This window comes from Paenibacillus sp. CFBP13512 (genome assembly GCF_005233705.1).
Taxonomy (GTDB): Bacteria; Bacillota; Bacilli; order Paenibacillales; family Paenibacillaceae; genus Saccharibacillus; species Saccharibacillus nuruki.
This window is the reverse complement of sequence record NZ_QGAD01000005.1, coordinates 173,015-370,703: the sequence shown is the minus strand read 5'-3', so window position 1 is coordinate 370,703 and position 197,689 is coordinate 173,015. Positions and strand designations below refer to the sequence as shown.

The window sequence follows — 197,689 nt, the reverse complement described above, 5'->3', positions numbered from 1 at the left end:
TTATATATTTTTTAAATATATTTTGAGGTTCAAATACTGGTAAAGTTTGATAGCCGTATTGGTCAGGTAAATTGCTAGATATAGTAGATCCAACAGCAAGTCTACTTAAAGCTGAATTTTTATAGTGTTCAATACTAAATCCGTTTAGTTTAGGATATAAAGTTTGGTGGGCATACACTCTATAAAATGTACCTTCTTTTTTAAATTTATCTTCTTTCCCTACAAATACAGACGCATAAATCCCTTTTTTATTAGTCCAATCTCTACTATCGACAAAGATTAAATAATTCAAACTAGAATAACCGGCTCCATTGCGAAACTTCATTTTTTTCCCTTGTACATTCTTAAAAGAAGTTACTCCACTACTAAACGGAGTGATCACTTCCATATTCGTTCCTGTCGTACCTACAGCTCTTAACTCCTTCAACCCTGTAAATGAATCTGCTGATTGTTTCTGTACATTGGCTAACCGCACCAAAATAACAGCTGCTTCTGCGCGTGTAGTGGTTTGTCCGCCGCCAAAAGTTCCATCTGCATAACCAGACATTAGACCTGTTCCCATCATCAGGGATACATAAGGGTATTCGCTTTTACTCATGGTCTTTTTAAAATATTCCGCTACCGGTACGACTGTATCTACAGTATCGGTAAGGGCTTGCTTATAATCTGTACTGGCTGTCGCTAGACCAGAAGACATCCATTTTGCCATTTCTTTGCGAGTAAGGGGAGTGGTCGGCTTGAATCCATTGGGATAATCAGAAGGAGTCAAAAATCCTTTAGCTACCGCTTCATTCACTTCTTTTTCACTCCAATTGCCTGCAAGGTCTGCAAAACTGCCTTTACCTTCGGCTTTCTCATTCACAGACACACGATCTAGCAAAACAGCGAACTCGGCACGTGTGACTTGGGCACCCGGCTTGAATGTACCATCTGCATATCCTTTGAAATATCCTTTAGAAACAGCTTCATCGATTGCTGTTTTTGCCCAGTGAGATGAAGTAACATCTTTGAACGTAGTAGCATTGGTTGTCTGCATCAAAGGACTTAACATTACCGAAAGTGTTGCTACTGCGAATACGGAACTGATTAATTTTTTCATTTTAAAATACTCCTCTATCTTTCAAATTGTGATATGTAGTTGCTGTATTTCTATTCCAATCGTAATCTTTTCTTTTAATAGACTAATCTAGGTATTTAAGACTAAATGGTATACCACTTGCATCATTATATGGGATAAATAGGATTCTTCCAAGTACTTATTTAGTTAGCATATATTTCTGTTAAATTCATATGTAATCACAAAAAAGCGGACTACTCCCTGAAAAGGAATAATCCGCGTGCTTCGCGAGAATATAGGTATTAAGACATAGTTTTTATTTCGGCAAGAATAACATAAAATAATAAAGCTGTAAACCCATTTCTTTTTATACAACAAAAAAGAATGGACTGCAATCGCTCCATTCTTCGCTTCCATGCTTATATCATTTACAAAACAATACCGTTCATTTTCAAATGAGCAATAAACATATCTTTGGTAGACGGATGTTGTGTAGCATCTACCCATTCTTCTGGTTCCCAGGCGTTTCCTGTTTTGAGCGCTCTTGGACAATGGATAAAACATTCTTCCACTTCCACGATAATACCAAGCCCCATCGTTTTGCCTGTCCAATTCATTTGCTCTAGTAATGTACTGTCTTTGGTAATTCGGGCATGCCCATTAACACGTAACACTTCATTCATACCGGGAATCAGGAAAATCATACCGACTTTAGGATTGCCTAGTATATTTAACAACGAATCTGCACGTCGATTACCATGACGTTCAGGGAAAATAATTCGTTGATCATCCAACACTTTCACAAATCCTTGCTCATCTCCACGTGGAGAAACATCGCATTTGCCTTCTTGATCAGAGGTAGATAAGAAAAATAGTGATGATAGTGATAAGTAGTAAGCAATATGTGGATCAATAGACGCAACCGTCTTTTTGATAATATGTTCATGAGGAACTCCAGTAAATGCTCTTAATTCTTCAATCGATGTAATATAGGTGGTAGATTGTTCTATGTTCACTGTATCGTTAGACTTGTTCATGTTATCCTCCCTTGTGCTCGGTTGGGTTTATCATAACAATCTACAACACACGTGTCCATATTCCTATACTTCAATGTCTCTTCAAAGTATATTTATCAGTAACTACACTACATCTATTAGGATCTCATTTTACCGCCTAATCTCTACGTATCCCTTTAAATGAATTAAAATATAAATTAAACGAAACAAAAGACGTATTCAAGCTATTTATATATTCTAGATTTTTATATATTTTGTCTGCAATATGGTAACATTCCTCGGTTGAGCGTGCGAAATGACTTCCAAAATATTTTTGCATAATCCAATAGACTTGGTTGCCTAATTCTTCAGCAGACTTCATATAAGGAAGTATTTTGACAATATGATCGATTTCAATCGAATATTCATCGGGTAAGCACCATTCAATTAGATTCATCGGATTCCAATACATCATATGTTTCTCTACCATGGTATATATATCTTGATTAAATGCCTGATTCGGCTTATTGTTCATGATTAACCTCCTACCCGGATAGCTATCTATCCAGAGCGTGATCTCTTTCTCTAATTTACTCTGTTATCAGGTTGTTGAATCATATTTGGCAACTATATTTATAGACTGTAAAATAATTTACTTTTCTACAAAATACTGACTAAAAAAAGTATCTCTTATTCTGCTTCACCTGTAAATATGGTAAAAGTCCCACTTGATTGCCTATTCGTGCATTTCCCGAATTACATATCACCCGATTCCATAAGCATCAGAAAGGGTAAATAAAGCATTACAAGACCTAACTTGCTTTATAATACTATTTCTAATACAAAAGGATGATGAATCATGGAACACGAAAAAGACGTACAAACACTATCAGACTGGTTGAATAATCATCTTAAACGTACCATCATTATCGAAAAACATGAATTAGATGATACCGATGAAGTTCATTTCACAGTCACTGAAGTAGATATTCGCAGTGAAGATAATGCGATTGACGATTATGTAGAAAGCTCTTTAATTTTGCATGGAGAAGGTTCTACATCGAATGCAGATGGCGATAATGTTCCTCTTCCGCAAAATACGTATGAAATTGCTTTACATGATCTTCGCATTGATCATATAGATGATACCCATGTTAAATTAAATACAGAACGTGCTCAATATGCGTTAATAGCTAAATAATCATCTATACTCAACTTTATGTATAATATTATTTGATCTCAAAACCTCTTTCGGCTAGATCGATATAAGATTTATTTCTTATTCGTTCTCAAGCAAAAGAGGTTTTTTGTCGTCTTCTTATCTTGTATTTGTATAGGCGATTCTATGGTTTATCTGTGTATTCCTACGATTTGGCACTTACACCCTCTAAAATAATTGTAAAAAAAGGTTTATTTTGCTAATATCAATCCCGAAGTTAGTAAACGCTTACAAAAAATGTGAAGAGGGTGTATATGTTCATGTCTATGTTCAAAAAAAGCCTTAATCTTGTTTTGTTAAGCTCGTTGATGATTACACCATTATTATCGGTACCTGCACAGACGTATGCAGCCAATGAATCGGTAGAAGTCTGGTTAACGACTGCTGATCCCAATTCAGAACCTGCTGTCGGACTAAGCCCAGGTGCACGTCTTACAAAGAAAGCGAATATTAATTTCGCAACTACCACAGGCAACGCAGACTATACGATCAATGTAAATGAAGGCAAAACGTATCAAACCATGGATGGATTCGGTGTTTCTTTAACAGATTCATCTACATGGTTAATGAATTACAAGCTTAGTAGTGGAAAACGGGCTGAAGTGATGGAACGCCTTTTCGGCAATACAGGTATAGGCATGAGTATGCTACGTCAGACGATGGGTGCTAGTGACTTTGCGTGGAGTACGTATACTTACGATGATACAGCAGGAGATACTTCTCTCAGCCAATTCTCGATTGCAAGGGATCAACCTTATATTATACCTATGACCAAAGCAGCGCTTGCCAAAAATCCAAACCTTAAAATTATCGCTTCTCCATGGAGCGCTCCAGCTTGGATGAAATATACAACCAATGACAAAAACGGTACAGGTAAATTACAAGCACAATACTACCCTACCTATGCTAATTACTTTGTGAAATTTATTCAAAGTTATCAAGCACAAGGAATTCCAATCTATGCAGTCACTCCGCAAAATGAACCATTATTTGAACCTGGACGTTATCCGGGCATGAATATGAATGAGCAAGATCAGATCGGTATGATCGGTGACTACTTAAGCCCAGCTCTTAAAAATGCAGGTCTTAACACAAAAGTAATCGCTTATGATCATAATTATGATAACTGGTCTTACCCGAATACAGTTATTGCAGGGCTTAAAAATAGTGGCAAATCCAGCGCTGTAGCTGGTAGTGCTTTCCATCATTACGGTGGCGACTATACAGCTATGACTTCGATGCATAATGCGCATCCAGATAAAGATATCTGGTTTACAGAAGGTGGATTTGGTGATTGGAATGACAAAGTGGACGGCTCCACTCAAGGATTCGATAATATGATCAACGAATTTATCGGGATTACTCGTAACTGGTCCAAATCGATTATCTTGTGGAATGCTGCTCTAGATCAAAAAGATGGCCCTAGTGTAATCGGAGATTACAATACCAACAAAGGTATGGTTACGATCCAGAACTCGGATAACAGCAACAGTAATCCAGAAGATAAAGTCACCTATAACAAACAATATTACCTTTTAGGACATTTCAGTAAATTTGTCGTTACAGGAGCTACACGTATTGATACCAATTCATCTAACGATATCCAAAATGTAGCGTTCAAAAATCCAGATGGCACAAAAGTAATTGTATTGTACAATTCTCAGACAGCAACCAAAACAGTTAAAGTACAATGGAATGGTCAGTCTACCAACTATACCGTTCCTGGTAAATCGGTTGTTACGTTGAAATGGTAATACGTATACTCTCTGTCGCTAACATGTAAACGTATAAAGCTCTGTCCCTCTCTTCATTCCTATGTTGCTATAGGTATGTTTGAAAGTGACAGAGTTTTTTTATGTTATGCTATTCCATTTTGATCATCTATACCTGTAGTTATTATATTACAATTAGTTTCGAAGTATTCCCTGCTGCTGATCTTGCTGACTCAAATCTTCAAATAATGGACGTTGTGCAGGATTAATCTGCTCGATATTCATTTCTTCTATCGGATAAAATACAAATGTCACCGACTCATGATCATCATCTTCAAATAACAACGTTTTTCCATCTGAAGCGATCTTGTCTTCCAGATCAGCCACTACATCGAAAATAAACATTACAAATACCACATCATCTCCACCGGGGTAGGTATACTTCAATCGTTCTCCACTATACACAGCATACAAAGTAGAAGAAATAACCGCTAAGCCAGTCTCTTCTTTTACTTCACGTATCATGGTTTCTTCAACCGTCTCGCCTGCATGCATACCACCACCGGGTAGACCCCAATCGTTAGAATCCGCACGCTTTTGCCATAATATGCGGTTATGCTGATCTCGAATAATCGCTCCACCGGTTACAATAATCTGACGCTCTTTATCTGAATGTTCCATACGATTCCCCTCTTTTCTTAATAAAATAGAGTTCTTCATAGAGTTATTCTAGGTAATTAGCTATTAAAAAATGCTGGCTATATGGCTGTTAGTAAAATCCAACAGTATATAACACAGCATTCAGTTTGTATGCGTAATTTGGCTATAGATCACTAAAATAGTTCATTGAGTTTATGATTAATCATACTTATTTTTTATCTTTCAATAATTTCTCACGTTCTGCATACATATCAGGCAAGTGATCTTGTAACTTCGGATTAGGATCAGGATAAGACAAATCCAAATCTTCCAGTGTGCGTACTACAATTTGTAAAACAGCTAGATCACGATACCAACGATTATCAGCAGAAACGATATGCCATGGATGATCTTTGGTCGCTGCATTAGCAAATACATCTTCATAGTAAGCTTGATAAGTATCCCAAGATTTACGTTCTAACAGATCACTTTCATCGAATTTCCAGTTCTTTTTCGGATTTTCGATACGTGCAATTAATTTCTCTAGCTGAAACTCTTTAGAAATATGCAAAAAGATTTTGACTACTTTCACGCCATTATCGTCTAACATTTCTTCAAAGTGTCGTATTTGTTTAAATCGTTGCTGTGCCTTTTTATCTGAAATTAATTTATGCACACGTGTAATCAATACATCCTCATAGTAAGAACGGTTAAAGGCTGTAATATAACCCAGTCCAGAGACTAACTTGTGAGCACGCCAGAGAAAATCATGGTCTAACTCTTCACGAGTTGGTGTCTTAAAGCTATGCGTCTGCACACCTTGTGGATGAGAGATCGAAAAGACTTTGTTAATTACGCCATCTTTCCCACTGCAATCCATGCCTTGAAAAATAAAAAGAAGCGATTTTTTCTTGCTTGAGAATAGCTTGTCTTGCAGCTTCTCAAATCGTTTCATCAGCTCTTTAGTTTCTTTTTCCGTATCTTCTTTGGATGTGTACTCGCCAGTGCTTTTAGGATCAATCTTCTTCAGATCAATCTTATCTCCTGTTGCCAGTACCCAGTTCAATGGTCGCTTGGACATATCTATCGCTCCTTTACTAAAAAACGTTTCTTTATCTATATAACCGAAACTGTTCTAAAAAAAGCAATAGGTTCCAAAGGGAGTCCCTTTACTGCTTCACACTATATTTTAAAGAGCTTGTTGTTCATGTATCGCTTCATTCAATTCTTGTTGTAATTGCTTCATAAATGTATTCCATGTGTCTTCGTCAACTTTTAGCTTTTTGGGATTGAAATCTTCCAATGTTTCTACCCATACTCGCTTATCATTAATATGCCCTAATTGAGTCTGGATCTTTTTGTACACTTCTTCCGAATCCCGGAACTTGGAACTGAGTGCAAATTCAGCAGCCGAAGCGGTGTACCGAATTTCTTTAGCAGCGATTCGCAATTGATGCAATTCATGCAGTGCTTCAACAGAATCTATACCTTCTGTTTTAGCGGTCTGGCGATACGTACGCTTTTGTTGTTCATAAGCGATCTCAAGTTCACGCATGATCCGATTCACATCTGCTTGCGCCGCTAACGTTTCCAGATGATCTTCGATCAATGTTTTCCATTTCTTTTTAAGTATTTTGCCTTGGAGCTTAGGTAATTTTTTGGCAAGCTTAGTTCGGTATTCTTTGCGTTCTTGTTTGTGGGCTTTAATAACCGCTTTGAGCAGATCAGCTTCATCTTTATGGTCATCTGCTTTGGCATCTTCTTTACGTTCTTTGAAAGCATCGATCATCACATCGGCATCTCTAACTTTACCAAGTGCTTTTTGTGATTTTTTCAACAAAGGAATCAATCCTGCTTGATCCGAAGCATCCAAAATACGTAACAAAGTCATCAACTTACGGCAATTCACACGTGCTTGATGTACATCTTCATCATCAAAATCTTTCACTGCTTTCTGACCATAACTCAAAAATTTATCATAATGCTCTTGTAAGACCGTCTGCCATTGCGTCGTTTTACTTTTAGCTAAGCCTGTCGTTTGAATAGTGGTCATCGATATTCCTCCAGTTGGATGAATCGTTATTATCAAAGGTTTGTATACTATTTAACACATTCTAACCTTATTGAGTCATATCAAGACGATACTCTTTCATTATAACGAATTGGCGTTCACTAAGCTATTTAGCCTGTGAAATAGAAAATAAGAGCCCTCTGTGCTCAGGCTCTTATTTGGCATTCCCTTGAATAAACGTTCTAACGACCGTTTCCAATCGTTCGACCATTTTAGCAAGTTGTTCATCACTCATATTTTCTATCGACGACTGGTCATTCATATCCAGATGCCAGATCACACTTTTCAGTATGTAACTGTATGTAAAAAACACCTGATCCATAAGAGAACGCTCTAACGTAGGATAATCTTGTGACTGCTCTGTAAGTTGAGTAATCGCATCAACATATTCTTTAAATGCCGCTATATTAAAGATATTCTTCTCATGGAGATCATGAATAAAACTTCCTTCGCTCCCTTTGAAATTTCGTTCAATAATTGTTGTTGCATCATACATGATTCTATTCCTCCTGCAAAAGTATAATTCTTATATTGATACAATATCGCATTCCATCTATGTACCAAGCTACATTATACTTGAAAAGCACCTGTCATTCCTGTCTGCAAATGAATTGCAAATCGTTGTAGTACATCTTGAGCTTGGTGCTCTTGATCGTATTCGCCTACAGTAAAAGCAGATTCAACCGACCCATTGCCAGCATAAGCAGAAATCACGAATTTATGATCGGCGGTTTCGAGTTCTAAAGTGAGGACAGTTGCATCAATAAATGTTGTACGATCTTGACTTCTAATCCACATGGTTAGGTTCTCCTTTAGTTACATTTTTTAAAAGACGATTTTTTAATAGAATATTAATAAATAACTAGAGATTTACATAAAATAAAAAGGCAACGACAATCGTTACCTTTGTTGTACTTTAGATTAAGATTAGCATGTTTTATATGTCAAAAAAATAGATTTGCCAAATCGTCAAATATAAAAGAAAATTATCTATTTATATGCACTTTGATTGCTGAATTAGCAAACTAAAACTATATTTTATTATTTCGATCCTTGCTAGAAACCCTAGAATCCAAAACTCTATATTTAAAAATGCGCCATACGATATACACTATAGCAAAAACCAAACTCTATTTTAAACATGTAGATAACATGAGATATACATAGTCTGACCATGGCAAAGCTGAAGTGATAGACATTCCTTCTCCAGTCGATTGGGTAACTGTACGTTGATCGGTAAATACAGAATAATATATCCCAAACACAAATCCGTAGAGCAAACATTTAATGATGCGCTTCTCGTAGTTTTTAATTACATTTATTGTGGATTGGATAGTCATAGCTAGCTCTCCCTTTCTACAAATTATATTGAATATAAACACACTTTGTATTAAGTCATAAGCTCTTTTACTTACTCTATTTGTTATGATTCTACTTGATTATACGAATATTCTTTGTACCCACTATATGTAATCATACAAGCTATAACAAATAAAATAATCGGTACTAGTGTCCACAATATATTGATATCCAAAATGCTATACGTAAAATTAGAATTCATTGTACGATCAGATGAGCCTATTGCCGAAATGATAAAACCTGTACAAAGAATGCAAATCGAAGCAAGAAACAAACTGCATCCTGTTATTACTTTGATCATATTCCTCTCTCCTTTACTAATGTATTTATTTTAATACCTTTTATCATGCAACTTCTTCCTTTCATATGCGTCCATATACATAATCACCTTAACACAACCAAGAAAGGAAATCCTTACCATGAATAAAAAAATGATCTTCTCTGCTTTATTATCGTCTACTCTGCTGTTGCAATCATCTTTATGTAATCCTGCACTAGCATCTAGTTCTTCCTTTCCAACTACATATACTTTTTATTTTGCTGATGATCCTAAAGGGTTTATTGTGAATCCTACGATCAATCAGAACGGTACCATCTTTGTAGATATCCGTGAGTTAGCCCAAGATGCTGGATTAACATTTGCTTGGGATGCGACGGGACAACGTGCTTCGATTAACGGATTTATGAAAAAAGCAGCGATTCGCTTAGGAAGTCACACTGCTATGCTAGATGGGAAAATGGTTAACCTAAGTGCAGCCCCTTTTAAATCTAAAGAAAAAAGAAATAATGTTGAAGCCGTCTATGTACCTATTCGCTTTGCTGTACAACTGCTTGGTGGAGATCATATAGAAATAGATCGGCAACAAGTTCATGTCACAGCTCGCAACATCAAGTCTTATGATGTCATTACTGATGTCTACAATGGCTCTACATATACGCTAAAAAAAGACGGTGGAGACTTATATGTAGCTCATGGGAAGCAGGCTCCAGTGAAGTTGGTCTCGCTTGATACAGATTTTAATTCGACAGATATGGAATTCGAGTTGACTGCGGGTGGATTGTTAATTCTTACGATTAATGATGCGTATGGAGAGCCACATATTCATAACCAACAAGTGAAGCTTATTTTCCAAAAAGGGAAGCTGATTCGCAAAGCATATGCAGACTTTACTACAATCAACGACTCCGACATTTCTACGTATCAAGGTAAGATTGTGCTAAGCGACGGGAAAATATTGCGAATGATTGAAGATGGAACAGGAAACGTTATCGATCAGCTTGATCTGATCAAGCTTGGTGGCGGGAGTAACGAAAAATACGCGGTAGAAGGTCTGTACGATGATGTTATCCTTATGCGGACTGCCTCCAAAGGAAGACTTCTGCTGATCGATCGCAATACTAACCAATCTGTCACATTATACAAAGAACTACTGGATACTTCGTGGCAAAAACAAATTGGCGAAGATGTGGATATCGACTCTTTTGGATCAGGTGATTATCTTCAATTGGATAAAAGAGTCAATCATACATTCTATTTCACTTTTCGTGCTGGCTCTAATCAGGAAAAGCATTTCACCTATACTTTGAAATCGTAGATCATTCTACTTCATTGATATTGGAAGCTATACATCATCTCGCATCGCTATATTTCCAAATAAAACACACCTCAGATAGATATAAGATAACGTTGAACGTTCTTCCTATCTATCTGAGGTGCACTAGATTCTTACGAGCAATCAGCTACAATAGTCAAAATTACGAATTCAATTCTGCCAATCTTGCGCCCACTCTAGCTACAGTGACACCTTGGATCGGTGATCCGTTAGAAGTGAAATTAACATAATACGTACCCGATTCCCAAGGCTTAGTTGTATATATCGACCAGTTGGTTCCACCTGCGATAGTAACTACACGTTCAGTCACAAGCGCACCTGTTGGTGAATCTTTGGATATGGATATAGCAATTCGTTGCTTCCCTTTGTTGTTGACCCAGATTTTCGCATAATGATACCCTTTATCTATTGTAAAAGGCTTGGACATCTGTGTACCCGATAAGCGCTCAACCAATACAGTTTGAGTAGATTGTGATAGGCTTTTGGGATCATCTTTTTTTAACATAGGAATGCCAGACTCTCTCTTAAAAACAGAATCTCCTACCCCTTCTGCTCTTCCTACTTTAGAACTTAATACGAAAGGTAATGGATCAACAGGCGTTAATGTCGTATTATTTACAACATTGCTATCTGGACTGCTGACTGCTTGAGTACTCTCTGATTCTACATTGTAATAAGTAAAAATTGGTACTACTACGAATACTACAATTAATGCTAGTGCGGCAATTGTAATAACACGTACTTTCTTATGCTTATCCCATTTTTCCTAACGTCCGAGCTTGATGTAGATTTATTTTTTTCCATTATTATTACCCTGCTCTCTATAGCTTAAATAGCCAAACTGATCTTACGTATTACATCTTATGTATGGTTGAACAAACTCCTTTCTGTGTGGTATTAGTTACTATTTATATATAATTTATCTTTTTTATTGTTTAATTGTCAATTATAGTATGGAAACTATCTATTCTAATACAGAGAAGAATTTGATGTAATCTACATAAAATGTGCTTTAGTAACTATCTTTATTTCCACCTTACTAACATCTACATTACACCTATATAGGGTATAAAAAAGGCAACCTCCTCTACATATCAATAGTAGAAGAGGTTGCCTTTTTACATCTAATTTCTATAACACAAACGTTAATCATACCGTTCTTTAATCATTAAAAATCATATTCAGCTTATTCTCCCACTGAATATATACCGTTTCGTTCTGCTTTTACCAGCTTGCTTTCTGTACTCCGGGAATCTGACCTTTGTGGGCTAATTCACGGAATACGATACGGGATACTTTGAATTTTTGTAGGTATCCTCTGGGACGACCGGTGATCTGGCAACGGCTTTTGAGTCGGGTTGGAGAAGAATTGCGTGGTAATTGTTGCAATGCTTCATAGTCTCCCTTTTCTTTCAGTTCACGACGTAAATCTGCGTATTTAGCGACCATTTTTTCACGTTGTTGTTGACGAACGACTTTTGATTTTTTAGCCATAATGTAATAACTCCTTTTAGTATTCATTTGATTTGTTATTGATTTTGTTTATATTGCTATACCATTGACCTGCTTATTGACCTAATTGTGGAAAAGGATCTTTGAACTTTTTCCAGTTGGAGTTCATTTCTTCTTCCGTCAGTAAAGCCTGATCCAAAGACTGTTCAATCTGTGCACGATCTAGGTCGATTCCGATCATAACCAGCTTGGTCACTCGATCTCCCCATACCTCATCCCAATCTGTCGGTAGCGGGTAATTATCGCCTAGATGATACTGCCGTTCTTCTTCGCTCAGCGCTGCAATCCATAAGCCCGCTGGTGATAATTGCTTGGAACTGCCTGCTTGACTGAATGATATCGCTGTCCGATTACGTGTAGCCATCCATAGAATACCTTTGGCACGAACCACTTCTTGGGGCCATGTTGTAATCCATTGCAATAACCGCTCTGGATGAAAAGGAACTTTGCGCTTGTACACAAATGAACTGATTCCGTATTCTTCAGTCTCCGGTGTATGTTCTTCTTTCATCATTTCTTGTATCCAACCTGCGGATTGACTGGCTTGTTCAAAATCGAATCGCCCTGTATTCAAGATCTCATGAGGATCAACTTTACCGTAAGTGGAACGAATGATTTTGGCGTTCGGTTGTAGTCCACGAAGTGCGGTTTCTAATCGTTCTAATTCATTAGGTTCAATCAGATCGCATTTATTCAAAATCAACACATCGCAAAATTCTACCTGCTCAATCAACAGATGCACTATTCGGCGTGTATCGTCTTCTCCTGCGGCTTGTCCACGATCTGCAAGAGATTCGCGTGAATGATAATCGTTCCAGAATCCTTGAGCATCGACAACGGTCACCATTGTATCCAGACGGGTAAATTGCGTCAGATCGATACCCTGTTCTTCATCTACATAACTGAATGTCTGAGCAACAGGAACTGGTTCGCCAATGCCTGTCGATTCAATCAACAGATAATCATAACGTCCATCTTTGGCTAGCCTCTCTACTTCCACTAATAGATCTTCACGCAGTGTACAGCAGATGCATCCATTAGACATTTCGACTAATTTCTCATCTGTTCGAGACAATCCGCCTCCATCGCGGATAAGATCAGCATCAATATTTACATCACTCAAGTCGTTAACGATGACTGCGACTTTCAAGCCTTCTCGATTATTTAATACATGATTCAATAATGTTGTTTTGCCTGCCCCTAGATAACCACTCAACACAGTAACAGGCATTTTGGATGCTTGTTCGATCATAGTCATGATTTACCCCTCGCATTTCTTTAATCGTAATTATTACTATTAAATCCATGAATACACTGTACTCCTCTTATTTCTAGTTTGTCAAATCATTTTCAACGTATTACACATATGAAAATAAGATCATACGTTAATTAATATTTATATTTTTAGTTTACAATCGTAATCGTAACGATTATTATTTATAAAGCGTAGTTATTCATTCAGCAAGCAAAACGCTATGCAATATGTACATCGTTAGTCATACCGTTTAGAGATTTGCTATATATAAGGGGGATTTTTCTTGTTATCATTATTATCCAAAAAAATAGGTTACTCGATTTCGTTCGTTATACTTGTTTTATTGTTAAGTGCTTGTACTTCACAGACTTCTTCTACTTCGGGTGAAGCGACAAATACCAAAAAGCTAACCCTTTTATTCAATGTGCAAAGCAATACCATTGATCCTCATACCGATGTAAACTATACCGCTTCTCGTGCAGGGATTAGCGAAACGCTAGTTAAGATTGACGATGAGCAACAACTACAACCGTGGTTAGCCACTTCTTGGAAAAGTAAAGATGGACAACATTGGACATTCCAGATTCGTCCAAATGTTACTTTTCACAGTGGTGCTCCTGTCGATGCACAAGCGGTCAAATCTTCATTAGAACGTGTCACTCAAGAAAATCCAGCGATTCGTAATGCGCTACATATTGAGAAAATGACAGCTAATGGGCAAACCTTACAGATCGTTACCGACACCCCTCTTCCTCAGTTCCCTTCTGAACTGGTACATCCTAATACGGGTATTATTGATACGTCTGTCGATGCAAGTACACCAAGTGGTACCGGCCCTTTTGTATTGACCCAATTCAAGCCCGGTATAGAAGTAGATGTGAAGCGGAATCCGAGTTACTGGAATGGACAGGTTAAGTTAGATGAAGCAACCTTCTCTTTTAATGAAGATGCGAATGCTCGTCTGTTGGCACTACAATCGGGTAATGCAGATGTAGTCTATCGCTTCCCTGTAGAAAGTCTGTCTCAATTACAAACGGATCCTAATCTAGTGATTGAATCTGTACCTGGATTACGTGCACATCAGCTCATTTATAATATGGAAAATCCGCACCTTGGCAAATTACCTGTTAGACAAGCGATCGACGCATTATTAAATCGTCAAGAAATTGTAGATGCTGTTATGTCAGGTCAAGCTTCGGTAGCGGAAGGTCCTTTCTTAGCAGATTCACCTCTTTCTCCAAAATACACAGCGAAGCCATTTGATATAGAACGTGCACGTACGTTATTTGCTCAAGCTGGATATACGGTAACCAATGGACAAGTGACTAATAACGGAGCACCTTTAACTTTCAACCTTATAACGTATCAGTCACGTGCTGAACTGCCTATTATTGCCCAGCTTTTACAAGCCAATGCTACTCAATTAGGCATTAAGCTAAATATTCAGCAGGTCGATAATGCAGATGAGTATCTAGCCGAAAATAAAAATTGGGATATGGCGATCTATAGCTTTATTACAGCGCCACGTGGAGATGCAAGTTATCTCCTCAACTCAGTCTATACACCAACAGGTGGGCTGAATTATGGACAAGTCAAAGACCAAGCACTCAACACATTAATCCAACAATTGAACCAAACGGTAGATGTAGAACAACGTAATCAGATTGCCCAACAAGCAGTAGAAATGATAGATCGCAACTTGCTACACTCTTATATTATTCATCCGAATAACTTTGTGGCGCATCAGAAACGTGTCAGTGGCTGGGTCACAAGCAAAAGCGAATATTATATGTTAACGAAAGATCTGGATGTGAATTAATATGCGTATTTTTGTACAGAAAATAACAGGGTTATTGTTATTTCTTCTGATTTTATCGTTTGTTAGCTTTTGTCTACTGCAATTAGTACCGGGTGATCCCATTCGTAGCATGTTACGAGTCGATGATGTAGCTGTGACGGATGATCAGATACAGCAGATGCGTGAACAACTTGGGCTGGATCAATCTGTTTTTGTTCAATATGGATACTGGCTTCAAAATCTATTTTCGTTAGATCTCGGTAACTCTTATATGACTGGACGACCTGTATTTATTGAATTTATCGAGAAGATTCCATATACCCTTATGCTGACAGGCACTTCATTGTTAGTGATGATTATGATTTCGCTTCCGCTAGGGATTCTGTCTGCCCTTTATCGTGGTCGTTTGACAGATCATTTGAGCCGAATCTTTGCACTGATTGGCTCTTCGATTCCTAGCTTCTGGTTAGGTCTGTTATTGATTGATCTATTTGCGGTTAAGCTTAGAATATTGCCTTCGATGGGTGAAGGTTCATGGCAACATCTTATTCTACCTTCGATTACACTTGGAATTGCGATGTCTGCAGTATATGTGCGGTTGATTCGGGCGAGTATTTTGGAAAGTAGTCATCAGGAATTTATTCGTTCTGCTCGAGCGCGTGGTGTAGGGAAACAGCGTATTTTCACTTTTCATCTTATGCGTCATAGTCTAATTCCACTACTGACTGTTTTTAGTGAAAGTATCGGCAGTCTACTTGGAGGAACCGTCGTTATTGAAGTGCTATTTGCATATCCCGGTCTAGGCAAATGGATCGTCGATGCGATAACAGCACGAGATTATCCGATTATTCAAGGCTATATGCTATTTATGAGTATTTTTATTGTTTTACTGAATATGATCGTGGAATGGTCTTATCGCTACATCAATCCAGCTATTGCGATCGATCCGCGTAAAAAAGGAGTGACTTCCTGATGAGTTTAAGCATAGGATTACGTTACTCTTTTTTAACTCTATTTCTTTTATTTCTGATTGTCGCTCTAGTCTGGACACCTTACGATCCTTACCAAATTCAGATGGGTGATAGACTTCAGACGTCCAGCGCTATCCATTGGTTAGGTACAGATCATCTAGGCAGAGATTTGTTATCTCGAATTATGGAAGGTGCTCGTACCACTGTAGGTATCAGTCTAGCGATACTGTTTGTATCTTTATTGATCGGTGTTCCTTTTGGACTGTTATCCGGTTATATCGGTGGCTGGTTAGATAAAGCATTCAAAAAAATCATAGATGCTTTTATGACATTACCGGATTATATCTTTGCCTTAATATTAACTGGATTATTAGGGCCTGGATTATTGAACTTGATCTTTGCGACTACAGCTGTCAAATGGGTCAGTTATGCTCGTTTGGTACGGAGTATTGTACTGGAACAACGCCAAAAAGATTATGTCCGACTAGCAGAAATCAGTGGTATGAAGCCGTGGAAATTAGTCGTAAAGCATATTTTGCCACATACCATCGGTAATCTGCTTGTACTGGCTACACTCGATATCGGTAAAATTATTCTGATGATCGCTTCACTGTCGTATATTGGTCTGGGTCCACAACCGCCTAGTCCGGAATGGGGTGCTATGCTAAGTGAAGGCAAAACGTATTTCCAGACCGCTCCACATCTTATGATTTTCCCGGGATTATGTATAGTCATCACTGTATTGTTGACCAATAGCTGGGGTGATCTTCTACGTGATCGGTACGATGTCCATGTTCAATCCCATTCAGCCAAGCGTTCAATGTCTTCTATTCTTTTCCGCAAAGGGGTGTAATCCATGTTATCTATACGTGGACTGACGGTTCATCATCAATTACAGACACTGGTTCATCCGCTAGATCTTCAGTTACATCGTGGAGAATGGTTAGCCCTTGCCGGTGAAAGTGGAAGTGGTAAAACATTGACCAGTCTAGCGATTGGTGGTTTACTTTCAGCCGATCTTCATGCTCACGGCAGTATTCAATTAGAAGGTAAAGAATTGCTTCATTTATCAGAACCTGAACTTCGGCATATTCGTGGGCGTGAGATTGCTTATGTATTTCAAGATTATCAGAGTGCGTTCACTCCTTTTATTACAATTGGTAAGCAAATGGACGAAATGATACGTGCTCATACATCGTTATCCCGTCAACAGCGCCAACATTCCTGTTTAGCGCATTTAGAGCAAGTTGAATTACCTGCAAAGCAAGTCTACAATAGCTATCCGTTTGAACTCAGTGGCGGGCAATTACAACGTGCTGCGATTGCTACAGCACTGTTGCTTTCTCCTAAAGTCTTAATTGCAGATGAACCGACAACAGCGCTAGATAGTCTAACATCGCGTTCTATTATTCAGTTAATTCAACGAATCCAGCAAGAAACAGGAATCGCTATTTTGTGGATTACGCATGATCTGCGTCAAGTCCAACGTACTGCCGATACATTACTTATTATGAAGTCCGGACAAGTCGTAGAATCTGGAAAAAGTCACAGCATCTTTTTCCATCCTACACATCCGTATACAGTTCAACTTTTATCTTCTATTCCCAAATTACCTTCTCGCTACCGATTAGAGTTACAAAATAAGCAGGTGAATACGTAATGACAACGACATTTACGCCTATTTTGAAAGCAGATCATCTTACTAAAATCTATAGCGATCGCCCTACTTCTGCATTATCTGATGTGTCTTTGACGATAGGTAAAGGAGAATGTGTCGGTATTGTCGGTGAAAGTGGTAGTGGCAAAAGCACACTGGCACGCTGTCTATTACGCTTAGAATCGTTAGATCAAGGTACGATTGAATTTAGGCAACAACCGTATCATTCGCTTAAAGGTCATTCTTTGCGTCAGGCAAGGCAACATATAGGAGCTGTATTTCAGCATCCTACAGCCGCACTTAATCCTAAGCTCACGATTATCGATTCATTAATGGAACCGTTAGATTTACAGCCATCACTACGTCCTTCTTTTATATCGCAACCGATTCGTAATCGAGAACAGATCGCTACACAGTTACTTGAATACGTTCAATTACCTGCCAAGTTGTTATCAGCCTATCCACATGAATTAAGTGGCGGGCAAAAACAGCGTATCACCATTGCCCGGGCAATCAGCACTGAACCTGATCTGATCATCTTAGATGAGCCAACAGCCAGTCTGGATGTGACGAGTCAAGCCGCTGTACTGAAATTACTGCAAGAACTTCAACAATCACTTCATTTATCGTATTTGTTTATTTCTCATGATCTAGCTGCGGTGTATCAAATGAGTGATCGTATTCTAGTGATGCGTCATGGACAGATTGTAGATCAATTTGCATCAAACGATCTGTATCATGAAGAACGCCATGAATATACAGCTTCGCTTTTAGATGTATTTTTGGCATAAAGAATACTATTGGCTTAGTTCACATCTTATATAGACCCTTTTGAGAGTAGATATCATTCTACTTTCAAAAGGTTTTTTTATATATTCATATTGTAATCATTATGTATATAAATAGTTCTTTTCGACTTATTTAATAATCATTAACCATCTATTTATAATGTTTATTATCTAAAATATTGACAAAATGTATATACATCCATATGATTTATAAAGACGTTTTAACTATATAGATAAGTGAGGTTGGTCATTTGTTAAAGAAGATATGGAAACAATGGAAATGGATCGTTAGCATTTGTCTTATCATAAGTATCAGTACAGTTGGATATTATACATATTCGATTTACCAATTTGCTCATACAATTTCAATCGCAGATGATACGTACCGCTCTCCTTCTATGGATCAAGATCAGGCTGCACCTGTATCTATTCCGAAATGGGATGGTAAAGAGCCTGTTCACATTTTACTAATGGGTACAGATACTCGGGATGCTGATAGTAATGGACGTTCCGATTCTATGATGGTGGCTACGATCGATCCGGTCACCAAAAAAGCCTATTTGATGTCTATTTTACGAGATACGTATGTGGATATTCCGGGTCATGGAAGCAGTCGGTTGAATGCGGCTTATTCGTACGGGGGTGTCGAGCTGGCTAAAGAAACAGTCAGTGGTCTGCTCGGAATTCCGATTGATTACTATGTCACGATTGATTTTGAAGGATTTAAGACATTGGTGGATACGATCGGTGGTGTCGAGATCGATGTGGAAAAAGATATGGATTATACCGATGGTGGCGATCAGCACCGCTATGATATTCATTTAACCAAAGGTTTACAACATTTAGATGGAACTCATGCTCTTCAGTATGTCCGTTTCCGTCATGATGCTACATCCGACTTCACGCGTACAGAGCGACAACGTAAGTTTTTGACTGCTCTTGCAGCAGAACTGCAAAGCTCTACGTCTATCGTCAAATTACCAAGTATTTTGAGTTCGATTGCGCCTTATCTACATACCAATCTGTCTCTCAACGATATGATCAAATTATCTTCACTTGGCTTAGATATTAATCTGGATAAAACCGAAAAATTACAGATTCCACCGAATCATCTACTGCAAGAAATCAAAGTCAAAGGAGCTTCGGTGATCGGTGTTGATCCACAAAAGTTACATGAGTATGTGCAAAAGCAACTCTCTTCTAGCAACGATGATTCCAGTTCAGATACAACCGATAATAAGTAAACACAACAATTAGCGTCTGTGCCAGTGACTTGGTATGGACGCTTTTGATTTGTATTTCGCATATCTCATTTATATAAAATTAATCCTCTAACAAAGACAAAATGCCTGTAATCGAATGTTCGATAAACGAACGTTCTGGTCGTGACTTCAACATCACTGTAAGCCCTATTAACGATACGATTAGCGTCTGTGCCAGTGACTTGGTATGGACGCTTTTTGGTAATTGCCCTGCTTGCACTCCCTGTTCCAAACGCTCTTGAAAAATGACTGTCAAATACATCTGATGTTCTCGCGTCAAAATTTCAATCTTTTCATCATGAGTCGCTAGTTCAACCATCGTATTGATACAAAAACATCCTCTACTTGTTTTCCCTTCATACCCTTCTCTAGCAATCTGTTCAAAAAAAGCACGAAATGCTTCTTGTACTGATACATGATCATGTAATTGCTGACGAACTGATACTGCATGCCATTGATTATATTTGCGCAAAGAAGCTTCAAATAACTCTCGCTTATCGCCAAACGTAGCATACAGACTAGGACGCTGAATCCCCATTCCTGTGGTGAGATCTGTCAAAGACGTCGCTTCGAATCCATTTTCCCAAAATAATTGCATCGCTGCATCTAAAGCTTGCTCTTCATTAAATTCACGCTTCCGTACCATGATTGCATATCCCACCTTTCTGTACCAATCAGTATATTATCATTCTATAGATGATCGATTTTATTGTCAAAGTGAATTTATTTATATTGACAATTGATTTGTAAAGGGGTTATATTGCTTGCGAATCATTTTGTACCAATCGGTATAATTAAAATATATTATAAAAGGATGATCTATCGATGAAGAAAACATTAGTACATACTTCATTTTCTCGTTCTATGGCTTTCTTATTTGCAGTTGCTTGTGGGTTGGCTGTCGCTAACATTTATTATGCGCAACCCTTGTTAGATGCGTTAGCTTCAGAATTTGGCATTACTCATTCATTGATCGGCGTTGTAATTACAGTTACTCAAATCTGTTATGCACTAGGATTGTTTTTACTTGTTCCTTTGGGGGATCTGATTCAGCGCAGACGTCTGATTATTATTCAAATGGGGTTATCTGTGATTGCGCTTGTCATCGTAGGATTTGCGCCAACAATCTATATTCTTTTTGTAGGCTTAGCTATTGTTGGATTGCTTGCTGTGGTCACACAGACACTGGTTGCTTATGCTTCTTCACTTGCTAAGCCTACAGAACGTGGACAGATTGTAGGTATCGTGACTAGCGGGGTAGTGATTGGAATTTTATTTGCACGTTCACTTGCAGGTTTTCTAACCGATTTGGCGGGTTGGAGATCTGTTTATCTGGTATCTGCTTGTTTGATGACTTTGATTACATGTGTCTTGTTCAAAATATTGCCAAGTGATCAGCAAGTTAAATCATCACTCTCGTACACTCAACTTCTTCGCTCTATGCTAGATTTATATATTCAACAACCGATATTACGTATTCGAGGCATACTAGCGATGTTGATCTTTATCGTTTTTAGTATATTGTGGACTTCGATAGTATTGCCCTTAAGTGAACCTCCATTCTCGCTCAGTCATACAGCGATCGGAGCATTTGGATTAGCAGGAATTGCAGGTACGCTTGGAGCTGTTCGAGCAGGCAAATTAGCGGATCAAGGCAAAGCTCAATGGACTACAGGCATCGCCCTTATATTGCTACTACTCTCATGGGTGCCATTATCGTATATAGGATCATCACTATACTGGTTGATTGTCGGGATTGTGTTACTCGATCTCGCTGTACAAGCTGTCCATGTGACAAACCAGAGTATGATTTTCACCATTTTGCCTGAAGCACGTGGTCGATTAACCGCAAGTTATATGATCTTCTATTCAATCGGTAGTGCCATTGGTTCTATGTCTTCCACGATGATGTACAGTTATGCAGGTTGGAGTGGAGTATGTTATCTAGGTGCTGGTGTAAGTCTGCTTGCTTTGGTGTTCTGGTTGGTTACGCTCAAAAACCCAGCTCATTCACAGTCGCCAAGTTGACCTGTGGTGAGCTAGGTTTCTATTTTTTTGATTCATCATTTATAGACATATAGCAATATTATAGAGAGAGGATAGACTGTTGATTACAAAATCTGTGGTGATGACTGACTGTTCATCTTCTGAAATATTTCGTCTAATTCTGCTCGTGAAGCGAGGCGTGATTTCTCAGAACTACCATAGCCTACTTCGACTTCGCCTGCTTCAATTCGTTGCATGATGCTATCTGCAAATTCATCTACCGGTACGCCCCAGTCATGTAGCCCTACACCACCTAGATCGGTATTAACACCTGGCGGGATAATCTCTACGACATCGATCGGTGAGCCTACTAATTGTTGGCGCAACGATAATGTAAATGAATGTAGCCCTGCTTTGGTCGCGCAGTAGATCGGTGCAGATGCTTTGGGTGAGAAAGAAAGCCCTGAAGTGACATTAATAATAGCCGCATGACTTTGTTGACGAAGATGAGGTAGAAATAAAGTCGTCAAATGAATCGGCGCATCTAGATTAATGGCTAATTCTTGACGATGAGCCGCCCAGCTAATTTGGTTGTCGTGAACCGAGAAATTGCGCTGTATACCTGCATTATTCATAATCATATTTAGCTTGGGAAATTCAGTCAACACACGATCTGCTAATCCCACACGATGAGCTTCTTCAGCTACATCGGTAACGATCGTATGTAATGCTGGATATTGTTTCTGCACATCATCCAACCAATCTTGACGTCTTCCACAGATAATAACCGTATTACCCAGCGCCATAAATCGTTTTGCAAAAGCTAAACCAATTCCTGATGCTCCACCTGTAATTAATATTGTATTTCCTGACATTTTCATCGTATAACCCTCCATCTATTGTAAAAATAGGACTTCTATTCATATACCCATTTTTATACAAACGATAGCTTAAATAGGGTAAACCGATTTAAAGATAATTTATTATTAGAGTAAATCCATACTCTATGAAACATGTATAGTTTACAATTTATTTTGAGAGTTATATGTTAAACTCCATTCATCAAGAGCTGTAAATCATAGAACAACAACGTTCATCTCAACGTAAAAAGTGGGAAATAACGTTAATGATTATATTGTTTATTTTAATTGTATGGGTACTTATGGGAATATATCAGTTTGCTGTTGCAAAATCATATAAAAAGCTGATCACAGTCTATAGTGATCAGCTTTTTATATGAGATATATAATTATGGCTATCACCCGATCAACAATGTATATACAATCCCGGGACCATGCACGCCGATTGTTAATTCATTTTCAATATCAGAAGAACGACTAGGCCCTGAGATAAAATGAATACCCGCAGGTAGATTCTCTCTGCCTTTACTATCCCATGGAATCAGTAGTTCGCCTAAGCGTGTCTGCAAGCGCTCGATTGGGAGTAACACGATACAAACGGTCGGTAATAGACTCACCGATCTACCTTGTGATGCAGAAGACGTTACCATAACTGTACCTGTATATGCAGCGGCTCCATCAGCCAAGACAATTCCGATATCCGCTTCGGCGGCTCTTGCTTTCCATGCTTCTTCTGTATGGCTATTCCACGCTGATATTTGTACATGGGGTAGGCGCACTTCCAAAGTTAATGCTTCTGTCTCCGGTAATTGTTGGCGGACGATATACTGTGCATTCAACAGACGGCTTTGTTCAGCAATAAATGCACCTGCTTCTTCCAACGTCTGCATCCGTAATACATTACCACCCACTTCGGTAAAATGCTTTGTGAATTTTTCGATCTTTTCAGCTTCATTCCAATTGAAATCTTGCCAGATCTCTGGTGCCCCGCGAAAAGGATGTTTCGGTGCTTCTTGGATTCGTGGGCGTTGTAGACGATCTGCAATATGGTTCATAAATGTCTGCTGTTTGGCTTTGGACTTCTGCTCTAATTCATCAAGCCAATCTGCTTGCGATGAATCATGTTGTTCATGATCTGGCGTAAGATGAGAACTTTCAGGATTGGGTACCACAGGTGGCTTAGCAGAAAAAGGTTGATTGGTGTTACTCATGTGATTCTCCTCCTGTTCTGCTTGTGGACTTGTTATGTTGGCGATCTGCAAGTACTTGTTCCATTCGCTGACGTACCGCAGGGTCTATCGTTTTCGGTTGAGCCGCAGTCTCCGCAGATAGTTCTTTCCATTGATCACGGAAAGAATGACTTGCTAACGTTGGAGCTACACGGTAGGTGTTCCATCCTTTAAGTGGCCCTAGTTTGAGATGAATACCACTGTTATGCACAAATGGTTTTTGGGCAATTTTCCCCAAACGCATAGCTAGTGCAAATTGCTTCGAATTAGCCATTAATGTGGCAAACCCTTTCATACCGAGTGCTTCAAGTTTGTCGCCATGACCTCGCTCGACCTTGCGCCTGCGTAGAGAAACAAGCATATCATGGAGCGGAATTTTGACCGGACAAGCTTCATAACAGGCTCCACATAGACTGGATGCACTGGCGATATCATCCCATTCGGCTACATTTTTATTCAGCGCTGGTGTTAACACAGCCCCGATCGGTCCACTATACGTTCCACCATACGAATGACCCCCAATCTGACGATAGACCGGACAGACATTCAGGCATGCCCCACAACGGATACAATTGAGTAGTTCTTGAAATTCAGGATCACCCAACTGTTGTGAGCGACCATTATCCACAATAATAATATGCATTTCTTCTGGGCCATCAGCATCTACGGTACGCTTGGGTCCAGTAATGCCAGACATGTACATGGTTAAGCGTTGTCCCGTAGCCGACCGTGGCAGAAGGGTCGCCATCACTTCAAGGTCAGCCCATGAAGGAACGATACGTTCCATCCCCATCAATGTGATCTGTGTCTTAGGAACTGTAGTTACCATACGGGCATTACCTTCATTTTCAAATAACACCATCGAACCCGTCTCTGCGATCGCAAAGTTACATCCGGTCATCCCGATATCGGCTTCCAGAAATTTTTGCCGTAATTTGCGCCGTACATAACCTGCCAGAATCGTCGTATCCGGTTCTAACGTTTCCCCTGCATCTTCGGATAAAAGCTCAGCAATCTGGTAACGATTTTTGTGTATAGCTGGAATTACAATATGAGAAGGGCCTTCGCCGGCTAATTGGATAATATACTCACCCAGATCGCTCTCAATCGCTTCAATACCAGATAATTCAAGCGCTTGATTAATATGCACTTCTTCTGACACCATAGATTTAGATTTGATAACAGACTGTGCTTCTTTCTGTCTGGCGATCGTCATAACGATATCTGTCGCTTCTACTGCATTATCCGCAAAATGAACATGGACTCCATTACTACGAGCATTTTCTACAAATAGATTGAGATAATAATCGAGATGAGCAATTGTATGCAAACGAATCTGACGACCCCGTTCACGCCATTCTTCCCAGTTCCCATGTTCGGTAGAAGCTACTTTTTTACCACTTCGTAGACGATCGGTTGTAAAACGCACTGCATTTCGCAGAAAATCATCATTTAGCGCAATATCTGCACGTTCTTTGACCGTACCACGGGTAGAAGATGCTGGATTCATCGTACACTCACCCCTTCATATAGAAGTTCAGCTAGATGCATAACCCGTACTTGTTCACCACGATGTCTAAGATTGCCTGCAATATTCATCAGACATGCCATATCCAGACCGACCAATACCTCAGCTTCTGTCTCCTTGATATGATCGACTTTTTCAGTGACCATCGCACCTGATATATCTGCCATCTTCACAGCGAATGTACCGCCAAAGCCACAGCAATCTTCAGCAAAAGGTAGCGGTACCAGTTCTAATCCTTGTACATGATTTAACAAGGCGATCGGTTCATCTTTGATTCCAAGCAGACGACTACCATGACAGGATGGGTGATATGTGACTTTATAAGGAAATGCTGCTCCGATATCGGTAATTCCCAATACTTTGACCAGAAATTGCGTAAATTCATACGTCTTACTTTCCAATTCGTGAGCTAGCGCTAAATATTCCGGTTCATCTTTAAATAATTCAGGATAATGATGAATCATATAGGTGCAAGAACCGGACGGAGATACAACAAAGTCGCTAGATTGAAACGCTCTCAAAATCGTCCGTGCGGCTGTTCTTGTCTCATCCCAATACCCACTATTGTAAGAAGGTTGACCGCAACAGGTCTGCACGGGTGGGAAATCAAGCTGTATACTATGTGCAGCTAATAGACGTACCATCGCTTCACCGACTTTGGGATAGATAGCATCACTCAGACAAGTAATAAATAACGATACTTTCACTCTGCACACCTCTTCCCTCTATACATAAGATGACAGCCATATCTTCTACGACTGCCATCTTTTATTTGCATATTCATAAGCGTATATCATTGTGTCATTAGCTTCTTGTTGCATCATTGTTATTGACAAGGATACATTTAGACAACCGTCACTTGAATCGATTGTTCTTGATATTGCGCTATACTTTCAGGAGATAGACGGCGATCGGTAATAAGTTCATGAACTTCACTCAAGTCCATCACATGGGTAAATGCTTGAACACCGAATTTACTTGCATCTGCTAGCAAAATTACTTTATCCGCCATACCGACCATTTTTTGCTTCACTCGTCCTTGCATCTCGTTCGATTCACTAACGCCTCGTTCGGCATGGATTCCTTTGCACGACAGAAATACTTTATCTACATAATACGTATCTAGTGAACGCTCGGCTAAGGGCCCGACAAAGGATAGCGAGCGTGATAATAACAATCCACCTGTAGAAATCACATCAATCTTTTCTTTATTGCTAAGTTGTGTTGCTACACGAATCGAATTGGTTAGTACAGTCAATGGAATATCAGGTAAACTTTCCGCCATATACCATGCGGTTGTACTTGCATCCAGTATAATTCGATCTTGCGGCTCAATCAGCTTAATCGCTTCGCGAGCAATCCGCCGTTTCTCTTCTGCATACGTAATTTCACGTTCAGAAAAAGGAGTCTCCGGTTGCTCGTCTTTGACACTGACTGCACCACCATGAGAGCGACGCAGTAATCCTTGACGTTCTAAGCGATCCAGATCACGCCGGATCGTCTCTTCGGTCACCTGACACTGTTCACTCAGTTCCGTTACACGCATACTTCCTTTTTCATTGACCAGTCTTACAATCATGTCGTATCGTTCTGCCACCAACATATCAGCCACACTCCGTATCGTTATTGGGTAGACACTGTGATCAATCGCAGAAATTGCCCGTAAGCTTCTTCCCAAGCTTGTACCTGCTCCGGTTCATAGATTTCGATAGGAAAAGAATCCCGGATTACGGTTCTTGCTTCCTGCATGTCTTTGAATGTCCCCTGTGCTATCCATTGTACCGCTAAATTGCCAATTGCGCTTCCCTCAGCAGGGCCTGCCCACACCGGACGACCGATCGCATTTGCTGACCACTGACACAGAAGTTTATTTTGAATACCGCCACCCACCATATGCAATCCTTCAAATGTTTGGTCAGATAACTGTTCGGTCAGTTCTAGCACATAACGATATTTCAGAGCCAGACTTTCAAAAATACAACGCGTAAGCGCTCCATACGTATCAGGTGGCTGTTGTCCAGTCTGCCGGCAATATTGACGAATCCGAGAACGCATATCTCCTGCATGAAGAAACAATACATCATCTGGATCAATCAGAGCCGCAAAAGCAGGAGCTTGCTGTGCATGATGAATCCATTGTTCAAATGAATAGTGATGCCCTTCCCGCTCAGCTTCACGCTTCAGTTCTTGAAAAATCCATAGTCCCATAATATTTTTCAACAAACGATACGTGCCATAAGCTCCGCCTTCGTTGGTAAAGTTCCATTTCATTGCTTGCTCATGAATAATCGGTTGCTTCACTTCTGTTCCCATCAGCGACCATGTTCCACAGCTTAAATAGGCAAAAGAACCTGACAAAGCGGGTACAGCTACCACAGCAGAAGCGGTATCATGTTCTGCTACAGCTGTGACTGGAATCGCTGGAATCCCTAGATCAACCATTAATGAAGAACGTATACGCCCTGCTGATGATCCAGGTTGAACTGGTTTGTGGAACCATGAAGCTGGAATACCGATACTGGATAATAACTTGCGATCCCAATCTCCTTGTATCACATTAAAGAGCTGTGTGGTCGTCGCATTCGTAAATTCATTAATCATTTCACCCGTCATAAAATAACGCAATAGATCAGGAATCATCAAAAAGCGCTCGGCTTCGCTCAGTAACGGTGAATCACTTTGGCGTAATGCAGCTAATTGATAAATCGTATTAAACGAAAGAAACTGAATACCTGTCGCTTCAAAAATAGCACGTTTCGATAAGTGATCTTGCACTTTCTCCATCACTCCATGGGTATGCCAATCGCGATAATGGTATGGATTCCCCAGCAGTTCACCATGTCGTCCAATCAATCCATAATCGACTGCCCATGAATCAATACCGATACTCTCTGGCAACATATGCTCTTGCTTGGCAATGATCAGTCCTTGCTGAATTTCATGATAAAGGCGCAAAATATCCCAATGTAAACGGTCGCCTACTTTGACTGGCTGATTGGTAAAGCGATGAATCTCTCGAGTCACGATCCGGTTATCGGTCAGCCTACCTATAATCGCTCGTCCACTGCCTGCTCCTAGATCGTAAGCAAGGATACTCACCAGCTTGCACCACCTTTGCCTCTCGCTAGAATCGAAGAACCATAATTATCAGCTAGATATGCTTTCATCGGATCAATTGGTACACCTATTTCTTCACGAATCGAATGTAACAATGGAGTCACATCAAATTCAAAAGCTTTACGCACCGCATCTTCTGCTCCTAATACATCACCTTTGCGCTGTGCTTCGGCTACTTCTTGGTGGTCAATCAATAACGCTTTGGCATATTGCGTCTGCACATTCATCACTGAGCGAATCATCGCCGGAATTTTGGATTCGATATTGTGAGATTGATCGATCATATAGAGCATTTTATTCACGGTATCTACCAATAGTTGTTCCTGACTATCCAGTGCATCCAAAATCTGATAAAAGATTAAAAATAACTCATACGGATTCATAGTACCGACAACTAGATCATCATCTGCATACTTATAACTGTTAAAATGGAACCCGCCCAAACGACCTTCATCAATCAAATACGAAACAATATGCTCCACATTGGCCCCCGGTAAATGATGACCCGTATCAACCAGTACTTGTGCTTGCTCGCCTAACTTGAGCGACAAATTATACGCCATCCCCCAATCCGCTATATCCGTATGGTAGAAAGCAGGTTCAAAACATTTATATTCAATCAACATCCGCATATCTGGATCAAGGATTTTATACATTTCTTGCAATCCTTCAAGCATCCAGTGTTTACGCTGACGAATACTGCCTTGACCGGGATAATTGGTCCCATCGGCAAACCAAAGGCTGAAATCTTTAGATTTGGTTTCTTTCGCGATATCTACACATTCTTTCAAGTGAGCAATCGCTTTATTCCGAATCGCTGAATCTGCATGAGTGACGCTACCCAGCATATAATCTTCATCTTGGAAAAGGTTGGGATTGATCGCTCCGATTGTCAGTCCTAAACTTTCTGCATGGCTACGTAATTGACTATAGTCATCTACTTGATCCCACGGAATATGGATAGCTACGGATTGGCAAGCCCCTGTTACTTTGTGTACTTGGGCGGCATCTTCTAATTTCTCAAATGGGGTACGTGGCACCCCGACTTTTTGAAATACTTTAAAGCGAGTTCCTGAATCGCCATATCCCCATGATGGAGTTTCGATTTGTAGCGCTTTCAATCTTGAACGGACAGTGTTCAGGTCGATTCCTCGGGACTGTTGTTGTTCTTCAAATAAGGCATAGGCATTCATTTTGTGGGCTCCTTTGGCAATTTTATGGATAGGTATCTGGGTGGGAGAACGCTATGGGAATATTATTGTTCTTGTCGTCGCTGTTGAAGTCATATCCCTTTGATTTCCGCTTTGCGGTAGGGATATGACTTCAAAGGCGATCGTTTCACTCTTTCAGAACAATAATATTCCCTTCGCTCAGAGGGGAGAGATACCTATGAAGTAAAGATTTTAAAGATTGATTGGTGTGTAGCTAATGTTACTTTATTGGGAGATCATTTAGAGTTACTTAGGGTGCTTTGTTGAGATAGAGTTTTAATTTTATTTTTAGAAATGCTTATTAGGTATTGCGTATAGATTTGAATAGTTTGCCATTATTGTTGTGGGATATATAAAAGTATACATTCGTATAGTTTTATATATTTATTTCCATATTATACCTATTATTGAATGATAAGAATGAGTTTATTTATTGTTACGATTTTAAAAGTATGATTTTGATTTTTATAATTAATTGGGTTGCCTCTTAACTGCACAGCTTAACGGGTGAATGCGGCTGGGACACCGCCGTCGATGGTTAGCATACAGCCTGTTGTTTTTTCGGCTTTGGATGAAGCGAAAAAGGCGATGCCTTCAGCGATATCTTTTGGATAAATATTGACCAGTAATGTAGTGCGTTTGCGGTAGTGTTCTTCTAATTGATCGGGTTCAATCCCGTAAGCGGCGGCACGTTCGTTACGCCAGTTAGAATTCCAGATCGCTGATCCTTGTAAAATGGCATCAGGTAAGATAGTATTGACACGGATGCCGTGTTCGCCACCTTCTGCTGCGATACAACGAGCAAGATGAGCTTCTAGTGCTTTGGCAGAACTATAGGCGGTTACACTTTTGCCTGCATAGATTGAATTTTTGGAGCCGATAAATATCATACTGCCGCCTAGTGCCTGTTCTTTCATCGCTTTAAAAGCTTCACGAGCGACCAAGAAGTAGCCTGTACCCAGAACATTCATATTCAGATTCCACTCTTTGAGTGTGGTATCTTCAAATTTACTAGAAGTGGCAAGACCTGCATTGTTTACAATAATATCGATTCCACCATAATGAATAGCTGTCTCTGCATATGCTTGAGCGACTTGTTCTTCACTGGTGACATCCATCTGGACAGCCAGTGCACGATGAGGGCCGTATTGAGCATTAATCTCATCTGCTACTTTTTGTGCACCTTCCAGATTCAAGTCTGCTAGCACTACATGAGCACCTTCACTTACCAGTCGACGAGCCGTTTCGCTTCCGATTCCTCCTGCTCCACCTGTAATGAGAGCAATTTGGCGTGAAAATTCCGTTTCGGCAGGTGCAAGCGATAATTTATATAATTCTAACGGCCAGTACTCTACATTATATGATTCTGATTCGCTCAGGGACACAAATTGTCCAAGTGAAGTCGCTCCACGCATCACAGCAATCGCACGATGATATAATGCTCCACTGACTAAAGACATCGCATGGCTTTTGCCTGTATTGATCATACCGATTCCCGGAATTAAGATGACTCGTGGTGCGGCTTCGAACATCACATCGCCTTCATGTGCATTTTGTTCAAAGTAATCTTGATATTTCTGTTTATAATTGGTAATGCCTTGAATGACTGCTTGTTTGAGTCCTTCATGATCTTCAGCACTTGGTTGCCAGTCAATAAATAAGGGTGTCATTTTGGTATGTACAAGGTGATCTGGACAAGCCGCGCCTACTTGGGATAATCGACTTGCATCGTTCGCATTTACAAAAGAAAGTACATCTTCAGCATCGTCAAATGTTAAAATCATCCGCTTGCTGTCACTTACTGCTCCACGTACTGCTGGCATAATGTGAGCAACCAGTTCACGGCGTTGGTTAGCTTCTAGAGATTGAACTTTCTCGCCACCGAATAACGGTTGTTTTGAAGCTTTTTGTTCGATATAGGTTGCAGCTTTATTAATCATTTCAATCGTTTTGGCATAACATTCTTCCTGTGTAGCTCCCCATGTGACTAGACCATGCTTCTCCATCAAGACCAATTCAGCATTGGGATGATCCAGTACGCCTTGAGCGATCATTTTGGACAATGTGAATCCCGGGCGAATATAGGGAACCCAGACAAAGGTATCTCCGAAAATCTCTTGAGCTATTTCTTTGCCGTTATCTGCGCAACACAGACCGATAATCGAATCAGGATGGGTATGATCGACATGTTGGAACGGTAAAAATGCGTGCAATAATGTCTCAATCGATGGACGAGGTGCTTTGGCATCGATCATACAATTGGCGAGATAAGCCACCATCTGATCATCAGGCATTTCTTCTTTTTCAAATAATGGACGAATATCATCAAGTCGTAATCCTGTAAAATGTTTGGCTTCCATCGACGCTAGATCAGAACCACTGCCTTTGACATACATCACTTCAATCTCACGACCTCGAAAATCTGTTGTGATTTCTTTGCTAGATGTATTACCTCCACCCCAGTTACATACACGGCGATCTGAACCAATAAGATTAGAACGATATACCAGTTGATCTACACCTTCTGTAATCTTTGCAACCTGTCCTGTGTTCCACTGATTCGGTATCATGATATTCCTCCATTAATGAATAAGTTTGGATAGATATTTGGATATGTTTGTTTTGCTTTGATAGGAGTATATCATCTTTGAATACGTTTGAAAAGTTTATAAACAAAAATAAACGGGTTACATTTTAAAAATGTTAACGCTTACTCAAAATTTTACGGAAAATAATATAATCTTATAAAGATTATTAACTACTTAATTGACATATAAAAAGCCATTGTATTTGCTTCAGTCTATTTCTCTTAGAATAAACAGAGTCATATGCTGATAAAGCATTTTGTACAATGGCTTAGTATGGTGATATTGATTTTGGAAGTTCCTTTTTATAAATAGATAGTACGCTTTCGCAGAATAACAACTTTTACTGACTATCTGCCATACCTGAATAGACTTGACCTGTAGCTTGCGCTTCTGCCCGTGCTCTCGTCTTACCATCGGCTGCCCATAATAATCCACGACGCATCATTTCTTTGACAGGTGGCATATCTACGATATCGGCATGATGACCTAGCGAGTTGTAATACACTCTGCCTGTACCCCATCGCTTTGTCCAAGCGACAGGCATCTGTACTTGACCATTAAGACGATGTGGACCATCTACGATTGGAAAAGTTGTCGTCGCCAGCACTTCTATAGCAGGATCAATATGAAGATAATACTGTTCTGATTTCACTTGAAAATCAGCTATTCCTTCAACAAGCGGACTGGAGATTGGCTTGATATTGACGGTATACTCTACTCCATCATTTCCGGGATGTGCTACCCACTGTCCTCCTGTCATGAACTGCCAATCGACATTTTTACGAAAAGCATCACACATGCCTCCATGACAACCCGCTAGTCCTGTACCTTGTTGCACCGCCGCAGAGACATGATCTACTAATTGTTGTTCAATGTCATCCATCGTCCATACAGGTACGATCAGATCAAGCCCAAGTAATTTATCGGCATCTCTAAAAGCTTCTAGATCATTCGCTAGTTCTACCTCAAAAGAAGCTTCTTCCAGTATATCTGCAAATATGCGAGAGACTTGTTCAGGCTCATGCCCATCCCAGCCACCCCATACGATCAATGCTTTTCTCATCTTTAACACTCCTTAGAATTCTAATGGATGGTGCAAAAATTATGAAAATGATGCAAATTCAGGTTGCTTCCATTCGTAGTGAACACCGGTCAATGATTCAGACAGCGTCCATAATTGCTTAGAAAGATCGGCTTGATATAGCTTATCAATATGATCATCTGACTTGGGATATCCTTTGCGTCCACCTTTACCATCTGGCCCTATATATTCTCCGCCATGTACTGCTGGAGAAGTCGCCGCATATAAGGTAGGCAAAGCACCCATTAATGCAGGTTGTCCGAAAGAACGAGATAACAATCCAAATATGCCACTCACAGGCTTGCCTGAACCACGTGAAGCCAAGTTGGTATGTGTAAACCCTGGATGACAAGCCACACTGATCACATCCGCTTGATGCTGTGCTAGACGTAACTGTAATTCACGAGCAAATAGCATATTAGCAAGCTTACTTTGACTATAAAATTTAAATGCTCGATATCCTTTGCTGCCATCCAGATTATCGAAATCGATCTTACCTGCATACGCCGCAATACTACTCAATGTTACGATTCGAGCCGAAGGCGTAGCAAGCAGATGAGGTAATAGTAAACCTGTCAATGCGAAGTGCCCTAAATGATTACTACCGAATTGTAACTCAAATCCATCTTGAGTGCGGCTATAAGGAGGCATCATCACACCTGCATTATTAATTAAAATCGATAATTGATGATGCTTCTGTCTGAACTCTTCAGCAAAATTACGAATACTGGCTAATTCACTCAGATCCAGACGCATTAATTGTAATTTGGCGGTAGGATGAACATTCTGAATATTTTGAAGGGCTTGTTGACCTTTTTCATAATTGCGTACAGCCATAATAATCTCTGCTCCGCGGCCAGCCAGTATACGAGTCGCTTCGTATCCTATACCACTATTGGCGCCTGTAATAACGATCGTTTTGCCTTGCATATCAGGTACTTGTGATTCATCCCAGTGAGTTGTCATCGAATGTCCCTCCTTTTTATCGCTAATGGTCTTGCCCATTGCTGTAGTTCTACATATCAGCGATATTGATCCAACGACGCTCTTCAATCGAACGTTCGACTGCTTCTAATACTGCCTGACACTTCACTCCGTCTTCAAAGTTAGGCGAAGCTTGCCGTTCTTCAGTGATAGCATTAACCAGCTCTAACATTTCATGAATAAACGTATGTTCAAATCCAATCGTATGTCCCGGTGGCCACCATGCATCCATATAATCATGAACATCATCTGTTGCTAATACCCGGCGGAATCCCTGTGTATCTGCTTCGTCTGATGTAAAGTAGACTTCTAATTCATTCATTCGTTCAAAATCAAACTTTACACTACCCAGACTGCCATTAATTTCAAATGAATTGGTCGAACGATGCCCTGCTGCAAATCGAGTGGCTTCAAAACTGCCTAAAGCTCCATTTACAAATCGACTCATAAATAATGTCGCATCATCGACCGTTACATCACCTTGTGGACCATTTTGATTTCCTTTAGCACTTAAGCCTGTCATTTCGGTGGCTAGGGGACGCTTTTTGATAAATGTCTCACTCATTCCGATCACTTCTTCCATATCCCCTACAAGATAATGCGCAAGGTCTATTAAGTGAGCGCCAAGATCACCATGAGAACCAGAACCGGCAATTTCTTTTTGCAGACGCCAGACTAATGGGAAATGAGGATCAAGCAACCAGTCTTGAAGAAACCATGCGCGAAAATGCCGAATTTCTCCCAACCGCCCGCTATCAATTAACTTCTTCGCTAATCGTACCGCAGGTGAAAAACGATAATTAAACCCAATCATATGCACAATTCCTGCTTGATTTGCGGCTTCTAACATTTCGCGTGAATCAGCAAGTGATAAAGCTAACGGTTTCTCACAAAAGAGATGTTTACCCGCTTGTACGGCTGCTAACGCAATTTCTTTGTGCATATTACTCGGTGCATTAATATCAATCAGATCAATATCAGGACGAGCGATCAAATCTTGCCAATCTGTTACATATTCTGCCCAACCGAATTGCGCTGCGGCTTGTTCCACTTGCTTGGAATCACGACCACAGATAACAGACATGTGAGGCTTTGCTGCTTTTGGAAAAAACATCGGTAGACTGCGATATGCATTGCTATGCGCCTTCCCCATAAATTTATACCCAATCATGCCAATATGTATATCTTTCATCTGATCTCCTCCTTAGAAATATAACGCTTTCATAAAAAAGAATATCAATCCATCACTTGATTTTATTATGGCAGAATCAATAGTCGATCACAATCAAATCCAAAACAATGTTTGTCCAAAGCGAGAACGGGTATATATAGAAAGGAACACTATACTGATTTCAATACGAGGAGGAGTTAATCATGACAGAAGAAAACAAACAACCCGAAACTCATTCAGAAGATACACTGATGGAGAAAAAGAGAAAAGAGGATGGCTCCAATATCGAGACACAAGCCGATGAATGGACAGCCAAACCTTCTCCAAAAGCAGCTGGAGATGACGATAAATCTGATAAAGAGTAATCTTTTTCAGACATCCTTTTAATCTATACAGCATCATTTAGCAATTGTTGATATATTCTATTGTTAAAACATACAGCCTGTAATCAAGCATTTATCTGCTCTGATAACAGGCTGTTTTTTTGTCGGTCATTATCGCTCGTCTTCTTTAAAGAAATCAAACTTAATAAATTTATCGAAAATAGTGTAAATAACAACTGCTCCTAATGGAATCATCGAATAATACCACATTGGATGATGTGCAACTTGACCTTCTGGTGCTCGAACTAAAAGTTCAAACATCACCAAGCAATACATCACGGCTATGAGCCTACCTGTTATATTTTTACCTTTTAACATAAGTAGTGTTCACCTCCAGTACTTATAATGCGCTTTTTTATTTATTCCTTTTTATCTCAAAAATGGATTTTATATTACCATCTTCATTTTACCATAGCTGTACAGGACAAATAAACCTTATCCCCTATCTTAATCAATGAAAAAGAAGGTGAGACGTATTATACGCTTCACCTTCTTCTTGGTTCTAACACTATCTATCATGCTTCTTCTATCGATCTCAAGCATTGTTCAATTGTTGCTTCATTGTCACTCTAGTACATATCCATTTAGCCACTTCCATCAACAATACTGCTCCTAACGCAAGCCCTGTAGCTACAGCCCATTGCTGTACACCAAACTCTACAGGAATAGAGAAAATATCGCGTACCCCTGGAAGTAATGTGACTCCATATAGACACAGACATAGGGCTACTGCACCCAATACATATTTGTTGCTAAACAATCCTACTCCAAATGCGGTCTGTACATTGGAACGAGCAGCAAAAGTCTGGAATGTTCTTGCTAGAATCAATGTTGTAAATGCCATCGCAACACTCATTTCTGGTGAGTGTTGTAAGCCAATATACTGTGACAAAATCACTGCAATACCGATCAGCACACCACGTGTAATCACAGCCTGCATCGTTCCACCTGCAAAAATACCTTCATTTATATCTCTTGGCTTCCGGCTCATCACATCAGGTTCTGCTTTTTCCATGCCTAATGCAATCGCAGGTAGAGAATCATTCGCTAAATTGATAAACAGTAATTGAATCGCTGTAAAAGGATTGATCCAATCCATAATCAAAGCGAACAAAATCGCTATAATCGCACCCAAGTTGCCTGCAAATAAATAGGCAATCGCTTTTTTGATATTATCGAATACTGTTCTACCTACACCTACTGCATTGACAATAGATACAAAGTTATCATCGGTCAGGATCATCGCTGCTGAATCTTTAGCTACATCTGTTCCGCTACCCATAGCGACACCAATATCGGCTTGCTTGAGTGCCGGTGCATCATTGACACCGTCTCCAGTCATAGCTGTAATCTTACCTTTTTTCTGCCACGCACGAACGATTCTGATTTTGTTTTCAGGAGATACACGTGCATAGACAGCAATTTTCTCCAATTGATGGTCGAGTTCCTGCTCAGACATTTGATCCAGTTCTTGACCAGTAACCGCAATATCTTGATCATCCATTAGACCGATATCTTTACCTATCGCTTGCGCTGTAGTTTTGTGATCCCCTGTAATCATTACTGTGCGGATACCTGCTTTTTTGGATTCTGCAATCGAACCAGCCACTTCTTCACGCGGTGGATCGATCATAGCGCTTAGCCCAACAAGAATAAGCTCCTGCTCATCCTCTATACCGACTTGAGTCTGATCATTAGGAATAATTTTGTATCCATACGCTAACACTCGCAAAGCACGATTTGAAAAGTCTTCGTTAGCAGTCTGCATACGCTCACGAATCTCGTCTGTCAGTGGAACGACTTTATCACCTACAAATACTTGTGTACAGCGACCGATTAACACATCCGGCCCACCTTTAGTCAGCATTGCCTTTTGATCATCAAACATATGGATTGTAGACATCAGTTTGCGATCGGAATCAAATGGGAGCTCACCTTGACGCGGAAATTCTTCACGAATTTCGTTGTAGTTTTTATTCTTTTTGTTACTAAAAGCGATCAAAGCGACTTCTGTAGGATCACCTAACTCTTTACCCTCATCATTGATATTCGAGTCATTACATAATACAGCGATATGCAGTAATCGGCGTTCGCCTTCCGACCATTGCTGAGGATCATCCGGGAAATCATCGGTACTTCCATCTGGTAGAAAGTAATCAACTACCGTCATTTTATTTTGTGTTAAGGTACCTGTTTTGTCGGTACAGATAACACTGGTAGAACCAAGTGATTCAACCGCAGGTAATTTGCGAATAATAGCATGTTGTTTTGCCATTTTATTGGTTCCAACAGATAACACGATCGTAACAATAGACGATAAAGCTTCTGGAATAGCTGCTACTGCTACCGCCACAGCAAACATTAATGCATTCAAGATAGCTGCTGTCATATCGACTACTTCATTTGAAAACCAGATCCGACCTGCTTCTACGCCAAAAATAACGATACATAGCAGTAAAATAAATATACCTAATTTTTTACTAAAGCTTTCAAGCTTACGTTGTAGTGGTGTCTGCTTGGCTTCTGCACTTTCGATCAATCCAGCAATTTTACCTATTTCGGTATTTAATGCTGTTCCTGTAATCACAACTGTGCCCCGTCCATACACGACCAGTGAACCGCTAAACACCATATTGCGGCGATCTCCAATAGGCGCTTCCTCATGAATAAGATCAATATGCTTATCTACAGCTTCGGATTCTCCAGTAAGCATCCCTTCATCGACTTTGAGACTACCTGATTCTAGTAAGCGTCCATCCGCAGGTACATAATCTCCTGCTTCGAGAAGTACAATATCTCCACTGACCAATTCTCTAGCTTCGATACTTTGCTTTTTTCCATCCCGAATCACTTTAGCTTCAGGCGCAGACATTTGCCTCAGTGCATCAATCGAACTTTCTGCTTTGCGTGTCTGTACAACACTGATAATCGCATTCAGTATTAACACAAAGAAAATAATAATCGATTCTACCCATTGCCCTAATATAAGTTGCACAGTTACAGCTGCTAATAATACGATAACCATGGGATCTTTGAAATTTTCTAAAAACAGCTTCCATGTTGATGTTTTTTTTTTACCTTTGAGTTCATTGTATCCTTGCGTCTCAATACGCTGCTTCGCTTCTTGATTCGATAATCCTTGTGTCGAACTTTCCACTTCCTCAAGTACTTGATCAACTTCCTGACGATAATATTCCATTCCAACACTCCTTTATCTGTGATTACAGTCTGCTCTCTATTATGCCAATGTTGATATGTATCTTTTTAAATAACATATAACAACGGGTTTATACTCTTTTTTTACCCAAAAAAAGCTTGTATTATCTGCTTTTGATATGTACTTTTGGTGACAACTCAAAAAAGGAATCTGAACATCCTCTACCAAGCAGAATGCCAGACTCCTTTTTACAAAAACAGGATAAGTCGATATTGATATAGGATGATCTGATCTAAAAGAATCATTCTAATTCGTTTGTGTAGGATTCCATTGATCTGTTCCACCAAGTACCGTTTGGATAGTGATTGCTTTTGCCTGCTCATTGGTTAAGAATTTTGCCCATTTCACGCGTGCATTGTTGTTCGCGCCTGCACCTTTGCTTGCATATTCATAATAACGAGCTGTTGCTTCATTCGCTGGATCACGCCAGTTATCCCAACCTGTAGGTTGAATATGAGCTCCCATATCGGTATTGATATACGTCACTGCTGAATACGGACGCCACGGTCTACCGAGGTATACTGATTGATTGGCTGTTCCACTGCTGGTCAGACGACTATTTAAAAAGACATAGCCATACTTCGTATCTGCACCTGTAGAAGCAGCAGTAACATAGCCTGCACCTAGACTATGAATCTGACATTGATCAAATACAGCTGTCGCCGATCCGAAAATAAAATCAACCGTTCCTTCAATATAACAGTTTTTGAAATATTGCCTGCCTGTACCCGGTGTATAGACTGTATCTTGATGCCCTAGAAAACGAACATCGGTATAGACCGCTTTGTCTGCATTATTATAAAAAGCTACAGCTTGACCAGCATTGATCCCTGCATTGTTGCGGAAAGTAATCGTTTTGGCTTGAAAATAATCGCCTTTGACCGTAGTACTTGCGCTATTGGTTGTACTTCCACTACTGGCATTGGTGGCATTGTAGCTAAGAATAGTTCCTGTCGTACTTTCTCCTTGTAATGTAATCCGGGGTTGAGTGATCGTTAATTTTTCAGTATACGTACCGTTTTTGATATAAATTATTTTCTGTTGATTATTGTTAGCTGGAATCGAATTGATGGCTGCTTGTACCGTTTGGTACTGACCTGAACCTTTCTGATCCACAACGATTGCTCCTGCCGGAATAGCCGCTGTAGCAGATGCTAATTCTGTAGAGCTAGATGAGGTTAGATCATTTACAGATGTAGAAGAGATCGTATTCGCCTCCGCAGAAGTTATCCCTACAATGGATAAAGATAAAGCAGTAACCATCGCTGTTGTTCCTAGCACTTTCCATGTTTTCATGCCAACACTCCTTCGAATAAAGTAAACTTTCTCAAAAAGATAACGCTTACATATTTAAGGATAACAACATTTCTTTCAACTAGGTTTCAGGTTCATAATACCTTTTATAACTTATTTTGGAAATATAAACATACAGAGATAATTGCCAATAAAAAAGACTACTCTTAACGAAAAGAGTAGCCTTTCTTTTTGAAGTTTAAAATAGTTATTAGATCTCTGCTTTGCTGATTGATCTACTATCATTAGATAGTATCTTAGACGATCAGATTAATTGCAATTGTTTGGCTTGTTCCTCGGTCAAAATAAACTGTTCATTGGCATACGTATCATCATCTTGATCCACACCGAACATCTGCATTACTTTTTCCCATATTCCTTTTTGAACAGCTTCTTCACGTGTAATAATAATTTTCATTGTATTCTCCGCCTTTGCTATATGTATATCGTCTTGCTTATCATTAAACCTTTCTCATAGTAGACTAAACGATTAGTATATAATCTCTGCTCTATTCGACTATATATGAACATAAATAAAGCTCTCTATCGTCCCGCACTAATCAGCGAAAACGATAGAGAGCTTACAGATAACTTGATTTTTATCTTATTTATAAAAGCTTATCATGTTCGTACATATTAGTACGGTTTAGCATCATGACCTTTTTCTTGGGCTAATTTGGCTGCTTTGTTGGCACGATGTAACGGTTTGTTCGAAGGATCAGCTTTAATTTTAGCTAATTCATCTGTTACACGCTGTGCATACTCGGTATCCGCTTGTTGTAGATTTGCAATAAATTTATCACTAATCACATCAGCACATTGCGCTAGATTTGCTGCAATATTGGCTACTAGCTCATTACGTTCCCAATCTTCAAAGTTACGATACGTTTCTCCTGCTTGTGCAAAATCGTTAGGACGATCTAGCTTCTGGCGCATTAGATTCACATCATAATAATGAGGCTCATGATCAGCACCTGCTTTGGGAGCTTCTTTCAGACCACCCAGAGAAGAAGGCTCATAATTTACATGAGGATTCTGCTTCGGTGCTGTGTCTGGCTCATAACGCATTTGCCCGCCGGATTGGTTGGTAGCGACATTCGACTTCGGTGCATTGATCGGCAATTGCTGATAGTTCGCTCCTACCCGGTGACGCTGGGTATCCGAATAAGAGAATGTACGCCCTTGTAACAATTTATCATCCGAGAAGTCTAATCCATCTACCAGTACCCCAGTACCGAACGCCACTTGCTCGACTTCAGTAAAATAGTCTACTGGATTACGATTCAGTGTCATTTTGCCGACTGGAAGAAATGGGAATTGATCTTCTGGCCATAACTTGGTCGGATCAAGCGGATCAAAGTCCAGCTCAGGATGATAATCATCGCTCATAATCTGTACGCACAATTCCCACTCTGGATATTCTCCACGATCAATCGCATCATACAGATCGACTGTCGCATGGTTAAAATCTAACCCTTGCACTTGATTCGCCTGTTCTTGCGTTAGATTCTGAATCCCTTGTTCTACCGGTTCCCAGTGGTACTTGATCAATACGGCTTCTCCGTCTTTGTTGACCCACTTGTAGGTATTTACACCGGAACCTTGCATTTGCCGGTAGTTCGCAGGGATTCCCCATGGAGAAAAGAGGAATGTTGCCATATGTGTAGACTCTGGACTATTTGCCAGAAAATCAAAAAAGCGTTCCATATCTTGTACATTCGTAACAGGATCAGGCTTAAAGGCATGAACCATATCAGGGAATTTCAAAGGATCACGAATAAAGAATATTTTTAAGTTATTACCGACTAGATCCCAGTTACCATCTTCGGTATAGAATTTTGTCGCAAATCCGCGCGGATCACGTAATGTTTCAGGTGAATGATTGCCATGTACCACTGTTGAAAAGCGTACAAAAACAGGCGTTTGCTTCCCTTTTTCTTGAAAAAGTTTGGCACGAGTATACTTGGAAATCGGTTCATCGCCAGCTGTTCCATATGCTTCGAATACGCCATGTGCTCCAGCGCCTCGAGCATGAACAACACGTTCTGGAATACGCTCCCGATCAAAATGAGAGATTTTTTCTAAAAAGTTGTAGTTCTCTAGCGTAATCGGACCTCGATTACCTACGGTTCTTACATTCTGATTGTCAGTAACCGGATGTCCCTGACGATTCGTTAACGTTAATTCTTCTTCATGTTCACTTGCTTGCGGTTGCTTCTGATTATCGTCTGCCATGGATAGTCCGCCTTTCGAAAAAGTATGAACTTGCTGTATTCCAAATGAACAATAATACACAGGTGTACATCTTATCATTGCTTCTACTTTAGTCTTTTCCAAAGCATAGATCGATATCTTTGAAAAAGAATATAAGTATTACCTTTTTTTACCTGCATGAGCACATTATAAAACATTTTTTGTCTGAATAGTGTACTATTTTTAAATTTATGTCTGAAATGTGAATGAAGATATAATGAAGTTGGTAACGTTTGCTTTTCATTTTTAACTTCCTTATAATAAGAACAATCAGGCTATGGTGCCCCTTCCTTCTAATCCAACTGCTGCTTTATTAGGGACACCTGTTTCCTGATTTTTTTATTTGTTTTTGTATAACAATGGTTGGTGCTTACCCTATTAAGCGCTTAAGGAGTGAATATCGCCGATGGATCAATTTTCGATTTATTTACAACGTGAATTAAAAGTAATTTTACATACTCAGCAACAAGAAGCTTCATTACCTGCTAATGTATTAGCTACAGCTTTGACCAACTTAGAACCGCTAGGGTTTACATTTTCGCCAGCAGTATTAGATATATTAAATACATGGTCAGTAACTACTTTTACTGCGTGGTATAAGAAATTAGTGAAAGAACTCTGTGAAATGACAGGTTTTGAACGGAATTATCGGATGATGTACCCTCGATTCCCCGATCAAGTGATGCAAATGTCAGATGCACAGCTATACATAAACGCTCTTATTCATTATTGGACAGGCATTTTACCTGAGAGTCATAGTACCCCTGAAGATGAACAACCGAAGATTATGCTATTGGATCAAGTCTCTTTACGTGTGATTCATTTAGGAACAGAAGAAGAATTTGCCCAAATATGTGAACATTTACTTCGTGCGGTCTCTGCACTTCCTGTAACAAGTCGTGAGCATTTGATCTGGTTTGCGAATCATCAACCTCACTGGCAACAAAGTACACCTGATGTGATCCCTAATAAAGAGAATGCTGCTATCTTTATCGCAGCATTAATTTCTGCGAGTAAAATAGATAAAGATTGGCTATATACTCATGTGCAGACAGCTACCGATGTTTTGCGCATCGCTACTGCTTTGTCTAATGGGGATGTGAGTCTTGCAACAAATACTCGATTTGTTTCTTTTTCACGTGCTCAGCGGAAATTAATCCTAGCCTTGTTGGAAAATATCAGTAACCCGCTGGAAGATATGTTCCGTTATGAAGGCAGATGGATTCGATTAGGCGAAAGACTTCACCCGGGCGAATACCGTCAACATTTTCCACAAACAGCGATATATTTTGATGCTCTGCGCCATGGAGATCGTCCAAAAACATTTTATTCCCAAGTGGAACAAGCTTTTGCTTCTCATCAGGATCAGCATATCTTAGAGCTATTAAGTCAGCGTCCAGGTGAATTTGTACGTCGTCTAGATCGATTGATTCGTAGTGGTGTTGATATGGAGGCTTTGTTGAATCGATATCGGATGATCGCTCCCGAAGTAGCCACACCTATTTTATTAAGTGTACTGGCTCATTTTGAAAAGCGTTCTTCTACCTTACCTAGACGTCACTTTTTCCCAAAAGGCAATACAGCTAAGCTATTTGTATCTACTCAACCTCTTGTTCCTTTAACTGAACAGGTAACGTCTTCAATTATTGCAGTCACAAAGCAAGCATTGATCGACAAATTTGCTGAACAGCCAGATCTGGGACAAATCTATATCGATCCTCAGTTGAAAAGACATTTTGTACCTTTAGGTGTACGTTCTGCTAGTAAGTCATTACGTACATTAACACGTGGTTCATGGATAACACTGAATCAAGGCGATACCTTGCGCTTTTTTGTATGGTGGAAAGAAGGATGGGTAAATGGTGTACATACGGATCGCGTAGATATTGATCTATCTGCTATTCTGTATGATGATCAATGGCAACGAATAGAGCATATTTCCTATATGAATCTACGTTCCGATCACTTTTTAGCGGCTCATAGTGGGGATATTGTTACAGCTCCTGAAGGGGCAGCAGAGTATATCGACTTGCATCTTCCTTCTGTCCGAGAATCGGGAGTGCGCTATATTCAGATGTCTGTGAATGCTTTTACATCACAAGTATTCAAAGATTTACCTGAATGTTATGCAGGGTGGATGATGCGTCAAGTGCCACAATCCGGTGAAGTCTTTGAAGCATCTACTGTGCAAAATCGTATAGATATTGCGGCTAATTCCCGTATCTGTATTCCAGTTATTGTCGATGTAGAACAACGTGAAATGTTGTGGACAGATATTGCTCTGGAGCATTATCCTGATGATGTTAATAATATTGCAACAAACCGGATGAGCTCTGCACTGATCGGACGAGCGATGACTGAATTGATTCGACCGAATCTGTATCAGTTGTTCCATCTTCACGCTGAGGCTCATGGAACATTGACTCCACATGTTGAAGAAGCTGATATCATTTTCACAGCAGAGTTGGATCAGGATGCTTTGATGCGTTCGATGAACCACAAGACACTGTTACCCGATGCAAAAGTGATTACGCCATTAGATCAAGATCAGATTTTAGCTGATTTTTTGTAATAAACGGTACTATGATATCTACATTTTGTATCAAAAATACCTTTGTGTACGTCTTATAAGTGTAGTGCCTGATGATTGCTTATTTGTACTCATAGGTTACTGCACTTTTATTCATTTCAACGATTCGATATGTATCACTCATATATGTCTAATCAAAAGGAGTACTTCATCATGTCTCTTAAACGAGTTACATTGCTAAAAGACAAAATCGTAGATTTCAATACCTATCCCTTTTCGCTTCCTCTTATTCAGCGTCTGGATCAGCTTCATTTCGATCATCCAGTTACTTTTTTTGTCGGTGAAAATGGGTCAGGGAAATCAACGCTTTTGGAAGGAATAGCGTATCAATGTGGATTTCATACAGCAGGAGGTTCGCGTAATAACAGTTATGAAGTCGATCAAGCCGAATCTGCTTTGGGGGACTATTTGCGTTTGTCATGGCTCCCCAAATTAACAAATGGCTTTTTCCTGAGAGCCGAATCTTTTTACCAGTTTGCTTCTCATATTGATGATGTAGACAGTATTAAAAATTATGGTGGTAAGTCTCTTCATCATCAATCGCATGGAGAATCATTTTTAACCTTGTTCACGCAAAAGTTTACCCATGCGCGCGAAAAATCTATCTATCTCTTAGATGAGCCTGAAGCCGCTCTCTCTCCTGCCAGACAACTGTCTTTAATGAGGATTATTAAAGACCTTTCGCCACGCTCGCAGTTTATTATTGCGACCCATTCGCCGATTCTGCTCGGCTACCCTGATGCTGAGATTATCAGCTTCGATCAAGATCGGCTAGAGCCTATTCACTATCAAGATACCGACCATTACCAGATCACTAGACGATTTCTGGAAAATCCGAAAAGAATGCTGGATGAACTGTTCAGTGACGATGATTAGAAACATAAGTTTGCTTTATTCATCTTATCTATCTTCGAGGATATAGACCACTAATTCTAATATACCGAACATATTAGCAATGATTAGGGTAAATAGACAGACTGTTCGCACCAGATCAACAACTCATTTCGTAAAAAATTCAACATAAAAAGCCTCTATAGTTCCAGCTTATAGAGGCTTTTTATGTTCCTAATTACAAGCTACAAGAACAATACCATCCCTGTAAGCTTGCTCAACCGACTAGATCACATCAAATTTCAAGCGATCCAACCTTGTATGCTGAATATACCATTGACCTTCGATCGCTACGAATGTCTCTTCGTAATAACCATACCCGTGAAAAGAAATATTTTCGCTTCCTTCTGGAAATGTCACATAATCCTCCATCGGCGAAAAGACTTTCGCTTCGGTTGCAGAAATCATTTCAATTTCAGCACTATGTACCTGATGTACCGTTTCCGCAGGATGCACAAGGTCTTTGAACACTTTGACAATCGTATCTCGACCTTCTAACACAGGAATCGGATTGCCTTCTGTACTAAAATCAGCTACTGCATCCGAAGCAAATACACTCCCTAATTCATCCCACTTTTTCATATCAATCAGCCGACAATAACGAGATTTGGTATTACGAATGCCTTCATAAGCTAGCAGAAGTTCCATATCAGTCATAAACGAATATTTCATTATGATTCCCCTAACCGATTAATCTAATTCTAATCCTTTGGTCTCTTTACCTAGAAAAGCAACTGCCGCTACACCGATCAGAATCGTAACAAAAAAGATCGTAAAGATCGTACTAATAGCTACCCCTTTACCGACTAACATCCCGACTAGAAATGGAGCGATAACCCCGCCGACACGTCCAAATGCAGCAGCCATCCCTACGCCTGTTGAGCGTACTTTGGTCGGATACAATTCAGGGGTATACGCATATAATCCACCCCATGCACCCAGATTAAAGAAGGATAAACAAATACCAGCCATCAAAAGCGAAGCTGTTGTTGTCGCAAATCCGAACCAGATAGCACTGACAGCAGTCAGAATTAAGTACACAATCAATACAAATTTACGTCCAAATTTCTCAATAAAATAAGCTGCTGTAAAATAACCTGGCAATTGTGCCAATGTCATAATAAGCACGTACTCAAAACTTTTGATCAATGTAAAACCTTTCAATCCCATCACAGATGGTAACCACAAAAACATACCATAATAAGAAAACACAACTGTAAACCATAAGATCCACGCCATAATCGTAGTACGGCGATGTTCACTACTCCAGATATCTGCGAGTCCTTTTACAAAAGAAGCACGTTTGCCTGCTCCACCTTTAACAAACTTCGGTGAATCTTCAATCGCCCGGCGTAAATATAACGCATACAGCGCAGGTACAGCCCCTATAATAAAGCCCCATTGCCAGCCATATTGTGCGATAACAAAGTAAGCAACGACCGCTGAAATAATCCAACCGAGTGCCCAGAAGCTTTCCAGTAATACAACAGCTCGTCCGCGGTCTTGTACAGATACCGATTCAGACACCAATGTAGAAGCTACTGGGAGTTCTCCACCTAATCCAAAGCCTGCGATAAACCGTAACACTAACAGTATGCCGAATCCTGTGGCTAGAGCAGATAATCCACTCGCAATAGAGAAGATCAACAAGGTCCACAACAAAATCGACTTACGTCCATAACGATCGGCTAGATATCCTGCTGTGGCAGCACCTACAGCCATACCAACCGAGTTAATACTGGTCAGATAACCGATTTGTTGCGGTGCTAGATTCCAATCTTTTGCCAGTGCAGCAGCGATAAATGAAATCATACCTACTTCCATCGCATCAAACATCCAGCTAAATCCAGCACTGACCAGCAATTTACGCTGTTTTGGATTTTGCAACATTTCTAACTTATTCATGCACTTTGCCCCTTCTTTCTCTGCGCTTGTACTTTTTGTTACATACTTTCTCAAACCCAATCTTCGTTCATTAGAGATGAACGGCCGGGACGATTATAGCAGCGATCCTATTGATGTTGATCATTCTATTGAGATCGATCACTAACAATGGATGACCCTTTAGCTATCGTCCGAAGTGAATTTGGATTGTTTACGAATTCTATTATAACCAGATTCTCAGAAATATACCTCTCATCTTTTCATTTCAGACGCAAAAAACTTAAAATTTTTATTTCAATAAGCATTATTGTATTAACCGTCGATCAATTATGTATTAATTTTCCAATATATAGAATCGATTTGTAAAAATATTTTATACATAAATGAGTATCGTTTCTAATATTTAGAAATTAAAATTTGCTTAAGGATAATATCATTATCCAGACCACATTACAGGAGGAATATAATGAATATCAAGCATACGATTTTGGGGGTATCTTTTACAGTTATTCTAGGATTAACGGCTTTACCACAACAAGCATGGATGGCTCCTACCACTCCTGTTGTTGCTCCTTCTCCCGGGGCTTGGGCAACAGGGCAGACGCCTGCCAACGTTTCTCCGAACAAGCCTGCGATTTTGTTTGTTCATGGTCTAACCAGCAAAGCCAATATCTGGTATGAAGATAATGATATGTATGAGTATGCTTACAAAAATGGATATCAAACGGCTTTTATCAATATGTATGATATTACAGGTACACCGGAAGATATGTGGAAAGATGGAGAATTGCTTGCCGCCAAAATTCAAGAAATCAGCAAATACTTTGGCAAAAAAGTAGTCATTGTCGCTCATAGCAAAGGCGGAGTAGATACTCAATCCGCATTGGTACGTTACAATGCTTATCCTTATGTTTCTCGTGTCATTACACTCAGTACACCTCATCATGGTTCTCAATTAGCAGATCTTGCTTATAGCAGTTGGGCTGGATGGCTTGCCGATCTTGTTGGATCACAAAGTCCGGGTACCAGTTCACTTCAGACCTCCTATATGGATTATTTTCGATCTGAAATGGCAAAAGACCCTGATGTAAACAAAGTTCCTTTTTACACAATGAGTGGTAACAAATGGTCGGGTTCTGGTAAAGCTTCATATACTTTTGGCGGTTCATACTTATCGCTGTTCGGTAGTAACGATGGTGTAGTGACTACAGATAGCGCTCTATTGCCCGGCGCAACTTTGATTCAGTCCGGAGCTTGGAATCATAAAACAGTACGTACAGGTTCATCCACATTTGATCTGTTCAAATCATATATCGGTACTCTTCCTGCCGCTGTAGCCAGTCTCAAAACACCTGCTTCTGTTACAGAAAACACCTATCAGACCCAGCCATCGGTCACCAATCCAACTATGCCAAGCCGTTCACAATCGACTCCTCCTGTCGATCCATATAACGTGAACTCTGAAGACGGTCATGGACAATATTATATTCGGGGCGGAGAACATCAAGGTGTAGCGCATGAGACATTAACTGTAGAAAACAATGTTAAAACGATCTCGCTCGATTGGCTCAGTGATCAACCACTAACTGATTTACAATTCATTTCACCAAGTGGGAAAAAGCAACATATTAACGTACAATCGAATCCAGATGATGAATTTTTCCCAGGAGCTTATCATCAGATCGCTACACTACAGCAACCTGAAGCAGGAGAATGGAAAGTACAAGCGACCAGTGCAAGTAAAGGTGCTTATCTTATGACTGCTGTGTATACACCGGGTGCAGAGCAAGCAGAACTCAAAACTAATCTTAGCAATAATCAGTTACGTATGAACGTCAATACCGAAGGTCTGGACGAACAACGTACTCACCTGAATTACACGGTGAACTATTATCATCCAGATGGCACTAAGCTTGCACCACCTACCGAGCGTGCTAACCGCTCAATGACTACTCAAGAATCGGTAACTACGCCTGTAGCGAATACTCCTTCTATTTATGTCGTTACAACCGATATCGATGGATATACAGAAGCAGGTTACCCGTACCGCCGTACTCTTGTAAAATCTGTTTATGTAGATGAGCAAGGCAATACGTATAGTCAGTAATACAATCGTGCTTCAGTTATCCTATTTAGAACCGATTGTGTAAGGTATCATTAAAGAATATTGTATTGCATGATATGAAAAGCTCAACATCGAGAGTATTACTCTTGTCGATGTTGAGCTTCTTTTTTTTATATCTATTTGAATTAATCGTATTACCCTGATCTAAAGCATGATATCAGTAGTCTATTCATACCTAGTCCCTATCTATTTATTGTAGCCTGCATCCTGATAAAATGTTTAATCTAAGGCTATAGCTTGAGGTTGTCTTTGGTGATACGTATAGATCGACTGAAATCCACATTGTTTCGCCAACGCTATCGCATCTGCTATACCTGCTCCTGTATGTTCTACAAAGTGAGAATCGGAACCAAGTGTGAGTAACTCTCCACCTAACTGTCGATATAACTGCAATACTTCTGAAGAGGGAAACGATTGATCGACCCCACTTCGCCAACCTGATGTATTAATCTCGATACCAATATTGCGTGCAATCGCTGTTTGTAGTATCGCTTCAATAACTTCTTGATGATCTTCTAACTTGTAATTGCCTACCGTTCCTACTGCATATCTTTTTAATAAATCCAAGTGAGCCATCACATCAATATCTGCACACTCTACCATTTTTAATACTTCTTTAAAATATAGATCATAATGATTAATACCTTCTTGCGCTAGAAAAAGTCTTAATTTACGCTCATCCATATTGTGTACAGATCCTAGAATAAAATCGAGTGGTTGATTAGCTAATGCTGCTTGATACTGTGTCTTCATATGATGAGGTTCACACAATTCAATTCCTATTTTAATCTTCAACTGCCCTGCATATCGCTCACGAGCGTTTTCAATCTCATGTATATAATGTTCAAAATTCAAATGCCCGTACGTAGGCAGTACTGGATTAACTGCATAATGTTCTGTAAAACAAATCTCTTGGATGCCACATCGTACCGCTTCTGCACATACTTCATTCATAACCGCCTGTGAATCAAAAGAATGATTTGTATGTACATGGTAATCATAGATCATCGTCATGCTCCTTCTATTTTATTCTGTATCGTCATCAATCCAACGCACAAAAAAACTGTTCTTCTTCTACCGTAGCAGAAAAAGAACAGTCTGTATATTTATAGCTTACTTCGTTAATGTGCTAGATTCTTCTGCATCTTTAACCGGGAACCAGCCTGTCATTGTCATAATAGAATTCCACAATGGATCTGGAACAACCAAACGATCTTGGTCTTGTTTAGTCAATGAATAATCGATTTCAGACTCACGACCGGATTCTACTTTTTCAACCCAATCCGGATCTACGATCAATTCACGACCAAGTGCTACTAGTGGCGCACCTGTATTGATAACATTTAATGCATCCTCAGGTGTGTTAACAGCACCTACACCGATTACTGGAACTTTAGCGCCTACACGTTCTTGAATAATTTCAAGACGAGAGCGTTTGTCATCTACACCACGACGTGGCGTCGAAGCATATTCCATTAGAGATACGTGCAAGTAGCTCAAGTTTTTCTCAGCTAATGCATCGATCAATACCAATGTATCTGCCATTGTGATTCCAGGAGTTTCTGGTTCTTCTGGAGAGAAACGATATCCGACGATGAAAGGTCCTTTAGCATGTTCTTTTACTGCGCGTTGTACTTCGTCCACTACTGCTAATGGGAACGTTAGACGTTTTTCTAAGCTTCCGCCCCATTTATCTTCACGACGGTTCGCATGTGGAGAAAAGAATTGTTGCACTAAGTATCCGTTTGCGCCATGAATCTCTACGCCATCGAATCCAGCTTCAATTGCATTCGCTGTTGCTTTACCAAAATCAACAATAATATCGTCGATTTCTTGTGCTGTCAATTCACGAGGAGCTGGAGCTTCGCTACCATCATTCGTGCGATCTGTTGCGATTGCACTTGGAGCGGCTACATCACCATTAACCAATTCAGCCGGACTTAGACGACCTGCATGAAAAATTTGCAAAACAGCTTTAGCACCATTAGATTTCAATGTTGTTGCTAATTTGCGTAGACCTTCTGTAAATTCAGCACCTGTAGCACCAAATTGATTTTGGAAACCGATACCGCCTTTAGTTACATAAGCAACAGCTGTTACAGCCATACCTACGCCACCTGTGCGACGTGCATAATATTCAAGCTCTGCATCAGAAACAGTAGCATCTGTGTTAGAAGAAAAATGTGTCATAGGAGCAAGAACAATACGGTTTTTTAATTCAATACCATCATTCAGTTGGAACGGTTCAAATAAAGATTTATATTTTGTATTCAAGGCTATCTCTCCTATTCTCTATATCGTACATGTTATTATTTAATGTGACTATATATATTATAGTAACCAATTCAATTTTATGCAAGTAATATACTAAAAATAATTAAGTATACTAACAATACCTATTACTACAGCATATTCCTTTCTGCACAATAGGTATTGTTAGTTAATGTTGAAGCACTGTTTAAGATTGAGAAATCGTTTTGCGTTTGCTATTTACTGGAGAAGCTTTGGCTGTCTCTTCTTGCTTCTCTGTCTTTTTGCGTGGTGGTTCTTTTAAGAAGAAGATTAAAATTAATGCTAATACAGATAATCCAGAAGCTACTAAGAACGCCATATTTGTACCATGAATCAACGCATTTTCAGTGCTATTTCCTAATAGAGCAGATGAAGAACTAGCATTGGTCAAAATAGTAATTAACACCGCTGTTCCGATCGATCCACCAACTTGACGTAACGTATTGTTCATCGCAGATGCGTGAGATAACAAATGGGTAGGCAATTGATTCAGACCTGCTGTCGTTACTGGCATCAATACCATCGACATACCGAACATCCGTAGTGTAAACATAATCGTGATGTAAGTAATCGATGTAGTTGATGTTAAGAAAGCAAATGGAATCGTTCCGCCTGCCATCAGGATCAATCCTATCGTACTGATGACTTTAGCACCGTATTTATCAAAAATACGACCTGTGATCGGCGACATAATCCCCATCAGAATCGCTCCGGGTAAAACAATCAATCCTGAATGTAGAGCTGACATATGACGAGCATTTTGAATATATAAAGGCATCAATGTGGATGCACCAATCATCGCTGTAAATACAATCACTGTAATAATCATTGAAACTGTAAACACGCGATCTTTAAATACACGGAATTCCAATAATGGTTCTTTTAATTTGAACTGACGAGTGACAAATAGATACAGACTGACTACACCGACTAGAATACTAATAATCACTGTAGGATCATTCCAGCCTTTAGAAGCGCTACTGAATCCGTACAATAGACCACCGAATCCTAATGTCGATAATGTTACTGAAGTCATATCCAATTTTGGATTTCTCAATTCACTTACATTTTTGAGGGCAAAGATAGCTATCACAAGGTCGATCACTGCAATCGGTAAAATAATGTAAAACAGTGTACGCCATGAGTAGGAATCGACAATCCAACCGGACAGTGTAGGTCCAATCGCTGGTGCAAATGAAATAACCAGACCGATCATCCCCATGGCTGCTCCCCGTTTTTCTTTTGGGAAAATTACTAAAAATACAGTCTGCATCAGTGGCATAATAATACCTGCTCCTGCTGCCTGTACAACACGACCGACTAACAATGTACCAAAGTTAGGCGAAACGGCTGCAATAAGTGTTCCTAACGCAAATAAACCAACAGACGTAATAAATAACGCCCGTGTTGAGAATTTATCGATTAAGTACGCTGTCACTGGAATCATAATCCCGTTGACGAGCATGAAAATCGTTGTTAACCATTGAGCAGCTGTTGCATCAATATTAAGATCACTCATAATATGCGGTAACGCTGTTACAAGTAGGGTCTGGTTCAATATCGCTACAAATGCACCTGCCAGCATAATAGCGACAATAAGCGTAATATTTAATTTCGGCTTATTCGGTGTTGAAATATTATTCATGTTTCTTTTCCTCCCATGTTGCACGATATACATGTTGTAGTTGAGCGACTTCCTGCTGAAGCTCTTCCCTTTTCTGTAAATATGCGATTAATGCTTCAATCATAAAGGTTTGCGGTATGGCTTTTTTACGTTCCGTGTTTAATCGTTCGGTAGCGGCTATCAGATCCGGGCGAATCGATTCAGGTGAACGTTGATGAATCGCTGTACTGAGTTCACGTATGATTTTGCGCCATTCACTTTCGCCAAAATACTTATGTCGTACATCTGGGTCAGACAAATCAAACTGCTGTGCCATTTGTTCGGTAATCAGTGGTGTTCGATTCAGATGCTTTTGAATCATGGCTTCTAGACTTTCTACAACAAATTCAGATAAAGCAGACAGCTCAAAATTCGTATTTTTGTTCCATCGTAATAAAAACATAAATTCTTTGACGATTCCTTGCATGCACAAGGATAAGTCCCATACAATCGGTTCCACCTTATCTCCAAATGCCTGAAGAATCGCTTCCTTCTGCCAGTTCAACATCGTACGCTTGAATTGCAACATAGCTGCTCGAATCTGCGCACTCAATTCAAGAGGCATTGTCTGATTTAACACCAAGAAAAATTCATGCTTTAAAACAAACTCTTGAAACTGTACCACTAACTTCTGAGTAAATTGTTCTTTAGGTGATACATGATCTTCAAAATGTAATCGATTAGCCGCTAGCAAAATTTCTTCATGCATTTGCTTCACAATGTGTAACAAAATATCTTCTTTGGATTCAAATAACTTGTAAATCGAAGCTTTGGACATATTGCACTGCTCTGCAATATCCTGCACCGTTGTTGAGAAATAACCTTTTTCTGCAAACAACTGACCTCCAGCGATAAGGATCACGCGCTTCCGTTCTTCTACCATAATCAATAACCTCTTCTGCACTATACTTTCACACATTTAACCCCTATTGAAACGCTCAAAAACTTTATAGTACTCACGAAACTCTCTAGTTCTTATACTTACTATTTTATACCCCGTTACGTTTGAAGTCAATCTTCCTACCTATAAATTATGTAAAATTGTTCATAAAAAGATTTAAAGTGGATGTGATTAGCCATCTACTAGCAGATGCTCATATCTGTTAACATAGCAAAAAAAGACAGCTTCTACAGGAATATCGTAGAAACTGTCTTTATGCTTAATTCCATATTAAAGCTGTCCATATTGAGATATAGCAGTACTTTTTATTCGTTTAAAGCTTTTTCAAGCGCTGCTAGATTGGTACGCATAACAGATACATAATTTTCACCAGCAGATGTTTCTGCACTGGTTAATCCTTCTAAAGGATTCAGTACATCGGTTTTGGCACCTATTTCATCAGCGATCGTTTTAGCAACATTTGAAGAAACTAGCGTTTCGAAGAAAATCGTTTTAACATCGTTTTGTTTCGCAAAATCTACGATTTTCGCCATAGCTTCTGCGGATGGTTCTTGTTCAGGAGAAAGACCTGCAATCGGTACTTGAGTTAAGCCATAATCATGAGCAAGATAAGCAAATGCCGCATGTTGTGTAATAAAGTCTTTACGTTTCACTTTAGAAAGACTTGCTTTGTATTCAGCATCTAACTTCTGAAGTTCTGCAATATAAGCATCTGCATTTTTTTTGTAATCAGCTGTGTGATCTGGATCAAGTGTTGTTAGAGCTGTCTCAATATTGCGAACTTCAGTCTGTGCTTGAAGTGGAGATAGCCACACGTGAGGATCAAGAGATCCATGATCATGACCTTCTTCTGTCGCATGATCAGCTTCTTCTGCATGACCTGCTTCTTCGCCTTCATGCTCTTCTTCTGTGCTCTCCATCATTTGAATACCTTGACTGGCTTCGACTAATTTAGGGCCACTATCGCCTAATGTATCTTTTACTTGATCAATCCAAGATTCGACACCGCCACCGTTGTAGACAAGCATATCTGCATCTGTCATTTTAGCAATATCTTGAGCTGTCGGTTCCCAATCATGAGGTTCTGTACCTGCTGGTACTAACACTTGTACATCTGCAAGATCACCAGCAACTTTAGACGTAAATTCTTGCATCGGATAAAAGCTAGTCACGATATGCAGTTTCTTACCAGTCGTTGTTGAAGCAGTATTACCGTCTGTCGTAGGTGATGCTGAATTCGAATTATTACCGCAAGCAGCAAGTAATGTACTCATACTTAACAAAGCGATCAAAGGCAGTGTTACCCAACTCTTCTTTTTCATATTCATGTGTAATCTCTCACCTCTCCTAGTCCACTCTTATTTTTATATTGATCATAGATGTTGATGAAGCTTTATCTTTTATTCAAAACTTGTGTTTTGACTTTGCTGTTTTGTTCACTACGATTTTGACGTTGCCAGAATCGACGACTATCAATATCCGGCGCATATCCATCGTTTTTGTTACGATTCAGACGATAATAGATACGTTGGATACCCATGCCTACTAATAAGAATGTTAGCAATAATAGAGCCACTGTTGCTCCTGGAGGCGTGTTCACATAATACGAAGTGGTTAATCCTCCAAACATACCGATCAGACCAATAGCTACAGCAATCACTAGCGCCGAAGTAAATCCTTTGGCAAAGCGAAGAGCTAATGCCGCAGGTAAAGCCATCAATGCAGAGACTAATAACACTCCTACAATTGGCATTGCCGCAGCTACTGTCATTCCTGTTAATACTGCAAACGTCTGCGATAACCAGCGTACATGCGTTCCACCGATCTGAGCGGTTTCTTCATCAAAAGTCAGATTGTACAGTGGTCTTCTCATCGTGACCCAGTAAATAATAACCAGTGCAAATACGGTTCCGATAATCCATAACTGGGTGCTACTGACCGCAACAATAGAACCAAATAAATAAGAGCTAAAGCTACGGGTTAGTGATGAACTCATACTCATCAATACCAGCGCAAGCGCCAGACCACCGGTCATAATAACAGCGACCGATACTTCACCATAACCACGGAAGTTCCGTCTGAGTCGTTCGATAATCAATGCTCCTAATAAGGCAACAATAAATCCGCCAATAGACGGATTAAAACCAAGTACAGCACCGATCGCTACACCTGCTAGAGATACGTGAGAAAGCGTATCAGCCATTAATACCTGTCTACGCAAAACCAGATATACGCCAAGCAGTGGAGCGATGACAGCAATCATTCCTCCGGCCCAAAACGCGCGCTGCATGAACTCGTAGTCAAACATGCCCATCCTCCACCCTCCTCTCTCTCCAAACGAATAATACGATCCAAATACGGTTCTGCTTCTTCAAGTCCGTGTGTAACCATAACTACTGTACGTCCATGCTTTTGTACATGATGACGCATTAATTCATAAAATCCTTTACGGCTTTCCAAGTCCATTCCTGTTGTAGGCTCATCTAGAATAAGCACATCAGGTTCTTGGGCAAGCGCACGTGCGATACAGACACGTTGCTTCTGACCACCAGATAATTCCCCGATCTTACGATCACGAAGTTCCCACATGCCTACAGCTTCAAGAGATGACTGAACTAACTGCGCTTGCTGAGCACCAAAACGTCTAAATAATCCAAGATTCATATGACAACCGGAACGAACTAATTCATAGACCGTACTCGGGAAACCGCTATTAAATGAGGATACTTGTTGTGGGACATAACCGATCACAGGTTTGGATCCTTTTTCATTACGCTTAATCTGTACTTGTCCACTCCAAGGTTTCAATATACCAAGCAATAACTTGAGTGAAGTGGTTTTGGCAGCACCATTGGGGCCACTTAAAGCCAAAAATTCATTACTATATATTTCCATCGACAACCGATTCACTACCGGTTCACGATCATATCCAAAAATAACGTCTTGCATCGAAGCTAATAACAAGATATAGCGCTCCTTCCATTCTTTCCGTTCTTATCGTAATTTTTACGAATACCACCTGAATAACTTTACTCCTATGCTATTCCTCTTGTCAACCTATTTAAACAAAATAATTACGATTTAGTTTTTTTAGTGAATATGACTATATTTATATTAGCAAAACGTAAAAAAACAAGCTTTACTTCTACCTTAGAATGATGCTTTGTTCGCATCAGGCAGTTGTAAAGCTTGTTCTTGTATTTCAATGTATTAAATGAATTATTGTTTTAACAAAGAGAAGATAATTCGAGCATTGTCTGTATTATCGATCAGACCTGCAAATTGTTCTTTTTGTGGGCCAAAAGCATACACAGGCACATCTTCACCTGTGTGTCCGCCTGTTGTCCAACCTGTAAAGGAACGTGTATCAAAAATCTTCTCAATCGCATTATCAATCGTAGTTACATCTTTTTTCACAACTGCTTTTTGTACCGATTGAATTTCAGTTGCTGTTAAAGGGATAGAGATATATTTTCTCAGTGTACTTTTCACATTTGCACCTTTAGCAATTTCATTTGCCATAAAATCAGGTGTGCGTTTAGCTGCTTTTAACGATTCTACTTTGAAATTATACTCGCCACCAGCACCCAGAGTCATTCCACCTGTAGAGTGATCTGCTGTCGCTACCACTAAAGTTTCGCCATCTTTTTTCGCAAAGTCGATAGCCGTTTGATACGCTTTTTCAAAATCGCCCATTTCGCTCATCGCTCCGACAACATCATTATCATGACCTGCCCAATCAATCTGACTTCCTTCTACCATTAAGAAGAATCCTTTGTCATTTTGATCTAGACGTTTGATTGCTGCACTCGTCATTTCTTGTAAAGAAGGAGTTTTACTTGTACGGTCAATGGCTTTATCCAATCCACCTGGAGCGAACAACCCTAACAATTGATTACTATTATTGTTCAATAGACCATTGCGATCTGTCACATAAGAATAACCTGCTTTTTTAAATTCTTCTGTCAAATTGCGATCTTTACGTACGAAATAGTCTTTACCTCCGCCAAGCAATACATCTACTTTATGCTTACCGTTGATCATCTCATCAAAATAATCGTCTGCAATCCCTGCCATATTTTTACGACTCGGATCATGAGCACCAAAAGCCGCTGGTGTCGCATGAGTAATTTCAGAAGTTGCAACAAGACCTGTTGACTTGCCGTTTTCTTTCGCTTGTTCTAGTACTGTTTTGACGTTGGATTTGTCATTATCAACCGCTATTGCTGCATTGTATGTTTTGACACCACCAGACATCGCTGTTGCCGCTGAAGCTGAATCTGTAATATTTTCAGAATCATCATCAGGGTATGTTGTCTGTGCACCTACAAGATATGCATCGAATGCTGTTTTTTCTACTGCTTTGGTTGCAGGGTTATCTTTGAAATAGCGATAAGCGGTCATATAAGAAGGCCCCATGCCATCGCCAATTAGAAAAATAACATTTTTCACTTTAGCCGGTTGATTCACTTCTGTGTTCACATCGTCTTGTGCAAGTGCAGTCTGCGCCACTCCACTTGTCAAAGTAATTCCAGCCAGAGCTGCAATTGCGATCATTTTTTTCATTGTTTGTTTCATTTGTTTGTAAATCCCCTTTTTTTATAAATTATAAAATATATGTATCAACAACCATATTCACTATACCGATCATTTGTGAATTCTAAACCCTTTGAATATCAACTCTATGTAAATTCATATAAACAGTAAAAAAACGCTATCTTGTTGACGATAGCGTTTTTGGATATTTCTTTATTGTTGAGCATTTTTTTATTCTTTAAGCGACAAAGAATTGTAGTATTATCTTAACTCTCGATGGTGTACAAACGGGAACTTTCTTCCCAAATTTCGCCTTGCTCCAGACGGAATAGTCCTTTTTCATCATCTGGAAGATCCACATTAGGTGCATTGACTAGATTGGTCTGTGGCTCAGGGCAAATAAATTCGCCGCATGCGATATTGTTCCAGATCATCCAATGCTTATAAGCCGTTCCAACATCATAGACTAATTTCACACCTAGACGAGTATCTGTGATTTCTGTAAAGTTACGTCCACGTTGTGGTACAGCTGTATAATGGTTATCTGCTTCTTCGCCTGAGGGATTCGCTCCATCATTTTGGAATTGTTCTTCCCACGCTGATAACGGTTGGAATTCACCTGTCGGTAACATACGCTCTGTCATTTGATAACGCTCACCGATCGTTGCTTTGAAAGACATATCTTCTGACTTACTATCCGGTGCAAACGGAGCATTTAATGCAGTATGGAAAGCAAGCATAACTGGCATATCTTCTGCACCATCATTACGAATTTGAATTTGTTGCAACAACCCTTCTGCCGACAATGTATATTTTAATTTCACTGTAAACAAATGCGGGAAATATTTATATACTTCATGATGCTCATCGACACTTACACTAAGTAAGACTGAACTTGATTGTGCATTAGCTTCATATACATCCACATTCCAAGGAATCGTATGCAGAAATCCATGTAAATGATTATGCGTTTCAACTTCATTAATCGGGAATGTGTACGTTTTACCATTCCATGTAAATGTTCCATCTTCATAACGATTCGGTGGAAAAAGAACGGGAATCCCATTTACACCTGGATTTGCTCGAAAAGCATCCATTTCGTTTTCTTTTGGTTCACGTAAAAAGCGATATCCTTTTTCATTATCACGATAAGCAATCAGATTCGCTCCTATTGCTGGCAATACAATCGCTTCTTGCCCTGCATAAGTAAGTACAATAGCAGGTTCTCCTTGATAAGATTGTTCGGAAGCGCTAGTAAGATTAGACATGAACAAATTCCCCTTTTCTTATAGTAGGATAGAATATCAGATATTCACTTCGCAAAAATCATTTTTGATTTTACTAGATGATGTCGCGTTTTTACTGCCAAACGCTTACGTAAGATATTTTGCTTTGCAAAAATCATTTTTGGTTTTACTAGAAGATGTCGCATTTTTACTGCCAAACGCTAGACAAGGCGGATTTTTTCTCCGCGTTTGGCGGATTCTAGACATGCGGCGATGACTTTGGTATTGCGGATTGCATCTTCCGGGCTATAAGGTAATGGAGTTCCATCAATTACAGCTGCGGCAAAAGCATCGACTTGAAGAGCAAAGTGATTAGCCACTTGTACATTTTCTCCGCGCTTGCCTTCATCAGTATAGATGACGACTTGAGGCTCATCTTCACTGTCATTGCGTCCAAAAGCATATGGTAATTTAATACGCCCTTTGGTACCTACAATTTCTAGAGCACAGCTCGGATATGCCCACATTCCACATTCAAAGGTTAATGAAGCCGAACCTGGAAATTCAATCAGACCGGATGCCATCATATCGACATGATCATGTTTAGAAGAAAAGAATCCTTGTACGGTTACAGCTACAGGTTCAGACCCGAAATACATACGTGCAGCAGATACAGGATAGACACCCAGATCATATAATGAGCCGCCACCCATTTCACGGCGATATCTTACGTTATCAATATCTTCTGCATTGTTAGATGTAAATCGTCCATGCATCGAACGAATGGTACCAATCTCGCCGGATTCAATAATATCTCTGACACGTGCATGCTTCGGATGGTAACGATACATAAATCCTTCGGCAAATAACACCCCTGATCTACGACATACGTCCACCATTTCAGCCGCTTCTTGCGCATCCAGTGCCGCAGGCTTTTCACATAATACATGTTTGCCAGCTTCTGCTGATTTGATCGTCCATTCTTTGTGCAAATGATTCGGCAATGGAATATACACGGCATCAATATCAGGATCAGCTAATAACTCTTCATAGCTACCATAGGCTCTTGGAATATTGCACTGTTCGGCTACTACTTGCGCCAGTTCTAACGAACGACTCGCAATCGCCAATGTTTCATTACGTAACGATTCATGAATAGAAGGGATGACGGCGCTTACAGCAATCCCTGCGGTGCTCATAATGCCCCACTTTAATTTACGTTCAGTCATGATTGTATTCCTTCCCTTCGTTTTAAATTAAATGATTTTAACTTTCCGGCAAGGAGTTTAACTCATTTCTACACTATATACCCATTTGTAGTTATTTGTAATTGTCTGTGGCGGCTTTGGTGAGCATTCCGATACATCGGTCCAGATCGACCTTCACTTGTTTCTTATACAGATTCGCTTTCTCATGCCCATCATCTGTAAAATGATAAATAACAATCTCCTGAAAATCGACTTTGGGATCATTACCCTTTAATTGCTTCGTCCGATAAAGTACACCATCATGCACCAATTCGTGCAAAGCTCGATAAATTTCGCTCTGTGGAGGAGAATAACCAAACGACTCAAATCGTGCTTTCATCTCTTCAAGCATCTCATATCCATATCCGTGATGTTCTTCAACCATAGAAATCAGATACAATTTGATAAAGGCTCGTTGTGCAATCATAAACGCCATTTTCTCGTCCCCCTTCTGCATACTGGTGTGTGACCCGTTATCCAAAGGGTTATCCCATCAGAACATCTGTCCATGTTCTATTATATGAAATTTTCACTGGTTTGAAAAGTTAAGCAGTCTTTAATGACATAACTAGAGATCGTGGTGTTGGAATATAGCCATTGATACGTGATTTTCGGTTTTCTATTATGAATTTTTCATATTTTGAAATAATTATTATATATTTCTGTACTCATATACGTTCTGTTTAAATGAGTTGCTCATTTCCGGCTATCCCTCGTCGGTTCTAGCCATTTTGTGATGGTTATATCCTTCTATTAACTGTTTCGAATTTTTCATGTCATTAAATTTAATAATGAATAAAGAAAAACACCTTCAAATATTCAATCCAGCTCAATTATAAAAGAACTGAATAAAATCTTGAAGGTGTTCTGTTTGAAGGTAGTTTAACGATTATTTTGAGATTCTTGGTTCTACTTTTTAGATCCCTGTCCATACATCTTTAGCATATTGACCTTTGCTGAGTAAGTCGTCTAGCCATTGTACGGATTGTTCTTCACTTGCTCCATGTACTTCTTGATACGCTTCTCGTAAAGTTTGCTCTACATCTGGAGCCATCTTCGTTCCATCTCCACAGATATAGAAATGAGCACCTTGATCTATCAGTTCGATTAGCATAGGAGCATCTTTCTTCATTTGATGTTGAACATATACTTTGACTTCTTCTTTTTCACGAGAAAAAGCAGTATGCAATGTCACAATTCCTTTATGTGCATATTGTTCTAATTCTTCACGATACAAAAAGTCGTGTTCTGGATGACGGCAACCAAAGTATAGATGAGCTTGTCCCAGTGCTTTGCCTTCTTGTTGTAATACTTCTCTGGCTTGTAAAAAACCGCGGAAAGGAGCTACACCTGTACCCGGTCCTACCATAATCATTGGTGTTGCTGGATCGTCAGGTAATTGGAAGCCTGATTGCGGTCTACGAATAAACATAACGATAGATGAACCGATGGCTTGTTCCGCAAGATAATTAGAAGCAATACCACGATATTCTCCTTTGCCACTACGCGCAGCTCCACGTACAACACTTACCGTAATACTGATTCGATCGGAATGAACTTTAGGCGAACTTGAGATTGAATAGTAACGTGGTTTGAGTGGTGGCAATAATTCCAAGAAACGGTCGAATGGAATTTCGCAAGCTTCATATTGTTCGATTAGATCCAGCATAGTGATTCGTTTAGCGAGTACTTCTGTTTTGTATTTTTCTTCATCTAATAATGCTTCTAGTTCTTTACGATGTGGTGGACATACAGTATAAGCAGCCACTTCTCGAATCTGTGCACGTGTAGCAGCATCTTGTAATTCGACGCTGTGTCCTAATAAGTCAGGCAAGCTTACTGGACGTTCTAATGGCAAATGAGCCGCACTGCGTCCACTACCTTTAAGCAATAGATGATCTGATAATTTCAAATGAAAACGATCGGTCACTCGCTTAATCAGACTGGCTGGATTCTGTGGCAATATGCCTAAATGATCACCTTCACGATAGGATGCTTCGGCAGGCAAAGACACTTCAATATGTCGTGTGCTACGACCGCTATCATGATGTTGCAATTCACGATTGTCTAGAATCTCGGAATGGAACGCATCATAGGTCTCAGCGAGTGGTGTACCTACCATCCCACTAACAAAACTAACCGATAGATTGCTGTGTTCTTTCTTGTCACCACCCGCATAATTAAGATCGAATGCTCCCATCAATTGCGGCCATAATTGCTCTTTCCAATCATCTAATTGCTTTTCAAAATCATCACTTGCATCGCCTTCACCTTGCTCATAAAGACGCTGTGCTCCCAGTTCAGTCAATCGTTGATCTACCCAATGAGGTATTTTCTGATAGGTGCTTGCCCAGTTATGATCTCCGCAACCGAATACAGCATATTTCACACCTTGTAATGCGCTTGCTTCAGCTCCTTGCAACCAGTCCACAAAGTACTTCGCATTATCTGGCGGATTGCCATTATACGAAGCCGTAACGATTAGTACAGCACCTTCGGTTGGTAGTTTGGCTGCGTATTGATCCAGTGTTCCGACTTCACTATGGAAACCAAGATAATGACCGGTTTCTGCTAGTTCACGTGCAATCCCTTCAGCTGTGCCTAGATTAGAACCGTACAATACCAATAATGGGGTATTATGACCTGCTAATTTGGGATCAGCTTCGATTTTTTGCGCTTTTTCTTGCTCTTGCTGACTTTCTTCCATAACAGCGACAGCTGTTGGATTTTTGCGTACTTTCACTTTCATTGTAAAATTGTCCGGTTTGAGGGTTAGCGTTTCTTTGATTTTGAGCTGATAATCGGTATGATCAATAATCTCAAAATGTTTCAACACCATTCCTAATACTAATGTCGCTTCATGCAAAGCAAACTGTTGACCGATACAGGCACGTTGCCCATTACCAAACGGTTTGTACGCATGATGAGGAACTTTACTATCATCTTCAAATCGTTCAGGACGGAATTCTTCTACATCTTCACCCCATGCTTCAGTATCCCGATGCAACTTAGGAATCAATACACTGACCGCATCACCTTTATTCAAATGATATTGACCATCCAAAACCGTATCTTCTTTGGCATATAGTGAAAAGGCAGGCGCTGTTGGCCACAGACGCAATGCTTCATTTAAGATCATTCGTATATAATCTAACTGTCTGACTTGCTTATACGATGGCAATGGATCCACTAATACACGATCTACTTCTTCATATGCCTTTTGCAGTTTGTCTTTATTTTTAAGCAAATAATATATCGCAAATGATAGCAATCCACTGGTTGTCTCATGTCCAGCAATAAGGAAGGTAATCATCTGATAGCGAATATTTTCATCATCTAATGTCTCGCCCGTCTCAGGGTCTTTGCCGTTAAGCATATGAGATAACAGATCGTCCTTGCCTTCGGTCAATCCTTCGCGGCGTTCAGCAATAATTTTATCAACAGTAGAGAACATATGCTCAATATCATGCTTGTACTGGCGTTTTTTCGTAATCATTAATTTATCTTGAATACCTAGTCGTTGCAATTGACTCATCGCTTCATCTAATGCACGAGTCATACTTACGATAAATGGATGAGGTTGATCACGATAGAAGCTATTAAAGCGATAATTAAAACCACATAATCCAATCGTATCCAGTGTCAGGCGGGTCATATCTTCAGGTACATTTACACTTTCGTCTGGATTCAATCGTGCCCATTTCTGAACTAATTGAGTAGCAATATCGACCATCATCTTCTGATACCCTTGCATCGCTCGCTGGCTAAAGCTTGGCAACAAAATATGGTGCGCTTTTTTCCAATTGGGTTCATGCGTCCAACTTGTAAATAATCCATCGCCTGTAAATGGACGGACATTTTGCAGAGGTGCCCATACATTTTTATCAAATCGAGATTCGTCACATGCTTCCTGTACTAATTTGTGTCCGGAAAGGTAAACTTGCTCTCTTCCGGGCAACTCCATTCGAAAAATCGGTCCATATTGATAAGATAACTTTACAATCGATTGCAACGGAGCTTCAGCATCGATCAAGGGTAAATTACCGAGTAAGCCTACTTTTTTCGGTTGTGGAATATCTGTATAGGTGGTCATTATGATTCCTCCTTATTTCTTCTGCTCTATCGCGTTCCAGCAACATTCTTCCACTTGCTCTATCAATTCTGCGGACAGTATTACACCGCCCAGACGTACTGCATTATACAATTCTTTGAAAGCACCAAATACGATCGCTATTAATACAGGTGATGCCAATGGACGAATCATCTGTTGCTCAATGCCATAATCACAAAAGGCATAAAGTCCATGTTGTAACTGTTCAAATAATTGTTTGTTAGCATCTGTCAAATACCATCCTTGTGCATGTGTGACAATAAAGTGCAGATGATTGATATCTTGTTTGGCGAAGTGTTCCATGCCATAAAATAAACGCCTGAACTGTGTGCGTACATCTTCACCATTTTGATACAATTGACCTACTGTCGCTTCTGTGAGTGATAACGTCCCTTGCTCAAATAATACATTTACCAGTGCTTCTTTATTTTCAAAATAACGATAAATCGTGCCTGCTCCTACTTTGGCGGCTTCGGCAATAACCGGTACTGTCGTACCATCGAATCCACGATCAGCAAATAATTGAAGTGCAGCCGATAAGATTAAATCTTGCTTGTGAAGTGTTGCTTCCATCGTATTCACTCCTTTCTATCCTGTGTGGTCTAGCTCTATTTTGCTCTACATTCATCAGCTAATCTTTGAGTGATATCAGCGGAATGAATATTCATTCCGTAAATACACTATAAACTTCTTAACCATTTGATTTCAACTTTGACACTCTTTAGCCTTATACATTCTATTCTTTTAAGGATAACAAATAAGAACTTAAAAAAGCAGACATCGGTTGTAATCGGATGTCTGCTTCTTTTGATTTACTATAATTTAACTGGATTCTTTTTACGTAATGACATGCCTGTTAGCCAGTGTCCGTAAGGAATATGTGAGATCACATAAGTAACGAATACCGATAATACGAGCGTAATTATCCATACGATGATCATTCTTACTGTAATATTCATTCCTGCTAATAATGACTCTTCTATGATATAACTTATTCTTAACATCAAAGCATGTGCCAAATAACCACCATATGAATATCGACTTAGTGTAATCCATAATTGTCGATGATACGTACCACCACTAGATAGGATACTCAAAGCTATAATATAGATCAGCAATAAAAATGCAATCAGGAACAGTCCCATGGCAGGTTGTAATAAAGTTAATGCGATAAACCGTCTACCAAATGGAGCTTCTGGAGGAAAATGCCCTAAGACCAGCCCTGTATAATACACCGCAAACAACCCGCATATCACTATCACAGGAAATTTCACCCGTTTTAGGATATCCAGGAACACATTGATATGTAGTCCAGCTAAAGCACCTAATAAAAAATAAAACAAATAATAGATCACATTACGATCAGCATAGGTTGTAAAATATGCACTAAGAATCGGAATATTTAACATGGTGGCTGTATCGGTAATATAAGGTCTTGCAAATAAAATAAGTTCATATCCTACAACTAACCCGATCATCAATATCCATGCACGATGACGTTGTCCATTAATCCATGCTATCGTTTTTCTTACACCTATACGTAGCGGCGGAAATAACAGATACATCGGAATAATCATCACAATATACCATAAGTGATAACTTGATTTACCTGTGAGCCAGAAGCGAATCATGGTCGTGATCCATTCCCACGGTGGATTATTGTAAATACCTAACATAAACGAATAAATAACTGACCATAACAGATAAGGCACAATAATGTCTTTAAATCGTTTGCGAACAAACGATACATAATTGATTTTGCCTTCATAGTTATAAAAAAGCACCAGCCCTGTGATGAAAATAAAGGCCGGTACTGCAAATTTGGCCGCTAATAGCAATAAAGTAAGCCGAGCCCCATCCTCCATTTTCAATTCTGGGACTACAGAAAAATGAGCAATCGAATGCTGAAGCACGACAGCGGCAAAAGCCATACCACGCAAAATCTCGATTTCTCTTAATCTAGGTTTTTTTGTCATAATGTTACTCCTGAGGGAATATTCAATAGTTCTTCATAAGTCGGTCTTATGAAGTCAAACGTGATCCACAACCCCAGCTTGCAGTGTTAGACATTGTTGGTGTTGGCATGCGTTGTGATTCATTTCTAGGCGATGGTGATGGTGCACCTGGAAGACGAAGTTCGTTACGTAACTTGTTGATCCATTTACGACGATTTCTTTTTTTGTCCTTTGCAGAACCAGATGTGGGCTGAGTCAGTTTATCCTGTACGTCCATGATTATAACCTCCTCATTGATAAAGTAAAGGGAACATAATACATACCCTTTCACTGTCAGTATACCTCTTCTAGCGATAATCTAACAGGGCATTTATAACCTAATGCACGTTTTTTTGGCAATTACTGTAGCGAATCTAGTAGAATAATGACGAAAAGCCTATCTCTGGCAGAAAATCTGACCAAAGATAAGCTTTTGAATGTTTCTTTATATGATTTAGGAAAAATCAATTATACGCCGTAACCGCCATTAGAATATGAAGTCAATTTGTTGTCTGATCCTTGACTATCATCGTTAAGACTGTCTTTATCTATTTCTTTGTGAACTTTAGACGCATTCGGATCTTCTTCTGTACGTCCCACCGGTTGATCTTGCTTTGTTGTAGACTGGTCTAGCGTAGCTTGACGGTCTGCTTGTGTACGATAACGAGTCTCATTCAATGTACGGTTATTACGGAATACACCGTATACATTGTCATAACGGTCATCATCTTCTACAAGTACAAGAATTTTACCATTATTCACATAACCTTCGTATTCAGTAGCTTCCTCTTCCGGTATACCCATACCGATCAGTCCGCCCAACAATCCACCTGCTCCAGCACCTACAGCTGCACCAGTAATCGTCGCTGCAATCGGTCCTGCTGCTAGAATTGGGCCAATACCCGGTATAGCTAGCGCACCAAGACCTGCTAACAAGCCTGCTGTTCCGCCAAGTACTCCGCCTGTAGTCGCTCCTGTTGCTACACCTTCTGGTGCTTTGGTATCTGTTTCTTCTGTAATATTACGTAATTCTTCACGGTCTTTGGTAATTACAGAAATTTCATCTGTAGAAAATCCTTGACCTTTTAATTGTTCAATTGCATTAGAAGCTTCTTGTTCTGTATTAAATACACCTACGATTTTCTTATCCATTGTTGTTACCTCCCGAGTATTAACCTTTTATCACCTAATTTGGTATCAGGTTGCATGTGAAGTTATTACCCTTGAAGGCATATTTTCAATCGGAATCACAAAAAAAGTGTTGACAAAATCATATTTCTGTAGTTAGACACTTAGCATTTAAGATTGACGTGGTTTAACACGATGTGTAGGTTCAGCTGTTAGCGGATTTTCAGGCCAATAATGCTTGGGATATCTGCCTTTCAAATCTTTTTTGATTTCAAAATAGGCTTCTTGCCAAAAGCTATTCAAATCGTTCGTGACCTGCACCGGTCGCCCTGCTGGAGATAATAAATGGATCGTCAGCGGAGTATTGTAACCTATAGTCGGTGTAGTGAGACAACCAAATAACTCTTGTAATCGTACAGCGATAAATGGACGCAATGGATCATGATAGTTAACCGGAATTCGTGATCCGCTAGGAACGTCAATATGTGTAGGTGCCAATCGCTCTATCGCTTGACGTTGTTCCCATGATAACTGCTGAGTTAGCAACTCTGTGATATTTACCTTACGCAATTCACTAAATCGACGGATTCCTTCTATATAAGGGAGTAACCATTGATTCATGTCTGCTAATAATGTCTGATCATCCATAGCAGGATAATCGGCTTGAAGATGATGCATAAAAGATATTCGCTCTCTCCACTGCACAGCTGTTTTGGTCCAGTTCAAGCTATCCAATCCTTTGCGTCGTATAGCTTCTATCATTGCCTGCTGAATCTTTTCTGCTGAAGGCTTAGGATCAGGCACCGATTGCAAAGTAATAGATCCCAGACAAGTATCAATACTTGCAGATATCCTTTCGCTCTCTTCATCGTAGTGAACTTGAGAGACCAATTGAATATGAGCTTGATGGACTTCCCTAATGTGTGCTTCACTTATAACTGCGGCTAATCTAATCATACTATCTGTGCCTGTACCATCTAATTCGGCGGCGACAAGATAAGAAGCAGTTGCTAAATATTCAGAATGAGCCAGCTTCTTATTCCATACAGCTCCTCTCCCCATACGTAATAGAAAGGTACCATTCCCACGATTTTTGGCTATTCGGTCAGGATAAGCAAGTGATAATAACAGCCCTGTATGGAATTTAGAAGAAAGATGTTCTAATGGAGCATCCTTGATATCCACTTCAACTAAACGTGCTTGCTTCTCAAATCGTTGGCTCCATTCACGAATACGTTTGATTGCCGCCTGATCTACTGTATACGATGTATTGCCATGAAGAGCTTGTACACGATGTTCTATATCTGCACCTGCTTCATGAAATGACAATATATCGCGTTCTTGTAACAAAGCGGCTAGATCACACGCTTGTTGAACCAGACCTAAAGGAATAGCTTTTACAATCATATGAGCAAGACGAGGATGAACCCGAAGCTTAGTTAATTCACGTCCATGCGCTGTTATACATTTCTGATCGTCCAGAGCTTCCAGATGGATCAATAATTGACAAGCTTGCTCATAAGCGGCTTTCGGTGGCTGATCCAACCAGTTCAATTCATTCACATCTGTTCCCCAGAGTGTAATTTGCAACGCCGTCGAAGCCAGATCACTTTGCATGATTTCCGGTAAACGGGTAGGCGATAAATACAATTGTTCTTCTTCACTCCACATGCGATAACATATGCCAGCATTTTGTCGTCCTGCTCGGCCTCGGCGTTGATCTGCACTATCTTGAGATACACGTTCTGTTGCCAAATGTTGCATCCCTGTCCGAGCGGAAAAGACAGGCGTACGCATCAGACCGCTATCAATAACAATATGGATTCCATTTATTGTAATACTGGATTCTGCTAACGATGTGGATAATACGACTTTACGTGTATGTTCTATAGAAGGAGCAAGCACTTGATCCTGTTCTGATGCGCTCATACCACCATGTAAAATGACTATTTCTGCCTTACTACCCATCAGATGAATTAAAGATGCACATTCTCGATATACTGATCGAATCTCACGTATACCTGGCAAAAAGACCAGTACATTTCCTTCATGTTGCTGTAATGCTTCTTGGATAGTCGAAGATACTTTTTTGGCCCAATCAGAATATGGACGTTGATACATATTAAAAATCGACTCGCCTGCCACATAATAAGTTTCTACAGGATATGTTCGTCCTGCACTCGAAAGTATAGGAGCATTCCCTAATAAAGCAGCAACAGGATGTGGATTCATCGTAGCAGACATAACGACTATCCTTAGATCTTCACGCAAAATAGACCTACTCTCTATCGCCAGAGCAAGCCCCAGATCAGCATGCAGATTCCGTTCATGAAATTCATCAAAAATAATCAAACCTACTTGTTCTAATGAAGGATCATGCTGGATCATTGCTGTCAAAATACCTTCAGTCACCACTTCGATCACTGTATGCTTACTTACTTTGCTATCCAAAGCTACTCGATAACCAACCGTTTGACCGACTTGCTCTCCTAAGGAAGCCGCCATAAAGCGTGCCGCAGCAATCGCAGCTACACGGCGAGGTTCTAGCATAATAATGCGCTTATGTTCTAGCCATTTTTCATGGCGTAAAGCAAGTGGAATACGCGTTGTTTTACCCGCTCCCGGTTCCGCTGTTAATACGGCCATTCCTTGTTGCTCTAAATATAATTTTAAGTCCGGAATCAACGCATCTACTGGTAAATTCAATAATTCAGTCAAATCATAATTCCTTTCTGTAAACGTCTGATTATCTATATAAACGCTATCTAATAAAATGAGAATTAAATATTCAAGCGAACCTTTTTCAATCACATATTACTATTCTAAGTGAATTTACGACGAATTTGATGTTCATATCGTTGATAAGAAGCATTATCATACAATCCTCTTTGAGCTGTAATCATCTGTAAACGCAATGTTTTCTCATCTAATCTACGATGTAAAGCTTGTCGTTCACCTGCATGCTGACAAGCTGCGATCAGATCGGTTAAGGTTAACATCTCTTGTCGCAATTGTAACTCTTCTGGAATGACACCTGCATTTTTCATCAATTTATAAGCGGCACGTAATTCTTCAGGCACATGAGATAAATCTTCCAATTCCAGTGGATTTCCTTTTCCCGGAAGATCATCGAATTCTCCTTGTTGTATCGCTTCATTAATCTTCTGTTCAGCTAACCAAGATAACATATGGTTGTCACCTCTTTGATTATTATCTATATCTATTACAGTAATCATTTCAATAGCCTCATAATATAACAAAAGAAGCTCCTATAACAGAGCTTCTTGGTCATTATTTGTGATATACATGATTATTAATTATCTATTTAGAGAGTCAGCAACAGATTAACACAACAACGATTCTGCGCCATCAATCGTAATCTGCGCTCCTGTGATATGAGCCGCTTCTGGAGAAGATAAGAAGGTAACCAGATCTGCTACATTATCTGCTGAACCCGATTGCCCTGCCAAAGGTTGACGACCATTCGGGAATTCGATAGGAATAGCAATATTGCGTACCAGTTCATTCACTTCTGTACTTTGATCAATGTTCGTTGAGATTGCTCCCGGACAGATTACATTGACACGAACTTTGAATTGAGCCAGTTCAAGAGCAGCCATTTTAGCAAAAGCGACTTGACCTGCTTTGGAAGTACTATAAGCTGACATACCAAAGCTTGCAAATGTGGTATTACCATTAATCGAACTAGTAATCACAATACTTCCGCCTCCATGCTCTTTTAAGAAAGGAAGCGCATACTTGATCGTCAGAAAAGTACCGCCTAGATTGGTATTGATCGTACGTTGCCAGTCTTCGAATCCGATCTCATCAATAGGAGCAAGTACTCCGTTAATCCCTGCATTAGCAAAAACAATATCCAGACCACTAAAATGTTCTGCTCCTGCCTGAATTGCATGTTTCACTTGTTCTTCATTTGCAATATCCATCTCAAAAGCCAATGCTGCATCAGGACGAATCGCATTTGCTTCTGCTTCTGTTTCACGTATACGTTCAAGCGATAGATCACATAAGATCACATTCGCTCCCTCAGCTACGAATTTAAGAGCAGTCGCTTTACCAATGCCAGAACCTGCTCCGGTCACCAACGCTGTTTTACCTGCAAAGCGATGTATATTAATTGTAGATTCCATCATTTACTCCACTCCTTTTAAATAAAATATGTATACACAAGTATTGCACCCTCGTGCTTCAACAATTTACCCAATATAGGTAGTGATGGAATCACTTTTTCATATTTTTTTAACAATTTTAACAATAAAAAACCGAACAGATATCATCTGTCCGGCTCATAGGATCTACTTATACAATTATACAGGATCAGGTTGTTGTACCCAATCAAGCAACATACGACGTAACTGCTTTTTATCAACAGGCACAGCGATCACCCAATCTTCATGATCTTGATTGCTCATACGAACAATCCAATTGGTATTCTGATCAGCCAATAACACTGCGCCTTGACGTTGCCAACTATCTTCTTCCCATTGAGAAAATTGAATCTCAGCACGAAGACTATAATTATGAAGCACTTTTGCAAAAATACGTGAACCTTCAGAATCTCCGGTCATTTCAGTTAATTCTGAAATCATCTTTTCTAATTGAATAGGTTCACCATCACGAAAATACTGATCAAACCATTGCCGCGAAAATGTTAATGCAGGCATTTCACCTATTTTGTTATTACTTAATTTCATTCGTTTTAACAATAATGTGCATGCTTTATTAAGACTTCCTAATTCAGTTAACGTATAGCTTCCCGGTAAAGTAGGTGTTTGCTTAATATCAACTACCGTTTCATGCGTAAAATAGCTATGTCCTTCACGGACTTTACTATTAGCATCTGTAGCACAAAAGTAACGTATACAGCATCCACGCTTATAGGTGCCGATAAACTTCCCTTGTAAATATGCATCTGGTGGAAGTGACGCTAATTCATTATTATCTTCTATAATCAAGCATCCTTTTTGTAATAAAGATGTACTTGCTTGCTTCCATATATCAGCCAGTTCTTCAGCAGTACTATGGTGGAATGGATTGTCTATACCCATGATCTGATCGAATCCAAGTATGCCGCCTAAAAAGAACAATTCTTTGTCTGTCAACGTCATCATTAGTTCTTTGGAAGAATTTAAAGTTAACATGTGGACTATCTTCTCCCTTCCATACCGGCATGTGAGCTTTTATAACTATATAAAGGGCGACTATTTACGAAAATAATAGAATACAGGTTCTTAGTACCTATTCAAATGTAGCACTATAGGCTTAATTTTGTCAATTGTTTCCCGAAATATATTCCATTTTTAACCATAAATGATTATTATAAGTAATAAGTAATGTAGGTTTATTGAACATTATGTGTCTTGCTTTAAAATTCATGCTAATGTTTTAGGTGAAAATCATGTAATTTTAAGTTTTCTTTAAGGAAAGGTGATTACAATAAAGTCAAGTTAGTCGAGAGGCTAAACCTACACAATCTTTTGAATTCAAATTACTTATAAAAATAAACGAGGTGATTAATAGTGAAAACGACAATTCTTTTAGAGAACAAGATGGTTCCGGTTTACTTTAACGCCGAGAATACACAACCAATGTCCAAGCTGTTAAGACTATTACGCAGAACGATTGAACACAAAGTTGTAAATGGTAAAAAAATGATTAAAACATGTCTAGATACAGTGATCAGTATCGAAGTTGTGGGTTCTGAAGCGATTTTGCACACTTATCGTGAAAGCGATACTTTAGCTTTATCTCTATACTAAACAAAATGAATCTCCATGCACTTCTATAGACATTACGCTGGGCCTGAAAACGGAACATTTCCGTTTGGCCCTTTCTGTCTGAGCTTTCTTAGTCATTACATAAAATAGTGTATTCTTGTCATTTAGCCGGTGTTACATACCGATCTTTGCGGATCTATATGTAATACCGGCTTTTTGTGAACAATTCGATCATTTTAAATAAAAATGCAGGTAAATCAATTGCACACCAATTAACTTTAAGTAATCTAGTGTACTTTTAAAAGAAATATCTTAAAAGTTATTAAATTACTGAAGTGATAGTCTGTATCAAATGTATATTATGTGATATAATAGGTTTATTAAAAGAGGTGATATAGATGGATACATCAATGCTTTGTCCTCGATTCGAAAAGGGGATGCAGATTTTAAGTAAACGTTGGAATGGCTTAATTATTTATCAACTGATGGGTGGTCCTCAACGCTTTTGCTCTATTCAATCATCACTCCCGGTAAGCGGTCGTCTTTTGTCCGAACGCCTGAAGGATCTAGAGCATGAAGGAATGGTTGTCCGCCATGTATACCCTGAGACTCCGGTACGGATTGAATATGAATTAACTCAAAAAGGATTAGCATTAGAATCTGTTATACGCGGTATTCAGGACTGGTCTCAATCATGGGTAGAGCCAGAAGCAATGGTTTTAGAAGCCGAGTATTCTCAAACAGCTAAATAACACAACCATTATAACTATAAAAAAACATCCGGCTCCTTTAAGGAGAACGGATGTTTTTTTGTGAACTTTAAGCATCTACTATATACATCATTAACTCTCATGATTATCTAGACAATCAAAAGAATAATGATGAGAATGTCTCATTAAAGTGATTGATAATCTAAAATCATTTTAGCTAATATATTGATGTTTTCTAACGGCTTCTTGCTTTTCTGCACTCCGGATACGGATAACAAATAAGCGCAATAAATTGGTACGAGTATGCTCATTGGCTTCACGGCTTAATTTATGGAGTATAAAACGATCTATTGACATACCTGCTCAACTCCTTCTCGATTCACCAGAAGCTTCGTTACCAATATACAGTCCATAATAAGATTATGGTAAATCTTCCGGTAAGAATTAATAACCGCATTTCAGATCTTTCAAACCCCTTTTTGATCTTTTTGCTAGGAAATATATCTATGATTTAACATATATGATCATGCAAAAACGACCTTATCATCCATACGCAGGAATGATAAAGCCGTTTAGGTTGAACAGATCTATGATTGCATTATAGAATACTTGTTGAGTCGATTGATTCAAATATTAGGAAATTCACGGTATTCATGTTGAATACTAATCCAACGTGTACGTGTAAATTTCTCAATCGCCCAATCGCCGCCGAAACGTCCCAAACCGGATGATTTTTCGCCACCGAACATCACATGTGCTTCATCATTTACAGATTGATCATTCACATGCACCATGCCACTTTCTACTTCTTGAGCGACACGATAACCACGTTCGATATTCGATGTAAATACAGATCCACTCAGACCATATTCACTACGATTAACGATTTCAATCGCATCTGCTTCATTTTGGGCACGAATCAATAAAGCAACAGGTCCGAACAATTCATGTTGTGCTGCTGAATTGTCAGGAGACACTTCACTTAATACAGTTGGCTCAAGCACGCTCCCTTTGCTTTTACCACCATACAGTAATTTAGCGCCTTCTTTTTGCGCTTGTTCGATAACTTCTAATAGACGATCTACTTCTTTTTCATGAATTAAAGGCCCAACTAACGTTTTCTCATCAGCAGGGTTACCGAATTTGAGACCTTTGACTGTATTCGTAAATTTCTCTACAAAAGTATCATAGATTGAATCATCAATCACAATACGATTAAGTGCCATACAGATCTGTCCTTGATGGAAAAACTTACCGTATACAGCGGCTTCGACAGCTTTATCAATGTCCGCATCATCCAATACAATCATTGCATTGTCGCCGCCTAACTCTAGCGCTACATCTTTCAAATGTTCGCCTGCTAATTTACCGATCCCACGCCCTACTTCTGTTGAACCTGTAAATGAAATCAATTTAGGAATCGGGTGTTTGACAAAAGCATCGCCTATTTCGCTACCGCTACCACTGACAACACTAAGGACTCCTTTAGGTAATCCTGCTTTTTCAAAAATATTAGCGATCAATAATCCTGCTGTGATCGGTGTATCTGAAGCAGGCTTGATCACTACTCCATTACCTACAGCAAGTGCTGGAGCGACAGAACGCATACATAGATGTAAAGGGAAATTCCACGGCCCAATTACACCGATTACACCCTTAGCTTCACGAACAACACGGTTTTCTTTGCCCGGGATATCTGAACCGATCAATTCCCCTTTCATTCGATAAGGGAACGAAGACGATTCTTCCAAAATACGTACTGTCGTCATCCATTCACGTTCTGCTTTGAGACGGGTACTACCTGATTCAGCAATCAACAGATCTACGATTTCTTCTTTACGTTCATTCATTTGCATCATCGCTTCACGCATGACTTTAGCACGTACAGCAAGAGGCGTTTTAGACCATTTCTTACCTTCTGTTTGCGCTGTTTTGTACGCTTTATCTAGATCATTCTCATCCGAAGAACGCCATTCTACTAATGTTTCACCTGTATAAGGATTTTTATTTTGCATCATTTTGTCAGAAGAACCTTCTACCCATTCTCCAGCTATAAATTGCTTGTTCCAATGTGTATATTTCGATTGTACTAGTGTCATAATAATATCCTCCTTAGGATAGCCTTAATAATGAATAGGCATATATAAATATCGAATAATAACAATTAGTTAGTATATTACTATTATTTCAATTGCTTCTCGTATACTTTACCCTTGTCTTTGGTGAAACAAACATTTAGAACAAATTTATATATCATTATTGGTATATAAAAAAGCCAGAACCTTTAAGGTCACTGGCTTTTGAAATGTATTTATTTATAATATCTATTTTACAATTTTAAGATATATATACTTTTAACTTTTACGTCCTACAATCAATCCATGCGTACTTAATCCTAAAATACTACGCTCCCGGCATGTCTGAAAATGATAGTTGATCCATGTGTTATATGTATCTTTATCCATCACATCTATCGAACCATCTATAGTATGCGTTATTCCATCTGCTCCTGCATGATCGACAATCTCAGCCTGAGCAGACAGCAAATCTTGCTCCATCTGTTCTGGTGATGTGACATACAAGTCTGTCCAGAAGCTATCTTCTTCACCATCGTAAAATACACCTTCTTGCAATACTTTCTCTATAACAGAAGGACGCATATAACCTTGTTCTTTCACTGCTAACATAGGTGCAATCGAGTATTTATTAATATAAGCCACAATAAGTATTCCACCCAAGCGGAGTACTCGCATACTTTCAGACAGACAAGATGCACGATCTTCAGCTGAGGTCAGATGATAATAAGGACCTAGACAAAGTACCATATCAAACGATTGGTCTGCATAATTAGATAAATGAATAGCATTACCGATTTCTGCTTGTACAGATAATACTTGCTTAGATTGCACGATTTTGGCTTGAATTTGCTCAATATGTTTAGGTGTAATATCGATAGCTGTTACAGAGTGCCCTTGAGCTGCATAATGAAGGGCATATACACCACTTCCTGCTCCGCTGTCTAAGATCGCAGATGCTGGAGGTAACTGAGATAACCATGTATCTATCATATGTAGAGTCGTTAGATATTCAACTGCTCGAGATGGACGTTCGAATCTTGAATCTTCATTATAAGATTGATAAAACTGAGACACTGCATCGGTCATGTCTATTCCTCCTTTGTCGATTTCATACCATTATATGACAATCCATTCCGAAAGATAAGTATAGAATAGTAAGTGATCTTGACAGCCTTTTATAAGGGTGAGAAAATAATTTTTTGTATCATCTATAAGAAAGGAGTACCTCTATTCTATGAAAAACTCTTTATTATCGTTACGTCATATTCACCCTTTAGCATGGACAATCATTATAGGAACGTTATTTGGAAGAATGGCGACTTCGATGAGTATTCCTTTTTTATCGATTTATCTTACCCAGTCTTTGGGAGCGACACCTACACAAACAGGGATTACAGTAGCTGTCAGTTCATTAGTAGGGGTATTTGCTAGCTTTTATGGAGGTTATATCTCAGATCGGATCGGGCGTAAAAAAGTAATGATTTTATCAATTACAGGGTGGAGTATTGTATTTTTTGCTTTTGCTGCTTCCAATCAAATCTGGATGTTTTTTATAGTAAATACGCTAAATGGGCTTTGTCGTTCTTTATTCGAGCCTACTTCTAGAGCACTGTTATCAGAAGTGACTCCACAAGAGCAAAAATTGCTAGTATTTAATATGCGCTATACAGCGGTTAATGTAGGCGTTGTTTTCGGCCCATTGCTAGGATTATGGTTAAGTCGTGATGGATCAAGCAGTGCTTTTATAATGGCAGGGTGTATCTATGTACTTTATACGATTATTCTTAGTTTTCAATTTGGTAAACATCCTGTGCATAGCAAATCCTCAGTAACGAATGAACAACGGATTACGTTAAAAGAAGCATTACGCATTATTTCTCAAGATCGAGTCTTTTTATACATATTGATCGGCACCACATTCTGTGTACTGGGTTATGGACATCTTAATTCAACTTTACCGCAATATTTAGCATTGGTTCCTCATTTACAAAATGGTACAACATGGTTTGCTTATATGTTAACACTCAATGCTATTACTGTACTGGTTGTACAATATCCATTAGTAAAATGGGCTTCACGCTTTGCGCCTGTTGTTTCTTTGATTGTGGGCAATGTGTTTGTAGCGACAAGCTTACTTCTATATGGATTAGCAAGTACTGGTGTAGCCTTTATGTTAATTACCGTTATTTTCACAATCGGTGAAGTATTGTTATTTACGATGATGGATATGTTAATAGATCGTATTGCCAAGCCAGAATGGAAAGGAACGTATTTTGGAACGATTGGATTTAATAATCTGGGTAGTGTCTGCGCCCCTATACTCGGAGGTTTTTTACTTGATGCTAGAGGCGCAGCACACAGTGTCCAGATATTTGTACCGTTAGCATTGACTTGTGCGCTTGGTCTACCATTTCTGATTGCAGCTTATCGTCGTATGAATAAATCTAGTCATATTTGACGATTAACGCTGAGTCCGTATTTCACTAGCTGCAATATCCAAAATAGAATGTTCACCCCAGCTACTGATAAAAGAATAGATTGAAAGACTACTTAATAACTCTTCGCTCAATTCTCCTTGTTCTACTTGCGCCATCAAAACATCACGTATCTGTGCATCGGTACGTGACCAGGGAACCGTCCGCATACCGCCTATTTCTTGTCCGGCGGAGCGGCGATCCCATACTCCTGCTACTTGCTCTAAAGAAAATACAGTAGATTTCCCTTGATCGGTTCGGAAATATACTTTCACTTGATCGGGTAAAAGAATGACTTGTTCAATTACTCCATCTACTAAAGGAATATCACCTATAAAAATATCATTGACCATCGTCAAACTCCATTCTGTGATCGCTTTATCTATTTGTTTGTGTAACCATTTGCTTTATCAATGCAGGCATCCAGTCCGATAATACATAAAATTGAAATCCGTCTTGTTTCGCTTTGGACGTATCCATAATCCATGAATCAGGCACACCAAAAGGAGACTGTGCTTCATCATCTGTTTCGCTTTGAATAATCGCTTGTTGTTCGGTACCCTGCTCTATCCACTCTACCAATTCACGTAGACTGACTTCTCCGTCAGAACGGGCATTCACAGGTCCTGTCAATTCAGAAGAAATGCCTAACCAGAATAAAAATTCAGCGGCTTCTTGTTCATGAATAAAGTTCATCTGTGCTTCAAGATTCGAAATGCCAATCACTTTACCACTTAATACACGTTCGACATGAAAATCTAACCGCTTGGTATAATCATTAGGCCCTAACACAATTGGAAATCGTACCGCCGCTACTGGAAAATCAGCCTGTTGGAAAAAAACAGCTTCTGCTTGACGCTTTCCTTCTCCATAACTAAGCTCTGCTTCTGGATCTGCATCAATTGTATAATGATGTGTATCCACATCTGATTCGTGGCATATACCTGTGCCGAAATCATAGACGGATAAGCTAGAAGTCAAAATATAACGTTTGGTTTTGTTTTGGAAAATAGACACTGCTTCACGTGCTTGCTGTGGTGTAAAGCAAATATTATCGTAGACAACATCATATTGCTGATCACCGATCGCCTTTTCCAAAGCTACTGCATCTTCACGATCTACCACTAAGCGTTGCACTTGATCTCCAAATTCATCTTCCGTTTTGCCACGAGTCAGTAGTGTTACTTTGATCTGTTCTTTCAATAGCAATTCCACTAGATTTTTGCCGAAAAAGCGTGTGCCACCTAATACCAATACGTTAGTCATTAAGAATTCCTCCTATTTGATATCTAATAGTTTATGAGCTTTCCAGATGAATGTAGCCATTAAGATATACACAAGTAGACCAAAAATAACGTATATAACTCCTAGTAATCCTGCTAGTATAACCAAATTGCCTTCACTTGTAGAGGATACAAAAGCACTGATCGCTAATACAGCCAACGCTACAATCTGATTACATACATAAATGATCCAGCGCTGATAAGATACTTTTTTGAAATCTGGTAAGTTCTGTGCTTCTGCCAGTTCACCGATACCTTTACATACAGTATAAATAATAAACAAATCAGCAATAATCACGAGTAACGATACGATAGCCAGCCACCACGGTAAAGGTAATACATTGGCTTGACCGGGTAAAAAGATCTGAATAATCGCAAGTACTGCCGCACTGATAGCAGCTATTTTACCTTTGGCGAATTGTGGATTTACTTTTTCTAATTTCATAAATCCAATAAAATACAAAACGCTTACAATAACAGTAGGTACATAATCTAACCAGATTGCTGCTAATCCGAATCGGTTCAATCCTGTAATCAATATCCCTAGTATAGCTTGACCTAAAAACGCCCAAAATAAATACAAAATACTCATGATGATCTCCTTTCATCTTCCCTGCTTCAATTATGTATAGATATGTCTTCTCTTTCATCTTACCATCAAATGACTTTTTGACCAAAAAGGCTATCTAGCTATAGCGTGTGATCATGATAGGATATAGGCAAAACGTATAACCATATCCTACCAGAATGCGCTATGATGATTGTAACAAACAATCCACTTTCAGGGGGAATAATAATGCCAAAAGTACTGAGTAGCAATATCGGTTATCCACGTCTAGGGGAACAACGGGAATGGAAAAAAGCACTTGAAGCGTTCTGGAGTAACAAAATTTCTGAAGCTGACTTTTTACAAACGATGAAAGATTTGCGTCTTGCTCATCTGAGTAAACAAAGCAAAGCAGGTATAGATCTGATTCCTGTAGGCGACTTTTCCTATTATGATCAGGTTCTAGATACTGCGGTCACTTTCGGATTAGTTCCAGAGCGATTTGGCTATACAGGTGGTGAAGTATCACTACAACAATACTTTGATATTGCTCGTGGGACAGACAATGCTACAGCAGGTGAAATGACCAAATGGTTCAATACTAATTACCATTATATTGTCCCAGAACTGGGTGGAATCACACCACAATTAACAGAAAATCGTCCACTGCGACTATACTTAGAAGCCAAAACAGAACTAGGCATTGAGACCAAACCTGTAGTGATTGGCCCGTATACCTTCCTCAAACTGTCTAAAGGATATGAAGCTTCTGAATTCAAGCATTGGCTGGATCAGTTAGCTCCACTTTATATTGAAATATTGCAAGGATTGAATAAAGCGGGTGTACGCTGGGTTCAGATGGATGAGCCATCTCTTGCGCTAGAAGTATCTACAGAAGAATGGCAATGGGTGCAAGACATTTATGCTCAGTTCAATCAAGCGACTCCTGATGTGAACTTGCTAGTACAGACTTATTTTGAAGGTGTCGATGATTTTGGTAAATTGATTGATCTACCTGTACAAGGAATTGGCTTGGACTTTGTACATGGATTAGAGCAAAATCTGAACAACCTTGATGATTGGGGATTCCCTGAAGACAAAATTCTAGGCGTTGGTCTAGTCGATGGTCGCAATATCTGGCGTTCCAAATTAGAAGATAAAATTGAATTGATTCAAACCATTTCTCAAACTGTACCTGCCGATCGTTTACTGATTCAGCCGTCTTGCAGTCTACAACATGTACCGGTAACCACTAATAGCGAAACGTCTCTTGATCCGATTATCAAAGATGCTCTTGCTTTTGCAGATCAGAAATTAGAAGAATTGGCTTTGCTAACGAAAGCCGCTAATATCGGTGCAAGTGCGGTACAAGAAGCATTGGATCGCAGTCGTGAAGCCGTAGAACGTATTGCTCATTCGTCATGGCGTGCTCCACAAGAACAACATCTACAACAAGATGAAGGTTCCGCTACACGCAATGTTCCTTTTGCACAGCGTCAAGTGATACATGCAGAAAAATGGAAATTACCATTATTGCCTACAACGACAATCGGTAGCTTCCCACAAACGGTCGAAGTACGCCGTGCTCGTCAATTATGGCGTAAAGGAGAATTGTCGCCAGCAGACTATACTCGTTTTATTGAAGAGCAGATTCAAGATTGGATTTCGATTCAAGAAGAGTTGAAATTAGATGTATTGGTACATGGTGAATTTGAACGTACTGATATGGTCGAATTTTTCGGAGAACAATTAGATGGATTTACATTTACACGCTTTGGTTGGGTTCAATCGTATGGTTCACGTTGCGTGAAGCCACCGGTGATCTATGGTAATGTCCATTTTGTAAAACCAATGACCGTAACGGAAACAAAGTATGCTCAATCATTAACCGCTAAGCCTGTTAAAGGGATGTTAACAGGTCCAGTAACGATTCTGAACTGGTCATTTGTACGGGACGATATTCCTCGTAGTAAAGTGTCTTACCAGATCGCACGCGCTATTTCAGATGAGATTCTAGCACTTGAAGCGGCGGGTATTGAAATGATTCAGGTAGATGAGCCTGCTCTACGTGAAGGATTGCCTCTAAAACGTAGCAAATGGCAAGAATATCTGGATTGGGCAGTAGGTTCGTTCCGTCTATCTACAGCCGCTGTACAAGAAACAACACAAATTCATACTCACATGTGTTATTCCGAATTCCATGATATTATTGATGCGATCAAAGATATGGATGCCGATGTTATCTCTATTGAGACATCTCGTAGTCATGGTGAATTGATTTCTTCTTTTGAAGTTCATGGGTACGATAAAGGCATTGGTCTAGGTGTCTATGATATTCATAGTCCTCGTGTACCTGCCAAAGAAGAAATGGTACAGTTGATCGAACGCGCTCTACGTGTACTTGATCCGAAATTGTTCTGGATTAACCCGGACTGCGGATTAAAAACTCGTGCACATCCTGAGACTGTGGCTGCTTTGAAATTAATGGTTGAAGCCGCAGACGATATTCGTCAAAAGCTAGGTCAAGAAGTGAGCGCAGGTAAGCTTTAATTGCCAAAAGGATGCTAATTTTCAATACAATGTCTAATAAGCTGATAGATTAACAAATAAAAGCCTTTCATGATTAGAGCGGATTCCGACGAATGCTCTTGATCGTGAAAGGCTTTTTATTCAAATAGGAATAAGATTATTCGAAAACAGGACGCATAAAGCTACGCTCGTAACTGATAATACACTTGTTTTTATTAGCAAATTCAAATGCTTGCTGGCATTCTTCATCTACCGCCATCTCTTGACGATAACGTTCGTAATCCGCAAGACTTGGAAAAGAAAATAAAGCATAAGCGATATTATTCGCCCCTTCATGTGGAAGAAAGTATCCGTGATGGGTACCCCCTAATTTGTTAACTAGCGGTATCCACATCTTCGCATATTGCTCAAATTCTTTCACTTGGTAAGGATCGATCACATATTTGAGATAGCATGTAATCATCGTATTCCTCCTACGTTATTCACTAATCCAGACTGTTTTTTCAGCAAATGGAGTCCGCTTACTTTGTTGATCATTATTTTCCGGTACACCAATATAAATAAAGCCTAGCATTTTACCTTTTTCACTTAAATCAAAAGCTTTACCCATCAATTCGTGATAACAAGGTTCGCCACTTCTCCACACTGCGCCTAGTCCTAACTCGTGAATTTCAAGCAACATATTTTGAATGGCTGCAAAGACTGCACCATATTCTTCAAGTTCGATAATTTTAGGATTGTCCTCAGGTTCTACCGCTACAGCGATAATTAATGGTGCACGTTCTACCTTTTTGCGTGCAGAAGATAGACTTTCTTCAGTAACTTCACCATTACCTGCTACGCTAGCTAATGCTTCTGCTAACTTATTACGTCCATTACCTTCTAATACGAAAAATTTCCACGGTTCAGTTAAACGATGATTCGGTGCCCAGATCCCTGCTTCCAAAATACGCTCAATACTTTCACGTGGAATAGAGTCCTGCTTTACTTTACCAATCGAACGACGATTACGAATACTTTCTGAAATACTCATCTATAACTTCCTCCTCTATGATAATCATTCTCAGTCTCTTGTTTATTGTACACGAAGTGGGAAGAAATCTCTAATTTTAACTTTTCTGATCAATGGATAAAAGAATAATCAACTCAAAACATGACCCTGTATATCATAGAGTCATTTTTGAGTTGATTGTATTACCGCTCAATTATTATGTAAACAGATCTTACAAATCCCCGAACCCGCCCTCGTCTATATCTATAATCAGCATGTGGTAGTAACAATAATAGGTGAGTTGTACTCATGTAACAATACAAGGCTAATTTATCATTAAAGGACTCGAACCTTCAGAAATTGCCCCTCATTTCTACCCAACGGTCCAACTTAAACCAGTTGGCGGTTTGTATGCTCGCCTTATAGATAATAGATTACCAACTTGTAAGTGTGTACAGTATGATCTTTAATCAATCAAATCGGTTTTCCAATTCAGTTCTTGAATACGAGTATCCAGTTCACGATACGTTTTGGCCAGATGATCCATCTCTTCTTGCAAGGTTCCAATATTTACGGTCGCTAGAAAACGGACTTCTGACTTGGTATAACGATCTTGCTTGATACTGGCTGTATGCATCAGATCATTCAGTATATTGCGACGTAACCCAAGCGTATCTCGATCGGCTAATGCATCAGCTAATGTCGTGTCATTTTCAAAGATCACTTGTGCATTGGTACGATTAATTCGTTTGATCAGTACATTTAATTCGGTTAACAAATGACCCATTTCTTTTAGCAATTCATTGGGGCGCTCAGGTGGCTTTTCACCTTCTTGTACTTTAGCGCTTCGGCTCAGACGTACTTTCATCTGTTCTATTCTTTTCTGCACATCAGATCGTACTATTAATGCTTCTGCTAACTTCATTACTTTCACCTCCATTACATATTTCTTTCCTATTTCCGCAAATGTCCCTATCATTATAGGTATAACCAATCACTATGTAAATAAACCTTTTGCAATATGTTAAAATAGAGAAAATCGATTCTCAGGAGGATTTATGATGGGTAAAGAAATTGAAAAAAAATACGTATTACATACTTATCCTACAGATTTGGATATTGTAGAGACACAAGAAATTCATCAGACCTATTTGGCTACCAGTGAATCCGAGACGTTGCGAGTACGCAAATTAGTCATTAATGGTCAAGAGCAATTCACGATGACCCATAAAGCAGGCAAAGGACTAGTACGTGAAGAAACAGAATTTGATATTGGTGCTGGTATTTATGAACAGCTAATAGGTAAGTTAGAGGTAACACCTTTAATCAAAACACGTAAAAAAGTGAAGTGGAATGACTATCATTTTGATCTAGATATTTATCATAATACGGTACAAAAGGATCTTATAACCATCGAAATAGAATTTGCAGAAGAAGCAGATGTAGAACATTTCCAAAAGCCCGATTGGTTCGGTGAAGATGTGACGGGTGAAAGCCAATATGTGAATAGCGTACTATGGGAACATATTCAATCCGCGGCTAAGTAAAAGGTATATATTCCCCACCTTCTATCTAGTATTGTCATATAGCATAGAGTGATTCATGCTAAAAAAATAGCGTATCATCTTGGCGATTACTACCTTGAGATGTTACGCTATTTGGTTTACTGTGTTTCTTCTTTTAATAGTAAAGTTAGACGATTCCATTCTTGTTCAAACGCTTCTGGTTCTACAAATGGACATTCACCTGAAAAATACCAATCTGTCAGCAAAAAGATCAATTCATACATACCCTGATAATACAATTCTGGATAAGCATTGCGAGAGCGGAAATTGTCATGTGACGACCAATCTTTGACAAAATTCGTGAAGAACCAAAATCCACTTGCTATATGCCGTTCCAAAGGTGCTGTCGGTTCTAATTGCTGGATATACTTTACCATCAATTTGAATACTTTTACCAAATGTACATGATCCCAGTCGAGATCTACTCGTAAGTGCAATATAAAGCTTTCTTTCTCTCCTTCTAATTCATGTAAAAGTTGTTGGGTGATATCCTCTTTATTCATCATCTGACCCTCCTTAATTTCAACATCATATCATCAAGTCCTATAGCGAGCAGTATACCGAATGTATATCGAACCAGATCAATCCACAAAAATCCTTTGCCTAATACCAATCCGCCAAGCATAGTATGACGTATGTCGTTAATCCATATGGCTTGATATAGCTGACTACATTCAATTAGATAACAAAATAACAAACTTAATATTGCAGCAAATAACAGACTTCTATGTACCCATATGATACGTATTCCTATATAAATCATTATTGCCCATAGCACATCTCCTGCATGATCGGATAGAATATCAGGTAACGTAGACGCATATATTCGTGATGCTAATCCAAGTGCAATAGTTATTATAATAGCTACACTGTAATAAAATCGTACTCTTTTGCTCGCAGATGAAAGCTTATGCACAGGTTTAGAGGTAAACACTATCTATCCTCCTACTTGATAGTTATGTATTTTGTAAGTATACGTATGGTAATCATACCGAAAAAATAAAGTAAAAGCGACTTCATAAGGATTATCAGAACCTTAGAAGTCGCTTCAGTATTTATATAATGATCTATTCAATGATTTACTATTAATCTGCAATTTTTTACTTGGCTGGTGCAGGTTTCACTTTAGCTTTTTTAGGTTTTTTTTTACCATAATTGCGGAACTTCTCTTCCAATTCTTCTAATGTAAAGCCTTTGGTTTCTGGTAAATATTTTTGTACAAATGTAATCGCCAGTAAGCCTAAAGCTGCGAACAAATAGAATGTTGCAGATAGTCCAATACCTGCCATCAATATAGGGAATGTTAATCCAACTAAGAAGTTAACAATCCACAAACAGAATACGGTCACACCCATTCCGAACCCACGTAATTGTAACGGGAAAATCTCAGATAACATTAACCAGGTTACCGGAGAAATCGCTCCTTGTTGGAAAGCAAGGAAGGTAACAGTTAAGGATAAGATTACATAAGGCAATGCAGGTGAACCTTCCAATACTGCTGAGAAAATTGCAATCAGTAATAATACACATGTTGTACCGATCAGACCTGTTCTAAGCATAGGACGACGACCTACTTTACCTAGCAACCACATTCCCAAAAATGTTGCGGCTACCGAGATTACACCGTTCGCAATATTACTAATCAAAGCTGCTTTAGTTTCAAAACCTGAATCTTTAAGAATCTCAGTACCATAATAAATAATCGAATTAACACCCGTAATCTGCTGAACGACTGCGATACCTAATCCAATAAACATCAGACGGCGTATCCAAGGTACAGCAAGATCTTTAAAGCCTGCTTTTTCTGTACTTTCTTCTGCATCAAATGAAGCTTTGATTTCTTCTACTTCTATTTTTGCTTGTTCTTCTGTACGAATTTTGCGAAGCGCTTTTAATGCACGTTCATTTTTACCTTTTGCCACTAACCAACGTGGACTTTCAGGCACACGTAACATTCCAAAAAATAAGAAGATTGCTGGAATAGAAGCGATCGCTAACATATAGCGCCATACATGGGTATTATCACCCATCGTTATCCCTAGAATGGCATTAAAGATAAAGGCAAGCAATTGACCACTCACAATCATTAGTTCATTACGGGTAACAATACCGCCACGTTTGTTTGCGGGAGACATTTCTGCTAGATACGAAGGTACGGTTACCGAAGCACCACCTACAGCAAGTCCCAATAAGAAGCGACAAATGACCATAACGGTAACGTTAGGAGCAAGGGTTGAACCGACGGTAGCGACGAAAAACAAAACTGCTAGATAGATAATATTTTGCTTACGTCCCAAGTAATCAGAAAGCCGTCCGCCTGCGATAGCTCCGAATGCTGCACCAAACAGTAGAATACTAGCGACTAATCCTTCTGTAAACGAGTTCAGCCCGAGTGCCGCTGACATAAATGGTAAAGCCCCGTTGATTACCCCTGTATCATAACCAAATAGCAATCCACCCAATGTAGATATCAAAATAATTTTACGTAAAAATGCCTTTTGACTGGCTCCCTTTTCCATTATCATCTCTCCCTATTCATTCCTAAAACGTTATTGCCACTTATTCTGTCTATGTACTTACATATATTGAGTTCATCGATTGACACATTTTCTACTTAAGAAAGATGTAATTTCGATTGAATCAAACAATGACTGACGTACTTTAGTTTCAGAAAAAAAGCATCTATTTTCAGCCTGTAATCAATATACCCAAAAGCATACATATTGAATAACATTATCGAATGAAAAGAATGACATAGGATAGAGTTAGATTAATACGATATTACTTTTTCCATTTAAAATATTATGTAATCTCAATATATTCGCTAACACTTGATTCTAATAATCCGATCAATTCTTCATCCATAAACAAATAAAATATAAAAAAGGAACTTCCAACGATCTGGAAGTTCCTTTTTTGATAATAAATTAGCCTTCGATCAACAATGTTTCTGGATCTTCAAGCAATTCTTTGACTTTAACGAGGAAGCTTACTGCTTCGCTACCGTCAATAATACGGTGATCGTATGACAATGCGATATACATCATCGGACGATTTTCCATACGTTCTGCATCAATTGCTACCGGACGAAGCTGGATTTTGTGCATACCCAGAATCGCTACTTGCGGTGCATTCAAGATTGGCGTTGAAAGCAAGGAACCAAATACACCACCGTTGGTGATTGTAAATGTACCTCCTTGAAGCTCAGACAATCCTAATGTGTTTGAACGTGCTTTAGAAGCTAACGTTGCGATTTCTTTTTCGATTTGTGCAAAACCTAGACGGTCTGCATCACGAACAACAGGAACCACAAGACCTTCTTTAGCAGATACCGCAATACCGATATCATAGAATTTCTTCACAATAACATCATCGCCATCAATCTCAGCATTGACCATAGGGAACTTTTTAAGTGCCCCTACAACTGCTTTGGTGAAGAAAGACATAAATCCTAGACCTACATCATATTTCTCTTTAAACGCATCTTTACGGCGTTTACGAACATCCAAGATCGCTGTCATGTCTACTTCATTAAATGTTGTTAACATTGCAGCATTATGCTGAGCTTCAACTAGACGATTCGCAATCGTGCGACGACGACGTGACATCGGTTGACGATCTGCCGGTTTAGCTGGATTGTTCTCAACAGGTTTTTTAGCAGGTGCAGCTTCAGATTTCGCTGGTGCTGGTTTGTCACCATGTTTGCGTACATCGTCTGGATTGACTCTGCCGATCGGATCGTTGCTTTGTACCGATCCTAGATCAATACCACGCTCACGAGCTAACTTGCGAGCAGCCGGTGTACCGATAGCATCCCCATTATCTGGTTTGCTTGTTACAGCATTTGTCGATTTATCAGTTGCTTTTTCAGCAGCAGGCTCAGCACCTTTTGCTGGGTAGTTAATTGTAACGACATCATCTGATTTACTTTCAGGCTTGGATTCTGGAGCTGGTTTGGATTCAGATGCAGCAGGTTTGCTACTTCCACTTCCAGCACCGATCACACCTACAGATTCACCGACTTGTACTGTTTCACCTTCTTGCTTGGTGATAGACTCTACAACTCCATCTTCTTCGGCACTGATCTCCAAGTTGACTTTATCTGTCTCAAGCTCAAGCAGTACATCTCCTTGACTGACAGTGTCTCCTTCTTTCACAACCCATTTTGATACCGTTCCTTCGGTTATAGACTCGCCCATTTCGGGTACTTTAATTTCACTCACAGCCGACTACCTCCCAGGGATATGTTGTTCTGTAAAGAATTTTGTTTGAGTGCTAATCCTAGTATACGCTGTTGTTCGATGGCGTGAATATGTTGATAACCACTAGCCGGGCTAGAACGTTCTGGACGACCGATATAACTTACCGCTACACCTTCTTGTGCCAAATCGCGCAAGCGTGCATCGGTATATCTCCAGTATCCCATGTTTTGCGGTTCTTCTTGTAACCAGATAATTTCTTGCAAGTTCGTAAACTCTGCTAGAACAGCATTGATTTCTTCTTTAGGGAATGGATACAGTTGTTCTACACGAATCACATGTAACCAAGAGTAGTCTTCTTCTTTGTTTTTATCCAAAGCCTCTTCGAGATCGATCGCTACTTTACCCGTACAAAGGATCACACGTTGTACAGCATTCTTTTTGTCGCCCAGACCTTTTTGTTGCAAAATCGGTTGGAACGTTCCTTCACTAAATTCCGCAGGTGATGAAGCAACACGCGGATTACGAATTAGACTTTTCGGTGCCATCACGACTAATGGACGTACATTTTCTTCCTGAGTACTACGTGCCTGACGGCGAAGTAGATGGAAGTATTGTGACGCAGAAGTCAGGTTAGCTACAGTAAAGTTATCTTCGGCTGCCAATTGCAAGAAGCGTTCTGGACGAGCACTAGAATGCTCAGGTCCCATACCTTCATGACCATGTGGCAACAACATCACAAGACTGGATTTTTGTGTCCATTTACTACGTCCAGCTGAGATAAACTGGTCAATAATAACTTGCGCTGCATTAGTGAAATCGCCGTATTGTGCTTCCCAGATTACTAATGTTTCCGGTGCATACACATTGTATCCATATTCAAATCCAAGTACTGAAGCTTCAGACAATGGACTGTTATGAATAGCGAATGATGCTTTCGCTTCTGGCAAACGATGTAACGGACAGAAAGGTTCACCTGTCTGTGCATCATGCAATACCAGATTACGATGAGCAAATGTCGCACGTTCTACATCTTGTCCAGTAATCCGAATAGGCTTACCATCTGCTAAGATTGAAGCAAATGCCAGTGTTTCTGCATGTCCCCAATCAACTTTGCCTTCTGGACTAAGTGCAGTTGCACGACGTTCCAGAATACGCTGTAGTTTAGGATACACATTGAAGTTTTCTGGCCATTTCAGCAATCCCTCGTTGATCGTGTTGAGTAGATTAGCAGGAACTCCAGTAGAAGCTTCAGGTGTTTTGCTATCTGCTTCCAGACGATTTAGAGGTGCATTGGAATCTTCAGTATGATCTGTTTTCACTTCTTCGTAGATCGATTTTAGATGATCTTGGATTTCAGCTTTGAACTGCTCATAACGTTTTTCATCCACAACACCTTGCTTCGCCAATTTGTTACCATATAGTGAAGCTACACGAAGATGATTTTTCACTTTGCCATACATAATGGGTTGAGTCGTTTCAGGATCATCTGTTTCATTATGACCATAACGACGGTAGCCAATCAGATCAATCAAGAAATCTTTTTTAAATAAATTACGATATTCAGTCGCCATAGCTACAGCACGTAGACAAGCTTCTGGATCATCTGCGTTCACATGGATAATTGGAATCTCATATCCTTTAGCAAGGTCACTTGCATAATGAGTCGAACGTGAATCTCCACTGTCTGTTGTGAAGCCTAGACGGTTATTAACAATAATATGAATAGTACCGCCATTTTGATAACCTGTTAGCTGATTAAAGTTAAGCGTCTCTGCGACAATACCTTCACCTGCGAATGCGGCATCACCATGCATGATGATAGCTGCTGCTTTGTCAGGATCTTGGCGAGGATAACCTTTGTCTGTACGATCATCCTGTGCAGCACGAGTAAATCCTTCAACCACCGGGTTAACATATTCCAAGTGACTTGGATTGTTTGCCAGTGTCAGACGAGTTTCAAAGCTTTGTCCTTCTGGGGTAACAGAACGATGTGCACCTAAATGGTACTTCACATCACCTGTCCAGCCAAAAGTAACACCCATCGAGCCTTCAGAAGGCATTGTATCTTTATTTGGTGAATGATGGAACTCGGAGAAAATCTTGCTGTATGGCTTACCAAGAACATGAGCCAATACATTTAGACGACCACGATGCGCCATTCCCATTAAGACATGTCTTGCGCCACTACGTGCAGCAATACGTACGATTGAATCTAGCATCGGTACAAGGACATCATTACCTTCGATTGAGAAGCGCTTTTGTCCAATAAATGTACGATGCAAGAATTCTTCAAATTGTTCGACTTCCACTAGACGCTTGAACAATTCAATGCGTTCTTCGTCATCCAATGAAAGTGTAGACGATCCTGTTTCAACTTGACGGTTGAGCCAGTTACGCTCCTTTTCATCATGTACATGTGCAAATTCATAAGCCAGTGGACCTGTATACTTCTTACGCAACATCTGGATAGCTTCCCATCCGTCTTTTGCTTCAGGAGGTGCATTTTCCCAGATCAATGATGCTGGTAATTGTGCAAGGTCACGTTGTCCCAGTCCGTATTGCTCTGGATCAAGTAAACGAACATCAGTCGCTGTACTTAGTCCAAGCGGATCAATGTCCGCTGCCAGATGCCCGTATGTACGGATATTCCATACTAAACGTTCGGCTGCAACCGCTTTCTTAAGCAAATTAGTGTCTACTTTAGCTGGTGTTTCTGTACTACTACTTACCACTGTTTGACCAGATGATACGGTAACAGGAGCAACAGGCTCTCCATAACGTTCAAAAAGTTCACGGTATCCTTCATCTACAGAATTCGGATCTTGTTTGTACAGTTCATATTGTTCTTGTACATACCCCAAATTGGGTCCGTAATACGATTCCCACAGCCATGGTTGGTTTGATTCGTCGATTGTCATCGAGGATTCCCTCCGTCTTGAATTTTTTGTGAATATATTTGTGACGGAATTGCAACATATTTAATTATACCTCTATATGATTGATCACAAAATAGCCTAGAATTAGACTATGAACGAGTAAAACGTCTTTTTTTCAAGAAAACGTTTTCTCACGCTGCACATAAAGAGTTATTCAGGTTTTTTAGCCCTTTTACGGCTATTTTTAATCCAAATACAGGAAAACAGAGATTTTGAGAATAGACATATCGCATTTTGTATATATCATTCTGCACATTCTAGTTGAATACTGAGCAGTGCATGCCCCCTCATTCGTACTAAATTACTCTTTACTCTTCCCATTCTACAATACATAGGTATGAATTTCCAATTTAAATGCTTACTATTTTTACCCAAATCTTCCTGAGATTGATTTCGTAGCAAAAAGGACATGCAAAAAAGTGTCACCACTACTTCACACATCCTCCTTTTTTTGTTCACTTTTGAGATCATTTGCGATTACGATGTTGTGATACGCATCATATCGATATGAGGAATATCGTCTTCTAGATACATTTCTGAGATCGGTTCAAATCCATAACTGCTATAAAATTTCTCTAAGTAATGCTGAGCTTGAATTTTAATTTTGTCTTCTTTCAATTCATGCTGAATAAATTCGATACTTTTACGGAATAGCTCTTGCGCTAATCCTTTTCCACGATATTCACGCTTTACAATCACTCGACCGATCGAAGCTTCTGGATAGGCTACACCGGAAGGAAGAAGTCTTGAATACGCAACAATCTGACCCTCTTCTTCTTTGTAAAGATGATAGCTGGCGATATCTTTACCATCTACTTCTTGATAAGGGCAGTTCTGTTCAACCACAAAAATAGCTGTTCGTTCTTGCAAAATGCGATACATTTCTAAAGATGTTAATTCATCAAACGTTTTGATATGCCAACTCATCGTATCTCTCCTCTTACATTCACTTCTTCATGTTTACATTGGATGAATGAAATTTGATAGGGTTATTTGTAATTCACTTTAACATTTCAGATCATTATTCGTAAAATATTTTGTGCATCTTTTATGCATCTATAATTTATTTTCAAAAAACGAGATTGCTGATATAGAGAAAAGCTCTGTCTGTCCGAATATACGACTTCAGATCAAGTCAGTATCACGAACAGACAGAGCTATTTATAATTTGTTTATGATTTCATGCTTACATATGCTTTGATCTATTCAGACAAGATCGATAGAACATATTAACCCATAATCACTTTAACTTCGTGTTCTTTACCATCACGGAAATCTGGCAAGATATTGCCTTCGATTACTTTACCGTCGACTTTGATTTCTTTAATACCACGAGCTACCCCTGCTGCATTATCTACATGCAGATTATACGTAGCTCCACGGAAAGCACGACGATACGTGAACTCTTTCCAGTCTTTCGGAATACTTGGATCTACCAATAGACCTTCATTCTCAGCACGTACGCCTAGAATCCAGTTCGTTGCCATACGTTGTAACCACTGCGAAGAACCGGTATACCATGTCCAGCCTCCACGACCATAGTTAGGTGAGATTGGACCATCCGAGTTACCTGGTGTTACATACGGCTCGCCTACATAACCATTAGGATCATCAGAACGGTTAGGTGGACAGATTTTGCTATACGCTTCATACGCTTTCTCTGGTTGACCAATCAGTGTATACGCCCATACTGCCCAAGTAGCTGCATGCGTATAGACACCTCCGTTTTCACGTAAGCCTGGAGCATAGCGAGTAATATAACCGATATCACGACGAACTTTAGTATAAGCAGGGTACAATAGCAAAGCACCATGATCACGTAGTAAATGTTTACTTACGCTATCCATTGCTTGTTGTCCACGCTCTTGATCAGCTACGCCAGAGATAACAGCCCACATCTGTGGATTCAAGAAGATTTGACCTTCTTCATTTTCTTTCGATCCTACTTTTAAACCATCATCGTTGGTCGCTTGTAGATACCACTCGCCATCCCAACCATATTTGTTCAATGCTGCTTTTAAGCTACCTTGTACTTCAACCATTTTATCTGCAAAGACTTGATCGCCACGTTTGGCTGATACTGGTGCAAAGTTACCTAGGATAAGGTATAAGAACTCACCTACCCAGAAGCTTTCACCTCTCCACTCATAACCAATCGCACTTAGACCATCATTCCAGTCATGTTCACCCATTAACGGAACACCACGCGGGCTAAAGCGTAAGAATGTTTTCTCAATCGCTAATTTACAATGCTCATATACTGTTGCTTCTCCACCATCAAGGAAAGGAGTAACTTCATCTAAGATATCGTAGTCCTGTGTTTCTTTCAGATACGCATCCATGATGAACGGAAGCCATAACAAGTCATCTGAACAACGTGTACGAGGACCGCCGCCACGAATCGTGAACCACCAGTGAAGTACATCACCTTCTTGGAATTGTTGAGAAGCATGCATAAGAATTTGTTTACGCATCAGTTCTGGCTTGCTTGTTAAGAAAATCTGAGAATCTTGCAATTGGTCACGGTAACCATATCCTGCACTTGTTTGATAATAGGCTGTTTTACCCCATAGACGACAAGAGATAGATTGATACTTCAACCATACATTAGTCATAATATTCATCGCTGGATCAGGAGTGTGAATTTCTTCAACATCAATGAGTTCACTCCAGAATGCATGTACATCTTGAAGTGTACGTTCTGCTGCTTCTACGGTTGTATATTTTTGGATCAATGCATCTGCATCTTCTTTTTCTTGCTCTGCTGCACCAATTGTAAATACAACGGTATGTGAAGCGCCTGCTTCTAAGTTAATCGCTACACGTAAAGAAGCTGTAGCATCACCAAAGCGTCCACTGTTACCTGCTAATTCTTTATCAATCATTGCTTGTGGACGAGATTCTTCTCCATACATACCTACAAATGATTCTTTGTCTGCATCAAAAGAAGAAGGGGTTTCACTTGCTGCATGGAACGCTGTATAAGGCCAGCTTACATTGTTACTGCGTCCTTTTTCATCCGGGAAGCTCCATAAGTATTTTTCAAGCTGAATCGCGTTCAGGTCTTGTTTATATTCAGAGTTCATAAAGATTTTGTGGAATTCACGATGCTCATCTGGCGCAAAACCTGGAGCCCATTCAAAATAAGTTGTTGCATCCAGTTCACGCGCTGTTGTGCTGTTATTAGTTACTTTGAGCTGCATAATTTCAAGTGGTGCATCAGGAGCTACAAATACGGTTAACTCACTGCGAATGCCATCCACTTGTTGTGTAAATACGCTATAACCAATACCATGACGTACTTCGTAGAATTCATATTCTGCCATAACGGGTTTCCAGCCTGCTGACCAGAACTTACCTGAGTTACGATCACGTAGATAAATAAATTTACCCCATGAATCTTTAATAACATCTTGGAAAAGACGAGTGATTCGGTTCTGCCCTGCATTACCACGCCATGAGCAACCGCCACCTGCTTGCGATACCATAAAGGAGTAATCGCCATTACTAATAATATTGCTCCACGGACGTGGTGTACGTGGATTGGTAATTACATATTCACGACCATTTTCTGTAAAATAACCATATTCATTTTGGAAAAGTCCTGTTTGTTGTGTTTGATTTTTTATTGTTGACATTCAATATCCCTCCAAAAAGTAAACTTGTATTCTTCTATCCAAAATACGTTCTCGTAGAACGAATTGTCTCTTGTGCTGCTACAGCATTGTAATTATGATTCAGGTATGAAATTACTTCATACCTGAAATGGTGTATCCTTCGATAATATGACGCTGCATAAAGATAAACAGAATAACGATCGGTACAACCATGAATGAAGCACCTGCCATCTGAATAGCAAAGTCACCACCATATTGACCTTTCAATAATGATAATCCAACTGATAATGTGTATAGATTTTCATCATTAGCAATAATCAACGGCCACAAGAAACTGTTCCATCCGCCGATAAAGGTTAAGATCCCTTGTACTGCAAAGATTGGCTTCGCAATCGGAATTACCAATTGGAAGAATGTACGTAATTCACTGGCTCCATCCAATCGTGCTGCTTCGATCAAGTCAGCCGGAATGGTTGTCATAAATTGACGGAATAAGAAAATACCAAACGCATTAACCATACCTGGCAAAACAATACCTGCCATTGTATTCGTTAGGTTCATCTGATTCAGCAATAGATAGACTGGAATCATTGTAACTTGAGAAGGAATCATCATTGTTCCTAATACAAGATAGTAGAGAACATTACGACCCGGGAATTCGAACTTAGCAAATGCATACCCTGCTGCCGCATTTAAAAATAAACCAATAAAGGAGAAAAATACGATAACTAATGTGTTCCACAAATAGGTCGCAAATCTCATCTCTGTAAATAGACGTACATAGTTCTCAAGCGTAGCTTGTTGTGGCCAGAACTTCGGTGTTAAGGCTACAACTTCACTTTCTGGTTTGAAGGATGCAAGAATCATCCATACAAAAGGGATACACATCGCTATACTCCCAAGAAGTAGTAGCGTAATCACTATCGTTTTGTAGACCGGTTTGACTTGAATATCCATTTTGGAACCTCCCTTCATACTTTGTTCTGTTTATTAAGCTGACTACAGAACTTAGTATTCTACATCGCTGTCTTTTTTACGTACTTTGAACTGGATCATTGTTACAAGAATAATGATTGCAAATAGAACAATAGAACCTGCTGCTGCATAACCAAAGTTATTGCGTTGGAACCCTGTGTTGTAGATAAATAATGCCATAGACATCGTGCTGTTAATTGGACCACCTTTGGTCATAACAAGCGGCTCTTCAAAAAATTGAATCCAGCCGATTAGTGTTGTAATCGATACGAAAAAAGTAGCAAAGCTAAGCAAAGGAACCGTAATCTTAGTCAACTGTTCCCAACGGCTTGCTCCATCAATCTGAGCAGCTTCATAGTACGTACGCGGAATTCCTTGTAACGCTGCTAAGAAAATGATCATATTCAGACCGATCGCTTTCCACACTGCCATAATAATCAGTGAGAACTTAGCAATAACAGGATCTTGTAACCAACTGACAGGATCGATCCCGATAAAGCCTAACATCTGATTAATGAGACCATATTGAGAGTTATACAAATATCCCCAGATTACAGCTACAGCTACGATATTTGTAATTGAAGGCATGTAGTAAATCACTCGGAAAGATTTGAAAAGCCAACTGGTACCCTGATTAATCAAAATCGCAATGGCCATCGAAATAAGAACAACTGAAGGAACACCAACGACTACAAAAATAAGAGTATTGAACATCGACTTCTGGAATGTTGCATCCGAGAACAATCGAACAAAGTTATCAAATCCATTAAATTTGATATTCGAGAAGTCAGCCAATCCCGATAAGTTCATGTTTGTAAAACTGATGAAAATAGCGATAAAGATAGGAATAAATGAAAACAAAAACAAAATAATTAGCGTGGGTGCAATAAACAAATACGGATATTTATATTTGTTTAATTTTTGCAAAGCGTTTTGCATATTGGATTCCCTCCTTCACAGAAGTTTTGACGTTCTGGTGTACTATCGATCTCATCCAGATTCACCGTAGATCATTTCATCTAAGCTGGAATCGGATGAGAACAATAGCTAATGTAGATATTTTAAATATAGTTTTGGCAAGTGCTTATTCAGCGAGTAGACTATCTGCCCCTGTATTCACTTCTTCCATCTGCTCTTTGATATCTGCTCCACCAATCGTAATTTGTTGTAGAGCAGCTTTGATCAGATCACCGATCGATTCCCATGATTTCACAAATGGAGATGGGCGTGCTGTATCGAGTTGGTCACGGAATGTTTGAACAATAGGTTTATTGTTAAAGACTTCGTTATCCCAAGCTTTCATGTTGGCAGGTAGATCCTGATCATGTTTATACTTAGCAACTTGTGTTTCAGGATCACTCATGAAAGCAATAAATTTAGCAGCATCATCTTTGTTGGCTGCACTGCTGAATACACTCCAGTTAGATCCACCTAAAATAGAAGCGCTTTTGCCACCTTCTTCTTTTGGAGGAATTACAGCTGTTGCCCATTGATCTGATTTCAGATCAGGTAGATCTGTTTTGATCTGATTCGCAGACCACGGACCACTCACGAACATTGGAATTAAGCCTTGACCAAATGAAGGCAATAATTTGATATCGCTCTCGTTAGGTGTTAATCCTTCTTTAAAGAAGCTAGTCAAATACTCAATCGTTTCGATATAAGCAGGTTGATTGAACTGTGCTTTGTTATCACTACTGATGACTTCACTGCCATTTTCCCAAGCATAAGGCAAGGTGAATGCTGCATCCTGAGTATCTAACAAAATACCGTATCTCCCTTTGCTTTTATCTGTTAATTTGGTCGCTGCATCTTTTAGTTCAGCCCAACTCTTCGGAGCTTCGTTATAACCTACTTGTTTCAACAAATCTGTACGATAGAACAGTACGCGAGTCTCCAAGTACCATGGAATACCGACTAACTGATCGTTAACCGTCATGGTTTCTTGAGCACCTTTGAAAAAGTTCTCTGGTTTGAGATTAGGAAATTCTTCTGTGTATGGAGTCAGATCAAGCAATGCTCCGGCTTCAGCAAATTCTGGAATCCATGTGGTACCCATTTGGATAACATCCGGTCCTTTTTTGGAAGCGACCGCAGTTAGCAATTTATCATGAGCGTTATCCCATGGAATAAACTGAGTTTCTACTTTAATGTCTGGATATTTTTTTTCAAAAGCAGGGATCAGTGTCGAAATGGCATTATCTTCTCCACCCATTCCCCATACTTTCAATACACGTTTACCATCTGAAGTTGTGGTCACGCCTGCTTCTTCTTTATTTCCACAAGCAGCTAATACTAATGAACTGATCAGTAACAATACCAACATTGATTTCCACATTTTAAACATTCATTTCACCCCGTTTATTTAGTAAAGGCATATGAATCTTTGGCAAAGGATACTACTCAAACTTATCAAGATTGTGTTGGGCAGCACCTCTGCCCTGTGGATATCATGAGATTAGTTGGCCAATAAATCATCAGCCTGGCTGTTCACCTGATCCATTTGTTCTTGAACGTCAGCGCCACCGATTGTAATTTCTTGCATCGCTGCTTTGATTAGATCAGCAATACTTTCCCAAGGTTTTACGAATGGAGCTGGACGTGCTGTATCCATTTGTGTACGGAACGTTTGAATATCTTTGTTAGAAGCAAGTGATTTGTCTTCCCATGCTTTGGTTGTAGAAGGTAAATCTTTGGTCAATTCATACCATTTCACTTGTACAGATGGTTCATTCATGTACGAAATAAATTTAGCTCCATCGTCTTTATTTGCTGCACTGCTGAATACCGATAGACTAGATCCACCTAAGATAGAAGCACTTTTACCGTTTTCATCTTTAGCTGGAATCGTAACCGTACCCCATTGATCGTCTTTTAGATCAGGCAATTCATCTTTGATCTGTTGTACAGACCATGGTCCACTGATAAACATAGGGATAATACCTTCACCAAATGATGGTAGAAGTTTCAAATCGACTTGAGAAGGTGCTAGTTTTTCAGTAAAGAAGCTACTCAAGTATTTAACAGCCTCTACATATTGCGGTTGATTAAATTGAGCTTTGTTGTCACTACTAATCACTTCACTACCATTTTCCCAAGCAAACGGAAGTGTAAATACTTGATCCTGGCTATCTAGCAAAATACCATAGTTACCATTGCCTCTAGCTGCCAATTTGGTTGCTGCATCTTTCAATTCAGCCCACGTTTTTGGTGGTTCGTTATAACCAACTTGTTTTAGCAAGTCTGCACGGTAGAACAATACGCGAGTATCGATATACCATGGAATACCAACCAATTGATCGTTGTAGGTCATTGTTTGTTGAGCACCTTTGAAGAAGTTATCTACTTTCAGATTTGGATATTTCTCTGTGTAAGAAGATAAATCTAGCAATGCTCCAGCATCTGCAAATTCAGGAATCCAACCCAGTCCCATTTGTACAACATCAGGACCTTTTTTGGAAGCGACCGCAGTTAGCAATTTGTCATGGGCATTATCCCAAGGAATCGCTTGCACTTCGACTTTGATATCCGGGTTAGCTTTTTCAAAATCAGGTACGATCTTAGCAAGTGCTGTTCCCTCTGCACCCATCCCCCATACTTTCAATACACGTTTGCCATCTGCTGTTGTTGCCGCTGCTTCTTCTTTGTTGCCACATGCTGACAAGATCAGAGAAAAGATCAACATACAAGCTACAACGGTTTTCCATGTTTTTGTCATTCAATTCACCTCTTTATTATTATAGAAAATGCTTACAATCCATCTTGCTTGTGATGAATCAGATGTAACTTATAAAGGAGCTCGTACAGTCCCCCGGGAAACTAACTCAGTATCCAGTTTGTATTGCGGACTTACAGTCTCTCCTTTTAAAATCTGAAAAATCAGATGTACAGCTAATGCCCCTACTTCATAATCTGGCTGTCTTACTGTAGTCAAAGACGGTGTCAAAAATCGGGCTTGGACAATATCATCAAAACCGATAACCGATATATCATCAGGAACAACAATTCCAGCTTCATTCAAAGCCGTAATGCCTCCTAATGCCATCTCATCATTTGCAAAAAATACAGCCTCTGGAATTTCTCCTTGCGCAATCATTAACTTGACTGCACGATAACCGCCTTCTTCTGTGAAATTGCCGATCAGATTCCAGCGTGGTTCAATCGTTAAGCCATGCTTATTCATCGCTTGTACAAAGCCGTTATAGCGGTCTTTGTTGTGCTTACTGCTTGCCGGACCGGATACATAAGCAATTTTGCGATGTCCTGCTTCGATCAGATGCTCAGTAGCTAAAATGCCACCTTTTTCATTATCTGCTTCAACATAACAAACACTTTCATGCTCTAACCTTCGATCTAACATAACAATCGGGAATCCTTCACGAGCCGATTCCAAAATCGTACGATCTGGAATATTGTGAGCAAGGATAATCGCTCCATCTACTCTTTTCTCTTTGATAAACTTCACAGCTGTTGATGATTCTCCACCAATTGAGCTACAAGCAATCAAGTCATATCCATTGTTCAGGCTCACTTCTTGCACGCCTTTGATCAATCTAGAGTAATATGGACCGGATAGATCGCTTAACAGTAGAGCAATCGTATTCGTTTTGGAACGCTTAAGATCAGAAGCAATCCCATTCTTCTGATAATTCAACTGTTTAGCAGCAACAATCACTTTATCGCGTGTTTTAGGACTAACTCTTCCGATTCCATTTAGCGCATAGGACGCAGTCGATACTGCGACACCCGCTAAAGCGGCTACATCCTTGATCGTTGCTCCCATTGACTTCCCCCCTGGTGTTAATTTGCTAATCGAAACGTTTCGATAAAATCATAAAAAAAATGATTTACCCTTTTCTATCAACACTTAAATGTAGATATAAAAAATGGGTTTTTATGGATTTTCAGCTAAAATAGCTAATTTTATGCGCTTTATTCACTAATTTATAGTGTATTCTGCATAAAATGAATAATGTATTGTTTTATACCATTTTGTCGAAACGTTTCTACACGCTTATTATATATCTGCTTGTAACCGATTTCAATACCTTTTAAAATTTTTTTGTTATTTTGTCGAATGTAGTGTTGTGAATCGCGGGTTATACAAGATGTAGGTTAACGAATTCTAAAGCGATCGATATGATCTTGAAGTCCTTCTTCTCTCAAAATACGTAATTGCTCTACTCCAAACAAATCAAAATGAGGATAACGATCACGAAAATGGATATACCGGGGGTTTAACTGATGGTCTTTGCACCATTTTTGCAATTTCTCAATATCAGCACAACCGACTTTGGTTACTGTACGCATATTGGGGAATCGATTATCGATCCAATAGTGAGTCAAAAAAGCAATTTGTCCATTACTTACCTGTTGTTTCCAATCATTTAGCTGGGATCGATCTATACCAAATGCCATCCTCTTCACCTTTCCTCAGTACAATCTCTCTATTTATGTGTTACAACATCTGTGTAGCAAAAAAGATCAACCCTATAACTAGCAGCTGATCAATTGCTTTATTTAGAAGATCGTGTATTTATTAAAGTAGATTTACTTATTGTTCTCTTTTTCTTTTTGTTGTTCTTCTAAACGTTTAGCCATACCTTCTGGATAAGCATTTTCACTCGAAGACGAAGATTTCGTCGCATCTTTATCTTTTTCTTCTTTTTTCTCCATATTTAAATCTTCCATAGGCATAGGATCTACATTCTGTTCCGACTCAAAACGGTCAAACAAACTTTCGTTTTCAGTAGGATAATGTTCTGGATGATCACGCTTGCCTTGTTGTTCTTCAATTTTATCGTTTTTTCTTGGCTCAGTCATCATTGATCTCTCCTTTGGCTATATCTGAATCGTCTATAGTATAGAAAGAATAGCAGTTACTGTACTTTACCTCTATACGCAAAATTGAAACATTTCACTGACTATTCTCGCCAAAAGAAGATATGATTCATAACAAAAAATCGTGTCTACCTAGAATGCTCTCCAGCAACTAGAAGACACGATTTTCTGATCGATATTATGATGTAAATAGAATTCTATTTAATCAAGATGCAATGCAATTACATGTATACAGACCATACACATACAGGTTTAGAAACTTCTATACTTTTACCTGTGTATGTTAATTTACCACTTTCAGCATCTACTGCAAATGTAACGATATTATTACCATCACGATTAGCCGCTAATACATAGTTACCATTAGGTGTTAAAGAGAAGTGTCTTGGATGACCGCCTTCAGTCGATACATGTTGTACTAACGTAAGCTCTCCTGTCGCCTGATTAACTTCATATTGAACAATACTGTCATGTCCACGATTTGATCCATAGACAAAGCGACCATCTTTGGAAATCGTAATCTCAGCACAACCATTTTCACCATCATAATCTGCTGGTAATGTAGAAATACTATGAATTTCGCTTAATGTACCGTTACTTCCATCATACTGATAAGCTGTAACCGTTGAATTAAGTTCATTAATCACAAACGCATATTTTCCGTTCGGATGGAAAACAAGATGGCGAGGCCCTGCACCAGGTGCAGTCACTTGCTCTGCTACACGCTCTAACTTACCTTCTTCTTCATTTAGTGCATAAGTATAAATGCGGTCTAAGCCCAAGTCCTGAACCAATAGGTATTTTCCTGTAGGATCGTAGAATGAAGAATGTGGATGTGGACGATCTTGATTCGGATGTACGCTATGTCCTTCATGTTGTTGTACATCTAACGATTCACCAATCTGACCATCTTCACGAATTGCAAATAATCCTACCATTCCTCCATGATAACTGGTTACGCTCAAATACTTACTATCTGCTGAGCGCTGAATATGGCATGTAGGTGCACCTACAGTATTTAGACGATTTAATAAATGAAGACTTCCTTTTGCTGGATCAATCGCAAACGAAGAAGCTTCACCAATTTTAGTGCCATCAGAATAAGCAGCTTCACCGATAGCATATAATCGACCTGCGGTAGCATCGACATTTACAAATGTAGGATTTTTGAGTCCCATAAAAGCATCAGTCTGAGTCAATTCACCGGTTGCTTCGTCCAAACTATATACATATAACCCGTTATCTGTTGATTCTGCATAAGAGCCTGCAAATACAAGCAAGCGTTCATTTTGGTTGTTCATGTGTGATTCCTCCACTCTATTTATATGTTATTTATGACGGATGAACAAAAGTTCCTCTATATAAGGTAACGCCTTCTGCACAAAAAATCAAAGTTCGTGATCGGAATCATCATATAGATTTATATTCAACTGTCAGTTACACTAAATATAATCCAACTTTTGTAAAGTCTAAGCATTCCAATCTATCTAAGTAGGGGTGAGTTCAATGATAGTTCGTAAATGGTTAGTAGGGCTTGCAGGTGTTTTATTATTTGCTTCAGGTAGCCAAGCTTTTGCCGCTTTCGATGATCTGGATAACACATTAGACAAAAAGAAGATTGAATATTTGGATGAGTATCATATTTTGACAGGCATGACTGATACGAAATATGCACCAGAACGTGCATTAAATACCGCACAAGGTGTAAGCGCACTTGTTAAAGGGCTTGATCTTAATCTCGATAATATGCGATTTATCAAAAAGCCGGAAGCTAGTGATTACTATACACGTATCAGTAATGAGGCATGGTATAGCAATGATATGATTGTCGCTTATCTGAATGGACTCGATATTCCGGCAGATGTAGATGTAACTGCTGCGATGACGCGTGGTCAATTTGCTACCTTGCTCTGGCAAGCGGTAGAACAAGTCGATCCTGATATTAATGAATCGGGTGGTAACAATATTGCTTCGGCGACTGCCAACGAAGAAATAGCAGACGACAATTCGTTAACTGCGATGGATCAGCAAATGCTACAACAAGTTATTCACAGAGAAATTGCTACACTTGATTCCAAAAACAAATTTTATCCCGATGAACCTATTACCCGTGCCGAAGCCGCAGTTATGTTGTACAATGCGATTGAACTCACAGGCAAGCTGGGCAATGTAGGGACAATAGAATAATATAGCAAGATTATATGATCGAATAAGAATATTTTTATACGTTTCAATTAGCTAACTAGTTAAATCAAACTCCTTTGCTATTGAGCTTAGAAGTGCTCATTGTCAAAGGAGTTTTTGTTTCATTTGTAATTAAGATTCAGACGTTGCCAATCTTCTATCGTGATCGCATACAAAGCATGATCTTCCCAGTTGCCATTAATATGTAAGTAACGCTCAGCTAGTCCTTCACGGCGAAATCCTGACTTTTCCAAAACACGTAATGACGGCGTATTCCATGGCATTACACCTGCTTGTAACCGATGAAGTTGTCCTTCGGTAAAAGCGAACTGTAGACACTGTTGAACAGCCATCGAAGCATACCCTTTGCCATGATGATCTTGATCTACAAAATAACCGATATTTCCATTTTGAAAAGGGCCACGAGCAATTCCACTAATCTCGATTCGTCCTACCAATTGATCATGAAGAGATTGAAATATACCAAATACATATCCTTGACCTGCTTCAAAATTCAGTTCCCCGTTGATTAGCATTTCTTGCTGAACTTCAAGTGTCCAATACGATTCCGGACGAATAGGCTCATATGTTTTTAAATAATCTCGATTGCGATGACGTAACTGCAATAATGAATCAGCATGCGTCAGTGTAAGTGGCTTTAAATAAATTTCTGATTGCATAAAATATTCCTCCTCCTTTGTTGTATGTATCATAAAACAATTCTTATTTCTGTTCTACGTAAACCATCAGTTATTTATTAGAGTCGTCTATTGTAGCCGCTGTGGATTGCGTTCAACAAACCCATCAAAAACCAGTATCGATCTCAAGAACAATCTGTTCTGAAGAAAGACACTGGCTTGAGGATTGTATAGACTGAGCTACATCATAGTTTTACTTCACTACCTTTTACGTACCAAATTGAGCGGCATGCAGACGACTGTATGCTCCACCCGCTTGAATCAGTTCATCATGAGCACCTTGTTCGGCGATACCTTCTTTGGTCACCACAATAATACGATCTGCATTTTTGATCGTTGCTAGACGATGGGCGATAATCAAAGTCGTTCTACCTTGCGACAATTCATTGAGCGATTGCTGAATTGCGGCTTCTGTCTCGGTATCCAATGCAGATGTCGCTTCATCTAGAATCAAAATCGGTGGATTTTTGAGGAACATGCGAGCAATCGATAGACGTTGTTTTTGACCACCAGATAGCTTCACACCACGTTCGCCTATAATCGTATCCATTCCTTCTTCATAGGAAGTAATCACTTCTTCAAGCTGTGCTTGACGTGCGGCTGTCCATATTTCTTCTTCAGTCGCTCCAAGTTTGCCATAAGCGATATTTTCACGAATAGTACCATCAAATAAAAATACTTCTTGTTGTACTACACCAATCTGTGAACGTAACGATGATAAGGTCATCTGACGAATATCGATACCATCAATTGTCACTTCACCTTCGCCAATATCATAAAATCGTGGTAATAAGCTACAAATCGTTGTTTTCCCTGCACCTGAAGGACCTACAAGAGCAACTGTCTCTCCTTCACGAATCTGAAGATCGATTCCTTTCAAAATATAATCTTTACCTTCATATCCAAAGGATACATTGTTGTAGGTGATATTGCCTTTCAGCCCACTCACTTCTTTGGCATCAGGTAGATCATGAATTTCTGTATCGGTATTTAGCAATTCTTCAAAACGACGGAATCCAGCTATTCCTTTAGGATACGTCTCAATCACTGAATTCAATTGCTTGATCGGCGCTAGAAATACATTCGACAATAGAACAAATGCAATAAAATCACCGTAACTCATGCCTTTTTCAATGACAAACCATGTTCCACAAACAAGCACAAAGATCGATACAAATTTCATCAAAATATAACTAATCGACGAGTTCCATGCCATAATCCGATAAGCGACAAGCTTGGTACGACGAAAACGTCCATTATTGATTGCAAATTGACTAATCTCATGATCTTCATTAGCAAAAGCTTGGACTACACGCATACCTGTTACGTTATTTTCAACACGGGCATTAAAATCAGCTATATCTCCAAACATACGCCGGAAAGCAACTGACATTTTGCGTCCAAAAAAGAGCGATAAATAAATCATCAAAGGCACTACTACAAACGTTAAAATCGCCAGATCCATATTAATACTAGCCATCAAAGCAAATGCACCAACAAGTGTCATCACAGCGATAAACAAATCTTCTGGCCCATGATGAGCAATTTCTCCAATATCCATCAGATCATTGGTCATACGTGATACCAGATGCCCTGTCTTCGCATTATCGAAAAAGCGAAATGGTAACCGCTGTACATGATCAAACAGCTTTTTACGCATATCGGTCTCAATATTAATACCTAGTTTGTGGCCCCAATAGGTAACCACGTAATTCAGAAACGAACTGACTACGAATATGCCTAACAATCCAATACATGCCCACAAAATCACACGCCATTCCCCGCCTGGAAGCAAATCGTCAATCACTCGATTTACAGCCAGTGGGAAGGCTAGCTCCAAAATAGCTGCAATAATAGCACAACCAAAATCGATAATAAATAGTCCTCTATATGGACGATAATAAGAAAAAAAACGTTTTAACATTACTGTCTCCTTTTCTGTTCCTCATTGATGTGTAGTTCGTTATGGTTGTATAGACTTCAAAATGTATGTATACCTTCATCAATACAGGTATATAATGCGTACGGACTTAGACGATTTCTTACTAAACGCAATAAAATACTTGTATGTTGATAGCGTTGGACTAGAGTTCTCCTTTCTTTATTATATAGGTATGATATCTACAAAATATATGTAAAATATCTACAAAAAATAACCATCTTAGTAGTGTAAAACTACATCTAGATGGTTATTATAGCATTCTTTTTCGCAATTGATAATGATTATCAATTAATTTTTAAATTGTTATCGTGTTCGTCTTATCCAAAATGTAAAAATATCGCTACGCACATAATCATACGAATATAATATTTTGCGATTCATTTCATCATAATGAGTCTGCTTTAACAATAAAACAGAGGATTGTGGGTGCACAAGTAATTTACGACTATGAGGATCGGTAGCCAGTGGAACCGTTAATTCAGAATCGGCGCCTACAATCTCTATGCCTACCTGTTGTTCTAAATGTTGAAATAAAGAACCTGTAAATACACTTTCATCAAATGTATTACCGACCAGTTGAACAGGCATATAATTGATCGAATGTGCAACAATTTCTCCATTAGCCATTCGTGAACGTTCTAAAACAATCATCGGTTCATCCACAGACAACTCCATACGTTCGGCTACTTCAGGAGGACACTTTTCTAATATAATATAAGCTAATCGTTGATCTTCGATAAGCCCTGCTGAACGAATCATATCCCCTATACTATATAATCGATCCAGTGAACTTGGGATATGTTGAAGGGCCTGAGTTAGAAATGTTCCACTGCCGTGTTTGACAACTAATTTCCCTTCATCTTGAAGCTTACGTATAGCTCCACGAACGGTCGTACGGCAGACTTTAAATTGAGTCGCCAGCTTGGATTCAGAGGGTAGTTTGTCTCCAGCATGAACATTATGTTCTGTTATCCATTGCTCGATACGGGATTTGATCGTTTCCTGCTTGGCAGACATCCTGTACAATTCATCCTTTCTATACGTATAATCACATGCAATAAGTTATATATTTAAGATGAATGTGTAATATAAATCGCATTCGTGAACGCAATCATGCTATACATGTCGGCAAAATACCCATACAACTCTACACGTACCCAGCTTAATGCCTCTGCTTGTACCAATTCACAATCATAGACTTCTGTCTGTACAGGAATCTGTTGTTCGAACAATATTCCTTGATTACTGTTCACCACTAAACGTAACGATTGATCCACTAACAGATAATGTTTTTGACGACAGATTGTATCTAATGCTATTTCTAACTTTAAGATTTGATCTTGTGGACAATCGATTTCTTGCCCGATGCTATATCGTTTCGCATGATTATCATGGATAGGATTAACTACATGAGCTGTAAATGTAAGTAGTGGCCCCATCGTAATCGTGACTGCTCCCTGACGCATAGCTGTAAGAACCGAATTATCTTTAGGCTCCAACTCTACATGATCGGTAAACGGTGTATCGGAAGTCTGTACGATATCTAATGAATACCACAACTGATCTTCATCTTCGGTGCCCAAATACGTAATAGCCGCAGGTGCATCATGATCTTCTGTTCGATGCCAATCCCGCCCGCTAGTCGCTGTAATACGATGCCCTTCATTAAGTAAAAATGTCCACCAAGCATATGCACGCTGACTATCCTTTTTTATAGCAGGCATTAAGGTAGACCAGACTTCAATATAATCGACTTTTTCCCAGTCATAGATAGGATATTCCCAGTAACAACCCGTACAGATAGGACTACCGATACGAAATGGGTGAGCAATCCCCACAAGTCCACCTTGTGCATGTACTTCATCTATCCCTTGTTCAATATCATAGATACCATAACTACGCCAATCTACATAATCGTGTATACCGAGTGTAAGCATATGCCCATAAAAAGTCGTCCATTCCATCCCGGGCACGATATGAATACCTGTCTCTGCTTGTACACGTTGACGATCTTGTAGCCCTGATTGTGTATTGTGATCGGTTAATGCAATGCAATCAATGCCTAGAGCTAGCGCCGATTGAACCAGTTGATCTAATGTATGTTGTCCATCACTATGCAGTGTATGGGTATGTAATTCAGAAGGTATCCATTTCATCTTGTTAGTTCCCCCATACTTCAAGCTGATAATCACATTCAGGTGTAACAACAGAATGAATACTTAACGTTACTTTCCATTGCCCTACTGGATTGAATCCTTTCCAGAATCCAGGAGAAGCATGATCTGCTGATAAAAAGTGTGTCTGTTGCGGATCTTGCCGATGAGCTTGACCGCGATGTGTCTGCGGATCATCAATAGAAAGAGTAATCAGATTGTGTAAAGGCGCATACTTCTGCCAGTCTTGCACTTGTGGGTCGTTATAGCCATATTTCAACATGGCAGATTCAATCATTTCTTTGGCCTGATGGGTATCTGTTAATGTTTTGGGTGTATAGTTGAACTCGATCCGAATCATTGAGGATTGTTCTAGTATTGGAAAAGTATACGTAATATGAGTCTGTGTAGCGGATGAATCAATACGACCGGACACATTCAACCATTTCTCCATGTACAAATATCCCCTTTCCTATTCGCTGATCTGTCTGGGTCGCTATGTTATCGCATTTATCTCTATATAAGTGCCATACAACTCCATAATGTCTGTGTAGGTGCATCTGAAGTGAGTTCGACCTGTGTAGAAGCTTGAATCCCTTTAGTCGGTACATATTCATGATCAAGCATAAAGGCATAGATCCCTTTCACCCCTATACGATTAACCCCTTCTGGTAAAAGAGTGACTCGAATCTCAGCAATCTGATCTACGTATATACCAGAACGCAACTTAATGGTCGTCGAAAAATGTAAATCAGGGCCTTGATAAGCAGCACGAAAATCAGCTACTCGTAAATCGCCAAAGCTAGAAGAAAACCATTCATCTTGTCCCTGCAAACGTACTTGATAATCAAGACAAGTCTGCTGTACGTCTGCTCGTGAATTATAGACATCTAAAGCAAACTTGGAACTTTGGATAAACAAATATTGACGCTGATCGCCAAGTTTCCATGAAGAAGCATCGTGATTACGTTCTACAATATACTGACGATTCATTTCCCAATTGGTGACCTGATACGTAAATGGATAATCACTCATAATCTGCTCACGAGGTTCTTGCTCAGGATACCAGCGATACGATGGTGGCAAAATCAACCGATAATCAGAACGAACTTCATCCACAAAATTTCCGTTGGCTGTTGCTGCTTGCAAAATAGGTAGACCTCCACAATCGGTATTTCCTTGAAAAGCAGTTGTGACGTGATTAGGGCCTTGATAAGTCGCTGTAAGAAGATGACCTGCAAGATCAAGTTCCACCCGATACATCCATTCAATATCTGTTGTTCTCCCCCACTTACTCATCAATAAACCTGACGGTGTGCCTTCATCTTCATGACTAAAAACCATATGATATTCAATAATGGTTCGACTTTCCTTCTGTTGCATCCAGTACATCAGTAGCAGTGGTGTATCTGTAAATGTGCTTTCATAATCATGAGACAAATTACGTCCGTACAGAATCGGAGTATGCTGATAAACGAGCGCTGATGAAGAGGCAGGACTGATCCAGTGAAATTCACACTGCTCCAAATAAACAAGATTCACTTTGGAAGGTGATTCTTGCTCACGAAACTCTAATTCGATCTCATACGTACCTGCTTCTAATTGCCCAATCAGGCGAGTATATACAAAAGACTCTTTGCCATAAAACAAAATCAAATCTTGATTATACTGTTGATTCACATATATACGAACCATTGCAGATTCATGATTCTTCTGTTGCCAGTGACTATTACTCATTGCTTTCAAATGAAGTTCTACGAATCCTTTGGCAGTCACTTCGCATTGCATATAACAACGTTGTGAACGTTCTAATGATGTATTCAGTTGTATAGTACTGATAACGGTAGAGTGGCTTTGAGTATGATTCATCACGATTATCCCTCTTTCCCCATCGTTCGAATATAGAAATACCCCATGACAGAGCATAGTAAGAACATCAACACAGCCATAGCACTTGCTGTATGTGTCTCCTGATAATTAGAAAAGACTTGTTGCATGGCTACACCTAATACTTGAGGTGAATTAGCTCCGATTAGAAAAGGAGCAGTAAAGCTTCCGATCACACCCATAAAAATAAACGTGATAGCTACCCACATCGTTTTGTATGAAAGGGGTAATACAAAGCGGAAAAATAATTGCCCTATATTCGCTCCAGCATCACGTGCGCTTTCAATTACCGAGTTAGGGACTGCCGCCAGAGCAGAACTAAGCAACATCGTAGCAAATGGAATATTGAACCACAGATTGGCAAGCACTAAACCGTTATAATCATAGATAATTTTGGGAAAAGTATCGATTCCGATCAACAACAGTAGGCGTGACAACCAACCATGATTACCATACATCGTGATCAGACCGTAAGTCGCAATAACACCGGGTACGAACATCGGAATAAAGTACAATCGGTTAATCCATTTCACAACCCAACCATGACCAAAACGTAAATAGACAGCTAAAGAGTAACTAATCACTAACGATAATAAAGTAGACACAATCGTTACATTTAGGGTATATATAATATTTTTACGCATCGTCGGTTCAGTGAATAAACGAATATAATTGGCTAATCCGAATCCACTACCATTTTCATCAATCAGACTTTCTCGAATAGCATATACAATAGGCACAATCACGACAAAAAACAAAATAAGAAAGGAAGGGATAACTAGAGCAAGCCCTAGTATCCCTTTTTTTACACTAGCATTCATCATCATTGACCAGCGACATCTGTCTGCCAGCGTTTGTAAATCTCTTGTTGAAGATCTCCACCGTTAAATTGACGGTATGAAGCGGAGACACTTGCAAATTTATCTTGTAATTCTTTAGACATCAGATCCCATTTGATTCCCGGGTATCCATACATTTTGTTCACCACAATCGTTTGTGCTTCTGGTGTCAGGACATAATCAAGCAGTTTTTGAGCAGCTTCTTTTTTGGTCGACATTTCGGGAACCATTAAGTAAGAAGGACCACCTGTAAAAGCAGGGCTAATCTGCGTCAGCTTAGTCGTGTCAGGTAGTAATTGCTTGCTAGTCTGTTCAAGCGCCATATCTGACCATGCAGGAACCATATCAACTTCACCGTTAGCGAGTAAATCTAGAGTGCCTTGATTCTTTTTCGGATAGACTCCTTGTTGATACATAGAAGGCCCTAGTTCTTTCAATAAGTTAAATCCTTGATCCCATTTCTGTGCAATGGCAGGATCACTACTGTTCATATCTTCAGCAGGCAAAAAGTTATAGATGGCTGTAGTTACAAATGAACTACCTGCTCCACCTGTAGATGGATCGTTATAGGCAAATTTACCAGGATGTTGACGAATCCAATCGTATAGCTCGTCTGCTGTTTTGGGAGGATTAGGTACATTTTGACTGTTATACGCCAGTACGACAGAAGAAGCACGGTAAGGCACAGCCATATCATCTACTTGTTTGAGTACACTGGCATCAATATTGTTGAGATTAGGCACACCTGTTGTATCCAGTTTTGCCCAGATTCCATTTTTGTTGCCTTTTGAGATATCATCCAAGCTACCTTCATACAAATCGACATCGACATTAGCTTGTCCACTTTGCTTGGCAGCTAACAATCGATCCAGTGCTGATTGTCCACCTGTACCTGAAGGAAGATAGACCAATTTTACTTTGATCGTTGGATTGGCTTGTTCAAAGGCTGGAATCAACGTTTCCCATAACTCTTTTACATTGAGAGAACCACCGGTATACAATGAAATTTCTGTCGATGGTGTAGAAGAATTACTGCTTGCACTTGCTGCTTCTGTAGCTGATTTGCCACCGCATCCTGCCAAACCCATTGCTAGACATAATCCAAGAATCAATAGCATACTCATTTTAGCTTTGTTAAACACAAGAACATCCTCCTTTAAAATAACTGCTTTTAAAATGATTTAAGCGTGAGCTTCTTGTCTTGGTGCTACTTCGGATACACTGATGGCTGGAAAAACATTCATTTTATGAAACATCAGTGAGATGGATTGACCTGGATGTAAGGTAGCTGCTTGTTCGCGAGGCACAAATACTTTTAACGTTTCTTCTTCATAATTGACTGATATTTCTGCATAATGACCGAGTACCATCACCTGACGAATCTGACCTTCTAAGCCCCCTGCTTGCGCTGACAGATAAATGTCTTCTGGACGGACAGCAACGATACAATCTCCAATCGGTAATGCTACATTGGGATTCGGTACACGTAATTCACCGACTGTAATATGCTGTCCATCACTCACCCCCTTCAATACATTGATACGACCGATAAAGCTAGCTACAAATAACGATTGCGGAGCATCATAGATCTCTTGTGGTGTGGATAACTGCTCAATCTGCCCGCCATGCATGACTACAATTCGATCTGAGATCGACAAGGCTTCTTCCTGATCATGCGTGACAAATACCATCGTCATCTCTGTTAATGTCTGGATATCCCGCAATTCTTCGCGCATCTCCATCCGTAGCTTGGCATCCAATGCTGAAAAGGGCTCGTCTAGCAATAACACATCGGGCTTTAACAATAAAGCTCTAGCCAAAGCGACTCGTTGCTGTTGTCCACCAGATAATTGGGTAGGGTTTTTGCTTGCTGCGCTACTGAGTTGTACCAATTCCAACGCCGCTGTCACTTCACGTTCGATATCGGGCTTTTTATATTTGCGAATTTTGAGACCAAATGCTAGATTTTCATACACCGTCATATGCGGCCATAAGTTATAGCTTTGGAATACCATCGCTGTCGGTCTTTTTTCAGGAGGCAAATTCAATACACTATTTCCACGAATCAAAATATCTCCATGATCCGGTTCTAAAAATCCGCCGATCGAACGCAAAACAGTTGTTTTACCGCATCCGGAAGGGCCGAGTAATGTCACCATTTCGCCTTTGGCGATATCTAACGAAATATTTCTCACACCATCGCCTGTTTTGAATACTTTGCTCAAATTCCGAATCGATAATTGCGACTCTACTGTTGTATTCATAGCTCCTCCTGCTCTCTAGTCTTATTTCATCTAGAACATGTATCAAATGATTATTTCACTTGAAATCCACCGGATAACACATCAGCACTTACAAACTTACGTGCCGCCACTAGCAAGATCACTGTAGGTAATGTCAGAATGACTGAAAACACAGCACCTGTTGTATTGGGATAATCTGCAATAATCGAATACATAATAATCGGCATTGTTTTAAAATCAGGAATCCCGACTAGCAGTGTTCCTTGCGCTTCATCCAGGGAAGCAAGAAAAGTGAAAATGGAAGCGACCATAATACCCGGGAAAGCCATCGGAAACGTAATTTTCCAAAATACTCGAAGTGGTCCTGCTCCAACATCACGTGCTGATTCTTCTTGCGCTTGATGTACACTGCGAAAAGCAGAAGCCGGAATCCATGTCATATACATCAATGTGTTGACCATATGAATGAGCACAATCCCAACAAAGGTGTTCATTAGCCCGAATTTGTAAAATAGAACTGCAATCGATACGTAAAGCCCCATTTTGGGAAACGCATGTGTCAGTAAAAAAGAAAACAAAAACCATTTACTCAGCGGAAATGAAATACGAGCAAATGCATACGCCGCAGGCACACATACAATGATCGAACATACCGTAACGACAGTAGCGATCAAAAAGGACAGAGAGATCGACTGCAATACATCATCTTGACTCAAAACAAATTGCCACCATTGCAATGACCAGCTTTGCGGTAAAGCCGCAGGATACTGCCATTTTCCAGATACCGCTAGAATCAATAGATTGAGCAGCGGCCCTAGAAAGAAAACAACGAACACAATCAACAGTAAAAACTCTACCACTTTGCGTTTACCTAACGCCTGTACATACCACTTCATAATTCATTCCTTTCTCCACCCGATCTGCACATATGTAATCTGTCAAAACGATCATGACTATAAGCGTTAGTACTCCAAGTTGTTTAGACGTCTACATCACTAACACTTCTGAGTATAAGAACCTTTTATCTTCGCAAAATATGTCGAAATATAGGTTTTGGTAAAGGTTGAAAATAATCTGTTTATAAATTTAATATGTAACGAACAAAATAGGATGGGCTTTTACTTTGCAGGTTCACAGTTTATATAGTAGGTAAATTCAAAGTAGATGCTTATGTATGTAAATCTCATTTAAATCTGTAGACATGCTAAAAAGACCTTATAAATAAGGTCTTAGTTATTTTTAAATTAAATTCTTTATAAGTATCTCAACACTACTTCTTAACTCCCTGCCAAATCTCTTCCAACTCATTCAACTCATTGATTACATACCACGGTGCTATCCCTAAATTCTGATCCCACTCAAAACTTCGTCGCAGGAAAATGCCTCTCATCCCTGATTGAGAAGCTCCCCAGATATCATTCGTAGGATGATCGCCTACAAATACCGTTTCTTCCCCCATCGTGCCTAACTTTTCCAGTATCATCTCGTAAATTTTCGGATCTGGCTTTTGGATCCCTGCTTCACCTGAAGTCAGGATCACATCGAAATAAGATTCCAATTCCAAGTGTTCTACTTTGCCGTATTGTATTTCATGGTGTCCATTGGTTAATATGCCTAATTTGTATCCTTGAGCCTGACATGCGTGGATCGCTTCAAGGGCATGATTCATAAGACGGGCTTCTTTCATATAATGTTCTTTATAGTACGCAAATAATTGATCTGCATTCGGTCTTTCTAACCAGGGCAAACGCTCAACTAATTCTTCAAAAAAACCTTGTTTTTCCCGGTAGCCGTCTGCATCAGTAATCCGCATATACCCTACAATATCTCTGGCTTTCTGTTCATCGACATGACCCAAGTAATCTGCAACGAATTTTTGTGAAAAAGCTCGAAACGTATGATCTCGATCCATTAATGTATTGTCCAAATCAAAAATAACTGCACTAATCTTCATGATCTCTCTCACTCCTATATGTAATCTCTATACATCATTTACTAAAAGTATAGCAGATTGTGTCAGTGCTTGAACTGTACCTTAAGCAAATGCAACAAAAAACCCGCTTAGATATCAGCGGGTTTTTATCAATATACAGTGTGCAGAGAATCTACTCTCTTTGATCTGTGAATGTTCCTAGTTAAACTTCATTATAAATTACAACAATACGTAAGAACGATCTTCCTGTGCTTTGACATCTGGTAACGCTACAGGCTGACGATGGGTTACCATCATTTCTTGATCGGTCATATACAATTTGAACTCAGGAAGCTCATGCAAATAATGCTGTTGATACAACATTCGAGAATCCACTTCAAAATACACGGAGTCTTCTACAATCGGTAATTTCCCAGTTTCATTCATATAATCATCTACAGCAAGCTGTACACGATCCAAATGATACGGAATAGACTTGTCTTCTTCTGCAAAAATCTCAAAAGTCTCTCGGGATAAATAGAACTTCTGATCACTCACTCCACCTAAATAACGAGCGATACGTGGCAAGTCCAAGCTGCTATCTTCTTTCATTAGTACGGTACGATTAATCCCATTACCCATTTCACGTTCAAATTGCAATACTGCACAGCGCAATTCGTCTAGTGTTACATGAACCGACGGGAACTTGTTGACGTCTTCTTTGTCTTTTCTTTTAAATAATCCAAGTACAGACATATCGGTCTCTCCTCCCTCATTCTGGGATAACTAAGCGATCGAGTGCGAAAACGTTTTCAGATACCTCTAAAGAAAGTTGCTAACTTTTTTGTGCTTACTATCATTGTACCTCATTTAACATGAATTGATTCAATTTTTTACAAATTTGTGCGTTTTGAATCTTAAATTGTGTCTATGTGCCTAAGCAAGCTAGAATTTTATAACATATTAAGGTAGGATAAATATGGTTCTATTTTAATAACGATCTGAACGGACAAAGATCGTCTATACAGAAAAGAGATTATGGAAGGAGCTAGACCACTGTGATGGAAGATGTAATTATTATTGGTGCTGGACCTTGCGGATTATCTGCTGCAATCGAATGCACACGTTTAGGCATGAAGACATTATTGATTGAAAAGTATAATATGGTACATTCGATTTACTTATATCCAACGAATATGCAATTTTTTAGTACAGCTGAATTGTTAGAAATCGGAGATTTGCCGTTCTCTACTCCGTATGACAAGCCTTTCCGTCATGAAGCTTTAGCTTATTATCGCCGTGCAGCAGGTCATTACGATCTACGTGTACAGCCTTATACGGAAGCTTTGGAAGTACAACCACGACAAGATGGTACGTTTGAGATTCAGACAACCAATCGTCATGGTGAAGACAAAACATATAAAGCACGTAAAGTTATTATTGCTACAGGTTATTTTGATCATCCGAACTATCTAGGTATTCCGGGTGAAGAATTAGATAAAGTAACTCACTATTTCCGTGAAGCTCATCCTTATGCGGGTATGCGAGTAACTGTTATTGGCGGAAGTAATTCTGCTGTCGATGCTGCTCTAGAAATCGTACGTGTCGGTGCTCATGTCGATATGGTCTACCGTGGTAGCGATCTTTCTCAAAATATCAAATCATGGGTACGTCCTGTATTTGAAGGTCAGGTGTTGAAAGGCAATGTCACTCTTCACTTGAACTCTAAAGTCACAGAGATTACGTCGTCTCAAGTTACCATCACGCAAAATGATGGCGAAACAGCAACGATTGAGAATGATTTCGTCCTTGCTATGACAGGCTTCCATCCTGATCGTAAATTACTCACATCTGCTGGGATTGAAATGAGTGACGATATGGATAAACCGAAGTTCGATCTGGAAACGATGGAATCGAATATTCCAGGTTTGTATGTAGCTGGCGTTATCGCTTCTGGTCGTAATGCAAATGAAGTCTTTATTGAGACAGGTCGTCGTCACGGTAACAAAATTGCGAATCATATTCACAAACAACTGGCTCATTAATAAAAATCTATTAACGATAAAAAAGGTAATCATTTAAATGTAAAGGTGTCCGCTTATGCGGGCATTTTGCTATTTAAAGATGTCAAGAAAGGAGTGATCTTATCAAAATGGCTGCGATCGATACACCTGCACTGATTTTGTTAGTTCTAGCGGCGCTCGGGATTATTGGTAATAACTCAACCGTAACGATTGCTATGCTAGTCTTATTGCTTATTCGCGTATTAGGCTGGCATCAAGCCTTTCCATGGTTACAGAAATATGGCTTAACAATTGGGATTATTATTTTGACGATCGGTGTAATGACCCCACTTGCCAGTGGTAAAATTTCACTGGATACGATACTTTCTTCTTTTCTCAGCTGGAAATCGCTTGCTGCGATCGGAATTGGCTTATTCGTGGCTTATCTTGGTGGACGGGGCACGATATTAATGACTAATCAACCTACTGTAGTGGCTGGATTGTTAATAGGAACACTGTTAGGCGTAGCCTTTTTCAAAGGTGTACCTGTAGGTCCATTGATTGCCGCAGGTCTATTATCTCTACTAATTGGCAAATCGTAGCCTCTATAATGACTATAACCAAACACATTCAACGATTATGCTTATCTGATAGGCTTAGGTATGATATACTTTCTAAATATGAATCGATGATAAAATGCTTATATTGAATGTGTTAGCATCATCCAGGAGGATACACCTATGTCTCAAACTTTTGTTATTGAAGCGGTCATGATCGCCATCTATGGTCAACTGCTTGATCCGGAAAAACCGGTAGAATATATTGTGCCTTACACAAGTATTATGGAGTTATATGAATTTGCGGAAAGTACTGAACCTTTAATGAATGAAGATAATGAGAATCAGTATGTCAAAACAAGAATTCAGCAATTGATTGCTTATTTTGAAGAACCATTGAACAAAAAGAAAATTCAACGTTCTCTTCAGGTTCCATGGGCTCAAAGTTCGGCTATTTTACTCAGTGAAAAAGTCCAATTAAAAATCATTAATGCGATGGATAATGCTCACTATGGCGAATCTTTTGATCCGATTGAAACGGAAATGATTCTTTCTGCGCTAAAAAAAGAAGCACCGATGTTGACTGATCAATTTGAAATGATTCATCGAATTATTGAAGCCAAAATTCCTGTGCAAGTATACGATATCGAAGATTTCTCATTTGCTCTTGAAGGCACACCTACTGTCTAAATGAATTTAGATTATCCCAAGTAAAATACGTAAAAAAAAGCTTCTTCCTCATAACAAGGAAGAAGCTTTTTTTGAATCAATGATCCAATAATACAGCGAGCCTTATTGAGATTCAGGCATGTACGCATACCGAATATCGTCTTCATGCTCAATATATTCAACATTCAGGCGATATCCGTTGATATACCACAAATCTTGATCTTCCATATAGAAATGGATATTTTCTACATCTTGCGTTAATGCCGGGCTCACTGGTGGTTCAACAGAAATACCTAGTGAGAACCCTGGATGAATTTCACTGTTACTGCTGTATCGTGCATAAAAGCGAACAGCATCGCCTTCAGCTAGACTCAATTCTTTTTTGTACCAGCGTGCGGCTTCATCAGATACGGCTATACTCATGATTTATACCACCTCTCTTTTTTACCTTTACCCTATTTTCTATCCTATTATAACATGATATCTTTATTGCTTTTTTGATTCATTTCTTTGCAACAAAATAGCTATATATTAAAAAAATATGAAGATTTTATGAATTTTACGTTGACAATGCAAAAATTGCAGTGATACAATCAACAGCAGACAGGTACTAATTTAGAAGTTATTACCATCTGCATACTACTTTGAAGAAGAAAGGGTGAATCTCCATGGATAAAATGATGAATGTACATAACCACGCCTATGTTCCCGTAGCTTTATCACAATTAAATATCGGAGCACCCCAGCAGATGGAATCCTTCAAGTAGATTGCGTACTTTAAATCACGCTTGATCTCTATCCAACATGATAATTATTTGTCATATGGCGGTTGCTTAGCAATCGCGCTATATGATGTCCATACAAGACACGTCGTTTGCGTTTGCAGACGACGTGTCTTTTTATGTGGATTTTGACAAGTGTTCGACAGAAAGGTAGTGAGTATATGTTTGCTGTTTTTAAAAATTTAGGCTGGTTTTTCAGCCGCGAACGAAAGCGGTATTTGATCGGTATTATTTTATTGATTATTGCCGGTGTACTTGAATTAGCACCTCCTAAGTTACTAGGCAGTGCGATTGATGAGATTTCAGGCGGTACGATTACCGTGTCTTCATTGGTTTATTATATTTCCGTCACATTAGCGATTCTGGTTGTGATCTATGGAATTACGTATGTATGGATGCATAGTCTATTCGGTGGATCAAATCTGGTAGAACGTCTATTACGTACTCGCTTTATGGCTCATTTGCTACGTATGACTCCGCCCTTTTTTGAACGGAACCGTACAGGTGACTTGATGGCTCGTGCCACCAATGATCTACGTGCGGTGTCTATGACTGTAGGATTCGGCATGTTAACTCTTACCGATTCCACGTTCTTTTTATTAACGATACTGTTAGCGATGGGATTCGTAATCAGCTGGAAATTAACGATTGCGGCTATTCTTCCACTTCCTTTTATAGCACTGGCTATGGCGATTTACGGTAAAGTGGTTCATGCACGTTATACACTGGCACAGGATGCTTTCGGTGATATGAACGATCAGGTACTTGAATCGGTTGCTGGTGTACGTGTTATTCGTGCGTATGTACAAGAACGTTTTGATGAGAATCGATTTGAAAAGATCACTGACGACGTCTATCGCAAAAACTTACGAGTCGTTATGGTGGATGCGCTATTTGAACCTACAATTCGACTATTTGTGGGATTGAGTTATATTATTGCACTCGGGTACGGAATTTATCTGGTGTTCCATAATGAGTTAACACTTGGCGATCTGGTTTCTTTCAACTTGTATCTAGGAATGATGATCTGGCCGATGTTTGCGATTGGTGAATTGATCAATCTGATGCAACGTGGTAGCGCTTCGCTAGATCGTGTGAACGAAGTTCTTTATGTAAAACCTGATGTAGATGATATCACTCAACCTGTGCATGTTCCTTCCCTTCATAAAATTGAATTTAAAGATGTCACGTTCCGTTATCCTACGTCCACTGTCGATAATCTAGAGCATCTAAATCTACAGATTCGTGCAGGTGAGACTCTAGGCGTAGTCGGCAGAACGGGTAGTGGTAAATCCACGCTACTCAAACAACTGCTCTATGAATATCCTACAGGAGCAGGAAATCTTACGATTGGTGATGTACCTATTCAGGATATTGCCAAAGATCAATTACACGGTTGGATCGGTTATGTTCCGCAAGAACAAATCCTTTTCTCTCGTAGTGTGCGTGAAAATATTCGCTTCGGTAAATCAGACGCTACCGATGATGAAGTGTTGAATGCGATTCATACAGCAGCTTTTGATAAAGATCTGCATACGCTTTCTGATGGTCTAGATACGATTGTGGGTGAACGTGGCGTAGCTTTATCAGGCGGTCAAAAACAACGTGTATCGCTTGCACGTGCATTTATCTCTGAACCTGAAGTACTGATTCTCGATGATGCTTTATCCGCTGTCGATGCTCGTACAGAAACTAGAATTATTGAAAATATTCGTACCAAACGTGCAGGTAAAACGACATTGATCGCTACCCATCGCCTTTCAGCGGTAGAACATGCAGATCATATCGTCGTACTGGATCGCGGAAAAATTATTGAAGAAGGAACCCATGCTGAATTGCTACAGTCGGATGGCTGGTATCGTGAGCAATATGAACGTCAGCAATTGGCGGATTCCTTAGAGGGGTAGGTGTCTGCATTGGAGACTCAAGATTACAACGAGCAACCGACAACAAAGCTCGATAACAAAACGATTACCAAAAGGCTTTACCAATATGCGTTACGCTCGAAAAAAACTTTTATTATAGCATTGGTCATGTTAGCGATCGGTGTAGGGGCTGAACTTGCAGGTCCCTTTATCGCTAAAAATATTATTGATAATCATTTATTCGCAATTGAACAACCTTTTTATCAGACTTCTTCCAGTACGAATGCTGTACTGTATAACGGCAACTATTACAAACGTGAAGGTTTCTGGACAGAAGGCGAAACTAAAGGAGCACAGGCTCATGTGATCCAGAGTGGAACCAGTTTTTATTTTGTCGAAGGTTCTGTACCTTCAACGAAAGGTGAACGAACATTTACAGATGGTGTATTAACGATTCAAAATAATCAAAGTACAGCCTCTTATCCAGCTGTTCCTTTGACAGCTAACAAATTATTTTCGTTTTATCAACCTGAATTGCCGGGTATTTATAAGCTAATTGGCTGGTACTTTGTATTCTTGTTGATCACGATTATTATGGAATTCGGGAAGACGTACTGGCTCCAATCGTCGGCCAACAAAGTCATTCAGCAATTACGCTTAGACTTGTATGCTCATATTCAGCGATTGCCAATTCCTTTTTTCGATAATCTGCCAGCAGGTAAAGTAGTATCCCGGATTACGAATGATACTGAAGCTGTCAAAGATTTATTTGTCGCTGTACTAGCTAACTTTAGTTCAGGGATTGTCTATATGATTGGTGTCTATATCGCACTCTTTTTACTAGACTGGCGTCTGGGTATGATTTGTTTGTTTGTAATCCCTCTACTCGTTCTATGGATCGTACTTTATCGTAAAATAGCAACCAAATATAATACGATTATTCGTTCCAGACTGAGTGAAATTAATGCTATTATCAATGAATCAATTCAAGGAATGTCGATTATTCGTGTATTCCGTAAGCAACGTCAGACTCAAGAAGAATTTGAGAATTTGAATAACGATTACCTGTTCTATCAGAATAAAATGTTAAATCTAAATGCGTTTACTTCCCATAATCTAGTTAACGTTTTGCGCAGTCTTACTTTTGCGATTGTGTTATGGTATTTCGGTGCTTCTGCATTAGGCGGAGTCGAAGGTGTCATTTCATTAGGAGTACTGTACGCTTTTGTCGATGTATTGGGAAGATTGTTCCAACCGGTTACAGGTATGGTCAATCAACTAGCTGCACTCGATTTATCCATGGTATCCGCAGGACGTGTATTCGAGTTAATGGATGAAAAAGGCGAGCAAGTGACCGATGGTGCTATGCCTCGTTATCAAGGGAATGTAGAATTTAAAGACGTAACTTTTGCTTACAAAAAAGATCCTGTGCTCAAACATATTAGCTTTGAAGCGAAGCAAGGTCAGACTGTAGCCCTGGTCGGTCATACCGGTTCTGGTAAAAGTTCGATTATTAACCTGCTCTTCCGCTTCTATGATCCACAGCAAGGCACGATTACAATCGATGGTCAAAATGTACAACAATTGCCGAAACAATGGCTACGTCAGCATATGGGCATCGTGCTTCAAGATCCTTATCTATTTACAGGAACGATTGCTTCTAATGTGAATTTGGAAAATGAACAGATCTCGCGTGAACGTATCGAACAAGCTTTACGTGATGTCGGTGCAGAACAGATTCTGTCTGATCTTCCTAAAGGCTATGATGAACCTGTTATGGAAAAAGGAAGTACACTCTCTGCGGGGCAACGTCAATTGATCTCATTTGCTAGAGCACTTGCTTTCGATCCAGCGATTCTTATTCTGGATGAAGCAACAGCGAATATTGATACAGAGACAGAAGCATTGATTCAATCCGCTTTGGATGTTTTGAAAAAAGGACGCACCACTTTCATTATCGCTCACCGTTTATCTACGATTCGCAGTGCAGATCAGATTCTCGTCTTGCATCGTGGTGAAATTGTAGAACGTGGTAGTCATGATGAATTAATGGAAATAGATGGACGTTATCGTCAGATGTACCGGATGCAAGTCGGTTCCGGTTCCAATATGGTCGCTGATGGTACCGAGTCTGCGAAAGACAAAGAAGTTCAAGTCCCTGCTCATCTGGCTGGACGCACAACATAAAAAAGAAGCCTGCATGATCCAGATCAATGGATTATGCAGGCTTCTTTTTTACTAATTTATTTCAAATTTTACAATGAGAACGCTTTTGTTTTTTCTAATAAGCGACTGGTCATTGTGCTTAATTCATCAGAAGATGAAGAAATTTCTTCCATAATAGCCGTTTCTTCGTGAGTTGCCATGGAAATTTGTTTGGCTCCCTCATAAAAGGTATCTGCCATTTGACGAATCGTATGCACATTCTGATACGTGAGTTCTACACGATCTGTTTGTTCTGTAATAGAGTCTTCCATCAATTGAACCGCAGACATAAACTCATACACTACACTTGAAAATTCGATCAGGGTAGACTCTACTTTATGCGTGTTGGAGGTTTCATTTTGTACCAATTCATTTTGATTGTGAATCAACTGCACCGTTTCATGAATCTGAGCTTGTACCGCCATAATCAGACTATGAATTTTCTGTGCTGAATCGTTACTTTGTTCTGCTAATTTACGAATCTCTGTAGCAACGACAGCGAATCCTGCTCCATGTTCCCCCGCATGAGCTGCTTCGATAGAAGCATTTAACGCTAGCAAATGGGTCTGTTCTGCTAATTCTTTGACTGTTCCTGTAACAGCCCCGATATCAGAAGCTTGATGATCTAACAGACGTACCGTTTGTTCCGCTTGTGTCTGAGATTCGGATAATGTGCTCATGCCTGATTTGAGTGATAAAAAGATATTTTTGGTTGCTTCTACTGACTGCTCCATATTACCAGATAAGGCACGCATATGAGACGACTTTTCTTTCATTTCTTGAAAAGATTCCAACATCTGTTCTGCGGTCTGTAGTGAAGACTCTGAAGATTCACGTTGCTTGCCTACACCACGGTAAATATCGTCTGCTACCGTTGCCATAGACTCAATCTGACTGGTCGCTTCGGTAATCGAATGACTGAGATTTTCGGCATTATGAGATGTGGTCGTGGTATTACTAGCAATATCGTTAATAATATCTTTAATATTGTTCACCATGACGCGAAAAGCATCATTCAATACTTTAATTTCATCTTCTTCACGACGCTCTGGAATATCTACCATCAGATCGCCTGCGGATACACGCTTGGCTGCTTTGGATAGATTAACGATTGGTTTAGTTAAAAATTTAGAAATCGCAAATCCTAATATCCCACTCCAAGTAATGCCCATCAACAATATAATAGACACATATAACCAATCACTCATTTCTGTTGCTAAATACGCTTTCAAATAGAAAATAAAAAAGGCACTTGTTCCATACGTAATAATAGATACGCCGATAAAACTTAAAACTAACTTTGAACCTAATGATAATTTCATGATACACCTCATAGATCTAAGATTTGGAGTAGAAATAAATAAGGTCATATGTTGGATAATGAGTAAAGAGATGAGTTATACTTTGCTTCTACCTATACTCACTTTTGTACGATTGAGTCACTTATTAATTTAAATTTTAGCAAATAATAAGCAATATCGTTGTGACAAAAGTCATAGCAAAGTAAATTTTATGAGTCTTTCGACGCAATAAACGTTTTTGTGTCTTTTTTCATATCCTTACATATGTAACTTGCTCTCTTGCTTGCGGCAAGCTATTGTTAACTTAATGCTTTTCAAATAAAATAACTAGAGCATAATGTCTTAAAGGGGATGAATGGCCATGGAACGAACTCGACCTTGGAGCGAGCGATTCAAATTATTTTTTCTAAACAATCGGTTTGTCATTTTTTTGCTAGTCTTGTTGTTAATCTCAATAAACATTTTTGTACTTTCCAAAATACCTTATGTCTTTACCCCGCTTTTCGTTTTAATTAAAACTGTAATTTTGCCTATTATTCTGAGCGGTATTCTGTTTTACTTATTTAATCCATTAGTCAATTTTCTGGAAAAACGCAAAGTAAAAAGAATATATTCCATCATTTTACTTTATCTTCTTATTATCGGTCTGATTGTATTAATTGTTAGCCTTGTCATCCCTGTGATTCAGACGCAGATTCGAGAATTAATTCGTAATATTCCATCCTTTTACGATGGCATTGTGAATCAGATTCAATACTGGTTAGGCGGAGATGTATCCAAGCAGATACAACATACGTTCAGTATCAATCCGAACGATCTGGTACAGAATTTATCGGAAAAAGGATCTTCTATTATTAACCAGACGTTTACTGGTATTGGTGGATTTTTGGGAGCTTTAACGGAAACGGTATTATCGATTGTGACCGTTCCATTTATTTTATTTTACTTACTTAAAGATGGCGCTAAATTACCGAATTTCATTATGAAATTTATTCCTGTGACTTTACGTAGTCAAACCGGTAAAGTGATGTCTGAAATGAACCATCAGATCAGTTCGTATATTCGTGGACAAATTATTGTGAGTGTATGTATCGGGATTTTACTTTATATTGGCTATCAGATTATCGGTCTTGATTATTCGTTAATTCTTGCTATTATGGCTTCTTGTACAAGTATTGTTCCTTATTTGGGACCTGCTATTGCGATTACTCCAGCATTGATAGTGGCTCTAGTGACTTCTCCATTTATGTTATTAAAAATGGTGATTGTATGGACGATTGTACAATTAATAGAAGGTAAACTCATTTCGCCACAGATTATGGGTAAATCTCTTAAAGTTCATCCGATTACGATTATCTTTGTGATTTTGACAGCAGGTAAATTGTTCGGAGTGATTGGAATTTTGTTAGCTGTTCCTGGTTATGCTGTACTTAAAGTAATCGTGACTCATTTATTTGATTGGTTCAAAGTAAGCTCTAATCTATATGAAAAGAAAAAGATTACTGAACCTCCTGTTATCAAACCATAAACGGTGCATGATTATATTGTAGAAACTGTAAAATGACCTACACCCCAGAAAAAACATCATAAAAAAGACCTGAGTTTAACTGTACATTCCTATACAGTGGCTCAGGTCTTTTTGTTTATGCTTTATACTTATTGAATGGAGTCTTATTTAGCCAATTCAGGTGTATATCCATCAGGAATCGTTGTTGTTACTTTACCTTCTGTAATCACTTGAGGATTCATTTCACCTGGAGCTGGTTTTTTCACATTGTAACTAACCACTGCACGCTTATCATCGGTTAACTGTACTTTAGTAATTTCTACTGAATAACCCGGGTTAGGAAGTTGTACAGTTAGTGTTACTGTTTGTTGATCTGCTGTATCTGCTGGAGCAACACTTAGTTCTGGCTCATTGCCCATTTGATCATCACCCGTTTCACCTGGTGCAGGAGTAGTTGTATCATCATTTGCTTTGTTATAACGATCTACCATTTGTACACCATGGTATACCCATTCTGCGGCTTGCATACGTGTAATTTCTTTGGTAGGCATAAATGCTTTACCTACAGAGCTACGATCAATCACATTCATATTGACCAAATCTTGAATCGCTCCTGAAGCTTCTTTACTAATTTGATCTTGATCGGTAAAGACTGCAAACATTTTGGTTGTAGGATAATTACCTGTCACATTAATCGCTTCATGTAACCAGATTGCAAATTGCTCACGAGTTACTTTTTTCTCAGCATCAAATGATGGGATCGATATATTGTTAGCTTCAGCAATACGTAAAGCGTCGGTATACCATGCTTTACGAACTAGATCATCACCCGGTTTTGTTACATCCCCTTTTAATTCAAAAGCTTTGACCAAAATTTGAATCGCTTGTGGCTGTGTAAGTGTCATATCTGGCTTGAATTGAGTAGAAGTCACGCCATTAATAACTCCTTTATCATGTAACATATTGATGATTGTTTGATTATCTTTGTCTTTCACATCGGTAAATGTAGAAGCAGCACTTGCACTTCCTGCTCCTGCAATCGCCAATGATAATGTTAATACTGCTACTGCTTTTTTCTTATGATTCCACATTTGTAATCATCCCTCCATTGAATAGGTCTACTGTCGAATAATTTGGTTTTTATTCAACCTTACAATGCCCTAGACGTATAGAAGTTCTCATTTGTTGCACATCAATTATACAGCAATCACATCTGTTCCGGCGTTTGCAGTCCAAGTAAAGTCATTAGCCTTTTCAAATAAAGCTCTGTTTGCATAGTGAGTGAGATACGCTGAGCCTTGACAGACAGCGGAGCATCCACGATCCGATCTTTGTTATAAAATTGGTTAAATAACTTGGCAGTTTCTAGTGTATATCTAGCGATAATAGAAGGTTCATGTTGTGTTGCTGCTCGTTCCAATTCGTATGTGTATCTTGATAAATGGATCAGCAAAGCCCAGCTCACATGACTCCATTCTCTATTCGTTGTATTTGTTTCCAGTTCGATTGTGGTCTGGTTATGATGTGAATTATTCATTGTTTGTACTTTTCGCAAAATGCTTTGGATTCTAGCATAGGTGTATTGAAGATAGGGACCTGTCTCTCCTTCAAAAGTTACAGCGTCTTTCAATGAAAAATCGATCTCATTCTGACGATTATTTTTGAGATCCCCGAAAATAATCGCACCAATACCGATCTGCTCAGCCACCTGTTCTTTATTCGGCAAATCAGGACTTTTTTCAGCAATAATTTGTGTTGCTCGTTCTACAGCTTGATCCAATACTTCTTCCAAAAAGACCACTTTTCCTTTACGGGTAGACATCTTTTTACCATCAACTTTCATTAAGCCAAATGGCACATGAATACAATCTGTTGCCCATGAGTGTCCCATTTTACGAAGCACTTCAAATACCTGTTTGAAATGCAATGTCTGCTCTCCGCCGACCACATAGATCAACTGATCTGCATCCATTATTTCTTTGCGATAAATAGCAGTCGCCAGATCACGTGTCGGATAAATCGTTGTCCCATCTGATTTCAAAATCAAACATGGTGGTAATTCCTGTTCATCTAATCTCACTACCTGTGCTCCATCGCTTTCGACAAGTAATTGCTGACGCTGCAATTGCGCAATCACAGCAGGCATTTTATCGTTATAAAAGCTTTCACCAAGTACAGCATCGAACTCTACCCCTAGCCGTTGATACATTTTCTGAAGCGACTGCATACTTACGTCTACAAAATAATGCCATAGTTCTACAGCTTGAGCATCGCCTTGTTCTAATTTGCGGAACCAATCTCTTGCTTCATCATCTAACCGAGGATTCTGTTCAACTTCTTCATGAAATTGAATGTATACTCTTAACGATTCTCCTATAGGATTCAGCTTCAATTGCTCTGGATCGCCCCACCGTAAGTAAGCGGTTATTAATTTACCAAATTGTGTTCCCCAATCTCCTAAATGATTGACTCGAATCGCTTCATACCCTACGGCTTGGTAGATCCGATGCAAAGCCGCTCCTATGATGGTTGAACGCAAATGTCCTACTCCAAAAGGCTTGGCTATATTAGGCGATGACATATCGATTACAATCCGCTTACCTGCACCTATCTGAAGCTCTGTATTTTGTTGCTCTTCTAGACTGGATAATATCTCAGTTCCATAATAAGCACGATCCCAGGTCAAATTGATATAAGCACCTACAGCTTGTGCCTGAATATGAGCATCTGCTAACGGTTGTTCTATTGCTGTTATTATTTCTGGCGCAATCTGGTCAGGCGAACGTCTCCATGTTTTGGCAAAAGTATAACAAGGAAATGCCAGATCACCCATATCAATCGTTGGCGGAACTTCAAGCATTTGAATCAATTCTTCTTCAGTCATTGAGGTTACAGGTTGTAACATCGAAGCGACTTGTTGTTTGAATAAATGAGCTAATTTCATCTGTAAATTCTCCTTTACGTATATTTTAAAATTCATGTGGTTATTCATGTTGTATCTTTGCTAGGTACTGGTTTGACTATGTACAAAATACAAAAAAAGCACTCATCTGCTTAAGTGAGTTATCACTTAAGAGACGAGCGCTTATAATAAGCATTCCCGCGGTACCACTCTTTGTACAGTATGTATATGTGGATACTACCATTATTGTATCTGCTCCATCATCCCATTACTGTCGCTTGATAACGATAACGGTGTCAGCCGGACTTATCTATACAGATAAATTAGATCCATGATCGTGTTCACCTTTTGAATAAGTCATTTCCCGAGTGCGGTTCACCTACGAATGTTTTACCGGCTTTCACTCTCCCGGTTCGCTGCTTAAACAGTGATCGTTATGGCTACTCTCTCGTTCATGAATGATAAATGTAAAGTTTAGATTGTATTATACATACGGTGTTAGGTTTACGCAACCTAAAAATTGCAATAAAAAAACCTTCGCAAATATGCAAAGGTTCTGAAAATAGTTATGGTTATCCTTACTGTCTATGTATAAAGTAGTAGATTATACAGCTACCATCAAATCTCTACACATGTCTACACAACGACGGCAGGCTTCAATACATTCACGAGAGTGCGCATTGTCATGTTTTGAACATTCATCAATACAAGCTTCACACACTTTAGCACATAATTCAGCAATTTCACCAGCAAATTGGCTACCTTGACTTAGCGATTGTGCTGTAAAAGAACAGATCTCTGCACATTCACGAGTAATACGTATACAGTCACACAATTTCTCAAGATTATATTCTTTCAAATTAGCTACATACGAAAGATTACAAGCATTCATAGCCTCGACACAAGCTTCAATATGAGCATGGTATAATTTTTGATTAGCCATCATTTTCATGACCTCCGTTAAGATTGGAATAGTTATATTGAACTATTACCCCGGCTATGCTCGTATTGAAACCGCATACTTACAATAATTTAGCTGCTTGCTGTTCCAGTACTAGCAATTGTTCCTTTATCAACTCTTTGTCGAAATGCTCTCCAATAAAAACAGCAACATCAGGGACTGCTTTTTGTGGCGTAATCTTCATAAAGTCCATTTCACGATAAGCATATTGGAACAAAAAACGACTTGCGGTGTCGTTAAATGTTAGAATCCCTTTTGCACGATAAACTTCAGTCGGTAAAGACCGGATTACATTCTCAAAAGCTTCACTATTAATCGGGTGCTCAAAATAATGGGTATACGCCATCACATGACTATGTGAACCATGCATATGCTCGGAATGGGTATGATCATGACTGTGTTCAGTCGAAGTTGAAGTCTGTTTATTTTGCGCTAATGTTTCTTTGGCATCAACGACCGATGAAAGGTCTGTATAAATGGTACTCGGCACTTCACAGCGCACTGTCGTATGAATAGGTGCATACGCATTCCATCCACGTAGAATAGCTTCTAGTTTTGTAATGGTTATTGCATCGACACGATCACTTTTATTCAAAATCAATACAGAAGCACACCGAATCTGCTCTTGCATCAGACGATATGTTTTGCCTTTCTGCTCTTGATACAATTCCCATAGATGAGCTGCATCGACTACAGTTATCAAATTTTTTAATTCCATACGGTTGTACAATGAAGTCTCTGTAACCGCATCTAGAATTTCGATTGGATTCGCCACGCCAGAAGCTTCGATAATAATCACATCAGGCTTTTCAGTCTCCATTAAATTATATAATTCCATACTGAGATCAGCACGAATCGAACAGCAGATACATCCACTTAGTAATTCAGCCATTGCCACATCTTGATCTACCATCATCCCATCCAAATTGACATCGCCGATCTCATTCATAATCACAGCAGGTGTTTTGCCAAGGGATTTCCATTCTTGAATCATATGTTGAAGCATGGTGGTTTTGCCACTGCCTAGAAATCCAGACAAAATATATACAGGTGTTGTCATTGATATCCTCCTCGTGCATGGTTCTTTGCTTTATTAATTTAGGGCTACTCTTATATTATACACTGACATGGCAAGTGTTCATGATCGATCACAACCTATGTTACAATGGCAGGGATGCTTGAATGAGAATAAAGGAGTGAATAAATACCATGAGATCCGTAGATGAACATCGCGCAGAAGCACCAGATACTGTACGTTGTATGGTCATTACTGTGTCAGATACTCGCACTGAAGCAACCGATACAGGTGGACAATTATTACAGTCCCTTTTAACAGAGAATGGTTATCAGGTTATAGATTATACCATCGTTAAAGATAGCTATGTTGGTATCCGTGAATTGCTTCATGATGCCGCAGAACGTCCAGAAGTCGAAGCTATTTTGTTAACAGGTGGCACAGGGATAGCTCCGCAAGATGTAACGTTTGAAGCAGTACAAAGTCTTTTGACGAAAGAATTACCTGGTTTTGGAGAGATTTTTCGCTTTCTGAGTTTTACTGAAGATATTGGTTCAGCTGCCATTATGAGCCGTGCCATTGCAGGTACTATCGGAGGAACTGCTGTCTTTTCGATGCCCGGTTCACGAGGTGCCGTGAAGTTAGCGATGGAACGCATTATTATTCCTGAATTGGGACATGTGATGCGAGAAATTTATAAAAAATAATGGAATAGATTCTATAGGATCATCTGCCTACACAGAAGCATAAATGATCTCCCATCCTAGATGTCATACACTATCGATATCATGTCATAGCAAAAAAGCACACTGCCGTTTATCGATGCAGTGTGCTTTTTGTTGTTATTTTATGCCTAATGTAATCAGATGAAATACATCTCAGGATGTAACTTTAATCAACTGACGACCGACTGCTTTACCTGCTAGAATCGTTTCTAACGCTTGTGGTATTTGTTCTAGCGTATATTCTGTAACCGCTTGATGAATAGCTGTAGTTGGTTTCCAATCGCTTGCTAGGTGCTTCCAGACTCTTTGTCTGATCTCAATAGGGCAAAATACAGAATCAATGCCAATCAGATGGGCTCCACGTAGAATAAAGGGAAAGACTGAACTTTCAAAATCGTTACCTGCTGTCATACCCGATACAGCCACTACACCACGATATTTTAATGATTTCAGCCGTTCTCCTAGCCCTTTACCACCTGTAGGGTCGATAATACCTGCCCAAGTGGATTTACCTAATGGACCGTCTACTTTCTGCTCCGCTTCTTCTCTTGAAATGATTTGAGACGCTCCCAGTGTGGTTAACCAGTCCTTTTGATCGGCTTTGCCACTTGCTGCATAGACTTCATATCCTAATGCACTCAAGATCGAAATAGCTATGGTTCCCACCCCACCTGTAGATCCTGTGACAAGGATCGGACCGTCTTCAGGTTTGATTCCATGTTCAATTAACGCATCTACAGACATTCCAGCCGTAAATCCAGCCGTACCAATAATCATCGCTTCTTTAGCACTTAGTCCTTGAGGTAGCTTAATCAACCATTCGGCAGGCACGCGAGCATATTCACTGTACCCTCCATAATGACTGACACCCAGCTTATATCCAGTACATAGCACTTGATCGCCTACTTGAAACTGCTCATCGCTTGACTCTACTACTTCTCCTGCCAAATCTATCCCTGCCACAAACGGGTACTGCTTCACAATCTTGCCTTCTGCTATACTTGCCAGTCCATCTTTATAATTGACATCTGAATATGATACTTTAATAGTGACAGATCCTTCAGGTAATTGATGAAGTTGTAATTGTTGAACCTCACCGGTTACTTTTTGATCTGACTGTTCTAATACAAACGCACGAAATGTCTGTTCCATCTAACTCATCCTTTCTATCTTTCCTTCTTTATCATAAGGATTCCTTCAAAGCCTGACAGCGATAAATGCTACATTCTATTCACTGTACTCTCTTACGTAATATAACCAAAAAACCCACCTTTATAAAAAAGGCAGGTTCAGATTCTGGTTTAGTACTGATTAAAGTTCTTCTTCCGGTAAATATTGTGCAATCAATTTCTGCTTCATTTCCCAAGCTTTGACGCTCACATTTACACGATAAATCTCAGGATTTAATTTACGCAAATATTCTGGCCAGAATTCATCCAGTTGACTCACATGATACGCACGAATCTCTTCCAAATTAGGCATCGTATAGACTTGCTTACCTTCGATAAAAATAGGTTCCAACATAGGAACCGCTTTATAGTCAGATACATATTTACGAATATAAGGATGCGCTGGATTAAACAATTTAAGACGTTTGCCTTCAAGCGGCTCTTTTTCATCTGGGAAACAGATATAGTCCGCAATAGCTTTACCATTGGTTGGATTGATAATGCGGTATACTTCTTTCGTTCCCGGTGTCGATACTTTTTCGGGATTAGCCGAGATTTTGATTGTAGGTACCATTTCGCCATCAATCTCGCACTCGACTAATTTGTATACGCCACCCAAAGAAGGTTGATCTGATGCTGTGATTAACTGTGTTCCTACGCCCCATGTATCAATTCGTGCCCCTTGCGCTTTTAGATCCAAGATTGTATTTTCATCGAGATCGTTAGAAGCAACGATTTTGACGTAAGATAATCCTGCATCATCTAACATTTTGCGAGCTTGAATCGACAAATATGCAAGGTCACCACTATCCAGACGAATAGCAATCATCTTTTTGCCACGAGCTTCTAAGTCTTTGGCGGTCTTAATCGCATGAGGTACACCGCTACCTAACGTATCAAATGTATCGACTAGCAAAGTGACTCCATCTGGCATCGCATTCGCATAACGATCAAAAGCTTCTTGTTCATTACCGAAACTTTGTACCCAAGCATGAGCATGTGTACCTTTGGTAGGAATACCGAATCTAGCCCCTGCTAACATATTTGAAGTCGCATGGAAGCCTGCGATATAAGCCGCTCTAGCTCCCCAGATCGCCGCATCGGCTTCTTGAGCACGTCTTGTACCAAACTCTAGCAATGTATCCGTACCGCCCACCTGCTTGATCCGTGAAGCTTTGGTGGCAATTAGCGTCTGATAGTTCATAAAGTTAAGCAAAGCTGTTTCTACCAACTGTGCTTCAATAATCGAACCTTCCACACGAATCAATGGCTCATCTGCAAAAACAACGGCTCCTTCTTTCATCGAAAACAAATTGCCATGAAAACGGAACTGACGCAATTCTTCTAAAAACTTCGCGTCATAGTTCTCTTCCTGTTCTGCCAGATAAGCAATATCTTCTTCTCGAAAACTCAAGTTGGTTATATAATTCACAATCCGTTCCAGACCTGCAAAGACAGCATATCCGTTACCGAAAGGAAGTCTGCGGAAATAAGCTTCAAATACTGCTTTCTTATGATGTGTACCGTTAATCCAATGAGCATACATCATATTGATCTGATACTTATCTGTATGTAAAGCCAGTCCCATTTCGTTCATCACCATGTCACCTCTTCATTGTTGATCATGCTAAAGCAATTCTGCTTGCACGTCTTTCTGCTGCACAAGCAGAATTGTGAATCATTGCACATTAATAACTATGAATAAGTTGTGCACCTATACTTTTCTCAAAATGATCGATTGCCCATACATGACCTTGTGCATTAAAGCTTGCTATTGCATCGGTATGAATCACTAATTTGAACCCTTTATTGTAAGCATCTACAGCTGTATGCAGGACACAGATATCGGTACATACGCCAATGAGATGCAATTCAGTTATTCCACGTTCACGCAATTTCAATTCAAGATCGGTTCCTGCAAACGCGCTGTATCTCGTTTTATCCATCCAGACGATCTGCTGTTGATGTTCTGCATAGACTTCACTTAACCGACCATACAATTCTCGTCCAGCTGTACCACGAATATTATGTGGTGGAAAAAGAGCGGTCTCTGGATGGTACGCATCATTCGGTTCATGCATATCAACAGCCATCACTACATAATCATGAGTACTAACAAATTTCTCTGTCAATTCAACGATACGCTGTTCAATATCGATTGCAGGTTGTCCTACAGGTAAAGCACCATCTACAAAGTCACGAGTATAATCGATCACAATAAGAGCTTTCATGATATAGACCTCCAGATATTGAAATACAAACAATCATTCAGCATATCCTTACGAATAAATCGAAAGACGAGGTACAAGACCTGTAAAACGATACAATTGTGCTGGGCGTTGAGAGTACTGATTCGAACTTAGTAAGTTCCCCTCTTCATCATGCACCTCTTCAATGATACCTTTACGGCTACGTGTTGAAGTGATTTTGCGAATAAAGTTCGGTTCTTCAAAGTCAGGTACAACCGCTTTGATTACCTGATACAATTCGCTTAACGTAAATTCAGGCGGCAAAAACTTTTTGGCAATCACTGTACTAAGCATCTGTTCTTGAATTCGCATATACGCATCACGAATAATATCATGATGATCAAATCCAAGTTCTAGCTTTTCCAATGCTTCTTCAATCGTAAATAGACCGACTTCTTCCGCATCATCAGCAGCTTGCCGTTTTTCCAACACCTGTTCTTCTACTAAAGCAAAAAACGCATGCGATATAATCCAACCACGAGGATCACGCCCGGGCTCACTATAGACACCCAAATACTCAAGATGGCGACCGTCGACTCCTGTCTCTTCTTTGAGTTCACGCTGTGCGGCTTCAAATAAAGACTCATCATCGCGTGAAAATCCACCAGGCAAAGCCCATTTTCCGGCAAAAGGCCATGAGCGACGACGAATCAACATTACTTTCAGTTCACGCAAAGGTAATGTTTTGGTAAACGTCTTCCGCTCTTTTTTGGTCAAAGTAAACATGACAATATCGGCGGGTGCGCCATCGGGCGTACGATACTTTTTGACATCATACGAATGCTGTTTGCTGTTATCCGTCATCGTTATCACCACTGTTCATTTTATCTTTTTGATAATATCATTATGAATGATTCTCTAAGGCAGGTCAATCTTTATTTGCGAGTTGCGATAAATGTAGCTGTCGAGATAGCGCCTACAACGCCTTGTTCGTTAGAAACTTCCGCTTGTAAAGTTACTGTTCTTCCTGAAAGATGAAGAATTCTAGCTGTTGCGAATAATTCTCCTTCTTTCATCGACTCTACAAAATGCGTATTCATATTTGTTGTAACACAAGGTTGCCCATCTTGAATCGCCATCGACAACATCCCCATCACCTGATCCATCATCGACATCTGCACACCACCATGCACAATATGCATATGATTAAGATGTTGTGGAGTCGCCGTGAGTCCAATCGTAATATAATCTTGCTCACTTGCGATTAGACGGCACCCCAATAATCCCCAATATAGTTGTTCGCTTTTTTTTAATATTTCATCCCAATGTGTCAAAAAATGCTCCTCCTGTTCAAAACGGTTGTTACAATAACAATCCCATTTGTATCAAATCTACATACTGATGTTCAACCACTAATGCGTTTTTTTGAATCCCTTCGATACGAAAACCTAATGAACGATATAAATGTAAAGCGCGTTCATTACTGCCTTGTACATTCAATTCAAGACGATGTAAATGCCGATCTTGCGCCCAATGAATCATGGTCTGAAATAATCGTCGTCCAATCCCACGATTAGCATACTCTTGAAGTACACCTACAACAATATATACACTATGACGATTACGTGCAACTTTGCCACCAATCGCTTCCAAATATCCAATAATCTGACCTTCGTACTCAGCTAGAAAAATATTAGAATTGGCACTACGCAGTGCATAGCGAATCATCTCTCGTTGTTCGGCTTCATTCAGATTCCGTTCTCCTGGTTCAAGCAGCATAAATGTAGTCTGTTCATCTAATTTCTGCTTCATCCGAACCAAAGCCCCTGAATCTTTCATCTGTGCAATACGTACAGACACTAACATTGCTAGATAAGGTTCTTTGGTATAGGGATATACAGAAGACAGAGAGTTAGAATCTGCCCATGTTTTTTGTAAAATCACTTGATCACGGCAGACAATTCCATTTTCGATAATCGGTTGCTGGTAATGTCTTATAAAATGATCATGCTCGATTCGTATCATGCGAAAACCATGTTTTTGATAAAAAGCAAGTGCTCCTAGACTCGAATTACCTGTAGCCACAGTAACCACTTGAGCTTTGTACTGTTTTAACTGCTGTAATACTTCATCTAGTAATTTGCTACCAATCCCTTGTCTCTCATAATCTACTTCTACCGCAATGTTCATAATTTCCCATTCTTGTGCTGCACGTTGAAGCACTCCACAGACGCCTACGATATGATTCGCTATTTCTGCGGTCCACCAACGACAATAGGCTTTGTAGTGTTCTATAGCTTCTAGATCAGGATCAGCAAGCATTAACAAGGTAATCGGTATACTTTCGTGATTGGATTGAGCACGGATTAACACAGAATCATAACTATAATTAGAAGATTCCATGACCATTCACTTCTTTCTGCATGTAGAATCAAGAGCAATGAGTGATTGTTAACAATGACTATCCACTACAACGAAAAAAGATATCGGAATACAAAAAGACGCGGCTATAGGCTCCGCGTCTTTGAATTTGTTCTAGTCATTGCAGGACGATGGAGGTGAATCCTTACCGCTCTCTACATTAATTTTCTCAGAAACGGTATCATGGATAACGGAAATAACCATTTGTAACATATCGTTAATTTCGACCTGACTTTCTTGATAATCCGATACTAAAGGAATATCATCCAGTTCTTGTTGTAACGCTGTTAATTCGCCTTCAATTCGAGCAATCATTTTTTCGTTTTTCATCGATTCAAAAGCAACCACTTCTTTTTGCTTTTTTTTGATGGTACGAATTAACTCTTCGATCCGTGGATGAGTTTGAATCATTTTTTCTGCTCTTTTGAAATGATCCACTTCTTCACTTTCCGAGATCAATGCAGCTAATTGTTTTGTTTTTTCCATAATATCTTCACGAATAAAAAGACCCTGTGTATTCAATTCAAGTGGTGCTCCGCCTGTCGTTGATTCAACATTGCGATCATGATGCTCCATCGACAATCCTCCGTTCACGTTCCAAATTTAATTAATAAGCTATAACCGGTTCTGGAACCAGCTCGCCTTTGATATAGAATGTTTTATAATCGGTAATTTGTACATGCACGAATTGACCGATCATATCTGCTGAACCTTCGAAATGTACCAGTTTGTTAGAACGTGTGCGTCCTGCAAGCACAGTAGCATTATTTTTACTTTCACCTTCAACCAATACTTCAACGACTTGACCTAAGAATTTCTCACTACCGATCAAGCTATAATCTTTAATTGTTTTGTTCAAGCGTTGCAAACGTTCTTTTTTCACTTCCATCGGTACATTGTCTTCCATCACTGCAGCGGGTGTACCTTCACGTGGTGAATAGATAAAGGTAAATGCTGAATCGAATCCTACTTCACGCACAAGTGATAATGTTTCTTCGAATTGCTCATCAGTCTCCCCGGGGAACCCTACAATAATATCTGTAGTCAGCACCGCATGAGGAATCGCTGTTTTGATTCTACCCACCAAGTCTAGATACAACTCGCGTGTATATTTACGACTCATTTTCTTGAGCACTGCACTGCTACCTGATTGCACAGGCAAATGAATATGTTCGACTAGATTGCCACCTTTAGCCAGTACTTCGATCAAGCGATCATCAAAATCTCTTGGATGCGATGTTGTAAAGCGAACACGCGGAATATCAATTTTAGAGATATCATCCATTAGATCGCCAAATGTATAATTCATACCTGTCAAATCTTTGCCATAAGCATTTACATTTTGACCCAGTAGTGTAATTTCTTTAAATCCTTGACGTGCTAATTCACGCACCTCAGCAATAACATCTTGCGGAAGACGACTGCGTTCTTTACCACGTGTAAAAGGCACAATGCAATACGTACAGAATTTATCGCATCCATACATAATATTTACCCAACCACGCATACCCTGCCGCTTTTTCGGTAAATTTTCGACGATGTCTCCTTCTTTGGACCAGACTTCGACGACCATTTCTTTACTGAATAGCGATTCTTGGATCAAATAAGGCAGACGGTGAATATTATGTGTACCGAAGATCATATCTACAAATCCATGCTTTTGCATAATACGGTTAACGACGCCTTCTTCTTGCGACATACATCCGCATACACCGAGTAACAAGCCCGGGTTTTCTAGTTTCAATGTTTTGAGATGACCCAATTCACCGAATACACGATCTTCTGCATTTTCACGAATAGCACATGTATTTAACAAAATAATATCTGCTTCTTCTCGGCTTTCAGTCGCTTGATAGCCCATTTGTTCTAGCATGCCTTTAATAGTCTCCGAATCATGCTCATTCATCTGACAACCAAATGTATAGACTAGATAATGCTTACCAATTCCGATCATACGCATGTCTTCTGGTATGCTTTCTTCGTACACGACTTGAACATCTTGTTTACCACGTTTCTTTTCTTCACGTTGATTCGGTTCAGATATAATATGGATTTCCCGACCTCGGATACGAATTTTTTTGCCAGTTTCATCTTCTGAAATCACTTTAGCATCCGAAAAATCAAAATACTTGGAATAATCCTTAATTTCTTTTGACATGCTGCCACTCCCCACTGTAAGCATCATTCTAAAGTTCTGTATGCCTCTTCCAACATCTCAAAAAAGCATTACTGCTAATTATATCATGCTTACTCTATTATAAAAAGCTGTCAAATTATACCTCATCCACCCGTATAACAGCTAATATTCTTAACTAGTTAACCATACATTTAGCGAGCACTGACTGTACCGATCCGAATCTTAGGAGACTTCGCAGGATCGATCGCTTGTAACACTTTTAATAGATTGGCTTCAGATAAAGCAATACAGCCATCGGTAGGTCGATTCGATGCTCGCCAGATATGCATAAAGATCGCACTGCCTTTGCCTTTAATAATTGGATCGGTATTGTAATTCACAACCATACCGTATTTATACAGCGGATTATCCATTCTTTCATAGGATGCCCAGTGTTGATTGGGGTTGCCTGATTCAGTCACCTTTTGATTATAGTCATTAGAACTAACATCATCGACCCAGTAATCTTGAGAAGTATGAGGTTGATAATTCACTTTCAGACCTGTAGGCTTGGACGCTGTGCCAAAAGCAGTTCCTAATGAATAGGTGCCTAGAGGTGTTTTGCCATCGCCTTCTTTAATTTTGCCTACTCCGTTTTTCCCTAGAACTACGGGTAAAGCAGCGATTTGCAGTTTCCAGTTTCCATTTTGCTTATTGTATATCTGAAGTGTGCCTTTGAATGTCTTCTTATTTGCAGCTGTGACTAGAATAACTTGTTCTGTATGCAATTGATCGAATTTGTGAAAAAGTGCTTGCTGATGCGCATTTTGTTCATCTGTTAAGGTATTAGACGCGGCTATACTCATTGATGTTGTCGTATTTACCATTGCACTTAGCGTATAGAGTAACATCCCTAACGATACCCATTTGAGCACACTCCTTAATCGCATCTATTTCCCTCCATTACACGCTATATTTTAATAAGGAATGTATCATAAAAAAGCATAACAAAAAAGCCTATTTCAAAAGAGCGAAATAGGCTTGCTGTATAAAAAGATATGATTAATCGATAATTTCAGCAGTGTCGCCAGTAGCAGCACCGGAAGCATTGGCTTCATCTGTATCGATATGCATGTCTAATGCGAAAGAATCAGATACACGTGCAATGACGTTTTCTAGAACAAGACCACGTTCACCAGACAAGCGAACTTTCAACAACTCTTGATCTTTAATTCCCCATTTTGCTGCATCAGAAGTATGGAAATGAATATGACGTGCAGCTACAATCACGCCTTCTTCGATTTGAACTTCACCCGCAGGTCCTTTAAGAAGTACACCCGGTGTACCATCAATTTTACCAGATTCACGTACTGGAGCTTTTACACCAATAGCAAAAGAATCTGTGCGAGAGATTTCCAATTGTGTTGCTGGACGAGCAGGTCCTAAAATACGAACTTTTTCAAAACTTCCTTTGCTACCTACAACAGCAACAGTTTCATTAGCAGCAAATTGTCCAGGTTGGGACAACGCTTTAAATTCTGTTAATTGGTATCCTTCACCAAATAATACTTCAATGTGTTCTTGAGTTAGATGAATATGACGTGCAGACACGCCTACAGGTACAGTTTTACTCATGTGATCACTCACTCCTTCGATATTCTCTATTTCATTTGCACTTTGTAACAAAACGCACATACTCGTACATTTGCAAAATGCATGCTACTTTATTATACATCTTTTATATCAAAAATGAAAAGCAACTCAGCAAAAAGACCTCCAAGCTTAACCAACAAGCTTACAGGTCCCAAGTATCCAAACGAATTGCTACTTTTACCTATCATCTCTGTTGCAAGATTTACACTCTATAATAGGATCATTATAGGCATCCACTTACGTTCAGGATAGCAGCATTATTATCTAGGTTCTACAATCAACTTCATGGCGGTTCTGTCTTCTCCATCAATCACAATGTCCGTAAAGGCTGGAATACAAATCAGGTCAACTCCACTTGGTGCTACGAATCCCCGGGCAATAGCGACTGCTTTGATTGCTTGATTCAGTGCACCTGCTCCAATTGCTTGAAGTTCAGCAGCACCTCTTTCACGCAATACACCTGCCAATGCTCCTGCTACAGAATTCGGGTTGGATTTTGCTGAAACTTTTAATACTTCCATGATAAGTACCTCCCCTGGGAATGAATGATGGCTTGATTCCATGATTAGTAGATAATATTCGACAACATTCTTTTGGTTCCTGCTGCATAAAATCAAAAATCAATGATATTTCACATAAAATTTATAAAGATTTTAAACACTCTGCTGGGACTTGAAACTATTCCATATGCCATTCGTCTTCATACATACGAATCTTTTCAATCTTTTTCGCTCTGCCTGTCTGATCGTCTATATCCACATACACAGCATGAAAATGCCATTTGCCTTCACACACTTGGAAACGAGCGGGCAACTGTGTCTGGAATTTATACAATACCGCATCACGCTGCATACCGAGTACACCTTCGTATGAACCTACCATACCTGTATCGGTCAAATAAGCTGTTCCGCCAGGTAGCAAGGTGTCATCATTACTTTGGACATGAGTGTGTGTACCAACGACCATAGAAGCTCTACCATCCAAATGCCATCCCATCGCAATCTTTTCTGAAGTGGCTTCTGCATGGAAATCAACTAATACACAATTCACTTTCCCTTTCAATTCATCCATAATCTCATCGACTTTGCGAAAAGGACAATCGATCGCTGGTAGAAATGTACGACCTTGTAGATTCACGATACCTAGCTGCTTACCGCCGGCTTTGATAATCGTATATCCACGTCCAGGCGTATCTGGAGGAAAGTTAGCGGGACGAATCATACGGGGTTCATCATCTATAAATTCAAAAATCTCTTTGTTGTCCCATGTATGGTTACCCATCGTTATACCATGTACACCCATTTCAAAAAGTTGACGAGCAATTCCTCGCGTAATGCCCCGACCTGAAGCTGAGTTTTCGGCATTAGCTATGATGATGTCCGGGGTATACTTTGATTTTAACCGAGGTAGCGTCTCTTTAATCGCTTTACGACCTGTACTTCCAACAATATCTCCAATAAATATAACTTTAATGATAATTCCTCCGTCCACGAAGAGAAAAAGTGACCTGATTGCCAGGTCACTTTTCGCATCGTTCTTTATTTTGCGTAATCGACTGCTCTCGTTTCACGAATAACAGTAACTTTAATATGTCCTGGATAATCCAGTTCATTTTCGATCATCTTCGTAATATCACGTGCCAAGCGGAAACTATCTGCATCATCTACTTTATCCGGTTGAACCATAACGCGAATTTCACGTCCGGCTTGAATAGCATATGATTTCTCTACGCCTTCAAAGGATTCAGAGATTTCTTCTAGTTTCTCCAGACGACGGATGTACGTTTCTAATGTTTCACGACGTGCACCTGGTCTTGCGGCAGACAATGCATCTGCTGCGCCAACAAGCATCGCAATAATAGAAGTCGCTTCCGTATCGCCGTGGTGAGACGCGATACTGTTAATTACAACTGGATGTTCTTTGTATTTCTTAGCCAACTCTACGCCAATCTCTACATGAGAACCTTCCACTTCGTGATCGAGTGCTTTACCGATATCATGCAGTAATCCTGCGCGTTTCGCTAAAGTGATATCTTGACCCAATTCGGAAGCCATCAAACCTGTAAGGTAAGCCACTTCCATGGAATGTTTGAGTACGTTTTGACCGTAACTGGTACGGAATTTGAGACGTCCCAAAATCTTGATAAGATCTGGATGAAGTCCATGTACGCCAACTTCAAATGTAGACTGCTCACCGTATTCACGGATACGCTCATCCACTTCACGACGTGCTTTATCCACCATTTCTTCAATTCTTGCAGGATGTATACGTCCATCTGCTACCAATTTTTCAAGAGCGGTACGGGCAATTTCACGGCGAATCGGATCGAATCCAGAAAGGATAACAGCTTCCGGTGTATCATCGATAATTAAATCGATACCTGTAAGTGTCTCCAATGCACGAATATTACGACCTTCACGACCGATAATTCTGCCTTTCATTTCTTCATTAGGCAAGGTGACAACAGAGACGGTAGTCTCGGCTACATGATCCGCAGCACAACGTTGAATAGCAAGAGTAATAATCTCGCGAGAACGTTTGTCTGCTTCATTTTTCGCCTGTTGTTCAATATCCTTGATCATTTGTGATGTTTCGTGGCGAACTTCCTGCTCCACGTTGCTCAAAATGATACCTCGAGCATCTTCCATAGACAGATTAGAAATTCGTTCGAGTTCCGCAACCTGACTGGTGTGAAGTTGTTCGATTTGTTGCTGAGTCTCTTCAATACGTTTCTCTTTGTTAGCCACTTGTTCTTCTTTGCGTTCTAGTGATTCAATTTTTTTATCCAGCGACTCTTCCTTCTGCAACAATCGTCTTTCCAGGCGTTGATTTTCATTACGACGCTCACGAATGTCTTTTTCAGCTTCAGTTCTGAGTTTGTGCACTTCGTCTTTTGCTTCCAGAACTGTTTCTTTTTTCTGTGCTTCTGCTTCTTTCTTCGCACTTTCTACGATTTGGATAGCAGCTTGTTCAGCACTAGAAATTTTAGCTTCTGCAAGAGACTTGCGAATAAAATATCCGACCAAGAACCCAAAGAATAATGCGGCAACAACGAGAATTGTGGTCCAGAGAACTTCCATTCTGTTCACCTCCTCGCTGATTCCTCCAAGGTATTCCCTGGGAATTACATGTTCATTTGGTTAATCGATGATTCGTCCCTTATACATTTGTTCCATTGCTCATGCGGGTACATGTGCTAATTCCCTTTTCATAGGGAGATCAAACATTCTAAAATTCTTCAGAAATGTCTTGCTACAGAATTCATTACCCACTTCATCTAATCACCTGCCGGGAAAAGATGACGTAAAAATGACAATCTGCACAAGTACATTTTATTATTTGCCAAAAGACATTGTCAAGCAATTGCAGTAACCGTATTTAACGATGTCAAGTTTGTTACCCTAAATGACGCGGTTATTCGGTTTTATTATATTTGGATTTTAGTGGTTATTCCCAATCATCTTCTGGCTTTTGTTGAACAGCATCTAGGGCTTTCCTTACAATATCCGAAGAATATCCTCTTCTCATTAAAAAAGCCATTGTTTTTCTTTTTTTATCAAAAACTTCTCCCGAAGTCGATTTCCATTTTTTTTCTGCTAGTATTGTAGCACTTGCGATTTCATCATTAGGATCGATCTCTTCCAAAGCTTGCTCTATATTTTCTTTGTTTACACCTTTTTGGCGTAATTCTTGTCTAATCCATACTTTACCTTTTTTCTGGCTGTTCACTCTTTGTTTGGCCCACTGTTGAGCATATAACTCATCATCGATTAATTTCTCTTGTTGCAATCGTACAAGAGTCGTCTCAATGATCTCAGGATGGATTTCTTTTTCTTTAAGCTTGCGGGCAATTTCTGTTCGAGTGCGTGCTTTGCGACTCAAATAATTCAGTGCTTCTGCATAAGCCGTTTGACGTTCATTGGCGATCACAATATTTTCTAGTTCTTCTTTAGAAAAGTACATGCCTTTTAACAGCCGATACTTGATCATAACATCTTCATGCACCATAAGGTTCAACTCACCGAAGGTTAACTTATAATGATGCCTAGGCTTACGTAGAGGGGTTACAGCCGTAATCTCTACTTCACCCTCATCAGGGAACCCATCTAGACGCTCTCCTTCATCTGCATAGATATCCCATTCTTCATCAGCCTCAGGTTCAGATGTAGTATTAGTATTGGACGGTTTTTTAGCATAACGACGATAATCAGCCATAATTGTTTCCTTTCGTCTATCTATATTTTAAATCAGTGTATAGTGATCAGATGAATCTTTTATGAAATATAAATAAAAAAGCGCCCTGAACGTATTTCACGTCCTGGGCGCTACAGGATTTAAGCATATATCATCTTAAAGTGATTATTCAGTTGCTTTAGAGAATAATTCTTGCTCTTCAAGACTTTCTTTTTCTTTTTCTTCAGCTGATGGTTCTTCAACCACTGTTGTTAAATTGCTAGATACACGAATTTTTTGTTCAATGATATCTGCAATGTGTGGATTTTCTTTCAAAAACTGCTTAGAGTTCTCGCGACCTTGACCCATACGCTCACCTTCGTAAGAGTACCAAGCACCACTTTTGTTAACAATATCGTGTTCTACACCAATATCGATCAAGCTACCTTCTTTGGAGATACCTTCTCCGTACATGATATCCACTTCAGCTTGTTTGAATGGAGGAGCCACTTTGTTTTTAACAACTTTGATACGTGTACGGTTACCGACAACATCGTTACCGTTTTTGATTGCTTCAATACGACGCACGTCTAGACGTACAGTAGAGTAGAATTTAAGTGCACGACCACCAGGAGTTGTCTCAGGGTTACCAAACATAACGCCAACTTTTTCACGAAGCTGATTGATAAAGATCGTGATTGTTTTGGATTTGCTGATTGCACCAGACAATTTACGCAATGCTTGAGACATCAAACGTGCTTGCAAACCAACGTGAGAGTCACCCATTTCGCCTTCGATCTCTGCTTTTGGTACCAATGCTGCTACAGAATCGATAACGATAATATCTACAGCGCCACTACGTACAAGAGCTTCCGCAATCTCTAGACCTTGCTCACCTGTATCTGGTTGAGATAATAATAGCTCATCGATATTAACACCCAAGTTTTTAGCATATTGAGGATCCAAAGCATGCTCTGCATCGATAAATGCTGCTTGTCCTCCAGCTTTTTGAACTTCAGCAATAGCATGAAGTGCTACTGTTGTTTTACCTGAAGATTCTGGTCCGTATATTTCGATAATACGTCCTCTTGGCATACCGCCTGTTCCCAAAGCAATATCTAAAGCAATAGATCCACTAGGAATAACTTCAACTTGCATATGAGTGGATTCTCCAAGTTTCATAACCGAACCTTTACCAAATTGCTTCTCTATTTGACGAAGCGCCATATCTAACGCTGCACGACGATCTGACAATAAACTCACGTCCCTCTTCTTCTTATTTATACTCTAATTATACTACTTTTTTTCTCATTTGCCAAGCTTTTTTCGAACATATATTCGTCTTTTTGGTATTAAATCATTACTTAATTACATTTATTGGTAATAAATAATGATTTCAAATAGATGCATGTATTGCTTGATTTTGGGTCTATAAACATAAAAAAACCGCAACAAATAAATTTGCTGCGGTTCTTCCGTCTACGGTTATTTTAGCATAACAGACGTAGGAATTGCAATAAGCTTCATGGGCTCTTGTACGTCTGATGCAGGTTGTTTTATTTAAAATGTACTATTTTACAGATTCCTTCTGAAGTTCACTTAAACGAAGCCACAAACGGTACAGGATACTTTTGGCAGCCCGAACACGGATCGATTCACGATTACCACGGATATTCAATTCAAATACCTGTGTAGGTTGATTGCGTTCTGCTAGCCCTACATATACCAAACCTACAGGTTTGCGTTCTGAAGAACCTGGACCCGCTACACCGGTAATCGATACAGCAAAGTCTGTATCTAATGTTTTTCTAGCTTCATCTGCCAGAACTTCTGCTACTTCTGGGCTAACTGCTCCTGGAGCATTCTCGCCTTCTAGTAACTCATGAGGGACATTTAGCATTTTTTCTTTCATTTCATTGGAATAGCAGACGACTCCACCCATAAATACATTTCCGCTTCCCGGAATAAGAGTTAGATTTTGCATCAGTAGACCACCTGTGCAACTTTCTGCTGCAGTTAGGGTTAACTTCATACCTGTCATCATTAATAAAATTTGTTCTTCTATACTTATATTTTGATCAGCATACATATGATTAGGCAAACGATCACGAATCTGAGCTTCCATATTTTTCAGCTTGGTCATCGCTTCTTTTTCTGTAGCTGCTTTGGTGGTCAGACGAATAGTCACTTCTGCTTCTTTGGCATAAGGTGCAATCGTAGGATCACTCTGAGCACTGATCAGATCAATTAATGCATCTTCAAGAGCAGATTCACCAATACCTGCAAATTTAAGCATTTTTGAATAAATAGGATGTTCATCTGTGAGCACATGCTCAAGAAGCCAAGGTTTCGCTTCATTTTCAAACATCGGTTGTAATTCTTTGGGAGGTCCTGGTAGAACGATATAATATTTCTCTTTATCTTCAATCGCAATCCCTACAGCTAATCCTGTAGAATTAGCAAGCACATGACTGTTTTCAATCACAAGAGCTTGGCGACGATTATTTTCAGTCATTGTAATGTCTCTGCCTTCAAAAAAGCTAGCGACTTTCTCCATAGAAGCTGGATCAATATAGATTGATCTTCCTAAAACTTCAGCCAATGCATCTTTGGTCAGATCATCTTGAGTGGGTCCAATTCCGCCCGAAAATAAAATAACATCTGCGCGACTGCTTGCAAGTTCAATCGCTTGTTTGAGTCGATTTAAGTTATCTCCTACTACAGTCTGATAATAAACATCTATTCCCATATAGGATAATTGTTGAGATAAATATCTGGCATTCGTATTAGTGATCTGACCTAGTAATAGCTCTGTACCTACTGCGATAATTTCTGCTTTCATTACAAGTGCCTCCTTATTATTAGGGTTGCTCTGTGATGTAAATGCTTCGAAATGAATACAAAGTACTGTGACTATGGCAAAAGTAAGCGGCAATAGAGAAAACCCTATCGCCGCTTACACTATATTACTTGTTATATCACCTATTTTCTGATGAACAGAAACAGGTTATTTTAACTGGAAAAATGAAGTAACGATTTATTTTTGACAAAATAATCAATACCGGAATAGATTGTGATTAGTGTAGCTGCCCAGATCATAATCTCCGCAAATGGAATACCTAGTAAAGCAAATGGGAAATTATTAATCATCAAAGCAGAGATCGCTATAATTTGTGTAATCGTTTTGGCTTTGCCCCAATTACTAGCTGCAACGACTTTGCCATCCAATAATGCGATTTGACGAAGTCCTGTTACTGCAAATTCACGGCTAATGATAATCACAACCATCCATGCTTCACATTTACCAAGAGCCACCAATGAGATCAATGCCGCAGATACCAATAATTTATCAGCCAAAGGATCAAGTAACTTCCCTAGATTGGTGACTAAATTACGACTACGTGCAATATGTCCATCAATGCCATCTGTACTTGCTGCAATAATAAAGATCAAAGCCGCAATAAGATCGTTGTAACTAACCTCAAAAGATGCTCCAATTTTTAAAAGCCCTTCTCCAAACGAAAAATTAACGAGCAGGAACAACATCATCACCGGTACTAAGAAAATACGGGTAAGCGTTATGCGGTTAGGTAAATTCATTGTGTATCCTCCTTACTGCATCTATTTTCAACAGCGAACCAATGATATGTAATTGCTCCCGCCTGCATCTTTTGTTTCATCTTTTTACTGCCTCCATCAATTCGATCACAACCATGGTGATACCTGATTTATTTCATATTCGTGAATTGAAGATCCACAGTAAGGTCTGCTTTGCGAAGCAATTGGATTACTGCTTGCAAATCATCTCTATTCTTTCCGGTAACCCGAATCTGATCGCCTTGAATCTGACTTTTCACTTTCAATTTTGCATCACGGATTAACGTATTGATTTTTTTGGAGTTTTCTTGATCAATACCTTGTTTTAATTTGAGTCGTTGACGAACCGTTCCCATCGACGCAGACTCTATTGTTCCATAGTCTATATTTTTGATAGGCAATCCTCTTTTGAGCATTTTGGATTGCAAAATATCAATCAAAGCACCTAACTTATAATCATCATCAGAAACCACAACTAATGTTTCCTTTTCTAACGTTAGAGTACTTTTACTTCCTTTAAAATCAAAACGACTTGCTAATTCTTTCTCTGTTTGCGTAATCGCATTTGTCATCTCTTGCATATCCATTTTCGAGACAATATCGAATGAACTCTCTGCCATGTGATTTCCCCCTTTTAGGTAAAATTATAGAATATATGTTGTTACAAGTCTAATGGCACAAAAAGGACATCCTTAATCTGCTGTCTAATGGCAGCTTGAAGGTATGTCCTTTTTTGTGTGACTAACCATTAATTTCCGCTTGTCTCTGTAGTCGTCGATTCATCTGTTGTCGCATCTGTAGAAGAATCTGTCGATGTACCCGTAGAATCCGTAGTTTCTGTAGCCGGAGCTTCTTTCACTAATTTCAAAACAATACGTGAAGTTGCTTTACCATCTGTGATCGGTTGTCCATTGATTGTAATATCGGTAGCTGGAGAATTACCAGACTTGATATATAATCCTGTATCCGCTAGATCGTAAGAAAGGTCTTGTCCACTTTCCGTATTATTGAAAAATAAACGTTCTCCGCTAGAATCTGCTGATTTGTATACTTCAAGCCAACTTTGACCCGTTGCTTTGATACTTACTTTAAGCGGTGTCGTACCTGTGTAATTCACATTAAAAATAGTGTTTCTGCCTTCTTTACCTGCTTGTGTAATCACAGGTTGAGAAGCTGTATCTGTAGTCGTTGTAGGATCTGTAGCTTCTTCATCCGTACCCGTTGCTTCAGGTGTAGATTGTTCTTGATCTGTACCTGCTCCAGTCGGTGGTGTTGTCGTTGTACTTTCTGGAGTTGTTGTTGGCGTTGTTGTTTCCGGTTTAGTTGTTGCCGGTGGTGTCGTGGTCGTTGGTTGTGTTGTCTCTTGTTGTTGACCTTTGTTATTTGTTGCCACTTCAGGAGCACCGTTATCTGTACGCACTACGAAAATGTAGACCAATACGACGATCAATAATGGGAATATCCACATCAATGTTGTTGATAACCATTTACCGCTTCGTCCTGATCCTGAAGATGTTCTTCTTGCCGCTCGCCTTTGTTGCACTACCGGTTCCATCACTGCTTCTGTTTCGGTCTCTGGAACATCGTCTTGATGCTCTTGTAACAACTCGTCCGCACTAAGACCTACCGCTTCCGCATACGTTTTAATAAATGCACGTACATAAAAACTGCCTGGAAGTACTTTAAAATCTCCTGCTTCAATAGCTTCCAAATAGCGTTTACGTATTTTGGTCATTTCTTGCACATCATCAAGTGATAAACCTTTCGCAAGGCGGGCATCCCTTAACTGCCGACCTAGATCTGACATACTATTACCTCCTGGTTATAATGTTTTTGACTTTTTTTTATATATCATCCGCATAACTTTCCGTGAATGTATCATAGACGATCTCTTCTCCCGGATTGTTGCGCAATTCAATAATAATGTTGAAATCACTGTACTCATAATCAGATTCCCGCACAAAAATATCGGGATGTTCGATCACTTTGGTACTTGGCATCGCCATGATATCTTGAAGCAATTGGTGATGACGTTCATTGGAACGAATCGTACTCACAATCCCATCGATAATAAAGATGTTGTTTGGATTGTTCTCCTCTTCAGATAATTGACTACGTACCGTTTGTCTAAGCAAAGTCGAAGATACAAATGTCCACCGTTTCATCGCACATACGCTACCTGCGATAATCGACTCTGTTTTGCCGACACGTGGCATTCCACGTAAACCGATAATCTGATTGCCTTCACGCTTAAATATTTCACCAAGGAAATCAACCAGCAAACCCAGTTCATCTCTTGTAAAACGGAATGTCTTCTTATCATCCGAATCACGCTCAATATAACGTCCATGACGTACAGCTAGAATATCAACAAGCTTGGGTTGACGCAAAGCCGTCACTGTAATATTGCTCACTTTAGCGAGCATATCGCCAAGCAAACGAATCTTCTCATCATCATCTGTCTCTAATAGCATACCACGGGTCTTACCCTCTACACCATTAATGGTCAAAATGTTAACATTCAGCATACCCAATAAAGACGCCACATCTCCCAATAGACCAGGACGATTTTTATGTATCCTGTACTCCAAATACCACTGTTTTAGTTCCACGTTCACCTCTAACCTTTCTATCGCATGAATACTTTATAGCTCGAATCCTATGTCGATGGATCAAACATTTATTTTTATAACGGTGCTACTATATAGTCATCAAAGCAGATAGTCTGTACGAACTCCGACCCTTTTCTGCTGTTCAATGCAAAGTCATTAACACGTTAATGATATATAAAATAAAATAGAAAGGCAAGAAGCAGACAGTAACAACTTCGTCATCACTGAAACTACACGATTATATCATGATATGAATAGGAGCTTCTATATCTAAATATAGAAGCTCCTTCATCGTATTAAACATCTTACGTCCTTAACAACCTCAAGTCAAAAATCCACCATTTGGGCTGACCACTTGCCCCGTCATATATCCCGATTCAGGCAACGCCAAAAAGTAAACCATCGAAGCAATTTCATCTGGTTCAGCAATTCGTCCTGCTGGAATCTCTTCTTCCAACGATTCAATTTCCGAAGGTTCCAGATGAGCAATCATCTCTGTACGCACTACACCCGGCGCGATAGCATTCACAGTCACACCAGAGGGCGCTAGCTCTTTGGCTAACGCTTTGGTAAAAGCATTGATTCCACCTTTACTTGCTGAATACAACACTTCACAAGAAGCGCCTGTAATCCCCCAGATACTCGACACATTAATAATGCGTCCATACCGTTGATGGATCATATGCGGCATAAAGGCTTGAGTACAAAGAAAAACGCTTTTGAGATTGGTAGCAATCACATCATCGAAATCTTGTTCTGTCATATCAGCCAACATTCCGTAATGAGCGATACCTGCATTATTTACCAGAATATCAGGCAACATGTCATGCTGTTCCAACTTCTCACGCATCCGCTTAATCTGTTCCATACTGCGTAAATCTGCTGCAATAGTCAGTACTTTCACACCGTAATCCAGACAGACACGAGCTACATCATTCGCTTCTTCATGCGAACTGCGATAGTGAACAGCGACATTCATTCCAGCCATCGCAAACCGTTTGGCTGTTGCAGCCCCTATGCCTTTACTTGCGCCTGTAACCAAGACCGTCATTTGTGAAAAAGGCTTGCTACTTGCTGCTACAGATGGGGGCTGATTCACGGACTAACAACCACCGAGACAGCTAGCTGATCCCAGTTCATATGTTCACGCAAACGAGCATTTACATCTTCAACCGTTAATGATTCGTAGATAGGAAGAATATCAAAGAAGTCACTATCACGGAAACGATTACGTGTAAATTCATGTGCAATACTTTCTGGAGAATTTAACATGCGCAAGTATCCACCGATTTTTTTACGTAAAGCTCGATCAAATGCATCTTGACTAAAGCCAGTAGCAACCACTTTATTAATCTCTTCTTGCAGACGTTTGACAAGTAGCTTAGGATCACGGGTATCTCCACCCATCATCGAATAGCCATATTCGGTTGTACTGCTATAATCACTTCCGAAATCATCTGAAATCAATTCTTCGTCATACAAAGTCTGGTACAACTGTGTACTGTTCCCTAGCAATAGATCGAGCATCAGCTTGGTTGTTAATGTACGACGTTGTAGAGCTTCACCTGTAAGACCATTTTTGACTTCTTTCAGACCTAGTAGACATTTAGGCTCTGATACAGGCAAGCGAACTTCGTGCCATGCTTCTCCTACAGCTACAGGTTCTTCTTCAAAGAAACGACTGATTGCACCTTGTGGTTGGTAATCTTTCGCTTTTTGATTCGAACGTATTTGCTCCATAACTGTAGCAGGATCAACTCCACCTACTACGAATAGCATCATATTCGAAGGATGATAAAACGTGTTGTAACACTCATACAATGTATCTTTAGTTATCGTACTAATCGATTCAATCGTACCTGCAATATCGATGCGTAATGGATTTTTTTGATACATAGCTTCAAGCAATCCATAATACACACGCCAGTCTGCATTATCTTGATACATTTGAATTTCTTGACCGATAATACCTTTTTCTTTATCTACATTTTCTTTGGTAAAATAAGGATTCTGTACATAATTCAACAATGTTTCTAGATTATCTTCAATCTGTTCTGTTGCTGAAAATAAATATACAGTCTGCTCAAAGCTAGTAAATGCGTTAGCAGAAGCTCCTTTAACTGAAAATTTAGAAAATACATCCACACCATCAGGTTCTTCAAACATTTTATGCTCCAAAAAGTGAGCAATACCATCAGGTACTTTAACTTCTTCTTGTCCTTCTACTTGGAAATGATTATCTACAGAGCCATATTTGGTTGCAAATGTAGCATATGTTTTTTGAAATCCTTCTTTGGGAAGCACATATACTTGTAGTCCGTTATCCATTGTTTCGAAATATAATGTTTCTTGTAAACGCTCATAGCGGATGCTTTCCATAATTATGCCTCCTTCTGTTCTGTCGTAAGGAAATAAATCGTATCCAGTGTCAAGACACTTGCCGCAGTCTGGATCTGCTCTTTTGTAACCGATTCTACTTCAGACAACAATTGCTCTACCGGACGATCTTTATCTGCAAAACGTCCATTGAAATCATAACCGATCATTTGATAAGCAGAATCACGAGATTCTAACAAATCGTTGCGAATCATTGCTTTGGTCTGACTGATCTCTGATTCACTGATTTCACCAGCTTGCAGAATAGCCAATTGTTCTTTGATAATATTTAGTGCTTTATCAAAGTTCTGTATTTCAATACCTGATTGGATCGTAGTAATTCCTTTGTAAGGATCAAATCGTGAACCGACATAGTAAGCTAGACTTTCTTTTTCACGTACATTGGTAAACAATTTGGAATGAGGGAATCCACCAAGAATACCGTTGGCTACCCATGCAGATGCATAACGGTTATCTCCATAAGTAATTGGTGTGCGTAATCCCATGTTCAATTTACCTTGACTGATTTCCATTTTTTCAACAATATGTTTAACTTCTGCACCAGCAGAACGTGGAATAGATATTTTGTAAGCATGTAAGGTATTGGTTTTGCGAGCAAATTGACTACTTACAAGCTCTAGAACCTCATCTAACGTAGTATCGCCTACCACATACAGATCCATCGTGCTATTTTCAAGCCATTGTTGGTAGCGTTCATAGACGTTAGCACCGTTCAATTGATCTAGATCACTAAGTTGACCCAGTGCATTTAAGCGGTAAGGCTCATCTTTACACATTTCTTGAATACAACGTTCAGCTGCATAACGAATTTTGTCATTCACTACAGACTCTAAGCGTTTACGAACATTTTCACGCTCAGCAGTCACATATTTTTCACGGAATGCATTATTTTCAAGCACAGGATTAGTCACTGCATCGCCTAAAAACGAAATACTTTGTTTTAAAAGCGACTCATCTGCGGATACAAACGAATCATTGATCGTATCCATACGGAATTGCACCATTTGATAATCGCCTTTTTTATATACGTCAAATCCAAAGCCTGCACCATACATATTTTCTAAAGCTTCACGAAATTGTGTTGTTTCTGGATACTTGGCTGTTCCTCTACGCAAAATAAAAGGAATCAAAGCTGTAGGAGTAACTGTATCTTCTGCAAGGGGGGTTCCCATATAAAGTGAAACGGCAAATGTTTTGAATCGTGTCGTTGGCATTACATGTACACGTATTCCATTCACTTCACCGCGTTCGAATCCGGTCTTATTCAACGTCAAAACTCCTTTATCAAGCCAATTTGGTGATACTCTAACTCTACTTATTTTATACTAATCGAAATACAAGAAGCAAACGAGATGACAGGTATTTCGTTATAGCGCTATATGAGTCAAAGTATTCAAAAAAGCCATTGGGTTTCTTTCACCCCTCCATCTGTGATAAAATTTAGTCTCTGATGAAGGAATATAGACGGTCTGATGTCGAATTTCTGGAGATCAGCAGATTTAAAGCAACATATTTTGGATACACTTCGTCATACTATATGAGGAATGGTCATGCTCAGTCTATCTGGCAAAACAAGCAGTATTATCAAGGGGTCATACTTTAGATTGCGTATAGTAAAAAAGTATATCTCCAAATCTAGAAAAAAAGGAGCTCGACGAACAACATGAAACTAAGAAAAAAACCTGTGATTATTGCTACTGTGTCCGCTCTTGCTATTTCCGGCAGTATTTTTGTAAATAGCACATATGCTTCTCAAGCGACCAAGCAACTCAAAGCGATGTACAACAACATTAAAGTCATTTACAACAACCAAGAAGTGACTGTAGATGCTAGCCAAGAACCTTTCATGGTTAACGGTACTACATACATTCCACTTCGTATGATGGGCGATGTATTTGATAAAAAAGTAACTTGGGACAATACGAACAAAATCGTAAATGTAGCTGACAAAACAACTCAAGTGCCTCAAACAACTGTAGATACGTTAAATTCTCAAATCCAAAATCTACAATTGCAATTGAATACAGCAACAGCGCAAAACACCACAAAAGATACAACGATTGCTCAATTGCAAGCGCAAATCACAAGCTTAAACACTCAAATTACAGATTTGAAAAACAATAATACGAGCTCCAATTCAAACAGCACAACATTGAATAAGTTACAAACAACACTTAACAATTCTTATGCTGATTACAAAGGTACAAGTGCTAATATTGAATTAACAGGTAATTCAGACAAATTGAAAGTGAATATCAAAGTCACTGAAAGTGTATGGAACGATTTGTCTACTTCGAACCGCAGAACATTGTTACAAAATATCGTAGATGCTATTCATGACAACAGCACTTATGATGAAGCTACAGTAACAGGAACCGTAGTTACCAAAAACTCTGTTAAGTTGCTAACTTTCTCAACCAATAGCAGTAACAGTATCATTATTGGTTCAAATGTTGATTTAAGTACAGTTCAAACTACATTGAATAACGACTTTGGTACGTACAAAGGTGTTAAATTGTCGATTGAATTGTCTAACGACAACGATGAAGAAATCGTATTCCGTATCTATGCTAACAAAGGTGATTGGAATTCATTAACTTCATACCAAACCAATACATTGTTCAATAGCGTTGCTGAAGAAATTGATAGCGCGTATAGCAATATGAACAAAAAGATTTATGGATTTGTGTATGATAGCTCCAACAAAACAAGTATTTTAGAGCGTTACAACGGTTCATAAGATTTCGTTCGTTGAACATCTAATACGCATAAAAAGAAGCGCTACTCGCTAATACTTAGGAGTGGCGCTTCTTTTTATTTATTATTAAGGGTAGATGAGATGATAAATCCACTCTGGGATAGATCACCTCTTGCACTACCTGTTCTACATCGATTATGAATTGCTAGCTAACTTTTGCTGATATTGCTCAATCGTAATCAAGACTTCACGAGGCTTACTGCCCTCATAAGGACCTACAATTCCATGAGCTTCTAAAGAATCGATTAGACGTGCTGCACGAGTATAGCCTACTCTCATGCGTCGTTGTAATAGAGATACCGAAGCTTGCTTACCTTCTACTACAATCTGCACAGCTTGATCATACAATTCATCCAATTGTTCATCCATGTTATTCACCGTATCGTCGATTTCAGGAACCAAGTCTTCTACATACTGCGCATCTCCTTGACCGCGACAGTAGGCAACAATCGCTTCTACTTCTTCGTCAGACATAAAGGCTCCCTGTACACGAGTCGGTTTGGAAGAACCTACAGGCATAAATAGCATATCCCCGCGACCAAGCAATTTCTCCGCTCCACCCATATCCAGAATAGTCCGTGAGTCGATCTGTGAAGACACACCGAATGCGATCCGTGAAGGAATATTAGCTTTGATGACCCCTGTAATAACATCGACTGAAGGACGCTGAGTTGCAATAATCAAATGAATACCTGCTGCCCGCGCCATCTGTGCTAAACGTGCAATTGCATCTTCCACATCTCCAGCAGCAACCATCATCAGATCGGCTAACTCATCGACAATCACCACGATATAGGGCAAAACAGCCGCTGGATTATCTTTCATCAGATTATTGTAGCCTTCCATATTACGGGTACCTGATTTGGAAAATAACTCATACCGTTTTTCCATTTCGACAACGATCTTTTTCAGTGCTAATGAAGCACGTTTGGGATCAGTCACGACCGGTGCTAACAGATGCGGAATCCCATTATAAATATTCAACTCTACCATTTTAGGATCGACCATTAAGAATTTGACTTCATCCGGCTTCGCTTTGTACAAGATGCTTGTAATAATACCATTAATACATACAGATTTACCTGAACCTGTGGCTCCAGCTACAAGTAAATGGGGCATTTTAGCCAAGTTCCCTACAATCGTCTGTCCTGCAATATCTCGTCCGAAAGCAATAGACAATTTGGCTTCTGACTCTTGGAAAATCGAAGTTTCCATCACTTCACGCATAGTAACCATCGCCACTTCATTATTCGGTACTTCTATCCCTACAGCGGCTTTACCTGGAATCGGTGCTTCCATCCGAATATCTTTAGCAGCCAGTGCTAATGCAATATCATCGGTTAATCCTACAATACGGCTTACTTTGACACCTACATCAGGTTGCAGTTCATAACGGGTTACTGCCGGTCCACGAACGACTTCAACGACTTTGGCACGTACTCCAAAACTTTCAAGTGTAGTCTCTAGCTTACGTGCAATCACCATATAGTCATTTTGATCATTAGCAGTACTAATATTCTTCGGCTTCGCTAATAAAGCAAATGAAGGCAATTTATAAGGCTTAGGCTGTGGTACAGGCGGAGGTACGATCGTGCTACCTTCTATTACTCCTGAAGCAATACCGGAACTCTGCTGATCTTCTACAGGGTTATTAGTCTCAGCTTCTATTGATTCTGCATCTGTATTGGTTAGATCTTCTTCTACCAGATGCAACGGCGTGACTGCCTGTTCATTCTGATCTGCCTGAAGAATAGCTGTTAAAGCTTCTGTTTCTATATCTGTTGATAAATGATCTGTAGTCGCATGTTCGCTATTGTATTCTTCCTCACTCTGCTCTCCACGTTCATACTGCATTTGTGCAAAAAAGTCACGGATAATCGGAGGCTTTTCAGCTAGTGATCCTTCGGAATCTACATTATCCCAAATATCACTTTCTGGCGTAGATGCTACAGCAGGTGAAGTCGATAGATTAGCTTGTTCATCAAGCTCGGTTTTTGAAGATAATCGACTTTTCGATCGAGTAGGCATAGCAGTCACAACAGATGCGGTTGCAAGTCTAGCTTCTGCTTCTTCATACTGTGCATCAATCGCAGCATATTGATTTTCTTCCGCTTCTTCGGTTTGACGCTTACGTTTCCAAGGAAAAAGACTAGACTTGGTACGTTGTGCTTCCTCTTCTTCGTCTTCTAGCTCATCTTCATAAGCTTCCATCTCTGCTGCTTCTGCTGCTTGCAGTTCACGTTCTTCTTGACGTTCTGCTTTGGCAATCTGCATCAGTTCTATCTTTTCCTGACTCCATGAAGAGAATTGTCTAACATGCAAACGAATACGTTGTACTAGATCAGCGACCGACAACTGAGTAATCAGCATCAGACTGATAATTACCATAACCGTAGCAATAAGTTTCGTTCCGATCACGCCGAACAACATCATAAATAACCACATCTGGACAGCACCAATATAACCACCTGCTGTTTGCCTTGCTGGCAACAAAGTTAATTGTTCTGCTGGCACATACATTAAAATACTGATCAGTGTAGCTGCACAGGTCAATAATACCAATCCAGATAATCTGCCGTTCCATCCTCGTGGCCATTTTCGTCTTAGCATAATAGCCAGTCCAATATAAATACCTACCAAAGGTAATACGAAATAGACTTTGCCTAAAATAAAGGCTGTTATGTAATGCAGAAATTCACCCACTGCGGCTTGTCTGGATAACGCAATCACCGAAAATGTAATCAAAATAATACCATAGACTTCATATTTTAATGTCGCCCAAGCGGATACTTTAGCTTTGGTATTTCGCTTCCGAGCAACAGGTTTACGCTTGGTTGTCGTTGTTGTTTTCCGAGTCGCTGAAGAAGTTTTGGACACCACTTTTTTTCGTGGTGAACTTTGCGCTGACTTGGATTTCTGGGTTGTTGTAGGCTTCGCCATCTGTCACCACCTCCGATGCACTATTATATCATATACCAAGCAAATTGAGACGATTTCACTCTCTAAAAAAAACGCAAAACCCCCGTTCATCACATGGGACCGTCCAATATACCATGTGATGAACGGGGGCGACTGGTTGCCTCTTACCCGTTTATTCTATATTTCATGAACTCAGACTTCCATAATGATCGGAAGGATCATAGGTCTACGGCGCGTTTGCTCATATAAGAAACGACCAAGAGAGTCTTTAACACTTGTTTTAAGTGAAGCCCACTCATTAACACGTTCGCTCATTAAGCGTTGCAATGTGCTTGTTACGATGCGGTTCGCTTCATCCAGCAATCCTTCAGATTCGCGAACATATACGAATCCACGAGAGATGATGTCTGGTCCAGATACAATCTGTCCATCTTGCTTGCTAAGCGTTACGACAACAACAAGGATACCATCTTGTGACAATAGTTTACGATCACGAAGAACGATATTTCCTACATCACCTACGCCTAATCCATCGATTAACACGTTACCAGAAGTGACTTTACCGGCTTTGCGTGCTACTCCACCTTGAATCTCAACAGTATCACCAATATCAATCATAAAGATATCTTCTGGAGCAATACCTACAGCTTCACCTAGTAAAGCATGTTTACGTTGCATACGGTGTTCACCATGAATAGGAATAAAGAATTTCGGTTTCATCAAGTTAAGCATTAATTTAAGCTCTTCTTGTGATCCGTGTCCTGATACATGGACACCTGAGTTAGAACCACTGTAGATAACATTTGCACCTAAGCGGAACAATTCATCAATCGTACGTCCGATATATTTTTCATTACCCGGTACAGGTGTAGCTGCAATAATAACAGTATCTCCCGGTAAAATATCGACTTTGCGGTGTGTCGAACGGGCCATACGTGTAAGTGCTGACATTGGCTCGCCTTGACTTCCTGTAGACAGGATAACTACACGATCTGCTGCCATTTTGTTCACTTCTTCTGGCTCGATAATCATCCCATCTGGAATTTCAAGATATCCAAGATCAGAAGCGATTCCTACTACATTTACCATACTTCTACCGATAACTGTGATCTTACGACCTGTTGCAGCAGCAGCGTTAACTACTTGCTGAATACGGTGAACGTTAGATGCGAATGTAGCGACAACTACACGTTGTGTTGCTTTACGGAAAATATCTTCTAACACAATACCTACATTGCGTTCTGAAGGTGTAAAGCCTGGTTTTTCAGCATTTGTACTATCGGATAGTAGTGCAAGAACACCTTTACTACCAATTTCAGCCATACGTTGCAAGTTAGCGAATTCACCATTTACAGGCGTATGATCAAATTTAAAGTCACCTGTGTGTACAACGTTACCTTCTGGAGTAGCGACACATACACCTACAGAATCAGGAATACTATGGTTCGTACGGAAGAATGTAGCAGTGAGGGTGTTACCTAATTTAAGCTCTGAATCTTCATTGATCAGAATACGTTTAGTTTCGCCAAGCAGATTTGCTTCTTTCAGCTTGTTCTCCACTAATCCAATCGTTAATTTGGTACCGTATACAGGTACATTTAAATGTTTCAATACATATGGCAAACCACCGATATGATCTTCGTGACCATGCGTCAAAATGATAGCACGTACTTTGTCACGGTTTTCTGTAAGGTATGAAATATCAGGGATAACGATATCGATCCCTAGCATATCTTCCTCTGGGAATTTAAGACCTGAATCAATTACGACAATGTCATTACCATATTGAATGACGTACATATTTTTACCAATTTCACCAACGCCGCCCAAAGCAAAGATCGTCAGTTTTTCGTTATTCGTTTTTTTCGACAATGTTATCTAGACCTCCTATAAGTATTGGACGTATTACTAAATATTTTTAAACAAATTTAATGTGTATATACAATAATTACAAAACTTTCGATAAAGGTGGGTTCCTTTTTCAAAACGGATATCTATCAAACCGTTTCGATTCCGCAAGGAATCAGCACCCGAAAGCTTTATCGGTTCGTTGACCGTCTGCTGAGTTGCACAAATACTCTGCCTGACAAAGTACCCATTCAGCAAACCTCTATTTCTTTATACCGCACCCAGTCACTTGAGATTATTATACATGATTAAAAAACAAAAACACAAGTCATGTTTGCTTGAGTCTGCTAAAGCCTTTATAAACTGCCCTGTTTCATTCAAATTTTATCTATTCATTTCCAATATTTTATTTCTAGCTTCTTATGTATGCGTAAAAATTTATCGCTTTAAAATAAAAAAGCTGCTCCTAATTAAGAGCAACTTTTTTATGTCTAGAACGATTATATGATCGATCATCTACTTTATACAAATAATTGATCGATAAATTGTTGTTCTTGATCGGTAGGCGGTAATAATGGCAGTCTAACGTTACCATTACCAAAGCCACGTTTAGATAGTGCATATTTCACCGCAGATGGATTAGGAAGCGGCTCAGGGCTTTCAAATAACCCTTTGAAAATAGGGAACAGCTTTTGATTCAGCTTAGCTGCTTCTACAGGACGACCTGCAAGATAAGCTTCGATCATATCAGTCATCTCTGCACCTACCACATGACTAGCTACACTGATAATACCATGAGCCCCTACAGCAAGAGCAGGTAAACCTGAAGAATCATCACCTGAATAGACTTGGAAGCCTTCTGGCGCATGAGCAACAATCTGGGTAACTTGTTCAAGTGAAGCACATTCTTTGGTTCCAACAATATTGGAAATTTCGGCAAGCTTAAGTGTTGTTGTTACAGACATACTTGTAATTGTACGACCTGGAACATTGTACATAATAACTGGCAGTTCTGTGGCTTGAGCGATCACTTTAAAATGCTCATATATACCGGCTTGATTAGGTTTGTTGTAATAAGGAACAACAATCAATACACCGTCTATGCCTAATTTGGAAGCTTCCCGGGTCAAATGTATCGAATGACGTGTCTCATTACTACCTGTTCCAGCGATAATTTTACATCGTCCTGCTGCATGTTTAACCGAAAACTCAAACATTTGCAGTTTTTCTTCATCGCTAAGTGTAGGCGATTCACCGGTTGTACCACATACTACTAATGATTCTGATTTTTGAACATCAATTAAATAATCGATTAATCTTGCTGTAGCATCCCAATCAATCTCATCTTGTTCATTAAAAGGGGTAATCATCGCTGTCATTAATCTTCCAAAGTCTACCACTCTATTTCCTCCTTCAAATACGGAGCTATCCGATGACCTGTATTCAGCACATGATTATAGATGCAATTGGAATTGAGAATGTAGTGCGCGAACAGCTTGCACCATATCTTCTTTTTTCACAAGCACCCATATGGTTGTATTCGAATCGGCTGATTGCAATATCGGAATATTTTGTCCTGTCAAAGCAGCTACAATTCGAGCCATAATTCCAGGTACTCCATTGATTCCGCCACCGATCACAGAAACTTTCGCGCAACCTGATAATCCTGTAGGTTGCAGACCCATTTCTTCTAATACTGCAAGTGCACGTTCTGCTTCGCTATCAAATACGGTATATACAGCTCCAAATGGCGTTACATTAATAAAATCAACACTAATACTATTTTCAGCCATGGCTTGGAACACTTTCAATTGAAGATGTTCGACACCTTCTTGTTGACCGACTGTAATCTGTGTAACGTTATTCACATAAGCGATACCTGTAACCAGACGATCAACAACACCTGTTGGTGTATCTGCAAAACGTTCAGACTGTGTAACAAGTGTGCCTTCTGTATCTGCAAATGTAGAACGTACACGTACAGGCACTTGAGCTTGCATTGCAATCTCTACAGCACGAGGATGAATCACTTTGGCACCTTGATGTGCCATATTACAAATCTCGTTATAACTAACATAAGCAAGTGGCTTGGCATCTTCTACAATACGTGGATCAGCCGTCAATATACCATTAACATCAGTATAGATATCAACCATATCGGCATGTAGTGCTGCTCCAAGAGCTGTAGCCGAAGTATCACTTCCACCACGTCCTAATGTGGTGAGATCTCCTGCTTCACTTTGTCCTTGAAATCCTGTAACGATCACGACTTTGCCACTATCCAGTTCACGACTCACACGATCTGGACGTACAGCAAGAATACGTGCATTTCCAAAATTATCATCGGTAATAAATCCAGCCTGTGCTCCAGTCAGAACAATCGAAGCGATTCCTTCACTGTTTAAAATACCGCTTAACGTGACTGCCGAAATCATTTCTCCGCATCCCATTAACAAATCACGTTCACGTGGAGAAGGGATACTGCCGTTAAGTACAGTACTTTCAAGCAATGTATCGGTGGCATAAGGATCACCACTACGTCCCATCGCTGAAACTACGATTACGAGCTTGACCTGCTCGGCAAGCTCGCGTTTGATATGACGAAGTACATGGACTCTCGCTTCAGGTGTAGACAGCGAAGTTCCTCCAAATTTCTGCACTAAAATATTTTGCTTTTCTACCACAGTAGACATAATAACTATGCGCCTCCGTTAGCTAATTGCTGGTGTTTTTGCTGCAATAATCTCGGCAATTTGCACGGCGTTCCAAGCTGCACCTTTAAGCAAGTTGTCAGATACAATCCACATATTCAAACCACGTTCATGACCTAGATCACGACGTAAACGTCCTACAAACACATCATTTTTGCCAGCTGCTTCTGTAGCTAGTGGATACGCTTGATTCGCTGGATCATCAACTAAAGTAATACCTGGCGCATGTTGCAACAATGTTTTCACTTCATCTAGATCATAATCTTGTTTTAATTCTACATATACAGATTCCGAGTGACCATAGACAACAGGCACACGTACACAAGTTGTCGTTACATGGATCGACTCATCTTCCATAATTTTTTTCGTTTCATTTACCATTTTCATTTCTTCCAATGTATATCCGTTGTCCTGAAATTTATCGATTTGAGGGATCACGTTAAAAGCAATTTGGTGTTTGACCGGTAATGAGCCTACAGGCAAAATATCCGGAGTCACTTCTTCGCCTTCAAGTACCGATTTGCTTTGACGCTTCAATTCATCAATCGCCTGATTCCCTGCTCCAGATACCGCTTGATACGTCGAAGCGATAATACGATCGATACCATAACGATCATAAAGTGGTTTCAGTGCTGCAACCATCTGGATTGTAGAGCAGTTAGGGTTGGCAATAATACCGTTATGATCTGCTATACGGTCACTATTGACCTCAGGAACCACGAGAGGGGTATTAGGGTCCATACGGAAAGCATTTGTATTATCAATGCATACAGCGCCATGTCTGACGGCGTGAGGAGCGAGTGCCTTACTGATATCTCCTCCTGCGCTAAATAAAGCGATATGTACACCGTCAAAACTATCCGGTGTCGCTTCTTCTACTGTAACTTCCTGACCTTTAAAGAGCACCTTTTTACCGGCAGAACGCGCAGAAGACAATAACTTCAATGTTTTTACCGGAAAATCTCGTTCCTCAAGCAATCTTACGATTTGTTGACCCACTGCTCCTGTCGCTCCTACGACAGCTACATTAAACGATTGATTAGACATCTGGCATATCTCTCCCCTTCGATTTCAAAAAGTTCATTTACATCTGAATGTAAACGTAAACGGCAGTCGCAAAGACTACCGTCAACTTTTAGCCAGCTTTCACTGGATTATAATTTCAGTGTTCTGCAATAATTGTAGAAATAATATCATTCCCTGTTACATCTTTCAACTGTTTTCGCAAAAACATTTTAATCATGTAAAGCTTTACTTCGTTCCTGTATGTCCAAAACCACCAGCACCGCGTACTGTTTCTGATAATTGTTGTACTTCAATCAAATCCACTTCAGGTACAATCTGGAATACCATTTGTGCTATACGTTCACCACGATCGATCGCAAAAGCTTCTTCACCCAAATTGATCAACAACACTTTGATCTCTCCACGATAATCTGCGTCAATCGTACCCGGTGTATTGAGACATGTAATTCCATGCTTATACGCAAGTCCACTACGTGGGCGAATCTGTGCTTCAAGTCCAGCAGGCATCGCTAATGCTAGTCCTGTTGGTACCAATGCTCTTTTGCCTGGTTCTAATACCATCGGTTCTGTTACCGCAGCATACAGATCGAATCCAGAAGCCAGTTCAGACATTTTGCGGGGTAATTCTAATCCTTCACTGCCGGGTAAAGCCATAATTTCAACATTAATAGACAAGTTCATCTCTCCTAACATGAGCAAGACTTCGTTCAGAATGACCTACCATTGCCAGCGCATAAGGCTCTGCAAACATATCATCAATCACCGAGCGAATATCTTCCATCGTCACTTCTTCAATATATTGTAATGTCTGATCGACTGTATTGTGTTTGCCAAGCATAATTTCATTTTTGCCCAGACGATTCATAATACTGCTTGTACTTTCAAGACTCAATACAAGACTGCCTTTCAGTTGTTGTTTCCCTTGATATAACTCTTGTTCAGTAATGCCATTGACTTTGACATCATGTAACAGAGCATGTGTCAATTCAAAAACGTCTTTGGTCTGCTTCGGTGCTGTTCCTGCATAGATCGTAAATAATCCACTATCTGCATGAGCTGTATAATAAGAATAGACCGAATACGCCAATCCTCTTTTTTCACGAATCTCTTGAAAAAGACGTGAACTCATGCCTCCGCCCAGTGTATTGTTCAGAAGCACCATAGCGTAATACCGTGGATCATCTATTTTACCACCCGGGAAGTTCATACAGATATGATTTTGTTCTGTTTTTTTCTTATGAAAAATCTGTCCGCCTGCAAAAGCAGGTATGGTTAAGTCTTGCTTGGTTCCATGATTATCAAAAGCACCGAAATGTTTCTCCAGCAAAGGAATCACACTGTCATCTATATTACCCGCGACACTGATCACTGTATTTTCGATTGTATAGTGTTCTTTCATATAGGCTCTAAGCTCTTCACTACCCATAGGATGAAGACGTTCTTCGGTTCCCAAAATAGGATAAGCTAATGGGTGATCCCCATACGAAGACATCGTGACTAGATCGTGTACCAGATCATCTGGATCATCTTCATACATTGAAATTTCTTCAAGAATAACATTTTTTTCTTTTTTCAATTCTTCCGGATCAAGCAATGAGTTGAAAAACATATCCGATAAAATATCGACAGCGATGGATAAATGCTCATCTAATACCTTAGCGTAAAAACATGTATATTCTTTGGCGGTAAAAGCATTCACATCGCCACCGATACCATCAAATACTTCAGCAATTTTTTGCGCATCAAAGCGCTCTGTTCCTTTAAATAACATATGCTCGATAAAATGTGAAATTCCATTGGTCACTAAATTTTCATAACGTGAACCTGTTTTGATCCAGATTCCAATCGTGACAGAACGGAAGGTCGGCATTTTTTCCATAACTATTCGTAGACCATTGTGTAGTTGAACTCGTTCCATGCGAGGGCCTCCCATTCGATAAATGCATACCTATCCTACCAGACTTTTAAAAACCGCTCAAGACTCCGCTATATGTGCAGAGCTTGTAGATCTATCTTTAACGTACTCATTTTAGTATTTAAAATAAAATGCTACAAAAAAAGAGTCAGAATAAAATCTTCTGGCTCTTTGAATTGTTTACTTTATCTCAGTATTACTAAATAAATAGCAAAACATGAACTTAAGATTGTGTTTTAGCTGTTCCTTCAGCAACAAGTACTGCTTTGCGAGAAAGATTTACACGACCTTGATTATCAATTTCTGTTACTTTAACTGTAATCGAATCACCGATAGCAATAACATCTTCTACGTTAGCTACACGCTCTGTAGAGAGTTGAGAAATGTGTACCAGTCCATCTTTACCTGGGATAATTTCTACAAATGCACCGAATTTCTCAATACGTTTTACTTTACCTAAATACGTTTCGCCAACTTTCACTTCACGCACTAAGTTTTCGATCATCGTTTGAGCTTGTTTGATCATCGCTTCATCCGAAGAACCGATAAATACGCGACCATCTTGCTCGATATCAATTTTTACGCCAGTCTCATCAATAATTTTGTTGATGATTTTACCACCCGGTCCGATTACATCGCGGATTTTGTCTGGATTGATATTGATAATCATAATTTTCGGAGCATATGCAGAAAGGCTTGTTCTTGGCGTTTGAATGATTTCCATCATTTTGCTAAGAATAAACAAACGTCCTTCACGTGCTTGTGACAATGCATCCGATAAAATTTGACGGCTGATTCCATCAATTTTGATATCCATTTGAATAGCTGTTACACCTTCAGCCGTACCTGCTACTTTAAAATCCATATCTCCTAAATGATCTTCCATACCTTGGATATCACTTAGAATCGATACATGCTCTTGATCTTTAATAAGACCCATTGCAATACCGGCTACAGGAGCTTTAATTGGTACACCCGCATCCATCATCGCAAGCGTACTTGCACAGATACTTGCTTGTGAAGTTGAACCATTAGATTCCAATACTTCAGATACTAGACGAATCGTATATGGGAATTCTTTTTCAGAAGGAATAACTTTCATCAATGCACGTTCGCCTAGAGCACCGTGACCGATTTCACGACGACCTGGTGGACGAAGTGGACGAGCTTCACCTACGCTAAATGGAGGGAAGTTGTAATGATGCATAAAGCGTTTAGAAGATTCTGGTGCGATACCATCCAAGATTTGTCCGTCTCCAAGTGCACCCAATGTACAAATGCTCAATGCTTGAGTTTGTCCACGAGTAAACAATCCAGATCCGTGAGTTCTTGGTAGTAAGTTCACATCACATTCAATCGCACGAATTTCAGCTAAACCACGACCATCTGGACGTACTTTTTCATGAGTAATCAGACGACGTACTTCTTCTTTTACGATATCATGCAATATTTCTTTAACATCCTTCATGAGGTCAGGAGTCTCTATGTACTTCTCCTCAAAAAAGGCTACAGCTTCATCATTAACTACATCAATAGCATCTTGACGAGCTTGTTTCTCAGCCACACGTACAGCGTCAACCAAACGAGCTTGAGCATATTCACGTACTGCTGCATTCACATCACTGTCCACCGTATGAAGTTTAACTTCCATTTTAGGTTTACCAGCTTTGCTTACAAGTTCTTCAATCGCTGCTACGATATGTTGAATTTCGTCATGACCAAACATGATCGCTTCTAACATAACGTCTTCAGGCATTTCGTTCGCTTCTGCTTCAACCATCATGATCGCTTCTCTTGTTCCTGCAACCACAAGATAAAGATCACTTACTTCTTGTTGAGCTACTGTTGGGTTCACAATAAACTGACCGTCGATACGTCCAACTGCTACGCTACCTACAGGACCGTTAAAAGGAACATCAGAAATGCTCAATGCTGCTGAAGTACCGATCATTGCTGCAATTTGAGGCTCACAATCTTGCTCAACGCTCATAACAAGGTTCGCAATCTGAATATCATTACGGAAACCTTCAGGGAATAACGGACGAATAGGACGGTCTGTCAAACGGCTTGCCAAGATCGCTTTCTCGCTTGGACGACCTTCACGTTTGATAAATCCGCCTGGAATTTTACCTACTGCATATAATTTTTCTTCGTAGTTTACGGTAAGTGGGAAAAAGTCTAAGTCTTTAGGACCTGATGATGCCGTTACTGTACATAGAACTGCTGTATCACCGTAACGTACCATAACTGCTGCATTTGCTTGTTTAGCTAAACGACCTGTTTCAAATGTCAGCGTTCTTCCTCCGAGCTGCATTTCAACTCGCTGTTCCATGAAATTCCTCCTTTTTTAAGTCCATTATTTGTATTCTATAAAAAGGTGATGATTCCCTGCTTCAAGGAAATCTCACCGCTAGACTCTATGCTTATATGATCACTAATAAGTATAAAAATTGCAAAAATACCTCTACTTACAAAAAGCAACCCGGCCGTCACCGTCGGCTCCGAAAAGACCATACGGCTGAACAACCAGGCTGCTTTGGACATACTTTTTAATTTTAGCGACGAAGACCTAATTTTTCGATCAATGCGCTATAACGTTTAACGTCAGTCTTTTTGATGTAAGCCAAAAGCTTACGACGTTGACCAACCATTTTCAACAATCCACGACGGGAATGATGATCCTTCTTGTGAGCACGAAAATGCGTTTGCAGATTCAAAATGTTCTCAGTAAGGATAGCGACTTGCACCTCAACAGATCCTGTATCGGATTCGTGAGTTCTGTGCTCTTCGATCAATTGGTGCTTGCGTTCTTGTGTTAATGCCATCCTATTCACCTCCTAATAGTGTAATTCATAATAACCGTTAGCCTCGTTATCGACGGTGAGATCGTATAACCAAGCCAAGGTTTTGAAGACTGTCATTTATTAGAATGACAACGTTGATTAGTATAGCATAAGTCGATATTAAATATCAACGGTATTCTTATGATTCATGATCAAGATTCGATAATAATAAACGTGCACCGTCTGCATCTTTACGAATTTGAGTAACTAACTCTTCAATTCCGCTGAACTTCTGCTCGGGACGAATATAATCTATTAATTCCACAGCTAGATGCTGTCCGTAGAGATCGCCTTGAAAATCAAGAATGTGAGCTTCGAAACTAGGTCGTGTCTCTCCTGTTTGGAACGTAGGCTTGTATCCGATATTCATAACACCAGCACGCCAAGCTCCTTCAGCAAGTACACGAACTGCATATACTCCAGAAGACGGCACTACATAATTTCCATCCAGTTCTAGATTAGCGGTCGGGAATCCAATCGTACGTCCACGCTTATCACCATCGACCACTTTACCACGAATCTGGTAAGGACGACCTAATAGCTTATACGCATGAGCGACATTGCCTTCTCGCAAAGCACCACGAATAGCCGAACTGCTTACTTTGTTTCCTTCTAATAAAAAAGCAGGAACTGTTTCTACAGACAATACATTTTCACCCAATGTACGTAGTAGATCTGGATTCCCTTCGCCTTTGTATCCAAAATGGAAATCAAAGCCGACCACTACCGTATGGACTTGTAATGGGCATAACATTTGTTCATAAAATTGCTGTGGTGTGACCTGTGAAAAAGCATGATTGAATTCAGCGATATATAATGTATCTACACCCATCGCACGCAACAATTCTTCCTTCATTGCAAGCGGTGTAAGATAACCTTCATAATCGCCTTTTCCCATCACTTCTTTGGGATGAGGATTGAAAGTCATCACAGAAGCAGGAACACCCAGTCGTCTAGCTAGACGAATACCGTGATCAATCACACTTGCATGTCCAAGATGAAGCCCATCAAACTGTCCAATCACAAGTACTTGTGGTTTGGAAGCATGTTTCACTACATCTTCAGGCCATGGATAAGATAAATGTACTGTATTCATTACGATATCACCTGCAATTCCACAATGGATTCGTTACGGTAAAAATACTTTAACAGGTACAATTTCTTGTGCGGGTTGTTCCAAACGGAAAATACCGATAAAAATCCCATCTGGTGCATACAATTTAAATACAGATGACTCTGTTGTCATATCAGCTAGAAGTTGTGATTCATCGTGTGGCTGAATCGCATCGATGCTGATACGTTTACCCTGTAGTGTATGCTTATATACCGAAGCATCTACTGTATAAGAAGGTAGATTAGACATAGCTTGATCTGGCTTGATCAAATGTTGTTCTAATACGCCTTGCTCTACAGCTTCTGCAATTTGTTCAAATGTTACACATTGATCGAGTGAAATACCCGCTGATTGTGTGCGAACCAATTCAACCATCACCGAAGGTACATGCAGAGCACGTCCAATGTCTACACAAAGCGTACGAATATAAGTTCCTTTTGAACATAATGCTCGGAAAGAAACTTCAGGATGATCCCCTGCTTTGAAATCAATAATTTCCAATTCATAGATCGTTACTTCTCGCGCTTTGCGTTCAATCGTTTTGCCTTCTCGTGCTAATTCATACAGACGTTTACCATCTACTTTAATCGCAGAGTACATCGGGGGTACTTGAGAGATCGTTCCAATCATTTGCCCCAGTACATGACGCACTTGTTCTTCCGATACATCTACTGTATCGATCTGCTCTGTAATCGTACCGGTCATATCTTCGGTATCTGTAGCTAATCCTAATCGAAGTGTAGCTACGTATTCTTTGGGCATTTCTTGCAAATATTCAACAATTCGTGTTGAACGTCCCAGACATAATGGTAATACACCTGTTACGGCTGGATCAAGTGTACCGGTATGTCCTATTCTTTTCATGCTTACAAGACGCCGAACTTTGGCAACCACATCGTGAGAAGTGAAGCCCGCCGGTTTATGTACCGCAAGCACTCCATCAAATTCATTCATAATGACTCCTTCACCTGCTGGATCACCTGTGCTGTAACTTCTTCCAGAGTCCCTTCCAAACGGCAACCTGCAGCTTTAATATGACCTCCACCGCCAAAATGCTGAGCAACGGCTGCCACATTGACTTTACCTGCAGAACGGAGACTTGCTTTAACAGCAGTATCATTAATTACCTTAAAAAAGATGCCCACTTCGACGCCTTGAATATTACGAGGATAGTTAACAATACCTTCTAAGTCTTCATTATCGGCTCCAGCTATAATCATATGTTCAGGTGTAACATGGACATGAGCAATTTTGCCATCTTCACACATTTGTAATGTCGATAATGCCATCCCTAATACTTTCACTTGTGGTAAAGTCACTTCTTCTAGCAATGTTTCTGCTAAATCCGGTCCATTTACACCAAGATCCAATAATCGTGAAGCAATCTCCATTACTTTAGGAGAAGTACTGGAGTAACGGAATCCGCCTGTGTCTGTTAACAGACCCGTATAGATAGCTTCAGCCGCTTCTTTGGTCCATTTCACATCAAAACATTCAATCCAGTCATATAAAATTTCAGCAGTTGCAGCTGCATCTGCTTTGATCAGATTAACTTCGCCATAATTATCATTGGTCGGGTGATGATCAATATTCAAAATAGAAGCTGTATCACTCATCCAATTACTAACTAAACCTACGCGTTTGAAATCTGCACAATCTACACAAATAATATGTTGATATTGACGTTCACTACCATCCTCTTGTTGATCAATAATCTGATCAGATAAGGTTAGATAGTGCATTCTTTTGGGAATCGGTCCTTCATTCACCAGTGTGAATTTTTTGCCTAGACAAGACAGAAGCCAGCCCACTACTACAGTGGAACTGACTGCGTCTCCGTCCGGCTGAACATGCGAAACCACTAGAAAATCATCGTGCTCCTCAATAAATGCTTTCGCATTCAGAAGCCCTTGTTCATAGGTCTGCATCGCCGTCTCCTTTAAAGATCAAGCTATATGGCTTGATCCTTGTAAAAGTGATTAAATTACTCGTTCGTTTCGTCTTTTTTGATCTCACCCAAAAGCTCTTCGATGCGACTACCATAAGCAATCGATTCGTCGATTTTGAAAATCAACTCTGGAGTGTGACGCAAACGGATACGTTTGCCCAATTCAGAACGAAGGAACCCTGTTGCTTTTTCGATACCTTTTACAGAATTCGCTTTTTGCTCTTCATCACCCATCACACTAAGGTATACCTCAGCTTGTGATAGGTCATTAGTGACATCTACACCTGTTACCGTTACAAAACCTATACGTGGGTCTTTCATTTCACTTTGAATAAGCAAGCTTAATTCTTTTTTGATTTGTTCTCCGACTCTACCTGTTCGGATTTTAGCCATGTTTTTTCACCTCGCACTTAGCGCTCTACGGTTTCCATTATGAATGCTTCTATAATGTCGCCTTCTTTGAGGTCATTGTAGCCATCTAATGTAATACCACATTCATACCCTTGAGCCACTTCTTTAGCATCGTCTTTGAAACGTTTAAGTGAATCTAATTTACCTTCAAAGATAACAATACCATCGCGGATCAGACGGCTTTCAGCAGCGCGGACCATTTTACCGGAAGTAACCATACATCCTGCAATAGCTCCAACTTTACTGATTTTGAATACGCTACGTACTTCAGCGTGACCAACAACAACTTCTTTATATTCTGGATCCAGCATGCCTTTCATAGCTTGCTCGATTTCTTCAATAGCATTATAGATAACACGATGTAGACGGATATCTACTTTTTCTTGCTCAGCGGTTTGCGTTGCTTGACTATCTGGACGAACGTTAAAACCAATAACGATCGCATTAGAAGCAGCAGCAAGGATAATATCAGAATCGTTAATCGCACCTACACCACGGTGGATAATTTTGACGCGAACGCCTTCGACTTCGATTTTTTCCAATGAACCTTTAAGAGCTTCAACCGAACCTTGAACGTCACCTTTGATAATTACGTTAAGGTCTTTGATTTCACCATCTTTGATATGTTGGAAAAGATCATCCAATGTTACACGAGTGTTAGCACCCAATTCAGACTGACGGTGTGTAATCGCACGTTTGTCAGCGATTGAACGAGCTTTACGCTCATCTTCAAACACCATGAACGGATCTCCCGCTAAAGGAACTTCAGTCAGACCTGTAATTTCTACTGGTGTAGAAGGGCCTGCTTCTTTAAGACGGCGACCTTTATCATTTACCATGGCACGGATACGTCCGAAGCAGTTACCTGCAACAAATGCGTCTCCGATTTTGAGTGTACCGTTTTGTACAAGAATACGTACAACCGGACCGCGACCTTTATCTAGCTCTGCCTCGATAACCGCACCACGAGCACGTTTGTCAGGGTTTGCTTTATAGTCGTTCACTTCAGCAACCAACAAGATCATTTCAAGCAAGTCTTCAATACCTTCGCGTTGTTTTGCAGATACATTAACAAAGATTGTATCTCCGCCCCACTCTTCCGGCACCAATTCATACTCTGTTAACTCTTGTTTTACTTTATCAGGGTTCGCACCTGGTTTATCAATTTTGTTTACAGCAACAATAATAGGAAGACCCGCTGCTTTCGCATGGTTAATCGCTTCTACTGTCTGTGGCATAACGCCATCATCTGCTGCAACTACGATAATTGTAATATCTGTAACTTGTGCACCACGAGCACGCATAGCTGTAAACGCTTCGTGACCCGGTGTATCCAAGAAAGTAATTTTCTTTTTGTTAATTTCAACTTGATATGCACCGATATGCTGAGTGATACCACCAGCTTCGCCACCAGTTACGTTCGTAGAACGGATAGCATCAAGCAATGTTGTTTTACCATGATCGACGTGACCCATGATCGTTACAACTGGAGGACGTGTGCTCAAATCAGCTTCATCATCGACTTCTTCAACGGTTTCAAAACGATCATCTTCAACTGCGATTTTGATTTCAACTTCTACGCCATAGTCGCTAGCAAGCAACTGAATCGTATCCAAATCAAGCTCTTGGTTAATCGTAGCCATTACGCCACTTGTGATCAACTTTTTGATAACTTCTGAAGCATCTTTATGAAGCAATTTAGCTGTTTCACCAACAGTCATTTCACCGCGAACGATGATTTTCTTAGGTGTATTATCAATTTTCTCACGAGGAGGTTGGTTGCTATATTGATTTTTACCGCGACCTTTACCACCACGTCCACTGTTACGGTTACTATTGTTGTTGCTACCATAACGGTTACCACCGCCGCCACCGGAGCGATTGCCTCCGCCTTGACCGCCACCAGTACTGTTATTGCGTTTAGGACCAGCATTACTACTTCCAGTACCGCCACTAGCATTGCGGTTACCATTGCTACTTGTACTGCTGTTACCTGTAGGACCAGCGCTTCTTACTTGACCTGAAGGCTGACGGTTCTGAGAACTGGATTGAGATGGCGGACGAGAAGCACTGCTTGGTTGGCGACTGCTTTGTCCTGATGTTGAAGATGTTCTAGAACTGCTGTTGTTACTTCCCGTACTTGGACGGTTACTTGATTGACTAGACGACGAGTTACTACGGTTACTGCTAGAGGAACCGTTTTGGGGTTTGTTATTCCCACTATTTGAGTTGTTCTGCGTTTTCGTATCCATACCTACCTGCTTTTCCTGTTGAATTTTTTCACGAGTACGATCCGCACTCGCGTTTTGGGTTGTTGAATTGACATGCTTATCCGCAGCATTTGATTTGATATCTTTGAAAAACTTTTCCACTTTGGATACAGCATCATTTTCCATAACACTCATATGATTATTGACCGGTACATCCAGTCTTTTCAAGATCGTAATGATTTCCTTACTACTCATATTGAGAGATTTCGCATATTCATAAACTCTCAGTTTATCCTTCTGCTCCTGTGTGCTCAATATATTCCACCTCCGAGGAATTCCCCATTCGTTTGCGGAATAACTCTGCGAAACCCTTGTCTGTCAGAGCCAACACGACTCGTCCATCTCTACCAATACTTGAGCCGAGCTGATCACGGTCATACCCGATAAGAAGCGGAATACTGTAACTTCCGCATTTATCACGGAATTTTTTCTGTGTATTATCTGAAGCATCTCCAGCTAATACGACAAGGGTGGCTTCTTGAGAACGAATCGCTTTGAGAACCAATTCGTCTCCAGATAACACTTTGCCGGCTCGCATCGCAAGCCCGAGTAGGGATAGTTCGTTATTCATTAGCGCCTCTTTCCTGTACTGTACAAAAATCGTTCTCTACACTGCTAAATTCATGGGCAAGCTGCTCATATATTTCCGCACTAACAGGCGCTTTGAGTGCACGATCAAACGCACGACTCTTTTGTGCCAAACGAAAACAGGCCATGTTGCCACAAATATACGCACCACGTCCCGATTTTTTACCGGTCAAATCCATTTCTACCTGATCGTCTGGCGTACGTACAATACGCACTAGACTTTTCTTAGGCATCATTTGCTGGCAAGCTACACATTTGCGCAGCGGTACTTTCTTGGTTTTTATCATCATCTCATGTCCCCCTTCGAACTCCCCATATTGTTATCATAACATCAACATCCAAAGCGGCACCTGTCCCCTGCCATTTTGAGGGAAAGTCCTATCAGGCATACAAATGAAAATGTTTAGTCAACCGATATCGAATCTTGGTGCATTTCTTCGCTAGCTTCTTTTGGACGACCATATTCTTCTTCTGCTTGTGTCTCGCTCTTAATATCAATTTTCCATCCTGTTAATTTGGCAGCAAGACGAGCATTTTGCCCTTTGATACCAATCGCCAGAGATAGTTGATAATCAGGAACGATTACGCGTGCCATTTTCTCATCTTCAAATACTTGAACTTCCAGTACTTTGGATGGGCTAAGAGCATTAGCAACATACTCTTCAACACTATCAGAATAACGAACGATGTCGATTTTTTCACCGCGAAGTTCACCAACGATCATCTGTACACGTATACCACGAGGACCTACACATGAACCAACTGGATCTACTTCTTCGTTGCGTGAGAAGACAGCAATTTTAGAACGGAAGCCTGCTTCACGTGCTACAGAACGAATCTCAACCACACCATCGAAAATCTCAGGTACTTCAAGTTCGAACAAACGTTTAAGCAATCCTGGATGTGTGCGTGACAAAATGATCTGAGGACCTTTAGTTGTATTTTCCACTTTAGTGATATAAGCCTTGATACGTTCATTCATTGTGAATTTCTCGTTAGGCATTAATTCAGTTAGAGGAAGTACAGCTTCGATCTTACCAAGATCCACATAAATATTACGTGCATCTTGACGTTGAACGATACCTGTTACGATATCTTCTTCTTTGTCGATAAAAGCATTGTAAATCAAACCACGTTCTGCTTCACGAATACGTTGAGTTACGACTTGCTTCGCTGTTTGTGCAGCAATACGTCCAAAGTCACGCGGAGTCACTTCGATCTCAGCAACATCTTCCAACTGAAAGTTCGGGTTGATGTCGTGCGCAGATACTATAGAAATCTCTGTACGTGCATCCAAGACTTCTTCCACTACATTTTTACGTGCAAATACTTTGATAACTCCTGTATTGCGGTTCATATCAACACGTACATTTTGTGCTGCATTAAAATTACGCTTGTAACTGGAAATTAGGGCAGCCTCGATCGCTTCGAACACGATGTCTTTGCTGATTCCTCGTTCTCTTTCCAATTCGTTCATTGCTTCAATAAACTCCATACTCATGTGCTTCAAGTTCCCCCTTTCAAAAAACTACCGTTTAAAAAATGATTGCCAGTCTTGCGCTGGCTACTTTTTCATATGGAATAGTGTGAGTTTTTTTGCCCGCTTCGATCAGTAATTCTTCATTATCAAATGAAAGCAATCGTCCCTCAAATTCCTTCTGTCCATCCAAAGCTGCATACGTTGTTACAAAAACATCTTTGCCAACTGCTTTTGCAACATCTTCACTTTTCTTAAGTGGACGTTCTGCACCTGGAGAAGATACTTCTAGAAAATAAGCTCCCGTAATCGGATCATTGCCATCCAATTGTTCACTCATATATTCGCTGATCCGACTGCAATCTTCGATATCAATACCGCCGTCCTTATCCACGAACACTCGCAAAAACCAGTTACTGCCTTCTTTTACATATTCCACATCGACCAACTCGAAGCCATGCTCACTCAAAAATGGCTGTACCATTTCTTCTACGGTCGTTTTAATCTTCGGTGTGCTCAAACAATTCAACCCTCCATCACCTTAAAATCCTATATACAAAACATGTTGTTGAACCAATTCATTATTGCCGCTTTTTGTAGAAAATCGAACCAATTTACTTCTCTCGGTTCGATCTTCTGCGTCATTATTTCCTGTAAATGTATTCAACAACCGTATACCAAAGAGTAAAGAGTGGGTTTCCCCACTCTTCACAAAACGGTTTTATCTTCCTTATCACCTTAAAATTATATCATAATTCCAAAGGAGTGACAAGTAAATAACCTTGACTACAAGGTGTTAATGCTTGGTACATGACGCATCGTCTTGATTTAAAATAGAGACAGCTGATTGCTTTCTGGCAAGCCACGGAAACAACCCATTTGCGTCATCAATTCCACGATCGTTTTAGTCGCTTTGGATTTCTGTTGGAAATCTTCAATCGACAGATATTCTCCGTGTTGACGAGAAGCCGCAATATTACGTGCTGCATTATCACCAATCCCCGGTACAGCTGAAAATGGAGGAATCAAGCTATCTCCATCCACTGTAAATGTAGTCGCTTCAGAGCGATACAGATCCACCGGTTGGAATTTGAATCCACGTGCTGTCATTTCAAGTGCCATTTCTAACATAGGAATCATATTTTTTTCTTTGGTTGGAGCTTGGAATCCCATTTGTTCAATCTCGACAATTTTACGATAGATCGCTTCATATCCCTGACAACATAGATCAGGATCAAAGTCTTCGATCCGTACTGTAAAATAAGTCGCATAGTATTGAATTGGATAATACAGTTTGAAGTAAGCCGTCCGCACTGCTGAAATAACATAAGCAGCAGCATGGGCTTTCGGAAACATGTACTGGATTTTGAGGCAGGAATCAATATACCACTGCGGTACTTTGCATTTCTTCATCTCATCAATCCACTCTTGGGACAACCCTTTCCCTTTACGTACACTTTCAGTAATTTTAAAAGCAAGACTGGCATCCATACCTGCTTTGTAAATTAAGAACAACATAATATCATCACGACAACCGATTACTGTTTTGATATTACAGGTATTATTTTTGATCAAATCTTGTGCATTTCCTAACCATACCCCTGTTCCATGAGACAGACCTGATATCTGCAACAAATCGGCAAAGGAAGAAGGTAGCGATTCAATTAACATCTGGCGTACAAATTTAGTACCCATCTCAGGTACACCATAAGTAGCAACAGGGCTGCGTAATTGCTCTGCTGTAATCCCTAATGCTTCTGTCGAGTTAAACATACTCATGACTTTGGGATCATTCATCGGAATCTTCGTCGGATCTACACCTGTCAAATCTTGCAACATCCGCATCATGGTCGGATCATCATGTCCTAGTATATCTAGTTTGAGCAAGTTGGCTTCAAAAGCATGATAATCAAAGTGTGTCGTTTTCCACTCTGCATTCACATCATCTGCCGGGAACTGAACAGGTGTAATATCTTCTACATCCATATAATCCGGTACAACAACGATACCACCGGGATGCTGTCCTGTACTCCGTTTGACGCCTGTACATCCTGAAGCTAGACGGCTAAGTTCAGCATTACGCCATTTCTTCTGATGCAATTCTTCATATTTCTTAGCAAAACCAAATGCTGTTTTTTCCGCTACTGTACCAATGGTACCCGCACGGAATACATTTTTTTCGCCAAACAATTCTTTGGTGTAATTATGAGCTTTCGGTTGATAATCCCCTGAGAAGTTCAAATCGATATCGGGAACTTTATCCCCTTTAAATCCTAAAAACGTTTCAAACGGAATATCTTGACCTTCCCCTTTAAGCTTACCATTACAATCAGGACAGTCTTTGTCGGGTAAATCAAATCCACTCGGAATACTACCATCTAAAAACCATTCACTATGTCTACATTCTGGATTGGTACAGATATAGTGAGCAGGCAATGGGTTTACTTCAGAGATACCTAGAAACGTAGCTACAACAGAAGAACCTACAGAACCCCGTGAACCTACCAAATAACCATCTTGGTTAGATTTTTTAACTAATTTCTCAGAAATCAAATAGTTGGCAGAAAATCCGAACTTGATAATCGGTTCTAATTCTTTTTCAAGACGTTTTACAACAACATCTGGTAACTCTTCGCCATAGATCGACTTCGCTGTATCATAACAAGTATTTCGAATTTCTTCGTCTGCACCTTCTAAAATAGGTGTAAACAATTTTTCAGGGAACAGTTCAAACGATTCAAAACGTTCTGCTAATGCTTGCGTATTGGTGACAACGACTTCTTTGGCTTTGCTTTCACCCATAAAGCTGAATTCTTCGATCATTTCGTTCGTTGTGCGTAAATGAGCATCCGGTTTACGCTGATCTTTAAGCGGACTAAAACCGGTAATACCGTTAATCGTAATATCACGGAACAATTTCTGTCTCGGTTCCAAATAATGAACATTTCCTGTTGCGACTACCGGCTTGTCTAATTTAGCTCCGATATCATAAATTTTGTTCACAGCGATCTCTAACTCACGTGGACTGGCTACTAATCCTTTGTCTACGAGATGCATGTACATCGTTAGCGGCTGAATTTCTAATACATCATAGAATTGAGCAATTTCCTCGGCTTCTTCTACTGATTTATTAAGAACGGCTTCGAAGAACTCCCCTTTTTCACAACCAGAAAGAACTAACAATCCTTCTCTATATTCAGTCAATACCGATTTAGGTATACGAGCTACCCGTTTGAAGTATTGAGTATGTGATAAAGTGATTAATTTAAATAGATTCTTTTTGCCAATCTCATTCAATGCATAAATACCACAATGGAAAGGACGTACATTGGATAAATCTTGCCCTACAAATTCATTCAAACGATCCAAACGAGTTAAGCGACGTTCTTTATCCGCATCACTCAACAGTCCAAACAAAATGCCTCCAAGTGCTAGTGTATCGTCAATCGCACGGTGATGGCTTTCCAAAGAGACTTTATATTTCGAAGCTAATGTATTTAGACGGTGATTTTTCAATGTTGGATACAGTAAACGTGCTAATTCAAGAGTATCTAACACCGGATTTTCCATTTCTGGTAAATCGTGATTTTTCAGTGTGGCTTGAATAAAGCCAATATCAAAACGTGCGTTATGCGCGACTAGAATACCATCACCCGCAAATTCTACAAATTCACGAATCACTTGATCAATTTCTGGTGCTCCACGAACCATTTCATCCGTAATATTAGTCAACTGCTGAATGTTGTAAGGAATACGTTCATGCGGATCGACAAAAGTCGCATAGCGATCTAACTCTTTGCCATCTACCATTTTGATCGCTGCAATTTCAATAATTTTGTTCTGTGTAACCGATAGACCGGTTGTTTCTATATCAAAAACGATATACGTAGCTGTTTTCAAATCAATCGGTTGAGGATTGAGTACAATCGCTACGGCATCATTCACTACATTCGCTTCAAGTCCGTACATCATTTTGATACCATGCTTTTTAGCAGCTTTGTAGGCTTCAGGATAACATTGAACTCCACCATGATCGGTAACTGCAATGGCAGAATGTCCCCATGCCGCGGCTGTTTTGACATATTGATCAATCGGTGTAATCCCATCCATTGAACTCATTGTTGTATGCAAATGAAATTCAACCCGTTTTTCGTCAGCATCATCTTTGCGTCCAGCAGGAGCTTTAACTTCGCTTAGATCCGATGGAATCATGACAAGTTCTGGAATAGTCATAAAGCGATCGTATTCTACTCTACCACGAGCTTTTACCCATTTTCCATTGGCTAGTAAATTCATGATTTTGAGATCTTCTTTATTTTTAGCAAACATTTTCATTTGCAAGGAATCACTAAAGTCTGTTAAGAAATACGTAAATAATGTACTACCATTACGAAGCTCTTTGCTTTCTAAGCCAAAAATAGTTCCCTGAATCGTAATTTTCTTTTCTTCATCTTGAATATCTTGAAGTGGTGTAGGTTGTTCTTTGATCTCATAGCCGACTTGTAAGCGTACAGGCTCTCCATCTGCATCGGTATCTTCTTCGAACTCGGATTCCATACTGGTCATCAATTTCTCGATTTCTTCCAGTTCTTCTTTACGACGCTGTACATGGAATTCTTCTACAGCTTCAGTCGTATTTTCACCCACTTGAAGCTTGATCCGTAACGTAAGATTAAAATAATCTTGATAAAAGCGTACGATAGCTTGATCAATTTGCTTCTTTTTGGCAAGTTCTAGTGACATGTTATCACTCATCGTCACCGTAACTGTATGATCGTCTACCATATATTTAGCACGTGTCATCCATCCATTAACAGAAGGGATTTCACGTTGTACCCATTCCAAAAACATATTCCAGTATTCTTCTACAATCTGTACCACATCGACAGCTTCATCGTATTGAAACAGAAAGCGAATTTTGGCGATATGCCCCATCTTCTCTTGAATATGCAAGCAAAACGCACGATAGGTTGGTGCTGCTACTAATGTTTCTTTCGCAATCACGATTTTCCATTCTTTATTGCTACGACTAATCTCTACTCGATCGATCATACCATCTGCAAAATGAGGCTCCATTAATCCAGCAGGTACTTGTGCCTGGTTCATTAACAGTTCGAACCGTGTTCTTTTCTCTCCACTAACGCTCATAAGATCCCCCTTTCCAAAAAGCAACAAGCCTCCACTAAAGTTGGTATCAGACTGCCGTCTACTCCACTCTGTTGGAAGCTTGCCTGCTTCAATAGCTTTACATCGTTAGCTATATGTTCATTTCAGCCCTATACCAACAGCAGCTAGAAATTGAATTATACATTTATCCGATCTAGATAGATGACAGTCTAGATCTATAAGATATCTTAATAAGCACGAGCGAATACAACAGTATGTTTCGCAGGTTCACCTGTAACAAGACATCTTTCTTTTTGTACATCTAATTGGAAAGGAATATTACGGATCGTTGCTCCTGTTTCCTCTTTTACTTTCGCTTCGGATTCGATCGTACCATCCCAGCCTGCGATAAAGAAGCCACGTTTTTCTTCCATAATAGCTTTCATTTCATCCAATGTATCGACTTGGTGCATGTTTTCTTCACGGAAAGCAAGCGCACGATCGTACATTTCTTGTTGTACTTGATCTAACATATTTTGAACTTCAGTTACGATATTTTCAAGAGCCACTTGTTTTTTCTCGCCTGTGATACGAGAAACCAATACACATACTCCATTTTCCATATCACGAGGTCCAATTTCCAAACGAACTGGAATACCACGCATTTCATATTCATTGAATTTCCAACCTGGACGTACATCGGCACGATCATCAATACCTACACGTACTCCGGCTTTTTTCAATTCAGCAAATAATTCATCTGCACGTCCTACAACCATATCACGTGTTTTAGGAGGTCCAATTGGAATAATCATGACTTGTTTTGGAGCCACTTTAGGAGGTAAAGCCAATCCACGATCATCACCATGCACCATGATAAGCGCACCGATTAGACGTGTACTTACACCCCAAGAAGTGGTATGTGCATACTCTTGTGTATTGTCACGACTTAAGTATTGAATTTCAAAAGCTTCTGCAAAGTTAGTACCCATAAAGTGAGAAGTACCTGCTTGTACAGCACGTCCGTCTTTCATCATCGCTTCGATAGAATACGTGTCACGTGCGCCTGCAAATTTCTCAGAAGGACTCTTCTGCCCTGTAATTACAGGAATCGCTAAGAAACTTTCTACAAAATCACGATACACTTCAAGCATACGCATTGTTTCTTCGCGTGCTTCTGTTTCTGTTTCGTGAGCAGTATGACCTTCTTGCCACAAGAATTCACTTGTACGTAAGAAAGGCAATGTACGTTTTTCCCAACGAACAACATTAGCCCACTGGTTAATCAATACTGGAAGATCACGATAAGATTGAATCCATTTAGAATACATATGTCCGAACATGGTTTCTGATGTAGGACGAATAGCCAAACGTTCTTCTAGCTTATCTCCGCCTGCTTCAGTTACCCAAGGTAATTCAGGATTAAATCCTTCGATATGTTCTTTTTCTTTTTCAAAAAAGCTTTCTGGAATAAATAATGGGAAATACGCATTACGATGACCGGTTTCTTTAAAACGACGGTCTAAATCGTGCTGAATATGCTCCCAAATTTCATATCCATCCGGGCGGAAAACGATACAACCGCGTACAGGTGAATAGTCCATTAATTCAGCTTTTTTGATCACGTCGATATACCAACGTGAGAAGTCTTCGCTTTGTGGTGTAATTTCAGTTACGAATTGTTTGTCCTGCTTATCATTCGACATAAAAATGGATATCCTCCTGTAAGTAACCAAATATTTAGCGAGCAGATCTGAATAATATCAGAATCGATATCTGTTATTATTAGTCGCTCATTTTACCTTATTGTATCATGATTGTGAGTGCTTGTTGAATGATTTCAGACAAAGAAGCAAAAGAGTGATGATCTGCAACATCCTTCAACTTTACGCTGAGGCGTACATGTTGCATTTCCACCCTTCTGCTTCCGTGGTCTTTCTTTGAGTATATCATGTCTGTCTATACGCTACAGCACAGATATTAACCTTTAATTAAACGTACAATATCATTATAGGTTACAGCGATCATCAGCAAGAATAACATACCGAATCCGATTAAATGAACCAAACCTTCTTTGCTTGGTTCAAGTGGCTTACGACGTATCCATTCCACCAACAAGAAAATCAAACGACTTCCATCTAATGCTGGAATAGGCAATAGATTGAATATTCCCAAGTTGGTACTAATTAGTGCTGTCCAAAGAATCATACTATCAAGTCCCTGTCTTGCCACTTCAGTCGTAACTTGAATCGTACCTACAGGTCCTGCTAGATCATCTAAATGGAACTGTCCAAAAATTAACATTTTTAAACTTGTTAAAATCGTTGTACTCATATCGATAAAGCGTTCGCCTGCATAGCTAAATGTTTCACCAAAAGAAGCTGAACGAGTTTGAGGTTCTACAGCGACTCCTACTTTACCTACATTTTTTTCGTTTGCTTTAGGAGTAATAGTAACCGTCTGTTCTTGACCACCACGTTCAATCGTCCATTCCATAGGTTTACCTGCCGAAGATTCAATCAAACTAATCATTTTGACAGAATCTCCTGCAATTTCGGTTCCGTTAACTTTCTCCACTAGATCGCCTTTTAGCAACCCACTAGATTGAGCTGGAGAATCCGAAGTGACCTGACCCAAAATAACCCCTGTTGGATTTTCAACAGGTACACCTGTCATACGTACCAAGATCAGACAAAGAATAAAAGCAAGAATAAAGTTCATTGCAGGTCCTGCAAAAATAGACAATGCCCGTTGACCTACAGTTGCACTATTAAACTGACGATTGCGCGGTGCAATCTGAATATCTTGCCCTTTGATCGACATCATTGCTTTGGGATCTACATTAAATGTTTGAATATCACCATCAACATCCAATACAATTTTGAGATCATCAATAATATCAATTGATTGTACTTCGCCACGAATAACATTTTTACGATTATCTAATTGATCTACAAAAATCGTTTTAACGACTTCATTGGCTGTACGAATAGCGATCGTCTGTCCGGGCTGAATCTCAACCAGTTCAGGATCTTCACCAGCCATGCGGGCATAACCACCAAACGGCAGTAAACGCAATGTAAATACAGTCTCATCTTTTTTATATGAAAACAGTTTTGGGCCGAAGCCAATAGCAAATTCGCGTACTAATACTCCTGCACGCTTGGCAAAATAATAATGCCCCCACTCATGCACTGTAACAATAATAAAAAACATGAGTACCGTCATAACTACTACTTGAAGTGTCTCCAAATCGCCAAATCCTCCTTTTTCGCTTGCGACCGAAGGTCTGCACTTTTAGATTATCACTTTTGTACGGTCTGATACAAGCAGAGCATGGCGAACATCAAGAAATAAATTCCATTTCTGTTGATAATCCCGGTTATAGGCATAATCGTCATGATACAAAACCACTATCACATTATCTATACAACATACCATTCCTTTTACAATACTGAAAATGCACTGGCTCTTGCTCTAGTCTGTGCGTCGGTAGCATAAATGACTTCTAGCTCTGGATTGGCAATCACTTCATGCTGTTGTAGAGCATCCGCAATAATATCTTCGATCAATAAGAATGGAATTTCTCCATTTAAAAATCGAGCTACTGCAATTTCATTCGCTGCATTAAATACTGTCGGTGCTGTTCCGCCCAAACGTCCTGCTTCAAAAGCCATGCTTAGACAAGGAAAACGATTGTAATCCATTTCACGGAAATTAAGCTGCCCGATCTGAGCTAACGACAGACGCGAAGAAGGAGCTTGCTGACGATCAGGATACGTTAATGCATATTGAATCGGTACACGCATATCTGGATTACCTAATTGTGCAATAATACTGGTATCTACAAATTCTACAAATGAATGAATAATACTTTCAGGATGCAACAGTACTGAAATCTGATCATAAGGCATATCAAATAGCCAGTGTGCTTCAATCACTTCAAGTCCTTTATTCGCCATCGTTGCAGAATCAATCGTAATTTTGGAACCCATAGACCAGTTAGGATGCTTCAGTGCATCAGCCACAGTCACATGCTTCAATTGCTCTCGTGTAAGATCACGAAATGAACCTCCCGAAGCAGTCAACGTTAATTGATGTACACGTTCACGGGGTTCTCCATTTAGACATTGAAATAATGCTGAATGTTCGCTATCAATCGGCAACAATTGAACGCCTTTTTGTCTAGCACGAGCTGTAACTAGATGACCTGCTGTTACCAATGTTTCTTTATTCGCTAATCCTATCGTTTTGCCTGCATCAATCGCTGCAAGTGTAGATGGAAGCCCCATACTACCCATAACTGCTGTAACAACGGTATCTGCATCTGTTCCTGCTGCAATTTCAATCAATCCTTGCTCCCCATAGAATACTTCGATATGAGAAGGTAGTTGTTGCTTGATCTGCTCTGCTGATTGTTTAGAACCTACAGAAACTTTAGATGGCTTAAACTCCAATACTTGCTGAATCAACAATTCTATATTATTACCTGCTGCTAGTCCTTCAACTTCAAAAGCTTCAGGATGCGCACGAACAACATCTAATGTTTGAGTACCGATTGAACCTGTAGAGCCAAGAATCGCTAATTTTTTCATTGTGCACCCCGTTAGATTACAATAGGTTATCATTTAAATCCGTATCATTTAGAAAGGTAAAAGCAACGCAATATGAACAAGTGGAAATACCATTAACCAGCTATCACAGCGATCTAAAATACCACCATGACCTGGTAACAATTTTCCAGAATCTTTGATTCCATAGATGCGCTTGTATGCCGATTGAATCAAATCACCCATTTGTCCTACGACTGCCGCTGCTATACCTATTAATATCGCATTCGTCATTGGAAGAAGTTCTGGTGATATCAGTGAAAAGATAACAGCTACAATAATAGCAAATACGACTCCACCAATCGCACCTTCAACTGTTTTATTGGGACTGATCGAAGGCCATAGCTTATTTTTGCCTAGCATTTTGCCTGTAAAATAAGCTCCAATATCACTAGCCCAAATCGAAGCTAGCAACATAAACGTCCAAAATAATCCATGTCCGTCTGGTGTCTGACGTGTATCTGCAATATATGCAAACCCTGTACCTATATAAACGGCTCCGATGAACAATAATGCCATTTGTTTAATATCCACTTTATTTTTGGAAATAACAGTAATGGACAATAATAACAGCATCACAATCCACATACTGTGATCAACAGACAACGGCGGTTCAAGATTCATTAATGTCCATGGTAAAAGCATATATAGCACACTAATATAACCAATCACTGCCGGTGCTCCGAACGGAGCCGACTTTGTCATGATTACAAATTCATAATATCCAATAAGAGCCATCACCACGAGCAGCCCATGATAAGCATAGCCACCGAGCAGGCAAAGCCCTAAGTAGAGTATTCCGGCTACAATGCCAGTGATTATCCGCTCTTTCACAATCCATCCTCCATCCGAACAAATGGATATTCCCTGCCTATGCAGAGATCACCATTCATTTCAAACCACCATATCTGCGAGTTCTACGCTGGTATTCTAATACCGCTTCGATCATATGCTGCTTGCCAAACTCTGGCCAAAAAATAGGAGTGAACCATAATTCTGTATAGGCAAGTTGCCACAACATAAAATTACTCAGGCGAAGTTCTCCGCTTGTTCGTATAAGTAAATCAGGATCAGGCATCCCTGAAGATTGTAAAACGCGTTCAAAACTTTCAGAAGTGATATCTTCGATACGCATTGTACCTTTTTGTACAGCTTGAGCGACTTCTTTCACACCTTCAGTAATTTCATCACGACTTCCATAATTCAGAGCAAAAGTAAGAACCAGTCCTGTATTATTAGCAGTATCACGAATCGCTTTTTCTAAAGGCTCAATCGTATGAGGGGGTAATACATCTTTGTGTCCCATCAAACGAATCTGTACATTTTTTGCAATCAACTCATCCAATTCAGATGCTATAAATTCACCAGGAAGTTTCATCAAAAAATCGACTTCCTCTTTGGGTCTTTTCCAATTTTCAGTAGAGAAGGCATACATGGTTAAATATTGAACTCCCAAGTCATCCGCAGCAATTGTGGCACGCTTTACAGCCTTCATACCATTCTGATGACCCATTACACGCGGTAATCCCAAACTTTTCGCCCATCGTCCATTGCCATCCATAATGATAGCGATATGCTTTGGAATATTATCTTGCGAAAGCTCGGAGGAAACCTGTATCTCTTCCTTTTTCCACCACGAGCGAACACGCTTGAGCATCACTTTTCCTCCATGCGAGTAGTGAAAAGAGACAAACCCCACCTATTCGGAGGGGTCGTAAGTCTCTTACACTTCCATAATCTCTTTTTCTTTTGAAGCTAGTACATTATCAACTTCTGCAATGAATTTGTCTGTAAGTTTCTGCACATCTTCTTGATGACGACGTGATTCATCCTCAGAAATGTCTGTTTTTTCAAGCTTTTTAATATCTTCATTAGCATCGCGACGAATATTACGAATCGCTACTTTGGATTCTTCGCCAAACTTTTTAGTTAATTTAACCAATTCAGAACGACGCTCTTCTGTTAGAGCTGGAATACTTAGACGAACAATGTTACCATCGTTAGCCGGTGTAAGACCCAAGTCTGATTTCATAATTGCGCGTTCAATCTCAGCTAAAGAAGATTTATCCCAAGGCTGAATAATCAATGTACGTGAATCCGGTGTACTGATATTTGCCAACTGATTAAGAGGTGTCAAAGCACCGTAATATTCAACTTGTACACGATCTAAAATAGAAGATGAAGCACGTCCAGCACGAAGCGTGGACAGATCGCGGCTTAAAGCTTGAATAGCTTTCTCCATGCGCTCTTCTGCACTTGTTTTGATTGATTGTGGCATTAATCTACACTCCCTTTAACGATCGTCCCGATCTTCTCGCCGAGCACGACCCGTTTGATGTTTCCTTCTTCGGTAATCGCAAACACGATGAGTGGAATATTGTTATCCATACACAACGATGAAGCTGTAGAATCCATTACACCTAGATTTTGATTCAAGATATCCAGGTATGTAAGTTGTTCGAATTTTTGAGCATTTTCGTCTTTGAATGGATCTGCTGAGTATACGCCATCCACTTTATTTTTAGCCATCAAAATAACTTCTGCTTCGATTTCAGCAGCACGTAAAGCAGCTGTTGTATCTGTAGAGAAGAAAGGGTTACCCGTACCTGCTGCGAAAATAACAACTCGACCTTTTTCTAAATGACGAATAGCTCTTCTGCGGATATAAGGTTCTGCGATTTGTTGCATTGCAATAGAAGTCTGCACACGAGTAGGCACTTCAATCTGCTCTAATGCATCTTGCAAAGCTAAAGAATTCATTACAGTGGCAAGCATACCCATATAATCGGCTGTTGCGCGGTCAATACCGTTTGCGCTGCCCGCGATTCCACGCCAGATGTTGCCTCCTCCACATACAATCGCAACTTCTACACCCAATGCGACAACTTCTTTGATCTGATTGGCAATTGAGACGATTGTATCGGCATCAATACCGTATCCGTTTTGACCCGATAATGATTCACCGCTGACTTTCAAGACAACTCTTTTAAATACAGGTTTATTCAATTGTATACCCTCCACTTTGTGAAAATTAGTCCTGATGGTGATAAAGCCGGATAGGGCGCTGATACTGCCTGTTCCGGCTCTGCCATGAGGTTCTCGGAATGATAAGATTTTACAAAAGAAGGAACACAGTCTGTGTCCCTTCCTTCTGTTCTATTCTTAAATCGTGTTCCGGTTATTGTAAATCTTTAGTTCGCTAGTAGCGATTATTGATTTACTTGTGCCATAACTTCTTCAACAAAGTTGTCTTGTTTTTTCTCAAGACCTTCACCTAGTTCATAACGAACAAAGCGACGGATAGAAATATTTTCACCAATTGTGCTGATTTTTTCGTTCAACAATTGATCGATTGTTTTATCAGGGTTTTTAACGAAAGTTTGCTCCATCAAGCAATACTCTTCATAGTATTTACCGATGCGGCCTTCAACCATTTTTTCAACGATTTTTTCTGGTTTGCCTTCGTTCAACGCTTGAGCTTTCAAAATTTCTTTTTCTTTCTCAAGTGCTTCTGTTGGAACTTCTTCACGACGAACATACAATGGGCTAGCTGCTGCGATTTGCATAGCGATATCGCGTGCAAACTCTTTAAATTGGTCTGTTTTACCAACAAAGTCAGTTTCACAGTTGATTTCTACCAATACGCCGATACGACCGCCAGCGTGGATGTAAGATTCAACTACGCCTTCTGTTGCAGCGCGTCCAGCTTTACCAGCTGCTGCAGAAAGACCTTTTTCACGAAGTACGTCTACTGCTTTAGAGATATCACCGTTTGTTTCTTCAAGCGCTTTTTTACAATCTAACATTCCTGCGCCTGTTTTTTCACGAAGCTCTTTTACTGCGCTAGCATTAACTGCCATTGTTGTAACCTCCATATAATTAGAAATTTAGTTTTTTATACATCATCTTAAAAAAAGGGCAGTGAGAGGTTATCCACCTGCCAACCACCCTTTTTATTTTGTCATTCATTTAAAGACATATGAATAGAAACAATTATGCAGTTTGCTCGCCTTGGTTAGCTTCAACCACAGCATCAGCCATTTTTCCAGTCAACAATTTAACAGCGCGAATCGCGTCATCATTACCAGGAATAACATAATCGATCTCGTCTGGATCACAGTTAGTATCAACGATACCTACGATTGGAATACCCAATTTGCGTGCTTCTGCAACAGCGATACGCTCTTTACGAGGATCGATGATGAACAATGCGCTAGGTAAACCTTTCATGTTTTTGATACCGCCCAAGAATTTCTCAAGACGATCTTTTTCTTTGCGAAGCAAGATTACTTCTTTTTTAGGAAGAACTTCAAAAGTACCGTCTTCTTCCCATTTTTCCAACTCTTTCAAACGATTGATACGTTTTTTGATCGTTTCAAAGTTAGTTAGAGTTCCACCCAACCAACGTTGGTTGATGTAGAATTGACCAGAACGCTCAGCTTCTTCTTTAACAGAATCTTGAGCTTGTTTTTTCGTACCAACGAACAATACTGTACCGCCGTCAGCAGCGATGGATTTTACAAAGTTGTAAGCTTCATCAACTTTTTTCACTGTTTTTTGCAAATCAATGATGTAAATTCCGTTTCTTTCTGTAAAAATGTAACGATCCATTTTCGGGTTCCAACGACGTGTTTGGTGACCGAAATGTACGCCAGCTTCTAAAAGCTGTTTCATGGAAATAACTGCCATATCCATGTACCTCCTATTATTTTGGTTTTTTGTGTGCCTCCGCAAACGTCAACTTTCGGTAAAACTTTTCGTCTGAAAAGCACCTTTACCTGAAATCAGAATGCGTGTGTTTTAACACCATTAGTTAATATATCATATCAAATACATATTGTGCAACACCCAAATTGATTGATATGTAGTAGTCATCATATTCAGACGTGAAGCCGCCTTATAATGCAGCAATCACATTATTGAGACGGCTCATGCGTGATCTTATCAATAATTGAATCCAAATCTTCACCTGCACTCAAATTGAATGTGCCGATTTGTAATTTCGTATTGGCTTTAAGTTCAGAGACCCGATTCACAAATTCTTTTTGGCTATCAATAACACCTTTTGTTTTTAAATTATAAGCGATATCATTTAGCATTTCTCCACTTGTAATTTTAAACGTAGTCGGTGTATTCGGTTGCGTTGGAGAACTTGGAGTGCTTGTTTTTGGCGTTGTAGACTGTGTTGTACTTTTGGTTTCTGTCGACTCTGGTGTGGCTGGATTATCTGGAGTTGTTGGTTGCTCGCTAGTCGGCTCTTTGGTTGTTGTCTTGCTCGCTTCTGCCTTTTGAGCTTTAGCGGCTTCTTCTTTTTGCTTCTCTTCTTGCTGCAACTGTTTCCATTCATCACTGCTATACACTTTTTCTGTCGAATCATACACCTGCATATTTTGAGTCTGTGCTGCTTCTCTGATCTGTTCAGCGGTTAACTGAGTACCATCTAACATGGTCTGACCATTACCAATATTAAAAAGCTGAAGCAAAACAGCACCGATAATAATTCCTACACCTATACCCATTATTAAAGAACGATTTTTAATCACTTATGATCCTCCTGTTTAGCCAACTGCAAAATCAATTGTACTTCGCCTCGCTGTAAACCTACAGTTTTGGCAATAGTATCAATAGATTTCCCATTTTCATAAAGGGCAAACAGTTCTTGATAACGATCTTGAATACGTTCTGTCGTGTCTGGTTGCTCTTCTACAACCGGTTCACTGTACTGTTGCGCCATTCGTGCAGCTGATTCCCGCAACGCGTCTCCTTGTGTTCCTGTACCCTGTGTTTGCGTATATGCAGGATTCTGCATGGTAGCTACAGGTGGAACAGCAGATGGCATGATAACAGGATCAGGCTTTTGCTCCAGCTGGATCAAGCGTTGTCTCATCTCTGTTAATTGTTCTTGAAGAGCTAACTGCTTGGCAGTAGACTCTTGCTTGATTTTAGAGACTAGATCAATAATTTCTTCATTTTCCTTCTCGATCTCAGCCATGTAATGTTCTAATGTATCCTCGACTTTATCTACTGTAGCCATAGACTGAGCGGTTGCTGCTACATTACGAGCTTTGGGTAACAAAAATCCATATACAATCGCGACTGCTCCGATCAAAACAATATATATCCATCCTGGCAAATTCATTCAACTCACCTTTTGTGTGGTTTAAATTTTAGAAAGACAAATCGATATTTTTACCTTTGTAAGGATGTTCCGCTGGCTTCACTTCTGGATGAGGGTGTTCGTCAGAATGATGCTCACTAGCCGTATGGTGATGTTCTCCGGGTTCTCCATCATGGATAAAGTTAGAGGACGACTCGTTCACTTCTCCGCTACGGTTACGCATACGTTCTGTATGCTCATTGATTTGCTCAGCCAGTAAAGTCTGATCAATCGCCGGACGTAACAAGTGTGCTTGTTGAATTTTACCCACTTCACTGGTTCTAGGAATAGCAATTTGCAATTCAATATTTCGTAAGCTCATCTCAAACACCCCACCTTATGGTTAATTAATGGTTAGAAACCATCACAATATCACCATCATCATATGTGAAGCTAACTCGTTCTGAAGTATCCTTAATATATTTGGT

178 protein-coding genes (1 of these 178 only partly in view) are annotated in these 197,689 nt (G+C 39.7%); 29 read left to right on the top strand and 149 right to left on the bottom strand.

Going from position 1 to position 197,689, the window contains the following annotated elements; translation table 11 throughout:
* The 3 genes from PaeCFBP13512_RS10385 to PaeCFBP13512_RS10375 all read right to left on the bottom strand — a co-directional run.
* The coding region (locus PaeCFBP13512_RS10385) for an S-layer homology domain-containing protein (RefSeq protein WP_137222906.1) at positions 1 to 1,099 on the bottom strand (1,099 nt) is incomplete at its 3' end.
* A 386-nt stretch (positions 1,100 to 1,485) separates the two neighbouring features.
* A complete protein-coding gene (locus tag PaeCFBP13512_RS10380) occupies positions 1,486 to 2,094 on the bottom strand; it encodes an MSMEG_1061 family FMN-dependent PPOX-type flavoprotein (RefSeq protein ID WP_137222904.1) in 609 nt (202 codons plus the stop codon).
* A gap of 136 nt (positions 2,095 to 2,230) precedes the next feature.
* On the bottom strand, positions 2,231 to 2,587 hold the full coding sequence (locus PaeCFBP13512_RS10375; protein WP_137222902.1) for a hypothetical protein: 357 nt from the start codon (positions 2,585 to 2,587) through the stop codon (positions 2,231 to 2,233).
* A 324-nt stretch (positions 2,588 to 2,911) separates the two neighbouring features.
* On the opposite strand from PaeCFBP13512_RS10375, the gene PaeCFBP13512_RS10370 reads away from it, so the two are divergent.
* Positions 2,912 to 3,253, top strand: a complete 342-nt coding sequence (locus PaeCFBP13512_RS10370) for a hypothetical protein (RefSeq protein ID WP_137222900.1) — start codon at positions 2,912 to 2,914, stop codon at positions 3,251 to 3,253.
* A gap of 278 nt (positions 3,254 to 3,531) precedes the next feature.
* Entirely contained in the window at positions 3,532 to 5,025 is a 1,494-nt protein-coding gene (locus PaeCFBP13512_RS10365; protein WP_137222898.1) for a glycoside hydrolase family 30 protein, read from the top strand.
* Between the two features lie 153 nt (positions 5,026 to 5,178).
* Here PaeCFBP13512_RS10365 and PaeCFBP13512_RS10360 read toward each other — a convergent pair whose 3' ends face one another.
* From PaeCFBP13512_RS10360 to PaeCFBP13512_RS10330, 7 genes are all read right to left on the bottom strand, one after another.
* Positions 5,179 to 5,664 carry an NUDIX domain-containing protein gene (locus PaeCFBP13512_RS10360; protein WP_137222896.1) on the bottom strand — a complete coding sequence of 162 codons (486 nt, stop codon included), beginning with the start codon at positions 5,662 to 5,664 and terminating at the stop codon, positions 5,179 to 5,181.
* Between the two features lie 187 nt (positions 5,665 to 5,851).
* Positions 5,852 to 6,703, bottom strand: coding sequence for a PPK2 family polyphosphate kinase (locus tag PaeCFBP13512_RS10355; RefSeq protein ID WP_137222894.1), 852 nt, complete (start codon positions 6,701 to 6,703; stop codon positions 5,852 to 5,854).
* Between the two features lie 108 nt (positions 6,704 to 6,811).
* The gene (locus tag PaeCFBP13512_RS10350; protein WP_137222892.1) at positions 6,812 to 7,675 is read right to left on the bottom strand and encodes a CHAD domain-containing protein; all 864 of its coding nucleotides are present in this window, start codon (positions 7,673 to 7,675) and stop codon (positions 6,812 to 6,814) included.
* A gap of 172 nt (positions 7,676 to 7,847) precedes the next feature.
* Positions 7,848 to 8,189 carry an RNA polymerase subunit sigma gene (locus PaeCFBP13512_RS10345; RefSeq protein WP_137222890.1) on the bottom strand — a complete coding sequence of 114 codons (342 nt, stop codon included), beginning with the start codon at positions 8,187 to 8,189 and terminating at the stop codon, positions 7,848 to 7,850.
* A 74-nt stretch (positions 8,190 to 8,263) separates the two neighbouring features.
* On the bottom strand, positions 8,264 to 8,491 hold the full coding sequence (locus PaeCFBP13512_RS10340) for a hypothetical protein (protein ID WP_137222888.1): 228 nt from the start codon (positions 8,489 to 8,491) through the stop codon (positions 8,264 to 8,266).
* A 332-nt stretch (positions 8,492 to 8,823) separates the two neighbouring features.
* The gene (locus tag PaeCFBP13512_RS10335) at positions 8,824 to 9,033 is read right to left on the bottom strand and encodes a hypothetical protein (protein ID WP_137222886.1); all 210 of its coding nucleotides are present in this window, start codon (positions 9,031 to 9,033) and stop codon (positions 8,824 to 8,826) included.
* An 83-nt stretch (positions 9,034 to 9,116) separates the two neighbouring features.
* On the bottom strand, positions 9,117 to 9,353 hold the full coding sequence (locus PaeCFBP13512_RS10330; protein WP_137222884.1) for a hypothetical protein: 237 nt from the start codon (positions 9,351 to 9,353) through the stop codon (positions 9,117 to 9,119).
* Between the two features lie 118 nt (positions 9,354 to 9,471).
* On the opposite strand from PaeCFBP13512_RS10330, the gene PaeCFBP13512_RS10325 reads away from it, so the two are divergent.
* Positions 9,472 to 10,647, top strand: a complete 1,176-nt coding sequence (locus PaeCFBP13512_RS10325) for a copper amine oxidase N-terminal domain-containing protein (RefSeq protein WP_137222882.1) — start codon at positions 9,472 to 9,474, stop codon at positions 10,645 to 10,647.
* A 160-nt stretch (positions 10,648 to 10,807) separates the two neighbouring features.
* On the opposite strand, the gene PaeCFBP13512_RS10320 is transcribed toward PaeCFBP13512_RS10325, so the two are convergent.
* Positions 10,808 to 11,170 (bottom strand): hypothetical protein, encoded by a 363-nt coding sequence (locus tag PaeCFBP13512_RS10320; protein ID WP_137222880.1) that lies wholly within the window; start codon positions 11,168 to 11,170, stop codon positions 10,808 to 10,810.
* Positions 11,171 to 11,174: 4 nt separating this feature from the next.
* Between PaeCFBP13512_RS10320 and PaeCFBP13512_RS23205 the strand changes: the two genes are divergently transcribed.
* The gene (locus tag PaeCFBP13512_RS23205) at positions 11,175 to 11,315 is read left to right on the top strand and encodes a hypothetical protein (protein ID WP_161594250.1); all 141 of its coding nucleotides are present in this window, start codon (positions 11,175 to 11,177) and stop codon (positions 11,313 to 11,315) included.
* 574 nt (positions 11,316 to 11,889) lie between these two features.
* Here the strand turns inward: PaeCFBP13512_RS23205 and rpsN are convergent.
* Both rpsN and PaeCFBP13512_RS10310 read right to left on the bottom strand, forming a co-directional pair.
* Positions 11,890 to 12,159: a 30S ribosomal protein S14 gene (rpsN, locus tag PaeCFBP13512_RS10315; protein WP_069325930.1), complete on the bottom strand. Its 270-nt coding sequence runs from the start codon at positions 12,157 to 12,159 to the stop codon at positions 11,890 to 11,892.
* 73 nt (positions 12,160 to 12,232) lie between these two features.
* Complete coding sequence (locus tag PaeCFBP13512_RS10310; protein WP_441343328.1) at positions 12,233 to 13,438, bottom strand: GTP-binding protein; 1,206 nt, start codon at positions 13,436 to 13,438, stop codon at positions 12,233 to 12,235.
* Between the two features lie 277 nt (positions 13,439 to 13,715).
* On the opposite strand from PaeCFBP13512_RS10310, the gene nikA reads away from it, so the two are divergent.
* The 6 genes from nikA (at position 13,716) to PaeCFBP13512_RS10280 (ending at position 19,890) form a co-directional block, all read left to right on the top strand.
* Positions 13,716 to 15,251 carry a nickel ABC transporter substrate-binding protein gene (gene nikA, locus PaeCFBP13512_RS10305; protein WP_241669343.1) on the top strand — a complete coding sequence of 512 codons (1,536 nt, stop codon included), beginning with the start codon at positions 13,716 to 13,718 and terminating at the stop codon, positions 15,249 to 15,251.
* A gap of 1 nt (position 15,252) precedes the next feature.
* Positions 15,253 to 16,203: a nickel ABC transporter permease gene (gene nikB / locus PaeCFBP13512_RS10300; protein ID WP_137222876.1), complete on the top strand. Its 951-nt coding sequence runs from the start codon at positions 15,253 to 15,255 to the stop codon at positions 16,201 to 16,203.
* Positions 16,203 to 17,054: a nickel transporter permease gene (gene nikC / locus PaeCFBP13512_RS10295; RefSeq protein WP_137222874.1), complete on the top strand. Its 852-nt coding sequence runs from the start codon at positions 16,203 to 16,205 to the stop codon at positions 17,052 to 17,054. Before nikB ends, nikC begins: the two co-directional genes overlap by 1 nt.
* A 3-nt stretch (positions 17,055 to 17,057) precedes the next feature.
* On the top strand, positions 17,058 to 17,861 hold the full coding sequence (locus PaeCFBP13512_RS10290; protein ID WP_137222872.1) for an ABC transporter ATP-binding protein: 804 nt from the start codon (positions 17,058 to 17,060) through the stop codon (positions 17,859 to 17,861).
* Positions 17,861 to 18,649 carry an ABC transporter ATP-binding protein gene (locus PaeCFBP13512_RS10285; RefSeq protein WP_137222871.1) on the top strand — a complete coding sequence of 263 codons (789 nt, stop codon included), beginning with the start codon at positions 17,861 to 17,863 and terminating at the stop codon, positions 18,647 to 18,649. Before PaeCFBP13512_RS10290 ends, PaeCFBP13512_RS10285 begins: the two co-directional genes overlap by 1 nt.
* A gap of 260 nt (positions 18,650 to 18,909) precedes the next feature.
* Entirely contained in the window at positions 18,910 to 19,890 is a 981-nt protein-coding gene (locus tag PaeCFBP13512_RS10280) for an LCP family protein (RefSeq protein WP_193555950.1), read from the top strand.
* 79 nt (positions 19,891 to 19,969) lie between these two features.
* Here PaeCFBP13512_RS10280 and PaeCFBP13512_RS10275 read toward each other — a convergent pair whose 3' ends face one another.
* Positions 19,970 to 20,554, bottom strand: coding sequence for a TetR/AcrR family transcriptional regulator (locus PaeCFBP13512_RS10275; RefSeq protein ID WP_137222869.1), 585 nt, complete (start codon positions 20,552 to 20,554; stop codon positions 19,970 to 19,972).
* Between the two features lie 179 nt (positions 20,555 to 20,733).
* On the opposite strand from PaeCFBP13512_RS10275, the gene PaeCFBP13512_RS10270 reads away from it, so the two are divergent.
* Complete coding sequence (locus tag PaeCFBP13512_RS10270) at positions 20,734 to 21,936, top strand: MFS transporter (protein ID WP_137222868.1); 1,203 nt, start codon at positions 20,734 to 20,736, stop codon at positions 21,934 to 21,936.
* A gap of 83 nt (positions 21,937 to 22,019) precedes the next feature.
* Here the strand turns inward: PaeCFBP13512_RS10270 and PaeCFBP13512_RS10265 are convergent, their stop codons facing one another.
* From PaeCFBP13512_RS10265 to PaeCFBP13512_RS10215, 11 genes are all read right to left on the bottom strand, one after another.
* Entirely contained in the window at positions 22,020 to 22,775 is a 756-nt protein-coding gene (locus tag PaeCFBP13512_RS10265; RefSeq protein ID WP_137222867.1) for an SDR family oxidoreductase, read from the bottom strand.
* Between the two features lie 377 nt (positions 22,776 to 23,152).
* Entirely contained in the window at positions 23,153 to 23,965 is an 813-nt protein-coding gene (locus tag PaeCFBP13512_RS10260) for a LutC/YkgG family protein (RefSeq protein WP_137222866.1), read from the bottom strand.
* Entirely contained in the window at positions 23,958 to 25,493 is a 1,536-nt protein-coding gene (locus PaeCFBP13512_RS10255; RefSeq protein WP_137222865.1) for a LutB/LldF family L-lactate oxidation iron-sulfur protein, read from the bottom strand. Before PaeCFBP13512_RS10255 ends, PaeCFBP13512_RS10260 begins: the two co-directional genes overlap by 8 nt.
* Entirely contained in the window at positions 25,490 to 26,218 is a 729-nt protein-coding gene (locus PaeCFBP13512_RS10250) for a (Fe-S)-binding protein (RefSeq protein ID WP_137222863.1), read from the bottom strand. Before PaeCFBP13512_RS10250 ends, PaeCFBP13512_RS10255 begins: the two co-directional genes overlap by 4 nt.
* Before the next feature lie 137 nt (positions 26,219 to 26,355).
* Positions 26,356 to 27,114 (bottom strand): DeoR/GlpR family DNA-binding transcription regulator, encoded by a 759-nt coding sequence (locus PaeCFBP13512_RS10245; protein ID WP_069325919.1) that lies wholly within the window; start codon positions 27,112 to 27,114, stop codon positions 26,356 to 26,358.
* A gap of 20 nt (positions 27,115 to 27,134) precedes the next feature.
* Positions 27,135 to 28,610, bottom strand: a complete 1,476-nt coding sequence (gene rhaB / locus PaeCFBP13512_RS10240) for a rhamnulokinase (RefSeq protein ID WP_137222861.1) — start codon at positions 28,608 to 28,610, stop codon at positions 27,135 to 27,137.
* On the bottom strand, positions 28,607 to 29,821 hold the full coding sequence (gene rhaI, locus PaeCFBP13512_RS10235) for an L-rhamnose isomerase (protein ID WP_137222859.1): 1,215 nt from the start codon (positions 29,819 to 29,821) through the stop codon (positions 28,607 to 28,609). The genes rhaB and rhaI overlap by 4 nt, the downstream gene beginning before the upstream one ends.
* A gap of 518 nt (positions 29,822 to 30,339) precedes the next feature.
* Positions 30,340 to 32,409: a bifunctional aldolase/short-chain dehydrogenase gene (locus PaeCFBP13512_RS10230; protein ID WP_137222857.1), complete on the bottom strand. Its 2,070-nt coding sequence runs from the start codon at positions 32,407 to 32,409 to the stop codon at positions 30,340 to 30,342.
* A 358-nt stretch (positions 32,410 to 32,767) separates the two neighbouring features.
* The gene (locus PaeCFBP13512_RS10225) at positions 32,768 to 33,490 is read right to left on the bottom strand and encodes a ThuA domain-containing protein (RefSeq protein WP_137222855.1); all 723 of its coding nucleotides are present in this window, start codon (positions 33,488 to 33,490) and stop codon (positions 32,768 to 32,770) included.
* A 39-nt stretch (positions 33,491 to 33,529) separates the two neighbouring features.
* Positions 33,530 to 34,474 carry an oxidoreductase gene (locus tag PaeCFBP13512_RS10220; protein ID WP_069325914.1) on the bottom strand — a complete coding sequence of 315 codons (945 nt, stop codon included), beginning with the start codon at positions 34,472 to 34,474 and terminating at the stop codon, positions 33,530 to 33,532.
* Positions 34,475 to 34,523: 49 nt separating this feature from the next.
* Entirely contained in the window at positions 34,524 to 35,684 is a 1,161-nt protein-coding gene (locus PaeCFBP13512_RS10215; protein WP_137222852.1) for a Gfo/Idh/MocA family protein, read from the bottom strand.
* A gap of 182 nt (positions 35,685 to 35,866) precedes the next feature.
* Here PaeCFBP13512_RS10215 and PaeCFBP13512_RS23380 point away from each other — a divergent pair, with 182 nt between their 5' ends.
* Positions 35,867 to 36,028 (top strand): hypothetical protein, encoded by a 162-nt coding sequence (locus PaeCFBP13512_RS23380; RefSeq protein ID WP_175425104.1) that lies wholly within the window; start codon positions 35,867 to 35,869, stop codon positions 36,026 to 36,028.
* Between the two features lie 129 nt (positions 36,029 to 36,157).
* Here PaeCFBP13512_RS23380 and PaeCFBP13512_RS10210 read toward each other — a convergent pair whose 3' ends face one another.
* From PaeCFBP13512_RS10210 to PaeCFBP13512_RS10195, 5 genes are all read right to left on the bottom strand, one after another.
* Positions 36,158 to 36,364: a hypothetical protein gene (locus PaeCFBP13512_RS10210; RefSeq protein WP_069325912.1), complete on the bottom strand. Its 207-nt coding sequence runs from the start codon at positions 36,362 to 36,364 to the stop codon at positions 36,158 to 36,160.
* A 217-nt stretch (positions 36,365 to 36,581) separates the two neighbouring features.
* Positions 36,582 to 39,245, bottom strand: a complete 2,664-nt coding sequence (locus PaeCFBP13512_RS10205; RefSeq protein WP_137222850.1) for a cation-translocating P-type ATPase — start codon at positions 39,243 to 39,245, stop codon at positions 36,582 to 36,584.
* Between the two features lie 264 nt (positions 39,246 to 39,509).
* Positions 39,510 to 40,559 carry a pectinesterase family protein gene (locus tag PaeCFBP13512_RS10200; protein WP_241669341.1) on the bottom strand — a complete coding sequence of 350 codons (1,050 nt, stop codon included), beginning with the start codon at positions 40,557 to 40,559 and terminating at the stop codon, positions 39,510 to 39,512.
* A 262-nt stretch (positions 40,560 to 40,821) separates the two neighbouring features.
* Positions 40,822 to 40,974 (bottom strand): hypothetical protein, encoded by a 153-nt coding sequence (locus PaeCFBP13512_RS23375; protein WP_193555948.1) that lies wholly within the window; start codon positions 40,972 to 40,974, stop codon positions 40,822 to 40,824.
* Between the two features lie 218 nt (positions 40,975 to 41,192).
* Positions 41,193 to 42,791: a catalase gene (locus tag PaeCFBP13512_RS10195; RefSeq protein WP_069325910.1), complete on the bottom strand. Its 1,599-nt coding sequence runs from the start codon at positions 42,789 to 42,791 to the stop codon at positions 41,193 to 41,195.
* A 424-nt stretch (positions 42,792 to 43,215) separates the two neighbouring features.
* Between PaeCFBP13512_RS10195 and PaeCFBP13512_RS10190 the strand changes: the two genes are divergently transcribed.
* Both PaeCFBP13512_RS10190 and PaeCFBP13512_RS10185 read left to right on the top strand, forming a co-directional pair.
* The gene (locus tag PaeCFBP13512_RS10190) at positions 43,216 to 45,381 is read left to right on the top strand and encodes a TerD family protein (RefSeq protein WP_137222848.1); all 2,166 of its coding nucleotides are present in this window, start codon (positions 43,216 to 43,218) and stop codon (positions 45,379 to 45,381) included.
* Positions 45,382 to 45,552: 171 nt separating this feature from the next.
* A complete protein-coding gene (locus PaeCFBP13512_RS10185) occupies positions 45,553 to 46,275 on the top strand; it encodes an AAA family ATPase (RefSeq protein WP_069325908.1) in 723 nt (240 codons plus the stop codon).
* A gap of 240 nt (positions 46,276 to 46,515) precedes the next feature.
* Here PaeCFBP13512_RS10185 and PaeCFBP13512_RS10180 read toward each other — a convergent pair whose 3' ends face one another.
* Both PaeCFBP13512_RS10180 and PaeCFBP13512_RS10175 read right to left on the bottom strand, forming a co-directional pair.
* Positions 46,516 to 46,962, bottom strand: coding sequence for a nuclear transport factor 2 family protein (locus PaeCFBP13512_RS10180; protein ID WP_069325907.1), 447 nt, complete (start codon positions 46,960 to 46,962; stop codon positions 46,516 to 46,518).
* An 18-nt stretch (positions 46,963 to 46,980) separates the two neighbouring features.
* On the bottom strand, positions 46,981 to 48,195 hold the full coding sequence (locus tag PaeCFBP13512_RS10175; protein ID WP_137222846.1) for an MFS transporter: 1,215 nt from the start codon (positions 48,193 to 48,195) through the stop codon (positions 46,981 to 46,983).
* A 445-nt stretch (positions 48,196 to 48,640) separates the two neighbouring features.
* On the opposite strand from PaeCFBP13512_RS10175, the gene PaeCFBP13512_RS10170 reads away from it, so the two are divergent.
* On the top strand, positions 48,641 to 50,281 hold the full coding sequence (locus PaeCFBP13512_RS10170; protein WP_137222844.1) for an esterase/lipase family protein: 1,641 nt from the start codon (positions 48,641 to 48,643) through the stop codon (positions 50,279 to 50,281).
* Positions 50,282 to 50,518: 237 nt separating this feature from the next.
* On the opposite strand, the gene PaeCFBP13512_RS10165 is transcribed toward PaeCFBP13512_RS10170, so the two are convergent.
* The 20 genes from PaeCFBP13512_RS10165 to PaeCFBP13512_RS10070 all read right to left on the bottom strand — a co-directional run bounded on the left by PaeCFBP13512_RS10165 (position 50,519) and on the right by PaeCFBP13512_RS10070 (position 74,559).
* Positions 50,519 to 51,307 carry a histidinol-phosphatase HisJ family protein gene (locus PaeCFBP13512_RS10165; RefSeq protein WP_137222843.1) on the bottom strand — a complete coding sequence of 263 codons (789 nt, stop codon included), beginning with the start codon at positions 51,305 to 51,307 and terminating at the stop codon, positions 50,519 to 50,521.
* 105 nt (positions 51,308 to 51,412) lie between these two features.
* On the bottom strand, positions 51,413 to 52,573 hold the full coding sequence (locus tag PaeCFBP13512_RS10160) for an NADH-dependent flavin oxidoreductase (RefSeq protein ID WP_069325903.1): 1,161 nt from the start codon (positions 52,571 to 52,573) through the stop codon (positions 51,413 to 51,415).
* A gap of 184 nt (positions 52,574 to 52,757) precedes the next feature.
* A complete protein-coding gene (locus PaeCFBP13512_RS10155; RefSeq protein WP_137222841.1) occupies positions 52,758 to 54,236 on the bottom strand; it encodes an MDR family MFS transporter in 1,479 nt (492 codons plus the stop codon).
* Entirely contained in the window at positions 54,229 to 55,137 is a 909-nt protein-coding gene (locus PaeCFBP13512_RS10150) for a TetR/AcrR family transcriptional regulator (RefSeq protein ID WP_161594249.1), read from the bottom strand. The genes PaeCFBP13512_RS10155 and PaeCFBP13512_RS10150 overlap by 8 nt, the downstream gene beginning before the upstream one ends.
* Before the next feature lie 323 nt (positions 55,138 to 55,460).
* Positions 55,461 to 56,483 carry a metal ABC transporter substrate-binding protein gene (locus PaeCFBP13512_RS10145; protein ID WP_069325900.1) on the bottom strand — a complete coding sequence of 341 codons (1,023 nt, stop codon included), beginning with the start codon at positions 56,481 to 56,483 and terminating at the stop codon, positions 55,461 to 55,463.
* Positions 56,484 to 56,548: 65 nt separating this feature from the next.
* Entirely contained in the window at positions 56,549 to 57,469 is a 921-nt protein-coding gene (locus PaeCFBP13512_RS10140) for a metal ABC transporter permease (RefSeq protein ID WP_069325899.1), read from the bottom strand.
* The gene (locus PaeCFBP13512_RS10135) at positions 57,415 to 58,119 is read right to left on the bottom strand and encodes a metal ABC transporter ATP-binding protein (protein ID WP_069325898.1); all 705 of its coding nucleotides are present in this window, start codon (positions 58,117 to 58,119) and stop codon (positions 57,415 to 57,417) included. Before PaeCFBP13512_RS10135 ends, PaeCFBP13512_RS10140 begins: the two co-directional genes overlap by 55 nt.
* A 255-nt stretch (positions 58,120 to 58,374) precedes the next feature.
* Entirely contained in the window at positions 58,375 to 59,733 is a 1,359-nt protein-coding gene (locus tag PaeCFBP13512_RS10130) for an alkaline phosphatase (RefSeq protein ID WP_137222837.1), read from the bottom strand.
* 224 nt (positions 59,734 to 59,957) lie between these two features.
* Positions 59,958 to 60,959 (bottom strand): aldose 1-epimerase, encoded by a 1,002-nt coding sequence (locus tag PaeCFBP13512_RS10125; RefSeq protein ID WP_137222834.1) that lies wholly within the window; start codon positions 60,957 to 60,959, stop codon positions 59,958 to 59,960.
* A gap of 179 nt (positions 60,960 to 61,138) precedes the next feature.
* Positions 61,139 to 62,146 carry a Gfo/Idh/MocA family protein gene (locus PaeCFBP13512_RS10120; protein WP_069325895.1) on the bottom strand — a complete coding sequence of 336 codons (1,008 nt, stop codon included), beginning with the start codon at positions 62,144 to 62,146 and terminating at the stop codon, positions 61,139 to 61,141.
* A 91-nt stretch (positions 62,147 to 62,237) separates the two neighbouring features.
* Positions 62,238 to 62,600: a helix-turn-helix transcriptional regulator gene (locus PaeCFBP13512_RS10115; protein WP_069325894.1), complete on the bottom strand. Its 363-nt coding sequence runs from the start codon at positions 62,598 to 62,600 to the stop codon at positions 62,238 to 62,240.
* Between the two features lie 480 nt (positions 62,601 to 63,080).
* Positions 63,081 to 66,257, bottom strand: coding sequence for a bifunctional cytochrome P450/NADPH--P450 reductase (locus PaeCFBP13512_RS10110; RefSeq protein ID WP_137222832.1), 3,177 nt, complete (start codon positions 66,255 to 66,257; stop codon positions 63,081 to 63,083).
* A gap of 12 nt (positions 66,258 to 66,269) precedes the next feature.
* Entirely contained in the window at positions 66,270 to 66,848 is a 579-nt protein-coding gene (locus PaeCFBP13512_RS10105; protein WP_137222830.1) for a TetR/AcrR family transcriptional regulator, read from the bottom strand.
* A 242-nt stretch (positions 66,849 to 67,090) separates the two neighbouring features.
* Entirely contained in the window at positions 67,091 to 68,251 is a 1,161-nt protein-coding gene (locus PaeCFBP13512_RS10100) for an acyltransferase (RefSeq protein ID WP_137222828.1), read from the bottom strand.
* Positions 68,252 to 68,297: 46 nt separating this feature from the next.
* Entirely contained in the window at positions 68,298 to 68,507 is a 210-nt protein-coding gene (locus PaeCFBP13512_RS10095) for a hypothetical protein (RefSeq protein WP_069325890.1), read from the bottom strand.
* Between the two features lie 230 nt (positions 68,508 to 68,737).
* A complete protein-coding gene (locus PaeCFBP13512_RS10090; protein WP_137222826.1) occupies positions 68,738 to 69,421 on the bottom strand; it encodes a general stress protein in 684 nt (227 codons plus the stop codon).
* A 147-nt stretch (positions 69,422 to 69,568) separates the two neighbouring features.
* Positions 69,569 to 72,115: an ATP-dependent helicase HrpB gene (gene hrpB, locus PaeCFBP13512_RS10085; protein ID WP_137222824.1), complete on the bottom strand. Its 2,547-nt coding sequence runs from the start codon at positions 72,113 to 72,115 to the stop codon at positions 69,569 to 69,571.
* 104 nt (positions 72,116 to 72,219) lie between these two features.
* Positions 72,220 to 72,585: a DnaJ family domain-containing protein gene (locus PaeCFBP13512_RS10080; RefSeq protein WP_137222822.1), complete on the bottom strand. Its 366-nt coding sequence runs from the start codon at positions 72,583 to 72,585 to the stop codon at positions 72,220 to 72,222.
* Positions 72,586 to 72,741: 156 nt separating this feature from the next.
* Positions 72,742 to 73,548 carry an SDR family oxidoreductase gene (locus PaeCFBP13512_RS10075; protein WP_137222932.1) on the bottom strand — a complete coding sequence of 269 codons (807 nt, stop codon included), beginning with the start codon at positions 73,546 to 73,548 and terminating at the stop codon, positions 72,742 to 72,744.
* Between the two features lie 177 nt (positions 73,549 to 73,725).
* Positions 73,726 to 74,559, bottom strand: coding sequence for a hypothetical protein (locus PaeCFBP13512_RS10070; protein WP_069325887.1), 834 nt, complete (start codon positions 74,557 to 74,559; stop codon positions 73,726 to 73,728).
* Positions 74,560 to 74,937: 378 nt separating this feature from the next.
* Here PaeCFBP13512_RS10070 and PaeCFBP13512_RS10065 point away from each other — a divergent pair, with 378 nt between their 5' ends.
* Together PaeCFBP13512_RS10065 and PaeCFBP13512_RS10060 are read left to right on the top strand one after the other, a co-directional pair.
* A complete protein-coding gene (locus PaeCFBP13512_RS10065; RefSeq protein ID WP_069325886.1) occupies positions 74,938 to 75,177 on the top strand; it encodes a hypothetical protein in 240 nt (79 codons plus the stop codon).
* A gap of 356 nt (positions 75,178 to 75,533) precedes the next feature.
* Entirely contained in the window at positions 75,534 to 75,887 is a 354-nt protein-coding gene (locus PaeCFBP13512_RS10060) for a winged helix-turn-helix transcriptional regulator (RefSeq protein ID WP_069325885.1), read from the top strand.
* 171 nt (positions 75,888 to 76,058) lie between these two features.
* Here the strand turns inward: PaeCFBP13512_RS10060 and PaeCFBP13512_RS23370 are convergent, their stop codons facing one another.
* The 3 genes from PaeCFBP13512_RS23370 to PaeCFBP13512_RS10050 all read right to left on the bottom strand — a co-directional run bounded on the left by PaeCFBP13512_RS23370 (position 76,059) and on the right by PaeCFBP13512_RS10050 (position 79,009).
* On the bottom strand, positions 76,059 to 76,202 hold the full coding sequence (locus tag PaeCFBP13512_RS23370; RefSeq protein WP_175425102.1) for a hypothetical protein: 144 nt from the start codon (positions 76,200 to 76,202) through the stop codon (positions 76,059 to 76,061).
* Between the two features lie 269 nt (positions 76,203 to 76,471).
* Positions 76,472 to 77,944 (bottom strand): aldehyde dehydrogenase family protein, encoded by a 1,473-nt coding sequence (locus tag PaeCFBP13512_RS10055; RefSeq protein ID WP_137222820.1) that lies wholly within the window; start codon positions 77,942 to 77,944, stop codon positions 76,472 to 76,474.
* A 255-nt stretch (positions 77,945 to 78,199) separates the two neighbouring features.
* The gene (locus PaeCFBP13512_RS10050) at positions 78,200 to 79,009 is read right to left on the bottom strand and encodes a class I SAM-dependent methyltransferase (protein ID WP_069325883.1); all 810 of its coding nucleotides are present in this window, start codon (positions 79,007 to 79,009) and stop codon (positions 78,200 to 78,202) included.
* 148 nt (positions 79,010 to 79,157) lie between these two features.
* On the opposite strand from PaeCFBP13512_RS10050, the gene PaeCFBP13512_RS10045 reads away from it, so the two are divergent.
* Positions 79,158 to 80,381 carry an MDR family MFS transporter gene (locus PaeCFBP13512_RS10045; RefSeq protein WP_137222818.1) on the top strand — a complete coding sequence of 408 codons (1,224 nt, stop codon included), beginning with the start codon at positions 79,158 to 79,160 and terminating at the stop codon, positions 80,379 to 80,381.
* A gap of 3 nt (positions 80,382 to 80,384) precedes the next feature.
* On the opposite strand, the gene PaeCFBP13512_RS10040 is transcribed toward PaeCFBP13512_RS10045, so the two are convergent.
* The 3 genes from PaeCFBP13512_RS10040 to PaeCFBP13512_RS10030 are packed head-to-tail and all read right to left on the bottom strand — an operon-like array spanning position 80,385 to position 82,272.
* Complete coding sequence (locus tag PaeCFBP13512_RS10040; protein ID WP_137222816.1) at positions 80,385 to 80,750, bottom strand: hypothetical protein; 366 nt, start codon at positions 80,748 to 80,750, stop codon at positions 80,385 to 80,387.
* A gap of 25 nt (positions 80,751 to 80,775) precedes the next feature.
* The gene (locus tag PaeCFBP13512_RS10035) at positions 80,776 to 81,663 is read right to left on the bottom strand and encodes an NAD-dependent epimerase/dehydratase family protein (protein WP_137222814.1); all 888 of its coding nucleotides are present in this window, start codon (positions 81,661 to 81,663) and stop codon (positions 80,776 to 80,778) included.
* 12 nt (positions 81,664 to 81,675) lie between these two features.
* Entirely contained in the window at positions 81,676 to 82,272 is a 597-nt protein-coding gene (locus PaeCFBP13512_RS10030) for a hypothetical protein (protein WP_137222812.1), read from the bottom strand.
* Positions 82,273 to 82,476: 204 nt separating this feature from the next.
* Between PaeCFBP13512_RS10030 and metE the strand changes: the two genes are divergently transcribed.
* Positions 82,477 to 84,777 carry a 5-methyltetrahydropteroyltriglutamate--homocysteine S-methyltransferase gene (gene metE / locus PaeCFBP13512_RS10025; protein WP_137222811.1) on the top strand — a complete coding sequence of 767 codons (2,301 nt, stop codon included), beginning with the start codon at positions 82,477 to 82,479 and terminating at the stop codon, positions 84,775 to 84,777.
* Between the two features lie 136 nt (positions 84,778 to 84,913).
* Here the strand turns inward: metE and PaeCFBP13512_RS10020 are convergent, their stop codons facing one another.
* From PaeCFBP13512_RS10020 to PaeCFBP13512_RS10010, 3 genes are all read right to left on the bottom strand, one after another.
* Complete coding sequence (locus PaeCFBP13512_RS10020) at positions 84,914 to 85,219, bottom strand: NIPSNAP family protein (RefSeq protein WP_137222809.1); 306 nt, start codon at positions 85,217 to 85,219, stop codon at positions 84,914 to 84,916.
* A gap of 15 nt (positions 85,220 to 85,234) precedes the next feature.
* The gene (locus tag PaeCFBP13512_RS10015) at positions 85,235 to 85,789 is read right to left on the bottom strand and encodes a nitroreductase family protein (protein ID WP_137222807.1); all 555 of its coding nucleotides are present in this window, start codon (positions 85,787 to 85,789) and stop codon (positions 85,235 to 85,237) included.
* A gap of 424 nt (positions 85,790 to 86,213) precedes the next feature.
* On the bottom strand, positions 86,214 to 86,672 hold the full coding sequence (locus PaeCFBP13512_RS10010) for a DIP1984 family protein (RefSeq protein ID WP_137222805.1): 459 nt from the start codon (positions 86,670 to 86,672) through the stop codon (positions 86,214 to 86,216).
* A gap of 136 nt (positions 86,673 to 86,808) precedes the next feature.
* Here PaeCFBP13512_RS10010 and PaeCFBP13512_RS10005 point away from each other — a divergent pair, with 136 nt between their 5' ends.
* Positions 86,809 to 87,294: a CYTH domain-containing protein gene (locus PaeCFBP13512_RS10005; RefSeq protein ID WP_161594248.1), complete on the top strand. Its 486-nt coding sequence runs from the start codon at positions 86,809 to 86,811 to the stop codon at positions 87,292 to 87,294.
* Between the two features lie 116 nt (positions 87,295 to 87,410).
* On the opposite strand, the gene PaeCFBP13512_RS10000 is transcribed toward PaeCFBP13512_RS10005, so the two are convergent.
* From PaeCFBP13512_RS10000 to PaeCFBP13512_RS09930, 15 genes are all read right to left on the bottom strand, one after another.
* A complete protein-coding gene (locus PaeCFBP13512_RS10000) occupies positions 87,411 to 87,815 on the bottom strand; it encodes a hypothetical protein (RefSeq protein ID WP_137222801.1) in 405 nt (134 codons plus the stop codon).
* Positions 87,815 to 88,246, bottom strand: a complete 432-nt coding sequence (locus PaeCFBP13512_RS09995) for a ribosomal maturation YjgA family protein (RefSeq protein WP_241669340.1) — start codon at positions 88,244 to 88,246, stop codon at positions 87,815 to 87,817. The genes PaeCFBP13512_RS10000 and PaeCFBP13512_RS09995 overlap by 1 nt, the downstream gene beginning before the upstream one ends.
* A 166-nt stretch (positions 88,247 to 88,412) precedes the next feature.
* Positions 88,413 to 89,831 carry a sugar porter family MFS transporter gene (locus PaeCFBP13512_RS09990; RefSeq protein WP_069325872.1) on the bottom strand — a complete coding sequence of 473 codons (1,419 nt, stop codon included), beginning with the start codon at positions 89,829 to 89,831 and terminating at the stop codon, positions 88,413 to 88,415.
* A gap of 408 nt (positions 89,832 to 90,239) precedes the next feature.
* Complete coding sequence (odhB, locus tag PaeCFBP13512_RS09985) at positions 90,240 to 91,535, bottom strand: 2-oxoglutarate dehydrogenase complex dihydrolipoyllysine-residue succinyltransferase (protein ID WP_137222797.1); 1,296 nt, start codon at positions 91,533 to 91,535, stop codon at positions 90,240 to 90,242.
* Positions 91,532 to 94,432 (bottom strand): 2-oxoglutarate dehydrogenase E1 component, encoded by a 2,901-nt coding sequence (locus tag PaeCFBP13512_RS09980; RefSeq protein WP_069325870.1) that lies wholly within the window; start codon positions 94,430 to 94,432, stop codon positions 91,532 to 91,534. Before PaeCFBP13512_RS09980 ends, odhB begins: the two co-directional genes overlap by 4 nt.
* A gap of 495 nt (positions 94,433 to 94,927) precedes the next feature.
* Positions 94,928 to 95,377, bottom strand: a complete 450-nt coding sequence (locus PaeCFBP13512_RS09975) for a GNAT family N-acetyltransferase (RefSeq protein WP_137222795.1) — start codon at positions 95,375 to 95,377, stop codon at positions 94,928 to 94,930.
* A gap of 302 nt (positions 95,378 to 95,679) precedes the next feature.
* The gene (locus PaeCFBP13512_RS09970; protein WP_137222793.1) at positions 95,680 to 98,088 is read right to left on the bottom strand and encodes a GH36-type glycosyl hydrolase domain-containing protein; all 2,409 of its coding nucleotides are present in this window, start codon (positions 98,086 to 98,088) and stop codon (positions 95,680 to 95,682) included.
* Positions 98,089 to 98,199: 111 nt separating this feature from the next.
* Positions 98,200 to 99,024, bottom strand: a complete 825-nt coding sequence (locus PaeCFBP13512_RS09965; protein WP_069325867.1) for a carbohydrate ABC transporter permease — start codon at positions 99,022 to 99,024, stop codon at positions 98,200 to 98,202.
* Positions 99,025 to 99,075: 51 nt separating this feature from the next.
* Positions 99,076 to 99,981: a carbohydrate ABC transporter permease gene (locus tag PaeCFBP13512_RS09960; RefSeq protein WP_069325866.1), complete on the bottom strand. Its 906-nt coding sequence runs from the start codon at positions 99,979 to 99,981 to the stop codon at positions 99,076 to 99,078.
* 145 nt (positions 99,982 to 100,126) lie between these two features.
* A complete protein-coding gene (locus PaeCFBP13512_RS09955) occupies positions 100,127 to 101,389 on the bottom strand; it encodes a sugar ABC transporter substrate-binding protein (RefSeq protein ID WP_069325865.1) in 1,263 nt (420 codons plus the stop codon).
* A 111-nt stretch (positions 101,390 to 101,500) separates the two neighbouring features.
* On the bottom strand, positions 101,501 to 102,760 hold the full coding sequence (locus PaeCFBP13512_RS09950; RefSeq protein ID WP_069325864.1) for a sugar ABC transporter substrate-binding protein: 1,260 nt from the start codon (positions 102,758 to 102,760) through the stop codon (positions 101,501 to 101,503).
* Between the two features lie 69 nt (positions 102,761 to 102,829).
* On the bottom strand, positions 102,830 to 103,825 hold the full coding sequence (locus PaeCFBP13512_RS09945; RefSeq protein WP_069325863.1) for a LacI family DNA-binding transcriptional regulator: 996 nt from the start codon (positions 103,823 to 103,825) through the stop codon (positions 102,830 to 102,832).
* A 332-nt stretch (positions 103,826 to 104,157) separates the two neighbouring features.
* Positions 104,158 to 104,460 (bottom strand): hypothetical protein, encoded by a 303-nt coding sequence (locus PaeCFBP13512_RS09940; RefSeq protein ID WP_069325862.1) that lies wholly within the window; start codon positions 104,458 to 104,460, stop codon positions 104,158 to 104,160.
* Between the two features lie 132 nt (positions 104,461 to 104,592).
* Entirely contained in the window at positions 104,593 to 104,868 is a 276-nt protein-coding gene (locus tag PaeCFBP13512_RS09935) for a hypothetical protein (RefSeq protein ID WP_371748214.1), read from the bottom strand.
* A gap of 236 nt (positions 104,869 to 105,104) precedes the next feature.
* Positions 105,105 to 106,184: a lactonase family protein gene (locus tag PaeCFBP13512_RS09930; RefSeq protein WP_137222791.1), complete on the bottom strand. Its 1,080-nt coding sequence runs from the start codon at positions 106,182 to 106,184 to the stop codon at positions 105,105 to 105,107.
* Between the two features lie 205 nt (positions 106,185 to 106,389).
* Between PaeCFBP13512_RS09930 and PaeCFBP13512_RS09925 the strand changes: the two genes are divergently transcribed.
* On the top strand, positions 106,390 to 107,070 hold the full coding sequence (locus PaeCFBP13512_RS09925; RefSeq protein WP_069325859.1) for an S-layer homology domain-containing protein: 681 nt from the start codon (positions 106,390 to 106,392) through the stop codon (positions 107,068 to 107,070).
* Positions 107,071 to 107,189: 119 nt separating this feature from the next.
* Here PaeCFBP13512_RS09925 and PaeCFBP13512_RS09920 read toward each other — a convergent pair whose 3' ends face one another.
* From PaeCFBP13512_RS09920 to PaeCFBP13512_RS09865, 12 genes are all read right to left on the bottom strand, one after another.
* A complete protein-coding gene (locus PaeCFBP13512_RS09920; RefSeq protein WP_241669339.1) occupies positions 107,190 to 107,747 on the bottom strand; it encodes a GNAT family N-acetyltransferase in 558 nt (185 codons plus the stop codon).
* 226 nt (positions 107,748 to 107,973) lie between these two features.
* Positions 107,974 to 109,689: an ABC transporter ATP-binding protein gene (locus PaeCFBP13512_RS09915; protein WP_137222787.1), complete on the bottom strand. Its 1,716-nt coding sequence runs from the start codon at positions 109,687 to 109,689 to the stop codon at positions 107,974 to 107,976.
* Positions 109,690 to 110,010: 321 nt separating this feature from the next.
* Positions 110,011 to 110,724: a GntR family transcriptional regulator gene (locus tag PaeCFBP13512_RS09910; protein WP_069325856.1), complete on the bottom strand. Its 714-nt coding sequence runs from the start codon at positions 110,722 to 110,724 to the stop codon at positions 110,011 to 110,013.
* Between the two features lie 53 nt (positions 110,725 to 110,777).
* Positions 110,778 to 111,863, bottom strand: a complete 1,086-nt coding sequence (locus PaeCFBP13512_RS09905; RefSeq protein WP_137222785.1) for a CehA/McbA family metallohydrolase — start codon at positions 111,861 to 111,863, stop codon at positions 110,778 to 110,780.
* Positions 111,864 to 111,867: 4 nt separating this feature from the next.
* Complete coding sequence (locus tag PaeCFBP13512_RS09900) at positions 111,868 to 112,314, bottom strand: hypothetical protein (protein WP_069325854.1); 447 nt, start codon at positions 112,312 to 112,314, stop codon at positions 111,868 to 111,870.
* Positions 112,315 to 112,376: 62 nt separating this feature from the next.
* A complete protein-coding gene (locus PaeCFBP13512_RS09895; RefSeq protein WP_137222783.1) occupies positions 112,377 to 113,729 on the bottom strand; it encodes a hypothetical protein in 1,353 nt (450 codons plus the stop codon).
* Between the two features lie 5 nt (positions 113,730 to 113,734).
* Positions 113,735 to 114,568, bottom strand: coding sequence for an ABC transporter permease (locus PaeCFBP13512_RS09890; protein WP_069325934.1), 834 nt, complete (start codon positions 114,566 to 114,568; stop codon positions 113,735 to 113,737).
* 2 nt (positions 114,569 to 114,570) lie between these two features.
* Positions 114,571 to 115,728 carry an extracellular solute-binding protein gene (locus PaeCFBP13512_RS09885; protein WP_069325852.1) on the bottom strand — a complete coding sequence of 386 codons (1,158 nt, stop codon included), beginning with the start codon at positions 115,726 to 115,728 and terminating at the stop codon, positions 114,571 to 114,573.
* A gap of 39 nt (positions 115,729 to 115,767) precedes the next feature.
* On the bottom strand, positions 115,768 to 116,850 hold the full coding sequence (locus PaeCFBP13512_RS09880; protein ID WP_137222781.1) for an ABC transporter ATP-binding protein: 1,083 nt from the start codon (positions 116,848 to 116,850) through the stop codon (positions 115,768 to 115,770).
* A 50-nt stretch (positions 116,851 to 116,900) separates the two neighbouring features.
* Entirely contained in the window at positions 116,901 to 117,725 is an 825-nt protein-coding gene (locus PaeCFBP13512_RS09875; RefSeq protein WP_069325850.1) for an ABC transporter permease, read from the bottom strand.
* 374 nt (positions 117,726 to 118,099) lie between these two features.
* Entirely contained in the window at positions 118,100 to 118,783 is a 684-nt protein-coding gene (locus tag PaeCFBP13512_RS09870) for an HAD family hydrolase (protein WP_137222779.1), read from the bottom strand.
* A 198-nt stretch (positions 118,784 to 118,981) separates the two neighbouring features.
* On the bottom strand, positions 118,982 to 119,497 hold the full coding sequence (locus PaeCFBP13512_RS09865; RefSeq protein WP_137222777.1) for a DUF3939 domain-containing protein: 516 nt from the start codon (positions 119,495 to 119,497) through the stop codon (positions 118,982 to 118,984).
* A gap of 305 nt (positions 119,498 to 119,802) precedes the next feature.
* Here PaeCFBP13512_RS09865 and PaeCFBP13512_RS09860 point away from each other — a divergent pair, with 305 nt between their 5' ends.
* The 3 genes from PaeCFBP13512_RS09860 (at position 119,803) to PaeCFBP13512_RS09850 (ending at position 121,991) form a co-directional block, all read left to right on the top strand.
* On the top strand, positions 119,803 to 120,786 hold the full coding sequence (locus PaeCFBP13512_RS09860) for a YpdA family putative bacillithiol disulfide reductase (RefSeq protein ID WP_069327301.1): 984 nt from the start codon (positions 119,803 to 119,805) through the stop codon (positions 120,784 to 120,786).
* Positions 120,787 to 120,902: 116 nt separating this feature from the next.
* Positions 120,903 to 121,346, top strand: coding sequence for a DUF441 domain-containing protein (locus PaeCFBP13512_RS09855; RefSeq protein ID WP_069327443.1), 444 nt, complete (start codon positions 120,903 to 120,905; stop codon positions 121,344 to 121,346).
* A 138-nt stretch (positions 121,347 to 121,484) separates the two neighbouring features.
* Positions 121,485 to 121,991 carry an ADP-heptose synthase gene (locus tag PaeCFBP13512_RS09850; RefSeq protein WP_137222775.1) on the top strand — a complete coding sequence of 169 codons (507 nt, stop codon included), beginning with the start codon at positions 121,485 to 121,487 and terminating at the stop codon, positions 121,989 to 121,991.
* Between the two features lie 102 nt (positions 121,992 to 122,093).
* Here the strand turns inward: PaeCFBP13512_RS09850 and PaeCFBP13512_RS09845 are convergent, their stop codons facing one another.
* On the bottom strand, positions 122,094 to 122,393 hold the full coding sequence (locus PaeCFBP13512_RS09845; protein WP_069327303.1) for a HesB/YadR/YfhF family protein: 300 nt from the start codon (positions 122,391 to 122,393) through the stop codon (positions 122,094 to 122,096).
* 520 nt (positions 122,394 to 122,913) lie between these two features.
* On the opposite strand from PaeCFBP13512_RS09845, the gene PaeCFBP13512_RS09840 reads away from it, so the two are divergent.
* Positions 122,914 to 124,659: an ABC transporter ATP-binding protein gene (locus PaeCFBP13512_RS09840; protein ID WP_069327304.1), complete on the top strand. Its 1,746-nt coding sequence runs from the start codon at positions 122,914 to 122,916 to the stop codon at positions 124,657 to 124,659.
* A gap of 9 nt (positions 124,660 to 124,668) precedes the next feature.
* Positions 124,669 to 126,804, top strand: coding sequence for an ABC transporter ATP-binding protein (locus PaeCFBP13512_RS09835; protein WP_137222773.1), 2,136 nt, complete (start codon positions 124,669 to 124,671; stop codon positions 126,802 to 126,804).
* 68 nt (positions 126,805 to 126,872) lie between these two features.
* On the opposite strand, the gene PaeCFBP13512_RS09830 is transcribed toward PaeCFBP13512_RS09835, so the two are convergent.
* The gene (locus tag PaeCFBP13512_RS09830) at positions 126,873 to 128,144 is read right to left on the bottom strand and encodes a methyl-accepting chemotaxis protein (RefSeq protein ID WP_069327305.1); all 1,272 of its coding nucleotides are present in this window, start codon (positions 128,142 to 128,144) and stop codon (positions 126,873 to 126,875) included.
* 340 nt (positions 128,145 to 128,484) lie between these two features.
* Between PaeCFBP13512_RS09830 and PaeCFBP13512_RS09825 the strand changes: the two genes are divergently transcribed.
* The gene (locus PaeCFBP13512_RS09825) at positions 128,485 to 129,651 is read left to right on the top strand and encodes an AI-2E family transporter (protein ID WP_137222771.1); all 1,167 of its coding nucleotides are present in this window, start codon (positions 128,485 to 128,487) and stop codon (positions 129,649 to 129,651) included.
* A 143-nt stretch (positions 129,652 to 129,794) separates the two neighbouring features.
* Here PaeCFBP13512_RS09825 and PaeCFBP13512_RS09820 read toward each other — a convergent pair whose 3' ends face one another.
* From PaeCFBP13512_RS09820 to PaeCFBP13512_RS09805, 4 genes are all read right to left on the bottom strand, one after another.
* Complete coding sequence (locus PaeCFBP13512_RS09820) at positions 129,795 to 130,721, bottom strand: protease complex subunit PrcB family protein (protein WP_137222769.1); 927 nt, start codon at positions 130,719 to 130,721, stop codon at positions 129,795 to 129,797.
* Positions 130,722 to 130,837: 116 nt separating this feature from the next.
* Positions 130,838 to 132,574, bottom strand: coding sequence for an arginine--tRNA ligase (gene argS, locus PaeCFBP13512_RS09815; protein WP_137222767.1), 1,737 nt, complete (start codon positions 132,572 to 132,574; stop codon positions 130,838 to 130,840).
* A 562-nt stretch (positions 132,575 to 133,136) separates the two neighbouring features.
* Positions 133,137 to 133,478 carry a four-helix bundle copper-binding protein gene (locus PaeCFBP13512_RS09810; protein WP_371748215.1) on the bottom strand — a complete coding sequence of 114 codons (342 nt, stop codon included), beginning with the start codon at positions 133,476 to 133,478 and terminating at the stop codon, positions 133,137 to 133,139.
* A gap of 76 nt (positions 133,479 to 133,554) precedes the next feature.
* Positions 133,555 to 134,553, bottom strand: a complete 999-nt coding sequence (locus PaeCFBP13512_RS09805) for a CobW family GTP-binding protein (protein WP_137222763.1) — start codon at positions 134,551 to 134,553, stop codon at positions 133,555 to 133,557.
* 149 nt (positions 134,554 to 134,702) lie between these two features.
* On the opposite strand from PaeCFBP13512_RS09805, the gene PaeCFBP13512_RS09800 reads away from it, so the two are divergent.
* The gene (locus tag PaeCFBP13512_RS09800) at positions 134,703 to 135,215 is read left to right on the top strand and encodes a MogA/MoaB family molybdenum cofactor biosynthesis protein (RefSeq protein WP_137222761.1); all 513 of its coding nucleotides are present in this window, start codon (positions 134,703 to 134,705) and stop codon (positions 135,213 to 135,215) included.
* 171 nt (positions 135,216 to 135,386) lie between these two features.
* On the opposite strand, the gene PaeCFBP13512_RS09795 is transcribed toward PaeCFBP13512_RS09800, so the two are convergent.
* The 23 genes from PaeCFBP13512_RS09795 to yfmF form a co-directional block, all read right to left on the bottom strand.
* A complete protein-coding gene (locus tag PaeCFBP13512_RS09795; RefSeq protein ID WP_137222759.1) occupies positions 135,387 to 136,385 on the bottom strand; it encodes an acrylyl-CoA reductase family protein in 999 nt (332 codons plus the stop codon).
* 159 nt (positions 136,386 to 136,544) lie between these two features.
* The gene (locus PaeCFBP13512_RS09790) at positions 136,545 to 137,999 is read right to left on the bottom strand and encodes a nicotinate phosphoribosyltransferase (protein WP_069327311.1); all 1,455 of its coding nucleotides are present in this window, start codon (positions 137,997 to 137,999) and stop codon (positions 136,545 to 136,547) included.
* Between the two features lie 91 nt (positions 138,000 to 138,090).
* On the bottom strand, positions 138,091 to 138,633 hold the full coding sequence (locus PaeCFBP13512_RS09785; protein WP_137222757.1) for a cysteine hydrolase family protein: 543 nt from the start codon (positions 138,631 to 138,633) through the stop codon (positions 138,091 to 138,093).
* 48 nt (positions 138,634 to 138,681) lie between these two features.
* Positions 138,682 to 139,455: an NUDIX domain-containing protein gene (locus tag PaeCFBP13512_RS09780; RefSeq protein WP_175425157.1), complete on the bottom strand. Its 774-nt coding sequence runs from the start codon at positions 139,453 to 139,455 to the stop codon at positions 138,682 to 138,684.
* A 71-nt stretch (positions 139,456 to 139,526) separates the two neighbouring features.
* A complete protein-coding gene (locus tag PaeCFBP13512_RS09775) occupies positions 139,527 to 139,925 on the bottom strand; it encodes a PaaI family thioesterase (protein WP_069327314.1) in 399 nt (132 codons plus the stop codon).
* Positions 139,926 to 139,953: 28 nt separating this feature from the next.
* On the bottom strand, positions 139,954 to 140,994 hold the full coding sequence (locus tag PaeCFBP13512_RS09770; protein WP_161594247.1) for a GNAT family N-acetyltransferase: 1,041 nt from the start codon (positions 140,992 to 140,994) through the stop codon (positions 139,954 to 139,956).
* Between the two features lie 132 nt (positions 140,995 to 141,126).
* The gene (locus PaeCFBP13512_RS09765; protein ID WP_137222753.1) at positions 141,127 to 141,588 is read right to left on the bottom strand and encodes a RicAFT regulatory complex protein RicA family protein; all 462 of its coding nucleotides are present in this window, start codon (positions 141,586 to 141,588) and stop codon (positions 141,127 to 141,129) included.
* A gap of 31 nt (positions 141,589 to 141,619) precedes the next feature.
* The gene (miaB, locus tag PaeCFBP13512_RS09760) at positions 141,620 to 143,170 is read right to left on the bottom strand and encodes a tRNA (N6-isopentenyl adenosine(37)-C2)-methylthiotransferase MiaB (RefSeq protein WP_069327316.1); all 1,551 of its coding nucleotides are present in this window, start codon (positions 143,168 to 143,170) and stop codon (positions 141,620 to 141,622) included.
* Positions 143,171 to 143,340: 170 nt separating this feature from the next.
* Positions 143,341 to 144,078 (bottom strand): L,D-transpeptidase family protein, encoded by a 738-nt coding sequence (locus tag PaeCFBP13512_RS09755; RefSeq protein WP_241669338.1) that lies wholly within the window; start codon positions 144,076 to 144,078, stop codon positions 143,341 to 143,343.
* A gap of 112 nt (positions 144,079 to 144,190) precedes the next feature.
* Positions 144,191 to 144,763 (bottom strand): phosphate propanoyltransferase, encoded by a 573-nt coding sequence (gene pduL / locus PaeCFBP13512_RS09750; RefSeq protein WP_069327317.1) that lies wholly within the window; start codon positions 144,761 to 144,763, stop codon positions 144,191 to 144,193.
* A gap of 278 nt (positions 144,764 to 145,041) precedes the next feature.
* Complete coding sequence (locus PaeCFBP13512_RS09745) at positions 145,042 to 145,302, bottom strand: stage V sporulation protein S (protein ID WP_017813748.1); 261 nt, start codon at positions 145,300 to 145,302, stop codon at positions 145,042 to 145,044.
* A gap of 157 nt (positions 145,303 to 145,459) precedes the next feature.
* Complete coding sequence (locus PaeCFBP13512_RS09740; protein WP_153226900.1) at positions 145,460 to 146,254, bottom strand: TIGR00282 family metallophosphoesterase; 795 nt, start codon at positions 146,252 to 146,254, stop codon at positions 145,460 to 145,462.
* A gap of 65 nt (positions 146,255 to 146,319) precedes the next feature.
* Positions 146,320 to 147,861 carry a ribonuclease Y gene (gene rny / locus PaeCFBP13512_RS09735; RefSeq protein WP_069327318.1) on the bottom strand — a complete coding sequence of 514 codons (1,542 nt, stop codon included), beginning with the start codon at positions 147,859 to 147,861 and terminating at the stop codon, positions 146,320 to 146,322.
* A 367-nt stretch (positions 147,862 to 148,228) separates the two neighbouring features.
* Complete coding sequence (locus PaeCFBP13512_RS09730) at positions 148,229 to 148,996, bottom strand: regulatory protein RecX (RefSeq protein WP_137222751.1); 768 nt, start codon at positions 148,994 to 148,996, stop codon at positions 148,229 to 148,231.
* Positions 148,997 to 149,140: 144 nt separating this feature from the next.
* The gene (recA, locus tag PaeCFBP13512_RS09725) at positions 149,141 to 150,208 is read right to left on the bottom strand and encodes a recombinase RecA (protein WP_069327319.1); all 1,068 of its coding nucleotides are present in this window, start codon (positions 150,206 to 150,208) and stop codon (positions 149,141 to 149,143) included.
* 316 nt (positions 150,209 to 150,524) lie between these two features.
* Complete coding sequence (locus tag PaeCFBP13512_RS09720) at positions 150,525 to 151,796, bottom strand: competence/damage-inducible protein A (RefSeq protein ID WP_069327320.1); 1,272 nt, start codon at positions 151,794 to 151,796, stop codon at positions 150,525 to 150,527.
* A gap of 170 nt (positions 151,797 to 151,966) precedes the next feature.
* Positions 151,967 to 152,554 (bottom strand): CDP-diacylglycerol--glycerol-3-phosphate 3-phosphatidyltransferase, encoded by a 588-nt coding sequence (pgsA, locus tag PaeCFBP13512_RS09715; RefSeq protein ID WP_069327321.1) that lies wholly within the window; start codon positions 152,552 to 152,554, stop codon positions 151,967 to 151,969.
* A 128-nt stretch (positions 152,555 to 152,682) separates the two neighbouring features.
* Complete coding sequence (locus PaeCFBP13512_RS09710) at positions 152,683 to 153,171, bottom strand: YajQ family cyclic di-GMP-binding protein (protein ID WP_069327322.1); 489 nt, start codon at positions 153,169 to 153,171, stop codon at positions 152,683 to 152,685.
* 128 nt (positions 153,172 to 153,299) lie between these two features.
* On the bottom strand, positions 153,300 to 154,358 hold the full coding sequence (locus tag PaeCFBP13512_RS09705) for a helix-turn-helix domain-containing protein (RefSeq protein WP_069327323.1): 1,059 nt from the start codon (positions 154,356 to 154,358) through the stop codon (positions 153,300 to 153,302).
* 37 nt (positions 154,359 to 154,395) lie between these two features.
* Positions 154,396 to 155,163, bottom strand: coding sequence for a DUF3388 domain-containing protein (locus tag PaeCFBP13512_RS09700; protein ID WP_069327324.1), 768 nt, complete (start codon positions 155,161 to 155,163; stop codon positions 154,396 to 154,398).
* A 322-nt stretch (positions 155,164 to 155,485) separates the two neighbouring features.
* Positions 155,486 to 156,214 carry an elongation factor P 5-aminopentanone reductase gene (gene ymfI, locus PaeCFBP13512_RS09695; protein ID WP_137222926.1) on the bottom strand — a complete coding sequence of 243 codons (729 nt, stop codon included), beginning with the start codon at positions 156,212 to 156,214 and terminating at the stop codon, positions 155,486 to 155,488.
* Positions 156,215 to 156,258: 44 nt separating this feature from the next.
* Positions 156,259 to 157,542, bottom strand: coding sequence for an EF-P 5-aminopentanol modification-associated protein YfmH (yfmH, locus tag PaeCFBP13512_RS09690; protein ID WP_137222749.1), 1,284 nt, complete (start codon positions 157,540 to 157,542; stop codon positions 156,259 to 156,261).
* Positions 157,543 to 157,544: 2 nt separating this feature from the next.
* Positions 157,545 to 158,828 (bottom strand): EF-P 5-aminopentanol modification-associated protein YfmF, encoded by a 1,284-nt coding sequence (yfmF, locus tag PaeCFBP13512_RS09685; protein WP_069327326.1) that lies wholly within the window; start codon positions 158,826 to 158,828, stop codon positions 157,545 to 157,547.
* A gap of 395 nt (positions 158,829 to 159,223) precedes the next feature.
* Here yfmF and PaeCFBP13512_RS09680 point away from each other — a divergent pair, with 395 nt between their 5' ends.
* Positions 159,224 to 160,300, top strand: coding sequence for a stalk domain-containing protein (locus PaeCFBP13512_RS09680; RefSeq protein ID WP_137222747.1), 1,077 nt, complete (start codon positions 159,224 to 159,226; stop codon positions 160,298 to 160,300).
* Between the two features lie 153 nt (positions 160,301 to 160,453).
* Here PaeCFBP13512_RS09680 and PaeCFBP13512_RS09675 read toward each other — a convergent pair whose 3' ends face one another.
* The 32 genes from PaeCFBP13512_RS09675 to PaeCFBP13512_RS09520 all read right to left on the bottom strand — a co-directional run.
* Positions 160,454 to 163,258 (bottom strand): FtsK/SpoIIIE family DNA translocase, encoded by a 2,805-nt coding sequence (locus PaeCFBP13512_RS09675; protein WP_137222745.1) that lies wholly within the window; start codon positions 163,256 to 163,258, stop codon positions 160,454 to 160,456.
* A 171-nt stretch (positions 163,259 to 163,429) separates the two neighbouring features.
* Positions 163,430 to 165,109, bottom strand: a complete 1,680-nt coding sequence (locus PaeCFBP13512_RS09670; RefSeq protein WP_069327328.1) for a ribonuclease J — start codon at positions 165,107 to 165,109, stop codon at positions 163,430 to 163,432.
* Between the two features lie 497 nt (positions 165,110 to 165,606).
* A complete protein-coding gene (dapA, locus tag PaeCFBP13512_RS09665; protein ID WP_137222743.1) occupies positions 165,607 to 166,485 on the bottom strand; it encodes a 4-hydroxy-tetrahydrodipicolinate synthase in 879 nt (292 codons plus the stop codon).
* Between the two features lie 54 nt (positions 166,486 to 166,539).
* On the bottom strand, positions 166,540 to 167,778 hold the full coding sequence (gene dapG / locus PaeCFBP13512_RS09660) for an aspartate kinase (protein WP_069327329.1): 1,239 nt from the start codon (positions 167,776 to 167,778) through the stop codon (positions 166,540 to 166,542).
* Positions 167,779 to 167,796: 18 nt separating this feature from the next.
* A complete protein-coding gene (locus tag PaeCFBP13512_RS09655) occupies positions 167,797 to 168,843 on the bottom strand; it encodes an aspartate-semialdehyde dehydrogenase (RefSeq protein ID WP_069327330.1) in 1,047 nt (348 codons plus the stop codon).
* Positions 168,844 to 169,047: 204 nt separating this feature from the next.
* Positions 169,048 to 169,503 (bottom strand): dUTP diphosphatase, encoded by a 456-nt coding sequence (gene dut, locus PaeCFBP13512_RS09650; protein ID WP_137222741.1) that lies wholly within the window; start codon positions 169,501 to 169,503, stop codon positions 169,048 to 169,050.
* Positions 169,487 to 170,740 (bottom strand): M16 family metallopeptidase, encoded by a 1,254-nt coding sequence (locus tag PaeCFBP13512_RS09645; protein WP_069327332.1) that lies wholly within the window; start codon positions 170,738 to 170,740, stop codon positions 169,487 to 169,489. Before PaeCFBP13512_RS09645 ends, dut begins: the two co-directional genes overlap by 17 nt.
* Before the next feature lie 220 nt (positions 170,741 to 170,960).
* Positions 170,961 to 173,069 (bottom strand): polyribonucleotide nucleotidyltransferase, encoded by a 2,109-nt coding sequence (gene pnp / locus PaeCFBP13512_RS09640; protein WP_069327333.1) that lies wholly within the window; start codon positions 173,067 to 173,069, stop codon positions 170,961 to 170,963.
* 223 nt (positions 173,070 to 173,292) lie between these two features.
* Complete coding sequence (gene rpsO, locus PaeCFBP13512_RS09635; RefSeq protein WP_069327334.1) at positions 173,293 to 173,562, bottom strand: 30S ribosomal protein S15; 270 nt, start codon at positions 173,560 to 173,562, stop codon at positions 173,293 to 173,295.
* 157 nt (positions 173,563 to 173,719) lie between these two features.
* The gene (locus PaeCFBP13512_RS09630) at positions 173,720 to 174,676 is read right to left on the bottom strand and encodes a bifunctional riboflavin kinase/FAD synthetase (protein WP_137222739.1); all 957 of its coding nucleotides are present in this window, start codon (positions 174,674 to 174,676) and stop codon (positions 173,720 to 173,722) included.
* Positions 174,677 to 174,709: 33 nt separating this feature from the next.
* Positions 174,710 to 175,648 carry a tRNA pseudouridine(55) synthase TruB gene (truB, locus tag PaeCFBP13512_RS09625; protein WP_137222924.1) on the bottom strand — a complete coding sequence of 313 codons (939 nt, stop codon included), beginning with the start codon at positions 175,646 to 175,648 and terminating at the stop codon, positions 174,710 to 174,712.
* Positions 175,645 to 176,622, bottom strand: a complete 978-nt coding sequence (locus tag PaeCFBP13512_RS09620; RefSeq protein ID WP_137222737.1) for a DHH family phosphoesterase — start codon at positions 176,620 to 176,622, stop codon at positions 175,645 to 175,647. The genes truB and PaeCFBP13512_RS09620 overlap by 4 nt, the downstream gene beginning before the upstream one ends.
* Positions 176,623 to 176,678: 56 nt before the next feature.
* Positions 176,679 to 177,035: a 30S ribosome-binding factor RbfA gene (rbfA, locus tag PaeCFBP13512_RS09615; RefSeq protein WP_069327338.1), complete on the bottom strand. Its 357-nt coding sequence runs from the start codon at positions 177,033 to 177,035 to the stop codon at positions 176,679 to 176,681.
* 17 nt (positions 177,036 to 177,052) lie between these two features.
* Positions 177,053 to 179,578 carry a translation initiation factor IF-2 gene (gene infB / locus PaeCFBP13512_RS09610; RefSeq protein ID WP_069327339.1) on the bottom strand — a complete coding sequence of 842 codons (2,526 nt, stop codon included), beginning with the start codon at positions 179,576 to 179,578 and terminating at the stop codon, positions 177,053 to 177,055.
* Positions 179,553 to 179,894, bottom strand: coding sequence for a L7Ae/L30e/S12e/Gadd45 family ribosomal protein (locus tag PaeCFBP13512_RS09605; RefSeq protein WP_069327340.1), 342 nt, complete (start codon positions 179,892 to 179,894; stop codon positions 179,553 to 179,555). Before PaeCFBP13512_RS09605 ends, infB begins: the two co-directional genes overlap by 26 nt.
* Entirely contained in the window at positions 179,887 to 180,195 is a 309-nt protein-coding gene (gene rnpM, locus PaeCFBP13512_RS09600) for an RNase P modulator RnpM (RefSeq protein WP_069327454.1), read from the bottom strand. The genes PaeCFBP13512_RS09605 and rnpM overlap by 8 nt, the downstream gene beginning before the upstream one ends.
* A 119-nt stretch (positions 180,196 to 180,314) precedes the next feature.
* Positions 180,315 to 181,412 carry a transcription termination factor NusA gene (gene nusA, locus PaeCFBP13512_RS09595; RefSeq protein WP_069327341.1) on the bottom strand — a complete coding sequence of 366 codons (1,098 nt, stop codon included), beginning with the start codon at positions 181,410 to 181,412 and terminating at the stop codon, positions 180,315 to 180,317.
* A gap of 34 nt (positions 181,413 to 181,446) precedes the next feature.
* The gene (gene rimP, locus PaeCFBP13512_RS09590; RefSeq protein WP_069327342.1) at positions 181,447 to 181,908 is read right to left on the bottom strand and encodes a ribosome maturation factor RimP; all 462 of its coding nucleotides are present in this window, start codon (positions 181,906 to 181,908) and stop codon (positions 181,447 to 181,449) included.
* Positions 181,909 to 182,216: 308 nt separating this feature from the next.
* Positions 182,217 to 186,536: a PolC-type DNA polymerase III gene (locus PaeCFBP13512_RS09585; RefSeq protein WP_137222735.1), complete on the bottom strand. Its 4,320-nt coding sequence runs from the start codon at positions 186,534 to 186,536 to the stop codon at positions 182,217 to 182,219.
* 206 nt (positions 186,537 to 186,742) lie between these two features.
* Positions 186,743 to 188,200, bottom strand: coding sequence for a proline--tRNA ligase (gene proS / locus PaeCFBP13512_RS09580; protein ID WP_137222733.1), 1,458 nt, complete (start codon positions 188,198 to 188,200; stop codon positions 186,743 to 186,745).
* A 274-nt stretch (positions 188,201 to 188,474) separates the two neighbouring features.
* Entirely contained in the window at positions 188,475 to 189,746 is a 1,272-nt protein-coding gene (gene rseP, locus PaeCFBP13512_RS09575) for an RIP metalloprotease RseP (RefSeq protein ID WP_069327345.1), read from the bottom strand.
* Between the two features lie 194 nt (positions 189,747 to 189,940).
* A complete protein-coding gene (locus tag PaeCFBP13512_RS09570) occupies positions 189,941 to 191,089 on the bottom strand; it encodes a 1-deoxy-D-xylulose-5-phosphate reductoisomerase (protein WP_137222731.1) in 1,149 nt (382 codons plus the stop codon).
* Positions 191,090 to 191,137: 48 nt separating this feature from the next.
* Positions 191,138 to 191,938 (bottom strand): phosphatidate cytidylyltransferase, encoded by an 801-nt coding sequence (locus PaeCFBP13512_RS09565; protein ID WP_137222729.1) that lies wholly within the window; start codon positions 191,936 to 191,938, stop codon positions 191,138 to 191,140.
* 55 nt (positions 191,939 to 191,993) lie between these two features.
* On the bottom strand, positions 191,994 to 192,761 hold the full coding sequence (locus PaeCFBP13512_RS09560; protein ID WP_069327348.1) for an isoprenyl transferase: 768 nt from the start codon (positions 192,759 to 192,761) through the stop codon (positions 191,994 to 191,996).
* A gap of 66 nt (positions 192,762 to 192,827) precedes the next feature.
* The gene (gene frr / locus PaeCFBP13512_RS09555) at positions 192,828 to 193,382 is read right to left on the bottom strand and encodes a ribosome recycling factor (RefSeq protein WP_069327349.1); all 555 of its coding nucleotides are present in this window, start codon (positions 193,380 to 193,382) and stop codon (positions 192,828 to 192,830) included.
* Positions 193,382 to 194,110, bottom strand: coding sequence for a UMP kinase (gene pyrH / locus PaeCFBP13512_RS09550; protein ID WP_069327350.1), 729 nt, complete (start codon positions 194,108 to 194,110; stop codon positions 193,382 to 193,384). Before pyrH ends, frr begins: the two co-directional genes overlap by 1 nt.
* Before the next feature lie 203 nt (positions 194,111 to 194,313).
* Complete coding sequence (gene tsf / locus PaeCFBP13512_RS09545) at positions 194,314 to 194,964, bottom strand: translation elongation factor Ts (RefSeq protein WP_069327351.1); 651 nt, start codon at positions 194,962 to 194,964, stop codon at positions 194,314 to 194,316.
* 133 nt (positions 194,965 to 195,097) lie between these two features.
* Positions 195,098 to 195,793 carry a 30S ribosomal protein S2 gene (rpsB, locus tag PaeCFBP13512_RS09540; RefSeq protein WP_069327352.1) on the bottom strand — a complete coding sequence of 232 codons (696 nt, stop codon included), beginning with the start codon at positions 195,791 to 195,793 and terminating at the stop codon, positions 195,098 to 195,100.
* Between the two features lie 227 nt (positions 195,794 to 196,020).
* Positions 196,021 to 196,647 carry a hypothetical protein gene (locus PaeCFBP13512_RS09535; protein WP_137222727.1) on the bottom strand — a complete coding sequence of 209 codons (627 nt, stop codon included), beginning with the start codon at positions 196,645 to 196,647 and terminating at the stop codon, positions 196,021 to 196,023.
* The gene (locus PaeCFBP13512_RS09530; protein ID WP_069327354.1) at positions 196,644 to 197,243 is read right to left on the bottom strand and encodes a DUF6115 domain-containing protein; all 600 of its coding nucleotides are present in this window, start codon (positions 197,241 to 197,243) and stop codon (positions 196,644 to 196,646) included. The genes PaeCFBP13512_RS09535 and PaeCFBP13512_RS09530 overlap by 4 nt, the downstream gene beginning before the upstream one ends.
* Positions 197,244 to 197,271: 28 nt before the next feature.
* Positions 197,272 to 197,583: a hypothetical protein gene (locus PaeCFBP13512_RS09525; protein ID WP_069327355.1), complete on the bottom strand. Its 312-nt coding sequence runs from the start codon at positions 197,581 to 197,583 to the stop codon at positions 197,272 to 197,274.
* Positions 197,584 to 197,608: 25 nt separating this feature from the next.
* Positions 197,609 to 197,689, bottom strand: the final stretch of a protein-coding gene (locus PaeCFBP13512_RS09520; protein ID WP_069327356.1) for a DUF342 domain-containing protein. It continues 1,326 nt past the right edge of the window; the window shows 81 of its 1,407 coding nt (coding positions 1,327-1,407); its start codon lies beyond the right edge, outside the window; it ends in the stop codon at positions 197,609 to 197,611.

Coding starts and splice junctions, on each gene's coding strand:
- PaeCFBP13512_RS10380 (WP_137222904.1), bottom strand. CDS start 2,094: ATGAACAAGTCTAACGATACAGTGAACATAGAACAATCTACCACCTAT.
- PaeCFBP13512_RS10375 (WP_137222902.1), bottom strand. CDS start 2,587: ATGAACAATAAGCCGAATCAGGCATTTAATCAAGATATATATACCATG.
- PaeCFBP13512_RS10370 (WP_137222900.1), top strand. CDS start 2,912: ATGGAACACGAAAAAGACGTACAAACACTATCAGACTGGTTGAATAAT.
- PaeCFBP13512_RS10365 (WP_137222898.1), top strand. CDS start 3,532: ATGTCTATGTTCAAAAAAAGCCTTAATCTTGTTTTGTTAAGCTCGTTG.
- PaeCFBP13512_RS10360 (WP_137222896.1), bottom strand. CDS start 5,664: ATGGAACATTCAGATAAAGAGCGTCAGATTATTGTAACCGGTGGAGCG.
- PaeCFBP13512_RS10355 (WP_137222894.1), bottom strand. CDS start 6,703: ATGTCCAAGCGACCATTGAACTGGGTACTGGCAACAGGAGATAAGATT.
- PaeCFBP13512_RS10350 (WP_137222892.1), bottom strand. CDS start 7,675: ATGACCACTATTCAAACGACAGGCTTAGCTAAAAGTAAAACGACGCAA.
- PaeCFBP13512_RS10345 (WP_137222890.1), bottom strand. CDS start 8,189: ATGTATGATGCAACAACAATTATTGAACGAAATTTCAAAGGGAGCGAA.
- PaeCFBP13512_RS10340 (WP_137222888.1), bottom strand. CDS start 8,491: ATGTGGATTAGAAGTCAAGATCGTACAACATTTATTGATGCAACTGTC.
- PaeCFBP13512_RS10335 (WP_137222886.1), bottom strand. CDS start 9,033: ATGACTATCCAATCCACAATAAATGTAATTAAAAACTACGAGAAGCGC.
- PaeCFBP13512_RS10330 (WP_137222884.1), bottom strand. CDS start 9,353: ATGATCAAAGTAATAACAGGATGCAGTTTGTTTCTTGCTTCGATTTGC.
- PaeCFBP13512_RS10325 (WP_137222882.1), top strand. CDS start 9,472: ATGAATAAAAAAATGATCTTCTCTGCTTTATTATCGTCTACTCTGCTG.
- PaeCFBP13512_RS10320 (WP_137222880.1), bottom strand. CDS start 11,170: ATGTTAAAAAAAGATGATCCCAAAAGCCTATCACAATCTACTCAAACT.
- PaeCFBP13512_RS23205 (WP_161594250.1), top strand. CDS start 11,175: ATGCCAGACTCTCTCTTAAAAACAGAATCTCCTACCCCTTCTGCTCTT.
- rpsN (WP_069325930.1), bottom strand. CDS start 12,159: ATGGCTAAAAAATCAAAAGTCGTTCGTCAACAACAACGTGAAAAAATG.
- nikB (WP_137222876.1), top strand. CDS start 15,253: ATGCGTATTTTTGTACAGAAAATAACAGGGTTATTGTTATTTCTTCTG.
- nikC (WP_137222874.1), top strand. CDS start 16,203: ATGAGTTTAAGCATAGGATTACGTTACTCTTTTTTAACTCTATTTCTT.
- PaeCFBP13512_RS10290 (WP_137222872.1), top strand. CDS start 17,058: ATGTTATCTATACGTGGACTGACGGTTCATCATCAATTACAGACACTG.
- PaeCFBP13512_RS10285 (WP_137222871.1), top strand. CDS start 17,861: ATGACAACGACATTTACGCCTATTTTGAAAGCAGATCATCTTACTAAA.
- PaeCFBP13512_RS10275 (WP_137222869.1), bottom strand. CDS start 20,554: ATGGTACGGAAGCGTGAATTTAATGAAGAGCAAGCTTTAGATGCAGCG.
- PaeCFBP13512_RS10270 (WP_137222868.1), top strand. CDS start 20,734: ATGAAGAAAACATTAGTACATACTTCATTTTCTCGTTCTATGGCTTTC.
- PaeCFBP13512_RS10265 (WP_137222867.1), bottom strand. CDS start 22,775: ATGAAAATGTCAGGAAATACAATATTAATTACAGGTGGAGCATCAGGA.
- PaeCFBP13512_RS10260 (WP_137222866.1), bottom strand. CDS start 23,965: ATGAGTAACACCAATCAACCTTTTTCTGCTAAGCCACCTGTGGTACCC.
- PaeCFBP13512_RS10255 (WP_137222865.1), bottom strand. CDS start 25,493: ATGAATCCAGCATCTTCTACCCGTGGTACGGTCAAAGAACGTGCAGAT.
- PaeCFBP13512_RS10245 (WP_069325919.1), bottom strand. CDS start 27,114: ATGTTGGTGGCAGAACGATACGACATGATTGTAAGACTGGTCAATGAA.
- rhaI (WP_137222859.1), bottom strand. CDS start 29,821: ATGAATGCCTATGCCTTATTTGAAGAACAACAACAGTCCCGAGGAATC.
- PaeCFBP13512_RS10230 (WP_137222857.1), bottom strand. CDS start 32,409: ATGATACCGAATCAGTGGAACACAGGACAGGTTGCAAAGATTACAGAA.
- PaeCFBP13512_RS10225 (WP_137222855.1), bottom strand. CDS start 33,490: ATGAGAAAAGCATTGATCGTATGGGGTGGCTGGGATGGGCATGAGCCT.
- PaeCFBP13512_RS10220 (WP_069325914.1), bottom strand. CDS start 34,474: ATGACAACTCACTGGGATGAATCACAAGTACCTGATATGCAAGGCAAA.
- PaeCFBP13512_RS10215 (WP_137222852.1), bottom strand. CDS start 35,684: ATGAAAGATATACATATTGGCATGATTGGGTATAAATTTATGGGGAAG.
- PaeCFBP13512_RS23380 (WP_175425104.1), top strand. CDS start 35,867: ATGACAGAAGAAAACAAACAACCCGAAACTCATTCAGAAGATACACTG.
- PaeCFBP13512_RS10210 (WP_069325912.1), bottom strand. CDS start 36,364: ATGTTAAAAGGTAAAAATATAACAGGTAGGCTCATAGCCGTGATGTAT.
- PaeCFBP13512_RS10205 (WP_137222850.1), bottom strand. CDS start 39,245: ATGGAATATTATCGTCAGGAAGTTGATCAAGTACTTGAGGAAGTGGAA.
- PaeCFBP13512_RS10200 (WP_241669341.1), bottom strand. CDS start 40,559: ATGAAAACATGGAAAGTGCTAGGAACAACAGCGATGGTTACTGCTTTA.
- PaeCFBP13512_RS23375 (WP_193555948.1), bottom strand. CDS start 40,974: ATGAAAATTATTATTACACGTGAAGAAGCTGTTCAAAAAGGAATATGG.
- PaeCFBP13512_RS10195 (WP_069325910.1), bottom strand. CDS start 42,791: ATGGCAGACGATAATCAGAAGCAACCGCAAGCAAGTGAACATGAAGAA.
- PaeCFBP13512_RS10190 (WP_137222848.1), top strand. CDS start 43,216: ATGGATCAATTTTCGATTTATTTACAACGTGAATTAAAAGTAATTTTA.
- PaeCFBP13512_RS10185 (WP_069325908.1), top strand. CDS start 45,553: ATGTCTCTTAAACGAGTTACATTGCTAAAAGACAAAATCGTAGATTTC.
- PaeCFBP13512_RS10180 (WP_069325907.1), bottom strand. CDS start 46,962: ATGAAATATTCGTTTATGACTGATATGGAACTTCTGCTAGCTTATGAA.
- PaeCFBP13512_RS10175 (WP_137222846.1), bottom strand. CDS start 48,195: ATGAATAAGTTAGAAATGTTGCAAAATCCAAAACAGCGTAAATTGCTG.
- PaeCFBP13512_RS10170 (WP_137222844.1), top strand. CDS start 48,641: ATGAATATCAAGCATACGATTTTGGGGGTATCTTTTACAGTTATTCTA.
- PaeCFBP13512_RS10165 (WP_137222843.1), bottom strand. CDS start 51,307: ATGATCTATGATTACCATGTACATACAAATCATTCTTTTGATTCACAG.
- PaeCFBP13512_RS10155 (WP_137222841.1), bottom strand. CDS start 54,236: ATGAATAATATTTCAACACCGAATAAGCCGAAATTAAATATTACGCTT.
- PaeCFBP13512_RS10150 (WP_161594249.1), bottom strand. CDS start 55,137: ATGGTAGAAGAACGGAAGCGCGTGATCCTTATCGCTGGAGGTCAGTTG.
- PaeCFBP13512_RS10145 (WP_069325900.1), bottom strand. CDS start 56,483: ATGAATATGAAAAAGAAGAGTTGGGTAACACTGCCTTTGATCGCTTTG.
- PaeCFBP13512_RS10140 (WP_069325899.1), bottom strand. CDS start 57,469: ATGGGCATGTTTGACTACGAGTTCATGCAGCGCGCGTTTTGGGCCGGA.
- PaeCFBP13512_RS10130 (WP_137222837.1), bottom strand. CDS start 59,733: ATGAAACAAACAATGAAAAAAATGATCGCAATTGCAGCTCTGGCTGGA.
- PaeCFBP13512_RS10125 (WP_137222834.1), bottom strand. CDS start 60,959: ATGTCTAATCTTACTAGCGCTTCCGAACAATCTTATCAAGGAGAACCT.
- PaeCFBP13512_RS10120 (WP_069325895.1), bottom strand. CDS start 62,146: ATGACTGAACGTAAATTAAAGTGGGGCATTATGAGCACCGCAGGGATT.
- PaeCFBP13512_RS10115 (WP_069325894.1), bottom strand. CDS start 62,600: ATGGCGTTTATGATTGCACAACGAGCCTTTATCAAATTGTATCTGATT.
- PaeCFBP13512_RS10110 (WP_137222832.1), bottom strand. CDS start 66,257: ATGACCACCTATACAGATATTCCACAACCGAAAAAAGTAGGCTTACTC.
- PaeCFBP13512_RS10105 (WP_137222830.1), bottom strand. CDS start 66,848: ATGGAAGCAACACTTCACAAGCAAGATTTAATCTTATCGGCTGCACTT.
- PaeCFBP13512_RS10100 (WP_137222828.1), bottom strand. CDS start 68,251: ATGACAAAAAAACCTAGATTAAGAGAAATCGAGATTTTGCGTGGTATG.
- PaeCFBP13512_RS10095 (WP_069325890.1), bottom strand. CDS start 68,507: ATGGACGTACAGGATAAACTGACTCAGCCCACATCTGGTTCTGCAAAG.
- PaeCFBP13512_RS10090 (WP_137222826.1), bottom strand. CDS start 69,421: ATGGATAAGAAAATCGTAGGTGTATTTAATACAGAACAAGAAGCTTCT.
- PaeCFBP13512_RS10080 (WP_137222822.1), bottom strand. CDS start 72,585: ATGTTATCTTGGTTAGCTGAACAGAAGATTAATGAAGCGATACAACAA.
- PaeCFBP13512_RS10075 (WP_137222932.1), bottom strand. CDS start 73,548: ATGGAATCTACAATTAATATACATCGCTTTGCAGGTAAAACAGCGTTG.
- PaeCFBP13512_RS10070 (WP_069325887.1), bottom strand. CDS start 74,559: ATGTTAACTTTAAATTCTTCCAAAGAACTAATGATGACGTTGACAGAC.
- PaeCFBP13512_RS10060 (WP_069325885.1), top strand. CDS start 75,534: ATGGATACATCAATGCTTTGTCCTCGATTCGAAAAGGGGATGCAGATT.
- PaeCFBP13512_RS23370 (WP_175425102.1), bottom strand. CDS start 76,202: ATGTCAATAGATCGTTTTATACTCCATAAATTAAGCCGTGAAGCCAAT.
- PaeCFBP13512_RS10055 (WP_137222820.1), bottom strand. CDS start 77,944: ATGACACTAGTACAATCGAAATATACACATTGGAACAAGCAATTTATA.
- PaeCFBP13512_RS10050 (WP_069325883.1), bottom strand. CDS start 79,009: ATGACCGATGCAGTGTCTCAGTTTTATCAATCTTATAATGAAGATTCA.
- PaeCFBP13512_RS10045 (WP_137222818.1), top strand. CDS start 79,158: ATGAAAAACTCTTTATTATCGTTACGTCATATTCACCCTTTAGCATGG.
- PaeCFBP13512_RS10040 (WP_137222816.1), bottom strand. CDS start 80,750: ATGGTCAATGATATTTTTATAGGTGATATTCCTTTAGTAGATGGAGTA.
- PaeCFBP13512_RS10035 (WP_137222814.1), bottom strand. CDS start 81,663: ATGACTAACGTATTGGTATTAGGTGGCACACGCTTTTTCGGCAAAAAT.
- PaeCFBP13512_RS10030 (WP_137222812.1), bottom strand. CDS start 82,272: ATGAGTATTTTGTATTTATTTTGGGCGTTTTTAGGTCAAGCTATACTA.
- metE (WP_137222811.1), top strand. CDS start 82,477: ATGCCAAAAGTACTGAGTAGCAATATCGGTTATCCACGTCTAGGGGAA.
- PaeCFBP13512_RS10020 (WP_137222809.1), bottom strand. CDS start 85,219: ATGATTACATGCTATCTCAAATATGTGATCGATCCTTACCAAGTGAAA.
- PaeCFBP13512_RS10015 (WP_137222807.1), bottom strand. CDS start 85,789: ATGAGTATTTCAGAAAGTATTCGTAATCGTCGTTCGATTGGTAAAGTA.
- PaeCFBP13512_RS10010 (WP_137222805.1), bottom strand. CDS start 86,672: ATGAAGTTAGCAGAAGCATTAATAGTACGATCTGATGTGCAGAAAAGA.
- PaeCFBP13512_RS10005 (WP_161594248.1), top strand. CDS start 86,809: ATGGGTAAAGAAATTGAAAAAAAATACGTATTACATACTTATCCTACA.
- PaeCFBP13512_RS10000 (WP_137222801.1), bottom strand. CDS start 87,815: ATGAATAAAGAGGATATCACCCAACAACTTTTACATGAATTAGAAGGA.
- PaeCFBP13512_RS09990 (WP_069325872.1), bottom strand. CDS start 89,831: ATGGAAAAGGGAGCCAGTCAAAAGGCATTTTTACGTAAAATTATTTTG.
- PaeCFBP13512_RS09980 (WP_069325870.1), bottom strand. CDS start 94,432: ATGACAATCGACGAATCAAACCAACCATGGCTGTGGGAATCGTATTAC.
- PaeCFBP13512_RS09975 (WP_137222795.1), bottom strand. CDS start 95,377: ATGAGTTGGCATATCAAAACGTTTGATGAATTAACATCTTTAGAAATG.
- PaeCFBP13512_RS09970 (WP_137222793.1), bottom strand. CDS start 98,088: ATGTCAACAATAAAAAATCAAACACAACAAACAGGACTTTTCCAAAAT.
- PaeCFBP13512_RS09965 (WP_069325867.1), bottom strand. CDS start 99,024: ATGGATATTCAAGTCAAACCGGTCTACAAAACGATAGTGATTACGCTA.
- PaeCFBP13512_RS09960 (WP_069325866.1), bottom strand. CDS start 99,981: ATGCAAAACGCTTTGCAAAAATTAAACAAATATAAATATCCGTATTTG.
- PaeCFBP13512_RS09955 (WP_069325865.1), bottom strand. CDS start 101,389: ATGTTTAAAATGTGGAAATCAATGTTGGTATTGTTACTGATCAGTTCA.
- PaeCFBP13512_RS09950 (WP_069325864.1), bottom strand. CDS start 102,760: ATGACAAAAACATGGAAAACCGTTGTAGCTTGTATGTTGATCTTTTCT.
- PaeCFBP13512_RS09945 (WP_069325863.1), bottom strand. CDS start 103,825: ATGGGAGCAACGATCAAGGATGTAGCCGCTTTAGCGGGTGTCGCAGTA.
- PaeCFBP13512_RS09940 (WP_069325862.1), bottom strand. CDS start 104,460: ATGGCATTTGGTATAGATCGATCCCAGCTAAATGATTGGAAACAACAG.
- PaeCFBP13512_RS09935 (WP_371748214.1), bottom strand. CDS start 104,868: ATGATGACTGAGCCAAGAAAAAACGATAAAATTGAAGAACAACAAGGC.
- PaeCFBP13512_RS09930 (WP_137222791.1), bottom strand. CDS start 106,184: ATGAACAACCAAAATGAACGCTTGCTTGTATTTGCAGGCTCTTATGCA.
- PaeCFBP13512_RS09925 (WP_069325859.1), top strand. CDS start 106,390: ATGATAGTTCGTAAATGGTTAGTAGGGCTTGCAGGTGTTTTATTATTT.
- PaeCFBP13512_RS09920 (WP_241669339.1), bottom strand. CDS start 107,747: ATGCAATCAGAAATTTATTTAAAGCCACTTACACTGACGCATGCTGAT.
- PaeCFBP13512_RS09915 (WP_137222787.1), bottom strand. CDS start 109,689: ATGTTAAAACGTTTTTTTTCTTATTATCGTCCATATAGAGGACTATTT.
- PaeCFBP13512_RS09910 (WP_069325856.1), bottom strand. CDS start 110,724: ATGTCTGCCAAGCAGGAAACGATCAAATCCCGTATCGAGCAATGGATA.
- PaeCFBP13512_RS09905 (WP_137222785.1), bottom strand. CDS start 111,863: ATGAAATGGATACCTTCTGAATTACATACCCATACACTGCATAGTGAT.
- PaeCFBP13512_RS09900 (WP_069325854.1), bottom strand. CDS start 112,314: ATGGAGAAATGGTTGAATGTGTCCGGTCGTATTGATTCATCCGCTACA.
- PaeCFBP13512_RS09895 (WP_137222783.1), bottom strand. CDS start 113,729: ATGAATCATACTCAAAGCCACTCTACCGTTATCAGTACTATACAACTG.
- PaeCFBP13512_RS09890 (WP_069325934.1), bottom strand. CDS start 114,568: ATGAATGCTAGTGTAAAAAAAGGGATACTAGGGCTTGCTCTAGTTATC.
- PaeCFBP13512_RS09880 (WP_137222781.1), bottom strand. CDS start 116,850: ATGAATACAACAGTAGAGTCGCAATTATCGATTCGGAATTTGAGCAAA.
- PaeCFBP13512_RS09875 (WP_069325850.1), bottom strand. CDS start 117,725: ATGAAGTGGTATGTACAGGCGTTAGGTAAACGCAAAGTGGTAGAGTTT.
- PaeCFBP13512_RS09870 (WP_137222779.1), bottom strand. CDS start 118,783: ATGAAGATTAGTGCAGTTATTTTTGATTTGGACAATACATTAATGGAT.
- PaeCFBP13512_RS09865 (WP_137222777.1), bottom strand. CDS start 119,497: ATGTCTGTACTTGGATTATTTAAAAGAAAAGACAAAGAAGACGTCAAC.
- PaeCFBP13512_RS09860 (WP_069327301.1), top strand. CDS start 119,803: ATGGAAGATGTAATTATTATTGGTGCTGGACCTTGCGGATTATCTGCT.
- PaeCFBP13512_RS09850 (WP_137222775.1), top strand. CDS start 121,485: ATGTCTCAAACTTTTGTTATTGAAGCGGTCATGATCGCCATCTATGGT.
- PaeCFBP13512_RS09845 (WP_069327303.1), bottom strand. CDS start 122,393: ATGAGTATAGCCGTATCTGATGAAGCCGCACGCTGGTACAAAAAAGAA.
- PaeCFBP13512_RS09840 (WP_069327304.1), top strand. CDS start 122,914: ATGTTTGCTGTTTTTAAAAATTTAGGCTGGTTTTTCAGCCGCGAACGA.
- PaeCFBP13512_RS09830 (WP_069327305.1), bottom strand. CDS start 128,144: ATGAAATTATCATTAGGTTCAAAGTTAGTTTTAAGTTTTATCGGCGTA.
- PaeCFBP13512_RS09825 (WP_137222771.1), top strand. CDS start 128,485: ATGGAACGAACTCGACCTTGGAGCGAGCGATTCAAATTATTTTTTCTA.
- PaeCFBP13512_RS09820 (WP_137222769.1), bottom strand. CDS start 130,721: ATGTGGAATCATAAGAAAAAAGCAGTAGCAGTATTAACATTATCATTG.
- argS (WP_137222767.1), bottom strand. CDS start 132,574: ATGAAATTAGCTCATTTATTCAAACAACAAGTCGCTTCGATGTTACAA.
- PaeCFBP13512_RS09810 (WP_371748215.1), bottom strand. CDS start 133,478: ATGATGGCTAATCAAAAATTATACCATGCTCATATTGAAGCTTGTGTC.
- PaeCFBP13512_RS09805 (WP_137222763.1), bottom strand. CDS start 134,553: ATGACAACACCTGTATATATTTTGTCTGGATTTCTAGGCAGTGGCAAA.
- PaeCFBP13512_RS09800 (WP_137222761.1), top strand. CDS start 134,703: ATGAGATCCGTAGATGAACATCGCGCAGAAGCACCAGATACTGTACGT.
- PaeCFBP13512_RS09795 (WP_137222759.1), bottom strand. CDS start 136,385: ATGGAACAGACATTTCGTGCGTTTGTATTAGAACAGTCAGATCAAAAA.
- PaeCFBP13512_RS09790 (WP_069327311.1), bottom strand. CDS start 137,999: ATGAACGAAATGGGACTGGCTTTACATACAGATAAGTATCAGATCAAT.
- PaeCFBP13512_RS09785 (WP_137222757.1), bottom strand. CDS start 138,633: ATGAAAGCTCTTATTGTGATCGATTATACTCGTGACTTTGTAGATGGT.
- PaeCFBP13512_RS09780 (WP_175425157.1), bottom strand. CDS start 139,455: ATGACGGATAACAGCAAACAGCATTCGTATGATGTCAAAAAGTATCGT.
- PaeCFBP13512_RS09770 (WP_161594247.1), bottom strand. CDS start 140,994: ATGGAATCTTCTAATTATAGTTATGATTCTGTGTTAATCCGTGCTCAA.
- PaeCFBP13512_RS09765 (WP_137222753.1), bottom strand. CDS start 141,588: ATGGAGCATCATGATCGCAATGTTGAATCAACGACAGGCGGAGCACCA.
- miaB (WP_069327316.1), bottom strand. CDS start 143,170: ATGTCAAAAGAAATTAAGGATTATTCCAAGTATTTTGATTTTTCGGAT.
- PaeCFBP13512_RS09755 (WP_241669338.1), bottom strand. CDS start 144,078: ATGCGATTAAGGAGTGTGCTCAAATGGGTATCGTTAGGGATGTTACTC.
- pduL (WP_069327317.1), bottom strand. CDS start 144,763: ATGAGTAAAACTGTACCTGTAGGCGTGTCTGCACGTCATATTCATCTA.
- PaeCFBP13512_RS09745 (WP_017813748.1), bottom strand. CDS start 145,302: ATGGAAGTATTAAAAGTTTCAGCAAAATCCAACCCGAATTCTGTAGCA.
- rny (WP_069327318.1), bottom strand. CDS start 147,861: ATGGAAGTTCTCTGGACCACAATTCTCGTTGTTGCCGCATTATTCTTT.
- PaeCFBP13512_RS09730 (WP_137222751.1), bottom strand. CDS start 148,996: ATGGCTGATTATCGTCGTTATGCTAAAAAACCGTCCAATACTAATACT.
- PaeCFBP13512_RS09720 (WP_069327320.1), bottom strand. CDS start 151,796: ATGAAAGCAGAAATTATCGCAGTAGGTACAGAGCTATTACTAGGTCAG.
- pgsA (WP_069327321.1), bottom strand. CDS start 152,554: ATGAATTTACCTAACCGCATAACGCTTACCCGTATTTTCTTAGTACCG.
- PaeCFBP13512_RS09710 (WP_069327322.1), bottom strand. CDS start 153,171: ATGGCAGAGAGTTCATTCGATATTGTCTCGAAAATGGATATGCAAGAG.
- PaeCFBP13512_RS09705 (WP_069327323.1), bottom strand. CDS start 154,358: ATGTCAGATCTAGGTCGGCAGTTAAGGGATGCCCGCCTTGCGAAAGGT.
- ymfI (WP_137222926.1), bottom strand. CDS start 156,214: ATGACGGTCTTGGTTACAGGCGCAAGTAAAGGCATAGGGGCTGCAACA.
- yfmH (WP_137222749.1), bottom strand. CDS start 157,542: ATGGAAAGCATCCGCTATGAGCGTTTACAAGAAACATTATATTTCGAA.
- PaeCFBP13512_RS09680 (WP_137222747.1), top strand. CDS start 159,224: ATGAAACTAAGAAAAAAACCTGTGATTATTGCTACTGTGTCCGCTCTT.
- PaeCFBP13512_RS09675 (WP_137222745.1), bottom strand. CDS start 163,258: ATGGCGAAGCCTACAACAACCCAGAAATCCAAGTCAGCGCAAAGTTCA.
- dapG (WP_069327329.1), bottom strand. CDS start 167,778: ATGTCTACTGTGGTAGAAAAGCAAAATATTTTAGTGCAGAAATTTGGA.
- PaeCFBP13512_RS09655 (WP_069327330.1), bottom strand. CDS start 168,843: ATGTCTAATCAATCGTTTAATGTAGCTGTCGTAGGAGCGACAGGAGCA.
- dut (WP_137222741.1), bottom strand. CDS start 169,503: ATGAACTTGTCTATTAATGTTGAAATTATGGCTTTACCCGGCAGTGAA.
- PaeCFBP13512_RS09645 (WP_069327332.1), bottom strand. CDS start 170,740: ATGGAACGAGTTCAACTACACAATGGTCTACGAATAGTTATGGAAAAA.
- pnp (WP_069327333.1), bottom strand. CDS start 173,069: ATGGAACAGCGAGTTGAAATGCAGCTCGGAGGAAGAACGCTGACATTT.
- rpsO (WP_069327334.1), bottom strand. CDS start 173,562: ATGGCATTAACACAAGAACGCAAGCACCAATTGATCGAAGAGCACAGA.
- PaeCFBP13512_RS09630 (WP_137222739.1), bottom strand. CDS start 174,676: ATGAATACAGTACATTTATCTTATCCATGGCCTGAAGATGTAGTGAAA.
- truB (WP_137222924.1), bottom strand. CDS start 175,648: ATGAATGAATTTGATGGAGTGCTTGCGGTACATAAACCGGCGGGCTTC.
- PaeCFBP13512_RS09620 (WP_137222737.1), bottom strand. CDS start 176,622: ATGCAGACCTATGAACAAGGGCTTCTGAATGCGAAAGCATTTATTGAG.
- rbfA (WP_069327338.1), bottom strand. CDS start 177,035: ATGGCTAAAATCCGAACAGGTAGAGTCGGAGAACAAATCAAAAAAGAA.
- PaeCFBP13512_RS09605 (WP_069327340.1), bottom strand. CDS start 179,894: ATGAATAACGAACTATCCCTACTCGGGCTTGCGATGCGAGCCGGCAAA.
- nusA (WP_069327341.1), bottom strand. CDS start 181,412: ATGAGTATGGAGTTTATTGAAGCAATGAACGAATTGGAAAGAGAACGA.
- PaeCFBP13512_RS09585 (WP_137222735.1), bottom strand. CDS start 186,536: ATGAGCGTTAGTGGAGAGAAAAGAACACGGTTCGAACTGTTAATGAAC.
- proS (WP_137222733.1), bottom strand. CDS start 188,200: ATGTCGAATGATAAGCAGGACAAACAATTCGTAACTGAAATTACACCA.
- PaeCFBP13512_RS09570 (WP_137222731.1), bottom strand. CDS start 191,089: ATGAAAAAATTAGCGATTCTTGGCTCTACAGGTTCAATCGGTACTCAA.
- PaeCFBP13512_RS09560 (WP_069327348.1), bottom strand. CDS start 192,761: ATGCTCAAGCGTGTTCGCTCGTGGTGGAAAAAGGAAGAGATACAGGTT.
- frr (WP_069327349.1), bottom strand. CDS start 193,382: ATGCCACAATCAATCAAAACAAGTGCAGAAGAGCGCATGGAGAAAGCT.
- tsf (WP_069327351.1), bottom strand. CDS start 194,964: ATGGCAGTTAATGCTAGCGCAGTAAAAGAGCTTCGTGAAAAAACAGGC.
- rpsB (WP_069327352.1), bottom strand. CDS start 195,793: ATGGCAGTTATTTCCATGAAACAGCTTTTAGAAGCTGGCGTACATTTC.
- PaeCFBP13512_RS09530 (WP_069327354.1), bottom strand. CDS start 197,243: ATGAATTTGCCAGGATGGATATATATTGTTTTGATCGGAGCAGTCGCG.
- PaeCFBP13512_RS09525 (WP_069327355.1), bottom strand. CDS start 197,583: ATGAGCTTACGAAATATTGAATTGCAAATTGCTATTCCTAGAACCAGT.